This window comes from Martelella limonii (genome assembly GCF_013344475.1).
GTDB lineage: Bacteria > Pseudomonadota > Alphaproteobacteria > Rhizobiales > Rhizobiaceae > Martelella > Martelella limonii.
Genome location: NZ_JABUOU010000001.1, coordinates 1 through 230,686, shown reverse-complemented (window position 1 = coordinate 230,686; position 230,686 = coordinate 1). Strand labels below are relative to the sequence as shown.

The 230,686-nt window shown below is 61.5% G+C and carries 205 protein-coding genes, 2 tRNA genes and 1 other RNA gene (1 of these 208 cut by a window edge); 71 read left to right on the top strand and 137 right to left on the bottom strand.

Annotated elements, in window-relative coordinates; genetic code table 11:
- The 18 genes from HPQ62_RS01035 to HPQ62_RS00950 all read right to left on the bottom strand — a co-directional run.
- Window positions 1-705, bottom strand: partial view of a ribonuclease J gene (locus tag HPQ62_RS01035; protein ID WP_174800655.1) — the 5' portion only. It extends 969 nt beyond the left edge of the window; only the first 705 of its 1,674 coding nucleotides appear in the window; the start codon lies at window positions 703-705; its stop codon lies beyond the left edge, outside the window.
- Window positions 706-711: 6 nt separating this feature from the next.
- Window positions 712-1,476 (bottom strand): biotin--[acetyl-CoA-carboxylase] ligase, encoded by a 765-nt coding sequence (locus HPQ62_RS01030; RefSeq protein ID WP_174800654.1) that lies wholly within the window; start codon window positions 1,474-1,476, stop codon window positions 712-714.
- 1 nt (window position 1,477) lies between these two features.
- Window positions 1,478-2,917, bottom strand: a complete 1,440-nt coding sequence (gene nuoN, locus HPQ62_RS01025; RefSeq protein WP_174800653.1) for an NADH-quinone oxidoreductase subunit NuoN — start codon at window positions 2,915-2,917, stop codon at window positions 1,478-1,480.
- A 17-nt stretch (window positions 2,918-2,934) separates the two neighbouring features.
- Window positions 2,935-4,446, bottom strand: a complete 1,512-nt coding sequence (locus HPQ62_RS01020; RefSeq protein ID WP_174800652.1) for an NADH-quinone oxidoreductase subunit M — start codon at window positions 4,444-4,446, stop codon at window positions 2,935-2,937.
- Window positions 4,446-6,455 carry an NADH-quinone oxidoreductase subunit L gene (gene nuoL / locus HPQ62_RS01015; protein WP_174800651.1) on the bottom strand — a complete coding sequence of 670 codons (2,010 nt, stop codon included), beginning with the start codon at window positions 6,453-6,455 and terminating at the stop codon, window positions 4,446-4,448. The genes HPQ62_RS01020 and nuoL overlap by 1 nt, the downstream gene beginning before the upstream one ends.
- Before the next feature lie 7 nt (window positions 6,456-6,462).
- Window positions 6,463-6,771 (bottom strand): NADH-quinone oxidoreductase subunit NuoK, encoded by a 309-nt coding sequence (gene nuoK, locus HPQ62_RS01010; protein WP_045681979.1) that lies wholly within the window; start codon window positions 6,769-6,771, stop codon window positions 6,463-6,465.
- A gap of 40 nt (window positions 6,772-6,811) precedes the next feature.
- The gene (locus HPQ62_RS01005) at window positions 6,812-7,420 is read right to left on the bottom strand and encodes an NADH-quinone oxidoreductase subunit J (RefSeq protein WP_174800650.1); all 609 of its coding nucleotides are present in this window, start codon (window positions 7,418-7,420) and stop codon (window positions 6,812-6,814) included.
- Between the two features lie 122 nt (window positions 7,421-7,542).
- On the bottom strand, window positions 7,543-8,034 hold the full coding sequence (nuoI, locus tag HPQ62_RS01000) for an NADH-quinone oxidoreductase subunit NuoI (RefSeq protein ID WP_174800649.1): 492 nt from the start codon (window positions 8,032-8,034) through the stop codon (window positions 7,543-7,545).
- A gap of 33 nt (window positions 8,035-8,067) precedes the next feature.
- Complete coding sequence (gene nuoH / locus HPQ62_RS00995) at window positions 8,068-9,114, bottom strand: NADH-quinone oxidoreductase subunit NuoH (RefSeq protein ID WP_174800648.1); 1,047 nt, start codon at window positions 9,112-9,114, stop codon at window positions 8,068-8,070.
- 10 nt (window positions 9,115-9,124) lie between these two features.
- Window positions 9,125-11,200, bottom strand: a complete 2,076-nt coding sequence (gene nuoG / locus HPQ62_RS00990) for an NADH-quinone oxidoreductase subunit NuoG (protein WP_174800647.1) — start codon at window positions 11,198-11,200, stop codon at window positions 9,125-9,127.
- A gap of 86 nt (window positions 11,201-11,286) precedes the next feature.
- Window positions 11,287-11,586: a pentapeptide repeat-containing protein gene (locus HPQ62_RS00985; RefSeq protein ID WP_174800646.1), complete on the bottom strand. Its 300-nt coding sequence runs from the start codon at window positions 11,584-11,586 to the stop codon at window positions 11,287-11,289.
- Between the two features lie 4 nt (window positions 11,587-11,590).
- A complete protein-coding gene (gene nuoF, locus HPQ62_RS00980) occupies window positions 11,591-12,889 on the bottom strand; it encodes an NADH-quinone oxidoreductase subunit NuoF (RefSeq protein WP_174800645.1) in 1,299 nt (432 codons plus the stop codon).
- A 9-nt stretch (window positions 12,890-12,898) separates the two neighbouring features.
- The gene (gene nuoE, locus HPQ62_RS00975; protein WP_174800644.1) at window positions 12,899-13,867 is read right to left on the bottom strand and encodes an NADH-quinone oxidoreductase subunit NuoE; all 969 of its coding nucleotides are present in this window, start codon (window positions 13,865-13,867) and stop codon (window positions 12,899-12,901) included.
- A 122-nt stretch (window positions 13,868-13,989) separates the two neighbouring features.
- Window positions 13,990-15,180: an NADH-quinone oxidoreductase subunit D gene (locus HPQ62_RS00970; RefSeq protein ID WP_174800643.1), complete on the bottom strand. Its 1,191-nt coding sequence runs from the start codon at window positions 15,178-15,180 to the stop codon at window positions 13,990-13,992.
- 38 nt (window positions 15,181-15,218) lie between these two features.
- Window positions 15,219-15,818: an NADH-quinone oxidoreductase subunit C gene (locus HPQ62_RS00965; RefSeq protein ID WP_174800642.1), complete on the bottom strand. Its 600-nt coding sequence runs from the start codon at window positions 15,816-15,818 to the stop codon at window positions 15,219-15,221.
- 8 nt (window positions 15,819-15,826) lie between these two features.
- Window positions 15,827-16,405 (bottom strand): NuoB/complex I 20 kDa subunit family protein, encoded by a 579-nt coding sequence (locus HPQ62_RS00960; protein ID WP_174800641.1) that lies wholly within the window; start codon window positions 16,403-16,405, stop codon window positions 15,827-15,829.
- Window positions 16,396-16,761, bottom strand: coding sequence for an NADH-quinone oxidoreductase subunit A (locus tag HPQ62_RS00955; RefSeq protein WP_174800640.1), 366 nt, complete (start codon window positions 16,759-16,761; stop codon window positions 16,396-16,398). Before HPQ62_RS00955 ends, HPQ62_RS00960 begins: the two co-directional genes overlap by 10 nt.
- A 335-nt stretch (window positions 16,762-17,096) precedes the next feature.
- Window positions 17,097-17,173 (bottom strand) — tRNA-Asp (locus tag HPQ62_RS00950).
- Window positions 17,174-17,692: 519 nt separating this feature from the next.
- Here HPQ62_RS00950 and HPQ62_RS00945 point away from each other — a divergent pair.
- A tRNA-Val gene (locus HPQ62_RS00945) sits at window positions 17,693-17,768 on the top strand.
- Between the two features lie 371 nt (window positions 17,769-18,139).
- On the top strand, window positions 18,140-18,367 hold the full coding sequence (locus HPQ62_RS00940) for a hypothetical protein (RefSeq protein WP_174800639.1): 228 nt from the start codon (window positions 18,140-18,142) through the stop codon (window positions 18,365-18,367).
- Window positions 18,368-18,455: 88 nt separating this feature from the next.
- Here the strand turns inward: HPQ62_RS00940 and HPQ62_RS00935 are convergent, their stop codons facing one another.
- Together HPQ62_RS00935 and ilvA are read right to left on the bottom strand one after the other, a co-directional pair.
- Window positions 18,456-18,779: an HlyU family transcriptional regulator gene (locus HPQ62_RS00935; protein WP_174800638.1), complete on the bottom strand. Its 324-nt coding sequence runs from the start codon at window positions 18,777-18,779 to the stop codon at window positions 18,456-18,458.
- Between the two features lie 59 nt (window positions 18,780-18,838).
- Window positions 18,839-20,089, bottom strand: a complete 1,251-nt coding sequence (ilvA, locus tag HPQ62_RS00930) for a threonine ammonia-lyase (RefSeq protein ID WP_174800637.1) — start codon at window positions 20,087-20,089, stop codon at window positions 18,839-18,841.
- Window positions 20,090-20,192: 103 nt separating this feature from the next.
- Here ilvA and HPQ62_RS00925 point away from each other — a divergent pair, with 103 nt between their 5' ends.
- From HPQ62_RS00925 to HPQ62_RS00905, 5 genes are all read left to right on the top strand, one after another.
- Window positions 20,193-21,647 (top strand): TrkH family potassium uptake protein, encoded by a 1,455-nt coding sequence (locus HPQ62_RS00925; RefSeq protein WP_174800636.1) that lies wholly within the window; start codon window positions 20,193-20,195, stop codon window positions 21,645-21,647.
- A gap of 108 nt (window positions 21,648-21,755) precedes the next feature.
- Entirely contained in the window at window positions 21,756-23,990 is a 2,235-nt protein-coding gene (gene purL / locus HPQ62_RS00920; RefSeq protein ID WP_174800635.1) for a phosphoribosylformylglycinamidine synthase subunit PurL, read from the top strand.
- A gap of 27 nt (window positions 23,991-24,017) precedes the next feature.
- Window positions 24,018-24,251 carry a BolA family protein gene (locus tag HPQ62_RS00915; protein WP_174800634.1) on the top strand — a complete coding sequence of 78 codons (234 nt, stop codon included), beginning with the start codon at window positions 24,018-24,020 and terminating at the stop codon, window positions 24,249-24,251.
- Window positions 24,252-24,366: 115 nt separating this feature from the next.
- Window positions 24,367-24,702: a Grx4 family monothiol glutaredoxin gene (grxD, locus tag HPQ62_RS00910; RefSeq protein WP_174800633.1), complete on the top strand. Its 336-nt coding sequence runs from the start codon at window positions 24,367-24,369 to the stop codon at window positions 24,700-24,702.
- Window positions 24,703-24,872: 170 nt separating this feature from the next.
- On the top strand, window positions 24,873-26,054 hold the full coding sequence (locus HPQ62_RS00905; protein WP_174800632.1) for a multidrug effflux MFS transporter: 1,182 nt from the start codon (window positions 24,873-24,875) through the stop codon (window positions 26,052-26,054).
- Between the two features lie 37 nt (window positions 26,055-26,091).
- On the opposite strand, the gene HPQ62_RS00900 is transcribed toward HPQ62_RS00905, so the two are convergent.
- A complete protein-coding gene (locus HPQ62_RS00900; RefSeq protein WP_174800631.1) occupies window positions 26,092-26,793 on the bottom strand; it encodes a DUF899 family protein in 702 nt (233 codons plus the stop codon).
- 78 nt (window positions 26,794-26,871) lie between these two features.
- A complete protein-coding gene (locus HPQ62_RS00895; protein ID WP_174800630.1) occupies window positions 26,872-27,594 on the bottom strand; it encodes an SDR family oxidoreductase in 723 nt (240 codons plus the stop codon).
- Between the two features lie 71 nt (window positions 27,595-27,665).
- Between HPQ62_RS00895 and HPQ62_RS00890 the strand changes: the two genes are divergently transcribed.
- On the top strand, window positions 27,666-28,334 hold the full coding sequence (locus HPQ62_RS00890; RefSeq protein WP_174800629.1) for a TetR/AcrR family transcriptional regulator: 669 nt from the start codon (window positions 27,666-27,668) through the stop codon (window positions 28,332-28,334).
- A 15-nt stretch (window positions 28,335-28,349) separates the two neighbouring features.
- Here the strand turns inward: HPQ62_RS00890 and HPQ62_RS00885 are convergent, their stop codons facing one another.
- Window positions 28,350-29,177: an inositol monophosphatase family protein gene (locus tag HPQ62_RS00885; protein WP_174800628.1), complete on the bottom strand. Its 828-nt coding sequence runs from the start codon at window positions 29,175-29,177 to the stop codon at window positions 28,350-28,352.
- Between the two features lie 277 nt (window positions 29,178-29,454).
- Here HPQ62_RS00885 and rpsD point away from each other — a divergent pair, with 277 nt between their 5' ends.
- Window positions 29,455-30,072, top strand: coding sequence for a 30S ribosomal protein S4 (gene rpsD, locus HPQ62_RS00880; RefSeq protein ID WP_174800627.1), 618 nt, complete (start codon window positions 29,455-29,457; stop codon window positions 30,070-30,072).
- Window positions 30,073-30,184: 112 nt separating this feature from the next.
- Here rpsD and HPQ62_RS00875 read toward each other — a convergent pair whose 3' ends face one another.
- From HPQ62_RS00875 to HPQ62_RS00865, 3 genes are all read right to left on the bottom strand, one after another.
- On the bottom strand, window positions 30,185-31,177 hold the full coding sequence (locus HPQ62_RS00875) for an MDR family oxidoreductase (RefSeq protein WP_174800626.1): 993 nt from the start codon (window positions 31,175-31,177) through the stop codon (window positions 30,185-30,187).
- Window positions 31,178-31,240: 63 nt separating this feature from the next.
- On the bottom strand, window positions 31,241-32,164 hold the full coding sequence (locus tag HPQ62_RS00870) for a pseudouridine-5'-phosphate glycosidase (protein WP_174800625.1): 924 nt from the start codon (window positions 32,162-32,164) through the stop codon (window positions 31,241-31,243).
- Entirely contained in the window at window positions 32,157-33,287 is a 1,131-nt protein-coding gene (locus HPQ62_RS00865) for a carbohydrate kinase (RefSeq protein ID WP_174800624.1), read from the bottom strand. The genes HPQ62_RS00870 and HPQ62_RS00865 overlap by 8 nt, the downstream gene beginning before the upstream one ends.
- A 273-nt stretch (window positions 33,288-33,560) precedes the next feature.
- Between HPQ62_RS00865 and HPQ62_RS00860 the strand changes: the two genes are divergently transcribed.
- The 5 genes from HPQ62_RS00860 (at window position 33,561) to HPQ62_RS00840 (ending at window position 39,006) form a co-directional block, all read left to right on the top strand.
- Entirely contained in the window at window positions 33,561-34,775 is a 1,215-nt protein-coding gene (locus HPQ62_RS00860) for an NADP-dependent isocitrate dehydrogenase (protein WP_174800623.1), read from the top strand.
- 234 nt (window positions 34,776-35,009) lie between these two features.
- Window positions 35,010-36,023 carry a GAF domain-containing protein gene (locus HPQ62_RS00855; RefSeq protein ID WP_174800622.1) on the top strand — a complete coding sequence of 338 codons (1,014 nt, stop codon included), beginning with the start codon at window positions 35,010-35,012 and terminating at the stop codon, window positions 36,021-36,023.
- Window positions 36,024-36,217: 194 nt separating this feature from the next.
- Window positions 36,218-37,729 (top strand): aldehyde dehydrogenase, encoded by a 1,512-nt coding sequence (adh, locus tag HPQ62_RS00850; RefSeq protein WP_206678045.1) that lies wholly within the window; start codon window positions 36,218-36,220, stop codon window positions 37,727-37,729.
- 79 nt (window positions 37,730-37,808) lie between these two features.
- Window positions 37,809-38,240 (top strand): DUF779 domain-containing protein, encoded by a 432-nt coding sequence (locus HPQ62_RS00845; RefSeq protein ID WP_174800620.1) that lies wholly within the window; start codon window positions 37,809-37,811, stop codon window positions 38,238-38,240.
- Window positions 38,241-38,388: 148 nt separating this feature from the next.
- Window positions 38,389-39,006: a glutathione S-transferase family protein gene (locus tag HPQ62_RS00840; RefSeq protein ID WP_174800619.1), complete on the top strand. Its 618-nt coding sequence runs from the start codon at window positions 38,389-38,391 to the stop codon at window positions 39,004-39,006.
- 183 nt (window positions 39,007-39,189) lie between these two features.
- On the opposite strand, the gene metH is transcribed toward HPQ62_RS00840, so the two are convergent.
- Window positions 39,190-42,960 carry a methionine synthase gene (metH, locus tag HPQ62_RS00835; protein WP_174800618.1) on the bottom strand — a complete coding sequence of 1,257 codons (3,771 nt, stop codon included), beginning with the start codon at window positions 42,958-42,960 and terminating at the stop codon, window positions 39,190-39,192.
- A 254-nt stretch (window positions 42,961-43,214) separates the two neighbouring features.
- Here metH and HPQ62_RS00830 point away from each other — a divergent pair, with 254 nt between their 5' ends.
- From HPQ62_RS00830 to HPQ62_RS00820, 3 genes are all read left to right on the top strand, one after another.
- Window positions 43,215-44,471: an AGE family epimerase/isomerase gene (locus tag HPQ62_RS00830; RefSeq protein ID WP_174800617.1), complete on the top strand. Its 1,257-nt coding sequence runs from the start codon at window positions 43,215-43,217 to the stop codon at window positions 44,469-44,471.
- An 87-nt stretch (window positions 44,472-44,558) separates the two neighbouring features.
- The gene (argC, locus tag HPQ62_RS00825; protein ID WP_174800616.1) at window positions 44,559-45,485 is read left to right on the top strand and encodes an N-acetyl-gamma-glutamyl-phosphate reductase; all 927 of its coding nucleotides are present in this window, start codon (window positions 44,559-44,561) and stop codon (window positions 45,483-45,485) included.
- 208 nt (window positions 45,486-45,693) lie between these two features.
- Window positions 45,694-46,527, top strand: a complete 834-nt coding sequence (locus HPQ62_RS00820; RefSeq protein ID WP_174800615.1) for a DODA-type extradiol aromatic ring-opening family dioxygenase — start codon at window positions 45,694-45,696, stop codon at window positions 46,525-46,527.
- Window positions 46,528-46,533: 6 nt separating this feature from the next.
- Here the strand turns inward: HPQ62_RS00820 and HPQ62_RS00815 are convergent, their stop codons facing one another.
- Window positions 46,534-47,619 carry a COX15/CtaA family protein gene (locus HPQ62_RS00815; RefSeq protein WP_174800614.1) on the bottom strand — a complete coding sequence of 362 codons (1,086 nt, stop codon included), beginning with the start codon at window positions 47,617-47,619 and terminating at the stop codon, window positions 46,534-46,536.
- Window positions 47,620-47,726: 107 nt separating this feature from the next.
- Between HPQ62_RS00815 and HPQ62_RS00810 the strand changes: the two genes are divergently transcribed.
- Together HPQ62_RS00810 and HPQ62_RS00805 are read left to right on the top strand one after the other, a co-directional pair.
- Window positions 47,727-47,942, top strand: a complete 216-nt coding sequence (locus tag HPQ62_RS00810) for a DUF2842 domain-containing protein (protein WP_174800613.1) — start codon at window positions 47,727-47,729, stop codon at window positions 47,940-47,942.
- 93 nt (window positions 47,943-48,035) lie between these two features.
- On the top strand, window positions 48,036-48,326 hold the full coding sequence (locus HPQ62_RS00805; RefSeq protein WP_174800612.1) for a helix-turn-helix domain-containing protein: 291 nt from the start codon (window positions 48,036-48,038) through the stop codon (window positions 48,324-48,326).
- Window positions 48,327-48,420: 94 nt separating this feature from the next.
- Here the strand turns inward: HPQ62_RS00805 and HPQ62_RS00800 are convergent, their stop codons facing one another.
- Together HPQ62_RS00800 and HPQ62_RS00795 are read right to left on the bottom strand one after the other, a co-directional pair.
- Window positions 48,421-49,623 (bottom strand): acetate/propionate family kinase, encoded by a 1,203-nt coding sequence (locus tag HPQ62_RS00800; RefSeq protein ID WP_174800611.1) that lies wholly within the window; start codon window positions 49,621-49,623, stop codon window positions 48,421-48,423.
- A 94-nt stretch (window positions 49,624-49,717) separates the two neighbouring features.
- Window positions 49,718-52,117 (bottom strand): phosphoketolase family protein, encoded by a 2,400-nt coding sequence (locus HPQ62_RS00795; RefSeq protein ID WP_174800610.1) that lies wholly within the window; start codon window positions 52,115-52,117, stop codon window positions 49,718-49,720.
- Between the two features lie 397 nt (window positions 52,118-52,514).
- Between HPQ62_RS00795 and trmFO the strand changes: the two genes are divergently transcribed.
- Window positions 52,515-53,915, top strand: coding sequence for a methylenetetrahydrofolate--tRNA-(uracil(54)-C(5))-methyltransferase (FADH(2)-oxidizing) TrmFO (gene trmFO / locus HPQ62_RS00790; RefSeq protein ID WP_174800609.1), 1,401 nt, complete (start codon window positions 52,515-52,517; stop codon window positions 53,913-53,915).
- 70 nt (window positions 53,916-53,985) lie between these two features.
- On the opposite strand, the gene HPQ62_RS00785 is transcribed toward trmFO, so the two are convergent.
- The 5 genes from HPQ62_RS00785 to yajC form a co-directional block, all read right to left on the bottom strand.
- The gene (locus tag HPQ62_RS00785; RefSeq protein ID WP_174800608.1) at window positions 53,986-54,408 is read right to left on the bottom strand and encodes a hypothetical protein; all 423 of its coding nucleotides are present in this window, start codon (window positions 54,406-54,408) and stop codon (window positions 53,986-53,988) included.
- A 113-nt stretch (window positions 54,409-54,521) separates the two neighbouring features.
- Window positions 54,522-55,373, bottom strand: coding sequence for a phytoene/squalene synthase family protein (locus HPQ62_RS00780; protein WP_174800607.1), 852 nt, complete (start codon window positions 55,371-55,373; stop codon window positions 54,522-54,524).
- A gap of 33 nt (window positions 55,374-55,406) precedes the next feature.
- Window positions 55,407-55,793 carry an Mth938-like domain-containing protein gene (locus HPQ62_RS00775; protein ID WP_174800606.1) on the bottom strand — a complete coding sequence of 129 codons (387 nt, stop codon included), beginning with the start codon at window positions 55,791-55,793 and terminating at the stop codon, window positions 55,407-55,409.
- A gap of 3 nt (window positions 55,794-55,796) precedes the next feature.
- Window positions 55,797-58,355 carry a protein translocase subunit SecDF gene (secDF, locus tag HPQ62_RS00770; protein ID WP_174800605.1) on the bottom strand — a complete coding sequence of 853 codons (2,559 nt, stop codon included), beginning with the start codon at window positions 58,353-58,355 and terminating at the stop codon, window positions 55,797-55,799.
- Between the two features lie 134 nt (window positions 58,356-58,489).
- Entirely contained in the window at window positions 58,490-58,840 is a 351-nt protein-coding gene (yajC, locus tag HPQ62_RS00765; protein ID WP_174800604.1) for a preprotein translocase subunit YajC, read from the bottom strand.
- A 232-nt stretch (window positions 58,841-59,072) separates the two neighbouring features.
- Here yajC and HPQ62_RS00760 point away from each other — a divergent pair, with 232 nt between their 5' ends.
- Window positions 59,073-59,963 carry an ATP-binding protein gene (locus HPQ62_RS00760; protein WP_174800603.1) on the top strand — a complete coding sequence of 297 codons (891 nt, stop codon included), beginning with the start codon at window positions 59,073-59,075 and terminating at the stop codon, window positions 59,961-59,963.
- Between the two features lie 389 nt (window positions 59,964-60,352).
- Here the strand turns inward: HPQ62_RS00760 and ettA are convergent, their stop codons facing one another.
- Window positions 60,353-62,002, bottom strand: coding sequence for an energy-dependent translational throttle protein EttA (gene ettA, locus HPQ62_RS00755; RefSeq protein ID WP_174800602.1), 1,650 nt, complete (start codon window positions 62,000-62,002; stop codon window positions 60,353-60,355).
- A 177-nt stretch (window positions 62,003-62,179) separates the two neighbouring features.
- Here ettA and HPQ62_RS00750 point away from each other — a divergent pair, with 177 nt between their 5' ends.
- Window positions 62,180-62,506, top strand: a complete 327-nt coding sequence (locus HPQ62_RS00750; protein ID WP_174800601.1) for a BON domain-containing protein — start codon at window positions 62,180-62,182, stop codon at window positions 62,504-62,506.
- Between the two features lie 2 nt (window positions 62,507-62,508).
- Here HPQ62_RS00750 and HPQ62_RS00745 read toward each other — a convergent pair whose 3' ends face one another.
- The 4 genes from HPQ62_RS00745 to HPQ62_RS00730 form a co-directional block, all read right to left on the bottom strand.
- Entirely contained in the window at window positions 62,509-63,240 is a 732-nt protein-coding gene (locus HPQ62_RS00745) for a ribonuclease T2 family protein (protein WP_174800600.1), read from the bottom strand.
- 78 nt (window positions 63,241-63,318) lie between these two features.
- Entirely contained in the window at window positions 63,319-63,663 is a 345-nt protein-coding gene (locus tag HPQ62_RS00740) for a RidA family protein (protein ID WP_174800599.1), read from the bottom strand.
- 77 nt (window positions 63,664-63,740) lie between these two features.
- A complete protein-coding gene (locus HPQ62_RS00735; RefSeq protein ID WP_174800598.1) occupies window positions 63,741-64,079 on the bottom strand; it encodes a protein tyrosine phosphatase family protein in 339 nt (112 codons plus the stop codon).
- 72 nt (window positions 64,080-64,151) lie between these two features.
- Window positions 64,152-64,988 (bottom strand): DUF4432 family protein, encoded by an 837-nt coding sequence (locus HPQ62_RS00730; RefSeq protein ID WP_174800597.1) that lies wholly within the window; start codon window positions 64,986-64,988, stop codon window positions 64,152-64,154.
- A gap of 150 nt (window positions 64,989-65,138) precedes the next feature.
- On the opposite strand from HPQ62_RS00730, the gene HPQ62_RS00725 reads away from it, so the two are divergent.
- From HPQ62_RS00725 to gndA, 9 genes are all read left to right on the top strand, one after another.
- Window positions 65,139-66,452, top strand: coding sequence for a L,D-transpeptidase (locus HPQ62_RS00725; RefSeq protein ID WP_174800596.1), 1,314 nt, complete (start codon window positions 65,139-65,141; stop codon window positions 66,450-66,452).
- A 71-nt stretch (window positions 66,453-66,523) separates the two neighbouring features.
- Entirely contained in the window at window positions 66,524-67,948 is a 1,425-nt protein-coding gene (locus HPQ62_RS00720; protein WP_174800595.1) for a cryptochrome/photolyase family protein, read from the top strand.
- A 95-nt stretch (window positions 67,949-68,043) separates the two neighbouring features.
- Window positions 68,044-69,075 (top strand): cysteine synthase A, encoded by a 1,032-nt coding sequence (locus HPQ62_RS00715; protein ID WP_174800594.1) that lies wholly within the window; start codon window positions 68,044-68,046, stop codon window positions 69,073-69,075.
- 67 nt (window positions 69,076-69,142) lie between these two features.
- Window positions 69,143-69,871: an alanyl-tRNA editing protein gene (locus HPQ62_RS00710; protein ID WP_174800593.1), complete on the top strand. Its 729-nt coding sequence runs from the start codon at window positions 69,143-69,145 to the stop codon at window positions 69,869-69,871.
- Window positions 69,872-69,897: 26 nt separating this feature from the next.
- Complete coding sequence (gene sseA, locus HPQ62_RS00705) at window positions 69,898-70,737, top strand: 3-mercaptopyruvate sulfurtransferase (protein WP_174800592.1); 840 nt, start codon at window positions 69,898-69,900, stop codon at window positions 70,735-70,737.
- A gap of 5 nt (window positions 70,738-70,742) precedes the next feature.
- The gene (locus tag HPQ62_RS00700; RefSeq protein WP_174800591.1) at window positions 70,743-71,306 is read left to right on the top strand and encodes a GNAT family N-acetyltransferase; all 564 of its coding nucleotides are present in this window, start codon (window positions 70,743-70,745) and stop codon (window positions 71,304-71,306) included.
- 89 nt (window positions 71,307-71,395) lie between these two features.
- Window positions 71,396-72,322 carry a glutaminase gene (locus HPQ62_RS00695; protein WP_174800590.1) on the top strand — a complete coding sequence of 309 codons (927 nt, stop codon included), beginning with the start codon at window positions 71,396-71,398 and terminating at the stop codon, window positions 72,320-72,322.
- Window positions 72,323-72,372: 50 nt separating this feature from the next.
- The gene (ttcA, locus tag HPQ62_RS00690) at window positions 72,373-73,221 is read left to right on the top strand and encodes a tRNA 2-thiocytidine(32) synthetase TtcA (protein ID WP_425312594.1); all 849 of its coding nucleotides are present in this window, start codon (window positions 72,373-72,375) and stop codon (window positions 73,219-73,221) included.
- Between the two features lie 232 nt (window positions 73,222-73,453).
- On the top strand, window positions 73,454-74,878 hold the full coding sequence (gndA, locus tag HPQ62_RS00685; RefSeq protein ID WP_174800589.1) for an NADP-dependent phosphogluconate dehydrogenase: 1,425 nt from the start codon (window positions 73,454-73,456) through the stop codon (window positions 74,876-74,878).
- A gap of 108 nt (window positions 74,879-74,986) precedes the next feature.
- On the opposite strand, the gene HPQ62_RS00680 is transcribed toward gndA, so the two are convergent.
- Window positions 74,987-76,090: a diguanylate cyclase gene (locus tag HPQ62_RS00680; RefSeq protein ID WP_174800588.1), complete on the bottom strand. Its 1,104-nt coding sequence runs from the start codon at window positions 76,088-76,090 to the stop codon at window positions 74,987-74,989.
- A 272-nt stretch (window positions 76,091-76,362) separates the two neighbouring features.
- Between HPQ62_RS00680 and HPQ62_RS00675 the strand changes: the two genes are divergently transcribed.
- The 3 genes from HPQ62_RS00675 to HPQ62_RS00665 are packed head-to-tail and all read left to right on the top strand — an operon-like array spanning window position 76,363 to window position 78,909.
- Entirely contained in the window at window positions 76,363-77,052 is a 690-nt protein-coding gene (locus tag HPQ62_RS00675) for a fumarylacetoacetate hydrolase family protein (protein ID WP_174800587.1), read from the top strand.
- 34 nt (window positions 77,053-77,086) lie between these two features.
- Window positions 77,087-77,629: a gamma carbonic anhydrase family protein gene (locus HPQ62_RS00670; RefSeq protein ID WP_174800586.1), complete on the top strand. Its 543-nt coding sequence runs from the start codon at window positions 77,087-77,089 to the stop codon at window positions 77,627-77,629.
- Window positions 77,626-78,909 (top strand): GGDEF domain-containing protein, encoded by a 1,284-nt coding sequence (locus tag HPQ62_RS00665; protein WP_174800585.1) that lies wholly within the window; start codon window positions 77,626-77,628, stop codon window positions 78,907-78,909. Before HPQ62_RS00670 ends, HPQ62_RS00665 begins: the two co-directional genes overlap by 4 nt.
- A 10-nt stretch (window positions 78,910-78,919) precedes the next feature.
- Here HPQ62_RS00665 and HPQ62_RS00660 read toward each other — a convergent pair whose 3' ends face one another.
- From HPQ62_RS00660 to HPQ62_RS00650, 3 genes are read right to left on the bottom strand one after another with little or no spacing between them, the layout of a single operon-like run.
- Window positions 78,920-79,321: a Fur family transcriptional regulator gene (locus HPQ62_RS00660; RefSeq protein ID WP_174800584.1), complete on the bottom strand. Its 402-nt coding sequence runs from the start codon at window positions 79,319-79,321 to the stop codon at window positions 78,920-78,922.
- A gap of 13 nt (window positions 79,322-79,334) precedes the next feature.
- Entirely contained in the window at window positions 79,335-80,135 is an 801-nt protein-coding gene (locus tag HPQ62_RS00655; protein WP_174800583.1) for a metal ABC transporter permease, read from the bottom strand.
- Window positions 80,128-80,952 (bottom strand): ATP-binding cassette domain-containing protein, encoded by an 825-nt coding sequence (locus tag HPQ62_RS00650; RefSeq protein ID WP_244629514.1) that lies wholly within the window; start codon window positions 80,950-80,952, stop codon window positions 80,128-80,130. The genes HPQ62_RS00655 and HPQ62_RS00650 overlap by 8 nt, the downstream gene beginning before the upstream one ends.
- A gap of 107 nt (window positions 80,953-81,059) precedes the next feature.
- Between HPQ62_RS00650 and HPQ62_RS00645 the strand changes: the two genes are divergently transcribed.
- Window positions 81,060-82,115, top strand: coding sequence for a zinc ABC transporter substrate-binding protein (locus tag HPQ62_RS00645; protein ID WP_174800582.1), 1,056 nt, complete (start codon window positions 81,060-81,062; stop codon window positions 82,113-82,115).
- 110 nt (window positions 82,116-82,225) lie between these two features.
- Here the strand turns inward: HPQ62_RS00645 and mgrA are convergent, their stop codons facing one another.
- The 7 genes from mgrA to HPQ62_RS00610 form a co-directional block, all read right to left on the bottom strand.
- Window positions 82,226-83,278, bottom strand: a complete 1,053-nt coding sequence (gene mgrA / locus HPQ62_RS00640) for an L-glyceraldehyde 3-phosphate reductase (RefSeq protein ID WP_425312578.1) — start codon at window positions 83,276-83,278, stop codon at window positions 82,226-82,228.
- 210 nt (window positions 83,279-83,488) lie between these two features.
- Entirely contained in the window at window positions 83,489-84,610 is a 1,122-nt protein-coding gene (locus HPQ62_RS00635) for a Gfo/Idh/MocA family protein (RefSeq protein WP_174800580.1), read from the bottom strand.
- 12 nt (window positions 84,611-84,622) lie between these two features.
- Window positions 84,623-85,384: a sugar phosphate isomerase/epimerase family protein gene (locus HPQ62_RS00630; protein WP_174800579.1), complete on the bottom strand. Its 762-nt coding sequence runs from the start codon at window positions 85,382-85,384 to the stop codon at window positions 84,623-84,625.
- Window positions 85,385-85,460: 76 nt separating this feature from the next.
- Window positions 85,461-86,555 (bottom strand): ABC transporter ATP-binding protein, encoded by a 1,095-nt coding sequence (locus HPQ62_RS00625; protein WP_174801393.1) that lies wholly within the window; start codon window positions 86,553-86,555, stop codon window positions 85,461-85,463.
- 3 nt (window positions 86,556-86,558) lie between these two features.
- The gene (locus HPQ62_RS00620; protein WP_174800578.1) at window positions 86,559-87,455 is read right to left on the bottom strand and encodes a carbohydrate ABC transporter permease; all 897 of its coding nucleotides are present in this window, start codon (window positions 87,453-87,455) and stop codon (window positions 86,559-86,561) included.
- A 4-nt stretch (window positions 87,456-87,459) separates the two neighbouring features.
- Window positions 87,460-88,353, bottom strand: coding sequence for a carbohydrate ABC transporter permease (locus tag HPQ62_RS00615; protein ID WP_174800577.1), 894 nt, complete (start codon window positions 88,351-88,353; stop codon window positions 87,460-87,462).
- A gap of 76 nt (window positions 88,354-88,429) precedes the next feature.
- Window positions 88,430-89,662 (bottom strand): ABC transporter substrate-binding protein, encoded by a 1,233-nt coding sequence (locus HPQ62_RS00610; RefSeq protein WP_174800576.1) that lies wholly within the window; start codon window positions 89,660-89,662, stop codon window positions 88,430-88,432.
- Here HPQ62_RS00610 and HPQ62_RS00605 point away from each other — a divergent pair.
- Together HPQ62_RS00605 and HPQ62_RS00600 are read left to right on the top strand one after the other, a co-directional pair.
- Window positions 89,654-89,815, top strand: a complete 162-nt coding sequence (locus HPQ62_RS00605; RefSeq protein WP_174800575.1) for a hypothetical protein — start codon at window positions 89,654-89,656, stop codon at window positions 89,813-89,815. The genes HPQ62_RS00610 and HPQ62_RS00605 overlap by 9 nt on opposite strands.
- A 400-nt stretch (window positions 89,816-90,215) precedes the next feature.
- Window positions 90,216-91,265: a LacI family transcriptional regulator gene (locus HPQ62_RS00600; RefSeq protein ID WP_174800574.1), complete on the top strand. Its 1,050-nt coding sequence runs from the start codon at window positions 90,216-90,218 to the stop codon at window positions 91,263-91,265.
- A gap of 103 nt (window positions 91,266-91,368) precedes the next feature.
- On the opposite strand, the gene HPQ62_RS00595 is transcribed toward HPQ62_RS00600, so the two are convergent.
- The 3 genes from HPQ62_RS00595 to HPQ62_RS00585 form a co-directional block, all read right to left on the bottom strand.
- Window positions 91,369-91,761 (bottom strand): YbaN family protein, encoded by a 393-nt coding sequence (locus tag HPQ62_RS00595; protein ID WP_174800573.1) that lies wholly within the window; start codon window positions 91,759-91,761, stop codon window positions 91,369-91,371.
- Between the two features lie 164 nt (window positions 91,762-91,925).
- Complete coding sequence (locus tag HPQ62_RS00590; protein ID WP_174800572.1) at window positions 91,926-96,065, bottom strand: AsmA family protein; 4,140 nt, start codon at window positions 96,063-96,065, stop codon at window positions 91,926-91,928.
- A gap of 132 nt (window positions 96,066-96,197) precedes the next feature.
- The gene (locus HPQ62_RS00585) at window positions 96,198-97,601 is read right to left on the bottom strand and encodes an FAD-binding oxidoreductase (RefSeq protein WP_174800571.1); all 1,404 of its coding nucleotides are present in this window, start codon (window positions 97,599-97,601) and stop codon (window positions 96,198-96,200) included.
- A gap of 108 nt (window positions 97,602-97,709) precedes the next feature.
- Between HPQ62_RS00585 and HPQ62_RS00580 the strand changes: the two genes are divergently transcribed.
- Window positions 97,710-98,516: a fructosamine kinase family protein gene (locus HPQ62_RS00580; RefSeq protein WP_174800570.1), complete on the top strand. Its 807-nt coding sequence runs from the start codon at window positions 97,710-97,712 to the stop codon at window positions 98,514-98,516.
- Between the two features lie 317 nt (window positions 98,517-98,833).
- A complete protein-coding gene (locus tag HPQ62_RS00575; RefSeq protein ID WP_174800569.1) occupies window positions 98,834-99,913 on the top strand; it encodes a Gfo/Idh/MocA family protein in 1,080 nt (359 codons plus the stop codon).
- Window positions 99,914-99,973: 60 nt separating this feature from the next.
- Here HPQ62_RS00575 and HPQ62_RS00570 read toward each other — a convergent pair whose 3' ends face one another.
- Window positions 99,974-100,135, bottom strand: coding sequence for an entericidin domain-containing protein (locus tag HPQ62_RS00570; RefSeq protein WP_174800568.1), 162 nt, complete (start codon window positions 100,133-100,135; stop codon window positions 99,974-99,976).
- Between the two features lie 278 nt (window positions 100,136-100,413).
- Here HPQ62_RS00570 and HPQ62_RS00565 point away from each other — a divergent pair, with 278 nt between their 5' ends.
- A complete protein-coding gene (locus HPQ62_RS00565) occupies window positions 100,414-101,043 on the top strand; it encodes an exopolysaccharide biosynthesis protein (RefSeq protein WP_342343658.1) in 630 nt (209 codons plus the stop codon).
- 4 nt (window positions 101,044-101,047) lie between these two features.
- Here the strand turns inward: HPQ62_RS00565 and HPQ62_RS00560 are convergent, their stop codons facing one another.
- The gene (locus HPQ62_RS00560) at window positions 101,048-101,974 is read right to left on the bottom strand and encodes a LysR family transcriptional regulator (RefSeq protein ID WP_174800567.1); all 927 of its coding nucleotides are present in this window, start codon (window positions 101,972-101,974) and stop codon (window positions 101,048-101,050) included.
- Window positions 101,975-102,086: 112 nt separating this feature from the next.
- Between HPQ62_RS00560 and HPQ62_RS00555 the strand changes: the two genes are divergently transcribed.
- The gene (locus HPQ62_RS00555; protein WP_174800566.1) at window positions 102,087-102,254 is read left to right on the top strand and encodes a hypothetical protein; all 168 of its coding nucleotides are present in this window, start codon (window positions 102,087-102,089) and stop codon (window positions 102,252-102,254) included.
- Between the two features lie 240 nt (window positions 102,255-102,494).
- A complete protein-coding gene (locus tag HPQ62_RS00550; RefSeq protein WP_174800565.1) occupies window positions 102,495-103,505 on the top strand; it encodes a GlxA family transcriptional regulator in 1,011 nt (336 codons plus the stop codon).
- A gap of 136 nt (window positions 103,506-103,641) precedes the next feature.
- On the opposite strand, the gene HPQ62_RS00545 is transcribed toward HPQ62_RS00550, so the two are convergent.
- A complete protein-coding gene (locus HPQ62_RS00545; RefSeq protein WP_174800564.1) occupies window positions 103,642-104,319 on the bottom strand; it encodes a glutathione S-transferase in 678 nt (225 codons plus the stop codon).
- A gap of 79 nt (window positions 104,320-104,398) precedes the next feature.
- Window positions 104,399-105,427 (bottom strand): sodium:calcium antiporter, encoded by a 1,029-nt coding sequence (locus tag HPQ62_RS00540; RefSeq protein ID WP_174800563.1) that lies wholly within the window; start codon window positions 105,425-105,427, stop codon window positions 104,399-104,401.
- A gap of 134 nt (window positions 105,428-105,561) precedes the next feature.
- Between HPQ62_RS00540 and HPQ62_RS00535 the strand changes: the two genes are divergently transcribed.
- Window positions 105,562-106,398: an isocitrate lyase/PEP mutase family protein gene (locus HPQ62_RS00535; protein ID WP_174800562.1), complete on the top strand. Its 837-nt coding sequence runs from the start codon at window positions 105,562-105,564 to the stop codon at window positions 106,396-106,398.
- Window positions 106,399-106,425: 27 nt separating this feature from the next.
- Here the strand turns inward: HPQ62_RS00535 and HPQ62_RS00530 are convergent, their stop codons facing one another.
- Complete coding sequence (locus tag HPQ62_RS00530) at window positions 106,426-106,593, bottom strand: hypothetical protein (RefSeq protein ID WP_174800561.1); 168 nt, start codon at window positions 106,591-106,593, stop codon at window positions 106,426-106,428.
- A 243-nt stretch (window positions 106,594-106,836) separates the two neighbouring features.
- Here HPQ62_RS00530 and carB point away from each other — a divergent pair, with 243 nt between their 5' ends.
- Complete coding sequence (gene carB / locus HPQ62_RS00525; protein WP_174800560.1) at window positions 106,837-110,319, top strand: carbamoyl-phosphate synthase large subunit; 3,483 nt, start codon at window positions 106,837-106,839, stop codon at window positions 110,317-110,319.
- A 349-nt stretch (window positions 110,320-110,668) separates the two neighbouring features.
- Here carB and HPQ62_RS00520 read toward each other — a convergent pair whose 3' ends face one another.
- From HPQ62_RS00520 to HPQ62_RS00375, 31 genes are all read right to left on the bottom strand, one after another.
- Entirely contained in the window at window positions 110,669-111,550 is an 882-nt protein-coding gene (locus HPQ62_RS00520) for a 50S ribosomal protein L11 methyltransferase (RefSeq protein ID WP_174800559.1), read from the bottom strand.
- Between the two features lie 69 nt (window positions 111,551-111,619).
- Window positions 111,620-112,216, bottom strand: a complete 597-nt coding sequence (locus HPQ62_RS00515; RefSeq protein ID WP_174800558.1) for an SCO family protein — start codon at window positions 112,214-112,216, stop codon at window positions 111,620-111,622.
- A gap of 32 nt (window positions 112,217-112,248) precedes the next feature.
- Window positions 112,249-112,722 carry a GFA family protein gene (locus HPQ62_RS00510; protein ID WP_174800557.1) on the bottom strand — a complete coding sequence of 158 codons (474 nt, stop codon included), beginning with the start codon at window positions 112,720-112,722 and terminating at the stop codon, window positions 112,249-112,251.
- A 10-nt stretch (window positions 112,723-112,732) separates the two neighbouring features.
- Window positions 112,733-113,215: a CreA family protein gene (locus HPQ62_RS00505; RefSeq protein ID WP_174800556.1), complete on the bottom strand. Its 483-nt coding sequence runs from the start codon at window positions 113,213-113,215 to the stop codon at window positions 112,733-112,735.
- A gap of 97 nt (window positions 113,216-113,312) precedes the next feature.
- On the bottom strand, window positions 113,313-115,463 hold the full coding sequence (gene ligA, locus HPQ62_RS00500; protein ID WP_174801391.1) for an NAD-dependent DNA ligase LigA: 2,151 nt from the start codon (window positions 115,461-115,463) through the stop codon (window positions 113,313-113,315).
- A 125-nt stretch (window positions 115,464-115,588) separates the two neighbouring features.
- Complete coding sequence (locus HPQ62_RS00495) at window positions 115,589-116,425, bottom strand: endonuclease/exonuclease/phosphatase family protein (RefSeq protein WP_174800555.1); 837 nt, start codon at window positions 116,423-116,425, stop codon at window positions 115,589-115,591.
- Window positions 116,426-116,463: 38 nt separating this feature from the next.
- Complete coding sequence (locus HPQ62_RS00490) at window positions 116,464-117,906, bottom strand: phospholipase D-like domain-containing protein (RefSeq protein WP_174800554.1); 1,443 nt, start codon at window positions 117,904-117,906, stop codon at window positions 116,464-116,466.
- A 116-nt stretch (window positions 117,907-118,022) separates the two neighbouring features.
- Entirely contained in the window at window positions 118,023-119,684 is a 1,662-nt protein-coding gene (recN, locus tag HPQ62_RS00485) for a DNA repair protein RecN (protein ID WP_174800553.1), read from the bottom strand.
- Between the two features lie 29 nt (window positions 119,685-119,713).
- Window positions 119,714-120,571, bottom strand: coding sequence for an outer membrane protein assembly factor BamD (locus HPQ62_RS00480; RefSeq protein ID WP_174801390.1), 858 nt, complete (start codon window positions 120,569-120,571; stop codon window positions 119,714-119,716).
- A gap of 223 nt (window positions 120,572-120,794) precedes the next feature.
- The gene (gene lpxC / locus HPQ62_RS00475; RefSeq protein ID WP_194246249.1) at window positions 120,795-121,733 is read right to left on the bottom strand and encodes a UDP-3-O-acyl-N-acetylglucosamine deacetylase; all 939 of its coding nucleotides are present in this window, start codon (window positions 121,731-121,733) and stop codon (window positions 120,795-120,797) included.
- Window positions 121,734-121,747: 14 nt separating this feature from the next.
- Window positions 121,748-121,870: a hypothetical protein gene (locus tag HPQ62_RS21155; protein ID WP_280516244.1), complete on the bottom strand. Its 123-nt coding sequence runs from the start codon at window positions 121,868-121,870 to the stop codon at window positions 121,748-121,750.
- A gap of 150 nt (window positions 121,871-122,020) precedes the next feature.
- Window positions 122,021-123,619: a cell division protein FtsZ gene (gene ftsZ, locus HPQ62_RS00470; protein ID WP_174800552.1), complete on the bottom strand. Its 1,599-nt coding sequence runs from the start codon at window positions 123,617-123,619 to the stop codon at window positions 122,021-122,023.
- 58 nt (window positions 123,620-123,677) lie between these two features.
- Window positions 123,678-124,997, bottom strand: coding sequence for a cell division protein FtsA (gene ftsA / locus HPQ62_RS00465; protein ID WP_174800551.1), 1,320 nt, complete (start codon window positions 124,995-124,997; stop codon window positions 123,678-123,680).
- Window positions 124,994-125,920, bottom strand: a complete 927-nt coding sequence (locus HPQ62_RS00460; protein WP_174800550.1) for a cell division protein FtsQ/DivIB — start codon at window positions 125,918-125,920, stop codon at window positions 124,994-124,996. Before HPQ62_RS00460 ends, ftsA begins: the two co-directional genes overlap by 4 nt.
- A complete protein-coding gene (locus HPQ62_RS00455; RefSeq protein WP_174800549.1) occupies window positions 125,908-126,831 on the bottom strand; it encodes a D-alanine--D-alanine ligase in 924 nt (307 codons plus the stop codon). Before HPQ62_RS00455 ends, HPQ62_RS00460 begins: the two co-directional genes overlap by 13 nt.
- A gap of 451 nt (window positions 126,832-127,282) precedes the next feature.
- Window positions 127,283-128,683 carry a UDP-N-acetylmuramate--L-alanine ligase gene (murC, locus tag HPQ62_RS00450; RefSeq protein ID WP_174800548.1) on the bottom strand — a complete coding sequence of 467 codons (1,401 nt, stop codon included), beginning with the start codon at window positions 128,681-128,683 and terminating at the stop codon, window positions 127,283-127,285.
- Window positions 128,683-129,795 carry an undecaprenyldiphospho-muramoylpentapeptide beta-N-acetylglucosaminyltransferase gene (gene murG, locus HPQ62_RS00445; RefSeq protein ID WP_174800547.1) on the bottom strand — a complete coding sequence of 371 codons (1,113 nt, stop codon included), beginning with the start codon at window positions 129,793-129,795 and terminating at the stop codon, window positions 128,683-128,685. Before murG ends, murC begins: the two co-directional genes overlap by 1 nt.
- Before the next feature lie 3 nt (window positions 129,796-129,798).
- The gene (locus HPQ62_RS00440; RefSeq protein ID WP_174800546.1) at window positions 129,799-130,959 is read right to left on the bottom strand and encodes an FtsW/RodA/SpoVE family cell cycle protein; all 1,161 of its coding nucleotides are present in this window, start codon (window positions 130,957-130,959) and stop codon (window positions 129,799-129,801) included.
- 3 nt (window positions 130,960-130,962) lie between these two features.
- On the bottom strand, window positions 130,963-132,363 hold the full coding sequence (gene murD, locus HPQ62_RS00435) for a UDP-N-acetylmuramoyl-L-alanine--D-glutamate ligase (protein ID WP_174800545.1): 1,401 nt from the start codon (window positions 132,361-132,363) through the stop codon (window positions 130,963-130,965).
- A 6-nt stretch (window positions 132,364-132,369) separates the two neighbouring features.
- The gene (mraY, locus tag HPQ62_RS00430) at window positions 132,370-133,470 is read right to left on the bottom strand and encodes a phospho-N-acetylmuramoyl-pentapeptide-transferase (RefSeq protein WP_174800544.1); all 1,101 of its coding nucleotides are present in this window, start codon (window positions 133,468-133,470) and stop codon (window positions 132,370-132,372) included.
- A gap of 128 nt (window positions 133,471-133,598) precedes the next feature.
- Entirely contained in the window at window positions 133,599-135,020 is a 1,422-nt protein-coding gene (locus HPQ62_RS00425) for a UDP-N-acetylmuramoyl-tripeptide--D-alanyl-D-alanine ligase (protein ID WP_174800543.1), read from the bottom strand.
- Entirely contained in the window at window positions 135,017-136,480 is a 1,464-nt protein-coding gene (locus HPQ62_RS00420) for a UDP-N-acetylmuramoyl-L-alanyl-D-glutamate--2,6-diaminopimelate ligase (protein WP_174800542.1), read from the bottom strand. The genes HPQ62_RS00425 and HPQ62_RS00420 overlap by 4 nt, the downstream gene beginning before the upstream one ends.
- A gap of 44 nt (window positions 136,481-136,524) precedes the next feature.
- Complete coding sequence (locus HPQ62_RS00415; RefSeq protein ID WP_174800541.1) at window positions 136,525-138,270, bottom strand: peptidoglycan D,D-transpeptidase FtsI family protein; 1,746 nt, start codon at window positions 138,268-138,270, stop codon at window positions 136,525-136,527.
- Entirely contained in the window at window positions 138,267-138,644 is a 378-nt protein-coding gene (ftsL, locus tag HPQ62_RS00410) for a cell division protein FtsL (protein ID WP_174800540.1), read from the bottom strand. Before ftsL ends, HPQ62_RS00415 begins: the two co-directional genes overlap by 4 nt.
- Window positions 138,644-139,663, bottom strand: coding sequence for a 16S rRNA (cytosine(1402)-N(4))-methyltransferase RsmH (gene rsmH, locus HPQ62_RS00405; RefSeq protein WP_174800539.1), 1,020 nt, complete (start codon window positions 139,661-139,663; stop codon window positions 138,644-138,646). Before rsmH ends, ftsL begins: the two co-directional genes overlap by 1 nt.
- Before the next feature lie 17 nt (window positions 139,664-139,680).
- Window positions 139,681-140,118: a division/cell wall cluster transcriptional repressor MraZ gene (gene mraZ / locus HPQ62_RS00400; protein WP_174800538.1), complete on the bottom strand. Its 438-nt coding sequence runs from the start codon at window positions 140,116-140,118 to the stop codon at window positions 139,681-139,683.
- A 334-nt stretch (window positions 140,119-140,452) separates the two neighbouring features.
- An RNA gene (rnpB, locus tag HPQ62_RS00395) (RNase P RNA component class A) lies at window positions 140,453-140,848 on the bottom strand.
- Window positions 140,849-140,890: 42 nt separating this feature from the next.
- Entirely contained in the window at window positions 140,891-142,162 is a 1,272-nt protein-coding gene (locus tag HPQ62_RS00390) for a putative bifunctional diguanylate cyclase/phosphodiesterase (RefSeq protein WP_174800537.1), read from the bottom strand.
- A 211-nt stretch (window positions 142,163-142,373) separates the two neighbouring features.
- Window positions 142,374-143,567 (bottom strand): NAD(P)/FAD-dependent oxidoreductase, encoded by a 1,194-nt coding sequence (locus tag HPQ62_RS00385; protein ID WP_174800536.1) that lies wholly within the window; start codon window positions 143,565-143,567, stop codon window positions 142,374-142,376.
- Window positions 143,568-143,638: 71 nt separating this feature from the next.
- A complete protein-coding gene (locus tag HPQ62_RS00380; protein ID WP_174800535.1) occupies window positions 143,639-144,292 on the bottom strand; it encodes a DUF1176 domain-containing protein in 654 nt (217 codons plus the stop codon).
- Between the two features lies 1 nt (window position 144,293).
- Window positions 144,294-145,004, bottom strand: coding sequence for a J domain-containing protein (locus tag HPQ62_RS00375; RefSeq protein ID WP_174800534.1), 711 nt, complete (start codon window positions 145,002-145,004; stop codon window positions 144,294-144,296).
- A 228-nt stretch (window positions 145,005-145,232) separates the two neighbouring features.
- Here HPQ62_RS00375 and ftsH (HPQ62_RS00370) point away from each other — a divergent pair, with 228 nt between their 5' ends.
- Both ftsH (HPQ62_RS00370) and HPQ62_RS00365 read left to right on the top strand, forming a co-directional pair.
- Window positions 145,233-147,062 carry an ATP-dependent zinc metalloprotease FtsH gene (ftsH, locus tag HPQ62_RS00370; protein ID WP_174800533.1) on the top strand — a complete coding sequence of 610 codons (1,830 nt, stop codon included), beginning with the start codon at window positions 145,233-145,235 and terminating at the stop codon, window positions 147,060-147,062.
- Window positions 147,063-147,262: 200 nt separating this feature from the next.
- The gene (locus tag HPQ62_RS00365; protein WP_174800532.1) at window positions 147,263-150,559 is read left to right on the top strand and encodes an autotransporter family protein; all 3,297 of its coding nucleotides are present in this window, start codon (window positions 147,263-147,265) and stop codon (window positions 150,557-150,559) included.
- On the opposite strand, the gene HPQ62_RS00360 is transcribed toward HPQ62_RS00365, so the two are convergent.
- A complete protein-coding gene (locus HPQ62_RS00360) occupies window positions 150,549-150,710 on the bottom strand; it encodes a hypothetical protein (RefSeq protein ID WP_174800531.1) in 162 nt (53 codons plus the stop codon). The genes HPQ62_RS00365 and HPQ62_RS00360 overlap by 11 nt on opposite strands.
- Before the next feature lie 124 nt (window positions 150,711-150,834).
- Here HPQ62_RS00360 and HPQ62_RS00355 point away from each other — a divergent pair, with 124 nt between their 5' ends.
- The 3 genes from HPQ62_RS00355 (at window position 150,835) to HPQ62_RS00345 (ending at window position 154,059) form a co-directional block, all read left to right on the top strand.
- The gene (locus HPQ62_RS00355; protein WP_174800530.1) at window positions 150,835-152,049 is read left to right on the top strand and encodes a pyrophosphate--fructose-6-phosphate 1-phosphotransferase; all 1,215 of its coding nucleotides are present in this window, start codon (window positions 150,835-150,837) and stop codon (window positions 152,047-152,049) included.
- Window positions 152,050-152,099: 50 nt separating this feature from the next.
- Window positions 152,100-152,735 carry a hypothetical protein gene (locus HPQ62_RS00350; RefSeq protein ID WP_174800529.1) on the top strand — a complete coding sequence of 212 codons (636 nt, stop codon included), beginning with the start codon at window positions 152,100-152,102 and terminating at the stop codon, window positions 152,733-152,735.
- A gap of 130 nt (window positions 152,736-152,865) precedes the next feature.
- Window positions 152,866-154,059, top strand: coding sequence for a lytic murein transglycosylase (locus HPQ62_RS00345; protein ID WP_174800528.1), 1,194 nt, complete (start codon window positions 152,866-152,868; stop codon window positions 154,057-154,059).
- 119 nt (window positions 154,060-154,178) lie between these two features.
- On the opposite strand, the gene prfB is transcribed toward HPQ62_RS00345, so the two are convergent.
- The 3 genes from prfB to HPQ62_RS00330 all read right to left on the bottom strand — a co-directional run bounded on the left by prfB (window position 154,179) and on the right by HPQ62_RS00330 (window position 159,311).
- A protein-coding gene (prfB, locus tag HPQ62_RS00340; protein WP_174800527.1) for a peptide chain release factor 2 occupies window positions 154,179-155,307 on the bottom strand; the annotation gives its coding sequence in 2 pieces (ribosomal slippage) (window positions 154,179-155,237 and window positions 155,239-155,307; 1,128 coding nt in all).
- Window positions 155,308-155,394: 87 nt separating this feature from the next.
- Window positions 155,395-157,851 carry a penicillin-binding protein 1A gene (locus tag HPQ62_RS00335; protein WP_342343657.1) on the bottom strand — a complete coding sequence of 819 codons (2,457 nt, stop codon included), beginning with the start codon at window positions 157,849-157,851 and terminating at the stop codon, window positions 155,395-155,397.
- A 215-nt stretch (window positions 157,852-158,066) separates the two neighbouring features.
- On the bottom strand, window positions 158,067-159,311 hold the full coding sequence (locus tag HPQ62_RS00330) for an N-acetylmuramoyl-L-alanine amidase (RefSeq protein WP_244629513.1): 1,245 nt from the start codon (window positions 159,309-159,311) through the stop codon (window positions 158,067-158,069).
- A 630-nt stretch (window positions 159,312-159,941) separates the two neighbouring features.
- Here HPQ62_RS00330 and HPQ62_RS00325 point away from each other — a divergent pair.
- Complete coding sequence (locus tag HPQ62_RS00325) at window positions 159,942-162,899, top strand: Rne/Rng family ribonuclease (RefSeq protein ID WP_174800526.1); 2,958 nt, start codon at window positions 159,942-159,944, stop codon at window positions 162,897-162,899.
- 605 nt (window positions 162,900-163,504) lie between these two features.
- On the opposite strand, the gene HPQ62_RS00320 is transcribed toward HPQ62_RS00325, so the two are convergent.
- The 12 genes from HPQ62_RS00320 to ybgF all read right to left on the bottom strand — a co-directional run bounded on the left by HPQ62_RS00320 (window position 163,505) and on the right by ybgF (window position 176,412).
- On the bottom strand, window positions 163,505-164,026 hold the full coding sequence (locus HPQ62_RS00320) for a TetR/AcrR family transcriptional regulator (protein ID WP_342343656.1): 522 nt from the start codon (window positions 164,024-164,026) through the stop codon (window positions 163,505-163,507).
- Window positions 164,027-164,064: 38 nt separating this feature from the next.
- Window positions 164,065-164,601 (bottom strand): dihydrofolate reductase family protein, encoded by a 537-nt coding sequence (locus tag HPQ62_RS00315; RefSeq protein WP_174800524.1) that lies wholly within the window; start codon window positions 164,599-164,601, stop codon window positions 164,065-164,067.
- Between the two features lie 365 nt (window positions 164,602-164,966).
- Window positions 164,967-165,719: an EAL domain-containing protein gene (locus HPQ62_RS00310; RefSeq protein WP_174800523.1), complete on the bottom strand. Its 753-nt coding sequence runs from the start codon at window positions 165,717-165,719 to the stop codon at window positions 164,967-164,969.
- Between the two features lie 83 nt (window positions 165,720-165,802).
- Window positions 165,803-166,393: a hypothetical protein gene (locus tag HPQ62_RS00305; protein ID WP_174800522.1), complete on the bottom strand. Its 591-nt coding sequence runs from the start codon at window positions 166,391-166,393 to the stop codon at window positions 165,803-165,805.
- Between the two features lie 132 nt (window positions 166,394-166,525).
- The gene (gene serA, locus HPQ62_RS00300; protein WP_174800521.1) at window positions 166,526-168,121 is read right to left on the bottom strand and encodes a phosphoglycerate dehydrogenase; all 1,596 of its coding nucleotides are present in this window, start codon (window positions 168,119-168,121) and stop codon (window positions 166,526-166,528) included.
- Between the two features lie 91 nt (window positions 168,122-168,212).
- Window positions 168,213-168,659 (bottom strand): L-alanine exporter AlaE, encoded by a 447-nt coding sequence (gene alaE / locus HPQ62_RS00295; protein WP_174800520.1) that lies wholly within the window; start codon window positions 168,657-168,659, stop codon window positions 168,213-168,215.
- A 23-nt stretch (window positions 168,660-168,682) separates the two neighbouring features.
- A complete protein-coding gene (locus HPQ62_RS00290; RefSeq protein ID WP_174800519.1) occupies window positions 168,683-169,861 on the bottom strand; it encodes a phosphoserine transaminase in 1,179 nt (392 codons plus the stop codon).
- Between the two features lie 200 nt (window positions 169,862-170,061).
- Window positions 170,062-170,511 (bottom strand): hypothetical protein, encoded by a 450-nt coding sequence (locus HPQ62_RS00285; protein WP_174800518.1) that lies wholly within the window; start codon window positions 170,509-170,511, stop codon window positions 170,062-170,064.
- Between the two features lie 131 nt (window positions 170,512-170,642).
- A complete protein-coding gene (gene glmM, locus HPQ62_RS00280) occupies window positions 170,643-172,001 on the bottom strand; it encodes a phosphoglucosamine mutase (protein ID WP_174800517.1) in 1,359 nt (452 codons plus the stop codon).
- 226 nt (window positions 172,002-172,227) lie between these two features.
- Window positions 172,228-174,171 carry an ATP-dependent zinc metalloprotease FtsH gene (gene ftsH, locus HPQ62_RS00275; protein WP_174800516.1) on the bottom strand — a complete coding sequence of 648 codons (1,944 nt, stop codon included), beginning with the start codon at window positions 174,169-174,171 and terminating at the stop codon, window positions 172,228-172,230.
- Between the two features lie 100 nt (window positions 174,172-174,271).
- Window positions 174,272-175,609, bottom strand: a complete 1,338-nt coding sequence (gene tilS, locus HPQ62_RS00270) for a tRNA lysidine(34) synthetase TilS (protein WP_174800515.1) — start codon at window positions 175,607-175,609, stop codon at window positions 174,272-174,274.
- The gene (gene ybgF, locus HPQ62_RS00265; RefSeq protein ID WP_174800514.1) at window positions 175,603-176,412 is read right to left on the bottom strand and encodes a tol-pal system protein YbgF; all 810 of its coding nucleotides are present in this window, start codon (window positions 176,410-176,412) and stop codon (window positions 175,603-175,605) included. Before ybgF ends, tilS begins: the two co-directional genes overlap by 7 nt.
- Window positions 176,413-176,472: 60 nt before the next feature.
- Between ybgF and HPQ62_RS00260 the strand changes: the two genes are divergently transcribed.
- On the top strand, window positions 176,473-176,676 hold the full coding sequence (locus HPQ62_RS00260) for a hypothetical protein (RefSeq protein ID WP_174800513.1): 204 nt from the start codon (window positions 176,473-176,475) through the stop codon (window positions 176,674-176,676).
- Here the strand turns inward: HPQ62_RS00260 and pal are convergent.
- The 6 genes from pal to ybgC form a co-directional block, all read right to left on the bottom strand.
- Complete coding sequence (gene pal, locus HPQ62_RS00255; protein WP_174800512.1) at window positions 176,648-177,202, bottom strand: peptidoglycan-associated lipoprotein Pal; 555 nt, start codon at window positions 177,200-177,202, stop codon at window positions 176,648-176,650. The two genes, HPQ62_RS00260 and pal, sit on opposite strands and share 29 nt — an antisense overlap.
- 214 nt (window positions 177,203-177,416) lie before the next feature.
- Window positions 177,417-178,724, bottom strand: a complete 1,308-nt coding sequence (tolB, locus tag HPQ62_RS00250; protein WP_174800511.1) for a Tol-Pal system beta propeller repeat protein TolB — start codon at window positions 178,722-178,724, stop codon at window positions 177,417-177,419.
- 75 nt (window positions 178,725-178,799) lie between these two features.
- Window positions 178,800-179,927 carry a hypothetical protein gene (locus tag HPQ62_RS00245; RefSeq protein WP_174800510.1) on the bottom strand — a complete coding sequence of 376 codons (1,128 nt, stop codon included), beginning with the start codon at window positions 179,925-179,927 and terminating at the stop codon, window positions 178,800-178,802.
- A gap of 9 nt (window positions 179,928-179,936) precedes the next feature.
- On the bottom strand, window positions 179,937-180,386 hold the full coding sequence (gene tolR, locus HPQ62_RS00240; protein WP_174800509.1) for a protein TolR: 450 nt from the start codon (window positions 180,384-180,386) through the stop codon (window positions 179,937-179,939).
- A 21-nt stretch (window positions 180,387-180,407) separates the two neighbouring features.
- On the bottom strand, window positions 180,408-181,127 hold the full coding sequence (gene tolQ / locus HPQ62_RS00235) for a protein TolQ (RefSeq protein WP_174800508.1): 720 nt from the start codon (window positions 181,125-181,127) through the stop codon (window positions 180,408-180,410).
- Between the two features lie 313 nt (window positions 181,128-181,440).
- Complete coding sequence (gene ybgC, locus HPQ62_RS00230; protein WP_174800507.1) at window positions 181,441-181,902, bottom strand: tol-pal system-associated acyl-CoA thioesterase; 462 nt, start codon at window positions 181,900-181,902, stop codon at window positions 181,441-181,443.
- Between the two features lie 182 nt (window positions 181,903-182,084).
- Here ybgC and HPQ62_RS00225 point away from each other — a divergent pair, with 182 nt between their 5' ends.
- From HPQ62_RS00225 to HPQ62_RS00210, 4 genes are all read left to right on the top strand, one after another.
- Window positions 182,085-183,305 (top strand): NAD-dependent epimerase/dehydratase family protein, encoded by a 1,221-nt coding sequence (locus HPQ62_RS00225; RefSeq protein ID WP_174800506.1) that lies wholly within the window; start codon window positions 182,085-182,087, stop codon window positions 183,303-183,305.
- A gap of 4 nt (window positions 183,306-183,309) precedes the next feature.
- A complete protein-coding gene (locus HPQ62_RS00220) occupies window positions 183,310-184,170 on the top strand; it encodes a glycosyltransferase (RefSeq protein ID WP_174800505.1) in 861 nt (286 codons plus the stop codon).
- On the top strand, window positions 184,167-185,072 hold the full coding sequence (locus tag HPQ62_RS00215) for an NAD-dependent epimerase/dehydratase family protein (protein WP_174800504.1): 906 nt from the start codon (window positions 184,167-184,169) through the stop codon (window positions 185,070-185,072). The genes HPQ62_RS00220 and HPQ62_RS00215 overlap by 4 nt, the downstream gene beginning before the upstream one ends.
- 63 nt (window positions 185,073-185,135) lie before the next feature.
- A complete protein-coding gene (locus HPQ62_RS00210) occupies window positions 185,136-185,825 on the top strand; it encodes an HAD family hydrolase (RefSeq protein ID WP_174800503.1) in 690 nt (229 codons plus the stop codon).
- Between the two features lie 334 nt (window positions 185,826-186,159).
- On the opposite strand, the gene HPQ62_RS00205 is transcribed toward HPQ62_RS00210, so the two are convergent.
- The 9 genes from HPQ62_RS00205 to HPQ62_RS00165 form a co-directional block, all read right to left on the bottom strand.
- Window positions 186,160-186,768 (bottom strand): ABC-type transport auxiliary lipoprotein family protein, encoded by a 609-nt coding sequence (locus tag HPQ62_RS00205; RefSeq protein ID WP_174800502.1) that lies wholly within the window; start codon window positions 186,766-186,768, stop codon window positions 186,160-186,162.
- Between the two features lie 118 nt (window positions 186,769-186,886).
- Window positions 186,887-188,257, bottom strand: a complete 1,371-nt coding sequence (locus HPQ62_RS00200) for an MlaD family protein (protein WP_174800501.1) — start codon at window positions 188,255-188,257, stop codon at window positions 186,887-186,889.
- Window positions 188,258-188,273: 16 nt separating this feature from the next.
- Window positions 188,274-189,050 (bottom strand): ABC transporter ATP-binding protein, encoded by a 777-nt coding sequence (locus HPQ62_RS00195; protein WP_174801386.1) that lies wholly within the window; start codon window positions 189,048-189,050, stop codon window positions 188,274-188,276.
- Window positions 189,051-189,086: 36 nt separating this feature from the next.
- Entirely contained in the window at window positions 189,087-190,211 is a 1,125-nt protein-coding gene (locus tag HPQ62_RS00190) for an ABC transporter permease (protein WP_244629511.1), read from the bottom strand.
- A 243-nt stretch (window positions 190,212-190,454) separates the two neighbouring features.
- Complete coding sequence (locus HPQ62_RS00185) at window positions 190,455-191,285, bottom strand: UDP-2,3-diacylglucosamine diphosphatase (protein ID WP_174800499.1); 831 nt, start codon at window positions 191,283-191,285, stop codon at window positions 190,455-190,457.
- A 176-nt stretch (window positions 191,286-191,461) separates the two neighbouring features.
- A complete protein-coding gene (locus HPQ62_RS00180; protein ID WP_174800498.1) occupies window positions 191,462-192,289 on the bottom strand; it encodes a TolB family protein in 828 nt (275 codons plus the stop codon).
- A 40-nt stretch (window positions 192,290-192,329) separates the two neighbouring features.
- Window positions 192,330-193,994 carry an NAD+ synthase gene (locus HPQ62_RS00175; protein WP_174800497.1) on the bottom strand — a complete coding sequence of 555 codons (1,665 nt, stop codon included), beginning with the start codon at window positions 193,992-193,994 and terminating at the stop codon, window positions 192,330-192,332.
- Window positions 193,995-194,225: 231 nt separating this feature from the next.
- A complete protein-coding gene (locus HPQ62_RS00170) occupies window positions 194,226-195,605 on the bottom strand; it encodes a class II 3-deoxy-7-phosphoheptulonate synthase (protein ID WP_174800496.1) in 1,380 nt (459 codons plus the stop codon).
- An 84-nt stretch (window positions 195,606-195,689) separates the two neighbouring features.
- Window positions 195,690-196,571, bottom strand: a complete 882-nt coding sequence (locus tag HPQ62_RS00165; RefSeq protein WP_174801385.1) for a LysR family transcriptional regulator — start codon at window positions 196,569-196,571, stop codon at window positions 195,690-195,692.
- Between the two features lie 150 nt (window positions 196,572-196,721).
- On the opposite strand from HPQ62_RS00165, the gene HPQ62_RS00160 reads away from it, so the two are divergent.
- The gene (locus tag HPQ62_RS00160; RefSeq protein ID WP_174800495.1) at window positions 196,722-196,871 is read left to right on the top strand and encodes a hypothetical protein; all 150 of its coding nucleotides are present in this window, start codon (window positions 196,722-196,724) and stop codon (window positions 196,869-196,871) included.
- Here the strand turns inward: HPQ62_RS00160 and gor are convergent.
- The 3 genes from gor to rpiA all read right to left on the bottom strand — a co-directional run bounded on the left by gor (window position 196,868) and on the right by rpiA (window position 199,645).
- Complete coding sequence (gor, locus tag HPQ62_RS00155; RefSeq protein WP_174800494.1) at window positions 196,868-198,253, bottom strand: glutathione-disulfide reductase; 1,386 nt, start codon at window positions 198,251-198,253, stop codon at window positions 196,868-196,870. The genes HPQ62_RS00160 and gor overlap by 4 nt on opposite strands.
- A 131-nt stretch (window positions 198,254-198,384) precedes the next feature.
- Window positions 198,385-198,933 carry a DUF2059 domain-containing protein gene (locus HPQ62_RS00150; RefSeq protein WP_174800493.1) on the bottom strand — a complete coding sequence of 183 codons (549 nt, stop codon included), beginning with the start codon at window positions 198,931-198,933 and terminating at the stop codon, window positions 198,385-198,387.
- Between the two features lie 13 nt (window positions 198,934-198,946).
- Window positions 198,947-199,645 carry a ribose-5-phosphate isomerase RpiA gene (rpiA, locus tag HPQ62_RS00145; protein ID WP_174800492.1) on the bottom strand — a complete coding sequence of 233 codons (699 nt, stop codon included), beginning with the start codon at window positions 199,643-199,645 and terminating at the stop codon, window positions 198,947-198,949.
- A 166-nt stretch (window positions 199,646-199,811) separates the two neighbouring features.
- On the opposite strand from rpiA, the gene HPQ62_RS00140 reads away from it, so the two are divergent.
- Window positions 199,812-200,489 (top strand): HAD family hydrolase, encoded by a 678-nt coding sequence (locus tag HPQ62_RS00140; RefSeq protein ID WP_174800491.1) that lies wholly within the window; start codon window positions 199,812-199,814, stop codon window positions 200,487-200,489.
- 102 nt (window positions 200,490-200,591) lie between these two features.
- On the opposite strand, the gene HPQ62_RS00135 is transcribed toward HPQ62_RS00140, so the two are convergent.
- Complete coding sequence (locus HPQ62_RS00135; protein ID WP_483308171.1) at window positions 200,592-202,544, bottom strand: L,D-transpeptidase family protein; 1,953 nt, start codon at window positions 202,542-202,544, stop codon at window positions 200,592-200,594.
- A gap of 492 nt (window positions 202,545-203,036) precedes the next feature.
- Between HPQ62_RS00135 and fumC the strand changes: the two genes are divergently transcribed.
- On the top strand, window positions 203,037-204,428 hold the full coding sequence (gene fumC, locus HPQ62_RS00130; RefSeq protein ID WP_174800490.1) for a class II fumarate hydratase: 1,392 nt from the start codon (window positions 203,037-203,039) through the stop codon (window positions 204,426-204,428).
- Between the two features lie 60 nt (window positions 204,429-204,488).
- Here fumC and HPQ62_RS00125 read toward each other — a convergent pair whose 3' ends face one another.
- The gene (locus HPQ62_RS00125; RefSeq protein ID WP_174800489.1) at window positions 204,489-205,877 is read right to left on the bottom strand and encodes an MATE family efflux transporter; all 1,389 of its coding nucleotides are present in this window, start codon (window positions 205,875-205,877) and stop codon (window positions 204,489-204,491) included.
- Window positions 205,878-206,096: 219 nt separating this feature from the next.
- Here HPQ62_RS00125 and HPQ62_RS00120 point away from each other — a divergent pair, with 219 nt between their 5' ends.
- Complete coding sequence (locus HPQ62_RS00120) at window positions 206,097-206,540, top strand: SRPBCC domain-containing protein (RefSeq protein ID WP_174800488.1); 444 nt, start codon at window positions 206,097-206,099, stop codon at window positions 206,538-206,540.
- A gap of 75 nt (window positions 206,541-206,615) precedes the next feature.
- Here the strand turns inward: HPQ62_RS00120 and HPQ62_RS00115 are convergent, their stop codons facing one another.
- A complete protein-coding gene (locus HPQ62_RS00115) occupies window positions 206,616-207,827 on the bottom strand; it encodes an aminopeptidase P family protein (RefSeq protein ID WP_174800487.1) in 1,212 nt (403 codons plus the stop codon).
- Between the two features lie 343 nt (window positions 207,828-208,170).
- On the opposite strand from HPQ62_RS00115, the gene HPQ62_RS00110 reads away from it, so the two are divergent.
- The 5 genes from HPQ62_RS00110 to HPQ62_RS00090 all read left to right on the top strand — a co-directional run bounded on the left by HPQ62_RS00110 (window position 208,171) and on the right by HPQ62_RS00090 (window position 213,603).
- Window positions 208,171-208,947 (top strand): VOC family protein, encoded by a 777-nt coding sequence (locus HPQ62_RS00110; RefSeq protein WP_174800486.1) that lies wholly within the window; start codon window positions 208,171-208,173, stop codon window positions 208,945-208,947.
- 88 nt (window positions 208,948-209,035) lie between these two features.
- On the top strand, window positions 209,036-210,559 hold the full coding sequence (locus HPQ62_RS00105; protein ID WP_174800485.1) for an MFS transporter: 1,524 nt from the start codon (window positions 209,036-209,038) through the stop codon (window positions 210,557-210,559).
- A gap of 109 nt (window positions 210,560-210,668) precedes the next feature.
- Window positions 210,669-211,814: a permease gene (locus HPQ62_RS00100; protein WP_174800484.1), complete on the top strand. Its 1,146-nt coding sequence runs from the start codon at window positions 210,669-210,671 to the stop codon at window positions 211,812-211,814.
- 224 nt (window positions 211,815-212,038) lie between these two features.
- Window positions 212,039-212,515, top strand: a complete 477-nt coding sequence (greA, locus tag HPQ62_RS00095) for a transcription elongation factor GreA (RefSeq protein WP_174800483.1) — start codon at window positions 212,039-212,041, stop codon at window positions 212,513-212,515.
- 26 nt (window positions 212,516-212,541) lie between these two features.
- Entirely contained in the window at window positions 212,542-213,603 is a 1,062-nt protein-coding gene (locus HPQ62_RS00090; RefSeq protein ID WP_244629510.1) for a glycosyltransferase family 10 domain-containing protein, read from the top strand.
- A 56-nt stretch (window positions 213,604-213,659) separates the two neighbouring features.
- Here the strand turns inward: HPQ62_RS00090 and HPQ62_RS00085 are convergent, their stop codons facing one another.
- The 4 genes from HPQ62_RS00085 to HPQ62_RS00070 form a co-directional block, all read right to left on the bottom strand.
- Window positions 213,660-214,421 carry a sulfite exporter TauE/SafE family protein gene (locus HPQ62_RS00085; RefSeq protein ID WP_174800482.1) on the bottom strand — a complete coding sequence of 254 codons (762 nt, stop codon included), beginning with the start codon at window positions 214,419-214,421 and terminating at the stop codon, window positions 213,660-213,662.
- A 47-nt stretch (window positions 214,422-214,468) separates the two neighbouring features.
- A complete protein-coding gene (gene pta, locus HPQ62_RS00080; protein WP_174800481.1) occupies window positions 214,469-215,473 on the bottom strand; it encodes a phosphate acetyltransferase in 1,005 nt (334 codons plus the stop codon).
- Window positions 215,474-215,616: 143 nt separating this feature from the next.
- Window positions 215,617-217,392: a sulfoacetaldehyde acetyltransferase gene (gene xsc / locus HPQ62_RS00075; protein WP_174800480.1), complete on the bottom strand. Its 1,776-nt coding sequence runs from the start codon at window positions 217,390-217,392 to the stop codon at window positions 215,617-215,619.
- A 29-nt stretch (window positions 217,393-217,421) separates the two neighbouring features.
- Entirely contained in the window at window positions 217,422-219,038 is a 1,617-nt protein-coding gene (locus HPQ62_RS00070) for a GMC family oxidoreductase (protein ID WP_174800479.1), read from the bottom strand.
- Window positions 219,039-219,155: 117 nt separating this feature from the next.
- On the opposite strand from HPQ62_RS00070, the gene HPQ62_RS00065 reads away from it, so the two are divergent.
- The 4 genes from HPQ62_RS00065 to HPQ62_RS00050 all read left to right on the top strand — a co-directional run bounded on the left by HPQ62_RS00065 (window position 219,156) and on the right by HPQ62_RS00050 (window position 223,341).
- Entirely contained in the window at window positions 219,156-220,391 is a 1,236-nt protein-coding gene (locus HPQ62_RS00065) for a TRAP transporter substrate-binding protein (RefSeq protein WP_174800478.1), read from the top strand.
- Window positions 220,392-220,472: 81 nt separating this feature from the next.
- Window positions 220,473-221,141, top strand: a complete 669-nt coding sequence (locus tag HPQ62_RS00060) for a TRAP transporter small permease (protein ID WP_206678024.1) — start codon at window positions 220,473-220,475, stop codon at window positions 221,139-221,141.
- A gap of 10 nt (window positions 221,142-221,151) precedes the next feature.
- On the top strand, window positions 221,152-222,513 hold the full coding sequence (locus tag HPQ62_RS00055; RefSeq protein WP_174800476.1) for a TRAP transporter large permease: 1,362 nt from the start codon (window positions 221,152-221,154) through the stop codon (window positions 222,511-222,513).
- A gap of 54 nt (window positions 222,514-222,567) precedes the next feature.
- A complete protein-coding gene (locus tag HPQ62_RS00050; protein WP_342343653.1) occupies window positions 222,568-223,341 on the top strand; it encodes an IclR family transcriptional regulator in 774 nt (257 codons plus the stop codon).
- A 139-nt stretch (window positions 223,342-223,480) separates the two neighbouring features.
- Here HPQ62_RS00050 and HPQ62_RS00045 read toward each other — a convergent pair whose 3' ends face one another.
- The 4 genes from HPQ62_RS00045 to HPQ62_RS00030 all read right to left on the bottom strand — a co-directional run bounded on the left by HPQ62_RS00045 (window position 223,481) and on the right by HPQ62_RS00030 (window position 227,416).
- The gene (locus HPQ62_RS00045; RefSeq protein WP_244629509.1) at window positions 223,481-224,272 is read right to left on the bottom strand and encodes a M23 family metallopeptidase; all 792 of its coding nucleotides are present in this window, start codon (window positions 224,270-224,272) and stop codon (window positions 223,481-223,483) included.
- Between the two features lie 554 nt (window positions 224,273-224,826).
- Window positions 224,827-226,308 (bottom strand): Asp-tRNA(Asn)/Glu-tRNA(Gln) amidotransferase subunit GatA, encoded by a 1,482-nt coding sequence (gatA, locus tag HPQ62_RS00040; protein ID WP_174800475.1) that lies wholly within the window; start codon window positions 226,306-226,308, stop codon window positions 224,827-224,829.
- A 42-nt stretch (window positions 226,309-226,350) separates the two neighbouring features.
- Entirely contained in the window at window positions 226,351-226,638 is a 288-nt protein-coding gene (gatC, locus tag HPQ62_RS00035; RefSeq protein ID WP_174800474.1) for an Asp-tRNA(Asn)/Glu-tRNA(Gln) amidotransferase subunit GatC, read from the bottom strand.
- 73 nt (window positions 226,639-226,711) lie between these two features.
- Window positions 226,712-227,416 (bottom strand): metal-dependent hydrolase, encoded by a 705-nt coding sequence (locus tag HPQ62_RS00030; protein WP_174800473.1) that lies wholly within the window; start codon window positions 227,414-227,416, stop codon window positions 226,712-226,714.
- Between the two features lie 104 nt (window positions 227,417-227,520).
- On the opposite strand from HPQ62_RS00030, the gene ruvX reads away from it, so the two are divergent.
- Window positions 227,521-227,997: a Holliday junction resolvase RuvX gene (ruvX, locus tag HPQ62_RS00025; protein WP_174800472.1), complete on the top strand. Its 477-nt coding sequence runs from the start codon at window positions 227,521-227,523 to the stop codon at window positions 227,995-227,997.
- A gap of 4 nt (window positions 227,998-228,001) precedes the next feature.
- On the opposite strand, the gene HPQ62_RS00020 is transcribed toward ruvX, so the two are convergent.
- Entirely contained in the window at window positions 228,002-228,178 is a 177-nt protein-coding gene (locus HPQ62_RS00020) for a hypothetical protein (protein WP_174800471.1), read from the bottom strand.
- A gap of 103 nt (window positions 228,179-228,281) precedes the next feature.
- On the opposite strand from HPQ62_RS00020, the gene HPQ62_RS00015 reads away from it, so the two are divergent.
- Both HPQ62_RS00015 and HPQ62_RS00010 read left to right on the top strand, forming a co-directional pair.
- A complete protein-coding gene (locus tag HPQ62_RS00015; protein ID WP_174800470.1) occupies window positions 228,282-229,208 on the top strand; it encodes an AEC family transporter in 927 nt (308 codons plus the stop codon).
- Window positions 229,209-229,216: 8 nt separating this feature from the next.
- The gene (locus tag HPQ62_RS00010; protein WP_174800469.1) at window positions 229,217-229,594 is read left to right on the top strand and encodes a VOC family protein; all 378 of its coding nucleotides are present in this window, start codon (window positions 229,217-229,219) and stop codon (window positions 229,592-229,594) included.
- A 73-nt stretch (window positions 229,595-229,667) separates the two neighbouring features.
- On the opposite strand, the gene tuf is transcribed toward HPQ62_RS00010, so the two are convergent.
- A partial coding sequence (tuf, locus tag HPQ62_RS00005; RefSeq protein WP_174800468.1) for an elongation factor Tu occupies window positions 229,668-230,686 on the bottom strand: 1,019 nt, incomplete at its 5' end.

The window sequence follows — 230,686 nt, the reverse complement described above, 5'->3', positions numbered from 1 at the left end:
AAACGTCGTCAGCGCCACGCGGCCTTCGGCGTTCTCGATCACCTGTCGCAGGCTTGCGGAAATCTCCTGCTCGGATGGCGAAACGCCATCGCGCATCGCGTTCGTCGAATCGCACATCAGCGCCAGAACGCCCTCGTCGCCGATGGCGCGCAGGCGCGCCTCGTCGGTCTTGGGCCCGAGCGTCGGCGCATGGTCGATCTTCCAGTCGCCGGTGTGGACGATGTTGCCGAGCGGCGTGCGGATCGCAAGCGCCATCGGTTCCGGGATCGAGTGGTTCACGGCAATGCCTTCGACCGTGAACGGGCCGACATTGATGGTATCGCCGGCCTTGAAGATCGTCACCGGAATCTCGCGCATCCAGCTTTCATACTCGCGTTTGGCCTCGAGCAGGCCAGCGGTGAAGGCAGACGCATAGACCGGCACATTGAGGCCCGGCCACAGCGTTGCGATCGCGCCGAAGTGATCCTCATGCGCGTGGGTGATGATCATCGCCTTCAGATTGCCGCGCTGCTCGCGCACGAATTCGATATCGGGCAGAACCAGGTCGACGCCCGGAAGATCGGGCCCCGGAAAGGTGACCCCGCAATCGACCATGATCCATTCGCGCTTCTTTGCAGGCCCGTAGCCATAGAGCGCCAGGTTCATCCCGATTTCGCCAAGGCCGCCCAGGGGAAGGAAGACCAGTTCCGCGTTATTATCCGCCATCAAGCGTTATCCATTTCCATTGTCGAAAAACACGTCGCCTGCCGCAAAAGTGCGCAGACCGTTTTCCGTTTTCAGTTTCAGCATGCCGGCATCATCGATGCCGACGAAAATCCCGGAGATCTGCTCGCGGGCGAGATTGACCCTGATCGGCTCGTTGATCCCGCATGCGGCCGCGCGCCAGCGCGCCACCGTCCTCGCAAGCCCCTCGCCCCGATCCCAGACCAGAAGCTCTTCAGCCATGGTGACGAAGAGATGGGCAAACAGCGTTTCCGGATCGGCGCCTGCCACATAGTCCGAAATGCGCGCGACCGGGTAAGGCGCATTGTCAGGCCCGTAGGCGACATTTACGCCTATACCTATGACGACAGCCTGCCGGCCATCGGCAAGCCGCTCGGCTTCGAGCAGGATACCACAGACCTTCTTCCGGTCGATCAGCACATCGTTCGGCCACTTGATCGCGACGGCGCTGTCCTGCCCGGCCATCACCCGCGATATTGCACCATGAACGCCAAGCGCCGCTACCAGAGGAAGCGACGCGGTCATGGCCTCTGGCGCCGGATCGATCAGCAGCAGCGAGGCATAGAGATTGCCAGGTTCGGATGCCCAGCTCCGGCCGCGACGTCCACGGCCGCTCATCTGTTGCCTCGCGGTCAACCACAAACGGCCCGTATCACCGGAACGCGCCCGATCCATCGCCTCGCTGTTGGTCGAGCCGACGGTATCGAGCGCTTCGTGACGGTAGGCGTCGACGGCGGAGACTGCCGCCGCCATCCTAGAAGAGTGCCGCCGCGGCCGATGCCGCAGCATTGTTCAACGAGCCGCCAAACAGCAGGTAGCCGATCGCAAACAGGCCGCTGATGCCGAAGACGAATCGCAGTTCGCCAGCAACGCGTGCAAACTCGACGGTCGGCTCATCGAACCACATCACCTTGATGACGCGCAGATAGTAGAAACAGGCGATCACCGAGGAGACGACACCGATGATGGCAAGCGTATAGAGCTTGGCATCGATTGCGGCCAGGAACACGAAATACTTGCCGAAGAAGCCGGCGAGCGGAGGGACGCCCGCAAGCGAGAACATCAGCGCCGTCAGCACCACGGCCATCACCGGCTTGGTGGTCGAAAGGCCGGCGAGATCGTCGATATTCTCGACATTGCCGCCTTCCTTGAGCCGCATCGCCATGATGATCGCGAAGGCGCCGAGCGTGGTGAACAGGTAGATCGCCATATAGAGCACGACACCCTTGACGCCAGCCTCGGTGCCAGCGGCAAGGCCGACCAGCGCGTAACCCATGTGGGTAATCGAGGAATAGGCCATCAGACGCTTGATGTTGCGCTGGCCGATGGCGGCAAAGGCGCCGAGAACCATCGAGGCGATCGCGATGAACACGATGATCTGGCGCCACGCATCGACGGCCGGACCGAAGGCCTCGATCAGCAGGCGAATGATGATCGCCATCGCAGCGACCTTGGGCGCGGAGGCGAAGAAGGCCGTGACCGGCGTCGGTGCACCTTCATAAACGTCCGGCGTCCACATGTGGAACGGCACGGCCGAGATCTTGAAGGTGATGCCGGCAAGAACGAACACCATGCCGAAGATGAAGCCGAGGCCGGTCTCGCCGCTCGCGATCGTCGCGGCAATCGGCTCGAAGCCGATATTGCCGGTGAAACCGTACACCAGCGAAATACCGTAGAGCAGCATGCCCGAGGACAGCGAGCCGAGAACGAAGTACTTCAGACCGGCTTCGGTCGAGCGCAGGCTGTCACGGTTGATGGCGGCGATCACATAGAGCGGCAGCGACATCAGCTCGAGGCCCATGTAGAAGGCGAGCATGTCGTTGGCTGAGACCATCAGCATCATGCCGGTGGTCGACAGCAGCATCAGCACCGGAAACTCGAAGCGATCAAGATATTCCGGTTCCTGGTGGCCGACCGAGAGGATCATCGACAGGAACGCGCCGATCAGCACGAGCGTCTGCATGAACAGCGTGAAGTTGTTGAACACCAGCGAACCGCCGAACGCCGATCCGGAGCCTGCCCAGATGAGCGCCCCGAAGGCGCCGATCAGGAGCGCGGCCGCAAGACCGACGATCGTCCGGCCGCTCTTGCGGCCGGCGAAAGCACCGATCATCAGAAGGACCATCGCACCGAGCGAGAGGACCAGCTCCGGCAGGATCAGCTTCAGACTTGAAAGTAGGAGTTCCGAGGTCATGTCCAAAAGATCCTGTCTCAGTATACCGGCAGCGCGATGTTCTTGGTCTGCTCAAGCACCGCACCGTAATGTTGAACGATCTGCGCCACAGGGCCGTGGATCGCTGCGAAGATCGGCTCGGGATAGACACCGAAGAAGATCGTCAGGAAGATCAGCGGGTAGAGAACGATCTTCTCGCGGGTGCTGAGATCCAGCAGCGCCTTGAGGCTGTCCTTCTCCAGTGCGCCGAAGATGACCCGGCGATAGAGCCAGAGCGCGTAACAGGCCGAGAGAATGACGCCCGTGGCCGCGAAGACCGCGATCCAGGTATTGACCTGGAAGACACCGACGACGGTCAGGAATTCGCCGATGAAACCCGACGTTCCCGGAAGACCGACATTGGCCATGGTGAAGATCATGAAGGCGACGGCGAATTTCGGCATGTTGTTCACAAGCCCGCCGAACGCCGCGATCTCGCGGGTATGCATGCGATCGTAGACGATACCGACGCAGAAGAACAGCGCGCCCGAAACAATGCCGTGCGACAGCATCAGGAAGATCGCGCCTTCAACGCCCTCGGTGGTCGCCGAGAACATGCCCATGGTGACGTAGCCCATGTGAGCGACCGATGAATAGGCGATCAGCTTCTTCATGTCGGTCTGCATCAGCGCCACCAGCGAGGCGTAGATGATGGCGATGATCGACAGCCCGAAGATGAACGGCGCGAAGTAATAGGACGCGTCGGGGAACATCGGCATCGAGTAGCGCAGCACGCCGAAGCCGCCAAGCTTCAGAAGCACGCCCGCCAGAACGCCGGAGGCCGCCGTCGGCGCTTCCACGTGGGCATCCGGAAGCCAGGTATGCACCGGCCACATCGGCATCTTGACTGCAAAGGATGCGAAGAAGCCGAGGAACAACCAATATTGCAGGTTGACCGGGAAGTCATACTCCAAAAGCACCGGAACGCTGGTCGTGCCCGTCACCCAGTACATCGCCATGATCGACAGCAGCATGAAGACCGAGCCGGCGAAGGTATAAAGGAAGAACTTCAGCGATGCATAGACGCGGCGCTCGTGCCCCCAAATGCCGATGATCAGGTACATCGGGATCAGGCCCGCCTCGAAGAAGATGTAGAACATCACGATATCGAGCGAGACGAACACGCCGATGATCAGCGTTTCGAGGATCAGGAACGCGATCATGTAGGCCTTCACCCGATAGGTGATGGCTTCCCAGGACGCAAGGATACACAGCGGCATCAGCACCGTCGTCAGCAGGATGAACAGCAGCGAAATGCCGTCAATGCCGAGATGGTAGGAAATGCCCGTGCCGAGCCAGGGATGATCTTCGATCAGCTGGAAGTTCGGGTTCGAGGGGTCGAACTGCATCCAAACGAACAGCGAGACGATGAACGTGAAGATCGTCGTCAGCAACGCCACGTTGCGGATATTCCTGAGCCCGGTCTCGTTATCGTCGCGGGTAAACAGGATCAGCACCACGCCGACCAGCGGCAGGAAGGTGACTGTTGAAAGAATTGGCCAGTCGCTCATTACAGAGCCCCTCCGAGCATCATCCAGGTTACAAGCGCGGCCACGCCGATCAGCATTGCAAACGCGTAGTGGTAAACATAACCGGACTGCAGCTTGACGACGCGGTTGGTAACGTCGTTCACGCGCGCTGCAATTCCGTTGGGTCCGTAGCGGTCGATCACGCCGACATCGCCCTTCTGCCAAAGGAAGTAGCCGACCGCCTTGGCGGGCCTTACGAACAGGAAGTCGTAAAGCTCATCGAAATACCACTTGTTGAGCAGGAAGGCGTAGATCCGCGGCATTGCGTTGGCAAGCGCAGGCGCCGAGGACGGCTTGATCAGGTACATGTAGATCGCGACCAGGGTTCCGAGCGCCATAGCGACGAACGGCGACAGGACGACCCAGAGCGGCACATGGTGATGCTCGTCGAGCACCTCGTTGTGCGGACCGGTGAAGAGCGCACCCTTCCAGAACTCGCTGTAATCATGGCCGAAGAAATACGGCAGGAAGACAACGCCGGCAAACAGCGCGCCCAGCGACAGCACGACCAGCGGCAGCAGCATGACCCAGGGGCTTTCATGCACGTGGTGCATGACATCGGAAGACGCGCGCGGCTTGCCGAAGAAGGTCATGAAGATTAGGCGCCAGGAGTAGAAGGCGGTGAAGGCAGCCGCGATGACCAGCATCCAGAAGGAGAACAGGCCGAGCGGGCTTGCCGAGACAAAGGCCGATTCGATGATCGCATCCTTGGAGAAGAAGCCGGCCGCACCGATCGGGGTGCCGGGAATGCCGGCGCCGGTGATGGCGAGCGTGCCGATGATCATCGCCCAGAAGGTCACAGGGATATGCTTCCGGAGACCGCCCATGTGGCGCATGTCCTGCTCGCCGGAAACGGCATGGATGACCGAGCCCGCGCAGAGGAACAGCAGCGCCTTGAAGAAGGCATGCGTGAAGAGATGGAACACGCCTGCGCCATAAGCCCCTGCCCCAAGCGCTGCGAACATGTAGCCGAGCTGCGAGCAGGTGGAGTAGGCAATCACGCGCTTGATGTCGTTCTGCACGAGACCGATGGTGGCGGCGAAGAAGGCGGTGATCGAGCCGATCAGCGTCACGAAGGTGAGCGCGGTCGGCGACAGTTCGAAGACCGGCGACATGCGGGCGACGAGGAAGACGCCTGCGGTCACCATGGTCGCGGCGTGGATGAGGGCCGAAACCGGGGTCGGGCCTTCCATGGCGTCGGGAAGCCAGGTGTGCAGCAGGAACTGAGCGGACTTGCCCATCGCGCCCATGAACAGCAACAGGCAGACGGCGGTGATGGCATGCATCAGCGTCAGGTCCATGCCGAGGAAGTGCATGACGGCGACATTCTCACCGGCGGCCACTGCGGCCTCATGGCTTGCGGCAATCTTTTCGCTCGCTGCAAAAATCGGATCGAAATTGATCGTGTGGGCGAGGAAGAACAGACCGGCAATACCGAGCAGGAAGCCGAAGTCACCGACGCGGTTGACGATGAAGGCCTTCATGGCCGCAGCGCTTGCCGACGGCTTCTTGTACCAGAAGCCGATCAGCAGATAGGAGGCAAGACCGACGCCTTCCCAGCCGAAGAACATCTGCAGCAGGTTGTCGGAGGTGACCAGCGACAGCATGGCGAAGGTGAACAGCGACAGATAGGCAAAGAAGCGCGGACGATGCGGGTCGTCATGCATGTAGCCCACGGAATAGAGGTGGACGAGACACGAGACCGTGTTGACCACGACCAGCATCACAGCCGTCAGCGTGTCGATGCGGATCTGCCAGAGCACGTCGATATCGCCGGACGTGATCCAGCGCATGATCGGAACCTGAATGACGAAATCCTCGGCATGGGTCAGGAAGCCAACCGAAATGAACACGTACCACGACAGAACGGCCGCAACCGCCATCAACGCGATCGTGACCCATTCGGTCGCCTTTGCACCGATGCGGTTTCCGAAGAGGCCGGCGATGAGGAAGCCCAAAAGCGGCAGGAAGACGATGAGTTTGTAGATCATCTCTGATTCAGCCCTTCATCATGTTGACGTCTTCGACCGCAATCGAGCCGCGATTACGATAGAACACCACGAGGATCGCCAGACCGATCGCCGCTTCCGCAGCCGCAACGGTGAGGATGAACAGGGCGAAGACCTGCCCGACCATATCGTTCAGGAACGAGGAGAACGCGACCATGTTGAGGTTGACCGACAGCAGGATCAGCTCGATGGACATGAGGATGATGATGACGTTCTTCCGGTTCAGAAAGATACCGAAAACGCCAATCGTGAAGAGTATGGCGCTGACCGTCAGGTAGTGGGAAAGTCCGATTTCCATTGCGTTGTCCTTAGATCCCGTATCCCTGCATTTCTCGTTCTTAGATGCCCTGGCCCGGCTTGACCTTGACGGTCTCATGGGCGCTTTCCGGCGTGCGGGCAACCTGCTTGGCAATGTTCTGGCGCTTCACATCCGGACGATGCTTCAGCGTCAGCACGATCGCGCCGATCATGGCGACCAAGAGGATCAGGCCCGCGACCTGGAAGAAATAGGCATAGTGCGTATAGATCACGTCACCGATCGCCACCACGCTCGACGTATCGGCAGGCATCGGCATCGCGGTATTGGCCGCGACTCCGGCCGGAATGAATGTGCCGCCGACAACCACGATCAGCTCGGCAAGCAGCACGACGCCGATCAGGGCGCCGACCGGCGCATAGCGCAGGATGCCGGCGCGCAGTTCGGCAAAGTCGATGTCCAGCATCATGACCACGAACAGGAACAGCACCGCGACCGCGCCGACATAGACCACCAGCAGCAGAAGGCCGAGATATTCGGCGCCCGCAATGATGAACAGCGCCGCTGCATTCACGAACACGACGATCAGGAACAGCACCGAATGAACGGGGTTCTTCGCCGAGATCACCATGAACGCCGACGCCACGGCGATGAACGCGAACAGATAGAAAAAAAGAGCCTGGAGACCCATTTTGGTGCCTTCTCTTCGTGGACGCGGCAGCTTTCGCCACCTGCGCATTTGCGAAAGACCGCCGGAACCGGAAGCCCTTCCTCGTTAGATTTCAAACCGCCGGGCAACAACCCGGCCTGCAATCAGCGATAAGGCGCATCCATCGCGATGTTCTTCGCGATTTCGCGTTCCCACCGGTCGCCATTGGCGAGCAGGCGGTCCTTGTCGTAGTAAAGTTCTTCGCGCGTTTCGGTGGCGAATTCAAAATTCGGCCCCTCGACGATCGCTTCAACCGGACAGGCTTCCTGGCAGAAGCCGCAATAGATGCACTTCACCATGTCGATGTCGTAACGCACCGTGCGGCGTGTGCCGTCATTGCGGCGCGGACCGGCCTCGATGGTGATGGCCTGCGCGGGACAGATCGCCTCGCACAGCTTGCAGGCGATGCAGCGCTCTTCGCCGTTCGGATAACGACGCAGCGCATGCTCGCCGCGGAAGCGCGGGCTCACCGGCCCCTTTTCGAACGGATAGTTGACCGTCGACTTCGGGCTGAAGAAGTAGCGCATCGTCAGAAAGAACGCACCGACGAACTCCTTCAGGAAGAGCGCATTGAATGCCTGAGCGACAGAACCCATTTCAATATCTCCATTCCGGTCTTGCGACCTGCATCAACCAACCCAGCCGGTCAGCTTGACGACGAAAGCGACGATCACGACCATGGCGAGCGACAGCGGAAGGAAAACCTTCCAGCCGAGACGCATCAGCTGGTCATAGCGGTAGCGCGGCACGAAAGCCTTCACCATCGCGAACATGAAGAAGCAGAGGCATATCTTGAGCACGAACCAGATGACACCGGGGATCCAGTTCAGAACCGGGACATCCAGGATCGGCAGCCAGCCGCCGAGGAACAGCGTGGTGGTCAGCGCGCACATCAGCACGATTGCAGCATATTCGCCGAGCATGAACATCATGTACGGGGTCGAGCCATATTCGACCATGAAGCCTGCGACCAGTTCCGATTCCGCTTCGGGAAGATCGAAGGGCGGACGGTTGGTCTCGGCCAGCGCCGAAATGAAGAACACGATGAACATCGGGAACAGCGCCAGCCAGTTCCAGTCGAGGATGGACGGCGGCAGGCCGATCATGGTGCCAAGACCGGTGGTCTGCGCAAACACGATATCGGAGAGGTTCAACGAGCCGGCGGTCAGAAGCACCGTGACAATGACCAGACCGATCGAGACTTCGTAGGACACCATCTGCGCTGCAGAACGCAGCGAGCCAAGGAAGGCGTATTTCGAGTTCGACGCCCAGCCGCCCATGATCACGCCGTAAACCTCAAGCGAGGAAATGGCGAAGACATAAAGAATGCCGATATTGATATTGGCCATGACCCAGCCATCGGCGAAGGGGATGACGGCCCAGGTGGCAAGCGCCAGCGTGACCGAGATCAACGGCGCGAGCAGGAAAACAACCTTGTCGGAGCTTGCCGGAATCACGGGCTCCTTGAAGACGAACTTCAGGAGGTCGGCAAACGACTGGAACATACCGAAGGGACCGACCACGTTCGGACCGCGGCGCATCTGCACCGCCGCCCAGATCTTGCGGTCGGCGAGCAGCAGAAAGGCGATGCCGACGAGCAGCAGGACCAGCAGCAGGAGCGACTGGCCGATCATGATCAGCGCAGGCCAGAGATACATCGAGAAAAAAGAATCCATTGCTCCGTCCTTACTCCGCCGCCGCCTGGAAATTGTTGCGCGCCAGCGCCGAGCACTCGGCCATGACGGCCGATGCCCGGGCAATCGGGTTGGTCAGATAGAAATCGGCAACCGGCGATACGAAACCGGAATCACCAAGCTCCCCGCCCCTACCGGCCAGCGTTTCGATGGCGTTGATATCAGCGTCAGCGATCTCGTCAAGCGCAGCAAGGTGCGGAAACTCGGCATAAAGAGCCGCGCGCAGCGCGCCAAGCGAGTCGTAGGGCAGCGCCTTGCCGAAAACACCCGACAATGCACGGATGATGGCCCAGTCTTCGCGGGCATCGCCCGGCGCGAAGCCCGCGCGGTTGGTCATCTGCACCCGGCCTTCGAGATTGACGTAGGTGCCTGACTTTTCGGTGTAGGTCGCAGCCGGAAGCACGACATCGGCGTTCATCGCGCCGGCATCGCCATGGCTGCCGATATAGACGGTGAAGCCGGCCTTCTTGGCCGAGAAGTCCAGTTCGTCGGCGCCGAGCAGGAACAGAACGTCCATGTCGGTCATCATCGAAGCGGTGTTGGCAGCGCCCTCGCCCGGCACGAAGCCGATATCGAGACCGCCAACGCGCGAGGCTGCCGTGTGCAGAACCGCAAAACCGTTCCAGTCCGCCGTGACCGCACCGATGTCCCTGGCAATCGATGCTGCCTTCGAAAGCACAGCCGCGCCATCTTCGCGAGAAAGCGCACCGGGACCAACGAGCACGATCGGACGCTCGGCCTTCTTCAGCGTTTCCATGAAATCACTCGAGGCGAGCTCGCCAAGCGAGGACGGACCGGCTCCGAGATAGCTGTAGGGGTAACGCAGATCGGCACTTTCGCCGATGACGCCGACCGGGAAGCCGCCCTTGCGGGACCGCTTGCGAATCCGCGCATTCAGCACCGAAGCCTCGAAGCGCGGATTGGCGCCGATGATCAGCAGCGCATCGGCCTGTTCGATGCCCTCGATCGTGGGGTTGAAAAGGTAACCGGCGCGGCCCGCCGAAACGTCCAGCGCGGCGCCGTCCTGACGACAGTCGACATTGGACGAACCGAGCGATGCCATCAGGCCCTTCAGCGCATACATTTCCTCAACAGTCGCCAGATCGCCGGCAATCGCGCCGATCCTGTCGCCCTTGACGCCATCGACCTTGGACTTGATCGCCTGAAAGGCTTCCGGCCAGCTTGCGGGCTGAAGGCGGCCGCCCTGACGGATATAGGGCTTATCGATGCGCTGGGTGCGCAGACCGTCCCAGATGAAGCGGGTCTTGTCGGAAATCCACTCCTCGTTCACCTGCTCGTTGATGCGCGGCATGATGCGCATCACTTCGCGGCCACGCGTATCGACGCGGATGGCCGAACCGACGGCATCCATCACGTCGATGCTCTCGGTCTTGTTCAGCTCCCACGGACGCGCCGTGAACGCAAACGGCTTGGAGGTCAGCGCGCCGACCGGGCAAAGGTCAACGACATTGCCCTGAAGCTCGGACGTCATCGCGCGCTCGAGATAGGTGGTGATTTCGGCATCCTCGCCGCGGCCGATCAGGCCAAGCTCGGAAATGCCTGCAACTTCCGTGGTAAAGCGGACGCAGCGCGTGCAGTGGATGCAGCGGTTCATCACGGTCTTGACCAGCGGACCGATATACTTGTCCTCGACGGCGCGCTTGTCCTCGCGGTAGCGCGAACTGTCGATACCGAAGGCCATCGCCTGGTCCTGCAGGTCGCATTCGCCGCCCTGGTCGCAGATCGGGCAATCGAGCGGATGGTTGATGAGCAGGAACTCCATCACCCCTTCGCGGGCCTTCTTCACCATCGGCGTCTTGGTATAGATTTCCGGAAGCGAGCCATCAGGGCCGCCGCGGATGTCGCGCACGCCCATGGCGCAGGAAGCCGCCGGCTTCGGCGGTCCGCCCTTCACCTGAATGAGGCACATACGGCAGTTGCCGGCAATCGACAGCCGCTCGTGAAAGCAGAAGCGCGGGATTTCAGCGCCCGCCGCCTCCGCCGCCTGCAGCAGCGTGTAATGGTCGGGAACCTCGATTTCCTTGCCGTCTACAATCAGATTTACCATATCCGTTCTTCCCGCTTCGCCGGAACAGCCTCAACAGGCACCGGCAGTCCATTCTCGATTGCGTCTGCCCGTTCAGGGGCGTCGCCTCAAGCCTTGTGTTCTTTCCACAGCGCGAGCATCGCGCCGACATCGATACCGTCGATCGTCATGCCGTGCACCCGGCATTCGCTGATCGCGACGCCCGAGAGATTGGCATCCGTGACCGTCATGCCGGAAAGGTTCGCATCCGTGACCGCCATGCCGGAGAAATTGGCGTTGCTCACCTTCCAGCCCGACATGTTGACGTTGTGAAACTTCGAACCAGACAGATCGACATCGTCGAACGCCGAGCCAGCCAGGCAGCTCTTGGTGGCATCGATCCGATCAACCTGGTCGTGAAATTTCATCACCCTACTCCGCCGCTTCCAGAACCGCGCCATGCGAGGTGGCGTTGGCCGTATACTGGTCGATCCGCTTTTCGATTTCCGGACGGAAATTGCGGATCAGGCCCTGGATCGGCCAGGCGGCAGCGTCGCCGAGCGCGCAGATCGTGTGACCTTCCACCTGCTTGGTCACGTCGAACAGCATGTCGATCTCGCGCTTCTGCGCCTTGCCGATCACCATGCGCTCCATCACGCGCCACATCCAGCCCGTACCTTCACGGCACGGCGTGCACTGGCCGCAGCTTTCATGCTTGAAGAAGGCTGACAGCCTGGCAATCGCCGCGATGATATCGGTCGACTTGTCCATCACGATCGCGCCGCCGGTTCCGAAGGAAGACTTCACGCCGCGAAGGCCATCGAAGTCGAGCTGCACGTCGATCATGTCCTCGGCCTTCACGACCGGGCAGGACGCGCCGCCGGGGATGACCGCCAGAAGATTGTCCCAGCCGCCGCGAACCCCGCCGCAATGCTTTTCGATCAGCTCGCGGAATGTGATGCCCATTGATTCTTCAACGACGCAGGGCCGGTTCACATGGCCGGAAACCATGAAAAGCTTGGTGCCGACATTGTTCGGACGGCCAAAGGAGGAGAACCAGCTCGCGCCACGGCGCAGGATCGTCGGCGCAACGGCAATCGATTCGACGTTGTTGACCGTCGTCGGCAGGCCGTAGAGACCCATGTTCGCCGGGAATGGCGGCTTCAGGCGGGGCTGGCCCTTCTTGCCCTCAAGGCTTTCCAGAAGCGCCGTTTCCTCGCCGCAGATGTAAGCGCCGGCGCCGTGATGGACGAAGATGTCCATATCCCAGCCGCACTTGTTGCCCTTGCCGAGCAGCCCCGCATCGTAGCACTCGTCGATTGCCGCCTGCAGCGCCTCGCGCTCGCGGATGAACTCGCCGCGCACGTAGATATAAGCCGTATGCGCGCCCATGGCGCAGCCGGCGATCAGGCAGCCTTCAATCAGGTGATGCGGATCGTTGCGCAGGATCTCGCGGTCCTTGCAGGTGCCGGGCTCGGATTCGTCTGCATTCACAACGAGATAATGCGGACGGTCATCCTTCGGCATGAACGACCATTTAAGACCGGTCGGGAAGCCCGCACCGCCACGGCCGCGCAGACCCGAATCCTTCATTTCCTGAATGATCCAGTCACGGCCCTTGTCGATGATGCCTTTGGTATTATCCCACAGCCCGCGCGACATCGCGCCCTTCAGGGACTTGTCCCGATGGCCGTAAAGATTGGTGAAGATGCGATCTTTATCCTTTAACATGCTTCACTCCTACCGCGCTGTTCTGCCGAATACTTTTTCGTATTCCTCGATGCCGCCCTTGGCCAGCACGCCGGCCTGACGGACCCATTCGTCGCGCTCGATACGACCGCCGAGCTTCAGCGAATCGTTGACCCAGGCGCATTCGCTCGGCGTCCAGGCCGCGATCTGTTCGAATTTATAGATGCCGATATCGTTCAGCAGACCCGCGATCTTGGGACCTACCCCTGCCATCTGGGTCAGATCGTCGACTTCGGCAGGCTTATCCGCAGGCGCCGGCGGGCGATCGCCCTTCGCGCCACTGATCGCCTCCTTCGAACCCGCGCCAGTCTCGGTGGCATCGGTGTCGTCCGACTCGAGAGCCCCCTCGCCTTCTTCCGTCAGCGCGGTGAACCCGCCCTCGGGCGCGGACAGCCAGCGATCGACCTGCGGGCCGGGCTTGATCTCGGAGCCACGACCAGCTTCGAAAGCGTCGATGATCTCTTCCATCCGCTCGGGCGTCAGATCTTCGTAGACGTCCTTGAAGATCATCACCATAGGCGCATTGGCGCAGGCGCCGAGGCACTCGACCTCTTCCCATGACATCGTGCCCTCTTCATTGGTCTCGAAGGGAGCGGCATTGATCTTCTTCTTGCAGACCTTGATCAGGTCGCCCGCGCCGCGCAGCATGCAGGGCGTCGTGCCGCAAACCTGGATGTGCGCATTCGTGCCGACCGGCTTCAACTGGAACTGGGTGTAGAAGGTCGCCACTTCCAGAACCCGGATCAGCGGCATCGACAGCATGTCGGCAACCTTTTCGATCGCGGCACGGGTCACCCAGCCTTCCTGATCCTGCGCCCGCATCAGAAGCGGGATCACGGCGGACTGCTGGCGGCCTTCCGGATATTTACGGATCGTGGCCTCGGCCCAACGCACGTTCTCCTCGGAAAACGCGAAATCGGCCGGCTGGACATTCTCATCGGCTAATCGACGAACGGACATGCTTTCTTACACCTCTTCGGAGGTTGTCATCACGGCTCCCGCATATCCCACGTTCTGCCGCCGGTCTGCAACCGGCACGGGACATTCGGAAACGATTCCTGCAGTTCTTGCGGCCTCAGCGCTCACCGGTCCACCTCGCCGAACACGATGTCGAGCGTGCCGATAATGGCGGTCACGTCGGCAAGCTGGTGGCCCTTGGACATGAAATCCATGGCCGAGAGGTGGGCAAAGCCCGGCGCGCGAATCTTGCAGCGATAGGGCTTGTTGGTGCCATCGGAGACGAGATAGACGCCGAACTCGCCCTTGGGCGCCTCGACGGCCGCATAGACCTCGCCTTCGGGCACGTGATAGCCCTCGGTATAGAGCTTGAAGTGGTGGATCAGCGCTTCCATCGAGCGCTTCATCTGGCCGCGCTTCGGCGGCACGACCTTGCCATCCATCGAGTTGAACGGACCAAGCTTGGCGTCGCCCAGAAGCCGCTCGACGCACTGCTTCATGATCTTCACCGATTCGCGCATCTCGTTGATGCGGACGACCCAGCGGTCATAGCAGTCGCCGTTCTTGCCGATCACGACATCGAAGTCCATGTCGTTATAGCACTCGTAGGGCTGCGCGCGGCGCAGGTCCCAGGCAGCGCCCGAACCGCGCACCATCACGCCGGAGAAGCCCCAGGCGAAGGCGTCTTCGAGCGAGATCACGCCGATATCGACATTACGTTGCTTGAAGATGCGGTTGCCGGCGAGAAGCGCTTCAATATCGTTAAGCTTGGCGGGAAACTGCTCGCACCACTTGCCGATATCCTCGACGAGCTCAGGCGGAAGATCCTGGTGCACGCCGCCGGGACGGAAATAGGCCGCATGCATGCGCGCGCCGCAGGCGCGCTCGTAGAAAACCATCAGCTTTTCGCGCTCTTCGAAGCCCCAGAGCGGCGGCGTCAGCGCGCCGACGTCCATGGCGGCGGTGGTGGCGTTCAGGAGATGGTTGAGAACGCGGCCGATCTCGGAGAACAGCACGCGGATCAACTGGCCGCGAATCGGAATTTCGACTTCCAGAAGCTTTTCCACGGCCAGCGCGAAAGCATGCTCCTGGTTCATCGGCGCGACATAGTCGAGCCGGTCGAAATAGGGCACGGCCTGAAGATAGGTCTTGGTCTCGATCAGCTTCTCGGTACCGCGGTGAAGCAGGCCGATATGCGGATCGACGCGCTCGACGATTTCGCCGTCAAGCTCCAGCACCAGTCGCAACACACCGTGGGCGGAAGGATGCTCCGGCCCGAAGTTGATCGTGAAGTTGCGGACATTATGTTCAGTCATGGTCAAGGCGCTCCGCGCTCAGGAAATTGGGGTTCGGCTCAGCCATTCGCCTTTTCATCGCCGGGAAGCACATATTCGGTCCCTTCCCAGGGCGAGAGGAAATCGAAGCTGCGGTATTCCTGCCGGAGTTCGACCGGCTCGTAAATCACGCGCTTGGCTTCCTCGTCGTAGCGCAGCTCGACGAAACCGGTGGTCGGAAAATCCTTGCGCAGCGGATGCCCCTCGAAACCGTAATCGGTGAGGATCCGGCGCAGGTCCGGATGGCCGCTGAAGGGAATGCCGTACATGTCCCAGGTCTCGCGCTCGAACCAGTCGGCGCCGGGGAAAATCGATGTGATCGAGGGCACGACCTCATCCTCGCCGACTTCCAGCTTGATGCGGATGCGGGCGTTCTGGGTCGGCGACAGCAGGTGATAGACAACATCGAAGCGCTTTTCGCGCGTCGGCCAGTCGACACCGCAGATATCGATGATGCAGACGAAACCGCACTGGCCGTCATCGCGCAGGAACTTGGCGACATCGACGATGTTTTCCGGCGTGGCCGAGATGGTGAGCTCACCATGAGAAAACGACACAGCCGGCGTGCCATCGCATGTTTCGCGAATGTGCGCGCCAAGCTCGTTGAGGACTTCGCTCATATCAACCCCTATCGCTCGATCGTACCGGTGCGCCGGATTTTCTTCTGCAGCAGAAGAACACCGTAAAGCAGCGCTTCGGCGGTGGGCGGACAGCCAGGTACGTAGATGTCGACCGGAACCACGCGGTCGCAACCACGCACCACCGAGTAGGAATAGTGATAGTAGCCGCCGCCATTGGCGCAGGATCCCATCGAGATGACGTAGCGCGGCTCCGGCATCTGGTCATAGACCTTGCGAAGCGCGGGCGCCATCTTGTTGGTCAGCGTGCCGGCAACGATCATCACATCCGACTGGCGCGGCGAGGCGCGCGGTGCGAACCCGAAGCGCTCGCAGTCATAGCGCGGCATCGACATCTGCATCATTTCCACGGCGCAGCAGGCCAGACCGAACTGCATCCACATCAGCGAACCGGTGCGCGCCCAGGTGATGAGCTGCGCCGAAGAGGTGACAAGAAAGCCCTTGTCGGCGAGTTCGTCGTTGATCTCGCCGAAATAGCGGTCATCCGCGCCAATGGGCTTGTTGGTCGCCGGATCGATGATCCCGCGCGGCTGAGGCGCAACCAGCGTCTCGTTGGTGCTCATTCCCATTCCAGCGCTCCTTTCTTCCATTCATAGATGAACCCGATGGTCAGAACCGCCAGGAACACCATCATCGACCAGAACCCGAACCAGCCGATATTGCCGAAGGACGCCGCCCACGGAAACAGGAAGGCAACTTCGAGATCGAAGATGATAAAGAGGATTGCCACGAGATAGAAGCGGATGTCGAACTTCATGCGCGCATCATCAAAGGCGTTGAAGCCGCACTCGTATGCGGACAGCTTTTCCGCGTCGGGCGCCTTGAACGCCAGAGCGAAGGGCGCAACCATCAAGGCCAGCCCGATGATGAGACAGATAGCGATAAAGATGACGATCGGAATATAGGAACTGAGGACTTCAGCCATATAAAACACCCTTGCCGTTTTGAGGCGCCCGGGGTCAGCGCACCCGCAGGATAAACCGCGAGACAGAAAATTGATAGATGTCGGGCTCGTGACTAGCGCAGCAAGGGCGCGCGCGCAAGACATTCAAATCCATTTCATCGCGCTGCAGCAAAGTTTCACACCCTTGCCGCGAGCAACAGGCAGCATGCAAGGCGCAGCCTGCGACAAAATGCTGCGAAAAGGAATGCGCCGTCAAAGCGCAACCGCTCCCGGATGCAGGGCGCAGGAATCAGACAAGCGGCGCCCATGAGCAACCGCTTTTCAAGTCTTCATGACAATGTCAGTGAAAGAAGAAATGGCGCGAGTGACGGGGCTCGAACCCGCGACCTCCGGCGTGACAGGCCGGCACTCTAACCAGCTGAGCTACACCCGCGCTTTGCACCGTTTCAGTCTCAATCGCTTGTTTTCGAAGCGCTTCGTCTGTCGGTGTGAGCGGGTTTCTAAGGGGGTCGCCTCGAAGTGTCAATCATCTTTTCGCGCATTTTTCATTTTTTTGCGGAGCCCTGTTCTGCGCCTCCCGGAAACACGGCAAACGGCTCTTTAAAGCCAGCGCTTTTTTTCCAAATCGGGCGCGTCTGCGATGCTATTCCCCCTCCTTATTAAGTGAGGCCGCCATCCTCGCGGCTGTCGAATCCGGACATTAATGGAGCCCCCTCCCGCCTTGGCAGAGGTCTCCTCTTTTTAGCCGGACACCCGCTCTATAGAGAGCCGACCATCCCTCTACAGAGCGATTGGCCAGCCTTTCACAAGAAGACGGAAACAGCACCGTTGAGCCCGATGCCCCGGAGCTGCGGCTTTCTGCTGTGCGAAAATGAAAAAAAAATCAAAAAACCGGCAAAACCCTCTTGCGGTTTTCGCGCGATCCGCATATTTCACGGCCACCAACACGGGCGGGCGATTAGCTCAGTTGGTAGAGCGCCTCGTTTACACCGAGGATGTCGGGAGTTCGAGTCTCTCATCGCCCACCATTCTTCTTCCCTTACAATTTCATTTCCATATGTCCGGCTCTTCAGGGCGTGATCGTGTTTGCGCGTTCGCCCCCCCTCCACGCCGGCTTGCGCGAAAGACTGACTTCACACGGGAACCGGCCTTCAAGTTTAACGCGCGACTGTCGAACCGCCCGCCGATGATGCGAGGGCGCTGCGCGTGAAGATTCGCTTTAAAAACAGAAGCCGCTCTCGAAATACAAACGGTTTAATTTTTGAGGCTATTTACAAGAGGATTGGAACGTAAGGATAAGCCCACGTTTTTAGCTTCTGTTAAGTATTGACTATTTAAGCAGACTGAGTTGATCAAATGCGTAAACCATACTAACTTCTCCGCAAGAGGAGAAATGAACATGGCTACGTATAAATGCATCGACTGCATGATGGTGCAGGCGACTGGCCGCGTGTGCAAACGGTGCGGCAGCTACAGTCTTTCTGCGCTTGAGACCCATGATGGCGCTGTCATAGAGCGGGAACGCAACACTAACATACCTGCGGCTGCACCACATTACATGCCTGTTTGGCTGTCGTTTTTCGGTATTGCGATCCTGACCAGCTATCTGCTGATCTTCCATTTCTAGCCGCCTGCGGCAGGCGCGCTGACGGCTGCGCAAATAAAGCCGGATGAATTCGCTTCCGGAAGAGAGAGCCGCATGGCGGCTCTGCGAATCAGGCTGTCCGGCTTTTAGCACCGTCGGAGAACAGGCTCTTGCCGTTCTGGTCGATGATCTGCCGGCCCTTGCGGAAGGTCCACTCGATCGCTTCGTCCTGCGAGGAGAACAGATCGGCGCGGATGAAGGTGCGCGTCAGCGTCTCGTCGTTGACGTCCTTCTCGATTCGGCCCTGCAGACGATATTGGGACCCTTCCTTGGCAGGCTCGGCAAAGATGATGCATTCGTCGTGAACGATCGATTTCACCGCCTGCTCATTCTCCTTGCCGGCATTGCCGCCGCCGGAAAACATTGAACCGATGCGTGAAAAAAACGATGCCATCTTGCAAACTCCTTTTGGTCATTTTAGCCGATCGGCACTAGGCGCGCCAGCATGCACGATCAGATGATGAGGTTCGCCAAAACCTCGTTGTCAGTGATATCCTGATATTTGAGCCCGTTCCGGGCAAGATTTTCGAACAGGACACCGAAATTCTCCGGCCTCGACGTCTCGATCCCGATCAGGATAGAGCCGAAATTGCGGGCCGACTTCTTCAGATACTCGAAACGCGCGATATCGTCATCCGGTCCGAGAAGCGCAAGAAAATCCTTCAGGGCGCCCGGCCGCTGCGGCAGCCGCAGGACCAGATACTTCTTCACGCCCAGATAGCGCATCGCCCGCTCCTTCACGTCCGGCAGACGGTCGAAGTCGAAATTGCCGCCCGATACCAGAACGACGATCCGCCGCCCCCTCACCTCTTCGGCAGGCATCCGCGAAAGCGCCGTCAGCGCGAGCGCGCCGGCGGGCTCCAGCACAACGCCCTCGACATTGAGCATCTCCGTCATCGTCACGCACAGCGCGTTTTCGGGAACGGCCATGACCTGGTCCGCCGAAAAACGCTTCAGCGCTTCGAAATTGGCATCCCCGATGCGGGCAACGGCTGCGCCATCGACGAAATTGTCGACCTCGTCGAGCGTCACCACCGCCCCGTCGGTGAGCGCGCGCTTGAGGCTCGGCGCGCCCTCCGGCTCGGTGAAGAGATAGGCCCGGTCCGGCAGGCGATCCGCGAAATAGCTGGTGACGCCGGCTGCAAGGCCACCGCCGCCTACCGGCATCACGATCAGATCGAACGGATCCTCGCCTTCCGGCCATTGCTCCTCGATCTCGCTTGCGACCGTCGCCTGCCCCTCGATGATATCGGGATCGTCGAAGGGGGGCACCAGGATGCCATCGTGATCCGCCGCAAAGGCGCGCGCGGCGCCGTAGCAGACATCGAAAATATCGCCGACAAGCTCGATGCGGATGAAGCCCTCGCCGAAGGTCCTGGTCTTGTCGATCTTCTGCTGCGGCGTGGTGACCGGCATGAAGACGACGCCATTCACCCCAAAATGCCTGCAGCAGAAGGCAAAGCCCTGCGCATGGTTTCCGGCGGAAGCGCACACGAACAGCTTCTCCGCGCCCTCGCCTCCCATGCGCTTGCGCATGAAATTGAAGGCGCCACGCAGCTTGTAGGAACGCACGGGCGACAGGTCCTCGCGCTTCAGGTAGATATCGGCATCGAATTTGGCGCTCAGATGGACATTGCGCTGCAGGGGCGTCGGGTCGCACAGGTCTCTGAGGGCGGTCTTTGCCGCAATCACATTGTCACGCATTTCCTGCTTCCCATTGAGTTTGTCGGTCTACACGGCTATGGCATAGAAACCGGGTCTGGAAAAAGCCCGTATCTGATAAGAGAATATGACAGGGAACTGACCCTTGAACGCCACGCTTCTGCGGTCTGCCTTCTATATTGCGGCCATTTGCGGGATCTATCTCGCCGCTGCAATGTTCGTTCCAGCCATGGTCGACCTCTATTTCGCCAATGACGACTGGCAGGTCTTTGCCCTGTGCGGCTTCATGATCGGCGGCATCAGCGCGGTCACTGCGGTTGCCATGCGCGGAAATCCCCCGCCCTTCAGCCGGCGTCTCGGCTTCTTTCTGGTCAATCTTCTGTGGATCACCTTCGCGCTCGTCGGCGCGATCCCGATCTATCTGGCAGCCGGCGACCTGACCTTCGCACAATCGGTGTTCGAATCGATTTCCGCCATCACGACCACCGGCTCCACCGTTCTCACTGGGCTCGACCATATGGCGCCCGGGCTCCTTCTCTGGCGCTCGCTGCTGCAATGGCTCGGCGGCATCGGGATCGTGGCGCTCGGCCTGTTCATCCTGCCGTTCCTCAGGATCGGCGGCATGGCCTTCTTCAAGATGGAATCATCGGACACCGGCGACAAGCCGTTTGCCCGCATGGCAAGCTTCACCCGGGCCTTCCTTGCGATCTATGTCGGCATCACGATCGTGTGCGCCATCTGCTATGGCATTGCCGGCATGTCGCAGTTCGATGCTTTCAATCACGCACTGACGACGGTCGCCACCGGCGGCTTTTCCACACATGATGCCTCGTTCGGTTATTTCGACAATCCGGGTCTGCTCTGGATCGCCGGCTTTTTCATGACGCTGTGCAGCCTGCCGTTCTCGATCCTGATCGTTTTCGTCGTACGCGGCAGGCTGGATGCCCTGCGTGACCCACAGATCGTGCTGTTTCTCAGCTATCTGGCCGTGGCAGTGTTCTGCCTGGCGCTCTACATCAGCCTCAACGATCGCATGACCTTCGTCGCAGCGCTCACCCAGTCGTTCTTCAACGTATCCTCGATCCTGTCGACGACCGGCTTTGCGAGCACGGACTATTCGCAATGGGGCACGTTCGCAGTCGTGCTGGTGTTCTTTCTCACCTTCATGGGCGGCTGCTCGGGTTCGACCGCCGGCGGCATCAAGGCCTATCGTTTCCTGATTCTTTTCAACATGCTGCAGACCGGCATGAAGAAACTGATTTACCCCAACGCAGTCTATTCGATCCGCTACGGCAGGCTCGGCGTCGATTCGGAAACCCAGCGCGCGGTATCGATGTTCTTCACCGCCTATATCCTGCTGTGGGCCTTCGGAAGCCTGGCGATGTCGCTGCTCGGCTATGACCTGATTACCTCGACCACCGCTGTCGTCACGGCCCTTTCGAATGTCGGCCCGGGGCTTGGAGATATCATCGGGCCTGCAGGCAATTTCTCGTCCTTTGCCGATCCCGAGCTCTGCCTTCTTTCGATCCTGATGCTGCTCGGCCGTCTCGAAATCTTCACCATCGTCGTGGTGCTGATGCCGATGTACTGGCGCGGCTGAGGGCGTGGACACAGTCGCAAAACGAAAAAAACCCTGTCGCGTCGCATTGCAACATCGGCTATGGAACGCGAATATCGTCTGAAAACCAAAGCGGGATGCCCACGTCACATGACCATTTCCAACACCCAGGTCATCACCCCGGAACTGATCGCGGCTCACGGATTGAAGCCTGATGAATATGAGCGGATCCTGTCGCTCATCGGCCGCGAGCCGAGCTTCACCGAACTCGGCATCTTTTCGGCAATGTGGAACGAGCACTGCTCCTACAAATCCTCCAAGCGCTGGCTGCGCACGCTGCCGACCACTGGCCGCCGCGTGATCCAGGGCCCGGGCGAAAACGCTGGCGTGGTCGACATCGATGACGGCGACTGCGTGGTCTTCAAGATGGAGAGCCACAACCACCCCTCCTATATCGAGCCCTATCAGGGCGCTGCGACCGGCGTCGGCGGCATCCTGCGCGACATTTTCACCATGGGCGCGCGCCCGGTTGCGGCCATGAATGCGCTGCGCTTCGGCGCGCCGGACCATCCGAAAACCCGTCACCTCGTCTCGGGTGTCGTTGCCGGTGTTGGTGGCTACGGCAATTCCTTCGGCGTTCCGACCGTTGGCGGCGAGGTGGAGTTCGACGCCCGCTATAACGGCAATAACCTCGTCAACGCCTTTGCCGCCGGTATCGCGAAGTCCGATTCGATCTTCTATTCCGAAGCCAAGGGCGTTGGCCTGCCGGTCGTCTATCTCGGCGCCAAGACCGGCCGCGATGGCGTCGGCGGCGCGACCATGGCATCTGCCGAGTTCGACGAAGACATCGAGGAAAAGCGCCCGACCGTGCAGGTCGGAGACCCCTTTACCGAGAAATGCCTGCTCGAAGCCTGCATGGAGCTGATGAAGACCGGCGCGGTGATCGCGATCCAGGACATGGGGGCAGCCGGCCTCACCTGCTCGGCCGTCGAAATGGGCGCCAAGGGCGATCTCGGCATCGAGCTCGACCTCAACCGGGTGCCGGTGCGCGAAGAGAACATGACGGCCTACGAGATGATGCTCTCGGAAAGCCAGGAGCGCATGCTCATGGTGCTCGATCCCGAAAAGGAAGAGGAAGCCGCGGCGATCTTCAAGAAATGGGGCCTCGATTTCGCTATCGTGGGCAAGACCACCGACGACCTGCGCTTCCGCGTCATCCACAATGGCGAGGAAGTGGCAAACCTGCCGATCAAGGATCTCGGCGACCAGGCGCCGGAATATGACCGTCCCTGGCGCGAACCCGATACTCGCGGCACACTACCCGCGCATCTGATCGCGCAGCCCGAAGATTACAACGCAGCGCTTCTCACGATCGTCGGCGGGCCGAATCAGTCGAGCCGCCGCTGGGTCTACGAACAATATGACACGCTGATCCAGGGCAACTCGCTGCAGCTTCCCGGCGGCGATGCTGGCGTGATCCGCGTCGATGGTCATCCGACCAAGGCGCTTGCCTTTTCCTGCGACGTGACCCCGCACTATGTCGAGGCAGATCCTTTCGAGGGCGGCAAGCAGGCGGTTGCCGAATGCTGGCGCAATATCACGGCGACCGGCGCAGAACCGCTTGCCAGCACCGACAACCTCAATTTCGGCAATCCAGAAAAGCCGGAAATCATGGGGCAGTTCGTCAAGGCGATCGAAGGCATCGGCGAAGCCTGCCGCATCCTGGAATTCCCGATCGTGTCCGGCAATGTGTCGCTCTACAACGAGACCAATGGCGAGGCGATCCTCCCCACCCCCACCATGGGCGGCGTCGGGCTTCTGTCCGATTGGCGCAAGATGGCGCGCATCGGCTCGTTTTCCGAAGGCGATCACGTCATCCTGATCGGTCAGGACGGCGAGCATCTCGGCTCTTCCTCCTACATGCGCGACGTGCTGGGCCTGGTCGACGGACCCGCACCAACCGTCGACCTTCACCTTGAACGCCGCACGGGTGATTTCGTGCGCTCCGCCATCAATAATGGCCAGGTCACCGCCTGCCACGACATTTCGGCCGGCGGCCTTGCGGTCGCACTTGCCGAAATGTGCATGTCGGCCGGCAAGGGCATGGAGCTCAGCATCGCCCAGTCGCGCGGGCTTGCCCACGCTCTGCTCTTTGGCGAGGACCAGGCGCGCTACATCATCACGGTGCAGCCGCAGTTCGCGAACTTCGTCTGCGCCTCAGCAGAAGGCTGCGCGCTGGCATTCCGCAGGCTCGGGACCGTCAAGGGCAATGCGCTGGTGATCGACGATCTTGTGAGCGTCGCTGTCGAGGAGTTGCGCACCGCCCACGAAATGTGGTTCCCTCGTTTCATGGCCGCCCCGGGCGGCGAAACCCAGCCGGCATAAGAACGGCGAGCAGGAAGGAGCATCACCATGGCGATGAGCGCGGGCGAAATCGAAGACATGATCAAGGCAGCCCTTCCCGATGCCACCGTGACGATCAGGGATCTGGCAGGCGACGGCGACCATTTCGCTGCCGAAGTGGTATCGGAAAGCTTCAGGGGCAAGACGCGCGTGCAGCAGCACCAGATGGTCTACGACGCGCTGAAGGGCAATATGGGCGGCGTGCTGCACGCGCTCGCGCTGCAGACATCCGCCCCGCAATAGCCCGATTGGCGTGCAAATTGCTGCGCGCCCGGGGGTTGGCGAATGTCAATCGATCGATTATATGCTGAAAGCAAGTAACGCTGCGGACCTTGACCCGCATGTGAAAGGATTTTCCATGAGCGACATTCAGACTGCCATCAAGAGCGAAGTCGACAGCAACGACGTCGTGCTGTTCATGAAGGGAACGCCGCAGTTCCCGCAGTGCGGATTTTCGGGACAGGTCGTGCAGATTCTCGACTATCTTGGCGTCGATTATAAAGGCATCAATGTTCTGGCCGACGGTGATCTGCGCCAGGGCATCAAGGATTTCTCCAACTGGCCGACCATCCCGCAGCTTTATGTGAAGGGTGAATTCGTCGGCGGCTGCGATATCGTGCGTGAGATGTTCCAGGCCGGCGAGCTTCAGGAACACATGGTCAGCAAGGGCGTTGCCGTTCGCGGCGCTGCCTGAACCAGCCATTACGCTGATCATTGACGCTTGCCGGTGATTGCGCCGGTCAGAACAGGCGCCGCGCCATGCGGCGCCTTATTTTGCTTTCAGGATATTTGATTGTGACAGAAACAATACAGACTCGCGCCGAGATTGTCCGGCGCGCTCCCGGGAAATGGGAGCTTGTGGCCATGATGGCCGCGCTGATGGCGCTCAACGCGCTTGCAATCGACATCATGCTTCCGGGCTTGAAGGAAATCGGGGCAAGCCTCGGCGTCCAGTCCGAGAACGAGCACCAGTTCATCATCACCGCCTATGTGCTCGGCTTCGGCGTCGCGCAGCTTGCCTACGGGCCGCTCGCCGACCGCTTCGGCCGCAAGACGCCGCTGCTCGTCGGCCTCGTCATCTATTTCATCGGCGCGGTCTTTTGCGTCTTCGTGCCGAGCTTCACGCTGATGCTTGCCGTGCGGTTCTTCCAGGGCCTCGGCGCCGCGGCAACCCGCGTCATCTCGGTTGCGGTGGTGCGCGACCTTTACGGTGGCCGCAAGATGGCCGAGATCATGTCGCTGATCATGATGGTGTTCATGATCATCCCCGTGATCGCTCCCTCCATCGGACAGGCGATCATGCTTGCGGGCGAATGGCATCTGGTATTCGGATTTCTTGCACTTGCCGCATTCTGCAACTTCTTCTGGGTGATGTTCCGCCTGCCGGAAACACAGCACCCCGAAGACCGCGTGGAGCTGACGCCAAAGGCGATCACCCATTCCTTCGGGGTCGTGCTCAGCAACCGGATCGCGCTGTTCTACACGCTCGGCACGACCTTCATGATGAGTTGCATCTTCGGCTTCGTGAACTCCGCGCAGCAGGTCTATGTCGATGTCTTCGATCTCGGCACGCTGTTTCCGATCGCCTTTGCGGGTATCGGCATCGTGATGGCCGCGTCGTCGCTGGCCAATTCCCGCATCGTCGGGAAGGTCGGCATGCGCCGCCTGTCGCACGGCGCCCTGATCGGCTTCGTGGCGACCACCGGCGTCTGGCTCGCAATCGATCTCGTGGTCCCCGGCACGATGCCGTTCTGGGTGTTCTACGCCCTGTTCATGCTGGCCTGGTTCCAGTTCGGCTGGATCGGCCCGAACTTCAACGCTCTGGCGATGGAGCCGCTCGGCCATGTGGCTGGCGCCGCTTCCTCGATCCTGGGCTTTGCGAGCACGGCAGGCTCGGCACTGCTCGGGGCTGCGATCGGATTTTCCTTCAACGGCACGACCACGCCGATGATTGCCGGGTTCTTCATCTTCGCGACGCTTGCGCTCGTGTGCACGCTGATCGCTGAAAAGGGCAGGCTGTTTCAGCCCCAAAACCCCGAAGTTTGATGCAAGAAGGGCGCCTGCGGGCGCCCTTTTTCATGGCTCAATGCTCGTCTTCGTAGCGAAGGCTTGGATACCAGTCGGTGCCCCTCCCCTCCCGGGTGCTGTCGAGCAGCAGCCACAACGGATCCATCTGCAAGGCCCCGCGCCCGTCCTGTCCGGGGTCGGTCATGTTAGGGTCCATCTCCTCGCTCCAGAAATGACGGATTACGCCGTCCTTCCTTTCGAACACGGTATAGCCCGGTATATCCTCCTCCTCGGGACTGACATAGGCGCGCGTGAAATCGCCGGAAACATCGGAATAAAACGGCATCTGCCGCCAGCCGCGCTCCTGCTTCCACGCCTCCAGCCGCTCGATCGGCGAACGGGCGACGACCGCGATCGCGACACGCTGGCGGATATCCTCGAATTTACCCTCCCACGAGCCGACCATCGAGGTGCACATCGGACAGGGGCGTTTGCTCCCGGGCCCGTACATGAAGCTGTAGATGATAAGCGTATCCTTGTCGCCGAAGAGCTCGGAGAGTTTTACCGGCCCCTCCGGCCCGACAAAATCATAATCCTGCGGCACCTCGCCGCCCGGCGGCAGGGCCCGGCGCAAAGCGGCGGTTGCCTCCATCTTCCGCCTCAGCTCGATCTCTTGCGCGAGCAAGGCATTGCGCGCGCTGCGGTAGTCCGCGCTCTCATTCGGAAATTGCACCGTGTTCTTGGCTGCCAGTTCGCTGGCCGGGACGAGATCGTCCATGCTGAAACCCTCCTGCTTCCAAAGCAGTATTATTTACGTTGATATCAACGTACCATGCAAGAGGTTTTATGCATGCCGTCACCATGGGGTGGGGCCAGCAGGATCGAAGAAGCCGCCATTCTCTTTTCCTTCCAGCGCGAACCGGACCGGAAGCACCGCCCCCTCCTCCGCCGTCACAAAGCCGTTGCCGCCGGTCAGATCCGTCTGCACAAAGCCGGGGCTGACCGAATTCACGACGATCGCAGTGTCGCGCAGTTCCTGGCGAAGCTGAACAGTCATCATGTTGAGCGCGGCCTTCGAGGCGTTGTAGCCAAGATATTGGGCCGAATAATAGGGGCTCTCGAGATCTCCGTTCAGCGTCAGTGAGCCGAGCGCGCTCGAGAGGTTCACGATCCGTCCTGCCGGCGCAGCGCGTAGAAGCGGCAGCATGGCCTGCGTTACCATCAGTGCGCCGATGAAATTCACCTCCAACTGGCGGCGCGCTACCGCAGCGGGCGCCTTTGAAGGAGGACCGTCATGGGGATCGAATATGCCGGCATTGTTGACAAGAATGTCGAGCCTGCCGTGTTCCTCGCCAATGAGACGGGCAGCCTCGGCGATGCTGTCTTGCTCATCGAGATCGAGGTGGACATGGTGGGCGGCGACGCCTGCCCCGGCCAGTTTCTCGAGAGCGGCCATGCCGCGCTCAACGTTGCGTGTGCCAATGATCACATGGACGCCCGCCTGCCCGAGCTGGCGGGCGATTTCGAGGCCGATTCCCTTGTTGGCGCCGGTGATGAGAGCGATGCGTTGGTCCTTCATGAAACAAGCCTTTCCTGCGTGTTTTGTCTCTTGTAAATATATGAAGGAACATTCGGTTTCGGGATTCGCATTTGGAACGGACCACGCCCTCAGGCCTCAGCCCCCGGAAGAAGCCGCGTCAGGCACGCGCGGCAGTCACTGTCGATGCAATTTTCGAGGCATGCATTCAGCTTTTGATCAGCGATGGATTGGATCGGCTGACCACCACCCGTGTTGCCGAGCGCGCCGGCGTTTCGGTCGGAACCATGTATCAGTACTTCCCCCACAAACACGCGCTGATCTATGCGCTGAACGAGCGCTATCTAGAGGCGCTTGCGGCAAGGGTCGAGGCACGATGCGCAGCACTCGAGGGCGCGCCGATCGGCGACATGGTCGAGGCGCTGATCGATACCTATTGGCAGGCGAAAATGGAGCGCATGGATGCGACGCTGGCGCTTTACCAGTCAATGGCCGGACTGAATAATGAAGCGCTGATCGCGGCATTCGTCGCCCGCGTCGATACCGCAACCAGCGCCATGTTCGACAGCGCCGGTGATCCATCGATCGCGGATATTCAAAGCGTGAACCTCACGCTCGTCACCGTCATTTTCGGCGCGGTACGCCATGTCTTCGAGCGGAGGCTTTCAAGGGAAGAGGCGGAACCGATCCGCCGCCAGCTCGTCCTGATGTGCCGCACGTATCTAGCAAGCGTGACCAGAGAAGCGGACATCGGGACAACCGACTGCTTTCCTGCGCGATGAAACCCGGGTTTGCCGTTACAGGACAAACACCTTGTCGTGCAGTTCCTGCCAGCTTTCCTTATCCGGCGCGCCCAGCAGGCCGCCGTCGAGATGGGCCGGCAGATAGGCCGAGCCGTCATAACGGGCGATATAGCCGCCGGCTTCCTGGCCGATCAGTACGCCGGCGAGATGATCCCACGGCATCAGCTTGAAATAGGTGAAGAAATGCGATCCGCCGGAGGCAAAGGCACGGTATTCGACGGCTGCCGCGCGGTAGCTTGCGGCATAGCGGACCTTTGCCATGTTGGCGAGCAGGACTGCGCGTTTTTCCTTCGGCATGAAGGCGACCGAGGCCGTGCCCAGCATCTCCTCGAGCGGCACGGGCGCTGCGACCTTCACCTTGCGAGATGCACCATCGGCGCGCTTCAGAAACGCGCCGCCGCCCTTTTCCGCCATCATGAAATCGTCGCCCATCGGATCGTAGATCAGGCCGGCGACGGTTTCGCCCTTGACCACCACGGCCGCCATCACGCCGAAAGCGGAAATGCCATGGGCAAAATTGAACGTGCCGTCGATCGGATCGACGACCACGGCGACATCGGCGTCCTTCAGCCCTGATAGAAGTGACGGGTCCGCGGCAACGCCCTCCTCCCCAATGAACAGCGCATCCGGCAGGATCTCGGCAATGCCCGCCTTGATCACCCGCTCTGCGCTGGTATCGGCCACCGTGACCAGATCGCTCGCCTCGGTCTTTTCTGCGACGTCATCATCGCCGAGCGCGCGGAAGCGCGGCAGGATTTCCTGTTTGGCAGCGTGGCGCATCAGCCCGGCGATGGCGTCGAGCGTTTCGGAGGTGATCGGCATGGTGAAAGATCCTGATTTGAAGAAGCGATGGAACGGTTTAAAGCATGGCGGACGGACAAGAGTCCACGCCGCAGACGTTGACTTTCGGGCAAAAGACGACTATCAGCGCGCCAACACTGATCTGATCGGTGTTTCTAACCGACATGTCCCGTGGTTTTCAGGGCGCTTTTTTCCACGAAAACCTGTCAGGTCCTTCGAAAGAAGGTGCCAAAGGAGGGCGTGTTTCCTTGGGCTCCCGGTTCGGCCGGTCCCGTGTTTATGAGATTAAGGAAATACGATGAGCAAGCGCGAATCGTCCAAGCATAAAATTGACCGCCGTATGGGCGAAAACATCTGGGGCCGTCCGAAGTCCCCGGTGAACCGTCGCGAATACGGCCCCGGCCAGCACGGTCAGCGCCGCAAGGGCAAGCTCTCCGACTTCGGCGTGCAGCTGCGCGCCAAGCAGAAGCTGAAGGGCTATTACGGCGAACTGCGCGAAAAGCAGTTCCTGGCGATCTTCGAAGAAGCCAACCGCCGCAAGGGCGACACCGGTGAAAACCTGGTGGGCCTGCTGGAAAGCCGCCTCGACGCGATCGTCTACCGCGCCAAGTTCGTACCGACGGTCTTTGCTGCCCGTCAGTTCGTCAACCACGGCCATGTCACCGTCAACGGCGTCAAGGTCAATGTTGGCTCGTACCGCTGCAAGGCCGGCGATGTCATCGCCATTCGCGAGCGCTCCAAGCAGCTCGCAAGCGTCATCGAAGCGACCCAGCTCGCAGAACGTGACGTTCCGGACTACATCGACGCCGACCACAACAAGATGACCGCCACTTTCGTACGGGTTCCGGCTCTCGCCGACATCCCCTACCCGGTCATCATGGAACCGAACCTCGTGGTCGAGTTCTACTCGCGTTAATTTTCGTCAACGCGACCGAAATCAGAAAGCCGCCCTCCGGGGCGGCTTTTTTTTGTGGCTCGGCGACAGGAAAATGGGAGGATGCCTGAGGGAGACGGGGAAAGATGCCGGTCTAGGCCACCTTCACGATCATCCGGCCGCGCACCCTGCCCGCCAGAATATCCTCTGCCGCCTGGGGCAAGCCCTCAAGGTCGATCTCGCCGGCGGTCACCAGATCGATGTGCTCGGGCTTCAGGGCCGTCTGCAGCAGCCGCCATGCGGCCTCGCGGCGGCGCGGCGGCGCGAAGACCGAATCGACGCCGATCAGCGTCACGGATCGCAGGATATGCGGCATCACGGTGGCAGGCAGGTCTGCGCCGCCTGCAAGACCGCATGCGGCCACCGCACCGTCGCGCATCGTCTGGGCAAGAACATTGGCAAGCGTGGTCGAGCCGACGCTGTCAACCGCGCCCATCCAGCGCTCCTCCTGAAGCGGTTTGGAGGGCGCGGAAAGCGATTTGCGGTCGATGAATTCCTTGGCGCCGAGCGCCTTGAGATAGTCGTGGGTTTCCGGCCTGCCCGTTGAGGCCGTGACATGGAAACCCAGTGCCGAGAGCAGCGCCACGGCATAGGAGCCGACGCCGCCGGCAGCGCCGGTTACCAGCACGCTGCCGCCATCCTGCGAAAGATTGCCCCAGGCGAGCAGCTGGTTGACGCAGAGCGCCGCCGTCACCCCTGCCGTGCCGATGGCCATTGCCTGCCGCTGGGTGAACCCTTCCGGCTGGCGCATCAGCCATTCGGGCTTCAGCCGCTGATAGGTGGAATAAGCGCCCCATTCGGTTTCGGAAAGCCCGTTCCCGGTCGCGATAACCCGGTCGCCGGGCTGGAAGGCAGGGCTTGCCGATTCCACCACCGTGCCGGCGGTATCGATCCCCGGCACCATCGGAAAGCGCCGGGCAATCCGTCCCTTGCCGGTCACCGACAGCCCGTCCTTGTAGTTCAGGCTGGAATAGTCGACGCGCACCAGCAAGGGCAGATCCGGCAGGTCGGCCCGGCTCAAGTCCGTCAGCACGGCAGCCGGGTTTTCCTTGTCACGGATCAGGAGTGCGGGAAAGGTCTCGGTCATGGCTGTCTCCTCGGATTGTTGTCCGGGAAGACTAGCGCCATGAAACCGAAACGCAATGCGGCTTCAGGCGGAAGCCTTGGCGCGTGCCGCAGCAATCCGAGCAGCAAGTGCCGCATTGTTGCGCACCAGCGCGATATTGGCCTTGAGGCTGCGGCCCTCGGACAGTTCATTGATGCGGGCAAGCAGGAAGGGCGTCAGCTCCTTGCGCCCGATGCCGCGCTCGGTTGCCTCGGCAACGGCGTCGTCGATGGTGCCGTCGATGAATTCGGGCGTCAGCGCATCGTCTTCCGGAACGGGGTTTGCGATCAGCATGCCTGTCCCGGTTTCGAGCGCATCATGCGCCAGCATGGTCGCCGCGATGTCCTCGGCGCTGTCGAGCCGGTGGTCGGCCTTGTAGCCGCTGGAACGGGTGAAGAAGGCCGGGAAGTCGTCGCTCTGATAGGCGATCACCGGCACGCGCTGGGTTTCGAGATATTCGAGCGTCTTGGCAATATCGAGGATCGACTTCACGCCGGCGCAGACGACGGCGACAGGCGTGCGGCCAAGCTCCGTGAGATCTGCGGAGATGTCGAAGGTCTGCTCGGCCCCGCGATGAACGCCGCCCACCCCGCCGGTCGCAAAGATCGAGATGCCGGCAAGGGCTGCGATCTTCATGGTCGCCGACACCGTGGTGCCTGCGGTCTGGCCCTTGACCATGGCAACCGCCAGATCGCGGCCCGAAGCCTTGACCACGCCCCTTTCAACCTTCGCCAGCCGCTCGATCACATCGCGCTCGAGGCCGGCATGGAGCTTGCCGTCGATCACGGCGATGGTGGCGGGCACGGCGCCGTTCTCGCGCACCACGGCCTCGACGCCGAGCGCGGTCTCGAGATTGGCGGGGTACGGCATGCCATGGGTGATGATGGTCGATTCCAGCGCCACCACCGGGCGGCTTGCGGCAAGCGCTTCGGACACCTCTTTGCCGAGGATGATTTCGATCTTACGCAACGGATTCTCCTTGTATTGGGTCGAGGCGATGAAGATGGGCCTCGATGAAGTGGGATGACATTTGCGGGTGGACGCTTGACGCGCTTTCCGTCGTCAGCGCCGCGCTCAGCGCGCCCCGCCGCACGGCTTCATGAAGCGCGCCACCGCCGAGATAGTGGTAGAGGGTTGCGGCAATCATGGCGTCACCGGCGCCGGTCATGTCGACCGGCTCGGCGGCAACGACAGGAACCGGCCGCGCGGTACCGCGCTCGGAAACGACAGCGCCCATGGTGCCGCATGTCAGAATCACGGCGCCCGCTCCAGCCTCAGACAAGGCCTGAGATGCAAGCGCCATTCCATTGATATCCCTGTCATATTCGACTCTAAGCCAGGCAGAGGCCTCGTCGAGATTCAGGAACAGGAGATCGATCCCGGCAAGGCTTGCGGGCAGTTTCCTGACCTTCGGCGTCGACACGGCGTCGATCGCGAGCTGGAACTTTCCGCCATTGCGGCGCTCGATCAGCGCGGTGAGCGTATCTGCCGGCAGATTGCAATCGGCAAACACCAGACGCGCCGCGGCGAGAGCTGGTGCGGCATTCACCAGCAGGTCCGGCGTCAACCGGTCGAAGATCGCCATGTCGGCAATGCCATAGGCGAGATCGCCGGAGGGTTCGAGAATGGCGGCATATTCTGCGGTGCGCTCGTCGGGCAAGGCATAGAGATGGGCGACATCGACACCCTTGCCCGCAAGATGGCGCTGAAGGTCCCGGCCGCTTTCATCCGCGCCGACCGCCGACACGAAGCCGACATTGGCGCCGAGTGCCGCAAGATTTTCGGCGACATTGCGGGCAACGCCGCCGAAGCTGCGCATGCCTTCCACCGGGTTGGAGGTGCCGGCAATCAGCGGCGCGCGGGCGAGATATTTGCGATCGATCACGGCGCCACCCACCACCACGATCCGGTCCTCGCCGGGAAGCAGATAGCCGCGACCGAGAATATGCCCCTTTTCCGTCAACCGTACGATATGGGCAGCGACGGCCGAACGCGACAGACCAAGCTGGTCTGCCATCTGCTGCTGTCCGGCGAACGGGTTCTCCCGGATCAGATCCAGCAGCGCGCGTTCGGGTTCACTCAGCTCGTGCATGTCAAAAACCTGCCTTCGGAAGAAGATATATTTTTAAAACCAACGCTTTGCGGACGATATTTAAATCTTCACGGCGCGACCGTCTTTTCATCACTATAACAGAAGTTATAGGAATAACAATTGTTACGGCATCCGGACCGCTTGGCGCGTGCCGGGCCGCGACTTTTCGCAAAGTTTCGGGCCCCGATGCCTTTTTTCCCCGCCACCGCAATGCTATAGCCCTCGGGAAACTATGGATACACAAGGCCTGTGGCCCTGAAGAGAGGAAAAAGCATGACGAAGATCAAGGTGGCTAATCCGGTTGTCGACCTCGACGGCGATGAAATGACGCGCATCATCTGGCAGTTCATCAAGGACAAGCTGATCCTGCCCTATCTCGATCTTCCGATCGAATATTACGACCTCTCGGTTCAGAACCGCGATGCCACCGACGACCAGGTGACCGTCGATGCTGCCAACGCCATCAAGAAGCACGGCGTCGGCATCAAGTGCGCGACCATCACGCCGGATGAGGCCCGCGTCGAGGAATTCTCGCTGAAGAAGATGTGGCGCTCGCCGAACGGCACGATCCGTAACATCCTCGGCGGCGTGATCTTCCGCGAGCCGATCATCATGCAGAACGTGCCGCGTCTGGTGCCCGGCTGGACCCAGCCGATCATCGTCGGCCGTCATGCCTTTGGCGACCAGTACCGCGCAACCGACTTCAAGTTCCCGGGCAAGGGCAAGCTCTCGATCAAGTTCGTCGGCGAAGACGGCAAGGAAATCGAGCATGAAGTGTTCGACGCCCCCTCCTCCGGCGTTGCCATGGCAATGTACAACCTCGACGATTCGATCCGCGATTTCGCCCGCGCCTCGCTGAACTACGCCCTGATGCGCGGCGTTCCCTGCTACCTTTCGACCAAGAACACCATTCTCAAGGCCTATGACGGCCGCTTCAAGGACATCTTCCAGGAAGTCTACGAGGCAGAGTTCAAGGCCGAGTACGACAAGAAGAAGATCTGGTACGAGCATCGCCTGATCGACGACATGGTCGCCTCCGCGCTGAAGTGGTCCGGCGGTTACGTCTGGGCCTGCAAGAACTATGACGGCGACGTGCAGTCCGACATCGTGGCACAGGGCTTCGGCTCGCTCGGCCTGATGACCTCGGTTCTGATGACGCCGGATGGCAAGACCGTTGAAGCCGAAGCCGCCCACGGCACGGTGACCCGCCACTACCGCCAGCACCAGAAGGGTCAGGAGACCTCGACCAACTCGATCGCCTCGATCTTCGCCTGGACCCGTGGCCTCGCCCATCGCGGCAAGCTGGACGACAATCAGGAGCTGATCAACTTCGCCGAAACGCTGGAAAAGGTCTGCGTCGACACGGTCGAAAGCGGCCACATGACCAAGGACCTGGCGCTGCTCATCGGCCCCGACCAGCCGTGGCTCTCGACCACCGCCTTCCTCGACAAGATCGACGAGAACCTGCAGAAGGCCATGGCCGCCTGAGGCCAGCACATTTTCTGAAGAATACCGAAACCCGGCCATCGCGCCGGGTTTCTGCTTTTCAGATACGCCTCACCCGGCGGGCACGAGCATCTCACCCCTGCAAAAGTCTGACGCAGAGACGCGCCAAACCGCCTTCACTCTTGCCGCATTTTGGATCACAATGTCGGCTGGAACCGCTGAGGGGATCCGACGAGACCCCGATGAGAGGCCGAACGGAAGCGGGAGGAGATACCGATGGCTTATGGTTCAAGGCCGGCGGAAAGCCGCGCCCATGCCGACATCGTGACTGCGACGGCGCTTTCTGCCAACGGCCCGGCGCGCTCGTCCGTTGCTGCGTCGTGGTGGCGCTCTCTGGTGCAGCACGGGCTTGACCCCGCCGGCGCAAGGCCCCGTCGCGCCGAAGCCCTGACGGATAGCGAGCTGAAGCGGCGCATCGAGGGCTCCGACCTGCTGATGCATGTCGGGCGCGCCCAGCTTGATCATCTCTACAAATGCGTCTCGCTGTCCGCCTGTGGCGTGTTTCTCAGCGATGCCGATGGCGTGGTGCTCGATGCCCGCTGGCGCAGCGGCGATCGCTTAAGCTTTGAAAGCTGGGGGCTGAGACCGGGCCAGAGCTGGTCGGAATCGGCCATGGGTACCAATGGCATCGGGACGTGCCTCGCAGAGGAACGCGCCCTGATCATTCACCGCGACGAGCATTTCCTAGACCGCAATATTTCGATGAGCTGCGTCGACGCCCCGATCTATGGCGCGGATGGCCGGCTGATCGGCGCGCTCGACATTTCGTCCGCCCGCAGCGACCAGACGGCGGCGGCAAATCAGATGATCGCCGCACTCGTCCGCCAGGCCGCGCGCCAGATCGAGGCGGATTGCTTCCGCCATGGCCATAGCGGCCAGCGCGTGGTCCTGGTCGATGACCATGAAGAGCGCGAGAGCCCGGGCACTGACGCGCTTGCCCTGATCGCCGTCGACGAGAACGATCTGGTGATCGGCGCCACCCGTGGCGCAAGGCTGGCTCTGGGGCTTGCCCCGTGCGGCGCTTTCTCGCCGATCCCGGCCGATGATCTTCTTTCGGGCGACACCGGCGAGACCGGGCTTGCCTCCGCCGAACGTGCGGCGATCCTCAAGGCGCTTGCCCGCCAGCATGGCAATGCCAGCCGCGCGGCACAGGATCTCGGTATCGGCAGGGCAACGCTCTACCGGCGCATGAAGCGACTCGGCGTCGCTGGCAAATTCGCGCAGAACTGAACGGCGGCCGTTCTTCGGTAGCACGGCACGAGGCTCTGCCCGAAATCCTCCTTTCATCCCGAAAACTGTCTCACCAGCGAGACAGTCACGCGCACCTGCCGCCTTGCAGCCGGTGACAAATCGCGCTCCCAGACCGAAACTCGGGCTCTCACCAATGTTCAGCACGATTTCTGGGAGGAAATGCCATGAACGAGATGACGAAACCCGAAGGTCTTCTGAAATCCCCCTTCAAGGACCGCTATGACAATTTCATCGGCGGCAAGTTCGTTGCACCGAAGAACGGCCGCTATTTCACCAATACGACGCCGATCACCGGCGCCGAGATCAATGAGATCGCCCGCTCCGACGCCGCCGATATCGAGCTGGCGCTCGATGCCGCGCACGCCGCCAAGGCGAAATGGGCCGCAACCTCGCCGACCGACCGCGCCCGCGCGCTTCTGAAGATCGCCGACACGATCGAGGCCAATCTTGCGCTGATCGCCACCTGCGAGACCTGGGACAACGGCAAGCCGATCCGCGAGACGATGAATGCCGACATTCCGCTCGCCGCCGACCATTTCCGCTACTTCGCCTCGGCGCTGCGCGCGCAGGAAGGCTCGATGAGCGAGATCGACAACGACACCGTCGCCTATCACTTCCACGAGCCGCTCGGCGTGGTCGGCCAGATCATTCCGTGGAACTTCCCGATCCTGATGGCCGCCTGGAAGCTGGCGCCAGCGATTGCCGCCGGCAACTGCGTGGTGCTGAAGCCCGCCGAGCAGACGCCAGCCTCGATCCTGGTGCTGGCGGAGCTGATCGCCGACATCCTGCCGCCCGGCGTGCTCAACATCGTCAACGGCTTCGGGCTGGAGGCCGGCAAGCCGCTGGCGCAGAGCTCGCGGATCTCCAAGATCGCCTTCACCGGCGAGACCACCACCGGCCGCCTGATCATGCAGTATGCCACCGAGAACCTCATTCCGGTGACGCTGGAGCTTGGCGGCAAATCGCCCAACATCTTCTTCAAGGATGTGATGCGCGAGGATGACGGCTATCTCGACAAGGCGGTCGAAGGCTTCGTGTTCTTCGCGCTCAACCAGGGAGAGGTCTGCACCTGCCCGAGCCGCGCTCTGATCCAGGAAGACATCTACGACGCCTTCATGGAACGCGCGATTGCCCGCACCAAGGCGATCATCCAGGGCGACCCACGCGCCGACAACACCATGATCGGCGCCCAGGCCTCGAGCGAGCAGAAGGAAAAGATCCTCAGCTACTTCGATATCGGACGCCAGGAGGGCGCCGAGGTGCTGCTCGGCGGTCAGGCAGCCGATCTCGGCGGCGAGCTTTCGAACGGCTACTATGTCCAGCCGACGATCCTCAAGGGCCACAACAAGATGCGCGTGTTCCAGGAGGAAATCTTCGGGCCGGTCGTCTCCGTCACCACCTTCAAGGACGAGGCGGAAGCCCTCGAAATCGCCAATGACACGCTCTATGGCCTCGGCGCCGGCGTGTGGTCGCGCGATGCCAACACCTGCTACCGCTTCGGCCGCCATATCCAGGCCGGACGCGTCTGGGTCAACAACTACCATGCCTATCCTGCCCATGCGGCCTTCGGCGGCTACAAGCAGTCCGGCATCGGGCGCGAGACCCACAAGATGATGCTTGACCACTACCAGCAGACCAAGAACCTTCTGGTCAGCTACTCGACGGACAAGGTCGGCTTCTTCTGAGCCTTCCAGGCGATCCTCCCGGGCGGCGGGTGGGGCCTCGGCTCTGCCCGCCTGCCTGTTTTCGGATATGGAGACGGATATGGAAAAGCAGGACATTCACTGCGTCACCGACGCCGACCTGCCCGCCGGCGCCGAGAGAGGCACCCGCGTGACCGCGACGCTTGCCGCGCGCGCATTGATCCGCGAGATCAGGGCCGACCACGGCGAGATCATGTTTCACCAGTCCGGCGGCTGCTGCGACGGCTCTTCGCCAATGTGCTACCCGAAGGAAGAATTCCACCTCGGCAACAGCGATGTGAAACTCGGCACTGTAGACGGCGCGGAAGTCTGGATATCCGGTCCGCAGTTCGCAGCATGGAAACACACCCAACTGATCCTCGATGTGGTCCCCGGCCGCGGCGGCATGTTCAGCCTCGACAATGGCCGCGAGAAACGGTTCCTGACGCGCTCGCGTGTTCTGAGCGAAGCGGAACAGGCAGAGCTTGAAGAGGCCGGGAGGCGCGAGGCGTGAATGCCGAAGGCCCGTGGCATCAATCGGCCGAATGCTGCTGCTATCTGCCAAGCCCTGGACAACACCCGGCCATCGTGCCGGGTTTCTCATTTCCATCTTGCATTCCCGTCAGAGATAACTGAGAACAGACTGAGAACGCAGGGAGCATATGATGAGCAGGATCACATTCTACACCAACCCGCAATCGCGCGGCCGGATCGCGCGGTGGATGCTGGAGGAAGCGGGGGCGGACTACGAAACCCGCATCCTGACCTATAACGGCACGATGAAGGACCCCGCCTATCTGGCCGTCAACCCGATGGGCAAGGTGCCGGCGATCGTCCATGAGGGCACGGTGGTAACGGAATGCGCGGCGATCTGCGCCTATCTCGCCGATGTCTTCCCGGAAGCGGGCCTTGCGCCGCCGCCGGTCGCGCGCGGCAACTATTACCGCTGGATGTTTTTCGCCGCAGGCCCCGTCGAGGCAGCGGTCACCAACAGATCGCTGGGCTTTGTGGTTCCCTCCGAGCGGGAACGCGCTGCCGGCTACGGCAATTTCGATCACGTGATGGACACGCTCGACGCATGGCTGTCGGAGCATCCCTACATCGCTGGCGACAGTTTCACCGCTGCGGACGTCTATGTCGGCGCACAGGTGATCTGGGGTCTGCAGTTCGGCTCATTCGACAAAAGAGCCTCTTTCGCGCCCTATGCAGAACGCCTGACCGCCCGCCCGGCCTATATCCGTGCGACGAAGCTCGACGACGAAGCGGCGGCAAACAGCTAACAAAGCCAAGTCCTCGCACCACCGTGATGCTCGGGCTTGTCCCGGGCATCTCAGCACGCATCCTTCCTTTAACGGAACCGATCAGATTGTTGCCGGGCCGCCGCAATTGGCTCCGTCCTCCTCGGGACAAGCCGAGGATGACGCCCGTGGAGGGAGAGATTTGCCAGCGACCCGACGCCGCCCTCAGGCGGCGTCGTCCACCGGTTTCGCATCTGCCGGAATGTAGTTGAGGATCGGGGAGAGCCAGCGTTCGGTCTCCTCGATGCTCATGCCCTTGCGCCGCGCATAGTCTTCCACCTGATCGCGCTCCACCTTCGCGACCCCGAAATAGTAGCTGTCGGGATGGCAGATATAGATGCCGGAGACGGACGAGCCCGGCCACATGGCATAGCTTTCCGTCAGTTCGACGCCGGTGGCGTTGGTCGCATCCAGCAGTTCGAACAGGGTCTTCTTCTCGGTGTGGTCCGGCTGGGCCGGATAGCCGGGCGCGGGCCTTATGCCGCCATAGGCTTCGCCGACCAGCTCGGCGTTGGAGAACGCCTCGTCCGGAGCGTAGCCCCAGTATTCGCGGCGCACCTGTTCGTGCATGCATTCGGCGAAGGCCTCGGCGAAGCGGTCGGCAAGCGCCTTGACCATGATCGAGGAATAATCGTCATTGGCGCGCTCGAAGCGCTCCGCGATCGCGATCTCCTCGAAACCGGCCGTGACCACGAAACCGCCGACATAATCCTTCCTGCCGCTCGACTCCGGCGCCACGAAATCGGACAGGGCCACATTCGGCCGGTCGCCACGCTTGGAAAGCTGCTGGCGGAGCGTGAAGAAGGTGGCGAGCTCTTCCGTCCGCGCCTCGTCCTTGTAGAGCCGGATATCGTCGCCGACGGCGTTTGCCGGCCAGAAGCCGATCACGGCCTGCGGACGAAACCATTTCTCGTCGATGATCTTCTTCAGCATCGCCTGCGCATCGGCAAACAGCTGGCGCGCGGTCTCGCCCTGCTTTTCGTCCTTCAGGATATCCGGATAGCGCCCCCTCAACTCCCAGGTCTGGAAGAACGGCGTCCAGTCGATGTAGCGGGCCAGCGACTCGAGGTCGTAATCCTCGAAGCTCTTTGTGCCCAGGAAAGACGGTCGCGTCGGCTCGTAGGCGTTCCAGTCGATCTTGACCGCATTGGCGCGGGCGGCCGGCAGCGGCAGCCGGTTCTTGGCCGCTTCCGCCTTGCGGTGGGCATCGGCGACCTTGGCATATTCCTCGCGGATATTGCCGATATAGCCGTCGCGCGCATCGGGTGCCAGAAGCGATGAGACGACGCCGACGGCGCGGCTTGCGTCCGTCACGTAGATCGCCTGCCCCTTCTCATAGGCCGGATGGATCTTGACCGCAGTGTGGACCCGGCTGGTGGTCGCGCCACCGATCAGCAGCGGAATATTGAAACCCTGACGCTCCATTTCGGCGGCGACATGGACCATTTCATCAAGCGAGGGCGTGATCAGGCCGGACAGCCCGATGATATCCGCCTTGTGCTCCTTGGCGGCCGCGAGGATCTTGTCCGACGGCACCATCACGCCGAGGTCGATGATCTCGTAATTGTTGCAGGCGAGCACGACGCCGACGATGTTCTTGCCGATGTCATGGACGTCGCCCTTGACGGTGGCCATGATCACCTTGCCGGCCGGCTGGCCCTGCTCGCCGCCGCTGAGGCGCTTTTCCTCTTCCATGTAGGGCAGCAGCACAGCCACGCCCTGCTTCATCACGCGGGCGGACTTCACCACCTGCGGCAGGAACATCTTGCCCGCGCCGAAGAGGTCGCCGACCACGTTCATGCCGGCCATCAGCGGACCTTCGATCACATGCAGAGGGCGCTCGGCGGCCAGGCGGGCCTCTTCCACATCGGCCTCGATATATTCGGTGATGCCGTTGACCAGCGCATGTTCGAGCCGCCTCTCGACCGGCCATTCGCGCCAAGCGAGATCCTGCTTGCGGGCTTCGGTCTTGCCCGTGCCGCGATAGCGCTCGGCAATGTCGAGCAAGCGCTCGGTCGCGTCCGAACGGCGGTTCAGCACCACGTCCTCACAGGCCTCGCGCAGTTCCGGATCGATGCTCTCGTAGACGATCAGCTGGCCGGCATTGACGATACCCATGTCCATGCCGACCTGAATGGCGTGGTAGAGGAACACCGCATGCATGGCCTGCCGCACCGGCTCGTTGCCGCGGAAGGAGAAGGAAAGGTTCGAAACGCCGCCCGAAATATGGGCGTAAGGCATCTGCTCGCGGATCGTCTTCGTGGCCTCGAGAAAGTCGACGCCGTAATTGTCATGCTCCTCGATGCCGGTGGCAACGGCAAAAATATTCGGATCAAAAACAATATCTTCCGGCGGAAAGCCAACCTTCTGCGTGAGGATATTGTAGGCGCGCGTGCAGATTTCCACCTTGCGCTCATAGGTATCGGCCTGGCCCTTCTCGTCAAACGCCATGACGACGGTCGCCGCGCCATAGTCGCGGATCAGCTGGGCGCGCTCGATGAACTGCTCCTCGCCTTCCTTGAGCGAGATCGAGTTCACCAGCGACTTGCCCTGCGCGCATTTGAGCCCCGCCTCGATGATCTCCCACTTCGAGGAGTCGATCATCAGCGGCACGCGGGCGATATCCGGCTCGGCGGCGATCAGGTTGAGATACTCGACCATCGCCTTCTGGGAATCGATCAGCCCCTCATCCATGTTGATGTCGATGATCTGCGCACCGGCCTCCACCTGATCGCGCGCCACATCAAGGGCCGCTGCATAATCGGCATTGGTGATCAGCTTGCGGAACTTGGCCGAGCCCGTGACATTGGTGCGCTCGCCGACATTGACGAAGGGAATGTCCTTGGTCAGCGTGAAAGGCTCGAGGCCCGACAGCGACATGACAGGGCGATGCTCCGGCACCTCGCGCGGGGCGAACGCGCTGACGACATCACGGATGGCAGCGATATGCTCCGGCGTAGAGCCGCAGCAGCCGCCGATGACGTTCACCAGCCCCTGCTCCGCAAACGGCCGGATCAGGGCGGCCATTTCGTCCGGATCCTGGTCATACTGGCCGAACTCGTTCGGCAGGCCTGCATTGGGATAGGCGCAGATGAAGGTATCGGCAACGCCCGACAGCTCCTGCAGATGCGGCAGCATGGCGTCGGCGCCGAGCGCGCAGTTGAGGCCGATGGTAAAGGCATCGGCATGCGACAGCGAATTCCAGAACGCCGTCGGCGTCTGACCCGACAGCGTGCGGCCGGAAAGATCGGTGATCGTGCCGGAAATCATCAGCGGCAGCTCTATGCCCTTTTCGCGGAACGCCTGACGGGCGGCAAAAACCGCGGCCTTGGCATTCAGCGTATCGAAGATGGTCTCGATCAGGATCAGATCGGAGCCGCCATCGATGAGTCCGTTGATCTGCTCCCGGTAGGCATCACGCAATTGATCAAAGGAAACAGCGCGATAACCGGGATTGTTGACGTCCGGCGAGATCGAGGCCGTGCGGTTTGTCGGCCCGACGGCGCCGGCGACGAACCGGCGGCGGCCATCTTCCTTCTCCGCCCTCAGCGCGGCGCGGCGGGCAACGCGCGCGCCATCGCGGTTGAGGTCGTAGACGATGTTCTCCATCTGGTAATCGGCCTGCGCAATCCGCGTGCCCGAAAACGTGTTGGTCTCGATGATGTCGGCACCGGCCATAGCATAGGCGAAGTGGATATCTTCGACGGCCTTCGGCTGCGACAGGATCAGCAGGTCGTTATTGCCCTTCTGGTGGCAGGCGCAGCCGATGAAGCGGTCGCCGCGGAAATGATCCTCGTCGAAGCCGAGCCCCTGGATCTGCGTGCCCATGGCGCCATCGAGGACCAGGATGCGCTCGCGCGCGGCCTTCTCCAGCGCGGCGCGGATTTCCTTGCCATTGCGCTTCGGTGCTTCTTCCCCGAACAGTTCATCGAACATAGACATCTCCAGACATTGAAGGCGTGGGATCACATAAAGATATATTTATGTCAATATATGGGGCGATAAATCAGCGTCTTCAGCCCCGGTGAACCCGTCGCACGCGTGTCGCATTCATTGCGCAGGATCAAGGACGATGCAAATCAGAATTGAGATGACACCTGTAGCGGGGTATATCTTGATCAACTGACAAAACCGTCAGTCCGCACGCATGAAAGGGCCGGTTCCGGTCGCTGCCCAAGGGAGGATTTGCCATGAAGCCGAAAATCAACACGCTGGTCGCTCCGCCGCGGTGGATCAAGAGGCCCTATCATCGCGATTGGCTGATGCAGCAGGCAAACAACCTCTTTGATTATTTCCAGTACCGGTCGATCAACCCGAAGGGCGGCTTCTACGAGTTCGACAAGGACGGCCGGCCGACAGGCGGTGACAACCCGGTGCGCGGCATCCATACCACGACCCGCATGATCCACTGCATGGCGATCGGCCATCTGCTCGGCCGCCCCGGTTGCGACGACCTGATGGACCACGGTATCAACTATCTCTGGAACCAGCACCGCGACAAGGTCAATGGCGGCTACTTCTGGCAAGTGAACGACGACGGTCCCGTCGGCAACCCGAGCAAGCAGGCCTATGGGCACGCCTTCGTGCTGCTCGCCGCCTCCTCTGCCAAATTCGCCGGACACCCGCTTGCCGACACGTTGATTTCCGATGTCACCGAGGTGATCAACAAGCGCTTCTGGGAAGAAGACCACGGCGCCGTGGCGGAGGAGTTCGAGACCGACTGGACGCCGGTGCGCGGCTATCGCGGTCAGAACTGCAACATGCACATGACCGAAGCCCTGATGGAAGCCTATGAGGTGACCGGCAACATCGACTATCTGACCAAGGCCAAGCGGATCGCTGAGCTGATCATCAAGAAACATGCCGCATCCTGCGACTATCGCGTGGCCGAGCATTTCACCGAAGACTGGCAGATCGATCGCGACTATGCCGGTAACGAGATGTTCCGCCCGTCCGGCACCACGCCCGGCCACTGGCTGGAATGGACCCGGCTCCTGCTGCAGCTTTATACGCTGACCGGCCGCTCGCATGGATGGATGCCGCACGCGGCCCATGAATTGTTCATGTCGGCCTTCAAGCACGGCTGGGACTACGAGAAGCGCGGCATGTTCTACACGCTCGACTGGGACAACCAGCCGAAGAACCGCGCAAAGCTCTGGTGGCCGCATGCCGAAGGCATCGGCGCCACCCACTTCCTGACCGCCCACTTCGGCCAGGACGTGCATATGTATGCCTATCGCAAGCAGTGGAGCTTCATCGCCAACCACCTGCTCGACCATGAAAAGGGCGGATGGCATGAAGAGCTTTCGGAAGATCTCGTTCCCCAGACAACGCTGTTTCCCGGCAAGGGCGATATCTACCACGCGCTTCAGGCCTGCCTGATCCCGCTCTATCCCGCCTTCGGCAGCCTTCCGGAAATGATCTACCGGGACGTCAAACAGCCCTGAGAACGGGCGCAACATGATCGCGGGATTATTGCGGGTCCGGCAGACCCGCTCTATATAACGCGACATCAATTGTGAAAGGACGAGAGCATGGCAGCGAAAATCTTCATCGACGGCGAACACGGCACCACCGGTCTGCAGATCCGCACCCGCATGGAAAGCCGCCGCGATGTCGAGATGCTGTCGATCCCGCACGAGGAGCGGCGCAATGCCGCGATGCGCGAGGACATGCTCAACAGCGCCGATATCGCGATCCTGTGCCTCCCGGACGACGCCTCGCGCGAGGCCGTCGCCATGCTGTCGGGCAACAACAAGGTGCGCGTCATCGACACTTCGACCGCCTACAGAACCGACCCCGACTGGGCCTATGGCTTTGCCGAGATGGACAAGGCGCAGGCCGGGCGGATCCGATCCGCCCGTCTCGTCGCCAATCCCGGCTGCTATCCGACCGGCGCGATCGGCATGATCCGGCCGCTGCGGGCTGCCGGCATCCTGCCTGATGCCTACCCCGTCACCGTCAACGCCGTTTCGGGCTACACCGGCGGCGGCAAGACGATGATCGCGCAGATGGAAGACGCGACGCGCGACGATCATATCGATGCGCCGCATTTCATCTACGGCCTGACGCTGAAGCACAAGCACGTGCCGGAAATGACGACTCATGGCCTGCTGTCGCGCTCGCCGATCTTCACCCCTGCCGTCGGTCGCTTCGCCCAGGGCATGCTGGTGCAGGTTCCGCTTTATCTGGAAGATCTCGAAGGCACGCCGACGCGCGAAAGCATCCATGCGACGCTCTTGGAGTTCTATGCCGGTCAGGACATCGTGCAGGTGGTTCCGCTCGAAGCCAGCAGCGCCCTTCCCCGCGTCAATGCCGAAGAGCTTGCTGGTCAGGACATCATGAAGCTCTATGTCTTCGGCAGCGGCGCCCACGTCAATCTGGTCGCCCAGCTCGACAATCTCGGCAAGGGCGCCTCGGGTGCAGCCGTCCAGAACATGGATCTGATGCTGTCTGCCTGATCGGCCGGAGGCGTCGAGAGCGCGCGATTGCAATGTTCCAGGTGAAGGCCGCCGGCGACCAGCCCGCGGCCTTCATTTCGTGAACAATCCGTCGACCGGTTGCGCCATCGCCGACAGGCCCCCTGCACGCTATATTGCTATCAGAATTGTTTGCCGCCAGCTCCGAGCACTTGTTGCGTTATGGAGCGTTCCACCAAGGAGTTCGGCCATGTCTGACCAGAAGCGTCTGCCCGTCTACTTCATCCCCCATGGCGGCGGCCCGTGGCCGTTCATGCATGGCACCGAGGGCCCTCTGCCGGAAGACGATCCGTGGAAGGAGCTGGAGCTATTCTTGGGCAGTATCGATGCGTCGCTCGGCCGCCGTCCCAAGGCGGTGCTGGTGATTTCGGCGCATTGGGAAAAGGTCGACAAGCTTACGGTCTCGACCGCCGCCAAGCCGCCGATGCTGTTCGATTATTACGGCTTTCCGCCCCACACCTATAACCTCGACTATCCCGCCTCAGGCGCGCCCTTCATCGCAGAGCACGTGCGCGACGTATTGCGCGAGGCCGGCATCGAGACGGCGACGGATAGCGAGCGCGGCTTCGACCATGGCGTCTTCATTCCGTTCATGATGGTCTATCCCCATGCGGATGTGCCGATCATCATGATGTCGCTCGATCCGGACCTTTCCGCCCCCACGCATTTCCGCATCGGCCAGGCGCTCGAAACCCTGCGCGACGAGGATATACTGATCGTGGGATCCGGCCTTTCCTATCATAACATGCGCATGTTCCGCCGGCGCGACAGCGAGCACGAGCAGCAGGCAGCCCGTTTCGATAACTGGCTGAGCGAGGCGGTGGCGATCGAAAATCCGGTCACGCGGGCGCAAAGGCTTTCCGAATGGCAGGACAATCCCGATGCGCAGGCAGCGCACGTGCCGGATCACGATCATCTCGTGCCGGTGTTCGTGGCCGCGGGTGCTGCAGGGCCTGATGCCGGCGAAAAGGTATTCGCCGGCAATTATCTGGGCAAGGCCTATTCGGCCTACCGCTTCGGCTGAAAGGCCTCAGGCGAGCTCGAAGCGTGGCGGACGGTAGCCGCGCAGATGCGCCGTGACGGCGATCAGAACGATGATCGCCATCGCCTGGTGGGTGAGCGCGATGTGAAGCGGCATCATCGTCACCAGTGTGACGATGCCGATGATCGCCTGGATCGTGACCGCGACCAGCACGATCAGCGCGCCGCGGGCGTGCTGCGAAATCTCGAGATCGAGCCCGCGTGAAACGGCGCTGCGCCATTCCATGATGAAATGCACGAGCGCCAGCAGGAAAAGCACATAGCCTCCGCAGCGATGGGCGAACTGCACGGTCTTCGGGTTTTCAAAGAAGTTGATCCAGGCCGGTTGATGCACCAGAAGATTGCCCGGAATGATCGCGCCGTCCATCAGCGGCCAGGTGTTGTAGGCAAGCCCGGCATCGAGACCGGCGACGAGCGCGCCGAGATAAAGCTGAACAAAGGTTGCGACAAGCAGAAGGACGGCAAACCAGTGCGCGCAGTCTTCATGCTCATGCTTGCGCGGCGCAAGCCCCCGTCCGATGTAGACGCAGGAGGCGATGATCAGACAGGCCATGATGAGGTGGACGGCAAGCCGGTACTGGCTGACATCGGTGCGATCCGAAAGCCCCGACGACACCATCCACCAGCCGATGAAACCCTGAAGTCCGCCGAGTGCCAGAACGCCCAGAAGCGGCAGGCCGAGCCCCTTCGGCAGCCGGCCCGACAGCCAGAAGAACAGAAGCGGCACGGCAAAGATCAGGCCGACGGTGCGCGCCAGCAGCCGGTGCGCCCACTCCCACCAGAACAGCCCCTGGAATTCTGCAAGCGACATGCCCTTGTTCAGAAGCTGATATTCGGGGATGCGCTTGTAGAGCTCGAACTCTTCCTGCCATTGAGCGAGATTGAGCGGCGGGATCACGCCGTGCAGCGGCTTCCATTCGGTAATCGACAGACCCGAATGCGTCAGGCGTGTTGCGCCACCGACGATCACGAGGCAGAACAGCACCAGAACCACGAAATAGAGCCAGCCGCGCACCATGGCGGCATTGAACCGAAGTTCGCTCTCGCTCCAGGGATACTCTCTTCCAAAAGCCATGTTTGTCGCTCCGCTCACTTTGCCATTTCGGCCGATCTGCCTTACGCACTTCACACATGCCGCTCAAAGGCATAGTTTCGATCACTCATAAGCGGGGAATGAACGCCGTGCCAGTCAGATTGCGCAAATTTATCGGGACGATCGCGATCGTCACCCTCGTCATCGTCTACGCGTTGACCGCCACCATGCTCGCAACCGTGGTTCTCGACGGCCGCTCCGCAGGTGCGGCGCTGACCTATTTCGTTCTGACCGGCCTGTTGTGGATCATCCCGGCCATGTTCATCATCAAGTGGATGGCGGGGCCTCCGGCAAACCGGAAGTGATCAGCGCAATTAAAGTCACGACCTGAAGGAACCCGCGCCCGCCTTGCACATTGGTCAAGGTATGCGTTTACCCGAACCGAACGGAAGGCTTCGATGATAACACCCCACCAAATCCGCGCTGCCCGCGCACTTCTGGGACTTTCCCACGATCAGGCAGCAAGTCTCGCAGGCGTCGACCGCGACCTGCTCATCCAGTGCGAGGACGATGCGACGGAACTCGATTTCTCCGCTGCAGACGGCCTCGAAAAGGCCTATCTCAATCAGGGCGTGGTCTTCATCGAGGATGGCGAGGGCGGCTTCGGACCCGGCGTCAGGCTGAAACAGCAGGTTGGCGCGAGCGCCGGCATCCGCCCGGAAAACCTGAATTCGGCAAACGACGGCTGAGCGTTTTAAGGGCGAGAACGCAGACCGAATGGCAGACAGGCTGCGGCGTTATGTAGCGCCGCAGCATAAGCGAAGAAGGGCAGATGGGGCGCGATCAGGCCGCCGCATCGCCATGGGCACCCTCGCCGATCACCAGCGCCGTCTGCTTGGCGAGGATCACCTCCTCGTCGGTCGGAATGATCCGGACCTCGATCCGGCTCTCGGGGGCAGAGATGATTGCGGCATTCTTTGCATTGGCCTCTTCATCAAGGGTGACCCCCATCCAGGCAAGGCGATCGCAGATCATCGTGCGCATCAGTGCCGAGTTTTCGCCAATGCCTGCCGAAAATACCAGCGAATCCATCCCCTCCATGCTTGCAGCCATGGCCGCGATCTCGCGGGTGGCCGAGAACACGAAGAGTTCCACGGCCTGGGCCGCGCGCGGGTCGTCGCTTGCGAGCAGGACCCTTAAGTCCGGCGAAATGCCCGATACGCCGACAAGACCGGAGTCATAATAGAGCATGTGCTTGAGGTCGGCGGGCGAAAGTCCCTCCGTCTCGATCAGCGCCAGCACCAGACCCGGATCGATCGTGCCGGAGCGCGTGCCCATCATCAAGCCGCCAAGCGGCGTCATGCCCATCGTGGTGTCGACAGCCTTGCCGTTGCGCATGGCGCAAAGGCTCGAACCGCTGCCGAGATGGGCGACCACGCTGCGCTTGCGCGAAAGATACTCCGAAATCTCGCGCAGCCGCCCGGCAATATAGGTGTAGGAAAGCCCGTGGAAGCCATAGCGGCGGTAGCCCTTGTCGGAATACTGGCGCGGGATGGGATAGCGGGCCGCCCGCGGGTCGATGTTGACGTGAAACGCCGTATCGAAACAGGCGATCTGCGGCAGTTCGGGACGGATCTTGCGGAACAGCTTGACCGAAGCGAGATTGGCCGGCTGATGGAGCGGGCCCATCGGCACCAGCGTTTCCAGATAGTCCACGATCGCGTCATCGAGCAGGACGGGCGCGGAGAACCGGGCGCCGCCGTGCAGGATGCGATGGCCGACCGCGCGGAGCGGATTGTTGACGGTATAGGGCTTGATGATCTCGAAGATGCGCTCGAGCATATCCTCGCGCATATTGTCCTCGAGCACCAGATCCAGATCGGCGATCTCCTTGCCGCTCGCCTCCTTGACGGCAAGATGCGGATTGGAGTTCAGTCCGTCGAACTGGCCGCGCAAGATCAGCGAGAACTGTTCGCCATGCACTTCGTAAAGCCGGAATTTGAGGCTGGAAGAGCCTGCGTTCAGCGCCAGAATGCTGCCGTTCATATGTCCCTGTCCGTAAATCTGCGCGCCGTCGCCGGCGGCGGTGAGGTTTCACCGCTGGGTCCGTCGACGGCGCGCGTGTTTTCATGAAGGCGGATCAGCCCTTCGGATAGGGCCACTTCCAGTTTGCGATATCGGGCATGTCTTCGCCATGCTCGCGAACATAGGCATGGTGCTTCATGCGCATGTCCTTCAGAAAGTTGATTGCTGCAGCACCCCGCTCGCCGAATCCGCCTGCCCGTTCGATGGCGTCGATGGCCAGATGGTAGCGGTCGAGGCGGTTGAGGACAACCATGTCGAACGGCGTGGTCGTTGTTCCCTCCTCGACATAGCCGCGCACATGGATGTTGTTGTGGTTGTGGCGGCGATAGGCGAGACGATGGATCAGCCAGGGATAGCCGTGATAGGCAAAGATCACCGGCTTGTCCGTCGTGAAGACCGCGTCGAAATCGGCATCGCGCAGACCATGCGGATGCTCTTCCTTGGGCTGCAGCGTCATCAGGTCGACGACGTTGACGACCTTGACCTTCATCTCCGGCACCTTCTGGCGCAGAAGATCGACGGCTGCCATCATTTCAAGCGTCGGCACATCGCCGGCTGCGGCCATCACCACATCGGGCGTCTCGCCTTCCGGCACGTTGCTTGCCCATTTCCATTCGCCAAGACCCGCCTCGCAATGCACGATCGCTTCATCGATCGAGAGCCATTGCGGCGAAGGCTGCTTGCCGGCAACCACCACGTTGACGCGGTTATAGGTCTGCAGGATATGGTCGCCAACCCACAGCAACGTATTGGCATCCGGCGGGAAATAAGTGCGCACAACGTCGGCCTTCTTGTTGATGACGTGATCAACGAAGCCCGGATCCTGATGGCTGAAGCCGTTATGGTCCTGACGCCAGACATGCGATGTCAGCAGGTAGTTGAGCGACGAGATCGGCTTGCGCCACTCCATCGTCCGCGTGGTCTTGAGCCACTTTGCGTGCTGGTTGAACATCGAGTCGACGATGTGGATGAAGGCCTCGTAGCACGAGAACAAACCGTGGCGACCGGTCAGCAGGTAGCCCTCGAGCCAGCCCTGGCACAGATGCTCACTGAGCACTTCCATCACCCGGCCGTCCCGGGCAATGCCCTCGTCATATTCGAGAATGTCCGCCATCCAGACCCGGTCGGTGGTCGTGAACACGTCCTGCAGCCGGTTCGATGCGGTCTCGTCGGGCCCCATCAGGCGGAAATTGCGCTCGCTTTCATTGAGCTTCATCACTTCCGCAAGCAGCATGCCGAGATGCTTGGTCGCAGAAGCCATGACCTCGCCTGGCTGCTTCACGTCGACGGCGAGCGCCCTGAAGTCCGGCATCTTCAGTTCCTTGCGCAGCAGCCCGCCATTGGTATGCGGATTGGCGCTCATGCGCCTTTTGCCTTCCGGCGTCAGCGCCTTCAGCTCTTCCACAAGCCGGCCGTTTTCGTCGAACAGGTTTTCCGGCGCGTAGCTGCGCATCCATTCTTCCAGTTCGGCCCGGTGCTCGCCATTCTTGCGCGCCTCGGCGATCGGCACCTGATGGGCGCGCCAGAAATCCTCGACCTTCTTGTTGTCGACGAATTTCGGTCCGGTCCAACCCTTGGGACTGCGCAAGATGATCATCGGCCAGCGCGGCATTTCGTAAACCGTGCCATCGGCGCGGGCGGTTTCCTGGATCTCGCGAATGCGGGCGTAGCATTCGTCCATCACCTCGGCCATGCGCTGGTGCATGTATTCCGGGTCATCGCCTTCGACATAGAAGGGCTCGTAACCGTAGCCGGTGAAGAGATCGGTGAGATCCGACTTCTTCATGCGCGCAAGCACGGTCGGATTGGCGATCTTGTAGCCGTTGAGATGCAGGATCGGCAGCACCGCCCCGTCGACGATCGGGTTCAGGAACTTGTTCGAATGCCACGAGGCGGCCAGCGGTCCGGTTTCGGCCTCACCATCGCCCACGACGCAGGCAACAACCAGCTCCGGATTGTCGAACGCGGCCCCGAAAGCGTGAACCAGCGCATAGCCGAGCTCGCCGCCCTCATGGATCGAGCCGGGCGTTTCCGGAGCCACATGGCTCGGTATGCCGCCGGGGAAGGAGAACTGCTTGAACAGCTTCTGCATCCCCGCCTCGTCCTCGGTGATCTCGGGATAGATTTCGGTATAGGTGCCATCGAGATAGGCGTTGGCGACGAGGCCCGGCCCGCCGTGTCCGGGACCGCAGATATAGATCATGTCCGCATCATGCGCCTTGATGATGCGGTTGAGGTGGACATAGATGAAATTGAGCCCCGGCGTCGTGCCCCAGTGGCCGAGCAGGCGCGGCTTGACGTGCTCGGCTTCAAGCGGCGCTTTGAGAAGCGGATTATCCATCAGATAGATCTGGCCGACCGACAGGTAGTTGGCCGCCTGCCAGTATCTGTTCATCAGATCGAGTTCATCGCGCGCAAGAATGTTGCGGGTCGCGTCAGGCGTGATCTTTTCCATGTCGATATCCCCTTTCTAGGTGGTCGGCTATCGGTATCGGGCAAAAGCACCAGTCGGAACATGACTTAAATCAATTATACCGCACTGCCACAAAACACGCGCAAGAATTGTTGAGAGCAACCTCGTCTTGCGCGTCAAGCGCGCGCCGCGGGCATAAAGTCACCCCTCGCCCTGATTGTGCGACAGCCCCTCAGGACATACTACCCCACGAAAGATGTCGAGGGTTTGACGATCGCGAAAAGCGTCTGTCGGCCATGTGAACCGCGAAAAATGTGCGCCGGCCCTCGACTGTGCCGCCTGCTTCTGGCATGTGCTAGCCCAACCGGCAGCGTGTCATCGTGCGCCTTCAGGCCCGCCCTGCCGAGATTGTCCACACCCAGGATAGATTGAGACCACCATGTCCGAGCATAAACCCATTCACGTCATCGGCGGCGGCCTTGCAGGCTCGGAAGCCTCCTGGCAGATCGCCAATGCCGGCATCCCGGTGATCCTGCATGAAATGCGCGGCGTCAGGGAAACGGCGGCGCACAAGACCGATGGCCTTGCCGAGCTCGTCTGCTCCAACTCCTTCCGCTCGGATGACGCGACCAGCAACGCGGTCGGCGTGATCCATGCCGAGATGCGGCTTGCCAATTCGCTGATCATGGCCTGCGCCGATGCCCATCAGGTGCCGGCGGGCGGCGCGCTTGCGGTGGACCGTGACGGTTTTTCCGACGCAGTAACGGCAAAGCTCGCAGACCATCCGCTGGTCACGATCGTGCGCGAGGAAGTGGCAACGCTCCCCCCGGAAGACTGGGACCAGGCGATCATCGCCACCGGCCCCCTCACCGCCCCCGCCCTTGCCGAGGCGATCCAGGAAAAGACCGGTCGCGAGGCGCTTGCCTTCTTCGATGCGATCGCGCCCATCGTCTACCGCGACACCATTGACATGGACATCTGCTGGTTCCAGTCGCGCTACGACAAGGTCGGTCCCGGCGGCACGGGCAAGGATTACATCAACTGCCCGATGAACGAGGCAGAGTACAACGCCTTCATCGATGCCATGATCGCCGGCGACAAGACCGATTTCCACGAATGGGAAGGCACGCCCTATTTCGACGGCTGCCTGCCGATCGAAGTCATGGCCGAGCGCGGCCGCGAAACGCTGCGCCACGGCCCGATGAAGCCGATGGGGCTTACCAATGCTCATAACCCCGAGGTGAAACCCTATGCCGTCGTCCAGCTTCGCCAGGACAATGCGTTGGGCACGCTCTACAATATCGTCGGCTTCCAGACCAAGCTGCGTTACGGCGCGCAGAAGCACATCCTGCAGATGATTCCAGGCCTCGGCGAAGCCGAATTCGCACGGCTTGGGGGACTGCATCGCAACACCTATCTGAACTCGCCGGTGCTGCTCGACCACACGCTGACGCTGAAAGGCCGGCCGGGCCTGCGGTTTGCGGGGCAGATCACGGGCTGCGAAGGCTATGTGGAAAGCGCCAGCATCGGCCTTCTCGCCGGACGTTTTGCAGCAGCGGAACGGCTCGGCAACACCCCGATCGTTCCGCCTGCGGAAACCGCGCTCGGCGCGCTTCTCGGCCACGTCACCGGCGGCCATCTTGCCCATGAGGAAGAAGGCGGCAAGCGCTCGTTCCAGCCGATGAATGTCAATTTCGGCCTGTTCCCGGAACTGGAGGCCGGTTCGCTCATTGACCCTGAAACCGGCAAGAAGCCGCGCGGAAAGGCAAAGTCGATCGTGAAGAAGCAGGTGATGGCAAGGCGCGCGCTTGATGCCTGCAAGGCCTGGCTTGCCGCCTGAGCTGAAATGTCCGAAAGCGCCACAAGAGCATTAGGAGACGTCGCGCCGTCAAGCGCGACGTTTGCGAAGGTCAGCGGGCGTTGAGCATCCAGGTCGATACGTCAGCGGCATCCTGTTCGGTGCGGAACAGGTAATTGCCGCTGAAGAAATCCACTTCCGGATAATCGACCTGCAAGCCGTTCGCTTCAGGCAGCGCCCTTAGGCGATAGTCGCCCTGAACCACGATGATCGCCTGCCCCTTGCCGCGACGCGAGCGGTAGATGCCGACCCGCCCATCGGAGAGGCGCAGGAAAAATGTCTCCATCTCCTTGTCGCCGATCACCCCGGTCACGTTTTCATCAGGAAAGTTGCGGCGGAACTCGCCGCGTGCCCATGTATAGGCCTCGCTGACAGAGCCTTCATGGCCGGCGGCATCGGCCTTGGGGCGGAACAGGAAATAATAGGCGGCAACGGCGACGATGGCCGCAATGACGATCCAGTAGCGAATATCCATACGCCCTTATCCTCGGCTAATGCACCACGCGCGTCTGCCCCGGATGGAAATGCTGGATGGTGAAGCGTGCGCCCAGAACCGGCGGGGAATCCAAGGTCGATACGTTATATAAATCAAAACTTACCAAAGAGCAAAGAGCGCATCATGATCAGCTGTCTCTTCCACTGTGGCGGCTGGATTGAAGTGTCTAATATATTTTCCCCCAAAGCCTCGGCCTTTACAAGAATGTTCTTGGTCAATGAAACCGGGAGATAGGCGGGCGCGATTTCCCTTGCAATCCGGGGCTCGGCACGGAATTTCTCGAGGTGCGACCGGCCGAAACCGGCAAAGGCGCGTATGGCATGGCCGACCCTTTCCCGATCGCTGCCGATCAGGAATGATTCGCGGTCAAGCCCGGTTGCCGACAGGATTTCCGTTGGAATGAAGACCTGTCCATTGGCACGGTGGCGGCCGATCAGCAGAAGCGATCCGGCAACCGCCTGGGCGACACCGGCATGGCCCGCAGCCGTTGCCGACCAGGCAGCGCTCTCGGGCGAAAGAATGAGGCTGGCAAGCTGGATCACCGCCGAGGCGGTCTCGCCTGCATAGCCTTCGAAATCCGATAGCCCGCCCATCGGATCGTCATAAAGGTCGAAGATGCGCGCTTCGGTCATGCCTACAAGAGGCGCGATGGGCAACCGGTGCTCGGCGACAGCCTCCAGCAGCCGCGCCGCAAGCGGATTCCGTTCGCTTTCGCCGTGCCCGGCGCCCTCCAGAAGGTCACGCCAGTATTGCAGCCGCACTTCTCCGGGAAGCGGTTCGCTGACGCGCTCGCGCACCCGGGCAAGCTCGGCATTGAAGAGGTAAAGCGCGGTAAGTGACGGGCGATGTTGGGCAGGTGAAAGCAGAACGGCAAGATAGCGGTCGCGGTCGGCCGCGCGCAGTTCGGCAAGCAGCAGGTCCTGGCTTTCGGGGGCTTCAGCCAATGGTCTCTCCAATGCCCTTCTGCGGAAGCGAAGCTAGATCGCGATCAGAGCCGCCGCAACCGCACGGGATTCTTCCAGCAGGATATTGTAGGTCCTGACCGCCGCCCCGGTATTCATCGGGTCGGCGACGATGCCACGTTCCTTCAAGGCGTCGCGAAGCGGGCGCGGCAGAAGCGCCAGCTCCGTGCCAGTGCCCACCAGCAATACCTCGATCTCGCCGGCTTCCGACAGGATACGCTCGAAGCTTTCGATCGACATATCCTGCGGGGCCGCCACATCCCATCCGTGAATGCCGGAAGGAAGGCAGAGCAGCGAGCCGCGGTGCGACATGTCGGCAAAGCGGAAACCGCCATTGCCGTAGGTGTCGATCGGCGCGCGACCCGGAAAGTGCGCCTCGCGTATTTCTATGCCGCGCGCCATCGGTCAGATCGTCTCCACACTGCCCTGCTCTTCGGGAGCGCCGTCATCCTTCTTCCTGTCGAAGGTGTCGGGACGCAGCTTGAAGGCGATCAGCACCGGAGCCGCGATATAGATCGAGGAGAAGGTGCCGACGGCCACGCCGAACAGCATCGCGAAGGTGAAGGAGCGGATCACCTCGCCGCCGAAGATGTAGAGCGCAGCCAGCGCCAGCATCGTCGTCACAGCCGTCAGGATGGTACGCGACAGGGTGTGGTTGATCGAGATATCGATCAACTCCGGCAGCGGCATCTTCTGATAGCGCCTCAGGTTTTCACGAACGCGGTCATAGACCACCACGGTATCGTTGAGCGAGTAACCGACAATGGTCAGCACCGCCGCGATACTGGTGAGGTTGAACTCGACCCCCGTGAGCACGAAGATTCCGATGGTCAGGACCACGTCGTGCGCGGTCGCGATGATGGCGCCGACGGCGAACTGCCACTCGAACCGGAACCAGATATAGATCAGGATCGCGATCAGCGACGCAAGCACGCCGATGGCGGCCGTGCGGCTGAGTTCACCCGAGACCACCGGTCCGACTACCTCGACGCGCGAGAAGGTGTAGTCGTCCTGCAGCGCAGCGCGCACCTTTGTGAGCGCGCTCTGCTCCGCATTCGCGCCGCCTTCCTGCGCCTGGAGCCGGATCAGCACATCCTTTTCGGAACCGAAGCCCTGCGCCTGAACCGCCCCGATGTTGAGCTCGTTGAGGCGGGTACGGATCTCGGAGAGATCGGCGGTACCGGACTTCGCCTCGACCTGGATCACCGAGCCGCCGGTGAAATCGATGCCTAGGTTCATGCCCTTGGTGCCGAAACCGACGACCGAGGCGATGACCAGGATGACCGAGACGATGAAGGTGACGCGGCGGAAGTTCATGAACGAGAAGTTGATGCCGTCGAACATGCCGGTGCGGATGCCGTTCGGCAGTTCCTTCGGGCGACGGCGGCGGACCCACTCGGCAATCATCCAGCGCGTCAGATAGAAAGCACTGAAGATCGTGGTGAGAATGCCGATTGCCAGCGTCACGGCAAAACCGCGAACCGGACCGGAGCCGAGGAAGAACAGGATGACGGCCGCGATCAGCGTCGTCAGGTTGGCATCGATGATGGTGCCGAAGGCGCGCGCGAAGCCGGCATCGACGGCTTGAACAACGCTGCGGCCATTGCGGCGCTCTTCGCGGATACGCTCATAAATCAGCACGTTGGAGTCGACCGCCATGCCGATGGTCAGCACGATACCGGCAATGCCCGGCAGCGTCAGCGTCGCGCCGATCAGGCTCAGAAGCGCAAGCAGCATGACGATGTTGAAGAACAGCGCGATATTGGCGACCAGACCGAACATGCCGTAGAAAACGATCATGAACAGCACGACAAGTGCCGCGCCGATGATCGACGCCATGACACCGGCGCGGATCGAATCGGCCCCAAGGCTCGGGCCGACGGTGCGTTCTTCCACAACGGTCAGCGTTGCCGGCAGCGCGCCGGCGCGCAGCAGCACGGCAAGGTCGTTGGCGCCCTCGACCGTGAAATTGCCGGAAATCTGGCCGGAGCCGCCGAGGATCGGCTCGTTGATGACCGGAGCGGATACGACCTGGTCGTCAAGCACGATGGCAAAGGGACGACCGACATTCTGCTGGGTCGCCTGCGCAAAGCGCTGGGCGCCGCGCGAATCGAAGCGGAAACTGACGACCGGCTCGTTGGTGCGCTGGTCGAAAGAGGCCTTGGCGTCGACGAGATCCTCGCCCGAGATCAGGGCGCGCTTCTCGATCACATAGGGCACCGGCGGATCATCCATCGAATAGACGACTTCGTCGCCTGCCGGCGGGCGGCCCTCGATCGCATCCTGCGCCGATACCGTGGTATCGACCATGTGGAAGGTGAGCTTGGCGGTCTTGTTGAGAAGCGATTTCAGGCGCTGCGGATCGTCAAGACCCGGCACCTGAACGATGACGCGATCATCGCCCTGACGCTGGATCAGCGGCTCGGTGGTGCCAAGTTCGTCGACGCGGCGACGGATCACCTCGATCGACTGCTCGACGGCCGAGCGCATGCGGTAATTGATGCCCTGTTCGGTCAGCGACAGGCGGATGAGGCCGTTGCCATCATCATCCATCGTCACTTCCTGGAAGGTGCCGCCATTCATCGTGCCGGCATTGATATATTCCGCAAGCGGCGCCAGCGCTTCTTCCGCCGCCGCATATTGCGCGGGATCGGAGATGCGCACCTGCGCGCTGTCGCCAGAACCTGAAAGGCCGGTATAGCGCACCTGCGCCTCGCGCAGGTCGGAGCGCACATCATCCACCAGCGTATTCAGCCGGTCGGTGACGATATCGTTCCGATCGACCTGCAGCATGATGTAGGAGCCGCCCTGAAGGTCGAGACCGAGATTGATCTTGCTGTCGGGCAGCCAGCCGGGAAGCTTCGCAAGTTGCTGGTTGCTGAAGAGGTTTGGCAGGGCGATGGCGATGCCCACCACAACGGCTAGCCAGATGAAGAAGGTCTTCCAACGGGAAAAATACAGCATGGAGGTCTCGGTTCGTCGGTTTCACGCAGCAGACGGCACCCTCACGGGCGCCGCCTCTTCCCCGGCGTCCGGGCCGGGAGCATGCAATGCAAATGCGGCCGGAAACCCTTTGCAGGGACCGGCCGCGAACAGTATCAGGCCTTGGTCTTGGCCTCTTCGGTCTTCACCGGCTCGCCCTTGACCCGGACTTCCGAGACGTAGGAGCGCATGATCCGGATACGAACGCCGTCGGCGATCTCGACTTCGAGTTCGGTGTCGTCAATGACCTTGACGACCTTGCCAACAATGCCGCCGCCGGTGACGACCTGATCGCCGCGGCGAATTGCGGAGAGCGTTTCCTGGCGCTTCTTGGCCTGACGGCGCTGCGGCCTGATCAGCAGGAAATACCAGATTGCCATCAGGGGAACGAACAGGAAGATCATTTCCATACCGGATCCCATCGGACCTGCTGCGCCCGCTGCCTGGGCGTAAGCCGTGCTAAACATGTCGCTCAAAACTCCTCAAACCAGAACCGGGGCCGCGCCCCGCGCCGTGACGGGGACTGCCCCCGCGGATGTGTCGCCGGTATATAATCGGAGCCCCGTCCAATGCAACAATAGCAGCCGAAACACCGGCGCTTTTTATGATTTAGTGGCCTTTTTGCCGGTAAACCGGCCTTGCAAGGCGTCAGGAAACAGCAATTCTGAGCGCCGATCGCATAGCAGTGGAGAAAACAGAATGGCCCGTGGAGAAAATCATTTGGATACCGGCGCCACAGAAGCCCTTCTTGCCGAAGTCAGACGGCTGGCGGATGCGCTGGAGCGCATGGCCGGTCCCGCACCGCGTGAAAGCGACCTTGAGGCCGCCGACTGTTTCGTCTGGCGCGCCGAGCAAAGCTATCTGGCGCCCGTTGAGAAGCCGAGCCGTGTCGGCCTGTCTCTGATCCAGGGCGTCGATCATGTGCGCGATATCCTGTTTGAAAACACGCTGCGCTTTGCCGAGGGCTTTCCCGCCAACAATGCGCTTCTCTGGGGCGCGCGCGGCATGGGCAAGTCATCGCTGGTCAAGGCGATCCATGCCGAAATCACCAGCAAGAACACGTTGCCGCTGAAGCTTGTTGAGCTTTACCGTGAAGATATCGGCACCCTTGGCGACCTTCTGGACATCATCCGAAACGCCCCCTACCGCTTCCTGCTGTTTACCGACGACCTGTCCTTCGACCATGACGACGCCGCTTACAAATCGCTGAAGGCCGCGCTCGATGGCGGCGTCGAGGGAAGGCCGGAAAACGTGCTGCTTTACGCCACCTCCAACCGCCGCCACCTGATGCCGCGCGACATGATCGAAAACGAGCGCTCGACCGCCATCAATCCGTCAGAAGCCGTCGAGGAAAAGGTCTCGCTGTCAGACCGGTTCGGCCTCTGGCTCGGCTTCCACAAATGCTCCCAGGACGATTACCTGGCGATGATCGACGGCTACGCAGCCCATTTCCGCCTCGACGGCACGCCCGAAACCCTCCACGCCGAAGCCCTCACCTGGGCCACCACCCGCGGCGGCCGCTCCGGCCGCGTGGCATGGCAGTTCGTGCAGGATCTGGCGGGACGCCAGCGGAAGCGGCTGGAGATGTGAGGGTGCAGGAACCGGGTTCGCTTGAGGGCAGCCTGACCTGGCAAGCCGAGGTCTCGGAATATGCTCCCTTGCTGAGCCCCTCCACTCACTCAGTGTCATCCTCGGGCTTGACCCGAGGATCCAGGCAGTCTCCATCAAACCGCGACTTTACTTCGATTTCCGGTGGGCGCGGCCTGGATGCTCGGGTCAAGCCCGAGCATGACCCCTGGGGGTGGCATTGAAAATGAGAAAAGGAACCGGCTTTTCGGGCAGCCCACTGGAAGACTGACAAGTCGAAGTCTGCAGAACGGACCCTGCTGCCGGCTTTCCTTCACACAGGGCTTTCCGACAAATCTCATGGCATGCCTAGAAAAAAAGCCGACTTCGCAGGAAGTCGGCTCAATCACATATTACCTAGTCAGCCGCTTGTAGCTCACCCGGCTCGGCTTCACGCTTTCCGGGCCAAGCCTTCTGATCTTGTCGGCTTCGTAGTCTTCGAAGTTGCCCTCGAACCATTCCACGTGACTGTCGCCTTCGAAGGCGAGGATGTGGGTGGCGAGGCGGTCGAGGAACATGCGGTCATGGCTGATGATCACGGCGCAGCCGGCGAAGGCTTCGAGCGCATCTTCCAGCGCACCCAGCGTCTCGGTGTCGAGGTCATTCGTCGGTTCGTCGAGGAGCAGCACGTTGGAGCCGGACTTCAGCATCTTGGCAAGGTGAACGCGGTTGCGCTGGCCGCCGGAGAGGTTGCCGACCTTCTGCTGCTGGTCGCCGCCCTTGAAGTTGAAGGCGCCGCAATAGGCGCGCGAATTCATCTCGAACTTGCCGAGCTTGATGATGTCGTTGCCACCGGAAATCTCTTCCCAGACATTCTTGTCGCCATCGAGCGAATCGCGGCTCTGGTCGACATAGCCGAGATCGACGGTGTCGCCGACGCGGATGTCGCCGCTGTCGGGCTTTTCCTGGCCGGTGATCAGCTTGAACAGCGTCGACTTGCCGGCGCCGTTCGGACCAATGACGCCGACAATGCCGCCGGGCGGCAGCTTGAAGGACAGGTTTTCGAACAGGACCCGGCCATCGAAGGCCTTCGACAGGTTCTCGGCCTCGATCACCACATTGCCGAGGCGCTCGCCGACCGGAATGATGATCTGCGCATCGCCGGGGCGACGGTTTTCGGCGGACGCAACCAGTTCGTCATAGGCGCGGATACGAGCCTTGGACTTGGCCTGGCGGGCCTTCGGGCTTGACGCAATCCACTCCTGCTCGCGCGACAACGCCTTCTGGCGGCTGCCCTCCTCGCGGGCCTCCTGCGCCAGACGCTTGGCCTTGGCCTGCAGATAGGCCGAGTAATTGCCCTCGTAGGGAATGCCGCGGCCGCGGTCGAGCTCGAGAATCCAGCCGGTGACGTTATCCAGGAAGTAACGGTCGTGGGTGACCATCAGGATAGCGCCCGGATATTCGCGCAGGTGCTTTTCAAGCCAGGCGATGGTCTCGGCGTCGAGGTGGTTGGTCGGCTCGTCAAGGAGCAGCAGGTCGGGCTGGCGCAGCAGCAGCTGGCAGAGCGCCACGCGGCGGCGCTCACCGCCGGAAAGCGTCTCAACGTCCGAGTCGCCCGGCGGGCAACGCAGCGCGTCCATCGCCATCTCGACCTGGTTTTCGAGGTCCCAGAGGTTCTGCGCGTCGATCTCGTCCTGAAGGCGCGCGCCCTCGTCGGCGGTCTCGTCGGAATAGTTCATCATCAGTTCGTTGTAACGGTCGACGATCGCCTTCTTGTGGGCGACACCTTCCATCACGTTTTCGAACACGGTCTTTGTGGGATCGAGCTGTGGCTCCTGCGGCAGGTAGCCGAGCGTTGCGCCTTCCGCGAGCCAGGCCTCGCCCGTCCATTCCTTGTCGAGACCCGCCATGATTTTGAGGACGGTCGACTTACCGGCGCCGTTCGGTCCGAGAATACCGATCTTGGCGTCCGGGTAGAAGGAAAGATGGATGTCTTCGAGGATCTTCTTGGCGCCATAGGCCTTCTTGAGCCCGGCCATGTGATAGATGAACTGACGTGCCATAAGCGGATAAATCCCGGTTCGAATTAGCTGTTGGGCGCTATTTAGGGGAAATGGCGCCGTTTCACAATGCGCGTTCCGCAATTGGCGCAAGCGTCATAAAGCGGTCACGAAATGAACAATTGCCGGTGCCAGACGTTTCACTGTCAGACTACACTGGCAATATGGAAGGAAGCGACAATGGTTCTGAAAAAAGCGGCTTTCTATGGAGACCCTGTAGAAAATGCCGACGAGTGGAATCCTGAAGCGCGCATGGAAGACGAGATCGCAAGCGAACTCGCATCTTCCGGCCTTATCGACGCCTCGGATGTCCGCGTTGCCGTCAATGGCGAAGAGGCCCGTCTCACGGGACAGGTTCTCCAGCGCGAAGAGATCGCGATCGCCGGCAACATTGCTCTTTCGGTCAAGGGTATCAAGCGCGTGCGTAATGCCATCAGACCGAAGGATATGCGACCTCACAATCCGGGCAAGGAAGCCGACGCGCGCGCGCAGTCGCGCACGCTGTGAAATCAGTCATACCCGGCGGGATCGACAAACCCGCCGGCACATCCGAATGACGTTTCCCCCGCCCCGTGGATCAGCTCTGCGAGGCTGAAATCCCGTTTGTAGTCGCGGGAGAGGCCGATGGTGATCTCGGTGATCATCAGGTCCCGCCCCTGTCCATCGCATTTCATCTTGACGCGTCTGTCCGCCCCTTCTCCGAACGACGACACGAATGCGTTCCGGATCTCCGTTTCTGAAAGATAGCGCCCGATATTGGCGGCAAACAGCCGGGCGACATCGGAACCGTTGAGCTCGTCCATCAGATCAAGCGAGCGCCGATAGTAGGCTTCCGGCGTGAGCCCTGTGCAGGTACCGTGCTTGACCCACTCATGGCGCTGCAGCCCGGATTGGCTTCCGGGCATCACCATGTCGAGCCGCGCACGGGTATCGCGTGACAGGTTCAGCAACGGCAGCGACAGCCAGTCCCCCGCCTGATCCCGCTTGCGGGTTTCAGCATCGACACCGCAATACTCCGCGTGAAGCGGCCAAAGCCCGTGCAGGGAAAAGCGCTGCGCGTCGAAGCGGTCCTCGCCTTGCGTGCGGCATTCCGGCTTGGCGCGATGGGTTTCGCAAAATGCCGGCTGCCAGCTGACCGCCAGCAGGGCGGCGGTATTCCCGGCGGACGCGGGCAGAGCGGTCATCGATCCGGACAGAAGTGTGGAGACCGCCATCAGGCACCGCCTCAATCCCTGCTTCATTGCGCGCTCCTTACGACTTCATAGAAAACGGCCGCCGGAACAGTCTGCCCGGCGGCCGTGACAATGAAAAGGCGACAATCAGTCGATCGCTGCCGTCACCGTAAATTCAACAAGGATATGCGGCGCGGCAAGTTCGGCCTGGCTGGTGGCACGCGCAGGCGTATTCTCCGGATCGACCCAAGCCTTCCAGACCGCGTTCATTTCGGCAAAATTGCTCATGTCCTTGAGGTAGACCAGCGTCTGCAGGATCCTGCTTTTGTCGGTGCCGGCTTCCTTCAGCAGCGCGTCGACCTTGGCAAGGCAATCCTTGGCCTGCGCCGTCACATCGTCGCCATTGCCCACCTGACCGGACAGATAGACCGTATTGCCATGAACAACCGCACCGGACATGATCGGACCGGGCTGAATGCGTTTTACCGTCATCGAATTCACTTTCATTCGTGTGTTGAAGACTTCAAAGCCGGCCCGAGAGCCGGCTGGGAATATCGGTCGTGAAGCCGTCAGCCGCGCAGGCGCCTGGCTTCTTCATAGATGCGGGTTGAGCGCGCGCCGGAGCGGCAATAGGCCAGGACCGGCTTTTCCATGTCGTCGAGCGCATCGACCATGCCTGTCACAGCTTCGGGGGTCAGGCCCATACCGCCGACAGGCACATGCGCAACATAAAGCCCGGCATCTTCGGCGGCCTTCTTGATCTCGGCAAATTCCGGCTGTCCGGGTTCTTCGCCATCGGGCCTGTTGCAGACGATGGACTTGAAGCCGGCAGCCTTGATCTCGGCAATCTCGTCGGGCGTGATCTGTGGGCTTACGGAATAAAATTCATCGATCGGGCGGATATTCATGACGGCATCCTCTTTGCTTTTGTCGGAAGAAGGTAAGCAGATTGCGCCGATTTGCAAGAGATCGCGCAGCGTTCAGTCAAAGCGGATCCTGAGCGAAAACCGCTTCGAGCCGCCGGGCTCCACCGGCTCCAGCTCTCCCGCCTCGGCAATCTTGCGCCTCGAGGTCCAGCGGTGGGATGCGGGCTCGATGCCGACGATATGGGCAGGCGCTTCCTGATTGCGCCAGATCTGGAGATGCGGCAGCGTCGTGGTGTCCACGGAAAGGATGAAGCTGCGTCCGCCCAGCGCTGCGATCGGCCCGAGCCGCGTCGTGGCCCAGCCGTCGCTTCCGGCAACAGCGGGCACGCAGAAAATGCCGTGATCGCCCTCGCCGAATCGCCAGGGCAATGCGCCTTCCGGCAAAGATTCGCCTTCCAGGCGGACGCCGTCATCGAAATGCATGGCACCGAAATTGATGTGGTACATCATCATGACCGGCAGCGCGCTTTCGCTCCGGTTGATCACGGTGTCGACCAGCGACAGCTCACCTGTCTCCCCGTCAAGCGTCCAGCAGCGCTCGATCAGCATCTCCCCGCCATTGGCGGTTTTCACGGGAATGGCGGCGACGCATTCGGCACCGCGCGGACCGCTTTCGAGCGACTTGATCACGGCGGCATGCGAAGACGCAGAACCATGCAACGGAAAGAAACGCCCCTCCCCGCCCTCGACCGGCTCCGGATGGCGGATATGGTCGGGGCCGCAGGTAAACAGGAAGCCTTCCAGCGAATGGTCGATCCGCGGATCGCCATCATCGGGAATGGCGCGCTTGGGCGCAATGTCAACGCCGGCGACGATTGCCGCGCCGATGTCGAGTACCGACGTCGGGTCGAGCGCGAAGGACGGCCCGGTTCCAGTTGTGAATTCGATCATGATCCCCCCGTCGTAAAACCAAATTTAACCATGTTTGAGCCCTAATGAAACCGGATACGTTCACCAGACGTTCATCATGCAAGACGTTGATTAAGGTTAAAACGAATCTTGCGAAAGGCTGCCAACTATAGCGGGCACACGGTTCAAATCATGCGAAAAGCGAAACTCTACACCATTCCGTTTCTCATGGCGCTCGCAGCATCGGCTGCGATGCCTGCTGCGGCCCACGAACCCATCTACAAGAACGGCCGGCAGATCCTGCTGATCGCACCGGACGGTGCCATGCTCGACTATATTCCCGAAGCAGGCAGCGTTGTGCTGAGCCGCGATCAGGCGGGTCGTCAGATCCTTCTCGACGCGAATGGCAGCCTGGTCGCAACCGAGATCTATGCCGACGAGTTCAACGCTGAATATTCCAGTTACGACAACGGCTATGACCGTGGCTTCGCGCGCGGCGGCAACTGGGGCAATAACGGCAATGGCGGGGGCTTCGGCGGCCGCAACGGCTTCCCGTCCCAGAACAGCTTCCCGTCACAGAACGCTTTCCCGGCAGCGCCGGAAACCGTGACGCCGGATCGCCCAGACACGCCCGCCCCGGTCGCGAAGGCTCCTGCCAAGCCCGACATGAACATTGTCGCTGTCCAGGTCTTCCTCGATCGCAACGGCTTCTCGCCGGGCGTCATCGATGGCCTGATGGGCGACAATGTGCGCAAGGCGCTCGATGCCTATAACGAGGCCACCGGCGAGCACCTCGACGTTGCCAAAGACAGCGAGAAGATCATGCAGTCGATGTCGCTCGATGGCGGGCTGCCGTTTACGACCTACACCATCACCGCGGAGGATGCCGCCGGTCCCTATGTCGCCTCGATCCCATCGGACTATTCGGAAAAGGCCGAGCTTGCGGCGATGTCCTACACCTCGGTCTCCGAGATGCTGGCCGAAAAATTCCACATGGACGAGAATTTCCTGAAGTCGATCAACAAGGGCGTTGACTTCACCCGTCCGGGATCGACCGTGAAGGTGGTCAGCATCGGCAAGCCGGAAAAGGCCAAGGTTGCGACGATCCTTGCCGACAAGCCGCGCAAGCAGCTGCGCGCCTATGATGCGGAGGGCAATCTGGTGGCCGCCTACCCGGCGACCATCGGGTCGTCGGACACACCCTCCCCGTCCGGAACGGTTTCGGTGGAACGGATCGCGATCGACCCGAACTACACCTACAACCCGCACAAGAATTTCAAGCAGGGCGACAATAACGAGGTGCTGACGATCAATCCCGGCCCCAACGGCCCGGTCGGCAATGTCTGGATCGCGCTGTCGAAACCGAGCTACGGCATTCACGGCACGCCGGACCCCGACAAGATCGGCAAGACGTCCAGCCATGGCTGTGTGCGGCTGACCAACTGGGATGCCCAGGAACTTGCCAAGATGGTTTCGCCCGGCGTCACCGTCGAGTTTCTCGAATAGGCTTGCCTTTTCCTTCTGCCCCGCCGCCCTAGATCATGCTCAGCATGACATCAGGACGGTGGGAAAGAACAATGGGCAAACCGGCACTCTACTGGATCCGCAAAGATCTTCGCCTTTCAGACAATCGCGCGCTCGCAGAAGCGTCCGCCGATGGCCGGGCCGTGGTGCCGGTCTACATCCGAGAGGATAACGGCAACGGACCCTTGGGGGCGGCGCAGGCGTGGTGGCTTGAACGCTCGCTGGAACAGCTTGCCGATCGCTATGAAGAGCTCGGCGCCCCTCTTGTGCTGCGCAGTGGTGATCCCCTGAAGGTCCTTCGGGACCTCCTGGAAGAAGCCGGCGCAGATTGCGTGTGCTGGAACCGGCGCTACAACACCTTCGGCATCAAGACCGATACAAAGATCAAATCCGCGCTTGGCGATGACGGCATCACGGTCAAGAGCTTTGCCGGGGAGATCCTGCACGAGCCCTCGACCTTCAAGACCAAGTCCGGAGGCCATTACAAGGTCTATACGCCGTTCTGGAAGGCATTCTCGGAGGAAGCCCACGTGCCCGATCCGGTCGATCCGCCGGAAAAGCTGAACACGATTTCGAAGAAGCTGAAATCGGACACGCTCACGGACTGGAAGCTCTACGAGGGCAAGCCCGACTGGGCGGAAGGCTTCAGCGAGATATGGAGCCCCGGCGAAGAAGGCGCGCGCGCGCGGCTCGACCATTTCGTTGACGAGGTGATCGAGGATTACGCCGACAAGCGCGACCGACCGGACAGACAGGCGACCTCCATGCTCTCCCCGCACCTTGCCCTGGGGGAGATCTCACCGGCGACCATCTGGCATCGCATCAACAACGAAAAGTCGATCTCGGCAAAAAACAGGAAGAAATTCCTGCAGGAACTCGTCTGGCGCGATTTCTGCCATCACCTTCTGTTCCATGCTCCCGACCTTGCCGAGAAGAACTGGAACGGCCGTTTCGACGATTTCGAATGGAAAGAGGACGACAAGGGTTTCGACGCCTGGACGAAGGGCAAGACCGGCTATCCGATCGTCGATGCCGGCATGCGCCAGCTCTGGCGCGAGGGCACCATGCACAACAGGGTGCGCATGATCGCCGCCTCCTTCCTGATCAAGGATCTGATGATCGACTGGCGCCGCGGCGAGAAATGGTTCCGCGATACGCTGGTGGATGCCGACCCCGCCTCCAATCCCGCGAACTGGCAGTGGGTTGCAGGTTCCGGAGCCGATGCCGCCCCGTTCTTCCGCATCTTCAACCCGATCCTTCAGGGCGAGAAATTCGATCCGGCGGGCGACTATGTCCGGAAATATGTGCCAGAGCTTGAGGACATGCCGAAAAAGCACATTCATGCGCCCTTCGATGCGCCCGCCGAGGTTCTGGAAAAGGCGGGCGTCAAGCTTGGAGACACCTATCCCGAGCCTCTGGTCGACCACAAGGAGGCGCGCAAGAAGGCGCTTTCCGCCTTCGAGGCGATAAAGGACTGAAATCAGTTTGCGCTGGAGCCGGTTTCTGCGAAAACGGAATCCTTGGAAAAAGCTGCGGCTGGCTGCACAAGTACGGAAAAATCGAGAGCAAGATCATGACCACGCATTCCTCCGTTATCGACCTCATCGGCAATACCCCGCTGGTGAAGCTGAAGGCCGCCTCCGAAGCGACCGGCTGCACCATCCTGGGCAAGGCCGAATTCCTCAATCCCGGCCAGTCGGTCAAGGACCGGGCCGCGCTCTACATCATCCGCGATGCCGAAAGGCGCGGGCTCCTGAAACCCGGCGGCACGATCGTGGAAGGCACGGCCGGCAATACTGGTATCGGGCTGACCATGGTCGCCAATGCGCTCGGCTACAAGACCGTGATCGTGATCCCGGAAACGCAAGCGCAGGAGAAGAAGGATGCGCTGCGGCTTTTGGGCGCGGAACTGGTGGAAGTGCCCGCCAAGCCCTACCGTGACCCGAACAACTACGTGAAGCTGTCGGGAAGGCTCGCCGAACAGCTCGCAAGGGAAAACCCCAATGGCGCGATCTGGGCGAACCAGTTCGACAATACCGCCAACCGCAACGCCCATATCGAGACCACGGCGGAGGAGATCTGGCGCGACACCGATGGCAAGGTTGATGGCTTCATCTGCGCGGTCGGCTCGGGCGGTACGCTGGCCGGCACCGGCATGGGGCTGAAGGCGAAAAACAAGGACATCAAGATCGGCATCGCCGATCCTGAGGGCGCAGCGCTTTACGAATTCTACGCGCATGGAGAGCTGAAGAGCGAGGGCGGCTCGATCACCGAGGGCATCGGCCAGGGCCGCATCACCGCCAATCTCGAGGGCTTCACGCCCGATTTCGCCTACAGGATCGCCGACAGCGAAGCGCTGCCGCTGATCTTCGATCTGGTGACCGAGGAGGGCTTGTGCCTCGGCGGCTCATCGGGCATCAATATAGCAGGTGCCATGCGCCTGGCGCGCGAGCTCGGCCCCGGGCACACCATCGTCACCATCCTGTGCGACTATGGCAACCGGTATCAGTCGAAGCTCTTCAATCCTGATTTCCTGAAGGAAAAGGGGTTGCCGCTGCCGGAATGGCTGACCCGCAAGCCGGAGATTACCGCTCCGTTCGAATAAGGCATGTCGCGGTCAGCAATACGTCTGACGGCCGCGATTTGCGGCAGACAAGAAGATCGAGCGACCCATGCCAGTCAGTGCCCTCTACCGCGACGATTTCTACCTGACACGGTGCGACGCGGTGGTGACGGCGGTCCATGAGGATGGCACGTTCGAGACCGACCGCACCTGCTTTTACGCCACGTCCGGCGGGCAGCCCGGCGACACCGGTACGGCGACGCGGAGCGATGGATCAACCATCGCACTCGCCGTCACCCGCCATGGTGACGGCAAGGACGTGATCCTCCATGTTCCGGCTGAGGGCGAAACGCCGCCCTCTCCCGGCGAGGCGCTCACCCTCGCGATCGACTGGCCACGCCGCCTCAAGCTGATGCGGATGCACACCGCCTGCCACCTCCTCTCCGTCGTCTGTCCCTATCCGATCACCGGCGCTTCCGTCGGCGAGGACGAGTCGCGCGTCGACTTCGACATGTCGGAGACCATCGACAAGGACGCGGTCACGGCTGAGATGATGAGGCTCGTGAGCGAGGACCATCCGGTCTATGTTCAGTGGATCACCGATCAGGAGCTTGCCGAAAACCCCGGCATCGTGAAATCGAAGAACGTCCGCCCCCCGATGGGGATGGGGCGGATATCGCTGGTGGCGATCGGCGAGAACGCCTCGGTCGACAGCCAGCCCTGCGGCGGCACCCATGTTCGCTCGACAGCGGAAGTCGGCGGCATTCATATCGGAAAAATCGAGAAAAAGGGCCGCGAGAATCGGCGTTTTCGGATACGGTTCGACGCGAACGCGTGAGGCCAGCAGTTGAGGAGTGTCGTCAGATGAGTTTTGTCGTGCCGCCGGAATGGGTCGAGGAGAGGCTGGGCACCGCCGGCTTTTCGGTCATCGACGCCTCATGGTACCTGCCCGCCCACAACCGCGACCCGCGCGCGGAATATGCCGCGGGCCATCTTCCGGGCGCCGTCTTCTTCGATCACGATATCGTCTCCGACACGACCAGCGGCCTGCCGCACACCCTTCCCTCTCCCGAGGCCTTTGCAGCCGCAATGGAAGAGCTCGGCGTCGGCAGCGACGACACCATCGTGGTCTATGACGGACCCGGCTATTTTTCGGCGCCGCGCCTTTGGTGGATGCTGCGTCTGATGGGCGCAGGCGATGTGCACGTTCTCGATGGCGGCCTTGACGGTTGGCGAAAGGAGGGACGTCCGCTGGAGACAGACATTCCCTCCCCGCGACCCGCGACGTTTTCACTCGATGCGCGACCAGAGCGGGTCACCTCCCTCGACGACATGCGCACGATCGTCGCCTCCGGCAGCCGGCAGATCGCCGACGCCCGCAGCAGAGCCCGCTTCGAGGCGGCAGAGCCCGAGCCGCGCGCCGGCATGCGGGCGGGCCATATGCCCGGCGCAAAGAGCCTTCCGGCGTCAACTTTCGCCGAGAATGGCCGGTTCAAGTCGGAGGAAGAGCTGCGCGCCCTGTTCGACGAAGCCGGGATCGATCTCGAGAAGCCGGTCGTCACCACCTGCGGTTCTGGCGTGACTGCAGCGATCATCTCGCTTGCGCTTGAAACGCTTGGCCACACGGACAACACGCTCTATGACGGATCATGGTCCGAATGGGGCAGCCGTGAAGATACGCCTGTCGCGACCGGAAAGGCATGACCTGAATGACGAAGAAGACGCCCGCACCGATGCCGGTTCACGTTACCCGGCTGGAAATGACCGCGCCGCCGAAGGCTCATATGCTTGCCCCTTCCAGCCTGCATATCGCACTGATGCGCGTTCCGGAAATTCCGCTCGCCTATTACCGTTTTCTCTATCGCCAGGTCGGAACGCGCTGGGAGTGGGTCGATCGCGTACGCATGAGCGACGAGGATCTGGCCGCAACCATTCACAATGACCGCACCACGATCACCGTCTTCTATCTGGAGGGCGCGCCTGCGGGCTTTTACGAATATCACCGCGAGGATGACCAGACGACCCGGTTGGTCCATTTCGGCCTGTTCGAACGGGCGCTCGGCTTCGGCGTCGGCAAGTGGTTTCTGTTGCAGGCCCTGAAGGCGATCTGGGCCGACCAGCCGACAAAGGTGATTACCGAGACCAACAACCTCGACCATCCCCGCGCGCTGCAGCTTTATCAGCAATTCGGCTTCTCGCCGGTCGCCACCTACGAAAGCGAGATCCAGCCGCTTGCCGATTCGGAGCTTCTGGCGCTCGCCCGTCAGTTCTAGCGTCCAGACATGCGAAGCCGCGCTTCGGGCGGCTTCCGGATCGAACCGGCAATGCGCTATCATGACCCTTTATCAGGGAGATCCATGGCATGAACCTGCAGACCATTGCCGACGATATCGTGCGCGATCTTCAGCCGCGCATCGGAGAAGGTGCGGTCGCCGACTATATTCCGGAGCTTGCCAAGGTCGACCCGAACCAGTTCGGCATTGCGATCGCCACCGTCGACGGCAAGACTTATCAGGCAGGTGATGCCGACACGCATTTTTCGATCCAGAGCATTTCCAAGGTGTTCATGCTGACGCTCGCGCTCGGCAAGATCGGCGAGGCCACCTGGAAACGCGTCGGTCGGGAGCCATCAGGCTCCGCCTTCAATTCGATCGTCCAGCTCGAACACGAGCACGGCATTCCGCGCAATCCCTTCATCAATGCGGGCGCAATCGTCGTCACCGACATCGTGCTTTCCGGCCACAAGCCGCGCGAGGCGATCGGCGAGCTTTTGCGCTTCATGCATTTCGTCGCCAATGACGATACGATCTCGATCGACGAAAAGGTTGCCCAGTCGGAGCAGCGCACCGGCTATCGCAATTACGCGCTTGCCAATTTCATGCACGGTTTCGGCAATATCCACCACCCGGTCGATCACGTCCTGGGGGTTTATTTCCACCAGTGCGCAGTGACCATGAACTGCGTGCAGCTTTCCCATGCCGGGCTCTACCTCGCCAATCACGGCATCAATCCGCTGACCGGATTTACCGTGGTTTCACCGCGCCGCGCGCGCCGTATCAACGCGCTGATGCTGACCTGCGGGCATTATGACGGTTCCGGCGACTTTGCCTACCGTGTCGGTCTTCCCGGCAAGTCCGGCGTCGGCGGCGGCATTCTGGCGGTCGCCCCGGGCAAGGCATCGATCGCGGTGTGGTCGCCGGGCCTCGATGCCACCGGCAACCCCGCGCTGGGCTCCGTTGCACTGGAAATGCTCGCCGCGCGCACCGGCTGGTCGGTGTTTGCCGCTTGATTGCGGGCCGTTAAACAGGCATTCCCATGGCGAGAGAAACGCCCGGAGCGATGATGAACGAACTGGCCGACGATATCCTTCCCGATGCCTTCCACGCATTGTTTGCCGACGCCCCCTCCTCCGTCAGCTTCGGCAAGCTGCGCAAGCGCCTGCTGAGACAAGTGCGCCAGGCGATCGCCGATTTCGACATGCTGAAGGAACAGAAGCGCTGGCTGGTGGCGCTTTCCGGCGGCAAGGACAGCTACGGCCTGCTCGCCATTCTGCTGGAACTCCAATGGCGCGGCCTGCTCCCGGTCGAGATCATTGCCTGCAACCTCGATCAGGGCCAGCCGAATTTTCCGAAGCATGTCCTGCCTGACTATCTGGCCAAGATCGGCGTTCGGCACCGGATCGAATACCGCGACACCTATTCGATCGTCACCGAAAAGCTTGCCCCCGGTTCCACCTATTGCGCGCTATGCTCAAGGCTCCGGCGCGGCAATCTCTACCGGATTGCGCGCGAGGAAGGCTGTGATGCGCTGGTGCTCGGCCATCACCGCGAGGATATTCTCGAAACCTTCTTCATGAACCTGTTCCATGGCGGCAAGCTTGCCGCCATGCCGGCCAAACTGCTGAATGACGAAGGCGACCTGATGGTGCTGCGTCCGCTCGCCTATGCCGCCGAGGACGATCTGGCGCGCTTTGCCGAAGCGATGAAATTCCCCATCATTCCCTGCGATCTCTGCGGCTCCCAGGATGGGCTGGAACGCAATGCGATGAAAACCATGCTCGCCGAGATGGAAGCGAAGATGCCGGGCCGCAAGGATGTCATGCTGCGCGCGCTTTCGAACGTCAATGCCTCCCACCTTCTCGACCCCTCGCTCTTTGATTTTTCAGGGCTTTCGGCCGCCCCCCGCTAGAGGTCGGTATCGGCTCGCTTCCGGGCGGCCTCCGTGACAGAACCGCGAAACTTTTCTGCACCGCGCTCGAAATGAGACGGTTTTGCCTCTGCAAGCCTTGCCGTTTGCGCGCTGCGGTGCCAAAAAAGGCCAACCTTGGGCCACCTGCTGCCACGCAGACCAGATGATGACCCGGGTTTTCGAAATTGGCATCGCTCTTGAAGTCGATGCTTTCAGGACAAGAGGTGATGTCGTGGAAAAAGCTGAAATCGGACTGATCGGGCTTGGAGTGATGGGCTCCAATCTCGCCCTCAACATTGCCGAAAAGGGCAACAGGATCGCGGTTTACAACCGGACCGCCGACAAGACGCGCGCATTTTATGCCGGCGCCGGCGAGTTGCAGAAAAACATCGTGCCGACCGAAACGCTGTCGGATTTCGTTGCCGCCATCCGCCCGCCGCGCCCGATCATCATCATGATCAAGGCCGGTGACCCGGTTGACCAGGAAATCGAAAAGCTTCGCCCCTATCTCGGCAAGGGCGACATCGTCATCGACGCCGGCAACGCCAATTTCCACGATACCCGCCGCCGCTTCCAGGAGCTGGACGGCACCGGCCTCACCTTCATCGGCATGGGCGTTTCCGGTGGCGAAGAAGGCGCCCGCCACGGACCTTCCATCATGGTCGGCGGCACCGAGGACAGCTATGCGCGGGTCGAAAAGGTCCTGACCTCGATCTCCGCGAAGTTCGACAACGAACCATGCTGCGCATGGCTCGGCACCGACGGCGCCGGCCATTTCGTCAAGACCATCCACAACGGCATCGAATATGCCGACATGCAGATGATTGCCGAAATCTACGGCATCCTGCGCGACGGCTGCGGCATGGACGCCAGCGACATCGCAAACATTTTCGGCGAGTGGAACAAGGGCCGCCTCAATTCCTTCCTGATCGAGATCACCGAAAAGGTGCTGCGCGCCGCCGATCCCGAGACCGGCAAGGCCATGCCCGACGTGATCGTCGATGCCGCCGGCCAGAAGGGCACCGGCCGCTGGTCGGCAATCGAGGCCCAGCAGCTTGCCGTGCCCGCAACCGTGATCGAAGCCGCCGTTGCGGCGCGTTGCCTGTCCGCCATGCGCGGCGAGCGCGCTGCCGCCGAGCCGATGTTCAACAAGGAAGACCTGTCCTTCGGCATCGAGGCAGGCCCCTGGCTCAACCGCGATCTCGAACTGGCATTGTTTGCCGCCAAGATTGCGGCTTACGCCCAGGGCTTCGACGTGATGGCGGCTGCTTCCGATGAATATGCCTGGAAGCTGCCGATGCCGGAAATCGCCCGTATCTGGCGCGCAGGCTGCATTATCCGCTCGCAGTTCCTCGACGAGATCACCAAGGCGTTTTCCGACACCCCGGATGTCGCCAACCTGATCGTGACGCCTGCATTCGCCGCCATGGTGAACGAGTGCATGCCGTCGCTGCGCCGGATCGTGTCGGCTGCGACAGCCGCAGGTCTGCCGGTTCCGGGCCTTGCCTCGGCACTTGGCTATTTCGACGCCTACCGCCAGTCCCGCGGCACCGCGAACCTGATTCAGGCCCAGCGCGACTTCTTCGGCGCCCACGGCTTCGACCGCCTCGACGGTCGCGATATCCATCACGGCCCCTGGGGCAGCGGCGCTGTCTGAAGCCGGCCACAAGAATCGAAGAAGCCCCGGAAACGGGGCTTTTTTTTCGTCGGGAGAACGCGGCTTCGCGCTGCGCTCTTGCGGGCCGGCCTAGGGCTTGAGAAAATTCTAGACTGCCCTCTGCGTCGTGGCGGCAATCGCATCCGGACGATAGACGCAGATCCGGTTGCGGCCGCTATTCTTCGCCTCATAAAGCGCCTCGTCTGCATGATCGATCACATGAAAGAGCGATGGCGTCTTCACGCCTGATTGGGCGACGCCGATGCTCACCGTCACCCGGACCTCATCCCCTTCGGCGTCAAAACGCTCTTCTCGGACCTGCTGCATGATATCCTCGCCAATGCGCCGGGCATTGTGCAACGTTGCCTCTCTCAGAACCACGCAGAATTCCTCGCCACCATAGCGCACCACGATATCGAAGCCGCGAAGGCGGCCGACCACCACATCAGCCAGCCTGCGCAGCACGATATCCCCAAAGCTGTGGCCGTGAATGTCATTCAGCGATTTGAAGTCGTCGATATCGATCATCAGAATTGCGAACTTGCTGCTCGCGTTCTGCTTCCTGACCTGCCCATCGAAATCTTCCAGCGCACGCCTGTTTCGAAGGCCCGTCAGCGGATCACGTTCGGCCTCTCGCTTGTAGGCGATATATTCGGCCTCGCGGCGGTCTTCCATGGCCAGCAGATAACCAAGGATCACCGTGCCGAACACATTTCGCAACACCAGAGCCGGCGTGCTCATCAAAAAGGCGGGGACGGGTGCGAGAAAGACGCTGAGGAGCGATATGCTGAGCGCCAGGCCGAGAATGGTCAAGCCGATCAGATCCGTGCGCTGACGGCTGAGGCGCGCATAGACAAGGCCGACAGCGGCTGCGAGCAGAATGCTGACGCAGCCCGCAAGCATGCCTGCGCCGCCGATATAGATGCGCATCGACAGCGACGTCGCCACCACGATGGCGGTCGCCAACGGCCCCCCGAAAAGCGCGGCGAGCGCCACCATGACCGTGCGAATATCAAGAACGATCCCCGGACTGACGACCAAGGGATCGAGCATGGTCACAAGCGTGCCGAAGCTGAACAGTATTCCGATGGCGAACGATGAACGCAGCATGGAAAAACGCGCGTGCCGGATGCCACGGTAAGCCATGACCAGAAGCGCCACCATGCCGACCTTTTCCAGCATCGCGATGATGATTTCGATGTTACCAAACATTTCTATCCGACCTGACCGGCCCTTTTTCGAAGTTTGCGCCCGCAATACCATACCGCGACGCTCCCAACCGCCGAAAGCTTGATCTTCGATGCGGACTATTTGAGGTACCTAAGCGGCGAAAGACATTCATCCGCACCGGTTCTGACCTCTTTATCACTGGACCCGATCGGTCTAAGACCCTATTTTGCGCGCAATTTGCCTCATACTCCGTAACCGATAGGCGTCGGTGTGGTTCCACATCATGCAAGCATTTTTTACAGGACATTCCGTCTATGACCACGACCGTCATACCCTTTCCGCCCGCAGTCACCTTGCCTGTCGAAAACAGTGCGCTGACCTTTCCGGTTCGCCGCGTCTATTGCGTCGGCCGCAATTACGCAGCCCACGCCGTGGAAATGGGGCATGACCCCACGCGCGAAGCGCCGTTCTTCTTCCAGAAGAACCCCGACAATCTGGTTCTGCCCGGAAACCCGTTTCCCTATCCCGCGCTCTCCGAAAATGTCCATCACGAGGTGGAATGCTACGTCGCGCTCAAGGACGGCGGATCCGATATTGCCGTGGATCAGGCGCTTGCCTGCGTATACGGCTACGGCGTGGCCGTGGATTTCACGCGCCGCGACATTCAGGACGAAGCCAAGAAGCAGGGCCGTCCGTGGGAAATGTCGAAGGCATTCGACCACTCGGCCCCGGTCTCCGCGATCGTGCCGGCAAGCGCGATCGGCCATCCCGACCACGGCGCCATCACGCTTGCGATCAACGGCCGGACGGTGCAGAGCGGCGACCTGTCGCAGATGATCTGGAAAACCGCCGAAATCATTGCGGAACTGTCACGCTATGTTGCGCTTGCTCCAGGCGACATCATCCTGACCGGCACGCCCTCGGGCGTCGGCCCCGTCAAGCGCTCGGACCATGTCGCCTGCGCCATCGAAGGCCTAGCAGAACTTGCATTCGAGGTGATCTGATATAATGTCAGGTTGCGCTTTGGAGGAGACGAAAGTGCCGCTTTATACCCTAGCCGAAACAACGCCAAGCCTCCCGCCCGAGGGGCGCTACTGGATCGCCCCTGATGCAGCCGTCATCGGCAACATCATCATCGGGGAGGATGTCGGCATCTGGTTTTCGGCCGTGCTGCGCGGAGACAACGAACCGATCACCATCGGCCGCGGCAGCAATATCCAGGATGGCGCCGTCATCCATACCGATCTCGGTTTTCCCGCCACGATCGGCGAAGGCTGCACGGTTGGCCACCGGGCGATCCTGCACGGCTGCACCATCGGCGACAACAGCCTGATCGGCATGGGCGCGACCGTTCTCAACGGCGCCTCCATCGGTCGGAACTCACTCGTGGGCGCGAATGCGCTGGTGACCGAAGGCAAGTCGTTTCCCGACAACAGCCTGATCGTGGGCTCTCCCGCACGTGCCGTGCGCACGCTCGACGACAGCGCAATCGATGGGCTGAAGCGCTCGGCCGAAAACTATATTGCCAACTGGAAACGATTCCAGCGCGAGCTGAAGCCAGCGGGATCGCCTGCTCGATGATCTTGCGCCGCATTGGAAGTCTGTCGAGCGAGGATCAGGCGCTCGATAACCAGATCGAACAGAATCTCAAGCGACGGGGACCGATGCTGCGTTTCACGCGGCCGCTAGAACGGCGTTATATCGATGAAATGCATCCCAGCCGCCATCGCCAGCTTGTCTGGACCGGCCTTTTCGGAGTCGTTCTGATTGCGCTGATCGCAATCGTCGATGTGATCTATCGGGAAGAGCTGCTGTTGCGCATGTCCCTGATCCGCGCCGGCGTCATCGCGGCGTTGCTGCTAGCGCTGACAGTGCTGGTATTACGCGACGTTGACACGCGCTTGCCGGGATGGATGTCGATCTTCGGCATCGCGGTCGCAGCGTTCGGAGCCGGGCTGATGCTGATTACACCCGGCAATCCGATCGTACAGTCTGAGCCCTATACTTTTCTGATGATCGCCATTGTCGGCAATATTGCGCTGCCGCTGAGGACATCCCAGGCGCTTGTGGCGGCCCTCGTCAACTTCGCCATTGCTGCCTGTTTCATCCTGCCTCTCGACACGCTGATGGAAAACGAGAAGGCAGCGCCGCTGATCTTCCTCGCCGTCACGAGCGTGCTCACGCTGTTTGCGAGCTACCGGATCGAATCGATCGAGCGGAAGGTCTTCCTGCTTTACCTTCGTGAGAAGGTCTACGCCGACGCGCTCTATGCCAAATACAGATCGCTCAACGAGATTTCCCATACCGACGCCCTGACCGGGCTCGCCAATCGCCGGCTGTTCGACGATTTCCTGCAGCAGCACTGGGTCGAAGCGGCAGAATCAGAAAAGCCGATCGCGATGCTGATGATCGATATCGATCACTTCAAGGGCTACAACGATACTTACGGACATCCCGCAGGCGATGAATGCCTGAAACGCGTCGCCGATGTTCTCAAAGCCTGTTCGCGCAGCCAGGAAGACCTTCCCTCGCGCTTTGGCGGCGAGGAGTTCGCCTTTGTGCTGCCCAACAGGGAGGAGCATGCGGCGCTTGCCCTCAGCGTGCGCATCCACCATGCGATCGAAGACCTCGCCATTCCCCATGCGGGAAGCCCCCTCGGCAGGCTTTCGGTGAGCATCGGCATTGCCGCCGAACGCCCGGCAGCGACGCAAAACGATCCGCGCGGACTTTTGATCCGTGCCGATCGCGCGCTTTATGCGGCAAAGCGCGCCGGGCGCAACTGCACCCGTGTCGACGTCTATTCAGAAGCCGTGATGAAATTTCCTGCGTCACATGCCGGGGCACGGTCTCCGACAGGCTGATTGCCGCTCATCACGCGGCGCATTTGCCGCAAACGCCGCGCATCTCCACCGTCATCCCTGCGGGACGGAAGTCGCGGGATTTCGCAAGCGCGCTGAGCGCGGTTTCGATATCGTCGGCATGAAATTCGATCACCGTGCCACAGGCCTCGCAGATCGCAAACGCGGTCATGCCGTGATGGCTGCAATCCTGATGCGGATGGGCGCAGGCGACATAGGCGTTCATGCTTTCCAGCCGGTGCACGAGTCCAGCCTCGGTCAGCTTTTCAAGCGCCCGGTAGACCTGAAGCGGCGCCTTGAAGCCCTGATCGCGCAGCCGGTCGAGGATCGTGTAGGCGCTCAACGGCGCATCCGCCGCGTTAAGGCAGTCGAAGACCAGCGTCTGGTTGCGGGTCAGCTTTCCGGCTCGGCTCATTCGATCCTCCTTCTCACTGGAGACGGCTTCTGGCCCCGAAGGGCAGCAGCGTGACCAGGAATATCAGCATTGCAGCGACCACGATCGAGGGGCCCGACGGCGTGTCGTAGTAAAGCGAGGAATATAATCCCATCGCAACGCTTGCCGCTCCGATCAGCGAGGCAAGCACGGCCATCATCTCCGGCGTGCGCGCAAACCGGCGCGCCGTTGCCGCAGGCACGATCAGCAATGACGTGATCAGCATGATGCCGACGATCTTCATCGCAATCGCGATCACAAGCGCCATCAGCAGCATGAAGACAAACCGCACGCCTTCGGGCCGCATGCCTTCGGCCTGCGCGATTTCCGGCGAGACGGTAGCCGCCAGAAGCGGTCGCCAGAGGCCGATGACCGCCGCCACCACCACCAGACCGCCAAGCCAGATCACCGCGATGTCGCTGCGCGTGACGGAGAGGATGTCGCCGAACAGGAAGCTGATCAGATCGACCCGGAGCCAGGTCAGAAACGACACGATAACGAGGCCGACGGCGAGCGTTGAGTGGGCCAGAATCCCGAGCAGGCTGTCGGTGGACAGCGCCCGGCGGCGCTCGAGCAGGATCAGCATGACAGAAACGATGGTGGCCACGATGAACACGCTGAGCGTCAGATTGACGGTGAACAGCAGCGAAAGCGCCACGCCGAGCAGCGCGGAATGGGCCATCGTGTCGCCGAAATAGGCCATCTTTCGCCAGACGATGAAGCAGCCGAGCGGGCCTGCCATCAGCGCAACGCCGATGCCGGCGACAAGCGCGCGGATGAAGAAATCGTCAAGCATGGTCGTGGCCTTCGTGGTGATGACCGTCATCGGGATGGCAGTGCTCGGTGATGGTGCCATCGGCGTGGCGCACGCGACCGTCCGGCAAATGGGTATGATCGTGGTGATGGCTGTAGAGCGCAAGCGCGCCCTCCCCGCGCGCACCGAACAGCGTCTGATAGGCCTCGCTGCCGCTCACCGCCTGCGGCGAGCCGGTGCAGCAGACATGGCCGTTGAGGCAGACCACCGTATCGGTCTTCGCCATCACCACATGGAGATCGTGGGAAATCATCAGCACGCCGCAGCCGCGCTGGTCGCGGATCCTCGAGATCAGGTTGTAGAGCGCGATCTCTCCCGAATAGTCGACGCCCTGGACGGGTTCGTCGAGCACCAGCAGATCCGGCTTGCGGGCGATCGCGCGGGCAAGCAGGGCGCGCTGGAACTCACCGCCGGAGAGCGTCTGGACCTCCGCGCCCTCGAGGTGCACGATACCGACTTCATCGAGCGCTGCCGCGACATCCGCCCGCGACAGCGGTCCCGTCAGCGTCATCATCCGGCGCACGGTCAGCGGCAGGGAATGGTCGATATTGAGCTTCTGCGGCACATAGCCGACCTTGAGGCCGGCGGCGCGGCGCACGCTGCCCTCGTCCGGCTGAACCACGCCGAGTGCCATGCGTGCGCTGGTGGATTTGCCGGCCCCGTTCGGCCCGATCAGCGTGACGATCTCGCCGCGGCAGACTGTGAAGCCGACGCCGCGCACCAGCCAGCGTCCGTCACGGTAAAGGCCCGCATTGTCGAGCGTGACCAGTTGGTCCCTGGCTTTCAGATGTCCATGCAATTTTTTAGATCTCCGGCTTGCGAGGCTCTATGGCATACGTTATAGCATTACGCAATGAATGTAATAACATTACATATCAGAAACCAGATCATGAAATGGATTTCCTCATGCGATATCTCCGCTCCGCCCTCATCGCAGCGACCGTTCTATCCGCGCCGGCGCTTGCGCTCGCAGATGACGCATTCTCTGTCGTGACGTCGATCAAGCCGCTCTATTCCCTGACGACGGCGCTGACGGAGGGCACACCGACCAAGACCACGCTTCTGGTGAAGGGGGCCGCCTCGCCCCATACCTACAGCATGGCACCGTCGGAGGCGCGGGCGCTGCAGGAGGCCGATGTCGTGTTCTGGATCGGCCCGTCGCTGGAACACTTCCTGGAGAAGCCCCTTGATGCGCTTGGCGGCAACGCGGATGTCGTCGAACTGGAAGACGCCCCAGGTGTCGAGACGCTGGCGCCGCGCGAAGGAGGCGCCTTCGACCCTCATGACCACGACCATGAAGGCGGCGAGCATGCGGATCATGAAGAGGAAGGCCATGGCGACGACGCTCATCATGAGGCGGCTCATGAAGACGGGGATCAGGATAGCGACAACGGGCACGACCACGGTTCTGACGATCACGAGGCGGGCCACGAGCATCACGGCGAAATCGACCCCCACATGTGGCTCGATCCGGAAAACGCCCGCGCCTTTGCAAACCAGATGGCCGAAACGCTTTCCAAAGACGATCCCGAACATGCGGCAATCTACGCGGCCAATGCCGAAAAGCTGAACCAGCGCCTCGACGCGCTTCAGGCAGATATCGCGGCCGAGCTGGCTGCAGTGACACCCAAGTCCTACGTGGTCTTCCACGACGCCTATCACTATTTCGGCCATCGCTTCGGCGTCGAGGCCGCAGGCTCGATCACGGTCAACCCCGAAGCCCCGCCAAGCGCCCAGCGCGTCCGTGAAATTCACGACAAGCTCATCGACCTCGGCGCGGCCTGCGTCTTTTCAGAGCCGCAATTCCCGCCGAAGATCGTCGATACCGTGATCGAGGGAACCGATGCACGCACAGGCGTGCTCGATCCGCTGGGTGCGAACCTCGAAGACGGACCTGACCTCTATTTCACGCTGGTGGAAAATCTCGCCGGCAATCTCATCGAATGCTTTGTGGCCGAGTAATCGCCCGCAAGCAGATCGTCCCGGACGCGCATGGCCGGGACGATACGGCCTGCGGGTGAGTTGTGCCCCCCCGCAGGCCCCTTTTTTTTTTCAGCCCACACTGATCTCGGCTACTTCTTCCGTTCGGGGCCCTTGCGCTCCGCAGACTTGGCCCAGAGGTTGATATCCGCCTCACGGGCATACTGATCGATCTCGGCGAGCTCCGCATCGGAGAAATCGGGATTGTCGAGCGCCTTGACGCAATCGAGCACCTGCTCGGGCCGGCTTGCGCCGATCAGCGCGGTCGTCACCCTTCCCCCCCGAAGCACCCAGGCGAGCGCCATCTGCGCGAGCGACTGGCCGCGCCGCTCGGCAATCGCGTTCAGAGAACGGATCCGTTCCAGCGTCTCGTCGCGCAGGAATTCCTGACGCAGCGACTTGCCCTGGGTGGCGCGGCTTCCCTCGGGCACCCCCTTCAGATATTTCGACGTCAGCATCCCCTGCGCGAGCGGCGAGAACACGATCGAACCGAGCTTCAGTTCTTCCAGCGTATCGAGGAGGCCGTCCTCCTCCACCCAGCGATTGATCATCGAATAGCTCGGCTGGTGGATGACGAAGGGCGTCTTCAGCTCCTTGAGTATCCGGTAGGCCTCGCGCGTGCGGTCCGAATTATAGGAGGAGATGCCGACATAGAGCGCCTTGCCCGAGCGGACGATCTGGTCGAGCGCCATCATGGTTTCCTCAAGCGGCGTATCCGGGTCGAAACGATGCGAATAGAAGATGTCGACATAGTCGAGGCCGAGCCGCTTCAGGCTCTGGTCGCAGGAGGCAATCAGGTTCTTGCGGCTGCCCCATTCGCCATAGGGCCCTTCCCACATGCCGTAGCCGGCCTTGGAAGAGATGATCAACTCGTCGCGCAGGCCTGCAAACTCGTTGCGCAGGATATCGCCGAAGGCCTTCTCGGCAGAACCGGCGGGCGGTCCGTAATTGTTGGCGAGGTCGAAATGGGTGATACCGGCATCAAACGCCGTCTGGCAGATCGCGACCTTGCGCTGGCGCTCGGTATCGTCTCCGAAATTGTGCCAGAGGCCAAGGGAAATCGCCGGAAGCTTGAGGCCCGAAGCGCCGCAGCGATTGTATTTCATCGTATCGTAGCGCGTTTTAGAAGGGGTCCAACTCATCATCTCATCCTGAACTTGCGGGGACCAGTTAGGCCCGATCATGGCAAGGGCCGCAGAACGCGGCCCGCCTCTGCTTCTGGAAATATCTCACCCCGTTCTCCGTGTCACCCTCGGGTCGAGCCCGAGCATGACACGCAAGGAAAGGGATCGGCGTTCAGCGGATCCATCGGCTGTTCAAAGAAGAAAAGCCAAGCGCCCTGCCCGCCGCGCGCTCTAGCGCAAAAGCGCCGCCGCTGCTGCCGCATCGAGTGCTGCCGGCTGGGTGCACGTAGTCGAGAGCTCGACGAAGGAACCGGTCTCGCCGGATTTCAAAATCGCCGCCATGACATCGACGCCGTGGAGCGCGCGGGCAAGCGAGCAGCGGGCATCGCGGCCCTCGATCAGGGCGACCGCCATATCGGCAAGGCCTGCGGTCCGGTAGTTGGCGCGGTCATTCTGGTTCGGCTTGCCGAATGGATGGTCGTCGCTGCCGAGCAGAACCACGCTGCCATCGCGCCCGGCGGCTTCCAGCTTGCCGCCGAAGAAGTTGGGATCCGGCACGAACAGAGACCCCTCCGTGCCATAGAGCTCCATGTTGGAATGGCGGTGCGCCCACACGTCCCAGCTCGCCGACAGCGAAATCGTCGCTCCGCTTTCAAACTCCAGCAGCGCATGGATATTGGTCGGGGTCTTGACCGGTATGATCTCGCCATGGCGGGGCTTGGAGGTGATGGTGCGGGTCTCGTTTGCCATGGAGGTCAACGCCGCGACACGTTTTACAGGTCCAATCAGGTTGATGAGATTGGCGATGTAATAGGGGCCGAGATCGAGGATCGGCCCGCCGCCCGGCAGGAAGAAGAAATCCGGATTGGGATGCCACATCTCCATGCCCGGGCTCATCACATGGCATGTTCCGGACGTGACCCTGCCGATGCCGCCCTCATCGATATATTTGCGGGCCCGCTGATGGGCGCCGCCGAGAAACGTGTCCGGCGCACAGCCGACCGATAGCCCCTTTTCGTCTGCTATACGGCCGAGTTCCTTCCCCTCCTCCACCGACAGCACCAGCGGCTTTTCTGAGTAAACATGCTTGCCCGCCTCGAGAATGCGCTTCGACATCTCGTAATGGGCGCCCGGAATCGTGAGGTTGACGATGACGTCAAGTTCGTCATTGGCGAGCAGTTCGTCCACGCTCTGCGCGCGAACGCCATACTCCTCAGCCCGCGCCTCGGCGGCTGCAGGATTGATATCGGCGCAGGCGAGCACCTTCAGCCCGACGAAAAGTGGTGAGAGTGAAAAATAGGTCGCAGAAATATTGCCGCATCCGAGGATGCCGACACCAAGTTCCCTGGTCATGAAATGCCTCGTTCAGAAGGACTGGAAGGATGTGTAGGAGCGTTCGATCAGACGGTCGATATCGTTCGGATTGTCGTGCTCGACGATGAAATGGCGGATATCGAGCGGCTTCAGCGCCGCCATCAGTTCCTTCCACTTGACCGTGCCGTGGCCGACATCGGCCCAGCCGTCTTCGTCCTCGTTTTCCTCCGGGGGCGCGATATCCTTCACGTGCACGGCGCTGATGCGATCCTTGCAGGCCTCGATCCACTTGAAGGGATCGGCGCCGCCGCGGATGATCCAGGCAATATCCGCTTCCCACGAAAGCGATGGCCCGCCCTCCAGGAGATGCTGCATCGGCACGCTGCCATCCTCCAGCGCGGCGAATTCGAAATCGTGATTGTGCCAGCCGAAGACGAGCCCGGCATCGCGCACCGGGGCGCCGGCCTTCTCCAGCCGGGCACCGAAATCGCGCCAGCCGTCGGCGCTCGCGGGCCGGTCCTCCGCCATCAGATAAGGGCAGAACACGCTGTCCATCTTGAGCCCGGAGGTGATTTCCAGAACGCGATCCGGCTCGTTTTCCAGCATCGCAAGGCTGAAATGGCCGGTCGGCATGGTCAGCCCGATCGCCTCGAGGTCGGAAGCCAGCCGCTTCAGGCCAGCCTGATCGAGATCGTCGTAGAGCGCGCCATAACCTTCGACTTCGCTGTAACCGGCGGCGGCCAGCTTCTTGAAAATCCCGGAAAACGGCTGGTAGTTGCGGGCGCTGTAAAGTTGAAATCCAAGTTTTGTCATCTGCTTCCTCCGGCTCCCGCCATCACTGTGGCCGCCGAGCCCTGTCGTTATTGTCTCTGCGTTTTACCGGCACTGCCTAGAGCCGCAGCTCGCTTTCCGCATCGAAGAGCGAGGCGAGCGGTATGTCGAAGGCAAAGCGGATCTTCTGGCCGACCTTGTAGCGGACATTGCCATTGACCCTGACGGTGATCAGGTGGCCTGCATGCTTGAGCCACAGCAGGCTGTCGGCGCCCATCGGCTCCTCCAGGTCGACAATTGCCTCATGCACTTCCAGGTGCTCGCTGGAGAGCGCCTTGTCGATGACGATATGCTCCGGCCGAACGCCCAGCGTCACCTTCCCGCTTTCCGGCAGCGTGCCGTTGGCGTCATAACCCTCGAGCGAAAAGTCGTGATCATTGGTGCGGAACACGGTCTTGCCGTTGTCGCGGCGCAATTCGCCGTCCATGAAGTTCATCGGCGGCGAGCCGATGAAGCCCGCGACATACCGGTTCACCGGGCGATTGTAGATCGTGGTCGGCTCGTCGAGCTGCTGGATCACCCCGCCGCGCATGATCGCGATCCGGTCGGCAAGCGTCAGCGCCTCGATCTGGTCGTGGGTCACGTAGATCATCGTGTTCTTGAGCGACTGGTGCAGCCTCTTGATCTCGACGCGCAGTTCGGAGCGAAGCTTGGCATCGAGGTTCGACAGCGGTTCATCGAACAGGAACACGTCGACATCGCGCACCAGCGCCCGGCCGATCGCCACGCGCTGGCGCTGTCCGCCCGAAAGTTCCGCAGGCTTGCGCTTCAACAGCGGCTCGATCTGCAGGATCTCGGATGCGCGCTTCACGCGCTTGTCGATCTCCTCTTTCGGCACCTTTGCGACCTGAAGTCCGAAGGACAGGTTCTTTTCGACCGTCATCTGCGGATAGAGCGCATAGGACTGGAACACCATGCCGATGCCGCGATCCTTCGGCTCCAGCCAGGTCACGTTCTTGTCCTTGATGAAGATCTGACCGCCGGTGACATCGAGCAGCCCGGCAATGCAGTTCAAAAGCGTGGACTTGCCGCAACCCGACGAGCCGAGCAGCACGAGAAACTCGCCGTCATGGATATCGAGATCGAGATTCTTGAGGACATCGACGGCGCCGAAGGAGAGCGACAGGTCCTTGATGGAGACACTGGTATTCATCATTTACCCTTTCACCGCGCCGGCGGCGATGCCGCGCACGAAAAGCGGTCCGGAAACGAAATAAACGGTGAGCGGAACAAGCCCGGTCAGAAGGGTCGCCGCCATGTTGACGTTGTATTCCTTCACGCCCTGCACCGCGTTGACGATGTTGTTGAGCTGAACCGTCATCGGATAGTTCTGCTGGCCGGCGAAGATCACGCCGAACAGGAAGTCGTTCCAGATGCCGGTGGTCTGGATGATCATGCCGACGACGAAGATCGGAAGCGACATCGGCAGCATGATCTTGAAGAAGATCTGCCAGAACCCCGCGCCATCGACGCGCGCCGCCTTAAACAGTTCTTCCGGAAGCGAGGCGAAATAGTTGCGGAACAGCAGCGTCAGGATCGGCATGCCGAAGATGGTATGCACCAGCACGATGCCCGGCAGCGTCGAAAACAGATGCAGTTCGCGCAGGATGATCACCAGCGGATAGAGCATGACCTGATAGGGAATGAAGGCGCCGAAGAGCAGCACGGTGAAGAAGAATTCCGAGCCCTTGAACCGCCAATTGGCGAGCGCATAGCCATTCACGGATGCAACCGCGATCGAGACGATGATGCCGGGTATCGTGATCTTCACCGAGTTCCAGAAACCGACCTTGATGCCTTCGCAGTAAAGCCCGGTACAGGCCTGGCTCCACGCCTTCACCCACGGTTCGAAGGTGATCTCCACCGGGGGCGCGAAAATGTTGCCCATGCGGATTTCCGGCATCCCCTTCAGCGACGTCACGATCATCACGTAAAGCGGGATCAGGTAATAGACGGCGGCCACGAACAGGATGGAATAGAGAATGATCCTGGAGGGCGCGAGCCGGCGTTTGGGACGCGGACCCGACGGTCCGCTCAAAGCGATATCAGCCATCTGCCTATCTCTTCTTGTCTCTGAATTCCATCAGCGCCCACGGCACGATGATGATGAACACGGTAACCAGCATGACAGTCGAGGCGGCGAGCCCCTGCGCGATATTTCCGCGCTGGAACATCAGGTCGTAGACGTATTTCGCCGGCACTTCCGAGGCGAAGCCCGGTCCCCCTTGCGTCATTGCGACGACCAGATCGTAAACCCGGACGATGCCGGAGGCGACGATCACCAGCGTGGTCACGAACACGCCGCGCATCATCGGAATGACGATGAAGATATAGGTCCGCCATGCCGGAATGCCGTCGATCTTGGACGCCTTCCAGATCTCGCCATCGATGCCGCGCAGGCCCGCCAGCATCAGCACCATGACGAGGCCCGTGCCCTGCCATAGGCCCGCAATCACCAGCGCGTAGATGACTGTATGCTTGTTGCCGAGCAACGCGAAATCGCCGCCGGGCAGACCCAGCCCGTCCAGAAATTTCGGCAGGCCGAGATTGGGATCGAGAATCCATTGCCACACCAGACCCGTCACGATGAACGACAGTGCAAAGGGATAGAGGAAGATGGTGCGGAAGGTATTTTCGAAACGGATTTTCTGATCGAGAAGCGTCGCCAGAATGAAACCGACCACGAAGGAGAAGATCAGGCTTAACCCGCCATAAATGAACAGGTTGCCGATCGCCACATTCCAGCGGGTAGTGCCGAACAGGCGATCATATTGTGCAAAACCGACGAAATTCTCACTCGGCAGCAGCCGGGAATCGGTGAACGAGTAGATGACCGTCCATGCGGTACAGCCGATGAAGATGACCACCGCGGTGAGCATCATCGGGATTGCCGCAATCTTGGCGTTCAGATTCTTGAACAGGCCCATCGGACGGCGAGCGACATCAGCCATTGCTGCTCCCCTCACGAGATTGGTTTGGATGAAGCGGCGGGACGGATCGCGCCGACCCGCCGCTCAACCAGACGACTTACATCGCCTGTTCGATGATTTCCTTCTGCCGCTCCATCGCTTCGTCGACCGTCATGTCGGAAGAGAAGAATTCGAGCGCGAGGTCGGTAATCTGGCCCTGCGTATCGGAATCGAGCAGCTGCTCGGTCGACGGCAGCACGTTGTCCGGGTCGGCGAGAATTTCGATACCCTTCTTCATGCAGGCGTTTGCGGCATTGAGGTCGACGTCGCCGCGCACCGGCAGAGAACCCTTCACGAGGTTGAACTCAACCTGGGTTTCGGGCGAGACCAGCATCGAGGCAAGCTCAAGCTGGGCGGCCGTGATCTCCGGATCATCCGTCTTCGGGAAGTAGAAGGCGTCACCGCCGGTATCAAGCACGGCATTGTTGCCGAGACCCGGCAGGCAATCATAGTCGACGCCGGCTTCCTGACCGGCCTGGGCAAACTCGCCCTGCGCCCAGTCGCCCATGATCTGGGCTGCGGCATCACCCTGGATCACCATATTCGTGGCGACGTTCCAGTCACGGCCGGAATAGGCGTCGTCGACCATCTCGCGGGCTTCGGCGAAGCCTTCCCAGATGGCGCGATTTTCATCGCTCATCACGGCATCCGGGTCCTTTTCGCCATTGACGGCGAGGTAGTTGTCGACGCCGCCAAGGGCGACCTGCATCACGTTGCGGATGCCATCGACCTGCCAGGGCTGGCCGGTTGCAAGCGGCACGACGCCGGCTTCACGCAGCTTGGGCGAGGCAGCAACAAGCTCTGCCCAGTTGGTGGGAACCGGAATACCGTTGTCCTCGAAGACATGGCGGTTCAACCACATCCACTGCCAGGAATGGATATTGATCGGCACGCAGTAGATGTGACCCTCATATTCGCACGCTTCGAGAAGCTTGGCGGGACGGATCTTGCTGGCCCAGTCTTCCTTCTCGGCAAGCTCGGTCAGGTCGAGCATCAGGCCGCCCTTGATGAGCTCCTCGGCGTCTCGGCCGGTGTTCATCTGGGTCGCGCCCATGGGATTGCCGCCGATAATGCGGCTGATGATGATCGGGTTGGCCGTGGATCCGGATCCGGCAATGGCGCTGTCGACCCAGGTGTTGCCGGTTTCGTTGAAATTCTCGGCAAGAACTTTCACGGCAGCAGCCTCGCCGCCGGATGTCCACCAATGGGTTACTTCGAGATCGGTCGCGCTTGCGGAAAGCGGCATCGCGACACCGGCAGCCAGCGCTGCGGTGAGAATTGCATGTTTCATCTTGTCCTCCCAACTGAAACGTTGCCGGAAAACGGTAAGCAAATTCAGGTAGGCAAGCAACCTTTTTATCCGACTTTTTTCGATGTTGCGACTTTAGTAGAACAGAACCTGCAACATGCGCTTGCTTATACCGCAATGCAAAAATACGTATAATTATTTGTTTTTATTGGATTTAATATCGCTTTCGGGAATATTGCAAAGATCGAGTGAGCGATCGCAAACACAGCCGTAGCGCGCATGAATGTCTGCACGGTTGCTGCCTCGAACAGCCGCTGCAGAGGCCCGTCAGAAATTTTCTGTATCGTTGCAGCTTTCTTGGCGTTAGGCTCTGACAATGTCATGCCTTGGAGGAGGCATTCGGTCAGGCCCGGGTTGAACGCGTTTTTTTAGGCGCATATCACCTGATGTGACGCTATAACCGTCGCCGAAGGCCCCGAATGTTCAAGGCAGGACGGGAGAGGCCGACCCTCGGCAGCGCAAGCCGTTCTGACGCGCGCGGATCGCGTGCGGGACGGCTGGCAGTGAAGGGCCGGCGGCAGGACGGGGAGATGCCATGAAAGCGATAACAGGCCGGACCGGCGAGACCGGAAACACAAGGCCAACACTCAAGACCATCGCCTACATGACAGGGCTTGGCGTCACCACGGTTTCACGCGCGCTCAAGGATGCGCCCGATATTGCCGAAAGCACGAAGGAACGGGTCCGGCTCGTCGCCAAGCAGCTCGGCTATATGCCGAACCGCGCAGGCGTAAGGCTGAGAACGGGCAAGACCAATGTCATCGCGCTCGTGCTCAACCTCGAGGAGGAAATCATGGGCATGGCGGGCCAGATGATCTTCGGGATCTCCGAGATACTCGCGGATACGCCCTATCATCTCGTCCTGATGCCTCAGCCGATCCATCACGACCAGATGGCGCCGATCCGCTATATTCTCGATACCGGTTCTGCAGATGGCGTGATCATCTCGCGAATCGAGCCGGACGATCCGCGCATCAAGCTACTGCGCGATCGCGGCCTTCCCTTTGCCGCGCATGGGCGGACGGAGGGGATGATCGATTATCCCTACCACGACTTCGACAACGAGGCTTATGCCCATGATGCCGTGGCAATGCTGGCCGAGCGCGGCAGACGGCGGATCGTCAGCCTGCAACCGCCAAGCCACCTGACCTATTACAAGTATTTCCGCGCCGGCTTCGAGCGTGGCCTCCGGGATTTCTCTCTCCAGGAAGCGCCGCTGACCTCGATCTCCACGGATTCTTCACTCGTCGATATTCGTTCAGGGCTTCTGGAAACGCTCAGATCGAGCCATCCGCCGGACGGCATCATTGCCTGCAGCGGCAGCAGTGCGGTTCCGATCATGGCAGCATTGCGGGCCTGCAATCTCAAGCTCGGCAAGGACGTCGACGTGGTCGCCAAGCAACCGGCGGACTTTCTGAACTGGATCGAGCCGGAAATCATCGCGATGAGCGAAGATTTCGGCCAGGCCGGGCGGGAACTGGCAAGCGCCGTTCTCGCGCGCATCGAACATGCCGGCTCGAAACCACTCCAGAGCATCAGCAAGCCCGACTGGTCGCTGGCCCCGAAAATCCGGCAGGAAAGCTGAAACCAGAGCGGCTCCGCGTTTGAAGGAAACACGCAACCGCACTTTGTGATCGTTTGGCGCATTTGCGCGGATGTCAGGTGATGCCACCCGGCGCCGAATTGCCCTATCGGTTTTCGGTGCGGACCGATGCTGGCGACGGGCGGGTGATGACGAAGATCGCGCAGCAGGCAAGCACCAGACCGACCCCGAGCTGGATCCACGGCCAGGCCGCAGCAAACAGCAGCACGGAGACCATGCTGCAGCCCATTGCCGCCACGGCCAGAATTTTTGCGGGCAGCGATATCGCGCCCTCGCGGCGCCAGCGGGTGAGATGCGGACCGAAATGGGGATGTTCCATCAGCCGCGCTTCAAGCTCCGGCGAGGAACGGGCAAAGGCCGCAGCGGCCACGATCAGGAAGGGCACGGTTGGCATCACGGGCAAAGCCAGGCCGATGATGGCAAGCCCCACCATCAACCAGCCGATCGCGATCAGGAACCGTCGCTTCACCCTTTGCATGCACTGCAGCCTTTCAGATCATTTACGCAAGAGACGCCCACAAGCCATTGTTTCAAAATGAAAGAAACACGAAACTTGAAGTCCGGCGTCATCGCGTCTCGCACGTCTCGCGCGTGTATAAGGAGTGGCTGATGCGCCACAAAGCGGGCGAGATTTTGGCCGCCTCAAGGAGATGCCCGCTCCTGCCGCAGTTCCTGAGCGCCGCCGATCACGGATTCGATCAGCTTGTCGAGGTCGCTCTTTTCCAGAACGGGCTCAGCCTGCTCCGGAGCGGTCTCAGCGGGTGCGGCCTCGGCCGGCGGTGCTCCGTCGGGAAGCTCGCCTTCCGCCGCGCGCGGAGAGGGTTCTGGGATCGGCGCTTCTTCAGGCGTCGCTGGCAAAGCTGAGCCAGTGGGGTTCGCCACATCTCCCTCAGTTGGCGGGGCCGTCTCCGTGGCAGGCGCCGCCTCCGGTCTCGCCTCCGCCGGCGTCTCGGGCTGCACGTCTGCGGCAGATGATGCTGGCGGGTTTGCCGGCTGCGCGGAAGGCGCGGGCAAGGATTGGTCTGGCGCGGGCGCTTCGGTGTTTTCGGAGGCCGGTTGCGGCGCTGGCTGCTCTTGAGCAGGCGCTTGGCTGGATGGCTGCTCGGCGGCGGGCGGCAGGCTGGTTGGTTGCTCAGCGGCGGCTGGCGTCGTCTGCTCCGGCTGAGGAGGCGCCGGCGTTGGGTCGGACGGCTGCTGCGGGACGGCCTCCAGGGGCGAAGGCTCGGGCAGCGGCATATCATCGGGCGTGGCTTCCGCCGCCTGCCTTGCCGCCTCGGCGGCGCGCGCTGCCTCTTCCCGCCGGCGCTGAGCCTCCTGCTCGGCAGCGAAAACCCGCTCTTGTTCGCGGGAACGGTAAAGCGCCGCCTCCCGCCGCAAGCGCTGCTTTTCGAGAATGTCGGCCTGCAGGCGTTCGACCCGCTGACGTTCGCGCTCGACGGCGCGCAGCGCGAGGTAATTGTTGATCTCCGTCAGATCCAGCGTCCGGGCGGGCGCTTCCAGCGGGCCGTTGAAGCCGATTGTAAGGCCCGCGCTCGCCCCTTCCTCGCCGGCATCGCCGAGCTTCAGCGCCACGTCGAGCGTCGCATCGAGGTCGCTTTCGGCAAGATCGCTTTCTGCGGCGCCGTAGACAATGGCCTCGGGAAGGTCGACCAGCACGTTGCGCGCCTGAAACACGCCGTCGGTGATCGAAAACGGAATGGCGATATCATCCGCCCGGAAACTGCCTGCGGTGTCGAAAAGCAGGTTCTGCACCTCGGCGGCAATCGCGTCATTGTTGATTTCGGTGCCCTGGGCATCCGCCCATGCCAGGAGCTCGTCGCTGAAGCCGAGATCCAGCCCTGCAAAGGTCGGCGACTTGAGAGTGATCATGCCGGAGCCGCTCGCCTGCGACTTGAGGCCGGCCGCCGTATCGGCGGTGGTCTCCACCACGAGGCCGAGGTCGAAGCCGCCGGCAACCACCGGCCTGTCGCCCGCCTTCCAGATCGTATCGGGCAGGGTCGCACCGGCAAGGCCGAGCTGGGTCTGGAAATAGCCGTTGCCGTCGGTATTGCCGAGCCGCATGTCGCCGGTCAGCGTACCGCCCATCAGCCTTCCGGAAATCCCGTTCAGCGCCAGGCCGCCGCCGCGCAGGTCCAGCTTGCCCGCCATGGCGGTCACCGGCTCGAAGATGCCGATATCGAACGCCGCTGCCTGAAGATCGACCTTCGCTTCCGCCGTGCCGAAATAGGCATTTCCGAAGGGTATGTCGGAAAGCCCGCCGGTCGCGTCCGCAACATCTGGGCCGAACACCGCCTCGCCCAGCCAGGCCATGTCGAGCTTGTCGAGTGCAAGCGCACCGTCAATCCGGGTGACGGGTTCGCCGCGGGCAAGCGAAAGCTGACCGGAAACGCCGTTGTCGTCGATAGTACCGCCGATTGCCGACAGGGCGTAGCGGTCAGGCGCGATATCGAGCGACGCCTTCAGCGAAACGGGAACGCCGAATGCCGTGCCCGGCACCGCCAGCGCGTTCATCGCAAGATAGGGTTCGAGATCCGGACTTTCGAGCGCGACGGAATAGCGGCCGGTCAGGAAATCACCCGCGCCGAGACTTCCCTCGCCCGAGACAGAGACCCGCGTATCGCCGCTTGCCGCACGAAGTCCGATGGTCGCCGGTCCCGTATCTCCGGCGCGATCGACGGACAAGGAAAGCTGCGCGCCCGCCGGTGACGGTATCGGAAGCGGCATCAGGCCCGCCTGGCCGAACAGCACGGCCGCATCCGGGTTCGACACCTGCATCTGTCCGCTCAGGCCACCTGGGCCAAACATGTGATCCATCCGCCAGGAGCCTGCAATCCGGCTGCCATTGGCGGTGCCCTGAAACACGGCGGAAAGGCCGGTACCGTCCTGGCCGAAGCTCAGATCGGCTGAAAGTTCGGTGTTGTCGAACCACATGGCACCGTCGTCGAGCATCGTCAGCAAAGGGTGCTCGCCCGCATGCTCGCCGAGCACGGAGACGAAAGCGGCGATATCGGCGGCAGACAGCGTCACCCGCGCCGAACCGCTCGGCATATCCCGCAGCATCTGCGCCTGGCCCGACAGCGTGACGGCGGCACCGGCGATATCCTCGATCGTCAGGCTGTCGATCGTCAGGGCGCCGGTCTGATAGGTAAAATCGGTATCGACGACATCGGCAGACAGGCCGAAGGCATTCACCGTTCCGGCCTTCAGCGTGGCATGGATCCGGTGCTCGCTGAGCCCGGTTCCGATATCCTCACCCACCACCAGACCGGTCAGCGCCCTGAGCGCTCCGAGATCGATGACATTGCCCGAAAGATCGAAGTCGAGCGTCGGCGTGGCGCTGCCATCCGCCTTTCTGGATAGCATTCCGTCAAGCACTGCATCGCCTGCCACGATCTGCAGGTTTTCGAACGCCTGGCTTGACGGCGTCAGGATGACGTCGGCCGAAAAGCCGGCGCGATCAAGATCGCGGATGTCCGGACTGACCTCGCCGGTGAGCCACTGGGAAAGCCCGCTCGGCTGGCGCGAGGCAACGAGCAGCGACCCCGTGAAATCAGGGGCCTCGCCGAGCGCCAGCCGTCCGCTGGCCTCCACCTGGGTGCGGCCCGGCAGTTCTGCCGAACTGTTTTCGATCTGCCACCCATCGCCATCGGGCGACGCATCGAGAACAATCGAGCGGATCGTTGTATCGCCGGAGACCAGCGCCGGAAGCCTGAATGTGACCTTGCCCGGCAATTGCGGGATCGGCACGTCGTTGAGGAAGCCGATCAGCACGGCCAGACGCTCACGCGCGCTCGGCGTCGCCACCCTGCCCTTCTTGAGGTTCGTGTCGTAATCGGAAAGACGCTCGACATTGAACTGCTGACCGTTGCCGGTAAGCAGGAAGGTTCCGCCCGGCCGCGTGTCGAAATTGCCCTCGCCGGTGATCACATAGGGGTCGACGCGGGTGCCGATCTCCAGCCGGTATTCGGGCACTGCGAAGGAATTGTTGGTGAGCTCGAACTTGCCGCTGACGCGCGGCGGGGGAACTTCCTCCTCGCCGTCGGCAACGACCGCGAGCCGGAAATCGCCGGCATAGACCGGTGCTTCCGTCGCAAGCGAGACGTCGCCTTCCAGCGTGGCAAGAAGCGGCCATTCCTCCGGCACAGCAGACAGCCTGAGCCGCACCGAACGGGTCGCGGGATCGGGCCGGCCGGTCAGCACGCTGAAGCTGCCGGGATGGCCATCCAGCACCGCCGTGCCATCCATGCGCCACGGACCTTCGATCGCGTTCGCCGAAAGCGTCGCGTTGATCCCCGTCAGATTGCGCGAGCGCCCGCTTGCCGCATCCGAGAGATGGATCTCGCCGTCCACCACCGTCACGTCTTCAAAGACGACCCGATGCGCGGCCATCGCGCTGGTGCCCGTATCGGTCCAGGCAAGCGCGCCGTTCTCATCCAGTGAAAGATTGAAGACGGGATGGTCGAGCTGCATCTTGAAGATGCGCAATTCGCCGCTGAGGAAGGGCGCGAGTTCGGCATCCATCGAGAAGGAATCCGCCATCGCCAGAGGCGCGCCGCCGGCATCGCGGCCGACGCTGACCTCGTGCATGGTGATCGCCGGGAAAGGCAGGATGCGCACTTCGACGTCACCCAGAACCTCGACCTTCTTGCCGATCACCCGGCTCGCCTGAACCTCGAATTCGCGCCGGAAACTGCTCCAGTCGATGAAATACGGCGCCACCAGCGCGACACACAGGACGAAGACCAGAAAAGCGCCTATGAAAACAAGAATTCGTCCCAGCAAGCTTCAGATCCCCTGTCCGTCTGCGGCGATTGCGCCGCGTTCACGCGAACCTAACACAGCGCGCAATCGCAAGCCAGTTCAGCCCTTTACCGCGCACAGTTCATTCACGACCGAGCTTTCAGCGTCCCTTCGCTAGAAAATCTTGCCCGGGTTGAAGATGTTGTCCGGATCGAGCGCCTGCTTGATCGCCCGCATCAGGAGAAGCGCGCCGCCCAGCTCGCCGGCAACCACGCGCTTCTTCCCCTGGCCCACGCCATGCTCACCCGTGGACGTGCCGCCCATGGCGATCGCGCGTTCCGCAAGCCGCGTGGTAAAGGCCTCGATCCGTTCGATCTCGCCGGGCTTGTCCTTATCGAACAGCACCAGAAGATGGAAGTTGCCATCGCCTGCATGGCCCACCACCGGTGCCAGAATGCCTTCTGCCGCAATGTCTTTCTGGGTTTCGCTCACGCAATCAGCGAGCCGGGAGATCGGCACGCAGACGTCGGTCGACAGGCCCTCAAGTTCCGGCTCGAGCGCACGGCTTGCCCAATAGGCGTTGTGGCGCGCCTTCCAGAGCCGGTTGCGCTCCTCGGTATTGGCGGTCCAGACGAATTCTGAGCCGCCGCATTCCGCAGCGATTTCGGCAAACTGTCCGGACTGGAGCGCCACCGCCTCCTCGCTACCGTGAAACTCCAGCAGCAGCAACGGCGCCTCGGGAAAGTCGAGGTTGGAATAGGCATTGCAGGCCTTGACCTGAAGCGCGTCGAGAAGTTCGATCCTGGCCACCGGTATGCCCATCTGGACGGTCATGATCACTGCGTTGCAGGCCTCCTCAAGCGTCTTGAAGGAGGAAACGCCGCCGGCAATCTTCTCCGGAATACCGGAAAGCTTCAGCGTCACCGAGGTGATGATGCCGAGCGTGCCTTCGGCGCCCACGAACAGGCGGGTTAGATCATAGCCGGCAGACGATTTGCGCGCCCGATGCGCCGTCGTGATCTCCTCGCCATCCGCCGTCACCGCCGTGACCGCAAGCACGACATCCTTCATCGTGCCGTAGCGGACCGCATTGGTGCCGGACGCCCGGGTGGACGCCATACCGCCGATCGAGGCATTCGCGCCCGGATCGATGGGAAAGAACAGGCCGGTATCGCGCAGATAGGTATTCAGTTCCTCGCGCGTAATGCCCGGTTCCACCCGGCAATCGAGGTCTTCGGCATTGACTTCGAGCACGCGGTTCATCCGCGACAGATCGACCGAAATGCCGCCTTCCGGCGCGTTGATCTGCCCTTCCAGCGAAGATCCGGTGCCAAAGGGCACGATCGGGACCTTGTGCTGGGCGCAGACTTTTACCACTGCCTTCACATCCTCTACGCTTTCGGCAAAGAACACGGCATCGGGTAGCTGCGGCGGCAGATAGGTGGTGGTATGCGCGTGCTGGGCGCGAAACGCCTTGCCGGTCTGCAGCTTCTCGCCGAACTGCTGCTTGAGTATGGAAATGACCGTGGCGGCGGCCTCGGGGTTCCTCGGCTCTGTCCGAACGTCTTCTATGGCCAAATGCTTGTCCTCCACGCATATACATACTTCGCTTGCGCGGGTTTTATGCGAGCATCACCCCGGCGTCCAGAGCGCCACCCGAAAGCACCACCCGGTCAGGAAGCCGATATGAACGAGCTGGAAATCCACACCGCGCGCCTTCTTGGGAGCGAAAGCGTCAGACTTTCGCATTTTTCAAGCGGCGATCTTTCCGCCCTGTTGCGCGCCGAGACCGCCGACGGCGAGCGCCACATCGTCAAGACGGGTGCCGCGCCCGCGCTTGAAGGGGAGATGCTGAGAATGATCGCGGCGAAGGGAGCGCCAGCGCCGCGGGTGATCGCGGCCGACGATACGGTGCTGATCATGGAGGAAGTGTCAGGCAGGAGCGGGTTTGAAGGCGCCACGGCCGATCTGGGCCATGTTCTCCGCGCCCTGCACGCACCAGACGACAATGCGTATGGATTTCACAGTGACTTTGCCTTCGGAAAGGTGGTGATCGTCAACGGCCGGACGCGCTCATGGATCGACTTTTGGCGCGACCACCGTCTGCTCAACGGGCTCTCGGAAATTCCGCCCGCGCTCGCCCGGCGGATCGACAGGCTCTGCCGCCATCTTGGCGATCTGATACCGGACACGCCGCCGCCCGCCCTCGTCCATGGAGACCTCTGGTCCGGCAATGTGATGTGCGCAGGCGGTCGCGTCACGGCCCTGATCGACCCCGCCTGCTACTTTGGCCACGGGGAAGTGGATCTTGCGATGGCGGAACTCTTCGGACATCTCGATGCCCGCTTCTTCGACAATTATCCCGCGCCCGAGCCGGGTTTTGAAACGCGCATGGCGGTCTACAGCCTTTGGCCTGCACTGGTCCATCTGCGGCTGTTCGGCGCCGGATACGCGGCAATGGTCGACGGATTTCTGACCAAAACCGGACACTAGAAAAGTCTTTTACTGACAAAGACTTGCGGAATTTTACGAAAAGCCCGCATGAAACTGCGTTCAAATCAACACGGCATGGGGGCTTGCCATACCAGCCCAATCATGGCGATAACGTGACAGACCGTCGCCAGCGGAAACTCAGGGCGAAGCTGGCGAGCGCTTGCTGAAAGCAGGATTTGTACAGAGTTTGTTTTGATCCCTAAAACCTTGCCGTCTCCGCGCGCCCTCCCTTCCGGATTTGCATCTGAAAGGCGCTCCTCAAGCCTTCGAGCGGCATTGAACGCATACGTCCGACTTATGCATTACAGGACATTGAAATGACGAGAAAACTCAAAGTCGCCGTCGTCGGCCTGGGCGTCGGCCAGACGCATATCGAGCGTGGCTATCTCACCAACCCGGAGCGATTCGAGGTTACAGCGATCTGCGACACCGACAACGACCGGCTGAACGCCGTTGGCGACGCATTCGGCATCGAACGCCGCGAGCACGACTATCTGGAAGTGCTGGGGATGGACGATGTCGATGTCATCGACGTCTGCACTCCGCCTGGAACCCACAAGGCCCTGATGCTCGCGGCCCTCCAAGCCGGCAAGCATGTGATCTGTGAAAAGCCGCTGGTCGGCTCGCTCGCTGATATCGACGAACTGCTCGATGCCGAAAGCCGTTCCTCCGGCCACGTCATGCCGATCATGCAGTACCGCTACAATGACGGCGCGCAAAAGGCCAAGCATCTGATCGAGACGGGCATCGCTGGCAAACCCTATGTCGCCACCTGCGAGGTGCACTGGCTGCGCGATCAGACCTATTACCAGCGCGATTGGCGCCGCAACTGGAACGGCGCGCTCGGCGGCGCGCTGATGAACCACGCGATCCATGCCAACGACCTGATGTTTTATCTTCTGGGGCCGGTGCGCTCGCTGTTTGCGCGGATCGCCACCCGGGTGAATGCCGGTATCGAGGTCGAGGATTGTGCAAGCGTGAGCGTCGAGCTCAATTGCGGCGCGATCGCCACCACGTCGGCAACGCTCGGCTCGGTCGAGCCGTTGAGCCGGATGCGTCTCTGCTTCGAGAACATGATCATCGAGACGGACAGCCGGCCTGATTTCACGGCCGAGGATGCGCCCTGGCGCTTCATTCCGAAAGACGCGGAGACGGCCCGGTTGATCGAGGAGGCGCTTGCGGAATTCGCACCGCCGCCGACGGGATTTGCAGGGCAGATGCAGCATTTCCACGAGGCGATCTGTGCAAAGACGCCGCTGCCGCTGACGCTCGCCGATGCCCGCCACAGCCTGGACTTTGCGACTGCGGCCTATTGGTCGGCGAAGACCTATAGCGCCGTTGCCCTGCCGGTGATGGCCGATCATCCGTTCTATAACGGATGGCAGAACGCCTTCTGAAAGTTAAGCACAAAAAAAGCCCGGGCGTGCGACCCGGGCTTTTTTAATGAGCTAGATTGATCAGTAGCTTGCTGCGCTGTCGATCGACTGCCCTGCGTTCTGCGTGGCATCGATGGCGTTGGCGGTATCCTGTCCCATGCCCTCGATCGTGTTGCCGCAGGAAGCGAGCAGGCTGCCGACAGCAAAGAGGATGGAAGCTGCGATGATCTTACCCTTGAACATTTCGAACTCCTGATGTCTCGTTCGGATGTCAGATAAACGTGCGGTAGAGCGCGAAGTTCCGACGCCATGCCAGCCAAAGCGAAATTTTCTGCTGACGAAAGCCCTTCGGAAAGCGTGATGGCAGAAAGTTTTCCACAGTGTTTTCCACAGCTTGTGAACAGCATCGAAAGCGGTTTTGAACAGGATCCGAAGCGGGTTTTCCACATCTGGCAGAGACTGGCGCGCCTTTCACCAGCACCGAAGCCTTTTCCCGAGACGGCGCGAACCCTATCTAGGTCGTGAGACAGGAGACAAATGCGCTGACCACGGCTTCCGAAGACATCGTCAAACTCTCCGCCATCCTCGGGCAGCTTCAGCCGGGACCGGACGGACGCATCAGCATCATTCAGCTTGAGGGTGTGCTTGCGGAGCGCTCCTTCGGAGCATTTCTCGTGATCTTCGCCATCCCCAACCTCATTCCGCTGCCGCCGGGCGCAACCCTCGTGCTCGGTCTTCCACTCATTCTGGTGAGTTGGCAGATGATGGCCTCGCGGCGCAGGCGGGTCTGGCTGCCCCATCGCATCGCGACGTTTTCCATGGATGGCGCGCGCTGCCTCGCGCTGATGGATCGCATCCTGCCATGGCTGCAATGGATCGAAAGCGCGGTGCGCCCGCGCAACTGGTTTCTCAAGACCAGGAACGGCGAGCGCTTTCTCGGCGCCTTCGCCCTGCTTCTCTCGATCGTGGTCTTCATTCCGATCCCGTTCGGCAACTGGCTTCCGGCCTTCGCCCTTGCCGTGATCGGCCTATCGGATACCGAACGCGACGGCTACGGCCTCATCGCGGGAATAGCCATCGGCATCGTATCCCTGCTCCTCGCGGGGGTGGTGCTGCTTGCTGCCGGAGCGCTTATCGCCATGATATTTTGACGGATCAGGCGCATATCTTTTCGGAACGCGCTGCGCGGTTGGCGATCTGTGCCGGCTGAAGCGCGTGGCGGATTGCATCTGCCACGGCATCGATCAATTCGCCGCGCTGATCGGAGAGCTTCAGCCTGATATCGTAAAAGCCGAGTTCGGGCAGCCCCTGCTCCGGACCCAGCACTTCCATGTCCTCCGAAACGTAGTAGACCGCCATGGGCGCCACCGCGAGATCGGATGTCACGGCTGCGCGCTGGACCATCGTGGAGGCGCTGAGATAGGCCACACGATAGGTCCGTCCAGCCTCGGAAAGCGCACGCTCTGCCTCATGGCGCCAGCAGCAACTGCTTTCCCACATCGAAATCGGCAGCGGTTCCCGCAGATAGGCCGTTCCGCATCGCGCGCCGACCCAGACGAGGCGCTCGCGCATGATCAGTTCGCTGTCTTCGTCCTTGCCGGGCAGATCCTCTGCGTTCAACAGGGTAAGGTCGAGACGCTGTTCACGCAGCCGCTTTGAAAGACCGATCGAATTGTCGATCGTGACATCGACCATCACGCTTGGAAACGCTTCCGCAAAGCGCTTCAGAACCGTGGGGAGGATTCGCTCGCCCATATCGTCAGTGGCGCCGAGGCGGACCACCCCGCGCATCGCAGGATGGCGGAAGCGCGACATCGCCTCGTTGGAAAGTGCCAGAATGCGACGCGCATAGGCAAGCAGCGTCTCACCACTGCGCGTCAGCCGCACCGAGCGGGCGTCGCGCACGAAGAGCGACACGCCGACCTGCTCCTCCAGCCGCTTGATCTGCATCGAGACCGCCGAGGGCGTCCGGAAAACCACTTCGGCAGCACCCGAAAAACTTCCGGTCTCGGCGATCGCAACGAAGGTCCTGAGGATGTCGTTGTCGAGCACCGGCAGGGGTGTCTGGAGATTGAGCGCCATCGCGGCCTCCTGAAGTTCAATAAAATTGATCTAAACCATAATACCATTTCGTTTGATTGATTGTCAAAGGTGCTTACCCTTGCAGACAACACCCGAGGACAGGAGAAAAGCCATGGGACTGTTTGTGATACTGCGTCATCTGATCACCCCGATCCTCAACGTTTCCGCCATTCAGCGAAAGCCCGCCGATGCGGATTGGCGGTCAGAGGGCGTCAAGCGGGTGCCCCAGCATCTGCGCAGCGATGTCTTCGAGGATGACCGCTACTGGCGCAACGACTGAGCGCGGGCTCGCCTGCCACCGGTGGTCCCTTGGCAGGCGATCCTTCGCAAACCGCGCAGCCGCAACGCGATGCGGTTTAGCCCGCTTGCTCGCATAAAAAGAGCGTTCGATGAGAGCCTGCCCTTTTCCGCCGCAATTGTCTGTGTCAATGTCGCTAACAGGCAATTGGCGTCCGGGTTTCTTGCAGAAATTGAGCTTTCTCAAGCCGTAGATCCGGCTCTCAGCGCGGCGGTGTCCCATATGGTTCGATCCTTTGTCTTCTATCTCGTCCCGCAATTTTCACTGCTGCCGTTCACGAGCGCCGTGGAGGTGCTTCGCATCGCCAACCGCATGCTCGGTTACGAGGCCTATCGCTGGCGCATCGCTTCCGATACCGGCGCAAGGGTCTGTTCTTCGAGCGGTATCGCGATCGATCCCGACACGTCTCTCAGCGACGAGCGGCGGGCGCTGATGGGCGAAAGACGGCCGGATCTGGTGCTGGTGTGCTCCGGCATCGATGTCGAGGACTATTACAACAAGTCCTTCGAAGCCTGGCTGCGCGAACTCAACAACCGCGGCTGCGGCATTGGCGCGATGTGCACGGGCTCCCACCTTCTGGCACGCGCGGGACTTCTGAAGGGGCGGCGCTGCGCCATCCACTGGGAAAACATGCCGGGCTTTACCGAAACCTGGCCGGAAATCGATGCCCATGCCGATCTGTTCGTGATCGACCGCAACATCTACACCTCCGCCGGCGGCACGGCTTCGCTCGACATGATGCTCTATCTGATCGGAAGAGAGTTTGGAGAAGGCCTCGTGAACGCCATATGCGAGCAGGCCCTTACCGATCGCGTCCGGCTCTCGAGCGAGCGCCAGCGTCTGCCGCTGAGTGCCCGCCTCGGCGTGCAGAACGGCAAGGTGCTGCAGATCATCGAACTGATGGAGGCAAACCTTGCCGAGCCGCTGACGCTCGTCGAAATCGCCGACGCGGTCGGCCTCTCGCGACGCCAGATCGAACGTCTGTTCCGTCAGGACATGGGCCGCTCGCCGGCGCGCTACTATCTCGAAATCCGGCTTGACCGGGCGCGCCGCCTCCTTGCGCAGTCCACCATGCCGGTGGTCGATGTGGCCGTTGCCTGCGGTTTCGTCTCGGCATCGCATTTTTCCAAATGCTACCGCGAGATCTACCGCTGTTCGCCACAGCAGGAGCGTGCCCAGCGCCGCCAGGCGCGCATGGTCGGCAGGGAAGCCGGAATGGGAATGGCCGTCTAGAGAGGCGCCATCGTCCGCCGGAAGGCGAGCCCGCTCGAATTGTCCTGTACGCATTTTCGAGGACGTCCGGCGTTTCCACCTGCGTCATGCAACAGGCGACACCGCCGGACGAACGTTCCCTTCCCGAACTTCGGGTTCAGGACATCGGGTTTCCGCCGTAGCGATAGGCGCCGCCGCGCTGCAGCGCGTGACGGTATGCCGAGCGGGCATGGATCTTCTGCAGGAACTCGACCAATGCATGCGGTCGCTGTTCGAAGGCAATTCGCTCCATTCCGGTTTCGATCGGAAAGCTCATCATGATGTCGGCCGCCGTGAAGTTCGGACCGGCAAACCAGCCATCGCGCTGCAATTCGCTTTCCCAGAAAGCGCCGTGGGTCTTGAGCTGGGGATCGGTGAGCGTCGAGTTCACAGCCTTTGAAATCCTCTTCATCAGTGGCTTGAGGAGCCACGGCGCCTGTTCCGGTATCTTCTGGAACACCAGCTTCATGACCAGAAGCGGCATGGCGGATCCTTCCGAATAATTCATCCAGTAGCGGTAGCGCAGCGCCTCGTCTGTTCCCGGCTCCGGCCGCAGGCCGCTGTCGCGGCCATACCGGTCGATGATGTATTCGACGATCGCGGCACTTTCCGCGACCACATGACCGTCATCCTCTATGACCGGGGATTTGCCGAGAGGGTGGATCCGGCGCAGTTCCGCAGGGGCACTCATATTCTCTCCCCGCTTGTAGCGCTTCACTTCGTACTCGACCCCGAGCTCCTCCAGCAGCCACAAAATCCGATGTGCGCGGGAGTCTTCAAGATAGTGAACCAGCATCTGAACCACCTTTATGAACCTAAAATCGAACCGGTTGGTTCGATTGATAATACGGTGAACACGGATTTGGCAAGACAATTCACAGCGCGGTGACCGCGACGGCGCCGCAGTAAAGCAGGAGGATGCCCACGCTCTCGAACCCGATCCTGCCGGGTCCGGCCTTCTGCCGCACGATGAGGCCGAGAAGAAGGATCGCCGTGGAGGAAAGCCCCACGGCGAGCCAGAGCAGGTCTTCGCGGGCAATGGCATGATAGAGCGACCCATCACGATAGGCCACATCTGACAACGTCAAGAACAGGGTGTCGAAGGTGTTGCCGCCAATGATGCCGCCGACGGCAAGCTGAAGCGCGCCGCGCCGAACGGCGGCAAGCGTCGTCACCAGTTCCGGAAGCGATGTGACGACGGCGGTCAAAAGCGCGCCCACCAGCGAGGCCGACAGGCTGTAGCGATCGGTGATCACACCGGCAATCTGCGAAATCACATAGCCGCAAAGCCCCATGACCACCATCAGCAGCGCGAAAAAGGCAAAGATCCCGACGTTGCTTCCCGCATCTGTCGCCTCCTCTTCCGGCTGATCGGTTCGCGTTTCATGCGTGCCGACAGGGTGCCACATGGGTTCGTCGCGCACGCGCTTGGACGCCACTGCACCGGCAATATAAACCCCGAAGATCGCAAGCGAGACGGGGCTTACGGCAAACAGCGTGATCTCGGGTGCGGCATAGGCCAGAAGCGGCATGCCGAGCAGAAGCACCAGCAGCGCGCCCTGAAAGAGATTGGAAAGATCAGCCGCCGCGTGTTCCAGGTTCACCCGGCGATAGATCATATCTGCCAGCGCCAGAAATGCGGTCTGGACGGCTATGCCGCCCACGGCGTTTGAAAAGCTGAGCGACGCCCGTCCGTCAAGGGCCGACGTCACCGAGACCACGGTGCCGGAAAGTGAGGTGGCGGCTCCGAGGAGCAGGCCGCCGATCAGCGCCTCCCCGAGTCCCGTCCGGTCAGCGATACGATCCGCCACATCCGTGATCCTCACACCGCAACCGAGAATGACGGCCCCGGCCGCGAGAAAGATCAATGTCAGCCATATCAGAGAGAGGTTTTCGAAATACATTCATGTCTCCGCTTTGAAGACCAACGCATCAGGCGAACGATTGTTCTGATCCGCTGCCGCGCGTGCTTCTTCTCTTGCAAAGGCGCGCTCGGAAGGGCAATGTTCATGATATGTTTCGGAACAACGGGGAAATCATGGCCAGTCAGCAGGAGAAATACGAAGCGTTCAGAAGCCTTCACGACGGGAAGCGCGCTTTCGTTATGCCAAATCCTTGGGATGCCGGGACAGCGAGGTTTCTCACAAGCCTCGGCTTCAAGGCGCTCGCGACGACCAGTGCTGGGCTCGCCTTTTCCCTTGGAGAGCGCGATTCGCACGCAGCGCTCAGCCGCGAGACCATCCTGACGAATGCGGCAGCAATCGTCGCGGCAACGCATCTTCCTGTCTCCGCCGATCTTGAGAACGGCTTCGGCGATTCGCCGGAAGACTGCGCCTTGACGATCCGGCGCGCCTGCGAAGCGGGCCTGGTCGGGGGTTCGATCGAGGATGCAAGCGGGCGGGAAGACGCGCCGATCTACCCGTTCGAGCTTGCCGTTGCCCGCGTGCGCGCCGCAGCAGAAGCCAGAGCCGGCCTGCCCTTTTTGTTGACGGCGCGCGCGGAGAACTTTCTGTGGGGACGGCCTGACCTCGACGACACAATCCGGCGGCTTCAGGCGTTCGAAGACGCGGGCGCAGACGTGCTTTACGCGCCGGGTCTTCCAGATCTCGACGCGATCGAAAAGGTTTGCAGCGCAGTTTCAAGGCCGGTGAATGTGGTGATGGGGCTGAAAGGCAGGAACTACACGGTCGCCGAGCTTGAAAAGATCGGGGTCAAGCGCATCAGCGTGGGGGGCTCATTTGCGCGCGCAGCACTTGCCGGGCTGAAGCAGGCGGCGGAGGAAGTCTTGCTGAACGGCACGTTCGACTATCCAAGACTGGACGGAAGCGAGGCGGAACGGCTGACAACACATCAAGCAGGAGAAGGCGACGCCTGAAAGCGTCACCCTTATGCTTGCCTGTACTCAGGCGTGCGATGTGTTCGCAGCCCGACGAAAGATTTCGCCATGGGTGGGTTTGCGCGCTGTTGCTTCTGCTGCGGAGAGCTTGCCACCGACGATCCGGTAAAGAATAGCAAGGCCTGCTGCCGCGAATGCGATCTGAAATGCGATGAGAGGCAGATATTCAAACATTGTTTAGTCTCCGGTTTGGAGTAGTAACGCGGCAAGTAAACGAAAAGTTCACACTTAAGTGCATCAAGATGTAAAAAAACGCCGTTGATGGGTGTCGAAGGGGTGCATTTTGGGGTTCCGTTGCCCCCATATCTCCCCTATAAGGCCCACCTAGCCTACATGATTTCACGTCCCTTCCCCGGCCCGGTTCCCCGTGCCGGTTTTTGATGCAGGGATGATAAGAAGAAACGACGGATATCGCCCATGCCCAAGCGCCAAGACCTCAAATCCATCCTCATCATCGGCGCGGGGCCGATCGTCATCGGTCAGGCTTGCGAGTTCGACTATTCCGGCGCCCAGGCCTGCAAGGCGCTGAAGGAAGAAGGCTACCGGGTTATCCTGGTGAATTCCAACCCGGCGACGATCATGACCGATCCGGAGCTTGCGGACGCCACCTATGTGGAGCCGATCACCCCCGAAGTGGTCGCCAAGATCATCGCCAAGGAACGCCCCGACGCGCTGCTGCCGACGATGGGCGGCCAGACCGCGCTCAACACCGCGCTGTCGCTGCGCCGGATGGGCGTGCTCGAACGCTACAATGTCGAAATGATCGGCGCCAAGCCGGATGCGATCGACAAGGCGGAAGACCGGGCGCTGTTCCGCGAGGCGATGGCCAAGATCGGGCTCGAAACTCCGAAATCGATGCTCGCCAACGCGACAGAGATCAAGGATCAGTACCGCCAGGAACATGAAGCCAAGCGCGCCGAACTGAAGAAGACGCTTTCCGGGGATGCGCTCGATACCGCGCTCGACGGGCTTGAGAACGAGTGGAACCTTGCCTCCACCGACCGCAAGCAGCGCTACATGTCGCACGCCATGGCGGTCGCAGCGCAGGCGCTCGATGTCGTCGGCCTGCCGGCGATCATCCGTCCATCCTTCACGCTTGGCGGCACCGGCGGCGGCATTGCCTTCAACCGCTCGGAGTTCTTCGAGATTGTCTCCTCCGGTCTCGACGCATCGCCCACCACCGAAGTGCTGATCGAAGAATCGGTGCTCGGCTGGAAGGAATATGAGATGGAAGTGGTCCGCGACAAGGCGGACAACTGCATCATCATCTGCTCGATCGAGAATATCGATCCGATGGGCGTGCATACCGGCGACTCGATCACGGTTGCCCCTGCCCTGACGCTGACCGACAAGGAATACCAGATCATGCGCAACGCCTCGCTGGCGGTGCTGCGCGAGATCGGCGTCGAGACCGGCGGCTCGAACGTGCAGTTCGCCGTCAACCCGGCCGATGGCCGCCTCGTCGTCATCGAGATGAACCCGCGCGTTTCGCGCTCTTCGGCGCTCGCATCCAAGGCCACTGGTTTCCCGATCGCCAAGGTCGCGGCCAAGCTTGCGGTCGGCTACACGCTGGACGAACTGGAAAACGACATCACCGGCGGCGCAACGCCTGCATCATTTGAACCGTCGATCGACTATGTGGTCACCAAGATACCGCGTTTCGCCTTCGAAAAATTCCCGGGCGCCGCAAATACGCTGACGACGGCGATGAAATCCGTTGGCGAAGTGATGGCGATCGGCCGCACCTTCCCGGAATCGCTGCAAAAGGCGCTGCGCGGTCTTGAGCGCGGCCTGACCGGGCTCGACGAGATCGAAATTCCCGGCATCGAGAACGGCGAGCGGCACAATGCCATCCGCGCCGCGATCGGCACGCCGACGCCTGACCGGCTGCGCATGGTCGCCCAGGCCATGCGCTTCGGTGTCAGCCTCGACGAGATCCACGAGCACAGCCGCATCGACCCCTGGTTCCTGGAGCAGATGAAGGCGATCGTGGACATGGAAGAGCGCGTGCGCGAGCACGGCCTGCCGCAAGACGCTGAAAATCTGCGCATGCTGAAGGCCATGGGCTTTTCCGACCAGAGGCTTGCAAGCCTCACCCAGGGCCGGCCCAAGGAAGTCGCGCAGCTGCGCAACCGGCTCGGCGTTCGCCCGGTCTACAAGCGCATCGACACCTGCGCGGCCGAATTCGCCTCGCCCACCGCATACATGTACTCGACATACGAGACGCCCTTTGATGGCGAGACCCGTTCTGAAGCCGGCGTTTCGGATGCGAAGAAGGTCGTCATCCTCGGCGGCGGTCCGAACCGCATCGGCCAGGGCATCGAGTTCGATTACTGCTGCTGCCACGCCGCCTTCGCGCTGAACGAGGCCGGTTACGAAGCGATCATGATCAACTGCAACCCGGAGACCGTGTCGACCGACTACGACACCTCAGACCGGCTTTACTTCGAGCCGCTGACGGCGGAAGACGTGATCGAGATCATGCGCGCCGAGCAGGAAAAGGGCACGCTCGTCGGCGCCATCGTGCAGTTCGGCGGCCAGACGCCACTGAAGCTCGCCGAAGCGCTCGAAAAGAACGGTATCCCGATCCTCGGCACCGCACCGGACATGATCGACCTTGCCGAAGACCGCGACCGGTTCCAGAAGCTTCTCATCAAGCTTGAGCTGAACCAGCCCAACAACGGCATCGCCTATTCTGTGGAACAGGCCCGCCTCGTTGCCGCAGAGATCGGCTATCCGCTGGTGGTTCGCCCGTCCTACGTGCTGGGCGGCCGCGCGATGGAGATCGTCCATTCGGAAGCCGGTCTTTCGCATTATCTGCTGGAAGTCGTGCCGGAACTCGTCACCGAGGACATCAAGCAGCGCTATCCGAACGACAAGACCGGGCAGATCAACACCATGCTCGGCAAGAACCCGCTGCTGTTCGACAGCTACCTTACCAATGCCACCGAGGTGGATGTGGACTGCCTGTGCGATGGAACCGACGTGTTCATCGCCGGCATCATGGAGCATATCGAGGAAGCGGGCATTCACTCGGGCGACAGCGCCTGCTCCCTGCCCCCGCACTCGCTCTCTTCCGAAATGATGGACGAGCTCGAGGAACAGTCCCGCGCGCTGGCGCTGGCGCTCAACGTCAAGGGCCTGATGAACGTGCAGTTCGCCATCAAGGACGGCACGGTCTACATCCTCGAAGTGAACCCGCGCGCCTCGCGTACCGTTCCGTTCGTCGCCAAGACCATCGGCGCGCCGATCGCCAAGATCGCCGCGCGCGTCATGGCGGGCGAAAAGCTGAACGACGTGATCGCGTCCTATGGTGAACGCCCGAACCCGCGCAAGCTGAACCATATCGCGGTGAAGGAAGCGGTGTTCCCGTTTGCCCGTTTCCCCGGCGTCGACACCCTGCTCGGCCCGGAAATGCGCTCGACCGGCGAGGTGATCGGCCTCGACAAGGACTTTGCCATCGCTTTCGCAAAGGCACAGCTTGGCGCAAGCGTCGATCTGCCGCGCGAGGGCTGCGTGTTCGTCTCCGTGCGCCCGGAAGACAAGGACAGGGTCCTGCCTGCCGTCCGGCTGATGGTCGAACAGGGCTTCTCGGTGATGGCGACCGGCGGCACGCGCGACTTCCTGGAAGAGCACGGCATTCCGGCCACCAAGATCAACAAGGTGCGCGAAGGCCGTCCCCATATCGAGGATGCGATCCGCAACCGTCAGGTCCAGCTGGTGTTCAACACCACGAGCAGCGGCAAGACGATCTCGGACTCGAAATCGCTCCGCCGCGCGGCGCTGACCCAGAAAGTGCCCTACTACACCACCATGGCCGGCGCCCTCGCCGCCGCCCAGGCGATCAAGGCGCTGAAGCAGGGCCAGCTCGAAGTGCGTCCGCTGCAGAGCTACACCTGAACGGAATTGCTTTCGGATTGAATGGAAGGCTGGCCCCTGTGGCCGGCCTTCTTTGCTTTCAGTCACCTGGAAGGTTTTGAAGAGCGATCCGCGCCTTTGGCGAATCATCCTCGGGCTTGACCCGAGGATCCAGGCAGATTTGCTCTGCTTCATAAATTGACATCGATTACAAAGGCTAAGTGAGCCTGAATAAGAAGGTCACGCCCGACCGTGCGGCAGCGCCTCGAAGAGGCATACCTTTCTCCCGCTCACGTCATATGGCCTGGATCCTCGGATCAAGTCCGAGGATGACGCGGAGAATGGGGTAGTTGTCCCGCACATGGGCGGCAGAGCTGAGGCGCTAAACCCCTCAGCCGCGCAGCAGCAGCGTGACCCAGCCATTGCGCCAATAGGTGCGCTCATGGCTGATGCCCTGGGTGCGGTAGGCGGAAAGCACCTTCCAGCGCTGCTCGGCGAGAATGCCGGAGAGGATCACAGCGCCGCCGGGGGCAAGGTTGCGCTTGACGCCGGGCGCAAGCTTCATCAGCGGACGCGCAAGAATATTGGCGATGATCAGATCGAAGGGAGCATAATCGGCGAAGGCGGCATGGTGAAAGCCGGGGGCGGTGACGAAATCGATACCGGACACGATGCCATTTGCGCGCGCATTGTCTTTCGCAACGCGCACCGCCACCGGATCGATATCGGTGGCAAGTACCGGGATCGGGCAGAGCTTGCGGACCGCCATGGCGAGCACGCCGGTGCCCGTGCCGAGATCGAGCGCGTTCAGCGGCCTCTCGGCCTTGAGAACGGTGTCGATCATTTCAAGGCAGCCGCTGGTGGTGCCGTGATGGCCGGTTCCAAACGCCTGTCCCGCCTCGATTTCGATTGCGATATCACCGGCGCGGCGATGATCGCGGTCATGGGAACCATGCACGAGAAAACGGCCGGCACGCACCGGCTTCAGCCCTTCCAGCGACTTGGCGATCCAGTCGATCTCCTCGATCTCTTCCTTCTCGATTGCCGGATGATCGTCGCCGTAGAGGCCCTTCAGCGCATCGCCGAATATCGCCCGCAGCGCATCCTCTTCCTCCGGTTCGAGATAGACCGAAGCCTCCCAGCGGTTCGCCTTCTCGTCGATCTCCATCGTCGCCAGCGCATAGGGTTCTTCGCCCAGCACGGCAGAAAGCGCATCGAGCACCTGGCTCGCGCCGGTCTCGGTGGTGGTGACAAAAAGGCGGATCTGGCTCATGGCTGGTCTTTCAACAAATGGCGTACGCCCGCGATAAGCCCGCTTTCCAGCAATGGCAAGGCGGGAACGTCAGTTGATCAGGTTTTCGAGCTTCTTGACCGCGACATCTGGGTTTTCGCCATAAGCGATCGTGCCCTTCAGCACGCCGCCGTCATCCAGCAGGAACACGGAGGCATTGTGATTCATGGTGTAGTCCCCATCCGGCTGGTTGGGGTCAAGCGGCACTTTCTCGTAATAGATGCCGAATTTGTCGAGCGCGGCGCGCACCTTGTCCGGATCGCCGGAAATTGCCTCGATACGGTCTGAAACGTTGGAGAGATAGCGCTCCATGGTTTCGGGCGTATCGCGCTCCGGATCGACGGACATCCAGTAGGCGTTGATCTTGTCGCCATCGGGATCAACCTGATGCAGCCAGCCATTCAGCTCGTAAAGCGTGGTCGGGCAGACCTCAGGGCAGTGGGTAAAGCCGAAGAACAGCACGCTCGGCTTGTCGCGCAGCGCCTGTTCGGTGATCGGCTCTCCGTCGCCAGCGGTCAGTTCGAAGGTCGGGCCGAAGGGGATCGCCATCATCTTCTCGTTGGTCTCGCCGATCTGATAGACCAGCCAGATCAGCACTGCGCAGACGATGGCGACAGACGCCCAGAGGACGCGACGGAAGGTTTTCATTTCTACCCCTTTCAGCGGGCGGAAATACCACCCTATTCTTCGAGAAGACCGTGCTTGCGGTGCCAGTCCTCGATCGAAAGATCGGGGTAACCGTCAAAATGCACATGGCCGGGGCCTTCCGGCACATCCACCCAGTCGGCCTTGAACTCCATCATGATATGCACGATTTCCGGCGGATGCGGCAAGGGGGTGTCCACGGCTGCGGCAATAGGATGCACCAGTTCGGGCCAGCGCGGATCGTAGAGGTAAAGAGCGCTGCCGCAATGGCCGCAGAAATGGCGCTCGCCATGGCTTTCGCCATCCGGCATGCGGGCATGGTAGAAGCGCTTGTGCTCCTCGCCTTTCACCTCAAGCGTTTTTGACGACGCACCGAGATTGATGGCATAGCCGCCCGCCCCGCCATGCTTGCGGCAGATGCTGCAATAGCAGCGCATGTAGGGATGGGGTGTGCGGCTTTCGACCGAATAGGAAACCTTGCCGCACTGGCAGCTTGCCTCAAGCCTCATGATGCCCTCCTCAATCCGGCGCGCCGTTTTCCCAAACGACATCCTGGCCGTAAAGCGGCACGGTCGACATCGACATCTTGGCAGACCCTTGCGTGATTTCGCGCGTATGGGCGAGATAGATCAGGGTCTTGTTCGGATGATCGTAGATGCGGTTTATAACCAGCTGCTTGAAGAGCAGCGACCGGCCCTGCTTGAACACTTCTTCGCCGCCCTTGCCAAGGTCGATATCCCGGATGACGATCGGGCCGGTTTGACGGCAGGCGATCGAGGAGTTGGAAGGATCCTCGAACCAGTTGCCGTTGGAAAGCCGGTCGATCACCGAGCGGTCGAAATAGGCGATGTGGCAGGTCACGCCATCGACTTCGGGGTCATGCAGCGCCTCGATCTCGATATCGTTGCCGACCCAGTCGACGCCGACCTCGCCCACCTGTTCGGCCTGCGCCGCGCCCGCGAGCATGAGGCTCGCGCAAAGGGCAACACCAAAACGGTTCATATTCAAACTCCCTGAAAGACCTTACCCTCAACATAGGTTGTCGCAGACCCTATGCAAGCAGACCGCGCCCGAGAAAAAGGCGAGGCCAGATTTGCCATCAACCGCCGATCAGCGCCAGCCACTCATCCTCGTCCATGGTCTGGACGCCAAGCTCTTCCGCCTTCTTCAGCTTGGAGCCCGCGCCCGGCCCGGCGATGACGATATCGGTCTTCTTCGACACCGAGCCGGAAACCTTGGCGCCGAGGCTTTCGGCCTTGGCCTTGGCCTCGTCGCGGGTCATCTTTTCGAGCGAGCCGGTAAACACTACCGTCTTGCCGGCAACGGGGCTTGATGTGTCGATCCGCTGCTGGTCGTCTTCAGGGCTCACCTCTTCCAGAAGCCGTGCGATCACCGCTGTGTTCTTCTCTTCCGCAAAGAACTCGGCAATTGCGCGGGCGACCACAGCGCCGATGCCGTCGATATTGTTGAGATCGTCCCAGGCCTCGCCTTCGCCGCTTGCCGCCAGCTTCATCGCCTGCTCGAAGGCTGCGTAGGAGCCATAGGAGCGTGCGAGAAGCTTGGCCGTGGTCTCGCCCACATGTCGGATGCCGAGCGCGAAGATGAAGCGGTTGAGCGCGATCGAGCGCCGCTCATTGATCGACTGGTAGAGATTGGCGACCGACGTCTTGCCCCAGCCGTTGAAATTCTCGAGCCTTGTGAGCCCCGCCGCCGCCTGCCTGCGCTCCAGCGTGAAGATGTCGGGCGCGGTGCGGATCGCAAGCGCCTCATCCTCGTGCTCGAAGAAGAAATCCACCTGCTTGGCCCCAAGCCCCTCGATATCGAAGGCGTTGCGCGAGACGAAATGCTTCAGGTGCTCGACGGCCTGCGCGCGGCAGGAAAAGCCCGCCGTACAGCGGCGCACCGCATCGAGCTTGCCGGTCTTCTCGTTGATCTCGCGCACCGCGTGCGCTTCGCAGACCGGGCAATGATCGGGGAAGCGATAGGGCTCGGCATCCTCCGGCCGCTTCTCCGGCACGATGTCCACGATCTGGGGAATCACATCGCCAGCGCGCTGGACGATGACGTAATCGCCGATGCGGATATCGCGGCCCTCGCGGATCGGCTCGCCATTGGAACCCTTGCCGGCAATATAGTCCTCGTTGTGGAGCGTCGCATTGGTGACCACCACGCCGCCGACGGTGATCGGCTCCAGACGTGCCACGGGGGTGAGCGCGCCGGTGCGGCCCACCTGTATATCGATGTTGAGGAGCCGCGTGATCGCCTGTTCGGCCGGAAACTTGTGGGCCGTCGCCCAACGCGGAGAGCGCGAGCGGAAGCCGAGGCGCGCCTGAAGATCGAGCCGGTCGACCTTGTAGACCACGCCGTCGATATCGTAATCGAGGTCGCCGCGCTGGACGCCGATTTCGCGGTAGTGATCAATCAGATCATCGACCGAGGAAAGCCTCTTCATAAGCGGATTGACCGGAAAGCCCCAGCGCGCAAAGGTCTCGACCATGCCCATCTGGGTGTCTGCCGGCATCGCCGACATCTCGCCCCAGGTATAGGCGAAGAATTTGAGCTTGCGCCTTGCCGTCACCTCCGGGTCGAGCTGGCGCAGCGATCCCGATGCGGTGTTGCGCGGGTTCACATAGGTGGGCTTTCCCTCTTCGGAAAGCGCGGCGTTGAGCGCCGCGAAATCGCTCTTGGCCATGTAGATCTCGCCGCGCACCTCGACGACCGCAGGCGCGTCCTCCGGCAGGCGGTTCGGAATTTCGCCGATGGTGCGGACATTGGCCGTGACGTTCTCACCGGTTGCGCCATCGCCGCGGGTGGCGCCCGATACCAGCACGCCATTCTCGTAGCGCAGCGACATCGAAAGGCCGTCGATCTTGGGCTCGGCGGTAAAGGCGATCGAGTTATCCGGCAAATGCCCCAGAAAGCGATAGACCGAGGCGATGAAATCCTGCACGTCCTCGTCGGAAAACACGTTGCCGAGCGACAGCATCGGCACGGCGTGGGTGACCTGCGCAAAGGCTTCGGACGGCGTGGAACCAACGCGGCGCGAAGGGCTGTCTTCGCGGATGAGCTCGGGAAACTGCGCTTCCAGCGCATCATTGCGCTGCTTCAGCGCATCATACTCCGCGTCGGTGATCTCCGGCGCGTCCTTGCGGTGATAGGCGGCGTCATGGCGGGCAATTTCCTCTGCAAGGCGCTGAAGTTCCGCTTCCGCCTCTTGCGGGGTCAAGTCCTCGACCGGCACCTTCGCCATGTCGTTGGCACTGTCTTTGGCCATGTCGCACTCCTTCGCAACTCTCACGCTGAATTAGAGCGGTTCATCGAGAAAGGAAAGCCGGTTGTCGCGTGATCGCGGTCGATGAAGGGGGCAATAGCCGCTCACCCCGAAGCGCGCATCGCCTTCACTGCCTCGCCGCCAAGGACGCCCGGATCTATCAGCGCCGTCAGCGGCAGATGATCGGATGCGACGCGGGCGAGCAGCGAATCATGCGCCGCAAGATCGGCCACCAGCCCATCGCGGTTGGCGATGATGCGGTCGAGCGCCAGCACCGGCCAGCGGGCGGGAAAGCTCGCCCGCGCCGGCGGCAGATAGCCAAACGCCTCCTCGAACCGGCGCAACGCCGAACCATTGCCGAGACGCCATTCGTTCATGTCACCCATGATCAGCGTTGCAGCCTCGTCGCGGTTGCCCAGCAGGCCGAGAATATGGTCTGCCTGCTGGCGGCGCGAGGCACGAAAGAGCCCGAGATGGACAGCAACCACCCTCAGATGGACGCCGGTGTTGAGCTCGATATCCGTCAAGAGCGCGCCGCGCGGCTCAAGCCCGGGCAACTTCTCGCGGTGGATGTCGCGCACGGCTCCGTCGCGAAACAGCAGCACATTGCCGTGCCAGCCATGGGCTCTCACGCTTGCCTCGGCGGGAACCGCGATCAGACCGGTCTCGGTCTCGATACGCTTCAGGTCCAGAAGTCCGGTGCGCTCGCCAAAGCGCGTATCCGCCTCCTGGAGCGCGATGATGTCCGCGCCGATTTCGCGGATCACCTCGAAGGTGCGGTCGGGATCGAAACGGCCATCGACGCCGACGCATTTGTGCACATTGTAGGTCGCAACCCGAAGCCCCTCGCCCGCAATCGGCACAGGCTGATCCGGCCGCTTTCCATTCTCACGGAAGGAGCGCATCACGGCATTGGCAAGGGGAGATTTGATCGGCTTCATGTCTCACACGGTTTGTCTGCCCCGAATATGAAGCGTTTTCAGAGATACGGCAATCCCAGCCAAAGTATGCGGTCCCGCAGCTTGTAAAGGAATGGCCTGCTCTTCAGCTTCTCGAGCGTCACCTCGGTGGCATTGGCGCGGGCAGCGCCGATGCGCGCACGCAGTTCCTCCGCAAAGCCGGCGTCGAAGACTTCGAGGTCGGTCTCGAAGTTCAGCCGCAGGGAACGCGCATCGAGATTTGACGAGCCGAGATAGGACCACTTGCCATCGACCGTCATCAGCTTGGAATGGTTGAAGGCGCCGTTATCGCGGAAGATCCGGCAACCGCCCGCCAGGATTTCCTCGAACTGCGCAGTCATCGCCTTGTCGACCAGAGCGAGATTGTTCTTGCCCGGCACGATGATATCGACGGCAACGCCGCGCTTGGCCGCTGTCGCAAGCGCTGCCACCAGGTCGCGGTCCGGCAGGAAATAGGGCGACATGATCATCACATGGTCTTCCGCTACCGAAAGCGCGCCCATGATCATGCTGTTGTTGTTGCCGAGATTGAGGTCCGGGCCGGATGGCACGACGCGGGCGATCACGCCGCCGCCATTTTCGGGCGCAGCCACTTCCCAGGCAGGCCCTTCCAGCTTCTCGCCGGTTTCGAAGAACCAGTCGGTGGCGGCGACGGTGAAATAGTCGGCCGCAGCAGCCCCCTGAAGCCAGAAATGGGTATCGTGGGCAGCGTCAGGACCGGTAAAGGCCTCACGGATATTCATGCCTCCCGCGAAAACCGTCTCGCCGTCGATCACCATGATCTTGCGGTGGGTGCGCAGATTGGCATAGGGCAACCGCATTCTGAGCAGAACCGCGCCATTGAAGGTCGACACCTTGATCCCGCGCGCGCGCAGCAATTGGGTGATCCGCGGCCGCGAATAGCGCGCACCAATCGAATCGACCAGGATACGCACCTCGACGCCGCGCTTGACCGCCGCATCGAGCTTGTCGACGAAACGGCGGCCCACATGGTCGGAGTCGAAAATGTAGGTTTCCATGATGATCGAGCGCTCGGCCTTGTCGATCGCCTCCATCATCGCGGAATAGGCTTCATCACCGGTTTCCAGAAGCCGCAGGTCGTTGCCGCGGGTTGCGGGCATGCCGGAGACGCGATTGCCGAGATTCCACATCGCGCCCATGCGCGTGCCGAACGCCGCATCGATCGCCGCGCGGTCGACGCGGTGCTTGCGCTCCTCGCTGCTGACCGCGTCGCGCACGCTGCCGCGCTTGTCGCGGATCGAGGCGCGCCGCATCCGGTTGATGCCGGCAACCGCATAGATCAGCGCACCCAGGATCGGCGACAGCATGATGACGCCGACCCAGCCGATCGCCGCGCGCACCTCATCCTTGGTCATTGCCGCGTGAATTGCCGCAGTCGCCCCGAGAGCGAAGGAAATGACGGCCAGAATATGGGGCCAGTAATGCTGCAGAAAGACTTCCATCGACACCCTTGTAGTTGCTCGTGACCGGCCCCGGAACCTTCGGGGTCATCGCTGCCTGATGCTTGGCATCACCGGGACAGCCCGGCAGCTATCCCTATAACAGCAATTTTCGAAAGTCACACATCCCCGGAAAGAAGCTTGGCGGCAGCGGCGCGCGCCTCGTCCGTCACCTTGGCGCCGGCAAGCATGCGGGCGATCTCTTCCTGACGCTCTTCCGGGCCGATGACCTCGACGCGGGTGCTGACGCTGTCGCCGCCGCCTTTCGAAATCAGGAAATGGCCGCCTGCCCGCGCGGCAACCTGCGGCGCGTGGGTGACGGAGAGAACCTGCACGGTTTCGGCAAGACGCTTGAGCCGCTGGCCGATCGCATCGGCCACCGCACCGCCGACGCCTGTATCGATCTCGTCGAAAACCAGTGTCGGCGCGGAGCCCTTGTCTGCGAGCGCCACCTTGAGCGCGAGCAGAAACCGCGAGAGCTCACCGCCAGACGCGACCTTCATGATCGGGCCCGGCCGCGTGCCGGGATTGGTCTGGACCTCAAATGAAACCGTGTCGATTCCTTCCGCGCCCGCTGTCTCCTCGTTGGCGGACACGACGGCGGTAAAGCGCGCGCGTTCAAGCTTGAGCGCGGGAAGCTCCGCCATCACCGCCGCGCTCAGTTGCTCGCCGGCTTCAAGACGACGGCCGGACAAGAGGCGCGCCGCCTCGAAATATGCGGTTTCGGCAGCGCTTGCCGCCTCTGTCAGCGCGGCGAGCTTCGCCTCTCCGGCATCGAGTTCGTCAAGGGCTGCCACCATGCGCTCGGCAAGTGCCGGCAGTTCGGTGACGGGGACGTTATATTTGCGGGCTGCTCCGCGAAGCGCGAACAGACGCTCCTCGGTCCGCTCAAGCTCCTTCGGATCGAAGGCTGCGCGATCGAGGGCGGCTTCCACCTCCATCTGGGCGCTCGAGAGTTTTTCAAGCGCTGCATCAAGCAACTCGACCGTTTCCTCAAGCAGACCGGGCGCCTCATGGGACTTGCGCTCCAGACGGCGCACCAGCGAGGCGATCATCGGGACCGGCGATGCATTGCCGTTCAGAAATTCCAGCGCTTCGGAAATGTCGCCTGCGATCCGCTCCGATTTCATCATCGTCGCGCGCTTTTCAGCGAGCTGATCTTCCTCTCCGTCGACGGCGGAAAGCTCCTGAAGCTCGTCCACGGAACTGCGCAGATAATCGGCCTCGCGGGCCGCTTCCTCGATATGGGCGCGGTGCTGCTTCAGCTTGCGCTCCGCATCCCGCCAGCCGCGAAAAAGCGCAGCGACCATCTCGGCATCACCGGTAAGACCGCCAAAGGCATCGAGCAGGCGGCGATGGCCGTCGGTATCGATCAGGGCGCGCTCATCGTGCTGGCCGTGGATTTCCACCAGCAGCCGGCCGGCCTGGCGCAGCAGTTGCACGCTGACGGACTGGTCGTTGACAAAAGCGCGGGTGCGCCCATCCGCCGATTGCATCCGCCGGAAGATCAGGTCGCCGTCATCATCGAGATCGTTCTCGCGCAGGAACAGCCGTGCCGGGTGATCGGCCGGCACATCGAACACCGCGATCACCTGGCCCTGGTCCTGACCATGACGCACCAGCGCGCCATCGCCGCGCGCGCCAAGCGCCAGCGAAAGGCTGTCGAGCAGAATGGATTTGCCTGCGCCGGTCTCGCCGGTCAGCACGGAAAGGCCCGTACCGAGGTCAAGTTCCAGCCGCTCGATCAAAACGATGTCCCGAATGGATAGCTGGACGAGCATGGTATTCGCGCCTTGGCGAAGAAGCCGGTTTAGCTGGGCGTGGCGTCCGAAACGGCGGAGCCGCGTCCGTTGGATTGCGGTTGAAGCCCCTTGGAGTTCAGAAGCTTGTAAGCGCGCTGATACCACGGGCTGTCAGGGTAGTTATGACCCAGAACCCAGGCTGCGTTCTGCGCTTCGGAAACCACGCCCATCGCATAATAGGCTTCGACCAGGCGTTCCAGCGCCTCTTCGATCTGGTTGGTGTCCGAATACTGGTTGACGACCACATTGAAGCGCGAAATCGCCGCGACATAGTCCTTGCGCTCGAGATAGTAGCGGCCGACCTGCATGTTCTTGCCGGCGAGCTGGTCGCGGGCATAGCGGATCTTGGCGCGGGCATCGCCGGCGTAATCGGAATCCGGATAGTTATCGATGACCTTCTGCATCTGCACGATCGTTTCCTCGGCAGCCGTCTGGTCCTGCGTCACGTCGACGATTTCCTTGGAGTAGGCAAGGCCGACGAGATACTGCGCATAGGCAGCGTCCTTGGAGTTCGGATAGAGCTGGACATAGCGCGTGCCGGACTTGACCGCCGCTTCGTACTTGCCCGTTCTATACTGCATGTAGGTCTGCATCAAAAGCGCGCGGCGGGCATAGTCTGACAGGGGATTCTGATCCTGGATCGACTGGAACTTGCGCAGCGCCTCGCCAACCTTGCCGGCATTGATATTGGCCAGAGCCTCATCATAAAGCTGCTGCGGCGGGTCCGCCTCATACTGCAGCGTCGTGATGTCGACGTCCTTTTCCCTGGAGCAACCACCAAGAACGATACCTGCTCCGACAATTATGGCCGCCGGAAGCGCGATTGCGCGAAACGAGCCTCGTGTCTTCCGGTTAAGACTATCCATCATTGCCTATGCCCCAGTTGGGCGTCCCTTGGACGCAGTTCTGTTTCAACCGACGTTTTACGCATATCCCGCCGACAAGAGCAATCTCACCCGCACGAAAAAGCTGCAAATTGTTGGCGATTTGTCAGGTCACCTCCCCGGCAGGCTTAAGACCTTGAAAACAAAAGACGGGCTGCCGCATCCCTGCAAACAGCCCGTCTGGAAACTCAGCCGATCGACGCAATCAGGATACCGGGCCGGCCGCGACCACATCTTCCTGACGCAGCCGGAACGGCAGCGCACCGCGCGGCGACACGATGACGGCAGCGCCAGGGGTTGCAAACAATTTGCGCACGGCAGCGGCGTTCAACGCATGGCCACCGCGATAGGAGCGGAAGCAACCCGCAAACCGCATGCCCATCATCGCCAGATCGCCAACGGCGTCGAGCGTCTTGTGGCGCACGAACTCATGCTCGTAGCGCAGACCCTCGGCATTGATGATGCGATCATCATCGGCAATCACGACCGAGTTCTCGAGCGACGAGCCAAGCGCGAAACCGCGCGCCCACATCGGTTCGACATCGCGCATGAAGCCGAACGTGCGGGCACCGGAGAGTTCGCGGCGGAATGTCTCCGCGCTCATGTCGCCGGCCCATTTCTGGCGGCCGATCACCGGCGTATCGAAATCGATCTCGACTTCGAAGCGCATGCCGTCATAGGGCGAAAACTCGGCCCAGCCTGCGCCGTTTTCAACGCGCACGGTCTTGGCGACCTTCACATAGCTGCGCTTTTCGGCGAGCTTCATGATGCCGGCTTCTTCCAGGGCTTCCACGAAGACGCGGGAGCTGCCGTCAAGGATCGGCATTTCGGCGCCATCGACGGCGATCACGAGATTGTCGATGCCAAGCGCATAGATGGCCGCCATCAGATGCTCGATGGTCGCAATCCATTCGCCAGGCTCCGAGCCGAGAACGGTGCAGAGCGCGGTGGGACCGACATTGTCGGCAACGGCCTTGTAGCTGCTGATCCGCTTGCCGTTTTCGTAGCGCTCGAACAGGATGCCCTGATCGGCTTCGCCCGGCTGCAGCACGATCGTCGCCGGCTTGCCCGAATGCACGCCGATCCCCGAAATCCTGACGGAGTTCGAAATGGTCGTCTGCAACCCGTAAATACCTGTCGACATGTCGATGTCCCTAATCACTGAATTCCGACCCCTGCACTTTCAATGCCGATACCCACGCTTGGGTTGCGCTGCGCTTCAAAATAACGCGCGCTGACGGCTTCACAGGTGAGTCCATTGCTTGCCTTGTAATTACGCATGGCACCGCCGGAAGCCAAATCACTGTTTCTTTCGATATGTTACGAAACACGAAAAAACCCGGCCGCTGGAGCGGCCGGGCGTGATCTGCGAGAAGGTTTTCAAAGGGACGGTTACCGATCCCCTAACGAACAAGGGGATCGATCGGTATCTCAGTTCGCCTGGCGACGCAGGAAGGCGGGGATATCGAACTGATCGTCATCCTGACGGGCAGGCTGTGCTTCTGCACGGCGCGGCGCGTAGGGGTTCTGCTGCGGCTGAGCCTGCGGGGCCGGTTCGCGACGAGCCACCGGCTCCTCGTGGTGGCCTTCGAAGCTTTCGTCGCCACGGCCGAGCGTGTTCGACAGGCGCTTGAACAGGCCCTTCGGACCGCGCTCTTCATGCTCCTGGCGACGGCTTGCGCTCATGTCCGACTGGACCACCGGCGGGAAGTCGGAGACTTCCGGCATGCGGCGCGGTTCGGCCATCTGCGGGCGCGGCTGTTGGGGAGCGGCCTGCGGTGCGGGCTGACGCGGTGCCTGAGCGGAGAAGATCTGGCTCTTCGGCTGCATCTGCGGCGCTTCGGCGCGCGGCTGTACCTTCGGCTGCTGCGGAACATGGCTCATCGCCATCTGCAGTTCACGCTCCATTTCAGCTTCGGCGGAACGGATCGTTTCGGCGATCGGGTCCTGACGCGGCTGCGGGGCTGCCGGCTGAGCCGGCTGGCTCTGCTGGGTCGGCGTGGAGCGGATTTCCGGCGGGCGCGTCTCGCGGCGCGGCTCCGGCATGTGGTCGCCATGGTTGACGGAACGATCGATACCGGTCGCAACGACGGAGACGCGGATGATGCCTTCCAGTTCCTCGTCGAACGTAGCGCCGAGTATAATGTTGGCGTCCGGATCGACTTCTTCGCGGATACGGGTCGCAGCTTCGTCGACTTCGAAGAGCGTGAGGTCACGGCCACCGGTGATCGAGATCAGCAACCCTTGAGCCCCGCGCATCGAGGTTTCGTCCAGCAGCGGGTTGGCGATCGCGGCTTCTGCGGCCTGCATTGCGCGGCCTTCGCCGGATGCCTCGCCCGTGCCCATCATGGCGCGGCCCATCTCGCGCATCACCGAACGGACGTCGGCGAAGTCGAGATTGATCAGGCCTTCCTTGACCATCAGGTCAGTGATGCAGGCAACGCCGGAATAGAGCACCTGGTCGGCCATCGCGAAGGCGTCGGCGAAGGTGGTCTTGTCATTGGCGATCCGGAACAGGTTCTGGTTCGGAATGACGATCAGCGTATCGACGGACTTCTGCAGCTCCTCAATGCCCGCATCGGCAAGACGCATGCGGCGCTGGCCTTCGAACTGGAACGGCTTGGTGACGACGCCGACGGTCAGGATGCCCTTGTTGCGGGCGGCCTGGGCCACGATCGGAGCGGCACCCGTGCCGGTTCCGCCGCCCATGCCGGCGGTGACGAAGCACATATGGGTGTTGTTGAGATGATCGATGATCTCATCGATGCACTCTTCGGCAGCCGCACGGCCGACTTCAGGCTGCGAGCCTGCGCCGAGACCTTCGGTGACGCCGACGCCGAGCTGGATGACGCGTTCGGCCTTGGTCATGGTCAGCGCCTGGGCATCCGTGTTGGCGACGACGAAATCGACGCCCTGGAGGCCTGCGGTGATCATGTTGTTGACGGCATTGCCGCCACCACCGCCAACACCGAATACGGTGATACGCGGCTTCAGTTCCGTGATATCTGGCTTTTGCAGCGTGATAGTCATGAGTTCCGTTCCTTCTCGCTATGGCCGTACCGCCTAGCCGGCCAATCTCTCGTGTTCGTTAAAAACTTTCCCTGAACCACTGGCCGACGCGCGCTAGGCGTCCGCCGCCTGACGACAGAAAGCCCCGCTGCTCGCTGCCATAGGTTTCGCTCTCCGCAAGCTGCGGATAGATCAGAAGGCCTGCGGCCGTCGAAAACGACGGGCCCTTGGCCGGAAGCGGCAGACCGGAAACGCCCATCGGACGACCGATGCGGACATTCCTGCTCAAGATCCGCCGCGACAATTCGCTAAGACCGATCAGCTGGCTTGCGCCACCCGTCAGCACCACCCGCTTTCCGACCACTGCCGAAAAGCCCGAAAGCTGGATCCGGTCGCGGATCAGTTCCAGCGTTTCCTCGATCCGCGCCCTGACGATCTTGGACAGCAGCGCCTTGGAGACCTGCCGGGGCTGGTCGTGATCATCCTCGCCGATCGAGGGAACAGCGATCATCTCGCGCTCATCCGCCGTCGAGGTAATGGTCGAGCCGTGCACGCATTTCAGCCGCTCGGCATCTTCCATCCGGGTCGAAAGACCGCGGGCAAGATCGGTCGTCACGTGGTGGCCGCCGAGGCTGATCGCATCGGTGTGCACCAGCCGGCCTTCGGAGAAAACCGAGATCGTGGTCGTTCCGGCGCCCATGTCGATCGCCGCGCAGCCGAGTTCGACCTCATCGTCAACGAGTGCCGCAAGGCCGCTCGCATAAGGGGTTGCGACCATCCGCTCCACCGAAAGATGGGCGCGGTTGACGCAAAGCTCGAGATTGCGCAGCGCCAGCCGTTCGGCCGTCACCACATGCAGGTCGACGCCGAGCGTCTCGCCGTACATGCCGAGCGGATCGCGGATGCCGCGTTCGCCATCGAGCGTGAAGCCGGCGGGCAGCGAATGCAGCACCTGCCGTTCCTCGTTGATCGAACGGCGGGAGACGGCGGACAGAACGCGGCGTAGATCGGAGGAGTCCACGTCCTGCCCGCCAAGATCGATGGCCGCGGTGTAGGTATCGCTATGAAGGCGACCGGCCGAAACATTGACGATCAGGCTGTCGATGGTGATGCCGGCCATGCTTTCGGCTGCGTCCACCGCAAGCCGGATCACATGTTCGGCAGCATCGAGATTGACGATCACGCCGCTTTTGATGCCCTGCGAGCGCTGATGGCCGATGCCGATGATCTCGATATTGTGGGTGCGGCCCGGCAGGATCTGGCTTTCCTCACGCGGGGTCAGCCGCGCGATCATGCAGACCACCTTGGACGAACCGACGTCGAGCACGCTGACGATATGCGTCTTCTTGGCCGAGAGAGGCTTGGCGCGATTGAAGCCGGACGAGCGGAACAGGGTCACAGACGCCTCCCCTTGTTCTTGAATGTCTTCTTGAGCGCTTCCGTTGCCTCGGTGCGACGCTCCATGGCATCCGGCGTGAGCTGGATCGCAACCCGGTCATCGAGACGCAAATCGACGGCCGCGATTTCGCGCTCCAGGATCGACCGGTCGGTCTCAAGCGCGCGCAGGCGCAGAAGTGCCGCATCGCTGCCGTGTTCGGGCAGCTTCACGATCATGCCATTGTCGAGATAGAGGTCCCAGCGGCGCTCGTCGACGCGCTTGAAGGCGCGGACGCGCTCGGAAAGCTCCGGCCATTCCTGCATCAGTTCCTCGACATCCTTGGCGGCAACATTGCCGCCCTGGCCGAGTACCAGAGGCAGACGGCGGAATTTGGGTGCGCTCAGCGGACCGATGATATTGCCGTCGCGCTCGACCATCAGAAGACGGCCGTCCTCCTGCTGCCAGAGCGCATAGGGAACACGCTCCTTCAGCGAAATCTTGAGCGTGGACGGATAGACCTTGCGGATATCCGCATCGGCGACCCAAGGGAGATTGAGAAGCTGGCCGCGTGCCATCTGGATATCGACGCCCTGCAGCGAATAGGCGCCCTCAAGGCCGAGGCTCTGGAGAACCACGATCTCGGACGTCTCGCTGTTGCCAGAAATCTCGATATCCTCGACGGCAAAGCCGGAAAGCTGGAACGCCGCGCGGCGGACAAGCTCGCCCTTGCCGGAAACGGCAATCGCATTGGCGCCGACGAGGGCAAAGAACACCAGAGCAGCGGCGCTGCCGGTATGCTTCGGAAGCGCCGTGCGGCCGGTCAGGATGCCTGCCGTGCCACGCATCAGGCGCCTGAGGGGACGCGGCAGCACGCCCGCGCGGCTGCCTGCAGCCCCGCGGCTGGTCTCGCCGATCTCGTCCTTTCTAGCCTTCAACGCAAACACGAAGCATCCTCCACCATCCAACGGAGAAAGGCACCAAAGCCCATACCGGCTTCCGCCGCCATTTCAGGAACCAGAGAGGTGGGGGTCATGCCGGGCTGGGTGTTGATTTCCAGCCAGATCAGCCCTTCCTCGCCCCTCTCCTCATCAAACCGGAAATCCGAACGGCTGACGCCGCGGCATCCCATGATCTGATGAGCCTGAGCGGCCAATAATTGAATCTTTTGGTAAATATTCGGTTTAAGATTTGCCGGCAGGATGTGTTTTGATCCGCCTGGTTTGTATTTTGCGTCGAAATCATAGAATTTCTGGCCGACGGGCACGATTTCGGTGACGCAGAGCGGCTCGCCGCCCACCACGCCACAGGTAAATTCGCGTCCGCGCACGAAACGCTCGACCATGACGATGTCGCCGTAAGGCCAGTCGGAAGAGGTAATCGACTGCGGCGGCGACGCCTGACCTTCATCGACGATCACGACCCCGAAGGACGATCCTTCATTGACGGGCTTGACGACGTAGGGCGGTTCCATCGGATGGGCGTTGCCGATTTCCATCCGGTTCATCAGCCGGTCTTCGGCAACCGGAATTCCGCCCGCGGCTGCAACCCGCTTTGCCTGAACCTTGTTCATGGCAAGCGCCGATGCAAGAACGCCGGAATGGGTGTAGGGGATCTGGAGATATTCGAGAATGCCCTGGATCGTGCCGTCCTCGCCGAACGGACCATGGAGCGCATTGAACGCCACATCGGGCTTCAGCTCTGCAAGCACGCTTGCGACATCGCGGGCGACGTCCACGCGGGTGACACGGAAACCTTCAGCCTCCAGCGCATCGGCGCACGGGTTCCCCGAGGCAAGGCTTACCGGCCTCTCGGAAGAAAATCCGCCCATCAATACCGCTACATGCAAGGCAGCCATACCCGTCCCCATCAATTCCGGCAAAGGCCGGAAAGCACACCTGGATTGTCGCTTTTTTAAGGAAAGCGCCGTGTGTCCATTACTGAAGCAGGATGGTTAATGAAGCGTTTACTTTGGTTAACCGCAGCAAAAAAATCGATGCGGTGAAACGGGTTAAGGGCGTGATGACGGCGTGTTTCATATGACCCGGAAAGCGTGGTTTTGCCGGTTTCTCAAGGCCTTTCGTGGCCTCAATCATCACGCTGCGGCAGCGATTTGCTCCACCCTTACAACACGGGTCATGCTTGGGCTTGACCCGAGCATCCAGGCCACACGGAGAACGCCGCCTGGATCCTCGTGTCAAGCACGAGGATGACTCAGAAGATGGCGCGAGCCGAGTGCCAGAGCCATGCGGTAGAAAGCCCGTTCTCCGGGAACTCCAGCTTTCAAGGCCTTCAATACCAGCCTCGAGTCACGCCTGCGCGGCCAACTCGCCGGGCAGTTTCGCGGCCCAGTTGGTGATGCTGCCGGCGCCGAGCATGACGACGAAATCGCCCGGCCTTCCGATCTTTGCAACAGAATGGGCAAGCGTCGTCTCGTCTGCGAGGTAATGGGCATCGCGGTGACCGGCGGCCTTCATGCCAGAGACCAGGCTCTCGCCGTCATAGCCCTCGCGCGGGTCTTCGCCGGCGGCATAGACCGGAGCGATGAACACGGTGTCGGCATCGTTGAAGCAATTGGTGAAATCCTCGAACAGGCTTTCGAGACGCGAATAGCGGTGGGGCTGGTGCACGGCGATGATCCGCCCCTCGCACGCCTCCCGCGCTGCCTTCAGCACGGAGCGGATCTCGACCGGATGATGGCCGTAATCGTCGAAGACCTGCACGCCGTTCCATTCGCCCACCAGCGTGAAGCGCCGCTTGACGCCGCCAAAGGCTGCGAGGCCCTTGCGGATATCGTCCTCGGAAATATGCAGCCGGTCGGCAACGGCGATCGCCGCCGTCGCGTTCGAGACATTGTGGCGGCCCGGCATCGGCAAGGTGAGGTTTTCAAGCTTCACCGACGGACGGCGGCGGCGGCGGATATCGACGTCGAATACGGTGCGCGTGCCTTCGGTGCGCACATTGGAGAAGCGCACATCCGCCTGCCGGTTCTCGCCATAGGTGACGATCCGGCGGTCTTCAATCTGGCCGACCAGCGTCTGCACTTCCGGATGATCGAGGCACATCACGCCGCAGCCATAGAATGGCACGTTTTCGACGAACTGGCGGAAGGCGGCACGCACGCCGTCAAAGGTGCCGTAATGATCCAGATGTTCGGGATCGATATTGGTGATGACCGCAATTTCCGCCGGAAGCTTCAGGAAGGTGCCGTCGGACTCGTCGGCCTCCACCACCATCCACTCGCCCTCGCCCATGCGGGCATTGGTGCCATAGGCATTGATGATGCCGCCATTGATGACGGTCGGGTCAAGCCCGCCGGCCTCCAGGAGCGTCGCCACCATCGAGGTGGTCGTGGTCTTGCCGTGGGTGCCGCCAATGGCGATCGCATCGCGGAAGCGCATCAGTTCCGCCAGCATCTCGGCGCGCCGGACGACTGGCAGATGTTTTTCACGCGCGGCGACGAGCTCCGGATTGGCGCGCTTGATCGCGGAAGAGACCACCACGACCTCGGCATCGCCCAGATTTTCAGCCTTGTGGCCGATGAAGACGGCAATGCCCTTCTCGCGCAGCCTGAGCACATTGGCGCTGTCGGCCTGATCTGAGCCTTGCACCTTGTAACCGAGATTGTGCAGCACTTCGGCAATGCCGCTCATGCCTATACCGCCGATTCCGACAAAGTGGACGACGCCGATAGCCTGAGGCATTCTCATCAGTCAATTCCTTCAATCTTCTGTCCCGACGCCAGCGCCTCGGCCATATCGGCGAGTTTCTGCGTTGCGAAGGGCTTGCCGGCTTCACGCGCCGCCCGGGCGGCTTCTGCCAGCTTTAGGGGTTCTCGAATAGCGTTTGCAAGCGCCCGGCTGAAGCGTTCCGTGGTCAGTTCCGCCTGACGCACCACTTCAGCGCCGCCATTGGCCGAAACCAGCGCGGCATTCGCCGCCTGATCGTGGTCGAGCGCGTGGGGATAAGGCACATAGATCGCGGGTCGCCCGATTGCCGAAAGCTCGGAGACGGTGGACGCACCGGAGCGGCAGACGACGAGGTGGGCGGCGGCGATCCGCTCGGCCATGTCGCCGAAAAAGGGCGATATCTCCGCCGGAACGCCGAGATCCGCAAACCGTGCCGTAACCGCATCGACATCTTCGGGACGTGCCTGCTGGGTAACGCGGACGCAGCTGCGAAGCTCGTCCGGAAGTGCCGCCAGCGCATCCGGCACGGCGTCCGCGAAGAAATGCGCGCCCTGGCTTCCGCCGAAGACCAGCAGGTTGAAGGCCTCGCCAACCTTGCGTTGGGGATAGGCAATGCCTGCCGCCTGCAGCACGGCGGGACGCACCGGATTGCCGGTCTCGAAAATCTTGGCGCCGAGCGCTTCGCCCTCGCGGGTCAGAAACCCGCCCGCAATCGCGTTGACGCGCGGCGCGAGCATCTTGTTGGCCCGGCCCATCACCGCGTTCTGCTCGTGCAGCATGGTCGGAATACCGGCGCTGGCGGCCGCATAGAGCGGGGGCACCGTCGGATAGCCGCCAAAGCCGATGACGGCGGCGGGCCGGTGCTCGGCAAACAGCGACCGGGCAATGCGCGATCCCCTGAACAGCGTCAGACCGGCGCGGATGACGGCGATCGGGTTCTTCGACCCGATGGTTGCCGAGGGCACGACATGGATCTTCTCGGCGGGAAAGGTCCCGGCAAAACGCTCCGCACGGCTGTCGGTGACGAGATGCACCCTGTGGCCGCGGGCCGTCAGCTCATGCGCCAGAGCCTCTGCGGGAAACACGTGACCGCCGGTCCCGCCGGCAGCCAGGAAGAACAGCTTGGTTTCCATCGTCTACTCCGCCGGTACGCCGCGCGGCTTGCCCGGCCGGAAGAAATGGTCCTGACGGGCGCGCTTTTCGGGACGGTGACGGGTGAGCGCCAGGATGAAGCCCGCGCCGATGCAGGTCGCGATCATCGATGAGCCGCCGGCAGAGATCAGCGGCAGCGTCATGCCCTTGGCCGGCATCAGCTGCAGCGCCACGCCGATATTGATGATCGACTGCATGCCGAACTGCAGGACAAGGCCAGCGACCGCGAAACGGGCGAAATCATCACGCTCGCGATAGGCATGCGTCAGACCGCGCAGCACGATGAAGGCGAAAATCGCAACGATGAACATGCAGAACAGGATGCCGAACTCTTCTGCCGCGACGGAGAACACGAAGTCGGTGTGGCTGTCCGGCAGGCGCCGCTTGACGATGCCCTCGCCCGGCCCGAGCCCGAACAGGCCGCCGCTCTGGATGGCCTTCGCCGCAAGCTCCACCTGCATGTTGTCGCCCTCACCGGTCAGGAACCGGTCGATACGCGAGGTCACGTGCGGCAACCAGGTATAGGCCGCAAGAATGCCGGCAACGCCCGCGCCGCCAAGACCGACGATCCAGAGCCACGACATGCCTGCCATGAAGAAGATGCCGCCCCAGACGACACCGAGCAGCACCGTCTGCCCGAAGTCCGGCTGCGCGATCAGGAGCACGGCGGAGATGATGAACAGCATGCCGGCAAAGAGATTGCCCGGGATTTCCGGGTAGCGCTGGTGCTCGGCGAAAAGCCAGGCACAGACAACGGCAAAGGCAGGCTTCAGATATTCGGACGGCTGCACCGACTGCCCGAGGATCACGATCCAGCGGCGCGAACCATTGTTGGAAAAGCCCACGAAAAGGGCCGCGACCATCGCCAGCAGCGAGCCGATCAGAAGCAGGGTTGCGATGCGCCGGATCGTCCTTGGAGAACAGAAGGAGAGCGAGATCATCACCGTCAGCGCGAGCGGTATGAACATCGCATGGCGGCGCACGAAGAAGAAGCTGTCATAGCCGAGACGCTCCGCCACGGCGGGGGATGCCGCAAACGAAAGCATGAAGCCGACGCCCATCAGCACGATGAAGGCTGCGAGCAGCCATCGGTCGATGGTCCAGAACCAGTCTGCGATTGGGCCTCGCTGAACGCGACTGACCATGGATCAGGCCTCCCCTGCTGTGAACGGCTTCGCGCCCTCAAGCGCCATGGCCGCGCTGACGAATGCGTCGCCGCGCTTTTCGAAATTCCGGTACTGGTCGAAACTGGCGCAGGCGGGCGACAGCAGCACCACCGGCGCTGCAGCGTCGCTCTGCGCCGCATCCTCGGCTGCGCGCGCCACCGCATTTTCGAGTGTGCCGCAGATGACCGCGTCGACCGCGCCCGAAAGCGTGTCGGCAAAGGCGTCCGCCGCTTCGCCGATGAGATAGGCGCGCGTGACCTTGGGGAAATAGGGCTTCAGGGACGTGATGCCGCCTTCCTTGGCGCGCCCGCCCGCAATCCAGTAGATATCGCCGAAGCTCTTGAGCGCCGGCGCTGAAGCATCGGCATTGGTCGCCTTGCTGTCATTGACGAACACCACCTTGCCGAGCCGCACCACAGGCTGCATGCGGTGGGCAAGCCCCGGAAATGTGGCAAGCCCATCGCGAATCTCGTCATCGCTCAGGCCTGCGGCCCGGCAGGCGGCGATTGCCGCTGCGGTATTCTGGCCGTTATGGGCGCCCTTGAGCACAGGGTGGTTTGAGAGGTCCGCGACCACGCTTCCGTCATCCACCGACACGATCGCGCCGCCATCGAAGGCAAGCCCCCGGGCGATGTGGCTGCGATCATCCGATATGCGCACCAGTTCGTGGCCCGAAGCCGCGAGCCGGTCGCCGATCGCCACGCAATAGGCATCGTCCGCGCCAACGACTGCAAGCTTCGCACCTTCCACGAGGCGCTCCTTGATCGCGGCATAATGATCCATGTCGCCGTGGCGGTCGAGGTGATCCGGCGTGAGGTTCAGGAGAAGACCGATATCGGCATCGAGCGTTGGCGCGAGATCGATCTGGTAGGACGAGCACTCGACCACATAGAACCGCTCCGGTGCAAGAGGCGCAAGATCGAGCACCGCGCGGCCGATATTGCCGCCAACCTCGACATCGCGGCCTGCGGCCTTGAGAAGATGGCCGATCAGCGCCGTCGTGGTCGACTTGCCATTGGTACCGGTGATCGCGATCAGCGTTGCATCCGGGCAAACGGCCCGGCGTTCACGGGCAAGAAGCTCGACATCGCCGATGATCTCGACGCCGGCTGCCCGTGCGAGTTCGACGGTCCAGTGCGGCGCGGGATGGGTCAGCGGCACGCCCGGCGAGAGCACGAACGCGGAGAACGTGCTCCAGTCGGCCTGCCTCAGATCTGCCACCTCTATGCCGGCATCTGCAGCGCGCGCTGCGCTTTCGGCATTGTCATCGAACGCGGTAACCTCAGCGCCGCCGGCGGCAAGTGACAATGCGGTCGCCATGCCCGAGCCGCCAAGCCCGAACAGCGCGACCTTCTTGCCGGAAAATTGCGATACCGCGATCACGTCGACCTACCTGAGTTTCAGCGTTGCAAGTCCGATCAGGGCGAGGCCGAAGGAGATGATCCAGAAGCGGATCACGACCTGGCTCTCGGTCCAGCCGAGCTTTTCGAAATGGTGATGAATGGGGGCCATGAGGAACACCCGCCGCCCGGTGCGTTTGTAGACGGCGACCTGGATGATCACCGACAGCGCCTCCAGCACGAACAGGCCGCAGATGATGGCCATGACGATCTCGTGCTTGGTGGCGACCGCGACCGAGCCGATCAGCCCGCCGAGCGCCAGCGAGCCGGTATCGCCCATGAAGATTGCGGCAGGCGGGGCGTTGAACCAGAGGAAGCCCATGCAGGCGCCGATGACGGCGGAGAGCAGGACAACCAGTTCGCCCGTGCCGGGCACATAGTTGATCTGGAGATAGGAGGCGAAAACCGAGTTGCCGACCACATAGGCAATCAGCGCGAACGAACCCGAAGCGATCATCACCGGCACGGTCGCAAGACCGTCGAGACCATCCGTCAGATTGACCGAATTGCCGGCCGCGACGATGACGAAGGCGCCGAAGGGAATGAAGAACCAGCCGAGATCGATCACCACGTCCTTCAGGAAGGGAAAGGTCAGCGCCGAGGAGAGCGTCGCGCCGTCAATGCTGGCCAGATTGGCGGCATACATCATGAAGGCGACGGCGAAACCGGCAATCAGGAATTCGAAGAACAGGCGGCGGCGACCGGAAAAGCCCTTGTCGGACTGCTTGGTGACCTTCAGATAATCATCGTAAAAGCCGATCGCACCGAAACCGAGCGTCACCAGAAGCGTTGCCACGACATAGGCATTGGAAAGATCCGCCCAAAGCAGTGCTGAGCCGACAATGCCTGCAAGGATCATCAGACCGCCCATGGTGGGCGTGCCGGCCTTCTTGAAATGGGTCTGCGGACCATCGGCCCGGATCGGCTGGCCCTTGCCCTGCCTGAGCCGCAAGGCAGCGATGATGCCCGGACCAAACAGGAAGACGATCAAAGCCGAGGTGAAGACGGCTGCGCCGGAGCGAAATGTGATATATCGGAACAGATTGAAAAACTGAAACTTGTCCGACAGCTCCACAAGCCAAATCAGCATGAACGCCCCTTTCCAGAAAAGGCAAAGCGCGCTTCATCATTCCCTTTCGGGCCACAACGGGCGCGGTTATTTATTGTTGTTCGCGGCATCATGACGTCCGGTATGCCACGAAAATGTTTACGCCCGGTTTACCCTTCCGCCGGAAAGGTGTCGGTGAGCCGCGTCACAATCGCGCCGAATCCCATCCCGTTGGACGACTTTAGCATTATCGTATCGCCGGCTGCGACCGAACTGACCGTGAATTCGGCCAATTCGGCGGCATTGTCGCGATATTCCACAACAATGCTTTCCGGCAGCGCCTCGCTGAGCGCCTGCATCTCCTCGCCGGCAAGCCAGACATGGGTGACGCCGGCTGCGACCAGAGGTCCTGCCAGCGCCTCATGGGCTTCCCGCGCATAGTCGCCAAGTTCCAGCATGTCGCCGAGCACGGCGATCTTGCGGCCCTTTTCGTTGCCCGCTCCGAACAGTTCGAGCGCCGCGCGCATCGATGCGGGGTTGGCATTATAGCTTTCATCGATCAGCGTAAAGGTGCCATCCGGGGTTTTGAGACGCATGCGGCGGCCCCGGCCCTTCAACTGCTCGACGCTCTCGAAAGCGTTCATCGCGGCATCCACATCGCCGCCTGCCTCGGCAATCGCGGCAAGGGCGGCGAGAGCATTTTCGGCCATGTGCTGGCCCGGCAGGCCGAGATTGAAGGACGTCGGCTCCTCGACCCCGAGCGCCGCCACGATGTGGCCGTGCTCGCCCTGCCTGGAACTGACGGTGCGATATTCGAGAAGCCGGTAATCGGCCTTGGCGTGCTCGCCGAAGGAGACAATCTCCGCATTGTATTTGCCGGCTGTCCACGACAGCGAATCGAAGGCGTCGATATCGCGGTTGAGGATCGCCACGCCCTCGGGCTCCAGCCCCTCGAAGATCTCGGCCTTGGCGGCGATGATCTCCTTGATGCCGGAGAAATTGCCGATGTGGACCGGGGCGATGGTGGTGATCACCGCCACATGCGGCCTGACCATCTTCGTCAGCGGACGGATTTCTCCGGAATGGTTCATGCCGATCTCGAACACGCCGAATTCGGTATCGGCTGGCATGCGCGCAAGCGTCAGCGGCACGCCCCAGTGATTGTTGAACGAGGCGACGGCTGCATGGACCCTGGCCGATGCGCGCAATCCGGCGGCGAGCATTTCCTTGGTGCTGGTCTTGCCCACGGAGCCCGTGACGGCGATGATCCGGGCATCGGTTCGCCGCCTTGCCGCAATCGCCAGCCGGCACATCGCCTCCAGCACATCGTCGACCACGATCATGCCGCATGTGAGCCTTCCAAGCGCCGGGAGCTTGGCCTCGGAGACAACCAGCAGGGTGGCGCCGTTCTTGGCGGCAAGCCCTGCGAACTTGTGGCCGTCCACCCGGTCGCCGGCTATGGCGAAAAAGGCTTCACCCGGGCCGACAGTTCGGCTGTCGATCGAAATGCCCGTGACGCCTTCCGGCAGTTCGCCCACGGGCCGCCCTCCCATGGCCTCGACCATGTCGGCTGATGTCCAAAGCAAGGTCACGATGCGAGGCCCTCCAATGCCTTCTGGACTTCGGCAAGGTCGGAAAAGGGACGGGTCACGCCGCCGGCGGTCTGCCCTTCCTCGTGCCCCTTGCCAGCAACAATCAAAGTATCGCCCGTCCTCAACAGGCCGACAGCATGGCGGATTGCCTCGCTGCGGTCGCCGATCTCGGTCGCACCGGGCGCTGCCGAAAGGATTTCCGAGCGGATTTCGGCGGGCACTTCGGAACGGGGATTGTCATCCGTCACGATCACGACATCGGCGAGCCGGGTGGCGATCTCGCCCATGATCGGGCGCTTGCCCTTGTCGCGGTCGCCGCCGCAGCCGAACACGACCAGCACCCGGCCGGTGGTGAAGGGGCGAACGGCCGACAGCACCTTGTCGAGCGCATCAGGCTTGTGGGCATAGTCGATATAGGCAAGCGCGCCGTTCGCCGCCTTGCCCGCAAGCTGCAGCCGGCCCGCAGCGCCCTCGACCTTTTCGAGCGCGAGCAGTGCGGTGCGCGCATCCAATCCGGTCGCGATCGCAAGGCCTGCGGCGACGAGAGCGTTGGAAATCTGGAACTCGCCCGCAAGCGGCAGCCGGACCTCGTAGATCGTGCCGTCATGCAAGATTTCGGCGAACTGGCTGTCGCGCTTCTGCTCCGCGCGTTTCAAGGTCAGGAAATCGCCCTTGCGGCCCACGGTCAGAACACGCTGGCCGGCATTTTCAGCAGCTTCAACAGCGCGCCCGGACCATTCGTCATCGGCGTTGATCACCGCTGGCGATCCCTTCGGCAGCACCCGTTCGAACAACTGCATCTTGGCTGCGAAATAATGATCGACCGTCGGATGGTAATCCATATGGTCGCGCCCGAGATTGGTGAAGGCGCCGGCAGAAAGGCGCACGCCGTCGAGACGGTACTGGTCGAGGCCGTGGCTGGAGGCCTCCATCGCACCGTGGGTCACGCCTTCGGAGGCAAGCTCGGCCAGCAGCGCATGGAGCGCCACCGGATCGGGCGTGGTCAGCGCGCCATATTCATTGCGGCCCGGCGCAATCACGCCGGTCGTGCCGATCATCGCCGCCGGAATGCCGGCATGGGCCCAGATCTGGCGCGTGAAGGAAGCGACCGACGTCTTGCCAGCCGTGCCGGTCACCGCCACCATGGTTTCAGGCTGGGCGCCATAAAGCCGGGCGGCTGCAAGCGCCAGAAAGGCCCGCGGATTGCCGACAGTGAGGACGGGGATCGAAGCGGCGTCGTGGGCGGATGCGCTCACGGCGGCAACCGCGCCGCGCGCCGCTGCATCATCGATGAAGCTTGCCCCATCAGCCTTGTTGCCGGAGATCGCCACGAACAGCGAACCCGGCGTCGCCTTGCGGCTGTCAGCGGTAATGGCAGCGATGTCGAGCGCACCCGCGCGCCCGGCAAGCGCCGCGTTGAGTTCTGGAAACCGTGTTCCGGCGAGAGCGCTCAGCTTCATCGTGTCAGTCTCTCTTCTGCACCCGGCCGCGCCGGGTGGCATCATCAGTATGAGGCGAGGAGGGCTGCACCTTCCGCGCCGAAATCGGGATCAACGCCAAGGATCGGCGCGACGCGACGAATGATCTCACCATTCATCGGACCGGCGTTCCAGGCTGCCGTACGACCGGGGACCCCCTCGACCTTCTTGGCATCGTCAATCGTCACCAGGACGACATATTGCGGGTTGTCCATGGGAAATGCGGCAAGAAAAGCGTTGAAATTGCGATCCTTCGAATATTTCCCGTCAATAATCTTCTCGGAGGTGCCGGTCTTGCCGCCGACCCGGTACCCCGGCACCTGGCCGTTGCGTCCCGAGCCATCCGTCCCGTTCAGCCGCAGGAGATAGCGCATCTTGTCACTGGTATCCTGCGAGATGACGTGCTTGGCGATCCGATCGGCCTCCTCTACGCTGCGGGGCAGGAAGGTCGGCGGCAGGAGCTTTCCGCCATTGACGAGCGCGGCTGCAGCCGCTGCAGTCTGCAGCGATGTGGTGGTCACGCCCTGACCGAAGGAAACGGTGGCGGAAAACACGCCGCCCCATTTCTGCGGGCGCTGCGGCGTGCCGGCGCCACCGATCTCGGTGTCCACCTTGTCCAGAAGACCAAAGCTTTCCAGGAAATTCCGCTGATAGTCGGGACCAACGGCCGCAGCAATGCGCGATGCGCCGATATTGGAGGAGAAGGTGAAGACCTCGGGATAGGACAGAATCCGGTTCTGGGCGTGGTCGTCCCTGATGCGGGATCGGCCGAAGATCAGCGGCGTCTTGGCATCGACCAGGCTGTTCATGTTGAACTTGCCGGATTCGAGGCCCATCGCCAGCGTGAACGCCTTGAAGGTCGAGCCCATCTCGTAGACGCCGGTGATGGCATCATTGAGCATGCGCGGATCATTGGCGGGCGGCGGGTTGTTCGGATCGAAATCCGGGACCGAGGCCAGCGCGACGATCTCGCCGGTGTTGACGTTGATCACCGTTCCGGTGGCGCCAATGGCATGGAACTTGTGGACGCCCTCGATCAGCACATCCCTGAGGATGCTCTGGACGCGCAGGTCGATCGAGGTTGCGAACGGCTTCATGTCTATGGCGCTGGTCAGGCCAAGCCCCATCAGGCCGGAAATGCCATCGGTCTTGTCCATGTAGCGTTCGATGCCGGAAAGGCCGCGATTGTCGATATCGACCAGACCCAGGATATGGGCCGCCTGCGGGCCACCGGGATAGAAGCGGTGCACTTCGGGCCGGAAGCCGACGCCGGGCACGCCGGCTGCCAGGACCTGGCTCTGCTGCTTCGGCGTGATCTGCCGCTTCAGCCACACGAACTCGCCCTTGGATTTCAGCAGGCGATAGGCGCGCTTGGCATCGAGATCGGGAAAGATCGGCAAGAGCGCGTCGAGAACATCGTCTGCGCTCGTGATCATCGACGGGTCTGCATAAAGCGACATCATCCGCACGTCGGTCGCAAGGATTGCGCCGTTACGGTCGACGATATCGGGGCGGCGGGCAAGCGTCAGCGGCATGGCGGCGCGGGCAACGGTGCCATCCTCCTTCGCCAGCGAATAATGCACCAGCCGTCCGCCGATGATCGCATAGACCGCAACGAAGGCGCAGGTGACAAAGCCGACGCGGCTTCTGGCAAGGTTGACGCGCTTCTTCGCCGTGCCCTGGAAAACGTCCTGATGGGCCGCGTCCGACTTTGCCTCGGCGTCGATTTTTGCCCTGGACTTGCGTTTCAAGATGCCGGGAAGCTTGATCATGGGGTCACCGATCCGGTTATGACAATATCCGTGCCGTCAGGAGCGTTGCCTTCGACCAGCGGCGGCAACTCTTCCTGGACGGGTTCGGGAGCAATGGGGGGAAGCTGGTCGAGCGTTGCGATCTGCTCGGGCTCGGCCGGATGCAGATCGAGTTCGGCAGCGAAGAATTCGGCAAGACGCGCCATGCGGGACGGCTGCGCCAACAGTGCCTCATCGGCCTTCAGCAGGTCGATATTGTTCTGCTCGAGCGCGATCTGGTCCTCAAGCGCGCGAACCTCGTCCAGCGTCGCCTCGACGGAATACTTGATCGTGTAGGTCACGGTGGCGGTCGCCACCATGACCAGAATGAGGATGATATCAAGCGGGCGAAGCATCAGACGCCTCCAAGGCGGGAAATATCGGCAAGGGATGGAAGGCCGAAAGCATCGAGCCCGGTTGCGGGAGCAGGCGCAGATGTGCGGATTGCGGCCCTCAGCTTGGCGGAACGTGCCCGCGGATTGAGATCGGCTTCCGCCTCGCTTGCGGCGATCATCGCCTTGCCCGGCTGCTCGAACAGCGCCGGCTCCGGGGAGACTTCCGGCAGGTGACGCGAACCGACGGCCTTGCCGAGGCGGGCGGAAATGAACTGCTTTACGATCCGGTCTTCCAGCGAATGGAAGGTGACGACAGCGAGTACGCCACCAGCCTTCAACGCCCGTTCGGCGGCAAGCAGCGCGCCTGCGAGCTCGCCCAGTTCGTCATTGACGTAGACGCGCAACGCCTGAAACACGCGGGTTGCCGGATGGATCTTGTCCTTTGCGCGGCGTGGCGTGACGATCTCGATCAGACCAGCGAGATCGCGGGTGGTCACGAACGCCTCTTCGGCGCGCTTCTTCTCGATGGCGCGTGCAATGCGACCGGCATTCTTTTCCTCGCCGAGGATCCCGAAGATCCGCGTCAGATCGCCCACCTTGGCGCGGTTGACGACATCGGCGGCACTGACCCCCTCACCCGACATGCGCATGTCGAGCGGACCGTTCTTCTGAAACGAAAAGCCGCGATCGGCCTCATCGATCTGCATCGAGGAGACGCCGATATCGAGCACAACACCATCAAGGCCGCCTTCAGGGGCATAGTCATCCAGCGTGGAGAAACGCGCCTGATGCAGGGAGAGCTCGGGATAGCGCGACAGAAGCGGCACGGCTGCGGCAATGGCGGTCGGATCGCGGTCGAGCCCGATCACGCGCGCACCCTCGTCGAGCAATGCACTCGAATAGCCGCCGGCGCCGAAAGTGCCATCGAGGATGACCTTGCCGGGGGCCGGCTGCAACTGAGCCAGGACCTCGGCAAGCATCACCGGAATGTGACGAACCGGTCCGCCATTGGCATCCGATGTGCCAGTGTTCCCCGTCATTCCGTTTCCCCGTTCCATCAGGCCCCTGCCCGCCCGCCGAGACGGGCCTTGCGCGCTTGCGCCTGCGCTTCCTGAAAGGCCCGCGGCTCCCAGAGCTGGAAGTGGTCCGCACGACCTACAAATGTGACCTCCGTCTCGATCCCGGTAAAGTCGCGGATAAAGTCCGTGACCATCAACCGCCCTTCCGCGTCGAGCTTCGTAAATACGCCGCCGCCGTGGATCAGCAGCGACATGCTGTTCGCATCTGCCGAGAACGGGTCTTCCTGATCGATCTGCCGCTCGAAACGGTCGAGAAGATCGGGACCGCCGATGCTGATCGCGGGAAAGACGAAATCCTGGAAGCAGTAGAGCTCCGCAATATTCCGCTCCGCCAGCACCGTGCGAAAGATCGCCGGCACAGACACCCTCCCCTTGGCGTCGACCTTCTTGGTCGCGTTGGACAGAAACCGGTTCATTACGCGCTACTACCGATGTCTTCGGCGATGACTGGAGCACCGCACACCCAAAAGAAGACCCTGAAAACCCTACTCGAAAAAAGGGCGAACTCAGCATGAAATTCAAAGACTTAAAGCTATCGAGACTCCCGCGAGCCGCATCTGCTGCGGGGGTCGAACTCATGGTTAATGGGATAACATGGGCAGAATTGGGCGTCAATGGGATAACCCGTCTTAAACCGATGCAAAGCGCGTTCCGGAAGGGCTGATTCTATCAGCCGCCCCTTAACGAAAGCTTTCCCGCAGACGCGTCCCGGCGCGTGCCCGGCAGCGTTCTTCGATGACTGAAAAGGAAGTAACCAGTTGGCCTGTAAGCCGGGTTCTGTATGGCTTTGCGGTTGCCCGCAAAACGTGGCGGCCATTCATCTGGGACAGCACTTGCGCACTGCCTCTCGCAACCCACCCGGATGACCGGCCTGGAAACAGGCTGGCGACAAGCGCCGCGTCATCCCTATTCGGTTTTGCTCCCGGTGAGGTTTACCGTGCCGCCGAACGTTTCCGCCGGCGCGGTGGGCTCTTACCCCACCCTTTCACCCTTACCCGGCATCAGCCGGGCGGTTTGCTTTCTGTGGCACTGTCTCTGGGGTCGCCCCCGCCGGACTTTCTCCGGCACCGTGTTTCCGTGGAGCCCGGACTTTCCTCACCCTGCCGCCTTTCGGCATTGGCAAAGCGCGGCCGCCCGGCCAACTGGTCGGGCCTTCCTATCCGAGAGTGCCGGCCAATGCCAGTGCTTTCACGAATTGGCCCCACGGATATACAAGGCCTCGAACTCCTCGATGCGCACAGGAAGGCCGAAAAAATAGCCCTGGAAGGCATTACAGCCGGCCTGCCTCAGGATCTTGAACTGCTCTTCTTCTGAAATGCCTTCGGCGATGAGGAACAGGTTGAGCGAACGGCCGAGCGATACCAGTGTCTGGACAATCGCCTTGTCGCTCGCATTCTCGGCGACTTCGCGCACGAAGGACTGGTCGATCTTGAGCTCATCGAGCGGCAGCTTGCGCACCACGCTCAGCGAGGAATAGCCTGTCCCGAAATCATCCAGCGAAAGCCTTATGCCCAGGTCCCTCAATTCTTCCATCTTGCGCACGGTGCCATCGAGATCAACGTTGAACACGCTTTCCGTCAGCTCAAGCTTCAACCGCGACGCCGGCGCATTGCTGCGCTTCAATATCTCGATGACGTCCGTGACAAAGCTTGGCTGATGAAATTGCGATGTACTGACATTCACGGAAAGCGTCAGCCGCTCCGTCGCCGGATTCTCTGCCCAACGCGCGATTTGGCCGGTTGCCTCTCGCAACACCCACTCGCCGATTGGCCCGATCAATCCCGTCTCTTCGGCAAACGGTATGAACTCCCCCGGCGGCACCTGGCCTCGCCGGGGATCACGCCACCGCAACAGCGCCTCCGCGCCATAAACCTTGCCATCGCGGCCGACCTGCGGCTGATAAGCAAGATAGAAGCGCCCCTTGGCAAGCGCCGCCCTGAGATCCGTCTCCCATGCCCTGCGTTCCGACAGGTCCAACTGCATCAGGAAAAGCACAACGGCAAGGGCGCCAAGAGCCGTGAATGCGTTGACCCACACAGCCGCCGACCGGATTTCCGCCGGCGACGCGGCGTCGCCCATCGGGAAGCTGAATGTGCCTGCGGCAAAAAACGCGCAGGCGATCAAAGCGATGCCGGGAAGAAAGAAGCGCAGGTAGCAGCCTGACTTTCTGAATACCAGGATGGCCCCGGCAGCGACGGGTATGAAATACATATGCCATGAACGCGCGACGCCAAGGCCCGGACTATCGAACAGGCACATCAGGATTATCAGCGGGATCAGCGTATGAACGCCGACGATCGCGGCCAAATAGGAAAGCCCGCGGCGGGTGAGTACCAGCAGGCAGACCCCGAGCACGATGGCCAGCGCCATCAGGTCGACCATGAGCCACTTGCCGTAAAACACGTAGATCGCGCCCCAGGCAAGCCCGATCACGCAGAGAATTCCGCCTGCAAACAGCATCAGCTTCCGCGTTCGCGGCTTATCGCTAGAATGCAGCGCTCGCCCTTCTATCGAAAGCAAGACTGATGGCGGCATCTCCACCCCTTTTGGTTATCATCATGGCACCATGCGTTTCTAAACGCAATTCCAAGGACTTTGGGCAAATAAGCTGGAATTCTTGCCATCGTGCTTAACGGCGGAGTTGAGAATGCTACCCGTCAAGGCAACCGCTTCAGGCCCGCTGAAAGCTTGGAGCAAAGTCGCTCTGATAGCCCTCGCTCTCGATACTGCCGTGGTGCATCAGCAGCGCGCCCAGACGTCCGATCTCGTCGGAACTCTTCGCCGCAGCCCCGCAGCCAGCCGTCAGGACCGCGATCCGGGGCGATGGCGAGAAACCGATCATCGGATAGCCGGATGGCGAATAGCTGGTCACGCAGGTCCCGGTCTCGGATTGAAGCACCCTCAGCCGCGGCATCAGTTCGCAGATGATCCGGGTCAGATGCTCGCGGGCCGCGCCGCGTCCCCTGGCGCGGAACCAGGCACGGACTTCGGCCTCGCTGCCGAGCGGAACATCATCCGGATCGCCACCGATCTTCAGATACCAGCGGCCGTCCGGGTAGCGGATCGGCGGCAGAAGATAGATGCCATCCTCATCGAAGGAGGCCTTGTAGATCAGGCTCGGCATCGCTGAAAGCGCGGCGGCCTCGTCCTCGTCCACCTCGAAATAGGCAACGGTGCGGGCAAAGACCTTGAGATCGATCCTTGCCGGCAGAAGCCGTTCATCGATCGTGAAGCCGCCCGTGGCCACCAGAACGCGATCGGTCGTCAGCGTCTCGCCGATGTCGGTGGTGACGCTGACGCGGCCGCCATCATCGGTGACGCCCGTGACCGTCGCTGCAATGACGGTGGCGCCATTCTTTGCTGCAAGCGCAGACTGCGCCGCCACCAGCCTTCGCGGCGAGATATGGCCGGCATGTTTCGGCTCGTAGACGCCCTCGGTCTCCGGGGCGAACGAAAAATATGGAAACGACCGCGCAAGCCGGGCCTGGTTTACGATTTCGGCAGCGGCGCCGCACGCGTCAGCCGCTTCCATGATGGTCTCGACATAGCGGCCCTGCGCACGCCCGGGCCCGACGATCAGCGCACCCACCTCGCCAAAAAAGTCGATCCCGCTCTCGCGCTCGATATCGCGGTATCGCGCGATCGACCGGCTGGCGAGCCGCGCCCACACCGGATCGCGGTCGATGGTGCGGGTGATGCGGCCTTCATCGTAATGGCTTCCGAAAACGCCGGTATGGGCAGCCTTGTCGGCGGGCTCATCAGGGCCGACAACCGCAACACCGTCTTCCATGCCTGAAAGATGACGCGCTGCCGCCGAACCCATCAAGCCGCGCCCGATGATGATTGTCCTGAAATGTCGTGCCATGACCCGCTCTCGATACGTTTGGCGAACCTTGTTCGAGCCGGGCAATCATTGCAAGCAAAAGATCGCAGGCGCTAATTCGCGCTTGCGTCGTAGAGCACGAAATTCACGTCGGCGAGCGCTTCCGGAGGGTTTTCCAGATTGTACTCATAGATCGGATCGACAGCATAATGGGTCAGGATGAAGGCGCCATCCACCAGCTTCCAGTCGCCCTGCGACCAGGCATCGCCGAGCCCGCGCCACTTGGCGAAGGAAGAGATGGTGTTGGTTTCGGGATCAAATTCACCGTTGGTCAGCTGGTTTGCCGTGCCAAAGCCCTTCACCAAAGGATCATGCGCAAGCTTGGTATCGCTGTCGTCGCCCGGTTCATATTCGACATCATAGCTCGGCTCGGCAAAATAGAGGATCTGCGGCGAGGTTCCACCATCGGGCGCAAAAACGAAAGCGTTGCTCGTGTTGTAAGCGCCGATAACACAAACGATGTTGTAGAGCTTGCCGGTCTTCGTCTCCGTGCCACCCTGGTAGTCGCTCTCCTGCCAGGCGACGTCATAGGCCGTACCTTCGGAGCCCGGGAAACGATCTGCCATATCCGCATCGCAGTCATCGGGCATGGCGGCAATCACCATTGCGCGGGCGTTCTCCAAGCCGTCGTCATCGGCGAGCGCAGGCAACGAAAACGACGTCGCCAGCAAAACCAGCGACGGTATCGCAAACTTCGGATGCATCATGTCAGGCTGCCTTCAATTCTCTTTCGATCGCCTCATAGGCGGCATTGATCCGCGCCATCCGGTCATTGGCAGCGGCGTGGAATTCCTTCGGCACGCCGCGCGCGATCAAACGGTCGGGATGATTTTCGGCGACGAGCGCACGATAACGGCTGCGAATGGTCTTGAAGTCGTCGCTGCGCGAAACGCCGAGAACGCCATAAGGGTCACGGTCGCCCATGTCCATGTGCCGCGCGCAGATCGCGGTGAACCGGGCTTCGCTGATGCCGAAGATGTCCGCAACATGGGCCAGGAAATCGAGCTCCTTCTCGTGGATGCTGCCATCCGCCTTGGCGATGTGGAACAGGCCGTCCACCACCTCTTCCAGCAGCGGGCAACCCTCCTCGCCCTCCGAGCAGAGCCCTTTCAGCTTGCGCGCATAAGCATCATAGCCGGCGACATCCTGCCGGGCGAGATTATAGAGCCGGGCAACGTTTTCGCGTTCCCGCTCCGGGATCTCGAAAATCTCGTGGAAGGCTGCCACTTCTTCGATGGTGACGAACCCGTCCGCCTTTGCCATCTTTGCGGAAAGCGCAATCAGTGACACCGAAAACGCCACCTGACGGCGGGTTTCCGGATCGCCCTCAAACAGCGTGCGCACCGCCTCGACAACGCCTGTGAGGACGCTGCCAGCGGACTGGCTGACGAAATGGACCAGCTTTTCCCAGAATGACATCGAGTAGACTCCCGGCGGAATGAACCGCCCTTTCAAGAATCGTCAGATTGAACAAAAACGGCTCTTCATGCAAGTCGAACCGATCGGTTCAATCTCACTTTTATGCGATTTGGCTGCGGCATTTCCACGCGACCTGAAGTTTCTGGCACCAGCCACGGTTTTGCGTTGCGCGCGCCGCACGGCGCTGACTATAGACATTAGAGGACGCCAAACCGGAGAGCACGTGCCATGGAACGCAAGAATACATTCAACCTTGGCTATTTTCTGGTGGCCTTCCTCATCATCATCGGCTTTCAAATGTGGTTTACGTCCAGGGACGTCGCCCGGATCAGCTATTCCGACATGATCAATTATGTCGAGAAGGGTCAGGTCCAGTCGGTCGCGATTGCCGACAATACCATCCAGGGCGCATTCAAGGATGAGGTCGACGGCAAGAAATACTTCGTCACCTACCGCGTGCCCCAGGAACTGGCCGTCGATTTTGACAAGTACAAGGTCGACGTCACCGGCGTGCCGGATCACTCCCTGTTCACCAAGATCCTGTCCTGGGTCCTGCCGATCGTGATCTTCTTCGCGATCTGGGCCTGGTTCTTCCGCAAATTCGCCGAAAAGCAGGGCATGGGCCTTGGCGGCATGATGAATGTCGGCAAGTCGAAGGCGAAGATCTATGTGGAGCGCCGCACCGGGGTAACGTTCGAGGATGTCGCCGGCGCCGACGAAGCCAAGGCCGAACTCAAGGAAGTCGTGTCCTTCCTGACGGAGCGGGAGAAATTCGGCCGGCTTGGCGCGCGCATCCCCAAGGGCCTTCTGCTGGTCGGCCCGCCCGGCACCGGCAAGACGCTGATTGCCAAGGCCGTGGCAGGTGAAGCGGGCGTGACATTCTTTTCGATCTCGGGTTCCGAATTCGTGGAAATGTTCGTGGGCGTTGGCGCCGCACGGGTTCGCGATCTCTTCAAGCAGGCCCGCGAAATGGCGCCCTGCATCATCTTCATCGACGAACTCGATGCGCTCGGCCGCGCCCGCAATTCCTTCGGCATGGGCGGAAACGACGAGAAGGAGCAGACGCTGAACCAGCTTCTGGTCGAACTCGACGGCTTCGATCCGTCTGCCGGCATCGTCATCCTCGCCGCCACCAACCGGCCGGAAGTGCTGGACCAGGCGCTCACCCGCGCCGGCCGCTTCGACCGTCAGGTGGTGATGGACCGTCCCGACCGGGCAGGCCGCGCCGCCATTCTTGCCGTGCACATGAAAAAGGTGAAACTTTCGGACGACGTCGACGCCGCGCAGGTCGCCGCCCTCACCCCGGGCTTTGCCGGCGCCGACCTCGCCAATCTCGTCAACGAGGCGGCGATCTTTGCCACGCGCCGCGACGGCGACAAGGTGACGATGGAAGACTTCACCCAGGCCGTCGAGCGCACGGTTGCAGGCTCGGAACGCCGCGGCCGCCTGCTGAATGCCGATGAACGCGAACGCGTCGCCTTCCACGAAATGGGCCACGCGCTGGCGGCAGCCGCGCTGCCGAAAACCGATCCGGTCCACAAGATCTCGATCATCCCGCGCTCGATCGGCGCGCTTGGCTACACCATGCAGCGCCCGACCGAGGACCGGTTCCTGATCACCGCCGGCGAGTTGCGCGACCGGATGGTGGTGCTTCTGGCAGGCCGGGCAGCGGAGGACCTCGTCTACGGCGAGATTTCCACCGGCGCCTCCGACGACCTCGCCCGCGTCACCGATATCGCCCGGCAATACGTCATGAGCTTCGGCATGGACCCCGATATCGGCCAGGCAGCGCTCGAACAGAAACGCGCGCACTATCTGAACGAAGCACCCGGCATGGGCAGCGCGAGGAATTATTCCGATGTGACCGCCCGCGAGATCGACATGGCCATCCGCAAGTTGATCGACGCGGCCTATGAGCGCGCAAAGGCGGTGCTGAGCGAACGCCGCCAGGATCTCGATGACGGCGCACGCATGCTGCTCGAAAAGGAAACCATCACGCCGGAAGATTTCCCGCCTCTGGTGCAGCAGCCGATGGCCCATGCACGCGTGCTGGCGTGATCGTCCGGTATTTCGTTCACGCTGTAGCCTGATGCCCCACGGACGATCATAAGCTTCCGACTGTTTCGCCAGCCGGGCGGAACCGATGCCGATCCGCAACACAACCTATGGATTTAACCATGAATAAAACCATGTAAGATTGAAGTGCTGCGCAGATGACGTTTCCATTCCTCCAGCCATGCAACATCAGGAGTGGAGCCATGAGAGCGAACTGCGCGGATTCTCGCATCAAGTCGGATATGACAAAACTGCTCGCCTCGACGACCGGGGCGATGATCCTTCTGTGTTTCGGCGGCGATGCCAAGGCTCAGAACGAGTGCTCTGCTCAGTTTTTCACGACGCTCGTCTGTACCGGCCAGAGCTACCCCAACGGCATAACCTATGACGCCAGCGGTGACCTGGCGCTCCGGCTCGAAAACCCGCAAATGGTCGTCACGGGCGATATCTCCCTGACAACCTCTGCGCCGACCGGCTCCATCCGGTTCGACGGAAGGCAGTTTGACACCGTCTCAGGGGCATTGAACGTAACAACAGATAATGGAAGGGCGACGATCAACGTCGAGACGGGCACACTGAACGGCGGCATTGCTGTCCAGACCCTTGGATATGGCGCGATGGACTTCATACTTGGCGGCGACATGGTCTCAGGCGCCATTATCGCCAATGAAGGGCAAAGCCAAGCCGGGGGCACCGTGAACTTCCTGATGACGGGAGGAACAATCTCCGCCCCTTCCACGGCTGTCTGGATTACGAACGACGGATCAACGATTGCAACCATCAACGAAAATAGCGGACCGACGACGATAAAGGGCGGCTTCGTTCTGGAATCGACCTTTCAACAGACATTCCATCTGGAGAGCGGATCGCTCGACTTCGCCGCGTTCACCTCGGATACCGCGGCCACGATAACCCTATCGGGCGGTTCGATCGTACCTGACCATGAAGCCGGTTCGGGCGTCAGCCCCTATGCCGTCCGCGTGCCGATTTTCTCGACAGCACAGTATCAGGTCGATCTCGAAGGAACGGATATCCGTCTTGATCATGATTACTGGTCGGGCATTACCTTCGTCGACGAAGTGCTTAGCAGCGATGTCGCGACAGGCACCTTCAACATGACATCGGGCGTTATCCATGGAGACGGCGATAACGCCACAGCCTTCCACTTTATGGGAGATTATGTCTCGACCGGCGTGGCCATGAACATTGCAATGTCCGGTGGACTGATCGACATGAGGGGCGATGACTCGACGGCGTTCCGTTTGAGCAAGACGCCTCAAGCGCAGTATAATCTGGACATATCGGGCGGCATCGTGCGAACCAAGAACGCCCCGGCAATTCTCATTGCCGACGAAGGCACCGGCACCGAATCCTACCCCGCGATGAACCTGAATGTGACCATCGGTTCCGACGCTTCGATTTCGGTTGCAGACCGTTCGCCCATGCTCGTGAACGGCAATGACGACGCCAATACGATCGTGACCGTGACCACGCTCGGACAGGTTTATGGATCGTCCATGCTCGGCGGGGGCGATTCCGATTTCGTGATCGGCGGCGGAACCTATACCGGCGACATCTATGGCGATTACAACCAGATCGACGGCGCTCCAGACGACACCCTCAATCAGGGCAATGACCGCTTTACATGGACAAAAGGGCAGTTCATCGGCAGCTTTTATGGACAGGGCGGCTCAGACCAGGTGCTGCTGAACCTCGATGCCTTGCAAGGCGGTAGCGAGAACTATTTTTTCGATGGCGGCGAAGCCAATGACGGCAGCGCAACGGATCAGGATTTCGACCAGTTCATGATCGGCGCCGTCACGGGCCGACGGATTGACGCCAGCAAGATCGTGAACTTCGAATACATGACTGTGACACAGTCCAGTCTCGAATTTTTCGGATCGCTTCTGCTGGACCCCGCACCGAATTATCCGGAGCAATCGGGCATATTGGTCGTCAGTGACAGCAAAATCCTCTATTCCACCGGACCATCAGCAGAAACCGCGGTAACGATTGGCAGCAATATCGGTCTGGAACAGTCTTCCCTGAGAGTAAACGGACTGGGCTCACTCACCATCACCGGCATTGTCATCAGCACCGATAGTGACCTCGACATGCAGGACGGCTTTTCCCGCGGTGAAATCACAATCCTGGGAGACTATGCAGGCATCAATGCAACCGGCGCCATCGATATCAATGTTGCAGACGGAACCAACGACACGATCATCATAGAAGGCAGTGTTTCAGGGAGAACCGAACTCCGCTATCGCAATGTTGCATCGAATTCCTCACCCGGACAACCGTACGGATTTGCCGTGGTTGAAGCACCCGCGGATTCACCTTCCGACGGCTTCTTAGGGACTTTTACTGACGGCATGGTCCAATATCAGACAGTCTTCCTCCAGCCCGCAGGTTATGCGCCGGGATACTTCTTGCTGCCAACAGATTCACCGATGCCCGCAGATCGATTCCTTGATCGGGATTACGTGGAAAGGGCAAGCATCGACGAGCTCATAGATGCCGGCCTCACGCTCCAGCCCTTCGTCCCCCTCTACGAAGCCTATCAGTCCGTGATGCTCGAGATGATGGAGCTGCCGTCGATGAGGACGCGGTCCGGCGGGCGGTATGCGGATGGCGAGGCGCTGTCGTCTGGCCCGGCGCTCGATGCGCTGTGGGGACGGCTCGATGGCGGCTATGAACACTTCGACCCGCAGTCCTCCACCGCAAGCTATGATTACGACCTGTCGCGCTTCGAGATGCAGGCCGGGCTGGACGGTCTGTTCGCCGACACTGCCGAGGGCGCGCTGATCGGCGGCTTTACCGCCCACTACCAGACCGGTGAAGCCAGGATCGCCTCGCGCTACGGCGACAGCAGCATCCATCCCGACGGCTACGGCTTCGGCGGCACGCTGGCATGGTTCGGCGCGAACGGTTTCTATGCCGATGCCCAGGCCGAATTCACCTGGTTTACGAGCGAACTCAAAGCCGACGACCTGCCGCTTGCGCCGGAAGACAGCGACGCCTTCGGCTATGCGCTGTCGATGGAAGTCGGCCAGGCCTTCGGCCTTGGAGACGGCATGGCGCTCACGCCGCAGGCACAGCTTTCCTTCGCCGACATTGCGATCGACAGCTTCACCGGCGCCTATTCCGATCACGTCAGCTTCTCGGACGGCCAAAGCCTGCTTGCCCGCGCAGGCCTTGCGATCGAGAAGGAAAGCAGCTGGCAGGATGTCAATGGAGAGGCCCGCGCCGCCACGCTTTATGGCATCGCAAACCTCTATTACGAGTTCCTGGGCGAGACCACGGCGCAACTCGTGAACCTCTACGACTTCACCACCGATCCGGACGATTTTTCCGGCGAACTCGGCTTCGGCGGCTCGCTCGACTGGCAGGCAGGAAAACTGTCCTACTCGGCCTTCGCCGAACTCACGGCCTCCACCGGCTTCGATACCGGATCCTACGGCTATGGCGGGAATGTCGGCCTGAAGGTCAGGTGGTAAGGCCGGAGGCGCTTTCGGGCGATGCAGAGGGCGCCTCATACAAGCGATCGGACCGCTCGGTCCGGTCGCGGCCATTGCCCTTGGCGAAATAGAGGGCCTCATCAGCGCGCTTCAATGCCGGCGCGAGCCTGACCAGTTTGACCGAAAACAATTTTGACGCCTTGTCTTCTGGCGTCGCGTCAAACCGATTTTATTGCGGCGCGGTCTTTACACCCCGGCGCGGCTGTCGCATCCATGGGCCGACACATCCCGCGCGAGATCAAGAGAAAGTACCGATGTCTCATCACAAAGTTGCCATGCTCACAGCCGGGGGCCTTGCGCCCTGCCTTTCCTCCGCCGTCGGCGGGCTGATCGAGCGCTACTCCGACATTGCGCCCGACACGCAGATCATCGCCTACCGCTCCGGCTATGCCGGGCTTTTGACGGGCGACAGCATGGCGATCACGCCGAATATCCGCCAGCAGGCGCATCTCCTGCACAAGTTCGGCGGCTCGCCGATCGGCAACAGCCGGGTGAAGCTGACCAATCAGAAGGATTGCGAAAAGCGCGGTCTCGTGCCCGCCGGCGCCGATCCGCTGAAGGTCGCCGCAGATCAGCTCGCCAAGGACAACATCACGATTCTGCACACCATCGGCGGCGACGATACCAACACGACGGCGGCAGATCTTGCCGCCTATCTGAAGACCAACGGCTACGATCTCACCGTCGTCGGCCTGCCGAAGACGGTCGACAATGACGTCAAGCCGATCCGGCAGACGCTTGGCGCGTGGACGGCAGCCGAATATGGCGCCGCCTTCTTCGACAATATTTCGAACGAACAGAGTGCCGCACCGCGCACGCTGATCATCCACGAAGTGATGGGCCGCAGCTGCGGCTGGCTGACGGCGGCAACGGCGCGCGCCTATCTCGACCGCATCAAGTCGGCCGAATTCGTGGACGGCATGCTGATGAACCGGGCGATGAAGATGATCGACGGCGTCTATCTGCCGGAAACCGCTTTCGACCTCGAAGGCGAAGCGGCCCGTCTGAAGGAGGTCATGGATCGCAATGGCACCGTCTCGCTGTTCGTATCCGAAGGCGCCTGCCTCGAGGCGATCGTGGCCGAGCGCGAGGCTGCGGGCGCGACCGTTTCGCGCGATGCCTTCGGTCACGTCAAGCTCGACACGATCAATGTCGGCGACTGGTTTGCCAAGCAGTTCGCCTCGCAACTCGGCGCGGAGCGCGCACTGGTGCAGAAATCCGGCTATTACGCCCGCTCGGCGCCTGCAAACAATGACGATCTGCGGCTGATCCACTCGATGGTCGACCTTGCCGTCGAGAGCGCGCTTGATGGCGTTTCCGGCGTTACCGGCCATGACGTCGAGCGCAACGGCCAGTTGCGGACCATCGAATTCGAGCGCATCAAGGGCGGCGGCAGCTTCGATATCGACACGCCGTGGTTCGTCTCGGCCATGGAAGAAATCGGCCAGGAAGTCGTTCCCGCTCATTGACCTTTGCCTTCGCGAACGGTCTTATATCCGTTGCGGATGGAGGACAGACCTTGAATATCGCTATCGCGGCGACCTACGCCGCGCTTGTTTTCCTGCTGTTTTCCCTGCCTTCGGGCCGGATGATGGCGTTTGCCGGGAGGCGGTATCAGCGCGGCATCGAGACATTGCCGCTGCTGGGGCTCGGCATCCTTGCGGCGCGCTTTCTGTTCTTCGCCCTCGGCCTTGCCATTGCCATGGGCCTCGCTCTGGCCATGCCTTCGGGGCTGACGCTCGCGCGTATCGCTGCGGCATTCATCATAGCGCTCTGGATTGGTCGCAGCCTTGCGGGGCTGAAGCGCCCTGCCCCCGCCGCCGCGAACGACAATGCCCCCAGGAACCAGGCACTGAAGCAGATCTGGCTCGGCATGCGCCATGACGCCCGTCCCTACGCCGAAACGCTGCTTGCCGCTTCAACCCTGATCTTCTTCGTCGATCCTCAGTCTGTCTCGTTGCAGATGGCAGAGACGCTGTCTGTGGCCCACATTGCCGCAAGCATCGCTGCACTGGTCCTCTATGGCCTTCTCGCAGGCCCCGTCCTTGCGCGGATCAATGCGCAGCGCGACCGAAAGCGGCAGCAGCGCATTGCCCGTCTGCTGCGTTCCGGCCTTCCGCGCGTTTCTGCAAGATATCGCAAGAATGCCGCATGAAAACACGGACCGCGAGATGGTTAATTGACCGGACAGACAGGATTTTAAGGAATGCTTAGGCGCTCTCGACTAGCGTTCGAAACGATGTGAGCGGTCCCGGTTGGACCGAAAAGTTTCTGAGGAGACACCCATGATTTCAAAAACGATCCGCGCGGCCTTCGTTGCCGCGGGTCTGACTTCCCTCTTTGCCGGCCCGGTTGCGGCCCAGCAATGCGGCGGAGATTTCAACAGCTTCCTCTCCGGCGTGAAGGCTGAAGCCGTCCAGCGCGGATTTTCGGCGCAGGCCGCCGACCAGGTCCTGTCCGGCGCCTCGATCAGCAAGAGCGTTCTGAGCCGCGACCGTGCCCAGGGCGTGTTCAAGCAGACCTTCCTTGAGTTTTCCCAGCGCACCGGCAGCAATGCCCGCCTCCAGACCGGCAAGCAGAAGATCAAGCAATATGCCAGCACCTTCGATCGCGCCAAGCGCGAGTTCGGCGTGCCGGCCGGCGTGCTGACGGCATTCTGGGCCATGGAAACCGATTTCGGCGCCGTGCAGGGCGATTTCAACACCCGCGACGCCCTGGTGACGCTTTCCTATGACTGCCGCCGCCCGGAAATCTTCCGACCGCAGCTTCTGGCGCTGATCGAAATGACCCAGCATGGCGATTTCGATCCGGCGACGGAAACCGGCGCCTGGGCCGGCGAGCTCGGTCAGGTGCAGATGCTCCCGGAAGATATCATCCGCTTCGGCGTGGACGGTGACGGCGATGGCCATGTGCGCGTCAAGAAGAGTTCGCCGGATGCGCTTCTGACGGCCGCCAACTTCATCCGCAGCCTCGGCTGGCGCGCGGGCGAGCCGTGGATCCAGGAAGTTCAGCTGCCGCAGAACCTGCCCTGGGAAAAGACCGGCTTCGGCGGCGGGCTTACCGCAGGCCAGTGGTTCCAGCTCGGCGTGAAGCCCACGGACGGCAACACCCGGTTCTCGAACCTGCCGACCGCACTGCTGATGCCACAGGGCCGGTTTGGACCGTCCTTCCTCGCCTACCCGAATTTCAACGTCTATCTCGAGTGGAACCAGTCCTTCATCTACACCACCTCTGTCGCTTACTTCGCGACCAGGTTCGAGGGCGCTCCGGCCTACAGCAAGGGCAATCCTGAGCCCGGGCTCTCCGATGGCCAGATGAAGCAGTTGCAGCAGATCCTGACGTCCAAGGGCTACAATGTCGGCAAGATCGACGGCATTCTCGGCGCCGGCACGCGCGATGCGGTGCGCAGCGTACAGCTCCAGCTTGGCGTTCCCGCCGACGGCTGGCCAACGCCTGCACTGCTGCAGCAGCTGCGCTAAAGCAGAAAGCCTTCCAAAAAGAAAAGCCGCACCGGGCGACCGGTGCGGCTTTTTGGTTTGATGAGCCGGCTTGAGAACGACATTGCCGTCAGGCTTGCCCTGCGGCTTGCCGACCGCACTCAGTCGATGTCTTCGACGCCGTCGCTGCCGCCATCGATGCGGTGGGCAAGGGCTGCTTCCATGAAGCGGCTGACATCACCATCGAGAACGTCGGAGGGCGCGGTGCTTTCGACGCCGGTACGCAGGTCCTTGACGAGCTGATAGGGCTGGAGGACGTAAGAGCGGATCTGATGACCCCAGCCGATATCGGTCTTCGAGGCCGCTTCCTGGTTCGCCGCTTCCTCGCGCTTCTGCAGTTCGGCCTCGTAAAGACGCGCGCGCAGCATGTCCCACGCCTTGGCACGGTTCTTGTGCTGCGAACGCTCCTGCTGGCACTGCACCACGATCCCGGTCGGGATATGGGTAATGCGGACGGCGGAGTCGGTGGTATTGACGTGCTGTCCGCCTGCGCCGGAAGAGCGATAGGTATCGATACGGCAGTCGCTTTCGTTGATGTCGATCTCGATCGAATCATCGACCACCGGATAGACCCAGACGGACGAAAACGAGGTGTGACGCCGGGCATTGCTGTCATAGGGCGAAATCCGCACCAGACGGTGCACGCCGGATTCCGTCTTCAGCCAGCCATAGGCATTGTGACCCTTGACGAGGATGGTGGCGGACTTGATGCCTGCCTCTTCGCCGTCATGGACTTCGAGCACCTCGACCTTGTAGCCCTGCTGTTCCGACCAGCGGGTGTACATGCGCAGAAGCATGTTGGCCCAGTCCTGGCTCTCGGTACCGCCGGCACCGGAATGAACTTCGAGATAGGTGTCGTTGGAATCGGCCTCGCCGGAGAGCATCGCCTCGACCTGCCGGCGCTCGACATCGGCAAGCATGGTGCGCAGGCCCTGCTCGGCCTCGCGCACGACATCCTCGTCGCCTTCTTCCTCGCCAAGCTCGATCAGCTCGATATTGTCGGAAAGCTCGGTTTCGACGCGGCGCACGGCGGAAATGCCTTCTTCCAGAAGCTGTCGCTCGCGCATCAGCTTCTGCGCCTCGCCGGCGTCATTCCAGAGGTTGGGGTCTTCGGCCCTGTTGTTCAGCCAGTCCAGACGCTTGATTGCCTGATCCCAGTCAAAGATGCCTCCTCAGCAGGCCAACACCCTGCTTGATATCGTCGACAATACCTTCGATTTCCGCGCGCATGATACTCTCTGCTATTCTGAAAAACCGTTCGAATCCGGTGAATAAGGGGGCGGCGGGCGGATGTAAACCCCGCCCCCGCAAGCGGCCTCAGTAAAGGCCGCTCGAACCGCTGGAGATGACCTTCTGGGCCTGCGGCGATTCCCTCAGGATTTCCTCGGGCGATTTGTAGCTGCTCATGTCGATCACATCGAAAGCCTCGGCTGGGCCCGTGCCCGGCTTGAACGCCTCCATGATGACATTCGGGCCGGAACCGCTGGCGCGCATGCCGGTGGAGCGGTTGACCGCGACATTGGTCATGCCTTCAGGCTCGATGAAGTTCTCGACCGGCAGGTCCTTGAGCGCATTGGTCATGAAGGTGTTGAAGATCGGCGCAGCCAGCCCGCCGCCGGTGCCATGGCGGCCGAGCGTCGCCGGCTGATCGAAACCGATGTAGAGACCGGCGACCAGGTTGGGCGTGAAGCCCACGAACCAGGCATCCTTCTCGTCGTTGGTGGTTCCGGTCTTGCCGGCAACCGGACGGTCGAGCTTGACGGCGCTTGCCGCCGTGCCGCGCTGAACCACACCTTCCATCATCGACGTGATCTGGTAGGAGGTCATCGGGTCGAGAACCTGCTGGCGCCCATCGATCAGGATCGGCTCGGACTGGCCATCCCACGTCGCGGCTTCACAGTTCTCGCATTCACGCTCTTCATGCTTGAAGATGGTCTTGCCGTAGCGATCCTGGATACGGTCGATCAGCGTCGGATTGACCTGCTTGCCGCCATTGGCAATCACCGCGTAAGCCGAAACAAGACGCATCACCGTGGTTTCGCCGGAGCCGAGCGACATCGCCAGAACCGGATCCATGTGATCGTAGATGCCAAAGCGCTCCGCGTAATCGGCAACGGTTTCCATGCCAAGGTCGTTCGCAAGACGGACGGTCATGAGGTTCTTGGATTTCTCGATACCGGTGCGCAGCGTCTGCGGACCGGAGAAATCGCCCGAATAATTCTGCGGTTTCCAGATTTCGCCGCCCGATTCGAACTCGACCGGAGCGTCCATGACCACCGAAGCGGGCGTATATCCATTGTCGAGCGCTGCGGCGTAGACGAACGGCTTGAACGAGGAACCGGGCTGGCGCATCGCCTGGGTCGCACGGTTGAACTGGCTCTGCGAGAACGCAAAACCGCCGACCATGGCCAACACGCGGCCGGTTTCCGGGTCCATGGCGACGAGACCGCCCTGCACCTTCGGCACCTGACGCAGGCGGTAATTGTCGCCCTCGCCCGTCGACTGGACGTAGACCACGTCGCCCTTCTCCAGGACGCCTTCCGGGCTCGTCGCGTTCTTCTTGCCCTTTTCGAGGAATCGGTAGGCCCACTTCATGTCGGCAGCGGGAATGAAACCGGTTTTTCGGTCTTCGGCAACGCGGCCTGCCGCATCGAGCGGCGGACGGATCCCGATCTTGGCTCCCTCGCCGCTGACGCCGAGCACGACCGCGATCTGCCAGTCCGGCACATCCCAGAGCGGCGTCATCTTGGCAAGAGCGGGTCCCCAATCCTCCGCCGTTGAAACCTGCGCAATCGGGCCGCGATAGCCGGCGGCCTGATCGTAGCTGATCAGTCCGTCGCGCAGCGCTTCCTGCGCATAGGTCTGCATCTGCGGGTCAAGCGAGGTCCGCACCGAAAGGCCGCCCTCGTAAAGCATCTCCTCGCCATACTTGTCCTTGAGCTCACGACGCACGGCCTCGGCGAAATACTCGTCGCCCTCGATCGGCTGGTTCTGGCGGTCGGTGACCACGCCTAGCGGCTCCGAGCGCGCCTGATCGGCTTCGGCTTGGGTAATATAGCCGTTTTCTTCCATGCGGCTGATAACCCAGTTGCGGCGCTCGATCGCAGCGTCCGGGTGGCGGTAAGGATCGTAATTGGCAGGACCCTTCAGAACGGCGGCCAGATAGGCGCTTTCTGCGATCGTAAGGTCAGAGACGGGCTTGTCGAAATAGGTGAGCGCCGCATCGGCAATACCAAAGGCGTTGCGACCGTAATAAACCTCGTTCAGATAAAGTTCGAGAATGGTATCTTTTGAATAGGCCTGCTCGATGCGGAACGACAGGATCGCTTCCTTGACCTTGCGTTCATAGGTCTGGTCCGAAGACAGCAGGAAGTTCTTCGCAACCTGCTGGGTGATGGTCGAGGCACCCACCGGCCGGCGGCCGCTGCCGGCATTCTTGACGTTCGTGAACACCGCACGCACCAGGCCTGCAACATCGATGCCGGGATGGGTGTAGAAGTTCTTGTCTTCGGCCGACAGGAAGGCGCCGCGGACGCGCATCGGAATGGCATCGATCGGCAGGAACAGGCGGCGCTCATGCGCATATTCGGCCATCAGCTCGCCATTGCCGGCATAAACCCGGGTCGTGACAGGCGGCGTGTACTGCGCAAGCACTTCGTAATCCGGCAAGTCCTTCGCCACATTGCCGAGATAGATGCCGATGCCGACAGCAACGACGAGAAAAAGTGCGCAGGCGATGCCGAAGAGATATCCGATGAACCTGATTACAGCCACGTGTTTTTTATACCTTGTTCTGATTGCGGTTGTGCCGGACTTGGAAACGCGCCTCGAAGCCCGATTGGATGCAGCCCCACATCAATACGCCCTGGTCGACTACCGCAAATATCGCCCGCTGGCATGAATTTAAATACCCCGGAAAGCTTTTTACAATGAATGTGCGCTTTTTACGACGCGCCCGGCAAAGATCGCCGGTGCCCACCGCGCATTTGCTATTCTATACCCGACATCATCGGGCTCCGGTACCGCGTCACCGCATCCACCAGACGGTCGACCAGCGTGTCGCGCCAGACCGGATCCAGCATGCGTTTTTCGTCCTCTGGGTTGGACAGGAAGCCGATTTCAAGCAGGATCGACGGAATGTCCGGCGCCTTCAGCACCATGAAGCCCGCAAAGCGGTGCGGGTTGTTGATCAGGCTGATCTGCCCCTCGAAGGAGGCGACGACCTGATCGGCAAGCGAGATCGCAAAGCTCTGCGTCTCGCGGCGGGTCAGATCGAGCAGGATATCCGTCACCTCCTCCGGCTCGGCGGAGGCCTCGATCCCCATGATCTCGTTCGACAGGTTTTCGCGCTGCGCCAGCGCCGCCGCCAAGCGGTCGGATGCGCGGTCTGACAGCGTGTAGACGGTAGCGCCCGAAATGTCGCGCTGGCTCAGGGAATCCGCGTGCAGCGAAATGAACAGGTCCGCCCCGTGCTGGCGGGCGAGTTCGACGCGCTTCGACAGCGACAGATAGACGTCCGCGTCGCGGGTGAGATAGGAATCAAAGCCCGGAACGGTCTGCAGTCTCGCAGCGAAGGCGCGGGCGAAATCGAGCGTGATGTCCTTTTCGAAGGTCTTGCTGTCCTCGCCGACGGCGCCGGTGTCGACGCCGCCATGGCCGGCATCGATGGCGACCACGAAGCTGTCGTCCTCGGGCGCCAGTGCGGCGTCTTCCGCGTCGCTGGCATTGCCGGACTGCTTGTCCTGCCCCGCCAGGAGCTTTTCGAACACCGTGCTGTCGGCAATCGCGAGGTCAACCACCAGCCGCGCGCCCGTGCCGCCCTCGTCACGGGTTTCGGCGAGGGTCATCTGGATCGGCTCGCGCGCCGTCAGCACGATCCGCGACTGCCCCGGCCCGGTCGTTCCGTAGCGGACGTCGGTGATGAGACCGCGCGCCTGCACCGCGTCGTGATCAAAGCCGAACGCGGTGGCGGGCAGCGTGATCACGAACCGCGCCGGATCCTTGAGATAGTGGTAGCTGAATTCGGGGGCGCGGTCGAAATTCACAACAAGGCGCGCACGCGCGTCGTCACCGACGAGCAGGGCATTATAGGCGATCAGCGGCGCAATCTCAGCGCTCTCCTCGGCAGTCGCCTGACCTGCGAGAAACGCCGACGGCAACACCAGCAGGGAAATCAGGGCGAAGAGAATTGCCCCCTTCCCGCGCGTCCCAACAGCGTGTTTGCGTCCCCGCATGCCGACCCCCATGATTGCGTTCAGCGGCTTCCGTTTCATAGCCAGCCGGATGGCGAAAACGTGACGGATAAGGTCTTTGGTACCGACCGGCGCTGATCTGCAACGTGATACGGGTTTTTCCCCATTTTCTCAAATATTACCGTGGATTGGATTTTCCTTGCTATTGACGCACCGAATACATACTAATGTGCATCAGGTGGACATTATGACGGGACAATTGCGCGAGGCAGCCGGTCTTTTCCAGATTGGCGCCACATTAAAGCGATTGGGCGTCCGCCGTCTTTCCACCTAACGGACAGAATATCTTGGCCGATATACGCTCTTAATCGATGCGTTTCGGCGTAAAGGTCAACGCTTCACGGGCATTCCCGGAGGCGATTTCATCGCCCCGAAATCGGGGTTAGGCAGTGTTGGTTTCGACTGGTTACATATGAGAACGAAGCGTCAAATTCTTCCATCGGCCCGCGCCCCCTTCGAGGGCGCCGGACTGATTCGAGAAGCAGCCGCCCACGTTTCGTTGCGACGGTCGGACGTTATTTCATCCGGCGTATCTGCTGACGATCTTTTCCGGAACAGGGCATCGTCCCGCTCCGCAGACGTCAGCCGCGCGCGCCGAGGAGTTCATCTTAAATGGCAGACAAAATGCTTATCGACGCGTCTCACGAAGAAGAGACCCGCGTCGTTGTCGTTCGTGGAAATCGGATAGAGGAGTTCGATTTCGAATCGCAGCACAAGAAGCAGCTGCGAGGAAACATTTACCTGGCAAAGGTCACGCGGGTGGAGCCGTCGCTCCAGGCCGCCTTTGTGGACTATGGCGGCAACCGCCACGGCTTCCTGGCCTTTTCGGAAATCCATCCCGATTACTATCAGATCCCGCTTGCCGATCGCGAAGCCCTGCTGAGGGAAGTCGCCGGAAGCGATGACGACGAAGACACCGATACCGCGCTGTCGCAGCCGTCCGAGGCCTCCGAGAAGGCTGCGTCCGAAGAGGAAAGCAAGCCGAAGCCGCGCACCCGCCGTGGCCGCGCCAAGGCCAAAACTTCCGATAAGTCCTCGGAAAAGGCAGAAGAAAAGCCTGCCATCGCCGAAGAGGCACCTGCCGCTGAAGCAGCCGAAACGGGTCCGGAAACGGCCGAAGCGGCTGAAGGCGCCGAGCAGGATGCTGCTGCCGAAGAGGCGCCCAAGAAGCCGCGCCGCCGCCGCAAGCCGGCAGCCAAGAAGACCGCGAAAGCGGACGATGACGCTGCCGAGGCAAACGCAGGCGCAGCACCCGAAGCCTCGTCTGACGACAACGCCTCCAGCGACGGAGTTGCAGGCGGCGAAGAACCCGACAGTGATGCCTCCGGTGACAGCAAGGGCCCGACCCACATGGCCGCTGCTGTCGACGCCGATACGGTCTCCGAAGACATCGACGATGACGACGACAGCGTCGAATCCGTTGGCGCCGAAGACGCCATGGAAGAGGTGCCGGAATATAACCATCGCAAGGCCCGCAAGCAGTACCGCATCCAGGAAGTGATCAAGCGCCGGCAGATCCTGCTGGTACAGGTTGCCAAGGAAGAACGCGGCAACAAGGGTGCCGCGCTCACGACCTACCTCTCGCTGGCCGGCCGTTATTCGGTGCTGATGCCGAACACGGCGCGTGGCGGCGGCATTTCCCGCAAGATCACCAATCCGGCAGACCGCAAGCGCCTCAAGGATGTCGCCAAGGATCTCGAAGTGCCGCAGGGCATGGGCGTGATCCTGCGCACCGCCGGTGCCAACCGCACCAAGGCCGAGGTCAAGCGCGACTTCGAATATCTGATGCGGCTTTGGGAAAACGTGCGTTCGAAGACGCTGACGTCCACGGCGCCCTGCCTCGTCTATGAGGAAGGCAGCCTGATCAAGCGCTCGATCCGCGATCTCTACAACAAGGATATCGGCGAAGTCATCGTCTCGGGCGAAGAAGGCTATCGTGAAGCGAAAGACTTCATGAAGATGCTGATGCCGAGTCACGCCAAGGTTGTCCAGCGTTACCGCGACGTGCACCCGATCTATTCGCGTTCGGGCATCGAAGCCCAGCTCGACCGCATGCTGCAGCCTCAGGTCACGCTGAAATCCGGCGGTTACCTGATCATCAACCAGACCGAGGCGCTGGTTGCCGTCGACGTCAACTCCGGCCGTTCGACCCGCGAGCACTCGATCGAGGATACCGCGCTCCAGACCAATCTGGAGGCAGCGGAGGAAGTGGCGCGTCAGCTTCGCCTGCGCGACCTTGCCGGCCTCGTGGTGATCGACTTCATCGACATGGAAGAAAAGCGCAACAACCGCGCTGTCGAAAAGAAGCTCAAGGACTGCCTGAAACACGACCGCGCCCGCATCCAGGTCGGACGCATCTCGCATTTCGGCCTTCTGGAGATGTCGCGTCAGCGCATCCGCGCCTCGGTGCTGGAATCGACCACCCAGGTCTGCAGCCATTGCGGCGGCACGGGCCATGTTCTGTCGCAGTCCTCCGTCGCGCTGCATGTGCTGCGTGGGGTCGAGGAATATCTGCTGAAGAACACGACCCACAACATCACCGTGCGCACGACGCCGGAGATCGCGCTGTACCTTCTGAACCAGAAGCGCAACACGATCGTGGACTACGAAGGCCGCTTCGGCGTCGAGATCATCGTTGAAGCCGACCCCAAGCTGACCACCAGCCACTTCGAGATCGATCGCGGCGAACCCGTCGAGAACCCGGTCAAGATCGAAACGCTGCTCGACTTCCCCGAAGAGCCGGAAGACGACATCGTCGAGGAAATCGAAGAGACCGAGGAAGAAGAAAAGCCGGAAGTCGTTGCGACCGAAGAGGAAGGCGGACGTTCACGCCGCAAGCGCCGTCGCCGGCGTGGCCGCAACGGTCAATCGAACAATGACGCCGACGGCGATCAGGCGGATCAGGCGGGCGACGACGAGGAAGAGGCCAAGGCCTCTTCGGGCGAAAACGAAGACGGCGAGCAGTCTTCCGACAAGCCGCGCCGCAAGCGCCGCCGCGGCAAGCGTGGCGGACGCCGCAATCGCGGTGATGAGAACGGCCAGCAGACGGAGGCTGCCGATGGCAGCAGCGAACATGCGGACGACGACACCGATGGTGCCGATGACGACGACAATGCGGCATCTTCCGAAGATGGTGATGCAGTCGTAGAGGCTGGCAACGGCGACGCTGTCGAACAGGTTGCAACTGCCGAAGTCGAAGGCGACCAGCCGGGCGCCGTCAATGAAGACGATGCCATGGCCGAGATCGAGGGCCGCAAGCCCCGCCGCCGCCGCGCCAAGCGCGCCGAAAGCGCCGAAGCCCCTGCCGAAACCGCAGTGGAAGCAGTCGAGGAAACCCCTTCCGAGCCGGAGGAAGCCGAAGAGGCAGAGGACGAGGCAACCGTCGAGGCTGCTGCGGACCTTGGCGACGGAGCTGCCGCCACCGAAGCGGAGAGCCCGAAGCGTGCCAACCGCGCTTCCAACGTTTCCCATTCCGAGCCTGTGGTGACCTCCGATGGCGCCAAGGCTGAAAACGACGATGAGGAAGCCAAGCCGAAGCGCGGCTGGTGGCAGCGTCGTGGCTTCTTCTGAGCCACTCGGATAAAGACATGAAAAGAGGCCGCCGTTTGAAAGAACGGCGGCCTCAGTCTTTTTGCAAAGCCACGGTTCCCCGGCCAGCGCAAAACGCGTTGCCGCGTCTCTCGTTGCGCGGGAAGGCCGATATCACCCATCCGTGAAGGCTACCCCTGCGACACATCGACCTCGTGATTTTCACACCCAAGACCACCTGATCCGAGCCTCGCAGTCGCCCGGACGGAGTACCAGGATCTTGCGCGAAAGACGGAAGCGCGATCGAAGCAAGGACAAAGCACGGCTATTCGGGCCGGCTGGCAGTGCCATCGGCCCCTCCATCGCTGCGCCCTGTTCGTGGTGGCGCAGCGGAAGTTGTGGGCGCACCTTCTGGCCGCGCCCTCCCTTGAAGGGCCTCACGGCGCAAAGGCTGAAGTTGATACGGGCCTCTCGCCGCGGCGACACTCCATCCTCATTGCCTTAGGCTGTATCACATCCGGATGTATGAACACGCTCAGTGCCTGCAACGAAGTTTCGAACACCCCCTTCCCCGCCGCGCTTCTCCGGGCATCCTCATCTGGTAGCGCGGCCAAGGTGCGCGTCCGGCTTTCGCTCCCGATGTGTCCCTAGCGGGTCAGGCTCGTAGACAGTTCCTGCAGGGCCATGGAGAACCCCTGATCTTCGAGAGGTTCACTGCCGCTGCCGCGACCATTCATCGCCGTCGCCAAGGCAGCGCCATGTGTGAAATCCACGAGTATGTCGCGCCACAGTTGCGCCCTGCGACCTGACAAGCCGGCTTCGGCCAAAAGAGCAGAGATCTCGTTGGTGATCCGTTCCGCCTGCTGTGGGAACACGCCCGGCCGCCTGAATATCAGCAAGGTGAGCCCCGGGTGACGGAGAACCTGCGCATGGTAGGCCTCCAGCAGACCGCGTATGCAATCGATCGGCGTGCCACCTTCCGGGGCAGCTACCTGCGCATAGGCCACTTCCGACATCGCGGCAATCAGGCCATCGCGCCCTCCGAAGTGATGATGGATCGTCATCGGGTTGACACTGAGGCGCTCCGCCAGCGCCCTCATGGTAAAGGCGTCGGCGCCCTTGCGATCCAGAAGATCGAGACCGGCACCAAGCATCTCCTCGCGCGACACGGAAGCTTCTGTGAGGGGCGGCCGCCCGCGGGGCCGCTTCATGCTTCGACCCGGTAACGGGACTGGACAAGCCCGGAGGGAAAGCTCCTGGTCTCCTCATGGCGTAGAGAAATATCTGCTGCGACACTGCCGAACAAGCGGCGGCCTTCACCAAGGAGCACCGGCACGATCGTGATCACGAGGTCGGAGATCAAACCGGCCCGCAGGAAAGACTGAATGAGACGTCCGCCATCAACATAGACCTTCCGGTGTCCCTCGATTTCCAGCATACGCATCGCCTCTTCGGGCGCACTGTCGACAAGCCGAATCTCGTCGACCAGATCGTCCGGCAAATCGGCCTGGGACATGGACGAGGACAGGACGACGACGGGGAGGGTGAAGGGCCAGGGCCTTACAGTTCGGATTGTCTCGAATGTACCGCGGCCCATCAGAATGACATCGATATCCGCAATGAAGGCGTCGTAGCCATGATCTTCATCGGGATCATCGCGCTCCAGAAGCCAGGCAATATCGCCGTCGCTGCGAGCGATAAAACCATCCAGACTGGTAGCGATGAAAACATGTCCCGCGATCATTTCGGACCCCTAATTATACATTGTATAATTAATAGCCGCTTGCCATTTCGTGTCAAGACCGACACTCCACTGGAATGTTGCCCAAGAGCGGGAATTCGCTGCGACTGCGGCTGCGGGTCAGCGAAAGCAAAAAGGTCGAAGAGACCGCGTGCTCGTTCTGAACGGTTTGCGGACAACCGCAAGGCTGTAGGTATGACGACCTCACCTCAAGAGGTCATGCCCGGGTTAGAATCAACCACCCATACTGGGCGGGGGCCTTTGCTGCCTGGGGGAGAATAAGCCGATCGCACCTGCCCGGGTTCTCGGCTCGAGGATGACACCGAACAGACAGCCAGCTCAGCGAGCTGACGTCGCCGTTCCGGCTGTCAAGCGCGAAACGCGATCTGGTCGCGCGTCCTGAGCGCCTCGAAGGCCGGACGGCAGAGGTAGTAGCCTTGCATCAGGCGTGCGCCGAGCTGCCTAAGCGTCTCCACTTCGGCTTCGGTCTCCACCCCTTCGCAAAGGATCTTGATATCGAGTTCCTTGCCGAGCGCAAATACGTGCTTGACGATCGCATGACGCACCGGGTCCGCGTCTATCCCGCGGATCAAGGTCATGTCGAGCTTCAGGATCCCGGGCGGCATGTCGGCAAGAAGCGAGAGGCCGGCATAGCCGGAGCCGAAATCATCCAGCGCAGTCTCGAAACCGAGCGCGCGATAGAGCGTCAGGATTTCGGCCAGCTTGGCCTTGTCGGTCTGCTCGGTCTCGGTGAATTCGAAGATCAGGCGCTCGGGCGGGACTGCGCATCGCCGCCCGGTCTCGAGCGTGAGCTTGATACAGGCACGCGGCTCGTAGATTGCGCGCGGCATGAAGTTGATCGACAGCTTCGCATCGCCATCCATGAGACCGAGCGACGCCGCAAGCTCGATCGCCTTGACCCGACAGCGCTGGTCGAAGGCGTAGAGATTGTCGTCGGTAAGCCGGGCGAAAATACTGCCTGCGCCCTCACCATTCACGCCGCGCACCAGCGCCTCGTAGGCAAAAATCGAGCAATCGACGACGTCCACGATGGGTTGGAACGCAATGGAGAATTCAAAGGGCAGAGCATCGGCATTCCGGCAACCGGTGCATCCAGTCATCAAGTTTCACTTTCAAAATTCGACCGCCCGCTCCACGCCGGGCGAGGCGCGCCGGGCATCCGGCGCCCTTCAGAGACATACAACTAGTTCACCGAACATGACTTGCAATGGCTGAGGAGCCTGTCGATCGTGGTTTTCTTTTTGTCGAGCGGATAGGGCACGCGCACACTGGTGCTGAGACCAAGCGGATCGCCCTTCCTGCGCTCCGTGCCCAGGTATTGATCGTCGGGCAAGGGCCGGCAGCTCCAGTTACCGCCGCGCTGCTTCGTCACCGGATTATAGCTGTTGAGCCCGTATTGGTAGCAGATCAGATAGGGCTGCGGCTGGACGGTGGTGACCACTTTGTTGGCAACGACCACGGGTTCCACAGCTTTGGAGGTCGACGTCTCGACCTTCCAGCGCCCCTTCACGATCACCCGGTTGCCGGGGTACCAGAGATAGGACATGCCGTCAGGGGCGTTGTATTCAACCTGGGTGCCGTGCCACGGGTCAAAGGTGTTGCGGGTATATCCGCTGTAATAGGCCCGCGCCGACGCCAGCGAATTCACCGACGTGTTCGCCATGTTCAACGACGCGACGTAATCCGCCTTCGTCTTCGCAGGCGCACCCTCTTTGCTCACCGTGTCACAGGAAGCGAGCGCCAGAAGCGCCGCGATAATGATCAAGGACCGCATGTTCCCTCCCCTTGCTGTCTTCCACCCAGACCAGCATATCCGGAGAGAATAGGCAACCAGGGTGCAGACATGCGAAAGGCCCGGCCTCCTTTGGGAGAAGCCGGGCCTCGATGTCATTCTCGCAAGCGCCGATCAGTCGACGGCGAATTCCAGCGGCTTTGCCTGCTTGATCGCGGGATTGGCCAGAAGCTTGTCCAGCACGGCCTGCTTCGGCGCTTCGTCGACATAGAGCAGCGCGATCGCATCGCCGCCCTGGTTGTCACGGCCGAGCTGGAAGTTGGCGATGTTTACGCCGGCATCGCCAAGCGTCGAGCCCATGAAGCCGATCATGCCGGGCACGTCCGTGTTGGAGATGTAGATCATGTGGCGACCGACATCGGCATCCATGTTGATGCCCTTGATCTGGATGAAGCGCGGCTTGCCATCCGAGAACACCGTGCCGGCAACGGAACGGGTCTGCTTTTCGGTGGTGACGGTCAGCTTGATGTAGCCGTCGTAAACGCCCGACTTGTCGCGCTTTGCTTCCTGCAGGATGATGCCCTTGTCCTTCACCATCACCGGTGCGGAGACCATGTTGACGTCGGCGACCAGCGGACGCAGCAGACCCGCCAGCAGCGCGCTCGTCAGCGCCGTGGTGTTCATCTCGGCAAAATTGCCGTCATAGAGCACTTCGATCTGCTTGATCGGGCTTTCGGTCACCTGGCCGGCGAAACCGCCGAGCACTTCGGCAAGCTTGATCACCGGCTTCAGCCGCGGGGCTTCGTCGGCGCTGATCGAGGGCATGTTGATCGCGTTGGAAACAGCGCCCTTGAGCAGGTAATCCGACATCTGGTCGGCAACCTGAAGGGCCACGTTTTCCTGCGCTTCCGAGGTCGAGGCGCCAAGATGCGGCGTGCAGACCACGTTTTCAAGGCCAAAGAGCGGGCTCTCGGTGGCGGGCTCGGTCTCGAACACGTCGAAGCCGGCGCCTGCGACATGGCCGGACTTGATGGCTTCGGCAAGCGCTGCCTCATCCACCAGACCGCCGCGGGCGCAGTTGATGATGCGCACGCCCTTCTTGGTCTTGGCAAGCGCTTCGGCGTTCAGGATGCCGCGGGTCTTGTCGGTCATCGGCACGTGCAGCGTGATGAAGTCGGCCTTGGCGAGCAGCTCGTCGAGCTCGACCTTGGTGACGCCCATCTTCTCGGCCTTTTCCTGCGACAGGAAGGGGTCGAAGGCGATGACGTTCATCTTCAGGCCAAGCGCGCGGTTGCAGACGATGGAGCCGATATTGCCGGCGCCGATGACGCCGAGCGTCTTGCCGGTGATTTCGACGCCCATGAATTTCGACTTCTCCCACTTGCCGGCCTGGGTCGAGGCATCGGCGGCGGGGATCTGGCGGGCGACGGCCAGCATCAGCGAGATCGCGTGCTCGGCGGTGGTGATCGAGTTGCCGAAGGGCGTGTTCATGACGATGATGCCGCGGCGCGAGGCTGCCTGGATATCGACATTGTCGACGCCGATGCCGGCGCGGCCGATGACCTTGAGATTGGTCGCCGCTTCGATCAGCTTTTCGGTCGCCTTGGTGGCCGAGCGGATCGCCAGACCATCGTAATTGCCGATGATTTCGGCGAGCTTTTCCTTGTCCTTGCCGAGCTTCGGCTGGAAATCGACATCGATGCCGCGATCCTTGAAGATCTGGACGGCGGCTTCCGACAGCGCGTCGGATACGAGTACGCGAGGTGCCATGATGGCCTCCTGTTGGTTTGTGCCGGCCATGAGCGCGGCGAATGATATTTTTGAACGGGTCCGGGCCGTCTCGCGCCCCGGTAAAATTCTGTCAGCCGCCAAGCGACATCGGCTTCTGCCCCCTGTCAGTGAGGCCGAAAAGGCTGCGCACGAACTCAAGGAACATGCCATAGGGCCTGCCAAGCACGAGCATCAGAACCGCAAAGCCGGCAGCTCCCCTGACGATGCCGGAGCCAGATGCGCCGCCTACCGCAATGATCGCGATGTAGATCGGCACCTGGAAGGCGATCAGCGAGAGGCAGTCGGTCGCAAATTCGCCGGCGCGGGTCTTCGGCTGAACCTTGCCGAAGAGAAAATCACGCCAGAGCCCGTAAGGCCTTGCCGTCAGCACCATCAGCACCGCGCCGACCGAACGGGCAACAAGCACATCGCTCCATGCCATGCCGGCAATAAAGCGCTCATTGAGCCCGCTGGCGATCGTAAAGAAGATCACCAGCGCCGTCGTATCTGCGATGAAGCTCAGGATGCGGGGCGACATTGGCCTGCCTCCGTTTCAGCGTCTCATGCTGCGTTGGCGGAAAGCTTTGCCTTTTCAGCCCGGAAAGCCCAGTCGAGCCAGCCCATCAGTGCTTCCATGTCGGCGGTTTCGACCGTGGAACCTGCCCAGATGCGCAGACCGGACGGCGCGTCGCGGTAAGCGCCGATGTCATAGGCGACGCCTTCCTTGTCGAGCGCGGTGACGATCGCCTTGGCGAAGGCTGCCTGACCTGCATCATCGAGCGCCAGCACGGCGGGATCGACGATCTTGAGGCAGACGGACGTGTTGGAGCGCGTCTCAGCCACTTCGGCGAGGTTCTCGATCCAGTCGTTGTTCTCGACGAAATCGAAGATCACCTTGGCATTGGCATCGGCGCGGCCGATCAGGCCTTCGAGGCCGCCAACGGTCTTCGCCCATTTCAGCGCATCGAGATAATCCTCGACGCAGAGCATGGACGGGGTGTTGATGGTTTCGCCGACGAAGATGCCCTCGATCAGCTTGCCGCCCTTGGTCATGCGGAAGATCTTCGGCATCGGCCATTCCGGCGTGTAGCTTTCGAGACGTTCCACAGCGCGCGGGGAAAGGATCAGAATGCCATGACCGCCCTCGCCGCCCAGAACCTTCTGCCAGGAGAAGGTGACGACGTCGAGCTTGTTGAAATCGACGTCCTGCGCGAAGACAGCCGAGGTGGCGTCGCAGATCGTCAGGCCCTTGCGGTCATAGGGGATGAAATCGGCATTGGGGACGCGAACGCCCGAGGTGGTGCCGTTCCAGGTGAAGACCACGTCATTGTCGAAATTGACAGTGGAAAGGTCGGGAAGCTGGCCGTAAGGCGCCTCGATCTTGCGGGCATCCTTGAGCTTGAGCTGCTTGATGACATCAGTCACCCAGCCCGAGCCGAAACTTTCCCAGGCGAGCATGTCGACGCCGCGTTCGCCAAGCAGCGACCAGAGCGCCATCTCGACAGCGCCGGTATCGGACGCCGGCACGATGCCAATGCGGTAATCGCCGGGAACGCCGAGGATTTCGCGGGTCAGGTCGATCGCTTCCTTGAGCTTCGCCTTGCCAACTTTTGCGCGGTGGGACCGGCCGAGCGGCGCATCATTGAGCGCTTCGGGCGTCCAGCCAGGACGCTTCGCACAGGGACCGGAAGAAAAACGGGGATTTTGCGGACGGGTGTCCGGCTTGGTCAGTTCTGTCATATCTCTACCCTTTCAGATAGTAGCCTCTCGTTGGGGAGAGGTGGCCCGCTTCGGCGTATATTCGAGACGCAGGCATTAGGCAAGAGAAAAGACAACGAAATGATGACGACACTTGTCCGATCAAGCCAGGCAGGCTTGAGATCCTCTGCGCGGGACAGCGTCGATACTCGGGCGCGAAACCAGCGTGCAGCTTCAGGCGGTCAGAGACCGAGCCGGCGCCGGACCCAGACATAGCCGCCCTTCACCGCATTGACAGGAGCGACAGCGACGGCGCGGACCTGATCCCGCTCCGGCAGGATCGAGGCTGCTTTTTCAAGGGTGGCATTCGTCATGATCATCAGCCTGTTCCCCTGCCGCGGCGTCGCTTCATTACCGGCAGGTTGCGGCTCTTCCGCAAGTTTTGCCTGAAACTCGGGTATCCCCGTCACGGTGATACCGCCCATCGCGGCTTCCACCGGTTCGTCCTGCGACCGGCAAACCCCGACAACGCTTGCATATTCTGAATATTTGTAATGATTGAGGTCGGCTTCCAGCGCGTCGTCACACAAGGCGATGGTCTGGTAGGTATCGGGCGAGGTATCGATGTACTGACAACGGGTCAGGCCATCATCGCAACCGAGGATGGTCACCACAATCAAGGCTGCAGACATGTTTTCCCTTCCGGCCTTCCGAAACTATCGCCATCTCATGGTGCACAGGAATATGGCCAGAATCGCGCTGCAAGGCAGTTCCAGCCGGAAAAGCGACAATGAGGCGCGTCAGGTTCGCGTGTGGGAAGCGCTCAGGCGGCGTTGCGCACGTTCGCGATCACGTCGATCAGGCCTCCGACGACGCGCTCGACCTGCGACGGGTCGTCGCCTTCGGCCATGACCCGGATCAGCGGTTCGGTGCCCGAGGGACGAATCACCAGACGGCCCCTGCCCTTCAGCTCCGCTTCGGCGTCGGCGATCGCCTGCTTGACGTTGCTGTCCTCGAGCGGAACGGCGCCTACGGTGATGCGGACATTGCGCAGAAGCTGCGGCACGGGTTCAAACTTGCGGCAGACCTCGCTGACCGGCTTGCCGGCGCGCTTGACGGCTGCAAGCACCTGCAGCGCCGCCACCAGACCGTCGCCTGTGGTACCGAAATCGGATAGCACAATATGGCCGGACTGCTCGCCGCCGACATTGTAGCCGTGCTTGCGCATGTGCTCGACCACATAGCGGTCTCCAACCTTGGTGCGCACAAGATCGAGATTCATGCCGTTCAGGTGCCGCTCAAGGCCGAGATTGGACATCACGGTTGCGACGACGCCGCCACCCTTCAGCTCATTCTCTTCGACCATGACGCCGGCGATGACAGCCATCAGCTGATCGCCATCGATGATGTTGCCCTGCTCGTCGACGATGATCACGCGGTCGGCATCGCCATCGAGCGCAATGCCGATATCGGCGCGCACTTCGTGGACTTTCTCCTGAAGCGTCTTCGGATAGGTCGACCCGCATTCCTTGTTGATGTTGAGACCATCGGGCGTCGTGCCGATCGTCACCACGTCAGCACCAAGCTCCCACAGCGCGGTAGGCGCTGCCTTGTAGGCTGCGCCATTGGCGCAATCGACGACCACGCGAAGGCCGTTGAGCGTGACGTCGCGGGGCAGCGTGCGCTTGACGAATTCGATATAGCGGTAGATGTCGCCGTCAACGCGATTGGCGCGGCCGATCTCGTGCGGAGCCGCCAGCTGGGCATGGAAATTGTCACGGTCGAGAAGCGCTTCGATGCGCGCCTCGATTTCGTCGGACATCTTGTATCCATCCGGGCCGAAGAGCTTGATGCCATTGTCGGCATAGGGGTTGTGCGATGCCGAAATCATGACGCCGACATCGGCGCGCAGCGAGCGGGTCAGCATGGCAACGGCAGGCGTCGGGATCGGGCCGAGGAGATAGACATTGAGGCCAGCCGCCGTGAAACCCGCAACAAGTGCGTTCTCCAGCATATAGCCCGACAGACGCGTATCCTTGCCGATCACGACCCGGTGCGTGCGATCGTCGCGCCGGAAGATGGTGCCCACCGCAATACCCACCCGCATCGCCAGATCAGGCGTCATCGGGAAGACATTCGAAAGCCCGCGAATGCCGTCGGTACCAAAATATTTGCGTGTCATGACAATCCTCTTCGGCGCCGCATCTTTTGCGCGTCGCCCTGAAACTTGAAACTGTGCTGCAGGGTCCTCTTCGCAGATATTGGACCCAGGCGCACTTAAATTTAGGTCACCACCGCTAACATGGCGTTACCAGCTTATTTTAGAGGCAATGCATGCAAAACGCGGGCAAGCGCGCATGGTTTCTGCACAAGAAAAAACCGCCGGTCGAAGCCGGCGGTCTTTCTGATCAGCTATTGGGCTGGGGCTCGAAGCCATCGCCCTTTTCGTCTGCGGGCTTCGGCGTATCCTTCTTCGGCCCCATGGACGGAACGGCAGACCCGCGTGAGGGCGGCGTATCGTCTCCCAGATCGCGGGCAGGCTTTTCGCCGCGCAGGATCGCCTTGATCTCGTCGCCCGAAAGCGTCTCGTATTCAAGGAGCCCCTCGGCAAGCTGCACGAAACCATCATGGTTGTCATTGAGGATACGCGTTGCCTCGACATAGGCCTCGTCGATCAGACGGCGGACTTCGCTGTCGATCTTCCGGGCTGTCGCCTCGGACACGTTCTTGGACTGCGACACCGAATGGCCGAGGAAGACTTCCTGCTGGTTCTCGCCATAGGCAACCTGGCCGAGCTCATCGGAGAAGCCCCACTGCGTCACCATCGCCCGGGCAAGCTTGGTCGCCTGCTCGATATCCGAAGACGCGCCCGAGGTGATGTTGTCCTTGCCGAAGGTCAGTTCCTCGGCAACGCGACCGCCCATCATGATGGCGAGACGCGAGATCATCCACTTGTAGCTCATGGAATAGCGGTCGCCTTCCGGCAACTGCATCACCATGCCAAGTGCACGCCCGCGCGGAATAATCGTCGCCTTGTGGACCGGATCGGCCACCGGCACCTTCATCGCCACGATGGCGTGACCGGCCTCGTGATAGGCGGTAAGCTTCTTCTCGGCTTCCGTCATCGCTGTGGAGCGCCGCTCGGCGCCCATCATGATCTTGTCCTTGGCGTCCTCGAACTCGGCCATGGTGACGAGGCGCTTGTTGCGCCGCGCCGCCATAAGGGCGGCCTCGTTGACGAGGTTCATCAGGTCCGCACCGGAGAAGCCGGGCGTACCGCGGGCGACAATCTTGAGATCGACATTCGGCGCCAGCGGCGTATTGCGCGCATGCACCTTGAGGATACGTTCGCGGCCGACAATATCCGGATTGGGCACGACGACCTGACGGTCGAAACGGCCGGGACGCAGCAATGCGGGGTCAAGCACGTCGGGCCGGTTGGTCGCGGCAATCAGGATGATGCCTTCATTGGCCTCGAAACCGTCCATTTCCACCAGAAGCTGGTTCAGCGTCTGCTCGCGTTCGTCATTGCCACCGCCGAGACCGGCGCCGCGATGACGGCCCACCGCATCGATTTCATCGATGAAGATGATGCAGGGCGCATTCTTCTTGGCCTGCTCGAACATGTCGCGCACGCGCGACGCACCGACACCGACGAACATTTCCACGAAGTCGGAACCGGAGATGGTGAAGAACGGAACATTCGCCTCACCCGCAACAGACCGGGCGAGAAGCGTCTTGCCGGTACCGGGCGGGCCGACCAGCAGCACACCGCGCGGAATGCGGCCGCCGAGGCGCTGGAACTTCTGCGGATCGCGCAGGAATTCGACGATTTCCTCGAGATCCTGCTTGGCCTCATCGACGCCGGCGACGTCGTCAAACGTCACACGGCCATGGGCCTCGGTCAGAAGCTTCGCCTTCGACTTGCCAAACCCCATCGCGCCGCGCGACCCACCCTGCATCTGGCGCATGAAGAACAGCCAGACACCGAGGATCAGAAGCATCGGAAGAAGCGTTCCGACATAACTCAAAATGCCGCCGGAACCGTCACTTACGGGCTTGGCGTCAACCTTTACATTGGCATCTTCAAGCTTGGTCAGCAGGGAATCATCGATAACCGGCGCATAGGTGTGAAAGGTCGTGACAGCGCCACCGGTATAGCTACCGGTGATCGTGTTGCCGGTAATGGTCACTTCCTTGACCTTTCCCGCGTCAACATCGCTGACGAATTGCGAATAGGCCACCTGGGTCGCACCATTATGCGAAGGCGTCGACTGGAACATGCTGAAAAGCGCGACCAGCAGCAACGCGATTATGGCCCACAGCGCAATATTGCGTAGGTTTGGGTTCATCAAACTCCCCGAAATCATCTGTCCGGCACGGAGGGTGCCGCTGAGTATGGCCTAACATAGGGTTCGCGCCATGTCTTGCCAAGACAAGCGCTTCCCAAGTTTAATATTCTGTCAGGAAATATGAGGGTTCCGGATAGCACTTCGCGCCGAAAGCGGCCGCAAGCCGGTTGGCCAGCACCAGATCGAACCCAGGCAGATAGCGCCGGTAGGGCGAAAGCACACGGCCTGTCACGATCCGCCCGGCTTCCCGCTCGATCGAAGGCGCGGTGGCAACGGCCACCCTTGCGAGCCGTCGCGGCAGCGCTTGGAACTCAGCATGGTCACACCCGCAAGCGTTGCCGGCTTCAATGGTAACCGTTCTATCGGAGCGGTTTTCAACCTCGAACCGGCCGTCGAACACGTCAGAGGCGCCAGGTGGAATGTCGAGCGCTGAAACGCCGCGCCGTTCCCGCAGGATGAAGAGCCGGTTGCGGCTCACCTCGAAAAGGCACCGCCCGGCCGTCATCCGCGCGCCATGACCGGCCGAGCGAAGACGGAGCATATCATCGAGGGCCGCCTGTCCCGGCCCATGGGTCTCGCCGCCGATGATGGCGACAAGCGCATTCAGAAGCGCGCGCGCGCCCTCGCCACCTTGGGCGTCCAGCGCATCGAGATCAAGTTCGGCAACGGTTTGCCCGTGAATACGGCCGAAGGCCTGAAACAATGCGGCGGCGGCGGCGGCGCGGCGTGCCCGTTCGCTGCCCGCGGCATGCGCAGCACTGCCGGGACCGCTTACCGCGCCATCAAGGGCGCGGCGGATGCGCACGCGCTCATAGCGCACATTGTCGTTGGAAGGATCATCGATCCAGCCGATACCCCTTGCAGAAAGTGCACCGCGGATCGCCTGCCGAGAAACGCCGAGCAAGGGCCGGGCAAGCCAGACGCGCCCGAACAGAAGCGTCTGCGCTGCCATGCCGGAGATCGCCGGATGGCTGCTGCGCGCCTTGCGCATTTCAAACGTCTCGGCCTGATCGTCAAGCGTGTGGCCAACCGAAATCACATCAGCGCCGACCGCGACAGCGTGTCTGGAGAGAAGATCGTATCGCGCGTCGCGCGCTGCGGCCATGAGGCCGGTCGACGGCTTGGCGCCGCGCCAGACGAGCGTTTCATGGCAGATCCCGCGATCGGCACAAAACCGGGCAACGAAGGCCGCCTCGCCTGCCGATTGGGCGCGCAGACCGTGGTCCACGGTCGCGGCCGAAAGTCTGATATCGCTGCGGTGAGCGCGATGTCTGGCCTCGCTCAGCAGCACCAGGAGACCGAGCGAATCGCTGCCGCCGGATACCGCGACGAGCACATGGCAATCGGCCTTCAGCCGGTTGACGAAAGCGGCAGCCGCTTCAACGGCCCGGCCATCGCTGAAAGAATAGTCTGGATTGGCTGACACCGCGGTCAGCATGCATTCGCCTTCAGCTCGGCCTTCGCCTTGGAAAGCACGGCCTGCGCGGCATCGGGATAGCGCACCGGCACTTCGGTAAAGGTTGCGCAGGCGGCATCCTTGTTGTCCATTCCGGCAAGCGACTGACCAAGCTTGAGCAGCATTTCCGGCGCCTTGGCAGAATCGCCATAGGCCTTGTAGGCGCTCAGGAAGGTCTTGGCCGCCTCGTTGTATTTCTGCTGCGCGAGCATCGATTCGCCGAGCCAGAAGCTGGCATCGGGAAGAAGCGGGCTGTTGGGATAGCTCAGCACGAACTCTCCGAAGGCGTCTTCCGCCTGCTGGTAATCTCCCGACAGAACGAGATCATAGGCCCGCTTGTAGAAATCGGCGTCATCGCCGCCGCCTTCGGCAGCCTCCGGCAGATCGGCAGGTACATCGGCACTTGCCGATGCCTCCGGCATCGCCGGCGGCTCCGTGATAGTTGCCGTCGCCTCGCTGCCGCTGGCGCTGGCATCGCCGGAAGGCGGCGTAGCCATGCCGCTTTCCAGTTCCTGCATGCGGAATTCCATGTCTTCCTGCATCTTGCGGATCTTCTCTTCCATCTGCAGCATCTGGAAGCCGAGGTCCTCGACCTGACCGGTCAGCCCGCGCACCTGTTCTTCAAGCTGCATGATCCTGACCGAGGGATCGGTGGCCTGGACCCGCACGATCTGACCGTCATTCGATGCAGGCTTGCCGAATGTCTGCAAGCCCACGGCATTTGCCTGGGCGCCCGCGGCCAGCATTGCTGAACCGGCAAGTAGCCCCAAAATCGCTTTCTTCATCTTCATGTCCCAAATCGTTATCGCTGAAGCATTGTCGCTGGCATCAACTGACATCCGCGCATGAGCGCCATCAAAAGAGATAAAGCCGATCCGCAGTTTGGTGAAGCCGCTCGCCTGCTGCAACCTTCGCACACTCTCTTTCTGGCCATATTTAGATCAAAACGCAATTTCGTACACGCCGGGCATAAAAAAACCGGCTCGAAAGCCGGTTTCTTCAGTTCGATGCGGAAAGCGCTCAGCTTCCGGCGCCGGTCAGCACGGTGACCGTGCGGCGGTTCTGCGACCAGCAGGAAATGTTGTCGCAGACGGCGACCGGGCGTTCCTTGCCGTAGGAAATCGTCGACAGGCGGTTTGCCGGGATGCCGCGCGAAACCAGGTAATTCTTGGTGGCCGTGGCGCGGCGTGCGCCGAGCGCCAGGTTGTATTCGCGAGTGCCGCGTTCGTCGGCATGGCCTTCGATGCGGATCGCGTAGTTCGGATAGCGCTGAAGCCACTGGGCCTGCTTGTTGAGCGTCTGCGCCGCGATCGGCGTCACCGAAGCCGAATCGGTTTCGAAATACACGGTGTCACCGACATTGAGATCGAAGTCCTGAACGCTGCCCGGCGAAGCAATGCCGGAAGACGAACCGGCGCCGACGCCACCCGCGCCGCCTGCCATGCCATTGCCCGGCAGATTATTCTTGTCCTTGGCGCAGCCAGCAAGCGCCATGACCGTGCAAAGTGCGACGATCACGGGCGTGACCTTGAACTTCCTCATATTGCCTTCAACCCCGAACGTGGCTCGGCTCATTACCGCTCTCCTTAAGAAGCGTTAGAAATCTCGACGGGAGGTCCGATCGATAACGCGGAAAAACAACTCAACTCTGAAGACGGTCATCGACCGCCGAACATGAGAAAACAGCTAGCAAATCGCTGTTAACGTCCCCTGAACGAAGATGGTTAACCAATCGTCAATGGCAAGGCCTGCGCGCCTGTCGCGCAAGCCTTTTTACCACATTTCCGCCTTATTCCAGAAGCGGCGACCAGGCCGGGTCCGATGCGAAATCAGGCGTTTGGATACGCTGTTCATTATAGCCCGTCAGGTCGATGGAATAAAGGTGCGGACCGCCTTCGCCGGCATTCTGGCGGAAGAACATCAGAACGCGCCCATTCGGCGACCATGTCGGACCTTCATTATGGAAGCCGGTGGTCAAAATCCGCTCGCCGCTGCCATCCGGCTTCATCACGCCGATCGAGAACTTGCCGCCCGACTGCTTGGTAAAGGCGATCAGATCACCGCGCGGTGACCAGACCGGGGTCGAATAGGCGCCGTCGCCGAAGGAGATGCGCTGCTGGTTGGAACCATCCGCATTCATCACGTAAAGCTGCTGGCGTCCGCCCCGGTCACTTTCGAACACGATCCGGTTACCATCGGGAGAATAGGACGGCGACGTATCGATCGCGCCGGTATTCGTCAGCCGCGTGGTCTGACGCGTGCGCAGATCCATGGTGTAGATGTTGGCATTGCCGTCCTGCTGCAGGCTCATGATGATGCGCTGGCCATCGGGCGAGAAGCGCGGTGCAAAGGTCATGCCGGGGAAGTTGCCGACAACCTCGCGCTGGCCGGTCTCGAGCTGCAGCAGGTAAACGCGCGGCTGGTCGTTTTCAAACGACATGTAGGTGACTTCCTGACGGTTCGGCGAGAACCGGGGCGTCAGAACCATGTACTGGCCATCGGTCAGCATGCGCACGTTGAAGCCGTCCTGATCCATGATCGCCAGACGGCGCTTGCGATCGGTCTTCGGCCCGCTTTCGGAGACGAAAACGATACGGCTGTCGAAATAGCCCTGCTCGCCGGTCAGCGCCTGATAGATCGAATCGGCGATGATGTGGGCGACGCGGCGCCAATTGTCAGGTTGCGTGAAGAACTGCTGCCCGACGATCTGCTGCCCGGCATAGGTGTCCCAGAGGCGGAACTCGGAGCGCAGGCGGCCATCCGGCTCGCGCGTGACGCGGCCGACAACCAGCGCTTCGGCGCTGATCAACTGCCAGTCCTCGAAGCGCGGCGTCTGGTCGGGATCGCTGATCTGCTGGATGAACGCAGATTTGTCGACCGGCTTGAACAGGCCCGAGCGCTTCAGATCCGCGGCGATGACGGCGGAAATGTCGGCACCAAGAGCGTCGTCGGAAATAAAGTCGGTAATCGCAATCGGCAGCGGCTGCACGTTGCCGCTGGAAATGTCGATTTCCACGAGAGCGTTGGCCGGTGCCACAAACAGGACGGCAATGCCGGCCCAGGCGACGGAAAGGAATACGAAACAACGTTTAAGCATGACAGGACTGGCCTTTCAGCGTTGATTTGCTCCGGTGCGCCAAGGGATCGCCCTCGGGCGGCACCGAATGAAAAGTTAAAGCATCTGGCTCGGGTCGAAGTTCACGATGACCTCGCTCCAGGAATCATATTTGTCTGCCGGAAGCTGGGTAAAGGGCGAAGCCTTCAAGACCGCGCGCCGTGCGCCGCCGGCCAGGATCCGCCGCGCTTCCTCGCTACCGCCGGTCGCGGTCACTTCTGGCGCGCCCACGATTGCTCCGGTCGGATCGAGTTTCATCTGGATGCGTATGCGGACATCCTCGGCGCCGTCAAGACCCGCAAGGATCGACCAGTTGCGCTGGATCTGGCCGCGCAGGGCATCGAGTTCGCTCTGCGATAGCGTTGCGCCGCCGGTGGTGCGCTTGGCGCCGGCAGCGGCCTGCTGCTCGGAGCGTTTCGCGCCGCCGCCGGTTGCTTCGGTGCGGTTCAGCAGTGCGGCGATCTCGTCGACATTGAAATCATCCTCCTCGGTCGTGGTCGAGGCCGTGGTCTGGCTGTCGGTCTTGGGCGTCGCGGCCGTACGGGTTTCGCGCAGCACCGGCTCGGGAGGACGGCGCGTGGGAAGCGGCGCCTGATCCGGGAAGGCGAGTTCCGGCTCTGCAGGCTCGGCAGGCGCTTCCGGCTGGGAAGCCTCAGGCGTGGGCGTCGGCTCTGCCGCAGGCGTCGGCTCGGGCGTGGGCGTGGGCTCGGGTGCCGGTTCAGGCTCCGGTGCGGGTTCAGGCGTCGGCTCTGGCGTCGGCTCCGGTGCGGGTTCCGTGCGTTCGGCCCTTTCGGGCACCGGCGGCGGAGGCTCGGATGCTGGCTCCTCGACGGGCGCAGGCTCGGGCGTCGGCTCCGAGGATGGCGTCGGAATTGCGGCCTGCTCTTCGGCAACCTCATCCGGCTTGGCATTGGTATCGGTTTCGAGATCGATCTCGTTGTCGCCGACATTCTGGGCCTCGGCGACGTCCTGCGGCCTTCGCGTCGGAACGGGGGCCGCGATATCGGCGAGATCGGCCTTCTCATCGCCTTCCTGCACCTGGGTGATGTCTTCCACCGGGATCAGCGTGACCGGCAGCGCATCGACATCGGCGACCTCCAGCGAAGAAGGCGCGCCAAGCACAAGCACTGCCCAGCCGAGGACCAGACAGTGCAACAGGAATGAAATGGCGAGGCTGCGCTTCATGGGCTAAGATCAGCTATCCTGTTCCTGCAGCGTCACGAGACCGATGTTCTTGAAGCCGGCGGCCGAGATACGGGCCATCACCTTCATCACCGTGCCGTAATCTGCATTGGCGTCGCCGCGCACGTAAATGCGCTCGTTGTAACCGGTCGTCGCAATCGCCTCGAGCTTCGGCACCACTTCATCGATGCCGATCTCGGTTTCCTGCAGGAAGATCTTGCCTTCCGGATTGACCGAAACGGTAATCGGCTGCGTATCGGAATTCATCGCCTGCGCCTGGGTCTCGGGCAGGTCGATCGGCACGCCGACGGTCATCATCGGGGCTGCCACCATGAAGATGATGAGAAGCACCAGCATGACGTCGACGAGCGGCGTGACGTTGATTTCGCTGACGGGGCGGCGATGGTTGCGCCTGCGGCCTCGACCGCCGGCCTTCCCGCCTGATCCCATGGACATTGCCATATCGTTTCTCCTCGTCTCGCTTTATTCGGCCGCCGGGCGCGACTGCAGCTTTTCGTCGATCTGACGCGACAGGATGGACGAGAACTCGTCGGCGAAGCCTTCCATGCGGCCTTCAAGCTTGCCGGAATCGGCGGAGAACTTGTTGTAGGCAATAACGGCAGGAATAGCGGCGACGAGACCGATGGCGGTGGCAAGCAGCGCTTCGGCGATACCGGGCGCAACGACTGCGAGATTGGTGGACTTCGAACCGGCGATCGCCTGGAACGAGGTCATGATGCCGACGACGGTACCGAAAAGACCGATGAAGGGCGCTGCAGAACCGACGCTGGCGAGAAAGCCCAGGCGCGCCTCAAGCTTTTCGGCTTCGCGCTGGATCGCGACATCCATGGCCTTTTCGACGCGCATCTGCAGCCCCATGGGGGCGCGTGCACCGCGCTCGAAGGATTTTTTCCACTCGCGCATGGCGGAGACGAACACGGCAGCCATGCCGGTGGTCTTGCGGTCGGACAGGTTGCTGTAAAGCTTCTCGAGCGACGTTCCGGACCAGAAGGCCTCTTCGAACTGGTTGTACGCGCGGCGTTCCTTGTTATAGGCGATGATCTTCTCGATCACGATCGCCCAGGTCCAGACGGAGGCCGCAATCAACCCCAGCATCACGATCTTGACGACGAATCCCGCCTGCCAGAAAAGCGCCAGAATGCCGACATCGGCGTGCGTAGCTTCCAACCCAAGCTGTTCCATAGTGACGAAGTCCTTGAATAGAGTGACCCGGAAAACCGGGCGGTACAGTTAGAGCCGCCTGCGAGACGCTGGTTACGTCAGTTGAAATTTAAGTGGATCCGCATCTATGCTTCCTGTCCGTGACAATCATGGTGAAAGCTAGGCAAATCGGCCCCAAATTCCGCTTTTCGCAGATTACCCGAACATGGTTAACGGCGTGTTACGATTTTGTCGCGGCCTCTTGGGAAGCGGCCGGAACCACAAGGCAGGCATGCCTTTGGCGCCAAATCCTTCACATAATACTCATGTTTTATCAAGCCCGAAGCGCGCGAGATCAACCCTTCCGGGCGTGCCCTTCGAGAAGCGTCTCGGCAAGCTCATCCGGCAGTCGCCGCGCGCGCCCTGCCTTGTTGATGACAACCACCGTGACGGTCGCCGTCGTCAACAACTGCCCGTCGGCATGGATCGCCTGTTCCAGCACCATGCGCGCGCCGGTCGCCTTGACCGTCTTCGTCGTGATCTCGAGGATATCATCCATTCGCGCAGGCCGCAGGAACTTGAGATCCATGTGATGGACGGCAAAGGCGAGGCCTTCCTCGTCGATCGTGTGCAGCGTGCGCTGCTCCACGCCGAGCGAGCGCAGAAGGTCTGTCCTGCCGCGCTCGAGAAAGTGAAGATAGCGGGCGTGATAGACGACGCCCGAAAAATCCGTGTCCTCGTAATAGACACGTTGCCGCAGATGGTGGGTGCCGTCTTCCAGCCAACCGCTGAGACAGGCATTGTCGGTTTCCGTCATTTCCGCCTCATTGAACGGTTTTGCGCCTAACTATGCCGGGCCTTCCCGCTTGGCAAGAGCCGCCCGCAAGAGCTGCATAGGGCGGAAGCCTTGGCGATTGCGTAAAAAAACCATTGCATTTATGTCATACTGATTGCGTTTAACGCAGATCATGAATCATTGAAACGGATCGGAGAAGCTCAATGAAGATTGCGGTTATGGGCGGAGACGGGTTTGTCGGCTGGCCGACCTCGCTGCATTTGTCGGATGCTGGCCACGAAGTCCACATCGTTGACAACCTGTCGCGCCGCTGGATCGACACCGAGCTTGGCGTCCAGTCGCTGACGCCGATGGACTCGATCCAGGAACGCACCCGCATCTGGCATGCCGAGACCGGCAGGCGCATCCATTTCCACCTCATCAACCTGGCGCAGGACTACGAGATCCTGAAGCAGTGGCTGGCCGAGGAGCGTCCGGACGCGATCATCCACTTCGCCGAGCAGCGCGCCGCCCCCTATTCGATGAAGACCGACCGCCACAAGAACTACACGGTCGACAACAACGTCAACGCCACCCACAACCTGCTGAACGCGCTGGTCGAGATCGATCTCGACGCCCATGTCATCCATCTCGGCACGATGGGCGTTTACGGCTATTCGACCGTCGGCGCGGCGATCCCGGAAGGCTATCTCCCGGTCGACATCACCACCAATTCGGGTGAAAAGGTCTCGCAGGAAATCCTCTACCCGTCGAACCCCGGCTCGATCTACCACATGACCAAGTGCCTGGATCAGCTTCTGTTCGCCTTCTACGCCAAGAATGACGGCCTCAGGATCACCGACCTGCACCAGGGCATCGTCTGGGGCACGCACACCGAGCAGACCAAGCGTCACCCGCAGCTCATCAACCGGTTCGACTATGACGGCGATTACGGCACGGTGCTCAACCGTTTCCTGATCCAGGCCGCGATCGGCTATCCGCTGACCGTCCACGGCATCGGCGGCCAGACCCGCGCCTTCATCCACATCCAGGATTCGGTGCGCTGCATCGAGCTCGCGCTCAACAATCCTCCGGAAAAGAACGCCCGCGTCGAGATCTTCAACCAGATGACCGAGACCCACCGGGTGCGCGATCTGGCCAAGATGATTTCCGAAATGTCCGGCGTCGAGATCGCGTGGCTTCCGAACCCGCGCAAGGAAGCGCCGGAAAACGACCTGATCGTCAAGAACGACAAGTTCATGTCGCTCGGTCTCAACCCGATCACGCTCAAGGAAGGCCTGCTCGGCGAGATCGTCGATATTGTCAAGAAATACGCCTACCGCGTTGATCGCAAACGCGTTCCGGCCGTTTCGGCATGGACCAAGGATATCGCGACCAAGATCAATCGCGACCCCGAAGGCAAGTCGCTGAAGTCGGTTTCGTAAGATCATGACCGATCCATCGATGGAAGGCGTCCACCGCAGTGTGGACGCCAAGTATCCGTTCGCCTTCGTCACGCTCGTCACCAATAACGACTATGCCATGGGCGCGCTGGCGCTCGCGCGCTCTATCTTCCTGACGGGCACGCCGGCCGATGTGGTGGTGCTCCATACAGGCGGCGCGCCGGAAGAAGGGCTGAAGCATCTGGCCGATCTCGGTTGCCGACTGATCGGCGTCGACCATCTGCCGCTTTCGGATGCCTTCAACGAACGCCATGCGCGCAAGAACATCCATGGCGAGGCGCCCTTCACCAAGGGCCGCAAGCCCGGCTTCCACACGCCGCTCGACAATTTCTGCAAGCTGCGCCTCTGGCAGCTTGTCGAATACCACGCGGCGATCTTCATCGATGCCGATGCGCTGGTCCTGAAGAATATCGACAAGCTGTTCTTCTATCCGGAGTTTTCCGCTGCCCCGAACGTCTACGAGAGCCTGGCCGATTTCCACCGGATGAACTCCGGCGTGTTCGTGGCGCGCCCGGATGTCGAGACCTTTGCGGCGATGCTCGCCGCGCTCGACGAGCCGGAGGCATTCTGGAAGCGCACCGACCAGACCTTCCTGCAGGCTTTCTTCCCAGATTGGCATGGCCTGCCCGTCTTCATGAACATGCTGCAATATGTCTGGTTCAACATGCCTGAGCTCTGGAACTGGGCGGATATCGGCGTGCTGCATTACCAGTATGAGAAGCCCTGGGAAGACGACCACCCGCGCGCAGAACAGCTGAAGCCCCTGATCGATCTGTGGTGGGCCTTTTTCGATGGCGACGGCATTCCCGATATCGCCACGCTCGAAAATCCCAAAAAGCCGGAATGAGCCGCGTCCTCGTCAGCGGTGGCACCGGCCTCGTCGGGCGCTACATCGTCGAGGAATGCCTGTCGGCCGGCCATGCCGTCACGGTCGCCGGGCGCACCCCGCCTGAGCCGGAACTCTATGCCGCACCCGTCGGCTTTCGGCCGCTGACGCTCGGCGCGCCTGTTCCAGATCGGCTCTTCTCCGGGATCGATGTCTTCGTGCATGCAGCCTTCTCCCATGCGCCCGGCCGATACCGTGGCGGCGAAGGCGATGATCCCGATGGCTTTCTGGCGCGGAATGTTGCGGGCAGTATCGCGCTCTTCGAGGGCGCTGAGGCTGCAGGCGTCAGACACGCCTTTTTCCTATCGAGCCGCGCCGTCTTCGATGGCTACCCTGCGGGCACAGTGCTTTCCGAAACCGTGCCGCCCAATCCCAAAAGTCTTTACGGCAGGGCCAAGCACCAGGTCGAGCAAGCGCTTGCGGCCCTCGCCCGACCGGGCTTCATTCCGGTCAACCTCAGGGCAACGGGCGTTTACGGCGATCTCTCACCCAATAAATGGGAGCCGCTTTTCGAGCGCTATGCAAGAGGCGAGACCATCGAAGAGAGAGCGGGCAGCGAAGTCCATGGCCGCGATCTTGCGCGCGCGATCCTGACGCTGCTCGACGCGCCGATACCGAAAATCTCCGGCAAGGCGTTTCACCTCTCGGATATCGTCACCGACACCCACACCATTCTCGCGCCGCTGAAGGCGGCAATGGCCTTGCAGCATCCGTTGCCGCCCCGCGCCGATCAGGCCGCAGTAAACGCCATGACCACGACCAGCCTCAACGCGCTCGGCTGGCGAACGGGCGGCATGCCGCTTCTTTCCGCCACACTGCAGACACTGGTGTCGCGTTTTATCGCTAACTTCGATCGCCCATGATTTGATCTTGCCGCAAAACGGGTTTAAGTGCGGCGCGCTCTTCTTTCTGGACAGGATATTCATATGGCCCGCTACGACCTTATCATTTTCGACTGCGACGGCGTTCTGGTCGATTCCGAAATTCTTGCAGCCGAGGTCGAAGCAAGGCTTCTGAGCGATGCCGGCTATCCGATCACGGCCGGTGAAATCGGCGAACGGTTCTCCGGCATGACGTGGCGCGATATTCTGCTTGCGGTCGAAAAGGAAGCCAATATCCCGCTTTCGGCGGCCCTTCTCGATCTCGCGACCGCCAAACTTGACGAACGCGTCAAGCGCGAATTGCAGGGTATTACCGGCGTGCGCGAGGCCGTTGCCCAGCTTTCAGAGCCCCACTGCATCTGCTCCAATTCGACCCCTGAGCGCATCCGGATGATGCTCAAGAAGGTCGGGCTGCTGGACATCTTCGAGCCCCATATCTTCTCCGCTGAAACCCTGGGGCCTGACCGGGTCAAGCCGAAGCCGGACATCTTCCTGCATGGCGCGGAACAGATGGGCGCAGACCCCCGCAAGACGCTGGTGATCGAGGATTCGGTTCATGGTGTTCACGGTGCCAAGGCTGCCGGCATGCGCGTCGTCGGCTTCACCGGCGCATCCCACACCTCCCCCACCCATGGCGACAAGCTGATGGAAGCGGGCGCCGAGACCGTGATCAAGCGGATGGAAGACCTCCCCGCCGTTGCCACCGCCCTGCTTGAATGGTCCGACGCGATCTGAGCAGGCTTGCTTCCGGGCGCCGCCGCCTCCGTAAGACGGCGGTGCGATCTAACGACCCATCATGGCAGGAGTGGCCACCGCAGACCGCCACTCTCGCCGCCCCATCCTCGAGCCCACCACCCCCTGCGCGTCACGCTAGCGAGCGCCCCTCGTTCCGCGTCATCCTCGGGCTTGACCCGAGGATCCATGCGGCTGGGTTGTCTTGCGAGCGTCTGGGCTAAAGATCGGCAACCAAGGCTGTCAGAGGGTCTGTGGCTGATGCACCGCATCGTGAAAGATGGCACCGACCCCGTCGGGCCGGCTGCACGATATCACGCAACGGACGCGCGGGCGCTCAGAGCGTGGATGCAATCCACGAGACGATTTCGGTCTGGACCTTGGTGAAGGCATCATCAAGGGCGCCGACGAGGACGCTGCTTGCTGCGCTCGAGCTGACCGGCACACTTGCCGAAAACAGCTGCTGTGCGCGCACAATGCCCGTCCGGTCATCCAGCAGCTTGACCGACATCTCGACATTGGCCGAACCCGGCCCTGCCGCATCGATCGCGAATTCGCGGATTTCGACGACGACCTGATAGTCGATCGCAAGCCCCTGCCCCGGCATGCCGACACCGGCAAACAGCCCGGTATTCTCAAGACCCGCGACGAGCTGCGCCTGGATCACGAGGGGAAGCTGATCGCTCCACTGGGCGCCGCCGAGATAGCGCAATTCCGATCCGCCGAGACGGACAACGATACCGCGATTATTGAGGACCTGGATGGCGGACGGCGTCGGCACCAGAAGCTGGGAACGCAGCGCCCGCTGGGATTCGAAGGTCATGACCGGTTGCGCCGAAAGATCGAATGTGTCGGGCGCCGGACGCAGGGCACAGCCGCTCACGCCAGCCGAGAGCAGAACGAGCGCGACAAGCGACCTGGTTTTATCTTTCGCGGCAAACACCATTCATCCCCCGGTTATGCCCAAGCTGGCCTCTATGAGAACTAGGACATAAGTTAACAATTGCAAAGACCTGACAGGCCTGTTTCTTCAGACGGTTGCAGGCCGGCAACAAATCGCTGCCTCAATACCGCTTGCGTCCATCATATGTCTTCATTCCGTCCGAACCGAAGATGAACTGCTGCGGATCGTCGCTGATCGACTGGATCGTGCGGTTGAGGCTGTCCACCGTGCGGCGCGTGTCGCTCACGAGCGCGCGGACGTCGCGCAGGCCGGAGCCCGAGAAATTCTCGATATTCGCCGTGATCGGGCCAATCCGCGCATTCAGCGTCTCCGCCGCTTCCTTGACCGAGGCGAGCGTATCGCGCGCCTGATCGGAAAGCGATTCGACATTGTCGGAGCCGAGCAGGTTGTCGACCTTCACGAGGATTTCGTTGACCCGCGTCGATGCCTGGTTGAGCTTGTTGGCGATGTTGGAAACATTGTCGATCGCGTTGTCGATGCTCTTGGTCTTGGCATTGACCGAGTCGGCAACTTCCTTGATCGAGGCGACGGCCTCCTTCGCATCGGCCATCACACCGGCGAGATCATCGACGGACGAGCCGACCTTCTCGGGATCAACCGCGCTGACGATGGTATCGACCTTCTTGAAGACGTCCTGTGCCTGCTCTCCGAAGGTTGCGTAGCTTTCGATCGCCGTGCTGAACTGCTCGATGACGTCGCCAAGCTGCTTCGAGGCCGTTGCGGCATTGGCCGTCAGCGTCTCTGCGTTTGCAACGATCTTGTTGATGTCTTCCGGATTGACGGCCTTGATCAGCTTGTCGACCGACACAACCGTCTGGTCGAGGCGGCTTGCCAGTCCATCGACGGTATCGGACATCTTGCCGACGGAAGCGAGGAAATTTGAGATCTCGTCGGAATTGTCGGCAAGGGCGGAGGTGAAGGTATCGACGTTCTTGATCGTCTGGGTGAGCGGCGTCTTGACCTGGTCGACAATCGTCTGAACGTCGCCAACCGTGGCATCCACCCGTTTCATGATGCGGTCGGCGGTCGTCAGCAGGTTGGAAAGGCCGGACTTGTCGGCGGTGATTTCGGCCGGAATGTCGGTGCGCAGCGATTCCTGAAGAATGTTGTCGCCCTGCTCGCCATTGGCTGACAATTCGATGTAACCGGTACCCGTAAGACCCTGAATCTCAAGCTTGGCGGTGGTGCTCTTGTAGACCGGCGTCTGCGCATTCACCTGCGTGCGCGCCATGGTATAACGGGCATCGGATGGGTCGATCTCGAGTGATTTGATCGAGCCGACCTGAATGCCGTTGAACCGCACGGCAGAGCCCACGCTCAAGCCATTGGCCGAACCCGGGATGCGCACGATCAGATCGGCAACAGGCCCCTGACGGCCATATTCCTGCATCCAGAAGATCAGGCCGGCCGTGGCTGCCAGCACCAAGAGGACGAAGAACCCGACAACGGTATAATTTGCTTTGGTTTCCATGGCTTTCCCGTCCGTGCTATTGGCTGCTCTGGCCGACGCCGAAAACGGCGCGGGATCGTTTGCCCTTGAAGTAGTCCTGTACCCATGGGTCGTCGAAGGCGAGGAGCTTGTCCAGCGTGCCTTCCACAAGAACGCGCTTCTTGCCAAGGACCGCGATCCTGTCGCACACGGCGTGCAGGCTGTCGAGGTCATGCGTCACCATATAGACCGTCAGGCCCAGCGTGTCACGCAGCCTGGCGATCAGTTCGTCGAACTCGGCCGCCCCGATCGGGTCCAGACCGGAGGTCGGCTCATCGAGAAACACGAGGTCGGGGTCGAGCGCGAGCGCGCGGGCAAGGGCTGCGCGCTTGATCATGCCGCCGGAAAGTTCCGAGGGATAGCGTTCCGCCGCTTCGGGCCTGAGCCCCACCATCTCGATCTTCAGGCGTGCAAGATCGTCCATCAGCGACTTGGGAAGATCGAGATATTCGCGCATCGGCACCTGGACGTTTTCGAGCACGGTCAGGCCCGAAAACAGCGCACCGTGCTGGAACAGCACGCCGATGCGCATGTCAACCGCAATCCGCTCCTCATAGGTCAGGTGATCGAAGTCCTTGCCCAGGATATTGATGGTGCCGGCCTGACGCTTGTTCAGCCTGAGCACGGTGCGCATCAGCACCGACTTGCCCGTGCCCGACCCACCGACAAAACCGAGAATCTCACCGCGGTAGACGTCGAGGTCGAGGTTTTCAAGCACGGTCGGCCCGCCGAACCCGACGGTCAGATCGCGCACGCTGAGAACCGTGTCCCTCATCTGCTGCGATTGCTCTTCGTTTTCCACCTGTTTCCCTCAGTAATCGATCGCGGCATAGAATATCGCGAAAATGCCGTCGGCCAGAATCACCACGAAAATCGACTTTACCACCGAAGCCGTGACCTTCTGACCGAGCGATTCGGCGCTGCCGCCCACCTTCATGCCCTCAAGCGCCGCGACGATCGAAATGATCAGCGCCATGACCGGCGCCTTGGCAAGACCGGAAATCAGGTCCGCCAGATTGATTGCTTCCTGCAGGCGCTGCAGAAAGGTTTCGAGCGTGATGCCGGCGTAAAGATCCACCACCACCGCAGCCCCCGTCAGCGCGGCGAAATTGGCGATGATCGTCAAAAGCGGCAGCGAGATCAGCAAAGCCAGCATCCGCGGAAAGACGAGCACGGAGATCGGGTCGAAGCCCATGACCCGCAGCGCATCGATTTCCTCGCGCATGCGCATCGCTCCGATTTCCGCCGTGATGGCGCTCCCGGAGCGGCCGGCAATCATGATTGCCGTCAGGAGAACGCCGACCTCTCGCAGCTGCAGAATGCCGACAAGATCGACCACGAACAGTTCCGCGCCGAAATAGCTGAGCTGGAACGCGCCCTGCTGGGCGATGATGGCGCCGACCAGAAACGACATCAGCGCGATGATCGGGACTGCCCGCACGCCCATATTGTCGATCTGCGAGGCGATGGCGGCCATGTTCACGCCGCCCCTGCGCATCACCAATTCGCCGAGACCGACGAACAGCGCGCCGAAATAGCCGACGCCTGCATAGATGTCCCGCCATGCGGCCACCGACGAAATGCCGATCGGCTCCAGCACGAATTCAGCAAAACTCCGGCGCCTCTTCGGCTGCGGTTCCGGCTCTCTCAGCCTATCGGGTATCGCGCCAATGAGCTCTTCCAGCCGCGCCGTCATGCCCTGCATGTCGATCTCGAGCCCTGCATCGCGGCATTTGGCCTCGACTTCGCGGATCATCCAGGCGCCGGCCGTATCGACGAGCCCGAGCCCGGACAGATCGAACACAACATGCCCCTGGGCTTCCTTCAGCTTGGGGCTGATGCCGTCGATCTCTGCATAAACCGAACGTGCGCTATGGACCGTCCAGTCACCTTCGAATACGAGCGTGGCCGACTGTGCATCGGTCCTGAAAATCAAGGAAGCTGAGGGGTTTTCCGTGTTGAGCAAAAGCCGATATCCAGTTTCACACGCTCCTGAGACAGTCTGGCGCCAGACCCCGTCTGCTCTCTTGAAGAGGTCAGGAGCCGGTTCTCATCGCGAAAACCGCACGCGCAAATCAGGGCACAAGCCTGCAAACAAGCTTCATTAGGCTTTTCACGCCGCGCGAGAGATTGCAAGCGTTTTCAATCACGTTGCCAGGCTGGGATAGCGAATGCCGGATCAGGCGGCACGCTCCGGCTTGCGGTCGGCCAAGAGAAGCTGCAACGCAGCCATATCGGCAGGCTCGCCCGGCGCGGGCTGGTCTTCCGATTCGATCTTCTGCCAGGAGATCAGCTCAAAGGTTCCGTCGAAATGCTCCGCGACCGCCGTGCAGCTTTCGACCCAGTCGCCGGTGTTGATGTAGCGAAGCCCGTCCATGTCCTCGATCACGGCATGATGGATATGGCCGCAGATCACGCCGTCGACGTCGTTGCGGCGGGCCTCTTCCACCACGACGCGCTGAAACTCGCCGATGAAATTGACCGCGTGCTTGACCTGGAGCTTGGCCCAGGCCGAAAACGACCAGTAAGGCAGGCCGAGCTTACGGCGGAAGAAGGCGAGCGCGTGATTGATATTGATCGCCGCATCATAGGCCCAGTCTCCGAGATAGGCGACGACGCGGGCATGGCGCACGACGACGTCGAACTCGTCGCCGTGGATGACGAGATATTTCCTGCCATCGCCTGCCTCGAAGATCATCCGCTCGGCCACTTCCACGCCACCGAAATGGGTGCCGGGAAAATTTCGCAGGAATTCGTCGTGATTGCCTGGGATGTAGATGATCCGCGTGCCCTTGCGGGCCTTGCGCAGCATCTTCTGGATGACGTCGTTGAAGATCTGCGGCCAGTACCAGTTCCGCTTCAGCCGCCATCCGTCGATGATATCACCGACAAGAATGATCGTTTCCGCTTCGTGGTGGCGCATGAAGTCGAGCAGGAAATCCGCCTTTGCCGCCTTGGATCCAAGATGGACGTCGGAAATGAACAATGTTCTGAATTGTCTCGGTTCCATGCCTGCAATCCGCCCCCGCAGATGAGGCGCGCCCTGAAAGGCCGCACGGCCCTTCCCCTTCAGACGCGCAAAACAAAGAAAATGGACTTTCCCGGTGGTCCGGTGACAACCGCAAGAGCCATAGCGTCAGGGTAAGTTAAAAGCAGAGTCGTATTTCAGCTTGATGACACGCCGCCTCAGGCGGGCGCATAGCGGACATAGGCAAAGGCATCGCCCTTCGGCGACCAGTTGGGCGAGTTCATCGTCCCCTGCCCGCCGAAGAGATCAAACAGCGTCGTCAGATTGCCGCCGTCCATATCCATCATCCGCACGCGCACATGCTTGTCGCGGGGGTGATCGAAAACATCCGGATCATAGGAAATCAGCACCACGCGATCATTGGTGGGCGATGGATGGGCGAACCAGTTGCCGTAATCATCGCCGGTCACCTGCTCGAGGCTGGAGCCGTCCGGATGCATGCGGAAGATCTGCATCAGACCGGTGCGCGAGGAATTGAAATAAATCCATTGCCCGTCGAAGGAATAATCCGGCCCGTCATTGCGCCCCTCGCCATGGGTGAGACGCAGTTCGTCGCCGCCATCTGCCGCGATCGTGTAGATATCGAAGAGATCGTCGCGGATCCCGCAATAGGCAAAGCGCGCGCCATCGGGTGACCAGCCGTGCCAGTAGGAGGGAAGGTTCTCCGTCACGAGCTTCGGCGTGCCGCCTTCAACCGGCACGGTGTAGATCGCGGACTTGCCAAACTGGCACTTGTCGGAAAGCGCGATCGTCCGCCCGTCGGGAGAGATGCCGTGATCATTGTTGCAGCGAACCGCAAAGCCGGTATCGATCTGATTTAGCGCGGGCGGACCTTCCAGAGACAGCCGGTAGAGGAGACCGTCGCTGTTGACCATCAGCCAGGCGCCATCGGGAGACCAGTTCGGCGCCTCGATCAGCGCATCCGACTGATAGACAATGCGCGACTGCCGGGACGCGATATCGTAGATTTCCACGGAACTGCGCATTGCTGTCTCCTCCCCTATACCCGCAGAGGCCTCTCTGGCGTCAGCGGTCGCGGAACCTGTTGGTGATCGGATAGCGCCGGTCGCGGCCGAAATTCTTCTTGGTGATCTTCACGCCCGGCGCCGACTGGCGGCGCTTGTATTCGGCGATATAGAGCAGGTGCTCGATGCGATGCACGGTCTCGACATCATGGCCGCGCGCGACAATGTCATCGACCGACATTTCGCGCTCGACCAGGCATTCGAGAATATCGTCGAGCACCGGATAGGGCGGCAGCGAATCCTGGTCGGTCTGGTTCGGGCGAAGCTCTGCCGAAGGCTTCTTGTCGATGATGTTCTGCGGGATCACGACGCCCTCCGGCCCGAGCATGCCGTCCGGCCTCTCGCCGTTGCGCCATGCGGAAACGCCATAGACCTGCATCTTGTAGAGGTCCTTGATCGGGTTGAAGCCGCCATTCATATCGCCGTAAAGCGTTGCATAGCCGACGGACATTTCCGACTTGTTGCCGGTGGTCACCACCATGGGGCCGAACTTGTTGGAGATCGCCATCAGGATCGTGCCGCGGGTACGGCTCTGCAGGTTTTCCTCTGTGATCCCTTCCTCGGTGCCCTCGAACATGTCCGAAAGCGCCGAGAGAAAGCCGGTGACCGGCTCTTCGATCGGCACGATGTCATAACGGCAGCCGAGCGCCTTCGCGCAATCGGCGGCGTCCTTCAGCGAATCCTCGGAGGTATAGCGGTAGGGCAGCATCACGCAATGCACGCGCTCGGCGCCCAGCGCATCGACGGCGATTGCCGCGCAAAGCGCCGAATCGATGCCGCCCGAAAGGCCGAGGACAACGCTCTTGAAGCCGTTCTTGTTGACGTAATCGGCAAAGCCCAGAACGCAGGCGTGATAATCCGACGCTTCACCGACAGGCAGTTTCGCCTGCGGCCCCGGCACGATCCGCCAGCCATCCGCACTCCGGCTCCATTCGGAGATATAGATATCCTCGGCGAACTGCGGCAGCTGGAAGGCGAGAGAGCGGTCGGCATTGAAGGCAAAGCTGCCGCCGTCATAGACCAGCTCGTCCTGCCCGCCGAGCGTGTTGAGATAGACCAGCGGAAGCCCGGTCTCGATCACCTGACGCAGGACCACCTGGTGGCGCACGTCCACCTTGCCGCGATAATAGGGAGAGCCGTTGGGCGACAGCAGAAGCTCAGCGCCCGATTCGGCAAGCGTCTCGCAGACGCCGAGATCGCCCCAGATATCCTCGCAGATCGGAAAGCCGATGCGGACGCCGCGAAAGTTCACCGGGCCGGGCATGGGGCCGGGGACGAAGACGCGCTTTTCATCAAACTCGCCGTAATTCGGCAGATCGACCTTGTCGCGGATGGCGATGATCTGGCCGCCGTCAAGCACGGCCACGGAATTGTGTCGCCCGGCATCACCCTGGCGCGGAAAGCCGACAGCAATGCCGGGGCCGCCATCGGCGGTATCGGCGGCCAGAGCCCGCACTGCTTCGAGGCAGGCTTGCAGAAATGCAGGCTTCATGACGAGATCTTCCGGCTGGTAACCGGAAATGAAGAGCTCCGGCATCATCAGAAGCTCGGCGCCCGCTGCAGCCGCGCGCCTGCGGGCAGCCCTGATCTTCTCAAGATTGCCGGCGATATCGCCAACCGTCGGGTTCATCTGGGCGAGTGCAATTTTGAAGCTGTCGGGCGTCATGAACAATTCCGTCTGTGGCAATTCTGGCAGGGCGCGATCAATCGACACCATGTTTTGGTCTAAAAATCAAATCTTCGCTTGCAGCGCGCAAGGCCTTGATCGGACGCCGAAAGCATCTCAACGGCTAGCACCCGCCCGTTCTCAAAGGTAGCGCAGCTGGTGCCGGAAAAAAGAAAGGGACGCAGATAAAATCCACGCCCCTTTCGCATTCAGGTTTTCAACGGGCAATCCTCACCCGTTGATCGCGAACTTCTTTTCCTCGTAGGCCGTCTTCATGCGTTCGGCGAGCAGGAAGGCGAGCTCCAGCGCCTGGTCGGCGTTGAGGCGCGGGTCGCAATGGGTGTGGTAGCGGTCGTGCAGGTCTTCGCCGGTCAGCGCCCAGGCGCCGCCGGTGCATTCCGTCACGTCCTTGCCGGTCATCTCGATATGGATGCCGCCCGGATAGCTGCCTTCCGCCCGATGGATCTGGAAGAAGCTCTCGACCTCCGACAGGATCCGCTCGAAGGGACGGGTCTTGTAGGAGTTGAGCGTGATCGTGTTGCCATGCATCGGATCGCAGGACCAGACCACCTTCTTGCCCTCGCGCTCGACGGCACGGATCAGGCGCGGAAGATGATCGGCCACCTTGTCGTGGCCGAAGCGGCAGATCAGCGTCAGACGGCCCGCTTCGTTTTCCGGGTTCAGCGCATCGATCAGCCGCAGCAGATCGTCTTCTTCAAGCGAGGGACCGCATTTGAGGCCGAGCGGGTTCTTGATGCCACGGGCATATTCGATATGGGCATGATCAGCCTGGCGCGTCCGGTCGCCGATCCAGATCATGTGGCCGGAGGTCGCATACCAGTCGCCGGAGGTGGAATCAACGCGGGTCAGCGCCTCTTCATAGCCGAGCAGAAGGGCTTCGTGACTGGTGAAGAAATCGGTCTCCGACAGCGCGTGATTGTTTTCCGCGCGGATACCGATCGCACGCATGAACGACATGGTCTCCGACAGCCGGTCGGCAAGCTTCTGATAGCGTTCGCCCTGCGGGCTGTCCTTGACGAAGCCGAGCATCCACTGATGCACGTTTTCCAGATTGGCATAACCGCCCATGGCGAAGGCGCGCAGCAGATTCAGCGTTGCCGCCGACTGGCGATAGGCCATCAGCTGGCGCTGCGGATCGGGAATGCGCGCCTCTTCCGTGAAATCGATGCCGTTGATGATGTCGCCGCGATAGCTCGGCAGGGTGACGCCATCGACGGTTTCATTGGAGCTCGAACGCGGCTTGGCAAACTGGCCGGCGATGCGGCCAACCTTGACCACCGGCTGCTGGGCGCCAAAGGTCAGTACCACGGCCATCTGCAGGAAGGCGCGGAAGAAATCGCGGATCGTGTCGGCGCCGTGCTCGGCAAAGCTCTCGGCGCAGTCGCCGCCCTGGAGCAGGAAACCACGGCCTTCGGCCACTTCGCCAAGGGCGCGTTTCAGACGGCGGGCTTCGCCGGCAAAGACCAGCGGCGGATAGCTCGCAAGCGCCGCTTCCGCCTCTGCCAGTTTGGCCTCATCCGGATATTCCGGCACCTGAAGGATCGGCTTCTTGCGCCAGCTTCCGGGTGTCCAGTTCTTCGCACTCGTCATTGTTGTCACCTGTCCTTGCCCGCCCGGGCTTTCGCCCGACCTGCTCTCTCCCGATTTTTGGCGCGCTTATAGCCTCTTCTCGCCCTATTGTATACCCGCGCCGTCGCTGCCGGCCTTGCCTGCCAGCCGGGCGGCGTTGTTTTTCAGCAGCGCCGCCAACCGTTCGATGGTGAGCCGCACCTCACGGCGATGGCGGTCGTCATCATGTGCGACAATGAAGAGCGGATGCGTCAGTTCGGCGATCACCTCGCCTTCCCGTTCCAGCTCCGTCAGACCATCGCCCACCCACACCGGCAGCACCGCGCGGCCAACGCCCGAGAGCACGAGCCGGGGCAGGAGATGGCGATCCTCGGTCCATGTCATGATGCCGCCCTCGAAATTCTCGAAGACATAGCGATCACGCGGCTCACGTGCCGCTGCCGTTCCGATCGAGATCCACGGCAGCGCCTGCCCGGCCGCAGCTTTCGGCCGGTAGACCGCATAGGCCATCTCCACCGATGGCAAAACCGCGACATTGCCGCTTTCAGGCCGCTTTGATAGCACGACCACATCCGCCGCGCGGAAGGTCAGGTCGGCGGACTCGCCCTCCGAGCTGCAGCAGATGCGGAACGGATCATCCCGCGAGCGCAGGCTTTCGAGATTGTCGGCGATCAAGGGCGAGAGCCAGCAGTCGGTGGCAATCGAAACGAACGGCAGCGCGAAGGCATCCGCATGCCAGACGGCAATGCCGCTTGCCACCTCGCGCATGGCCGTCACCCGCCTGAACAGCTCCTGCCCGTCATGGGCAAGCTGGTAGCCGCGCTGCGAGCGCACGAACAGCGACCGCCCCAGCGTGCGCTCCAGCGCCAGCATGCGCCGGCCGATGGTCGGGGCGGAAATGCCGGTGCGCTCTGCAGCGCCGCTGAGACCGCCGGCCTCCGCCACCACATGAAATAGCTGCAGATCGTCCCAGCTTGCCTCGGCCATCGGTATCTCCGTCTTCAAACGACCATCCTATAGCGCCGCGCCCTGCCCGCGCGAACCGTTCACGGATGAAACGGACCTTTCATTCGCGGCTCTACAGCCGCAATCGCACGCCCACTAGCTTCCGGCTATCGAGATGCTGGAGAGAATAGCATGCTGGACTGGATCACACTTACCGTCGTAGCCCGCCGCCATGAGCGCGTCGCTCATCCCCTTGCTGATCCTCTGGAAGGCGCCGAATGGCAGGGCCACCAATGGATGGCCCGCCTGATCGGCACGATCCTGAGAGGACGGCGGCGCTAGACGCGCGCGCCGCTTTTCACCCGGTAGGTCGGCTGGTACATGGTCACCAGTTCCTCGGATGCCGTCGGATGCACGGCCATGGTGCGGTCGAAATCATCCTTGGTGGCGCCGGCCTTGAGCGCGATGCCGACAAGCTGCGCCATTTCACCGGCCTCATGGCCGAGGATATGAACGCCGAGAACCTTGCGATCGGCGGCATTGACGATGATCTTCATCACGGTGCGCTCCTCACGGCCCGAAAGCGTCGCCTTCATCGGCCGGAATTTCGCGAGATAGACTTCGAGTTCCTCGAACCGTTCCGCCGCAACCTCTTCGGAAAGACCGACCGTGCCGATCTCGGGCTGCGAGAACACCGCCGTCGCGATCAGATCGTGATCAGGCTTGGTCGGGTTGTTCTTGTACTCCGTCTCGATGAAGCACATCGCCTCGTGGATCGCCACCGGGGTGAGCTGGACACGATCGGTGACATCGCCCAGCGCCCAGATATGATCGACATTGGTCCGCGAATAATCGTCGACGACAATGGCGCCGCTCTTGTCGGTCTCGACGCCAACGGTTTCGAGGCCGAGACTGCCAGTGTTCGGCGTGCGACCGAGCGCCAGCATCACCTGGCTTGCGGCAAGTTCGTGGCCCCTGTCGGTCTTGACCGAAAGGCCCTCGCCGGTCTTGGAGACGCTTGCGATCACATCGTTCAGCAGAACGCGGATGCCCTTCTTCTCCATGGCTTCCCTGAGATTGACGCGCATGTCGTTGTCGAAGCCGCGCAGGATTTCGGGGCCGCGATAGATCAGTGTCGTTTCAACGCCGAGGCCATTGAAGATATTGGCGAATTCGACGGCGATATAGCCGCCGCCCGCAATCACGATCGCCTTCGGCAGCTCTTCAAGGTGAAACGCCTCGTTGGAGGAAATGCAGTGCTCCGACCCGGGAATCTCCACATGCGGATTGGGCGTACCGCCGACCGCGATCACGATCTTTTCCGCCGTCACTTCCTTTCCGGATGCCTTCAGCAGAACCCGGTGCGGACCGACGATCTCGGCGCGGGTATCGAACATCTCGGCACCATTGCTGTCGAGACCCTTGCGATAGAGCCCTTCAAGGCGGGCAATTTCCTTGTCCTTGGCGGCAATCAGGTCCGGCCAGGAAAAGCGGCTTTCGCCCACCGTATAGCCGTAACCGGCAGCATCCTCGAAATGCTCGGGGAACTGCGAGGCATAGACGAACAGCTTCTTCGGCACGCAGCCGCGAATGACGCAGGTGCCACCGAAGCGGTATTCCTCGGCAATGCCGACCTTCTTGCCGAGACCTGCGGCCACACGACCGGCACGGACGCCACCTGAGCCGCCACCGATTACAAACAGGTCATAGTCATAGCTGGTCATCGGGAAGGCTCCTTAAGGCGATTGGATAGTTGAGGTAGGGCTGAATATGGCGATTCTCGGCCAAAAAAAAAGCCCGCCGGGACCGGCGGGCTCAGATCAGGCTTTGCGGACGGCAAAGCGTGCCGGACAGATCACTGCGCCGGTGCGGCCGGAGCTTCAACGGGCGTGCCGCCCTGCTCTTCGATCCGCTTGTTGAGTTCGTCCTGGGCCTGCTGGCTGAGATCGCGCGCAATGCCGCGGGCCCAGATATCACCGGCCTGGCCGAGCTGACGGGCAGCGATCGGACCGTACTGGATGAACTTCTTGCCGACATCCGAGCTGTAGAACTCAGTCAGCTTGTTCAACTCTTCCTCGCTGAAGATGTTGGCGTAGATCTGGGCACCTTCGTTTTCCAGATCAGCGCGGCGCGGCGCAAGCGCGATCGCGGTGTCGGTGACGACCTCATCGATCAGCGAGTGATAGTTCGGATAGACCTGCGTCATCTGCGCCTGCACGAGATCAGCCTGGTTCGGCAGGATTTCGTCAAACTGGTTGTTGATGCCGAGCGCCTGCAGTGTGCCCTTGGCGGCAGCCACATGCTCAGGCGTAATATCCTGCGCATGAGCAACCGAGAAGGCGCCAAGTCCCGCGACAGTCGCCGCGATTGCCATGGAAAGGCCGAACCTGGATTTCGTTTTCATAAAGGACTCCTGTCTACTCAGTTGCTTTGAGTGTACGAACGCCGCCATCGGATGCAACGATGGCCAGTGTCGCGATATCGATGAACAGCCCGTGCTCCACGACGCCAGCAATGGCGTGAAGCGCCTCTGACAATGCCTCTGCATCGTGAATGCGGCCAAATGATGCATCGAGAATATAATGCCCGCCATCGGTCGTGTAGGGGCCGTCGCCGGAGTGGCGAAGGTCGAGCGTGCCGGTGAGATTGAGCCGCGATGCCGCCCTCTCGATGGCAAGCCGCGTGGCGCCAAGCCCGAACGGCATGACTTCGATCGGAAGCGGAAACGCACCGAGCTTTTCGACCACCTTGGTCTCGTCCGCGATCACGATCATCGACTTCGACGCGGAAGCGACGATCTTTTCACGCAGAAGCGCGCCGCCGCCGCCCTTGATGAGGTTGAGCGATGGATCGATCTCGTCGGCGCCGTCGATCGTGAGATCGAGTTCGGGCGTTTCGTCCAGCGAATTGAGCTTGATGCCCAGTTCCAGGCAGTGCCGTGCCGTTGCCTCTGAGGTGGGAACCCCTATGACATTCAGCCCCGCGGCCACCTTTTCGCCGAGCAGCGCGATGAACTCGCGCGCCGTGCTGCCAGTTCCGATCCCCAGCCGCATGCCGTCCTCGACATATTCCAGCGCGGTCTCGGCGGCTTTTACCTTCAATTGACGCGCATCCATGCGTCACATGCTCCTTTTGGCTAACGGTTAAGGTGTTTACACGCCACGCGCGTCAAACAAAAGACCTTTTGCGCCCTCCCCGCGCCAAATGCTTGGCAGCGGCCAGCGGCTCGGGCTATGACCGGCCCCACACCGCCCATACGACACCAACCCAAGGACCGTGCCCATGCCTGCCCCGCTTGCCATATTCGATCTCGACGGCACGCTCATCGATACCGCTCCCGACCTGATTTCAAGCCTCAACCACGCGATCGCGCCCGAGGGGCTCGCCCCTTACAGCGTGGCGGATACCAACCGGCTCGTCGGCCGCGGCTTGAAGATCATGATCCAACGCGCGTTCGAGCACCGCGGCAAATCCCTCGACGAGGCCACCTACAAGGCCTGCTTCGATCGGCTGAGCGCCTTCTATCTCGAGAACATTCCGGGAGAGAGCAAGCCCTATCCGGGCATCACGGCGGCGCTCGACCGGCTGCAGCAGGCTGGCTTTGCGCTGGCCGTCTGCACCAACAAGCGCGAATCATTCACGCTGCCGCTTCTCGAGGCGCTGGGATTGAAATCCCATTTCACGACCATCACCGGCGGCGATACGTTCGATTTCCGCAAACCCGATCCCCGCCATGTCAGCGAGACGATCGCCCGCGCAGGCGGCGATCCCGAGACCACGATCATGATCGGCGACAGCTCCAACGACATTGATTCGGGCAAGGGCGCTGGCGCGGCCACCATCGCCGTTACCTTCGGCTACGCCGACCGGCCGGTCGCCGAGATGGGCGCAGACCGGATGATCGATGATTATGACGCCCTGACGCCCGAGCTTGCAAAGGGTCTGATCGCAGGGCGATAAGGAGCCCTTTCGCCGGCTTCCACAGGACATTCCAGAAACAGAAAGGCGCGCCCGGTTTGCGGACGCGCCTTTCTTGTCAGATGACCCGTTGCGAGGGGTCTATCAGCTGCCCATGCGGGCTTCGTTTTCGGCGTCCATGGCGCGCTTCAGGTACATGTCGCGCTCGTAGACATCGTCATAATACTGGATGTTGCCATCGGCGTCCGGCCAGGCTGTGAAATAGGCCACATAGACGGGGAATTTCTCCGGCACATCCACCGGCATGTTCTGGCCGGTCGCAATATTTGCCTCGATATCCGCTTCCGGCACGCCGAGAACCGCAGCCGCCATCTTGTTCGGGTCGGACAGACGCACGCAACCATGGCTGAGCGCCCGCATGTCGCGCTCGAAATAGCTCTTCTGAGGCGTGTCATGCATGTAGATCGCATGCGCGTTCGGGAACAGGATCTTAAGCTGGCCCAGCGCATTGCGCTCGCCAGGGGGCTGGCGGACATCGACCATCGGTGCGGACGCCCAGTTGACCGAGGAAGACGAAACCCGGCGGCCATTATAGCTCACCTCGTAACCGATCTGGTCGAAATAGCCCGGATTGGCACGCAGTTTCGGCAGATATTCGTTGACGACGATCGACCGCGGAATGCCCCAATAGGGATTGAACTCGACGGTTTCGATCTCATCGCGGAAGAAATAGGTCTGGTTGGTGGGATTTCCCACCACAACGCCCATGTCGAAGCTCTCGCCATTGTCGTCATGATAGTAGACGCGGTAGGCGGGCTGGTTGATGAAGACGTAACGCGGGCCGAAATCATCCGGCAACCAGCGCAGCCGCTCCATCGAATCCAGCACTTTCTGCTCGTGATCGACGTCAGAAGCGACATCGAAGGCCTTGACCGTGTTCGGACCGATAACGCCGTCGACATGGAGGCCGGCAGACTTCTGGAAAGCTTTCACGAGACCGACCAGTTCCGGCGAATAGACCTCGCTGCCGTCATAGGCGGCGAAGACATCCGCATGCTCGACCTGGAATTCCGGCGAGGCCTTGCGCTCGATCGCCTTCACGACGCTCGGCACGTTCTCGTTGGTCTGGCCCGGATTGATGAAGACGCGACCGGTGAACACGATCGGCTCTTCCTTGACTTCCGTGCCGCGCAGCGTGGCAAGCTCCGCCTTCAGTTCGCGGAAGAACTCGTTCTGCGGGTTGTAGCCCTCGATCAGGCCGGCAACGTTCTGGCTGTCTGCCAGCGCATCAATGCCTTCCTTCAGGTCGACGGGATTGCGCTTCAGATCGTGGAACTCCGAAATCCGGTTCGGGTCAACGCGGCCGCGCTTGGCATCCTGCATGTAGGAGAGCACTTCGGCGGAAAGCGCGAGCTCGAACTGCATGAGCGCGGCCTTCACCGCGTCATCGTCTTCCGCAAGAGCGAGGTCGGGCAGCTTCACGACGTAATTGCTGGCATCGAGACCGAAGGCGTCGGCGTTGGCGAGCGTGTCCATTGCGGCGCGGGCTTTGTCCGACACCTTGCCGTCCTCAACCCAGATCAGTTCGCCGCCATTGGAATAATACTGTTCGATCGCGGCGGCGACATCGTCCACGGCCTTGACCTTGGCGTCAGAGAGATACTGACGCGGGTCGTCCTGCGGGATGGCGACTGTGGTGTCGGTTACGCCTGCGTCATTCATCGTGTCGGTGTTGATGGCCGCGACTTCGGCGGTATCGGCCTGCGGCAGCGTCGGGCCGATCACCTTGACGGGGGTAATGGCGCCGGTGACCACCGGATCGCGGATTTCGCCGATGTTGATGGTGCGCATTCCGTCGGCGCGGTAGGTGTAATATTTCGGTGGTGCAACCTTAGGCGCGGGCTTTGAATATGTGCGCTGAACCTGCTTCTGCTGAACCTGCGGCTGCTGGACCACCGGCGCGCGCTGCGATTCCTTCTGACGGCCCCGCAAGATATCCATCAGCGTCAGGGCGTTGGCTGCACTCGGCACGAAGGCGGCGGACACCGCGACGGCCAGAGCCACAGATGAGACGCGAACTGAAAGTTTGTTGCGCAATTTTCTACCCCGTTGTGCAAGTCAATTTCATCATTGGCACCTTAACTGCTCGCTCATGTGGCGGCCAATAACATTTGTGCTATCGCCACCAGAACCATCCGGTTGTGTTATGAAAAAACAACACCCTGTTTGCTTGCAGATCCAATGCCGTTCCGGTTCAGATTATCAGCCCCCCTGTTAACAGGGGTTTAAAGTCGAGGACGCCTGCAAAGGGGATCCCTCGCGCCGCTAACGTCTGGAATTCCAACGCAAACAGGCCGCTTCGGTTCCCGTCTGACAAAAACGTGAACGGAGAATCTGGATAGATGAGACGCCGGCCCCAAGCCGCCAGCGCGCCGGGAAAAGCAAAATGCACCCCGATCCGACATTCTAATCGAATAAGTTTGCAGCGAAGATTGACAGACCGGCACGGTGCGCGCGATTGCATATGCCAATTTTCGCCAAGTCGAAAACCGATCCTGCCCATCGGGCAATGCCAGGAGTAGAAAGACGATGACCGCAACCCGCACAGAAACCGATACTTTCGGCCCCATCGAAGTCGCTTCAGACCGTTACTGGGGCGCACAGGCAGAGCGTTCGCTCGGCAATTTCAAGATTGGCTGGGAAAAGCAGCCGCTGTCCGTGGTGCGCGCGCTCGGCATCGTCAAGCAGGCGGCCGCCAAGGCAAACATGGCGCTCGATCGCCTGCCCGCAGAACTCGGCGACGCCATCGTCAAGGCGGCGCAGGAAGTCATCGACGGCAAGCTCAACGACCATTTTCCGCTGGTGGTCTGGCAGACCGGTTCGGGCACGCAGTCAAACATGAATGCCAACGAGGTGATCTCCAACCGCGCGATCGAAATGCTCGGCGGGCAAATGGGCTCCAAGAAGCCGGTGCACCCGAATGACCACGTCAACATGAGCCAGTCGTCGAACGACACCTATCCGACGGCCATGCACATTGCCTGCGCAGAGCAGATCGTCCACCACCTGCTGCCCGGCCTCAAGCACCTCGAGGATGCGCTCAAGGCCAAGGAAAACGAATTTGCCGACATCATCAAGATCGGCCGCACCCATACCCAGGACGCGACGCCGCTGACGCTGGGTCAGGAATTTTCGGGCTACAGGGCACAGATCGCCTCGGCCATTGCCCGCATCGAGCTCACCCTGCCCGGCCTCTATCAGCTCGCCCAGGGCGGCACCGCCGTCGGTACCGGCCTCAATGCCCCGATCGGCTTTGCCGAGAAGGTGGCCGAAGAAGTGGCCGAGATCACCGGCCTTCCCTTCGTCACCGCGCCGAACAAGTTCGAAGTTCTCGCCGCCCATGACGCGATGGTGTTTTCCCATGGCGCGATCAATGCGGCCGCGATGGCCTGCTTCAAGATCGCAAACGATATCCGCTACCTCGCCTCCGGCCCGCGGTCCGGCCTCGGCGAACTGTCGCTTCCGGAAAACGAGCCCGGCTCCTCGATCATGCCCGGCAAGGTCAACCCCACCCAGAACGAGGCGATGACGCAAGTCTGCGCCCATATTGCCGGCAACCAGGCGGCGATCACCTTTGCCGGCAGCCAGGGCCAGTTCGAGCTCAACGTCTACAACCCGATGATGGCCTATAACTTCCTGCAGTCGGTGCAGCTTCTGGGCGATGCCGCCCGTTCCTTTACCGATCACTGCGTGGTCGGCATCGAGGCCCGCCGCGACAATATCAAGGCCGGTCTCGACCGTTCGCTGATGCTGGTGACGGCGCTTGCGCCGAAGATCGGCTATGACAACGCCGCCAAGATCGCCAAGACCGCCCACAAGAACAACACCACGCTGCGCGAGGAAGCCCTTGCGACCGGCCTGGTGAGCGAAGCCGAATATGACGAGATCGTCCGCCCCGAGCTGATGATCGCGCCGAAATAGGCACACGGAGTTTTCTGAAACAGGGAGCGGCCGTGCCGGCGGGGCACGGCCGCTTCTCTTTTAAGCGGGCGCCCGTCCGGCGCGCAGCAGCTGACGGAAACGCAGCGACAGCATGACGGCCGCAGCCCCGAGCCCCAGCATGAAGCCGATCCATATCCCGACCCCTCCAAGCCCGAACGGAAACGCCATCAGCCAGGCGAGCGGCAGGCCGACGATCCAGTAGGCAATCAGCACCAGAACCATGGGCGTGCGGGTATCCTTCAGACCACGCAACAGTCCGCTGATCGTGACCTGTCCGGAATCAAGAAGCTGAAACAGTGCCGCGACGAAGACGAGCGGCATGGCATAGGCAAGCACCTCAGACGCGTTCGGCAACCCGGTATCCATGAACAGCGAGATCAGCGCGGCAGGAAAGAGCGCGAAGGTCAGCCCGCTCGAGGCGGCAAAGCAGATTGCGATCGCCATCACCGTGATCGAGGCCCGGATGACATTGGCCCTGTCGCCGGCGCCGTGGAAAATGCCGACGCGCACGGTTGCCGCCTGGGAAAGCCCGAGCGGAACCATGAAGGCGATGGCAGCCAGCTGCAGCACGATGCCGTGCGCGGCAAGCGGGATTGTGCCCAATTGCCCCATCATCACCGACGAAACGGTAAACATCGAGACTTCCGCAAGAACGGAAATGCCGATCGGCAGGCCGAGCAGCACCACCTCGCGCAAGGCATGCCAGTCGGGCTTCCAGAACCGGACGAAGAGCTGATAACGGGCGAGCATCGTATCCCGGCCGATATAGGCAACCAGGTAGAGCAGACCCGTCATCTGGCCGACGAAGGTCGCAAGCGCCGCGCCGCGAATGCCCAGCTGCGGCAGACCCAGCCCGCCAAGCACCAGCGCATAGGCGACCACGGCATTGACGACCAGCATCAGCACCGCGACAAGCAGGACCACCCGTGCCCGGCCGGTGGCGCTTACCAGCGAACGCAGGACCTGAAACAGGAGTGCCGGAAAGATCGCAAAGCCGACGACATGGAGATATTGTGCCGCCTTGGCCGCGACGTCGGGCTCCTGCCCGAGCGAAAGCAGGATCGGCGAGGACCACAGGAACAGGGGCTGAACCAGGACGCTGTAGATGATCGCGGCCCACATGCCCATCCGCATGGACCGCCGCACCGCGACCTCATCGCCACGGCCATAGGCCTGCGCGACCATGGGCATGACGGCGATCGCAAGACCGACCCCGAAAATGAAGATCGTGAAATAATACTGGGTTGCTAGAACCGCAGCTGCGAGATCGAGCGCGCTCAACTGACCGAGAATGAAGATATCGGTGGCATTGATCCCCTGCTGGGCAAGTTGTGCGCCGATGAGAGGAATACCGAGGGAGAGGGTTTCCCGCAGATGCGAGCCCCACGAATGGCCGGCTGCTTTCGCAGTAGGCATTGCGACAGACATGAAATTCACCAGAAGCTGACACACCGGGGCCAGACAATAGCGGGGCCCGGGTGGCGGTTTTCCATAGCTCGTTTTTTAGGCAAATGCCAGTCTCGCGGGCGGTCATATCTTCCAACGGATTTACAGGCGCCAGTCATCGCGATAGCTAACCGAAAGAATGGCACAAGGACGAATGACCGAAGCGCCGGGATCGGCAAAACCGTGTGAAGGAGGCCATGAATGACTGAAACGCTGGAAATCATCACCGAACGGGCATTCCCCTGCCCGCCCGACACCCTTTTCGCAGCGGTCGCAAATCCCGAGAAGCTTGCCCTATGGTGGGGGCCGCACGGCTTCGAGAACACGATCCCCGCCTTCGATTTCACGCCCGGCGGCACATGGCGGATCGTCATGACCGCATCCGACGGGAATGAATTCGACAATCACTGGACCTTTCTGGCGATCGATGAAAATCGCATGATCCGCGCGCGCCACCATCTGCCCGTTCATGATTTTGTCCTGGAAATGCGGTTCGAGGATAACGGCGCGGGAAGCCGCATGGTCTGGGTAATGGAACTCGAAGCGACCGACGAAAATCGCGGCATGGCCCGTTTCATGAAGGCCGCCAACGACCAGAATCTGGAGCGCCTCGCCGCTTTTCTTGACAGCGAGAGCGCTCTTTAGAACCCGACACGCTCCACGCCGACAGGCATGGAAGGCAGACGGTTCGGACGCCTGCCTTCCGGGCATTGCGGCTGATCAGGGGGCGATGATGTTGTGTTCCGGGCCATAGGGGAAACCGGTGATATCCTCGGCCCCATCCGCGCCCACGACCAGGATGTCGTGCTCGCGGTAGCCGCCGGCACCGGGCGTCCCCTCCGGCACGAACAGCATCGGCTCCATCGAGATCACCATGCCGGGCGCAAGCACCGTTTCGATATCTTCGCGCAGTTCGAGGCCCGCTTCGCGACCGTAGTAATGGCTGAGCAGGCCGAAGGAGTGACCGTAGCCGAAGGAGCGGTATTGCAGCACGCCCTCATCCGCGAAGAACCGGTTTATCTCCGCGCAGATCGCTGCACAGGAAACGCCGGGGCGGATCAGCGACATGCCGAGTTCGTGGGCGGCGACATTGATCTCCCAGAGTTTCAGCGCGGCGGCATCCGGCTCGCCCAGAAACAGCGTGCGTTCCAGCGCAGTGTAATAACCGGAGATCATGGGGAAGGTGTTGAGGCTGAGAATGTCGCCCTTTTCCAGCCGCCGCGCCGTGACCGGATTATGCGCGCCATCGGTATTGAGACCGGACTGGAACCAGACCCAGGTGTCGCGATATTCCGCGCCCGGAAAGGCCTCGGCGATGGCAAGCTCCATGGCGTTGCGCCCGGCCATGGCGATGTCGATCTCGCGCTCCCCTGCGGCGATGGCCGCATGGATCGCCGCGCCGCCGATATCGGCAATCCGCGCGCCCTCCCGGATCAGCGCGATCTCTTCTTCCGATTTGACCATGCGCAGCGCCATCACATCTTGAGCAATATCCGTGATCTCCGCGCCGAGATTGGCATCAAGCGCCTTGCGCGCGGCAAGCGTCATGTGATCGGCCTCGATGCCGACCGTGGCATGGCCCGAAAGCAAACCGGCGGCCGTGCGCCAGAAATTGTCGCGCTTCCAGTCGGTATAGATGATGTTGTCGCCGTGGCTGCGCCGCCATGGCTGGCCGGCATCGATATTGGCGGAAATCGTGGTGCAGCGCTCCGCCGTCACCACGCAGCCGAACGGACGGCCGAAGGCGCAATAGAGGAAGCCGGAATAATAGGCGATATTATGCATGGAGGTAAAAAGCACGGCCGTGATGCCGCGCGTTTCCATGGCCGCGCGCAGAAGCGACAGGCGGCGGTCATATTCTGACTGGCTGAAAGGCAGGGGAGCCTTCTCGCCATTCTCGCAAACGAAATTCTCCGGGCGCAGGCTGGTCATGGGCAGACATCCTCATCCGTTGAACCGGACGGGAACGCCCTGCCCGGTCAAGCGTCATTTAAAACGCTCAAACGTCCGGGCGTGCAGGACTTAGTCTTGGGTTATGCGGCCTCCCCTGAGCGCACGACGCCATCGGCGCGGAAGGCAGCAATTGAAAATCTAGCGCGTGTTCTGGGCAATGGCAATCAGATCGGAAGCGTGCCTGTCATCAAGACGGCATAAAATGCGGATGAAGATCGAAGCAAAGCGGAACGACAAAGGGATTGACCGCCCTTATTTAGGTTGATATCAACTTATTATTCATGAACCGGGGAGCGTTCCGGTTCCTTTGCGAGGAGAGAGCATGAAAAACGAATTTGTCTGGTACGATCTGGTAACAACCGATCTCGACGCGGCGAAGGCCTTTTACCAGAGCGTGATCGGCTGGCGCGCGGAGGATGCGGGTCACCCCGACATGACCTACATCCTGCTCGGCATCGAGGGCCACAAGACCCATGTGAGCGGCATGATGTCGTTGACCGAGGAAATGCGCGCCGAAAACGTCCCGCCGCACTGGATGGGCTATGTCTATAGCGATGATGTCGACGCGAAGGTTGCCGACTTTAAAGCCGAAGGCGGATCGGTTCTGTTGGAGCCGCACGACATTCCGTGCGTCGGCCGGTTTGCCGTGCTGAAAGACCCGCAGGGCGCCGCGATCAGCATATTCAAGCCGATCCCGCCCGAAGGCGGCATGCCGGAGTTTCCGCCGACCGGCACGACCGGCACCTTTGCCTGGCGCGAGCTCTACACCTCCGACGCGCCCGCGGCCATCGCGTTCTACGGCAAGGTTTTCGGCTGGAGCGAAACCAATGCAATGGATATGGGCCCGATGGGCAAATATCACCTGTTTTCGGCAGGCGGCGAAGACCTTGGCGGGATGATGAACAAGCCGGACGACATGCCGGTTTCGGCCTGGGGCTATTACATCCAGGTCGACGGGCTGGGCGCTGCCATCGAAAGGGTCAAGGCCGGCGGCGGACAATTGCTGAACGGGCCGATGGACGTGCCGGATGGCGCGGTCGTCGCCAACTGCCTCGATCCGCAGGGCGCATACTTCAGCCTTGTCTCGATGACGCGGTAACGGAAAGCGGCAGGAATTGCCTTGCGTCGGATCGAAACCCGACGCATTTTCCGCCGACCTGCAGCCTCACCGTTCCGGAGCCCCGTTCATGATCGAAGCCAAGAAGGCAACCCGCCGCGAATGGGTGGGACTTGTCGTCCTGTCCGTCGCCTGCCTCGTCTATTCCATGGATCTGTCGGTGCTGTTCCTCGCCATTCCCTCGATCGTGCGCGAGTTGGAGCCGACGGCGCCGCAGCTTCTGTGGATGAACGATATCTACGGCTTCATGGTGGCGGGTTTTCTGGTGACGATGGGCGGGCTCGGCGACAGGATCGGCCGGCGCAAGCTGCTGCTGATCGGCGCCGGGGCGTTTGCCGTGACCTCGGTGCTCGCTGCCTTCGCGCCGACCGCCGGCACGCTCATTCTCGCGCGGGCGGCACTCGGAATTGCCGGCGCCACCGTTGCGCCCTCGACGCTCTCGCTGATCATGAACATGTTTCCCGATGAGGGCGAGCGTAACCGCGCCATCGGCGTCTGGGGAACAGCCTTTGCCCTCGGCGGGCTGGTGGGGCCGCTGATCGGCGGCGTGCTTCTGCATTTCTTCCACTGGGGCTCGGTATTCCTGATCAATGTGCCCGTGATGCTGGCGCTACTCGCATCCGGCCCCTACCTGCTTCCGGAATACCGCTCCGGCGAAAGCCCGCGCCTCGACCTTGTCAGCGTGGGCCTGTCGCTTGCGACTGTGCTGCCGGTGATTTACGGGCTGAAGCAGATCGCAGCCCATGGCTTTGATGCCATCTACCTTCTCCCGATCGCAGCCGGCATCGGCTTCGGTTTCCTGTTCGTAAAACGGCAGCAGCGGCTTGCCGAGCCGCTGGTCGACCTCAAACTGTTCCGCCTGCCCGCCTTTACCGTCTCGATCCTGGTGAACATGGGCATCGTGTTCTTCGTGTTCTCGGTGTTCCTGCTTCAGACCCAGTTCTTTCAGCTCGTGCTCGGGCTCTCGCCGCTTGAGGCTGCGCTCTGGAGCGCGTTGCCGGGACTGTTTTTCACGATACTTTCCCTTCAGGCCTGGCGGGTGACCAATCGCTTCGGCGCGGTCAGAACGGTCGTCGCGGGACTGGCGATCAATGCCCTCGGCATCGCCGCGATCGGCGTTTCCGCCTATTACCAGAGCCTTGCCGGCATGCTGATCGCCAATGTCGTCATGGGCCTCGGTTTCATACCCGTCATCCTCACGACCACCGGCTTGATCATCGGCTCCGCGCCGCCGGAGCGCGGCGGGGTTGCCTCGGCCATGTCGGAAACCTGTGCGGAGTTCGGCGGCGCCCTCGGCGTCGGCATTCTGGGCAGCATCGCGACGCTGGTCTACCGTTTCGCCATGGCGCCCGCCGACCTTTCCGCCCTGCCCCCTCAGGCTGCGCAGGAGGCCGGCCAGACCCTGGCCGGCGCAGTCGACAGCGCCCGCGAACTCGGCATTGCGGACGCAGCCTGGCTCATCGATGCCCGCAACGCCTTCTGCCTCAGCTTCGCAATATGCTGTCTTGTGGCCGTCGTCGCGCTTCTCGTCCTTTCGATAGCCTCGGGCCGGATCTACAGGATGCAGCCACCCCGCCCGGTGGAGGGACACTGAAGCAACTGGATCGCGGAACGGGAGAACAATTCGCCAGCTTTTGCGTTACCTCCTTGTCAGGATTTTTATACCGCCCGAACGCGGGCCGGCACATTGCGCGGGGCGCGCCATGCAACACATTCTCTCCAATATCGGTCAGGCGCTGCTGGTGGCCTTCGGCATGGCCTGGAAAACCGGCTGGACGCTGGTGCTCGGCTTCCTGATCTCATCCGTCCTGCAATCGCTGTTTTCCGCAGAGAGCATCCGCGCAAGGCTCGGCAAGGGCAACGCGACGGAAATTGCCTTTGCCACGGCTGCGGGCGCGGCGAGCTCGTCCTGCTCCTATGCCTCGGCCGCAATCATGCGCACGCTGTTCAAGAAGGGCGCGGCGCTGGTCAATGCGCTTGCCTTCCTGTTCGCTTCCACCAATCTCGTCATCGAGCTCGGCATCATCCTGTTCCTGATCCTCGGATGGCAATTCATGGCGGCGGAATGGATCGGCGGACTGGTGCTGATTGCCCTGATGAGCATCGCCGTGAAGCTGACCTATCCCAAAAAACTTGTCGAGGACGCGCGAACGCACGAGGAAGAAGGCCACGGCCATGACCACGGTGCCATGACGCTCGAAGGTGAGACATGGCGCGACCGGCTGAAGGATCCGCAGGCGCTCGAGCGAATCGCGCAGAATTTCGTGATGGAATGGTCGATGCTCTGGAAGGATCTCACGATCGGGTTTCTGATTGGCGGTTTCCTGGCGGTGTTCGTCTCCGACAGCGTCTGGCAGGCCCTGTTCCTGACCGATGCTTCGGAATGGATCCGGGTTCCGGTCAATGCGCTGATCGGCCCCCTGATAGCAATGTTCACTTTCGTCTGCTCGATCGGCAACGTGCCGCTGGCTGCCGTGCTGTTTTCAAGTGGCGCCTCGTTTGGCGGCGTGCTGGCCTTCCTCTATGCCGACCTCATCATCCTGCCGCTGCTCGATGCCTATCGGCGCTATTTCGGATGGAAGATGGCCGCCTATATCGGTCTGGTGCTCTACGTCACCATGGTGCTCGCCGCCGTTTTCATGGATGGCCTGTTCACGGTGTTCTCTCTCGTGCCGGAGCAATCGATCGACATTCAGCGCGAACTCACAAGCTTCAGTATCGACTACACCTTCTGGCTCAACCTTGCATTTGCCGTGCCCGCAGCCTGGCTTTTCTGGAAGGGACTGAAGGGCGGCGGGATGCACGCGCATCATGAAGAACACGAAAATCACCACCAGCACCACGGCTGAACATTGATCGAATTGTCTGGAAATCGCGCTGCGGCATCTGTTATAAGTAGCGTCAGCTATGAAACTGGTTCCGGGGTCACGCTTCGGAACCTGTTTCTTTTTGTGTTGCAAACAGGCCGCCGCACACCATGTGAACGGCTGTAGGCCCCACGAAATCACTAAACATGCAGGAAGGTGGCGGAGCCATTTGCCGCCGCCTTCACGAAAGACCAAAGGACAAGAATATGGTCGAGAAAGTACCGATGACCAGAGCGGGTGCCGCCAAGCTCAGCGAAGAGCTGCGCTGGCGCCAGCAGGAGGAACGTCCCCGGATCATTCAGGCAATCGCGGAAGCGCGCGCCCATGGCGACCTTTCCGAAAATGCCGAGTATCATGCCGCCAAGGAAGCCCAGAGCTACAATGAAGGCCGTATCGGTGAGCTCGAGGATGTGACAACCCGCGCCGAAATCTACGATCCGTCCAAGATGACGGGCGAGAAGGTGCGCTTTGGCGCGACCGTGCGGCTCGTCGATGAAGACACCGAAGAAGAAAAGACCTACCAGATCGTCGGCGATCTCGAAGCGGACGTGAAGGAAGGCCGGATTTCGATTTCCTCCCCGATCTCGCGTGCGCTGATCGGCAAGGAAGTGGGCGATTCGATCGAGGTGAATGCGCCGGGCGGGGCCCGCGCCTATGAAATCCTCGAGGTCGTCTGGAAATAGGACGCCCCCGCACATGTAGGAATGACATGGCGACCAGGGTCAAAATCTTAAGCCGACAACCGCCGGAAAACCCGGACAATCCCCGTTTCTCACGGCAATTGCCGGCGGGGTTTGCGGAAAGCCGCGCGCTTGAATTCGTCTTCGATCCGCAAGAGCGGAACTATGACTGGCTGGTCGTCTATGACGACCTGCCGCGCTTTATCGGCATGACCGAAGAGCCGCTTGCCTGCCCGCCGGAGAACACCCTGCTCGTGACTTCGGAACCAAGCGGGGTAAAGGTTTATGGCCGTTCCTTCGTGCGCCAGTTCGCCCATGTGCTGACCAGCCAGGAGCCGATGGCGCTCAGCCATCCGGGACGCATCTGGCACCAGGCCGGGCTGACCTGGTATTACGGCATGGACGAGGATCATCACGAATACCTGCCTGTGGATGACATCATCAACCGGTTTCCGGAGAAGACGCAAACCATCGCCACCGTCTGCTCCGACAAGCGACAGAGCCATACGCTTCATCGGCTGCGCTATGATTTCACGGAATATGCCGCAAAGCACATTCCCGAGCTCGAAGTCTTCGGACACGGTCGCCGGCATATGGACGACAAGGCCGAGGCCATCGACCGCTTCCGCTATCACCTTGCGATCGAAAACCACGTCGCCCCGCATCACATCACGGAAAAGCTCTCCGATCCCTTTCTGGGGCTTTCGCTGCCGTTCTATTTCGGTGCCCCGAACGTCTACGACTACTTCCCCAAAGACAGTGTGATCGCGATCGACATCCGCAAACCCGCCGAGGCGGTCGCGATCATGAAATCGGCGATCGCGGCGAACGCATACGAGCAGCGCCTGCCTGCGATCCTGGAGGCGCGCCGGCGGGTGATCGAGGACTACAACCTGTTCTCGCTGATTGCCGGGATCGTCGCGAACAAGGCAGCGGCACGGTTCGTGCCCGCCGTCTCCAGCATCAAGAGCCAGCATGCAGCGCGCAACGCAGCACCCCTGTCAGGCATTGCCGACCTCGCATTCCGCACCGGGCTGCAGCTCAAGAACCGCATCGCGAACCTGAAAAAGCCGGACTGGGACAAGGCCTGAACCACCCTGCCCTCACCGGCAGCAACGGAGCTCGGCAGCGGGTTGGCGCCTAAAGCCTATAGCTGCCACCATGTGAGCAGGCCGAGAACAAGGGCAAACAGCGCGGAAACCATCATCGCTGCAAGCGCCACGAGGCGATAGCTTGCTTCCGAGCCCCTGCGGAAACAATAGGCGCCGAGCGCCGAACCGGCGGCGCAAAGCGGCGCGGACGCAAGGCCCAGCAGCACGACATTCAGATCCAGCGTGCCCTGCACTTCTGCCGTGATCAGGGCAAAGACCGCCAGAATGGCGAAGAGCACGATCATGGACGCCCGCTTCACCCGCGCCGGCACCTCGCGCGCCAGGAAATAGGCGACGACCGGCGGGCCGGGCGCTGCGGCAAGACCGCTGAAGAGACCCGCGAAAAAGCCGACAGCGGTTGTGGCGACCGCTCCCGGATGACGGCCGAGCGAGAACGAAAAGAAGATCGCGACGGCGGCCGCTGCGGTGATGGCACCGATGACGATCTGCGCCACGAACAGCGGCACAAGCGCGATGAACAGCAGGCCGATCGGCGTGCCAAAGGCTGCGGCAAGCATCAGCATGAACACCGCGCGGCGATCCGCATGGGCGATGCATTCCCGCAGATCGATCAGGGTAAGGGTGATCTGCACCACCAGAACCGCAATCACGGCATCGGCAGGCGGCACCAGAAGAACCAGAAACGGCATTGCCACGAGCGCCATGCCGAAGCCTGCAAGCCCGCGCAGGAATGCGCCCACCGAGAGGCAAAGCGCAAAGCCGAGCACCGTTGCCAGCGAGAAGGAAAGTTCGGGCATGCCCCCTCACCCGTGCCGGCAATGGCACGTGCTCAAGGCTTCACGCCTCACTTTTGCGCATCCGCCTGGCAGGCGGTGACGGCGATCATGTCCAGCACATCTTCCGCCGAACAGCCCCGCGAAAGATCGTTGGCAGGCTTGTCGAGGCCCTGAAGAACGGGGCCGATCGCGGATGCACCGCCGATGCGCTGGGCAATCTTGTAGCCGATATTGCCGGACTGGAGGTCCGGGAAGATGAAGATGTTGGCATCGCCCCCAAGCGGTTCGCCCGCCCCCTTGGAATGGGCGATGTCGGGAACGAAGGCGGCATCGAACTGCAGCGCGCCATCGACCGTCAGATCCGGCCGGTTGAGCTTCACGAGCTTGACCGCCTGTTCGACCTTGTCCACCATCGGGTGCGAAGCGCTTCCGCGGGTCGCGAAGGAAAGCATGGCGATCCGCGGCGCCTCGCCTGTCAGCATCTGATAGGAGCCTGCCGAAGCGATTGCGATCTTGCTCAGTTCCGCTGCATCCGGATCGATCACCAGGCCGCAATCGGAAAACAGGAAGGCCCCCTTCTTTGCGTGATGCTCGCCCTCCAGCATCATCAGGAAGAAGCTCGATACGAGACGGCTGCCCGGTGCGGCACCAATGACCTGGATGGCGGTGCGCACCACATTTGCGGTGGAGCAGGCAGCGCCGGAGACGGTGCCATCGGCATGGCCGGCCTTCACCATCAGGGCTGCAAACACATAAGGATCCAGCGCCGCCTTGCCGGCGTCCTCTTCGGTCACGCCCTTGTGCTTGCGCAGGTTGAAGTAGAGTTTCGAAAGCTCCGGCAAAACCGAAGCGCCTTGAGGATCGATGATCTCGATTGAACTTGAAGGCTCTATGCCATTTTCTTGGCACAGCGCATCGACATCCGCCGTGCGACCCACGAGCAAGATGCGGGCAAGGCCCATTTCCGCTGCCTTGCAGGCAGCCTCGACCACGCGCTTGTCACCGGATTCGGGAAGGATGATCGTCTTGTTGAGCCGCTTTGCGCGATCGAAAATCTTCTCAAGCTGGTTCATGGCTTTCACCTCGCGATTACAGTAGCGCCGATCGGCACGACAATGCCAACCAAAAAAAGCTTTAGGCACGATCAACCCATGCGCCCGGCTGACGACATGGTTGTGAAACGCGGCGACCGTAGCCGCCGCGCCTGGCAGATTTGTCAGACAGACTGCTTGCGCATGTCGGCCCGGTTGATGCCCGCGACCGAGACCGGCTTCTTCATGGCATCGCGACGGAAGGGTTCGCCGAGTTCCTGGTTGAGCACGACCTCGATGAAGGTGGTCTTCTTTTCCTTCATCTGGCGGTCGATCGCCTTGTCGAGTTCGCTTGACAAATCATCCATGCTTGTCACCTGCACGCCCTCGACGCCGCAGGCCTTGGCGATATCGGCGTAGCGGACATCGAGCGACAGTTCGGTGCCCACGAAATTGTCGTCGAACCAGAGCGTCGTGTTGCGCTTTTCCGCGCCCCACTGGTAGTTGCGGAAGATCACCATGGTGATCGCCGGCCAGTTGTCGCGCTTCAGGGAGACCATTTCGTTCATCGAGATCCCGAAGGCGCCGTCGCCGGCAAAGCCGACCACCGGCGTATCGGGCTGACCGATCTTGGCGCCGACGATCGCCGGGAAACCATAGCCGCAGGGACCGAAGAGACCGGGCGCCAGATATTTGCGGCCTTCCTCGAAGGTCGGATAGGCGTTGCCGATCGCGCAATTATTGCCGATGTCGGAGGTGATGATCGCATCCTTCGGCAGCGACTTCTGGATCGCGCGCCATGCCATGCGCGGGCTCATCCGCTCCGGCTCGCGGTTGCGGGCGCGCTCGTTCCAGCTGGTGCCCTCGTCGTCTTCTTCATGATCGAGCGAGGTGAGCTCCTGCGCCCAGGCCGACTTGGTCTTCGCAATCAGCGCCTTGCGATCGTCGCGGTCGGCATCGCCGGCATTGTCGGCGAGCTTTTCGAGAATGCTGGTGGCGACCTTCTTCGAATCGCCGACGATGCCGACGGTGACCTTCTTGGTAAGCCCGATCCGGTCCGGATTGATGTCGACCTGGATGATCTCCGCATCCTTCGGCCAGTAGTCGATGCCGTAGCCCGGCAGCGTCGAGAAAGGGTTGAGGCGGGTGCCAAGCGCCAGCACGACATCGGCCTTGGAAATCAGCTCCATCCCGGCCTTGGAGCCGTTATAGCCGAGCGGGCCTGCAAACAGCGGGTGGTTGCCCGGAAACGCGTCATTGTGCTGATAGCCGACGCAGACCGGCGCATCGAGCCGCTCGGCAAGCGCCTTTGACGCCTCGATCGCGCCGCCGAGAACGACGCCTGCGCCATTGAGGATAACCGGGAACTTCGCTTCGCTCAAAAGCTTGGCGGCACGGTCGATCGCCATCTCGCCGCCGGAGGGCCGCTCGAATTCGACGATCGCCGGCAGTTCGATATCGATCACCTGGGTCCAGAAGTCGCGCGGAATGTTGATCTGTGCCGGGCCGCTGGCGCGCTTGGCCTTGAGGATGACGCGGTTCAGCACCTCGGCGATGCGGGAGGCATCGCGCACCTCTTCCTGATAGGCGACCATGTCCTTGAACAGCGCCATCTGCTCGACTTCCTGGAAGCCGCCCTGACCGATGGTCTTGTTGGCGGCCTGCGGGGTGACGACCAGAAGCGGCGTGTGGTTCCAGTAGGCGGTCTTGACCGGCGTCACCAGAGAGGTGATGCCCGGCCCGTTCTGGGCCACCACCATCGACATCTTGCCGGTGGCGCGGCTGTAGCCATCGGCCATCATCCCGGCGTTGCATTCATGGGCGCAGTCCCAAAATTCGATGCCCGCCTCGGGAAAAAGATCCGAAATCGGCATCATGGCCGAGCCGATAATGCCGAAGGCGTGTTCGATGCCATGCATCTGAAGGACTTTGACGAAAGCCTCCTCGGTGGTCATTTTCATGGGCTGTCTCCTCTGCCAAAACGGTTGTGTCAGGCGATCCGGCGGTTGTCCTCGCGGACCAGATCGCTGCATTTCTCGCCGATCATGATGGCCGGCGCATTGGTGTTGCCGGACACAATTTCCGGCATGATCGAGCAATCCGCGACCCTGAGGCCGGAAACGCCGCGTACCCTGAGGCGTTCGTCGACGACGGCGCGCTCATCCTGGCCCATGCGGCACGTGCCTGTCGGGTGATAGATCGAAACGGAGTGGTTGCGCGCCCAGTCGAGCGTGCCTTCATAATCGTCCATCGCCAGATCGGCCGATGGCCGGAATTCTTCCGCGATCTTGGAGTTCAGCGGCGCATGGCGGGCGATCCTCCGCGCGATCTTGACGCCTTCGACAATCGTGCGGCGGTCCGTCTCGGCGGAAAGATAATGCGCGAAGATCTTCGGATAGGTGCGCGGATCTGGCCCGTTCAGGACGATCTCACCGCGGCTTTCGGGACGCAGCTGACAGACCGACATGGTGAAGGCCGAAAACGGATGCACGCCGGCGCCTGGACTGTCGGCCGACCAGGGCTGGACGTGGAACTGGATATCGGGCGTTTCGACATGATCGCCGGTGCGCATGAAGCCGGTCGCAAGGCTTGCCGCCATCGCCATCGGACCCGCCCGGAACATCGCATATTTCAGCGCGATCCTTGCCTGATTGAACAGCGAGCGCACCTCGTCATTCAGCGTCGGCTCGTTGCATTTGAACACGAGCCGGGCCTGCAGATGGTCCTGCAGATTGCGCCCGACATCCGGCGCGTGATGCACGACGTCGATGCCGTTCGCCTTCAGCCGGTCACCATCGCCGATGCCCGACAGCATCAGCAGCTGCGGCGAGTTGATGGTACCGGAGGAAACGATCACCTCGCGCCGGCAGGTCACCAGCGCATCGGCCTTTCCGTTGGCCAGATAGCTGACGCCTGTCGCGCGTCCGTTCTCGATCTCGATCTTTTTCACCAGCGCGCCGGTGATGATCTTGAGGTTCGGCCGCTTGCGGGCCGGATTGAGAAAGGCAACAGCGGAACTGCAGCGCCTGCCCTTGCGCGCCGTCAGCTGGAAATAGCCGACGCCCTCTTGGGTCTCGCCGTTATAGTCCGGATTGAACGGATAGCCGGCAGCCATTGCCGCGGCCACCCAGGCATCGCAGATGGGGCGCTGCAGGCGCATGTTGGAGACCGACAATTCGCCCTCGGTGCCATGAAATTCATCGGCGCCGCGCTCCTGATTTTCCGAACGCTTGAACAGCGGCAGCACTTCTTCCCAGCTCCAGCCGCGGTTGCCCATCTGCGCCCAGCGGTCATAGTCCTGGCGCTGGCCGCGCACATAAAGCAGGCCGTTGAGCGACGACGAACCGCCAAGCACCTTGCCCCGCGGCCAGTCGATCGCGCGGCCGTTGAGGCCCGGATCGGGCTCGGTCTTGTAGCACCAGTCGACCGTCGGATTATGCATCGTCTTGAAATAGCCGACCGGAATGTGGATCCACGGATTGCGGTCGGCAGGCCCTGCCTCGAGCACAACCACGCTGACGTCGGGATCGGCGCTCAGCCGGTTGGCGATGACGCAGCCGGCCGAACCTGCGCCGACGATCACATAATCCGCTTCCAACCGCTCCATAAGCCCCCTCCAAGCCGTGAATTCGCCGTCGGGACGACGAAAGTATCTTGCAAGGCCATTCGATATATGATTGATTTCGATACCGCAAGTCTCATTTTTCGACAGGGAGGGAAGAAAATGACAGGACTGAACGAGAAGCTGCGCCATATATCGCGCCGCGACCTTTTCAAATTATCGGGTCAATTCGGGCTGAGCTCCACGCTTCTGGCGGCAAGCTCCATGGCCGGCGTGATCACGCTGCCGAGCCTCGCCAAGGCCGTGGAAAGCACCTATGAGAAGCGCTTCGGCAACGAGCCGAAATACACGCTGAAATATGGCGCGTCTGGCTTCAACGCCAACAACACGCTGATCGAGCGCGTCGGCTGCCTGGAATTTGCCCGCGACCTCGAGGAGCGCACGGACGGCCTGGTGCGCGTCGAATTCATCGGCGACAACCAGATCTGCGGCCAGCTGAACTGCGTCGAGAAGACCCAGCTCGGCATCGTCGACATCTACACCGCCTCGACCCAGAACTCGGCGGGCGGCGCGCCCTATCTCAACGTGCTCGACTATGCCTACATGTTCCCGGGCCGCGCCTCGCAGTACCACTTCTTCTACAGCCCCGAATCCCAGCGCATCCTGCGCGACCCGCTGGAAAAGCGGCATGGGCTGAAATTCCTGTTTACCCATTGCGAACTGCGCGGCATCCAGCTTGGCCTGAAATATTCCGACAAGCCGACGATCACGCGGCTCGATCAGCTGTTCGGCACCAAGAACCGCGTTACCGGCACACAGCTCGGCCGCATCGCAATGCAGCTGCTGAACCTCAACCCGGTTCCGATCGCCTGGGAAGAAACGCTCGACGGCCTCAAGCAGGGCCTGATCGACGGTGCGGAAACCTGGGCCTCCGCCGTAGCCTACGCCAACATGGCACCGGTGGTCTCGCAGTCGGTCGACCTCAAGTTCTTCTGCGGCACCGAACACACCTCGATGAATGCCAAGGTGTTCGACGGGTTCGAGGCGGAAATCCAGGAAGCCGTGCTGGAATCGTCCTACTTCACGCAGGCGGTCATCCAGGGTGCCAATGAAGCGGCGCTGATCAACACGGTCGGCTTCTCTGATCCGCAGCTTCCCAACACGGTCTTTGCCGACAACAATGTCCGTCCTGCCTTCCTTGCCGACGACCAGATCAAGATGGCCGAGGAAATGTGCTCGCCGGAATTCAATCCGGGCCCCTGGGAACAGTGGCGCGAGCGCCTCAACAACTGGGCCGGCGGCATCGACACCTATACCGAGATCAGCGCGATCGCGCGTCAGGTCCCGGCAGACATGCGGGCGGAAAACGTCGAGCCGCGCCGCTGGTGGAAGAGCTGACCGCAACCCCACACTGAAACTGGCCGGCGTTTCGGGGAGGAATGCCGGCAATCATGCCCATCGTTTGGGAGGAGAATGACGTTGGAAACGTTGCTTGGCGGCGCCTGGTCGATCGTCACGTCGATCGGTAGCTGGGATTCATGGACGATCAGCGAGGCGCTGGGCTCGAACGGCGCCTGGCTTGTCGGTCTGATCGTGACGATTTTGGGCGGTCTGCTGGTCGCCTTTCTTTATGCCCGCCTTCCCTTTGTCGAGCGGCATCTCGAGAAGTTCTTCATGATCTGGTCGTATCTGCTGATCGCCACGATCCTGGCCGTCGAGGTGGTACGGCGTTTCGCGTTTTCGGTTCAGGAACCATGGTCGACCACGCTGCCGCCCTTCCTGTTCCTGATCATGGCCTGGGCGGGTTGCGCCTACAACATGAAGTTCCGCAATCACTTAAGCTTCGCCGAGTTTCGCAGCATGCTGCCGCGCGCCGGCCAGTTTGCTTGCCTGGTGCTGGACGCGGTGATGTGGACGGTATTCTGCTGGGTCGTCATCGTCACCTCCACACGGGTGGTCTTCAATTCGGCCGCCAATTTCCAGATCCTGCTCGGCACCGACAATGTGCTGCAATGGTGGCTGCTGACCTCGGTTCCGGTGAGCTTCCTGCTGATGGCCGGCAGGGCATTCGAGAACCTTGCCATCGACTATCGCAATTACCGCACCGGCGAACCGCTGATCGCCGCGTCGGCGCAGTTCGGCGACTGAGGAGCATTTCATGTCCGACTCTGTCTGGATCACCATCATCTCGCTGGGCGCGACGGCCGTCTTCCTGCTCGGCGTTCCGGTTCTGCTCGTCATCGGCCTCTGGGTCATCGGCATGAGCCTTCTGCTCGGCCTGCCGCTCGACAACCTGGGCTCGGCGCTTTCCGATGTGTTCACCGATGGCTTTGCGCTTCTGGCAATGCCGCTCTTCATCCTCACCGGCGATCTCATCAACCAGTCCGGCATTGCCAAGCGCATGTCCGATTTCGCCTATTCCTGCCTTGGCTGGATGCGCGGCGGCCTTGCCATGGCGGCGATCGGCGCCTGCGGCCTGTTTGCGGCGATTTCCGGCTCCAACTCGGCAACCACTGCCACGATCGGCTCGATGCTCCATCCGGAGATGAAGAAGGGCGGCTATGACGAGCGCTTCTCCGCCGCAACCGCCGCAGCCGGCGGCACGCTCGGCATCATCATCCCGCCTTCGATCATCTTCATCGTCTACGGCTTCCTGATGAACCTGCCGATCTCCGAGCTGTTCGTTGCCGGCATCATTCCGGGTCTGCTGATGGGACTTTCCATGATGCTGTTCTGCTGGATCATCTGCTCGATCAATGGCTGGGGCCATCTGATCCGGCTTGAGCCGTCGCGCGTGCTGAAGACGGCGGTCGGCTCGTGGCTCGGCTTCTTCGCAATCGGCATCGTGCTCTGGGGCATCTACACCGGCAAGTTCTCGCCGACCGAAGCTGCCGCCGTGACCGTCGCCTTCTGCGTGGTCGTGGGCTTCATCAGCCTGCCGCTTCACAAGATGATGGGTTCGCCCAGCGAAGACCGGCCGCCGAGCGAACGCAGCTATGGCGAAATGCTGGTGGTGCAGGGCTTCAGCCCGATCGACATTCCCACGATCACGCTGCGCTCGGCGCAGATCACAGGCATCCTCGCGCCGCTGATCGCGATCTCCGTGGTGATGCAGCAGATCCTGTCCGTGATGGGCGCGGAAGATGCGATCGGCAATTTCGTCCGCTCCATGGGCGGCTATTACCCGGTGCTGTTTACCGCCATGGCGATCGTGTTCGTCACGGGCATGGTGCTGGAAAGCCTGCCGACCACCATCATCATGGCGCCGATCCTCGCGCCGATTGCAGCCTCGATCGGCGTCGACCCGATCCAGTTCGCGGTGATCTTCCTGGTCGGCGCCTCGATTGGCTTCATCACCCCGCCCTATGGCCTCAACCTCTATGTGGCCTCCGGCGTCACCGGCGTCTCCTATTTCAGGATATTGCGCTATATATATCCCTACATCCTGGCACTGGTCGCGGTCTGGGTGCTGGTCGCTCTTGTGCCCTCGCTCTCCACGATGCTACTGCCAAACAGATAAGACGCTGGCAGTGCCAGACCATGCAACAATCAGAATGAAGCGGCAGCTTGCAACGTGGATGATCAGACCGGCCAGATACCGACGAACCTTCGCCTGCTGATGGTGCTCGAAGCGCTTGCGCAAGCAGGTTCGCCGGTGACGCCGACCGAGGTCAATCAGACGCTCGGGCTGCCGAAGCCGACGATCCACCGCCTGTTTGCAACGCTTGAGGCCGAAGGCTTCATCCAGCGCGAGATTGACGGGCGGGGCTATTCGCCCGGGAGCCGGCTGAGGGTGATGTCTGCCGGCATCATGTCCTCGCTCCGGATCCGCACCGCCCGCCAGGCAATCCTGACGGCGCTGGCCGAAGAGATCAATGAGACCTGCAACATCTCGATCCCCGACCGGGACGCGATGATCTATCTTGAGCGTGTGGAAACCAAATGGCCGCTGCGCATCCAGCTGCCGGTCGGCTCGCGCGTGCCGTTCTACTGCACCTCGGCAGGCAAGATGTATCTGAGCTCGCTCGATCGCAAGCATGTGATCGGCTATCTCAATGCGACGGAACTGACCGCGCGCGCCGCCAACACGATGACGACGCCGGAGGCGCTGCTTGAAGAGATCGACCGCATCCGTGAGCGCGGTTACTCCACGGACAACGAGGAGTTCATGGACGGCATGATCGCGGTCGCCGTTCCGATCCGCGACAGCTACGGACGGCTGGTCTCGTCGCTGTCCTTCCACGCGCCGCTGCAACGCCTCACGCTTGAAGAAGCCGTCGGCCATGTCGGCCTGCTCAATGGCGCCTCCGGCAAGCTTTCAGCGCTGATCAGCGATCCCGAGGCCTAGAAGCCATCCGACATCCTTCCAATGCAGAGCGTCACGAGCGGCTCCGGACAGCTGGAGCCCATTCAGTGAGCGGCTCGCACCAGGGACGGACATCAGCCTTTCTGACGCCATGTCGAACGTCCCAGCGCCCAGCCAGCCCTCAGGCGTCTTCCTTCACGTATTTTTCGAACCTCGCAAGGTCTGCGCCTTCGAGCCTTCCCTCGCGGATGAAGTGGACCTTGCGCGGGTCGACTTTCGTGCCATTGATCGACACCTCGTAATGAAGATGCGAACCGGTGGCGAGGCCGGTGCGTCCGACATAGCCGATCAACTGTCCCTGCTCCACGTGAACGCCAGCCTTTATGCCTTTGGCAAACTTGCTCTCATGGCTGTAGGAGGTCTGGTAGCCATGGCCGTGATCGATCACGATCTGCTTGCCCTCGCCGCCGCTGCGCGTGCCGGCAAACGTCACGACGCCATCGGCAGCAGCGTAGATCGGCGTACCGGTCGGCGCAGACCAGTCCGCACCGGAGTGCATGCGCGAATAGCCGAGCACCGGGTGGTAGCGACGGCCAAAGCCCGAGGTCGGCTTCCCATCCGGCACCGGATTGCGCAGAAGATATTGCCCGAGCTTGTTGCCGTCGCCATCGAAAAATGCGGATTTTCCGCTTGCGGGATCGCGGTAGCGGTAGACGCTGATCGTGTTGTCGCCAAGCTGAAGGACCATGTCGAGCGCACGCGAAGCAGGCGAGCGCGACGGGGCGGGTTTGTCCGCCGCATAGGAAAGCCGCAACCGGTCATCGGGCCCGGTCGCGCCTTCCTCCTTGCCCTGGATCGGGCTTACGAAGTGATCGATTGCAGATGTCTCGGTTGGGGGTGATGTTTCAGCGGTGGTGGTGCAGGCCGACAGCGAAAGCGCGGCGAGCAGCATAAACAATGAAAGCGATTTCAATTCTTGCCCTTCGAAGCTGTTTCGACGGGCAGAAGCCTTCGGAATATGGCAGAAATGACACCCCCTCCCGGCAGGAAAATGATGCCGCGGGAATGTCACGGAATTGCCTTCGTAGATGCCCGAAGACCATGGGACGGCCCCGCTCTGGCAAGGCGCGATGACAGGAGCGGCTCCGGCGACATCGGCGACGCCCTATCCCGGCACGAACCGAGACTTTCCAGAAGGGAGAAAAGCGGCTTGAATGGGACGCACAGAAACCGATCACCATGAGGCTAGGCCCGGATGGGTTGGGATTGTCCAGCGAGGTTTGAGGGCGCAGGGGAAAAGCGGATCAGTCCCGCGTGAATGCGGTTCCCAATGCCCCGGTCCGCGCCAATGTGAAGCGAGGATGGCCGTTCGATGTCACGGCCTCTTCTCGTAAATGCCACGCTTGCGATATCTGGCGTGCCCCAGCAAGGAGAGGATACCGCCAAGCGTGGTGAAGTTGCACGCCCCCTCGGCTCTGCATTTTCGCGGGTGTCAGGTGTCTCCACCTGGCACCCGAATGCTCGAGGCTACCACCACTTTTCCGGCGTAAACCGGCCGGCGGCCTTTTCCATGACGGCGGCCGTGCGGAACAGCGTTTCTTCCTCGAAGGGCTTGCCGATCAGCTGCAGGCCGAGCGGAAGGCCGTTGTGGTCGAGACCGGCGGGAACGGAAATCCCCGGAAGGCCGGCCATGTTCACCGTCACCGTGAAGATGTCGTTCAGATACATCTTCACCGGATCATTGGCGAGATCCTGATCGGCAATGCCGAATGCGGCGGACGGTGTCGCCGGCGTCAGAATGGTATCGACGCCTTCGGCAAACACGTTTTCGAAGTCGCGCTTGATCAGCGTGCGCACCTTCTGCGCCTTCAGATAGTAGGCGTCATAATAGCCAGCCGACAGCACATAGGTGCCGATCATGATGCGGCGCTGGACCTCGGGGCCGAAACCGGCCGCGCGGGTCTTTTCATACATGTCGGCAATGTCCTTGCCTTCCACGCGCAGGCCGTATTTGACGCCGTCATAGCGGGCGAGGTTCGAGGAGGCCTCCGCCGGCGCGACGATATAATAGGCAGGCAGCGCGTATTTGGTATGCGGCAGCGAGATATCGACGATCTCGGCGCCGGCATCCTTCAGCATCTCGATGCCCTTCTGCCAGAGCTTTTCGATATCCTCCGGCATGCCTTCGACACGGTATTCGCGCGGAATGCCGATCTTCATGCCCTTCACCGACTGGCCGATGGCGGCTTCGTAATCCGGCACCGGCAGATCGACAGAAGTAGTGTCCTTGTCGTCCACGCTTGCCATGGATTTCAGCAGGATCGCCGCATCGCGCACGTCACGGGCAATCGGTCCGGCCTGATCGAGCGAGGAGGCAAACGCCACAACGCCCCAGCGAGAGCAGCGGCCATAGGTGGGCTTGATGCCGACCGTGCCGGTAAACGCAGCCGGCTGACGGATCGAGCCGCCGGTATCGGTGGCGGTGGCCCCTGCGCAAAGATGCGCGGCGACGGCTGCGGCGGAACCACCGGACGAGCCGCCCGGAACGCGGTCCTGGTTCGAGCCCTTGGCCCTCCAGGGATTGATGACCGGCCCGTAATAGGAGGTCTCGTTGGAAGAGCCCATCGCGAACTCGTCCATGTTGAGCTTGCCCAGCATCACCGCGCCATCGTCCCAGAGGTTCTGGGTCACGGTCGACTCGTATTTCGGCTTGAAGCCATCAAGAATGTGCGAGGCGGCCTGGGTGTGGACGTCACGGGTGCCGAACAGATCCTTCACGCCGAGCGGAATCCCCTCCAGCGCGCCGCCCGTGCCCTGGGAGAGCTTCAGGTCGGAGGCCTTGGCCATGGCGGTCGCCTGATCATGGGTTACCGCCACATAGGCGTTGAGGGCGCCATTGTGATCATCGATCGCCTTCAGATAGGAGGCGGTCAGTTCGGTCGCGGTAATGTCCTTGGCCTTGAGCTTGTCACGGGCCTCGGCGATGGTCAGGCTGGTCAGTTCGGTCATAAGCGTCACTTTGTTGCAGGTCGCTGGGGAAGGTGGAGGGGTCTATTCGACAACCTTCGGCACCAGGAAGAAATTGCGTTCCGTCTCGGGGGCGTTCGCAACGATCACATCGGCCTTGTCGCCATCCGTGACGGCGTCGTCGCGTTTTCTCATCGTCATGGGCATCACAGAGGTCATCGGCTCGACGCCCTCGACATCCACCTCGCCCAGCTGTTCGACGAAACCGAGGATTGCGTTGAGCTCGCCGGTCATGCGCTCGACGGCTTCCTCATCGACGGCGAGGCGCGCCAGCTTGGCAACACGTTTGACGGTCGCGGTGTCTACGGACATGAAAGCTCTCCGGGTTTATAATTTCCCCTGACGCTATAAAGGGCGTCGCCGCCCTTCGCAACGGTGCAATTGATCACAGATCGACCGTTTCGCCGGGTTTCGGGGTCAGCACCTCGGTCGGGCCCGGCCCCATGCCGGTAACGAAGGAATCCGGTGTCTGGTCGATGATCGGGAACGTGCCGTAATGCATCGGGATCACGGTCTCGAAGTTGAAATAGCGCTGGCAGGCAAGGGCCGCCACCGCACCGCCCATGGTGAAACGGTCGCCGATCGGAACAAGACCGACCTGCGGCGTGTGCAGCTCGTTGATCAAGGCCATATCGGAGAAGATGTCGGTATCACCCATGTGATAGATCGTCGGCTCGTCATCGATATGCAGCATCAGCCCGTTGGGATTGCCGAGTGCATGGGAAACGCCGTCCTCGGTGATGAAGGCGGAGGAATGCAGCGCATTGGTGAATGTCACCGTGAAATTGTCGAAATCGACCGTGCCGCCGGTATTGCCCGCCTCGATGTTCGTCACACCCTGTTTGCCGAGCCAGGCAGCCAGATCGGCGTTGGCAAGCACGGTCGCGCCGGTTTCCTTCGCGATCGGAATGGTGTCGCCCAGATGATCGCCGTGGCCGTGGGTCAGAAGGATGTGGGTCACGCCCTTGACCACGCCGCCCCGATCGAGCCCCTCAAAGGACGGATTACCCGAGAGAAACGGGTCGATCAGAATGGTTGCTTTTGCGGTTTCCAGGCGGAATGCGGAATGCCCGAGCCAGGTCAGCTTCATTTTGCTTTTCCTTCATGCTGGCGTTAAGTGTTCTATCCCAACACCTAATGCGGCCCGGCTCGATTTTCCATCGAAGCTTGGCAAAAGGCGCCAAGAAAAACACCATGACCGTCCAGACGATTGAAGAACTGGCCGCAGGCCTCGCCCCTGCTGCAGCCATTGCCGGCCTCGATCTCGGCACCAAGACCATCGGCCTTGCGGTTTCGGACCTGTCGCGCCGGTTTGCGACCCCGCGGCCGGTGCTGAAGCGCATCAAGTTCACCCGGGACGCGGAGACGCTGCTGGCCTTTGCCAAAAAGGAACGGATCGCGGGCTTCGTCATCGGCCTGCCGATGAACATGGATGGCAGTGCCGGACCGCGCGTTCAGGCGACCCGCGCCTTCGTGCGCAGCATGGAAGAAAAGACCGACCTTCCCTTCTGTTTCTGGGACGAACGGCTTTCGACGGTTGCAGCCCAGCGGGTGCTTCTGGAAATGGACGTCTCCCGGCAGAAGCGGGCGGAGCGGATCGACTCGGCCGCCGCATCCTTCATTCTGCAGGGCGCGCTCGACCGGTTGACGGCGATCGCGAGGCAGGCTTGAGGCGCTATTCCTGCATGCGTTCCACGGCGCGATCGCCAAGCATGCGCCGCGTGTCGAACATATGGTCCACAAACACGATGATCGCGAGGATTGCGCCGCTGACCGCAAGTTCGATCGGCAGGCACGCCAGCGCCGTGCCCAGTATTGCAATTCTCAATCGGCGCGGCCAGACTTCGTTCATCGGCTTTTCTTTCTCCACAGGTCTGTGTGACAGAAATACCTTCGCTCTGGCAAGCAATCATCGCAGGCAAAGTTAACCGAACCATAGGCCACCGGTATTCCGCATGCTCCTGATCTTCGAAAGCGTTCTGCCCATCTTCATCGTGATTGCATTCGGGGCCTTCCTGAAACGCGTCCCGATCTTCAACGACGGCTTCTGGGCGGGACTGAACCAGCTCGGCTATTATGTACTGTTTCCGGCGCTGCTGTTTACCACGCTGGCGCGTGCGGATTTCTCGTCGCTCGATGCCGGTCGGATCGGGTGGATCGCGCTGATGGCCGTGACCATCATATCGGCGCTCACACTCGCGCTCTGGCCCCTCTTGAAGCGATGGCGCGTCGGTCGCCCGGCCTATACCTCCGTGTTTCAGACAACAACGCGTTGGAACGCCTTCGTGGCGCTCGCGATCGCCGACAAGTTTGCAGGCCTTGAAGGCATGGCGGTTATCTCGCTGATGATGACGGCAACGATCATTCCGCTCAACATCGTCAACGTGATGGTCCTCGTCACGTTTTCCGGCGAGAAGCGCAATCTCGGCGCAATGGCGCTGAAGGTCGCAACCAACCCTCTGGTGGTCGCAGCCCTCGTCTCGATCCTGATCAACTTCCTGTCGATCCCGATCTACGATCCGGTCTATGCGGCCTTCGACCTGATGGCCCGCGCAGCCCTTGGCATGGGCCTGCTGCTGGTCGGCGCCGGGCTGGTGATATCGGATGCGCTGAAGCCGAAGCCGATGGTGCTGCTGCCGACCGTGATGAAACTCATCCTGTTTCCGTTCGTCACCTACACGCTGGCGACCACACTCGGCGTCACCGGCATGCCGCTGACCGTCATGGTGCTCGGCGCAAGCGTGCCCACCGCGATGAACGGCTATGTTCTGGCCCGCCAGCTCGGCGGCGATGCGCGGCTCTATTCGGCCGTCGTCACCGTCCAGACGCTGGTGTCGATCATCACTCTCCCCATGGCCCTGCTGCTGGTGGGCGGGGCCTGAGCGGAACCATGACAAAGCCGACCTTCATCAACACGCTCGTTTTCGTCGCCGACATCAAGCGCTCCGTCGCGTTTTACTGCGACCTGCTCGGCCAGACGATCGCGCAGGACCACGGCGATTTCGTTCAGCTAGAAAACGGACTGGCGCTGCATTCCGGAAAAGCCCTGGAAACCACGATATTCGGTGCGCCGGCCGCGCGCACCGAGCCCTATGGGCGCGCCAATATGGTGATCTATTTCGAATCCGGCGCGCTGCAGGCACTGTTCGAAAAGGTTTCGGCCAGAGCGGCGCTCATCCATCCGATCGAGCGGCAGGCCTGGGGGCAGTCCGTGTTCAGATGCCACGACCCCGACGGCCACATCATCGAGATTGGCGAGCCGATGTAAAGCCTGCCCAAGAACAAGAAAAAGCCCCGGCGGATCGCTCCGCCGGGGCTTTTTTCAATTCAGTCGATCAAGCTTACTTGATGATCGAGGCGACGATGCCGGCGCCGACGGTACGGCCGCCTTCGCGGATAGCGAAGCGCAGCTTTTCTTCCATCGCGATCGGAACGATCAGCTCGACGTCAACCGTGACGTTGTCGCCCGGCATGACCATTTCCGTGCCTTCCGGCAGCGTGACAACACCGGTCACGTCCGTGGTGCGGAAGTAGAACTGCGGACGATAGTTGGTGAAGAACGGCGTATGACGGCCGCCTTCTTCCTTCGTCAGGATGTAGGCTTCTGCCTTGAACACGGTGTGCGGCGTAACCGAACCCGGCTTGCAGAGGATCTGGCCACGCTCGACCTGGTCGCGCTGTACGCCACGGATCAGAGCGCCGATGTTGTCGCCGGCCTGGCCCTGGTCGAGCAGCTTGCGGAACATTTCAACGCCGGTAACCGTCGTCTTCTGCGTTGCCTTGATGCCGACGATTTCGACTTCTTCGCCAACCTTGACGATGCCGCGCTCGACACGGCCGGTCACGACCGTACCACGACCCGAGATCGAGAACACGTCTTCGATCGGCATCAGGAAGGGCTGGTCAACCGGGCGCTCAGGCGTCGGGATGTAGTCGTCGACAGCGGCCATCAGTTCGCGGATCGCGTCTTCGCCGATCTTCTTGTCCGAATCTTCCAGAGCAGCAAGAGCCGAGCCCTTGATGATCGGGATTTCGTCGCCCGGGAACTCGTAAGAATCGAGCAGCTCGCGGACTTCCATTTCGACGAGCTCGAGGAGCTCTTCGTCGTCGACCTGGTCAACCTTGTTCAGGAACACGACGATCGCCGGAACGCCAACCTGACGGGCAAGCAGGATGTGCTCGCGGGTCTGCGGCATCGGGCCGTCGGCAGCCGAGCAAACCAGGATCGCGCCATCCATCTGGGCAGCACCGGTGATCATGTTCTTGACGTAGTCGGCGTGGCCGGGGCAGTCAACGTGGGCGTAGTGGCGGTTCGGCGTCTCATATTCGACGTGGGCCGTCGAGATGGTGATGCCACGGG

Excerpts from the sequence above, each read along its gene's own strand:
- HPQ62_RS00860 (WP_174800623.1), top strand. The coding sequence starts at position 33,561 with ATGACGAAGATCAAGGTGGCTAATCCGGTTGTCGACCTCGACGGCGAT.
- HPQ62_RS00100 (WP_174800484.1), top strand. The coding sequence starts at position 210,669 with ATGCAACACATTCTCTCCAATATCGGTCAGGCGCTGCTGGTGGCCTTC.
- HPQ62_RS00545 (WP_174800564.1), bottom strand. The coding sequence starts at position 104,319 with ATGCTGGTTCACTATCTTGAAGACTCCCGCGCACATCGGATTTTGTGG.
- HPQ62_RS00150 (WP_174800493.1), bottom strand. The coding sequence starts at position 198,933 with ATGAAAACGAAATCCAGGTTCGGCCTTTCCATGGCAATCGCGGCGACT.
- HPQ62_RS00325 (WP_174800526.1), top strand. The coding sequence starts at position 159,942 with ATGGCAGACAAAATGCTTATCGACGCGTCTCACGAAGAAGAGACCCGC.
- HPQ62_RS00420 (WP_174800542.1), bottom strand. The coding sequence starts at position 136,480 with ATGAAGCTGAGCGCTCTCGCCGGAACACGGTTTCCAGAACTCAACGCG.
- HPQ62_RS00515 (WP_174800558.1), bottom strand. The coding sequence starts at position 112,216 with ATGAAAACCTTCCGTCGCGTCCTCTGGGCGTCTGTCGCCATCGTCTGC.
- HPQ62_RS00760 (WP_174800603.1), top strand. The coding sequence starts at position 59,073 with ATGGCCCGTGGAGAAAATCATTTGGATACCGGCGCCACAGAAGCCCTT.
- HPQ62_RS00840 (WP_174800619.1), top strand. The coding sequence starts at position 38,389 with ATGATGAGCAGGATCACATTCTACACCAACCCGCAATCGCGCGGCCGG.
- HPQ62_RS00630 (WP_174800579.1), bottom strand. The coding sequence starts at position 85,384 with ATGACAAAACTTGGATTTCAACTTTACAGCGCCCGCAACTACCAGCCG.
- HPQ62_RS00330 (WP_244629513.1), bottom strand. The coding sequence starts at position 159,311 with ATGCGGGGACGCAAACACGCTGTTGGGACGCGCGGGAAGGGGGCAATT.
- HPQ62_RS00575 (WP_174800569.1), top strand. The coding sequence starts at position 98,834 with ATGACGAGAAAACTCAAAGTCGCCGTCGTCGGCCTGGGCGTCGGCCAG.
- HPQ62_RS00345 (WP_174800528.1), top strand. The coding sequence starts at position 152,866 with ATGATTTCAAAAACGATCCGCGCGGCCTTCGTTGCCGCGGGTCTGACT.
- lpxC (WP_194246249.1), bottom strand. The coding sequence starts at position 121,733 with ATGTCGACAGGTATTTACGGGTTGCAGACGACCATTTCGAACTCCGTC.
- HPQ62_RS00605 (WP_174800575.1), top strand. The coding sequence starts at position 89,654 with ATGTTTCATCTTGTCCTCCCAACTGAAACGTTGCCGGAAAACGGTAAG.
- mgrA (WP_425312578.1), bottom strand. The coding sequence starts at position 83,278 with ATGATGAGTTGGACCCCTTCTAAAACGCGCTACGATACGATGAAATAC.
- metH (WP_174800618.1), bottom strand. The coding sequence starts at position 42,960 with ATGTTCGATGAACTGTTCGGGGAAGAAGCACCGAAGCGCAATGGCAAG.
- HPQ62_RS00610 (WP_174800576.1), bottom strand. The coding sequence starts at position 89,662 with ATGAAACATGCAATTCTCACCGCAGCGCTGGCTGCCGGTGTCGCGATG.
- HPQ62_RS00120 (WP_174800488.1), top strand. The coding sequence starts at position 206,097 with ATGACTGAAACGCTGGAAATCATCACCGAACGGGCATTCCCCTGCCCG.
- HPQ62_RS00895 (WP_174800630.1), bottom strand. The coding sequence starts at position 27,594 with ATGAAGGACCAACGCATCGCTCTCATCACCGGCGCCAACAAGGGAATC.
- xsc (WP_174800480.1), bottom strand. The coding sequence starts at position 217,392 with ATGAAAATGACCACCGAGGAGGCTTTCGTCAAAGTCCTTCAGATGCAT.
- HPQ62_RS00195 (WP_174801386.1), bottom strand. The coding sequence starts at position 189,050 with ATGAGGGACACGGTTCTCAGCGTGCGCGATCTGACCGTCGGGTTCGGC.
- HPQ62_RS00110 (WP_174800486.1), top strand. The coding sequence starts at position 208,171 with ATGAAAAACGAATTTGTCTGGTACGATCTGGTAACAACCGATCTCGAC.
- alaE (WP_174800520.1), bottom strand. The coding sequence starts at position 168,659 with ATGTCGCCCCGCATCCTGAGCTTCATCGCAGATACGACGGCGCTGGTG.
- HPQ62_RS00745 (WP_174800600.1), bottom strand. The coding sequence starts at position 63,240 with ATGAAGCAGGGATTGAGGCGGTGCCTGATGGCGGTCTCCACACTTCTG.
- glmM (WP_174800517.1), bottom strand. The coding sequence starts at position 172,001 with ATGACACGCAAATATTTTGGTACCGACGGCATTCGCGGGCTTTCGAAT.
- fumC (WP_174800490.1), top strand. The coding sequence starts at position 203,037 with ATGACCGCAACCCGCACAGAAACCGATACTTTCGGCCCCATCGAAGTC.
- HPQ62_RS00030 (WP_174800473.1), bottom strand. The coding sequence starts at position 227,416 with ATGAAGCTGACCTGGCTCGGGCATTCCGCATTCCGCCTGGAAACCGCA.
- HPQ62_RS00600 (WP_174800574.1), top strand. The coding sequence starts at position 90,216 with ATGAAAGCGATAACAGGCCGGACCGGCGAGACCGGAAACACAAGGCCA.
- HPQ62_RS00365 (WP_174800532.1), top strand. The coding sequence starts at position 147,263 with ATGAGAGCGAACTGCGCGGATTCTCGCATCAAGTCGGATATGACAAAA.
- HPQ62_RS00915 (WP_174800634.1), top strand. The coding sequence starts at position 24,018 with ATGGCGATGAGCGCGGGCGAAATCGAAGACATGATCAAGGCAGCCCTT.
- HPQ62_RS00675 (WP_174800587.1), top strand. The coding sequence starts at position 76,363 with ATGACCACGACCGTCATACCCTTTCCGCCCGCAGTCACCTTGCCTGTC.
- HPQ62_RS00750 (WP_174800601.1), top strand. The coding sequence starts at position 62,180 with ATGGTTCTGAAAAAAGCGGCTTTCTATGGAGACCCTGTAGAAAATGCC.
- rsmH (WP_174800539.1), bottom strand. The coding sequence starts at position 139,663 with ATGACGGGGAACACTGGCACATCGGATGCCAATGGCGGACCGGTTCGT.
- HPQ62_RS00305 (WP_174800522.1), bottom strand. The coding sequence starts at position 166,393 with ATGCGGTCCTTGATCATTATCGCGGCGCTTCTGGCGCTCGCTTCCTGT.
- ybgF (WP_174800514.1), bottom strand. The coding sequence starts at position 176,412 with ATGAAGAAAGCGATTTTGGGGCTACTTGCCGGTTCAGCAATGCTGGCC.
- HPQ62_RS00140 (WP_174800491.1), top strand. The coding sequence starts at position 199,812 with ATGCCTGCCCCGCTTGCCATATTCGATCTCGACGGCACGCTCATCGAT.
- grxD (WP_174800633.1), top strand. The coding sequence starts at position 24,367 with ATGAGCGACATTCAGACTGCCATCAAGAGCGAAGTCGACAGCAACGAC.
- serA (WP_174800521.1), bottom strand. The coding sequence starts at position 168,121 with ATGGCACCTCGCGTACTCGTATCCGACGCGCTGTCGGAAGCCGCCGTC.
- HPQ62_RS00865 (WP_174800624.1), bottom strand. The coding sequence starts at position 33,287 with ATGCACGAGCTGAGTGAACCCGAACGCGCGCTGCTGGATCTGATCCGG.
- HPQ62_RS00175 (WP_174800497.1), bottom strand. The coding sequence starts at position 193,994 with ATGACGCCCGACAGCTTCAAAATTGCACTCGCCCAGATGAACCCGACG.
- rpiA (WP_174800492.1), bottom strand. The coding sequence starts at position 199,645 with ATGGATGCGCGTCAATTGAAGGTAAAAGCCGCCGAGACCGCGCTGGAA.
- HPQ62_RS00900 (WP_174800631.1), bottom strand. The coding sequence starts at position 26,793 with ATGGACGATCTCGTCCCGGCCAGCGAACTGGCAGCCAAGAACACGGTG.
- HPQ62_RS00480 (WP_174801390.1), bottom strand. The coding sequence starts at position 120,571 with ATGGATAGTCTTAACCGGAAGACACGAGGCTCGTTTCGCGCAATCGCG.
- HPQ62_RS00735 (WP_174800598.1), bottom strand. The coding sequence starts at position 64,079 with ATGAATATCCGCCCGATCGATGAATTTTATTCCGTAAGCCCACAGATC.
- HPQ62_RS00620 (WP_174800578.1), bottom strand. The coding sequence starts at position 87,455 with ATGGCTGATATCGCTTTGAGCGGACCGTCGGGTCCGCGTCCCAAACGC.
- ftsZ (WP_174800552.1), bottom strand. The coding sequence starts at position 123,619 with ATGACTATCACGCTGCAAAAGCCAGATATCACGGAACTGAAGCCGCGT.
- HPQ62_RS00180 (WP_174800498.1), bottom strand. The coding sequence starts at position 192,289 with ATGCGCAGTTCCGTGGAAATCTACGATATCGCGTCCCGGCAGTCGCGC.
- nuoK (WP_045681979.1), bottom strand. The coding sequence starts at position 6,771 with ATGGAAATCGGACTTTCCCACTACCTGACGGTCAGCGCCATACTCTTC.
- HPQ62_RS00815 (WP_174800614.1), bottom strand. The coding sequence starts at position 47,619 with ATGGCTTTTGGAAGAGAGTATCCCTGGAGCGAGAGCGAACTTCGGTTC.
- HPQ62_RS00165 (WP_174801385.1), bottom strand. The coding sequence starts at position 196,571 with ATGGCCGAGGCAAGCTGGGACGATCTGCAGCTATTTCATGTGGTGGCG.
- HPQ62_RS00665 (WP_174800585.1), top strand. The coding sequence starts at position 77,626 with ATGATCTTGCGCCGCATTGGAAGTCTGTCGAGCGAGGATCAGGCGCTC.
- HPQ62_RS00160 (WP_174800495.1), top strand. The coding sequence starts at position 196,722 with ATGCTGGACTGGATCACACTTACCGTCGTAGCCCGCCGCCATGAGCGC.
- HPQ62_RS00225 (WP_174800506.1), top strand. The coding sequence starts at position 182,085 with ATGAAGATTGCGGTTATGGGCGGAGACGGGTTTGTCGGCTGGCCGACC.
- HPQ62_RS01005 (WP_174800650.1), bottom strand. The coding sequence starts at position 7,420 with ATGGGTCTCCAGGCTCTTTTTTTCTATCTGTTCGCGTTCATCGCCGTG.
- murC (WP_174800548.1), bottom strand. The coding sequence starts at position 128,683 with ATGAGAATGCCTCAGGCTATCGGCGTCGTCCACTTTGTCGGAATCGGC.
- purL (WP_174800635.1), top strand. The coding sequence starts at position 21,756 with ATGACCATTTCCAACACCCAGGTCATCACCCCGGAACTGATCGCGGCT.
- tolQ (WP_174800508.1), bottom strand. The coding sequence starts at position 181,127 with ATGGAACAGCTTGGGTTGGAAGCTACGCACGCCGATGTCGGCATTCTG.
- gor (WP_174800494.1), bottom strand. The coding sequence starts at position 198,253 with ATGACCAGCTATGACTATGACCTGTTTGTAATCGGTGGCGGCTCAGGT.
- HPQ62_RS00935 (WP_174800638.1), bottom strand. The coding sequence starts at position 18,779 with ATGGCATCGTTTTTTTCACGCATCGGTTCAATGTTTTCCGGCGGCGGC.
- HPQ62_RS00495 (WP_174800555.1), bottom strand. The coding sequence starts at position 116,425 with ATGAAGCCGATCAAATCTCCCCTTGCCAATGCCGTGATGCGCTCCTTC.
- HPQ62_RS00940 (WP_174800639.1), top strand. The coding sequence starts at position 18,140 with ATGGCTACGTATAAATGCATCGACTGCATGATGGTGCAGGCGACTGGC.
- HPQ62_RS00355 (WP_174800530.1), top strand. The coding sequence starts at position 150,835 with ATGTCTCATCACAAAGTTGCCATGCTCACAGCCGGGGGCCTTGCGCCC.
- gatA (WP_174800475.1), bottom strand. The coding sequence starts at position 226,308 with ATGACCGAACTGACCAGCCTGACCATCGCCGAGGCCCGTGACAAGCTC.
- HPQ62_RS00955 (WP_174800640.1), bottom strand. The coding sequence starts at position 16,761 with ATGGCTGAAGTCCTCAGTTCCTATATTCCGATCGTCATCTTTATCGCT.
- HPQ62_RS00090 (WP_244629510.1), top strand. The coding sequence starts at position 212,542 with ATGGCGACCAGGGTCAAAATCTTAAGCCGACAACCGCCGGAAAACCCG.
- HPQ62_RS00455 (WP_174800549.1), bottom strand. The coding sequence starts at position 126,831 with ATGGCTGCCTTGCATGTAGCGGTATTGATGGGCGGATTTTCTTCCGAG.
- HPQ62_RS00285 (WP_174800518.1), bottom strand. The coding sequence starts at position 170,511 with ATGTCTGCAGCCTTGATTGTGGTGACCATCCTCGGTTGCGATGATGGC.
- HPQ62_RS00390 (WP_174800537.1), bottom strand. The coding sequence starts at position 142,162 with ATGCTGTTTGCAGGCGGAATTCTCTGCGTGATCGGGCTTGCCTGGGGC.
- yajC (WP_174800604.1), bottom strand. The coding sequence starts at position 58,840 with ATGTTTAGCACGGCTTACGCCCAGGCAGCGGGCGCAGCAGGTCCGATG.
- HPQ62_RS00830 (WP_174800617.1), top strand. The coding sequence starts at position 43,215 with ATGAAGCCGAAAATCAACACGCTGGTCGCTCCGCCGCGGTGGATCAAG.
- HPQ62_RS00245 (WP_174800510.1), bottom strand. The coding sequence starts at position 179,927 with ATGAAGCGCAGCCTCGCCATTTCATTCCTGTTGCACTGTCTGGTCCTC.
- HPQ62_RS00065 (WP_174800478.1), top strand. The coding sequence starts at position 219,156 with ATGACAGGACTGAACGAGAAGCTGCGCCATATATCGCGCCGCGACCTT.
- HPQ62_RS00170 (WP_174800496.1), bottom strand. The coding sequence starts at position 195,605 with ATGACGAGTGCGAAGAACTGGACACCCGGAAGCTGGCGCAAGAAGCCG.
- HPQ62_RS00530 (WP_174800561.1), bottom strand. The coding sequence starts at position 106,593 with ATGTTTGAATATCTGCCTCTCATCGCATTTCAGATCGCATTCGCGGCA.
- HPQ62_RS01020 (WP_174800652.1), bottom strand. The coding sequence starts at position 4,446 with ATGAGCGACTGGCCAATTCTTTCAACAGTCACCTTCCTGCCGCTGGTC.
- ftsH (WP_174800516.1), bottom strand. The coding sequence starts at position 174,171 with ATGAACCCAAACCTACGCAATATTGCGCTGTGGGCCATAATCGCGTTG.
- HPQ62_RS00635 (WP_174800580.1), bottom strand. The coding sequence starts at position 84,610 with ATGACCAGGGAACTTGGTGTCGGCATCCTCGGATGCGGCAATATTTCT.
- HPQ62_RS00205 (WP_174800502.1), bottom strand. The coding sequence starts at position 186,768 with ATGGTGTTTGCCGCGAAAGATAAAACCAGGTCGCTTGTCGCGCTCGTT.
- nuoL (WP_174800651.1), bottom strand. The coding sequence starts at position 6,455 with ATGATCTACAAACTCATCGTCTTCCTGCCGCTTTTGGGCTTCCTCATC.
- ettA (WP_174800602.1), bottom strand. The coding sequence starts at position 62,002 with ATGGCACGTCAGTTCATCTATCACATGGCCGGGCTCAAGAAGGCCTAT.
- HPQ62_RS00085 (WP_174800482.1), bottom strand. The coding sequence starts at position 214,421 with ATGCCCGAACTTTCCTTCTCGCTGGCAACGGTGCTCGGCTTTGCGCTT.
- HPQ62_RS00720 (WP_174800595.1), top strand. The coding sequence starts at position 66,524 with ATGGGCAAACCGGCACTCTACTGGATCCGCAAAGATCTTCGCCTTTCA.
- HPQ62_RS00795 (WP_174800610.1), bottom strand. The coding sequence starts at position 52,117 with ATGGAAAAGATCACGCCTGACGCGACCCGCAACATTCTTGCGCGCGAT.
- nuoG (WP_174800647.1), bottom strand. The coding sequence starts at position 11,200 with ATGGTAAATCTGATTGTAGACGGCAAGGAAATCGAGGTTCCCGACCAT.
- HPQ62_RS00015 (WP_174800470.1), top strand. The coding sequence starts at position 228,282 with ATGCTCCTGATCTTCGAAAGCGTTCTGCCCATCTTCATCGTGATTGCA.
- HPQ62_RS00385 (WP_174800536.1), bottom strand. The coding sequence starts at position 143,567 with ATGGCACGACATTTCAGGACAATCATCATCGGGCGCGGCTTGATGGGT.
- trmFO (WP_174800609.1), top strand. The coding sequence starts at position 52,515 with ATGTCCGAGCATAAACCCATTCACGTCATCGGCGGCGGCCTTGCAGGC.
- HPQ62_RS00885 (WP_174800628.1), bottom strand. The coding sequence starts at position 29,177 with ATGCCGATCACCTCCGAAACGCTCGACGCCATCGCCGGGCTGATGCGC.
- HPQ62_RS00805 (WP_174800612.1), top strand. The coding sequence starts at position 48,036 with ATGATAACACCCCACCAAATCCGCGCTGCCCGCGCACTTCTGGGACTT.
- HPQ62_RS21155 (WP_280516244.1), bottom strand. The coding sequence starts at position 121,870 with ATGCGTAATTACAAGGCAAGCAATGGACTCACCTGTGAAGCCGTCAGC.
- HPQ62_RS00580 (WP_174800570.1), top strand. The coding sequence starts at position 97,710 with ATGAACGAGCTGGAAATCCACACCGCGCGCCTTCTTGGGAGCGAAAGC.
- ybgC (WP_174800507.1), bottom strand. The coding sequence starts at position 181,902 with ATGACGGAAACCGACAATGCCTGTCTCAGCGGTTGGCTGGAAGACGGC.
- mraY (WP_174800544.1), bottom strand. The coding sequence starts at position 133,470 with ATGCTGATTTGGCTTGTGGAGCTGTCGGACAAGTTTCAGTTTTTCAAT.
- HPQ62_RS00490 (WP_174800554.1), bottom strand. The coding sequence starts at position 117,906 with ATGGAAGTCTTTCTGCAGCATTACTGGCCCCATATTCTGGCCGTCATT.
- sseA (WP_174800592.1), top strand. The coding sequence starts at position 69,898 with ATGAGTTTTGTCGTGCCGCCGGAATGGGTCGAGGAGAGGCTGGGCACC.
- HPQ62_RS00540 (WP_174800563.1), bottom strand. The coding sequence starts at position 105,427 with ATGTATTTCGAAAACCTCTCTCTGATATGGCTGACATTGATCTTTCTC.
- HPQ62_RS00260 (WP_174800513.1), top strand. The coding sequence starts at position 176,473 with ATGAGCGCCATCAAAAGAGATAAAGCCGATCCGCAGTTTGGTGAAGCC.
- HPQ62_RS00800 (WP_174800611.1), bottom strand. The coding sequence starts at position 49,623 with ATGAACGGCAGCATTCTGGCGCTGAACGCAGGCTCTTCCAGCCTCAAA.
- secDF (WP_174800605.1), bottom strand. The coding sequence starts at position 58,355 with ATGCTGTATTTTTCCCGTTGGAAGACCTTCTTCATCTGGCTAGCCGTT.
- HPQ62_RS00680 (WP_174800588.1), bottom strand. The coding sequence starts at position 76,090 with ATGTTTGGTAACATCGAAATCATCATCGCGATGCTGGAAAAGGTCGGC.
- HPQ62_RS00625 (WP_174801393.1), bottom strand. The coding sequence starts at position 86,555 with ATGAATACCAGTGTCTCCATCAAGGACCTGTCGCTCTCCTTCGGCGCC.
- recN (WP_174800553.1), bottom strand. The coding sequence starts at position 119,684 with ATGCTCGTCCAGCTATCCATTCGGGACATCGTTTTGATCGAGCGGCTG.
- HPQ62_RS00055 (WP_174800476.1), top strand. The coding sequence starts at position 221,152 with ATGTCCGACTCTGTCTGGATCACCATCATCTCGCTGGGCGCGACGGCC.
- HPQ62_RS00905 (WP_174800632.1), top strand. The coding sequence starts at position 24,873 with ATGATGGCCGCGCTGATGGCGCTCAACGCGCTTGCAATCGACATCATG.
- pal (WP_174800512.1), bottom strand. The coding sequence starts at position 177,202 with ATGAGCCGAGCCACGTTCGGGGTTGAAGGCAATATGAGGAAGTTCAAG.
- HPQ62_RS00875 (WP_174800626.1), bottom strand. The coding sequence starts at position 31,177 with ATGACCGAGACCTTTCCCGCACTCCTGATCCGTGACAAGGAAAACCCG.
- HPQ62_RS00730 (WP_174800597.1), bottom strand. The coding sequence starts at position 64,988 with ATGATCGAATTCACAACTGGAACCGGGCCGTCCTTCGCGCTCGACCCG.
- HPQ62_RS00510 (WP_174800557.1), bottom strand. The coding sequence starts at position 112,722 with ATGAGGCTTGAGGCAAGCTGCCAGTGCGGCAAGGTTTCCTATTCGGTC.
- HPQ62_RS00315 (WP_174800524.1), bottom strand. The coding sequence starts at position 164,601 with ATGATCGCGGGACATGTTTTCATCGCTACCAGTCTGGATGGTTTTATC.
- HPQ62_RS00740 (WP_174800599.1), bottom strand. The coding sequence starts at position 63,663 with ATGACGGTAAAACGCATTCAGCCCGGTCCGATCATGTCCGGTGCGGTT.
- HPQ62_RS00290 (WP_174800519.1), bottom strand. The coding sequence starts at position 169,861 with ATGACAGAACTGACCAAGCCGGACACCCGTCCGCAAAATCCCCGTTTT.
- HPQ62_RS01030 (WP_174800654.1), bottom strand. The coding sequence starts at position 1,476 with ATGGCGGCGGCAGTCTCCGCCGTCGACGCCTACCGTCACGAAGCGCTC.
- HPQ62_RS00560 (WP_174800567.1), bottom strand. The coding sequence starts at position 101,974 with ATGGCGCTCAATCTCCAGACACCCCTGCCGGTGCTCGACAACGACATC.
- HPQ62_RS00440 (WP_174800546.1), bottom strand. The coding sequence starts at position 130,959 with ATGGTCAGTCGCGTTCAGCGAGGCCCAATCGCAGACTGGTTCTGGACC.
- nuoH (WP_174800648.1), bottom strand. The coding sequence starts at position 9,114 with ATGGATTCTTTTTTCTCGATGTATCTCTGGCCTGCGCTGATCATGATC.
- HPQ62_RS00535 (WP_174800562.1), top strand. The coding sequence starts at position 105,562 with ATGGCCAGTCAGCAGGAGAAATACGAAGCGTTCAGAAGCCTTCACGAC.
- gatC (WP_174800474.1), bottom strand. The coding sequence starts at position 226,638 with ATGTCCGTAGACACCGCGACCGTCAAACGTGTTGCCAAGCTGGCGCGC.
- murG (WP_174800547.1), bottom strand. The coding sequence starts at position 129,795 with ATGGAAACCAAGCTGTTCTTCCTGGCTGCCGGCGGGACCGGCGGTCAC.
- HPQ62_RS00415 (WP_174800541.1), bottom strand. The coding sequence starts at position 138,270 with ATGATCAAGCTTCCCGGCATCTTGAAACGCAAGTCCAGGGCAAAAATC.
- tilS (WP_174800515.1), bottom strand. The coding sequence starts at position 175,609 with ATGCTGACCGCGGTGTCAGCCAATCCAGACTATTCTTTCAGCGATGGC.
- HPQ62_RS00210 (WP_174800503.1), top strand. The coding sequence starts at position 185,136 with ATGGCCCGCTACGACCTTATCATTTTCGACTGCGACGGCGTTCTGGTC.
- nuoE (WP_174800644.1), bottom strand. The coding sequence starts at position 13,867 with ATGTCCGTTCGTCGATTAGCCGATGAGAATGTCCAGCCGGCCGATTTC.
- HPQ62_RS00520 (WP_174800559.1), bottom strand. The coding sequence starts at position 111,550 with ATGAGCCAGATCCGCCTTTTTGTCACCACCACCGAGACCGGCGCGAGC.
- HPQ62_RS00615 (WP_174800577.1), bottom strand. The coding sequence starts at position 88,353 with ATGGCTGATGTCGCTCGCCGTCCGATGGGCCTGTTCAAGAATCTGAAC.
- HPQ62_RS00965 (WP_174800642.1), bottom strand. The coding sequence starts at position 15,818 with ATGAGCGAAGTCCTCAACGAGCTTGGCGCGCACATTCGCGAAACATGC.
- HPQ62_RS00700 (WP_174800591.1), top strand. The coding sequence starts at position 70,743 with ATGACGAAGAAGACGCCCGCACCGATGCCGGTTCACGTTACCCGGCTG.
- HPQ62_RS00775 (WP_174800606.1), bottom strand. The coding sequence starts at position 55,793 with ATGGCGCGCGGCATAGAAATACGCGAGGCGCACTTTCCGGGTCGCGCG.
- HPQ62_RS00020 (WP_174800471.1), bottom strand. The coding sequence starts at position 228,178 with ATGAACGAAGTCTGGCCGCGCCGATTGAGAATTGCAATACTGGGCACG.
- HPQ62_RS00200 (WP_174800501.1), bottom strand. The coding sequence starts at position 188,257 with ATGGAAACCAAAGCAAATTATACCGTTGTCGGGTTCTTCGTCCTCTTG.
- HPQ62_RS00655 (WP_174800583.1), bottom strand. The coding sequence starts at position 80,135 with ATGCTTGACGATTTCTTCATCCGCGCGCTTGTCGCCGGCATCGGCGTT.
- HPQ62_RS00695 (WP_174800590.1), top strand. The coding sequence starts at position 71,396 with ATGAACCTGCAGACCATTGCCGACGATATCGTGCGCGATCTTCAGCCG.
- nuoF (WP_174800645.1), bottom strand. The coding sequence starts at position 12,889 with ATGTTAAAGGATAAAGATCGCATCTTCACCAATCTTTACGGCCATCGG.
- HPQ62_RS00970 (WP_174800643.1), bottom strand. The coding sequence starts at position 15,180 with ATGACTGAACATAATGTCCGCAACTTCACGATCAACTTCGGGCCGGAG.
- HPQ62_RS00380 (WP_174800535.1), bottom strand. The coding sequence starts at position 144,292 with ATGATGCATCCGAAGTTTGCGATACCGTCGCTGGTTTTGCTGGCGACG.
- ruvX (WP_174800472.1), top strand. The coding sequence starts at position 227,521 with ATGACCGTCCAGACGATTGAAGAACTGGCCGCAGGCCTCGCCCCTGCT.
- ligA (WP_174801391.1), bottom strand. The coding sequence starts at position 115,463 with ATGGCGAAGGTGCCGGTCGAGGACTTGACCCCGCAAGAGGCGGAAGCG.
- HPQ62_RS00505 (WP_174800556.1), bottom strand. The coding sequence starts at position 113,215 with ATGAACCGTTTTGGTGTTGCCCTTTGCGCGAGCCTCATGCTCGCGGGC.
- nuoN (WP_174800653.1), bottom strand. The coding sequence starts at position 2,917 with ATGACCTCGGAACTCCTACTTTCAAGTCTGAAGCTGATCCTGCCGGAG.
- HPQ62_RS00375 (WP_174800534.1), bottom strand. The coding sequence starts at position 145,004 with ATGTCATTCTGGGAAAAGCTGGTCCATTTCGTCAGCCAGTCCGCTGGC.
- HPQ62_RS00820 (WP_174800615.1), top strand. The coding sequence starts at position 45,694 with ATGTCTGACCAGAAGCGTCTGCCCGTCTACTTCATCCCCCATGGCGGC.
- HPQ62_RS00215 (WP_174800504.1), top strand. The coding sequence starts at position 184,167 with ATGAGCCGCGTCCTCGTCAGCGGTGGCACCGGCCTCGTCGGGCGCTAC.
- HPQ62_RS00105 (WP_174800485.1), top strand. The coding sequence starts at position 209,036 with ATGATCGAAGCCAAGAAGGCAACCCGCCGCGAATGGGTGGGACTTGTC.
- ttcA (WP_425312594.1), top strand. The coding sequence starts at position 72,373 with ATGATGAACGAACTGGCCGACGATATCCTTCCCGATGCCTTCCACGCA.
- HPQ62_RS00960 (WP_174800641.1), bottom strand. The coding sequence starts at position 16,405 with ATGGGAATGAGCACCAACGAGACGCTGGTTGCGCCTCAGCCGCGCGGG.
- HPQ62_RS00785 (WP_174800608.1), bottom strand. The coding sequence starts at position 54,408 with ATGGATATTCGCTACTGGATCGTCATTGCGGCCATCGTCGCCGTTGCC.
- greA (WP_174800483.1), top strand. The coding sequence starts at position 212,039 with ATGGTCGAGAAAGTACCGATGACCAGAGCGGGTGCCGCCAAGCTCAGC.
- HPQ62_RS00855 (WP_174800622.1), top strand. The coding sequence starts at position 35,010 with ATGGCTTATGGTTCAAGGCCGGCGGAAAGCCGCGCCCATGCCGACATC.
- pta (WP_174800481.1), bottom strand. The coding sequence starts at position 215,473 with ATGAACCAGCTTGAGAAGATTTTCGATCGCGCAAAGCGGCTCAACAAG.
- HPQ62_RS00010 (WP_174800469.1), top strand. The coding sequence starts at position 229,217 with ATGACAAAGCCGACCTTCATCAACACGCTCGTTTTCGTCGCCGACATC.
- HPQ62_RS00985 (WP_174800646.1), bottom strand. The coding sequence starts at position 11,586 with ATGAAATTTCACGACCAGGTTGATCGGATCGATGCCACCAAGAGCTGC.
- ilvA (WP_174800637.1), bottom strand. The coding sequence starts at position 20,089 with ATGCGTGACAATGTGATTGCGGCAAAGACCGCCCTCAGAGACCTGTGC.
- nuoI (WP_174800649.1), bottom strand. The coding sequence starts at position 8,034 with ATGGGTTCTGTCGCTCAGGCATTCAATGCGCTCTTCCTGAAGGAGTTC.
- HPQ62_RS00220 (WP_174800505.1), top strand. The coding sequence starts at position 183,310 with ATGACCGATCCATCGATGGAAGGCGTCCACCGCAGTGTGGACGCCAAG.
- argC (WP_174800616.1), top strand. The coding sequence starts at position 44,559 with ATGGCAGCGAAAATCTTCATCGACGGCGAACACGGCACCACCGGTCTG.
- tolB (WP_174800511.1), bottom strand. The coding sequence starts at position 178,724 with ATGCTTAAACGTTGTTTCGTATTCCTTTCCGTCGCCTGGGCCGGCATT.
- HPQ62_RS00125 (WP_174800489.1), bottom strand. The coding sequence starts at position 205,877 with ATGTCTGTCGCAATGCCTACTGCGAAAGCAGCCGGCCATTCGTGGGGC.
- HPQ62_RS00185 (WP_174800499.1), bottom strand. The coding sequence starts at position 191,285 with ATGGAACCGAGACAATTCAGAACATTGTTCATTTCCGACGTCCATCTT.
- carB (WP_174800560.1), top strand. The coding sequence starts at position 106,837 with ATGCCCAAGCGCCAAGACCTCAAATCCATCCTCATCATCGGCGCGGGG.
- HPQ62_RS00310 (WP_174800523.1), bottom strand. The coding sequence starts at position 165,719 with ATGACTGGATGCACCGGTTGCCGGAATGCCGATGCTCTGCCCTTTGAA.
- HPQ62_RS00555 (WP_174800566.1), top strand. The coding sequence starts at position 102,087 with ATGGGACTGTTTGTGATACTGCGTCATCTGATCACCCCGATCCTCAAC.
- ftsH (WP_174800533.1), top strand. The coding sequence starts at position 145,233 with ATGGAACGCAAGAATACATTCAACCTTGGCTATTTTCTGGTGGCCTTC.
- mraZ (WP_174800538.1), bottom strand. The coding sequence starts at position 140,118 with ATGAACCGGTTTCTGTCCAACGCGACCAAGAAGGTCGACGCCAAGGGG.
- HPQ62_RS00715 (WP_174800594.1), top strand. The coding sequence starts at position 68,044 with ATGACCACGCATTCCTCCGTTATCGACCTCATCGGCAATACCCCGCTG.
- HPQ62_RS00710 (WP_174800593.1), top strand. The coding sequence starts at position 69,143 with ATGCCAGTCAGTGCCCTCTACCGCGACGATTTCTACCTGACACGGTGC.
- HPQ62_RS00550 (WP_174800565.1), top strand. The coding sequence starts at position 102,495 with ATGGTTCGATCCTTTGTCTTCTATCTCGTCCCGCAATTTTCACTGCTG.
- HPQ62_RS00570 (WP_174800568.1), bottom strand. The coding sequence starts at position 100,135 with ATGTTCAAGGGTAAGATCATCGCAGCTTCCATCCTCTTTGCTGTCGGC.
- HPQ62_RS00725 (WP_174800596.1), top strand. The coding sequence starts at position 65,139 with ATGCGAAAAGCGAAACTCTACACCATTCCGTTTCTCATGGCGCTCGCA.
- HPQ62_RS00595 (WP_174800573.1), bottom strand. The coding sequence starts at position 91,761 with ATGCAAAGGGTGAAGCGACGGTTCCTGATCGCGATCGGCTGGTTGATG.
- HPQ62_RS00070 (WP_174800479.1), bottom strand. The coding sequence starts at position 219,038 with ATGGAGCGGTTGGAAGCGGATTATGTGATCGTCGGCGCAGGTTCGGCC.
- HPQ62_RS00115 (WP_174800487.1), bottom strand. The coding sequence starts at position 207,827 with ATGACCAGCCTGCGCCCGGAGAATTTCGTTTGCGAGAATGGCGAGAAG.
- HPQ62_RS00645 (WP_174800582.1), top strand. The coding sequence starts at position 81,060 with ATGCGATATCTCCGCTCCGCCCTCATCGCAGCGACCGTTCTATCCGCG.
- ftsL (WP_174800540.1), bottom strand. The coding sequence starts at position 138,644 with ATGCTTCGCCCGCTTGATATCATCCTCATTCTGGTCATGGTGGCGACC.
- HPQ62_RS00660 (WP_174800584.1), bottom strand. The coding sequence starts at position 79,321 with ATGAGCCGAGCCGGAAAGCTGACCCGCAACCAGACGCTGGTCTTCGAC.
- tolR (WP_174800509.1), bottom strand. The coding sequence starts at position 180,386 with ATGGCAATGTCCATGGGATCAGGCGGGAAGGCCGGCGGTCGAGGCCGC.
- rpsD (WP_174800627.1), top strand. The coding sequence starts at position 29,455 with ATGAGCAAGCGCGAATCGTCCAAGCATAAAATTGACCGCCGTATGGGC.
- HPQ62_RS00845 (WP_174800620.1), top strand. The coding sequence starts at position 37,809 with ATGGAAAAGCAGGACATTCACTGCGTCACCGACGCCGACCTGCCCGCC.
- adh (WP_206678045.1), top strand. The coding sequence starts at position 36,218 with ATGACGAAACCCGAAGGTCTTCTGAAATCCCCCTTCAAGGACCGCTAT.